Origin of the sequence: Psychrobacillus sp. FSL W7-1457 (assembly GCF_038593405.1) — a bacterium.
In the GTDB taxonomy this organism is placed as follows: domain Bacteria; phylum Bacillota; class Bacilli; order Bacillales_A; family Planococcaceae; genus Psychrobacillus.
Genome location: NZ_CP151993.1, coordinates 2016599 through 2247284 on the forward strand (window position 1 = coordinate 2016599; position 230686 = coordinate 2247284).

The 230686-nt window shown below is 36.5% G+C and carries 243 protein-coding genes, 3 pseudogenes, 1 riboswitch and 2 other annotated features (2 of these 249 cut by a window edge); of the genes and pseudogenes, 38 read left to right on the forward strand and 208 right to left on the reverse strand.

Features of this window, described 5'->3' with window-relative positions:
- From NSQ95_RS09710 to NSQ95_RS09725, 4 genes are all read right to left on the reverse strand, one after another.
- Positions 1-7, reverse strand: partial view of a universal stress protein gene (locus NSQ95_RS09710; protein ID WP_342559614.1) — the start only. It extends 413 nt beyond the left edge of the window; 7 of the gene's 420 nt are visible here — the first part of the coding sequence; the start codon lies at positions 5-7; the stop codon falls past the left edge of the window.
- Between the two features lie 14 nt (positions 8-21).
- Complete coding sequence (locus tag NSQ95_RS09715; protein WP_340885978.1) at positions 22-1455, reverse strand: SulP family inorganic anion transporter; 1434 nt, start codon at positions 1453-1455, stop codon at positions 22-24.
- A gap of 704 nt (positions 1456-2159) precedes the next feature.
- Positions 2160-3533 carry an argininosuccinate lyase gene (gene argH / locus NSQ95_RS09720; protein WP_340883447.1) on the reverse strand — a complete coding sequence of 458 codons (1374 nt, stop codon included), beginning with the start codon at positions 3531-3533 and terminating at the stop codon, positions 2160-2162.
- Positions 3530-4738, reverse strand: a complete 1209-nt coding sequence (locus tag NSQ95_RS09725; RefSeq protein WP_340883446.1) for an argininosuccinate synthase — start codon at positions 4736-4738, stop codon at positions 3530-3532. Before NSQ95_RS09725 ends, argH begins: the two co-directional genes overlap by 4 nt.
- 203 nt (positions 4739-4941) lie before the next feature.
- Here NSQ95_RS09725 and NSQ95_RS09730 point away from each other — a divergent pair, with 203 nt between their 5' ends.
- Positions 4942-5967 (forward strand): NADH:flavin oxidoreductase/NADH oxidase, encoded by a 1026-nt coding sequence (locus NSQ95_RS09730; protein ID WP_340883445.1) that lies wholly within the window; start codon positions 4942-4944, stop codon positions 5965-5967.
- Positions 5968-6056: 89 nt separating this feature from the next.
- Here NSQ95_RS09730 and NSQ95_RS09735 read toward each other — a convergent pair whose 3' ends face one another.
- The 3 genes from NSQ95_RS09735 to NSQ95_RS09745 form a co-directional block, all read right to left on the reverse strand.
- The gene (locus NSQ95_RS09735) at positions 6057-6512 is read right to left on the reverse strand and encodes an OsmC family protein (protein WP_340883444.1); all 456 of its coding nucleotides are present in this window, start codon (positions 6510-6512) and stop codon (positions 6057-6059) included.
- Between the two features lie 81 nt (positions 6513-6593).
- On the reverse strand, positions 6594-7058 hold the full coding sequence (locus tag NSQ95_RS09740) for an SRPBCC family protein (RefSeq protein WP_342559615.1): 465 nt from the start codon (positions 7056-7058) through the stop codon (positions 6594-6596).
- A 23-nt stretch (positions 7059-7081) separates the two neighbouring features.
- Complete coding sequence (locus NSQ95_RS09745) at positions 7082-7552, reverse strand: GNAT family N-acetyltransferase (protein WP_340883441.1); 471 nt, start codon at positions 7550-7552, stop codon at positions 7082-7084.
- A 633-nt stretch (positions 7553-8185) separates the two neighbouring features.
- On the opposite strand from NSQ95_RS09745, the gene NSQ95_RS09750 reads away from it, so the two are divergent.
- The 4 genes from NSQ95_RS09750 (at position 8186) to NSQ95_RS09765 (ending at position 11833) form a co-directional block, all read left to right on the forward strand.
- Positions 8186-8647: a MerR family transcriptional regulator gene (locus tag NSQ95_RS09750; RefSeq protein ID WP_342559616.1), complete on the forward strand. Its 462-nt coding sequence runs from the start codon at positions 8186-8188 to the stop codon at positions 8645-8647.
- A 34-nt stretch (positions 8648-8681) separates the two neighbouring features.
- Positions 8682-9983 carry a hemolysin family protein gene (locus tag NSQ95_RS09755; RefSeq protein ID WP_342559617.1) on the forward strand — a complete coding sequence of 434 codons (1302 nt, stop codon included), beginning with the start codon at positions 8682-8684 and terminating at the stop codon, positions 9981-9983.
- 726 nt (positions 9984-10709) lie between these two features.
- A complete protein-coding gene (locus NSQ95_RS09760) occupies positions 10710-11522 on the forward strand; it encodes an STAS domain-containing protein (RefSeq protein WP_342559618.1) in 813 nt (270 codons plus the stop codon).
- Between the two features lie 110 nt (positions 11523-11632).
- Positions 11633-11833: a YqaE/Pmp3 family membrane protein gene (locus NSQ95_RS09765; RefSeq protein ID WP_298467623.1), complete on the forward strand. Its 201-nt coding sequence runs from the start codon at positions 11633-11635 to the stop codon at positions 11831-11833.
- A 111-nt stretch (positions 11834-11944) separates the two neighbouring features.
- Here NSQ95_RS09765 and NSQ95_RS09770 read toward each other — a convergent pair whose 3' ends face one another.
- The 16 genes and pseudogenes from NSQ95_RS09770 to NSQ95_RS09845 form a co-directional block, all read right to left on the reverse strand.
- Positions 11945-13915 carry a S9 family peptidase gene (locus NSQ95_RS09770; protein ID WP_342559619.1) on the reverse strand — a complete coding sequence of 657 codons (1971 nt, stop codon included), beginning with the start codon at positions 13913-13915 and terminating at the stop codon, positions 11945-11947.
- Between the two features lie 70 nt (positions 13916-13985).
- Positions 13986-14399, reverse strand: a complete 414-nt coding sequence (locus tag NSQ95_RS09775; protein WP_342559620.1) for a GNAT family N-acetyltransferase — start codon at positions 14397-14399, stop codon at positions 13986-13988.
- 169 nt (positions 14400-14568) lie between these two features.
- On the reverse strand, positions 14569-14751 hold the full coding sequence (locus NSQ95_RS09780; protein ID WP_342559621.1) for a hypothetical protein: 183 nt from the start codon (positions 14749-14751) through the stop codon (positions 14569-14571).
- Positions 14752-14780: 29 nt separating this feature from the next.
- Positions 14781-15485 carry a class I SAM-dependent methyltransferase gene (locus tag NSQ95_RS09785; RefSeq protein ID WP_340883437.1) on the reverse strand — a complete coding sequence of 235 codons (705 nt, stop codon included), beginning with the start codon at positions 15483-15485 and terminating at the stop codon, positions 14781-14783.
- Between the two features lies 1 nt (position 15486).
- Positions 15487-16041, reverse strand: a complete 555-nt coding sequence (locus NSQ95_RS09790) for a DUF4825 domain-containing protein (RefSeq protein WP_340883436.1) — start codon at positions 16039-16041, stop codon at positions 15487-15489.
- A complete protein-coding gene (locus NSQ95_RS09795) occupies positions 16031-16717 on the reverse strand; it encodes a hypothetical protein (protein WP_342559622.1) in 687 nt (228 codons plus the stop codon). The genes NSQ95_RS09790 and NSQ95_RS09795 overlap by 11 nt, the downstream gene beginning before the upstream one ends.
- Positions 16704-17057 (reverse strand): PadR family transcriptional regulator, encoded by a 354-nt coding sequence (locus NSQ95_RS09800; RefSeq protein ID WP_342559623.1) that lies wholly within the window; start codon positions 17055-17057, stop codon positions 16704-16706. The genes NSQ95_RS09795 and NSQ95_RS09800 overlap by 14 nt, the downstream gene beginning before the upstream one ends.
- Positions 17058-17409: 352 nt before the next feature.
- Positions 17410-17556, reverse strand: coding sequence for a hypothetical protein (locus NSQ95_RS09805; RefSeq protein WP_342559624.1), 147 nt, complete (start codon positions 17554-17556; stop codon positions 17410-17412).
- A 42-nt stretch (positions 17557-17598) separates the two neighbouring features.
- Positions 17599-17742, reverse strand: a complete 144-nt coding sequence (locus tag NSQ95_RS09810) for a hypothetical protein (RefSeq protein WP_342559625.1) — start codon at positions 17740-17742, stop codon at positions 17599-17601.
- 295 nt (positions 17743-18037) lie between these two features.
- Positions 18038-18406, reverse strand: coding sequence for a hypothetical protein (locus tag NSQ95_RS09815; protein WP_342559626.1), 369 nt, complete (start codon positions 18404-18406; stop codon positions 18038-18040).
- Positions 18407-18418: 12 nt separating this feature from the next.
- Entirely contained in the window at positions 18419-18946 is a 528-nt protein-coding gene (locus tag NSQ95_RS09820; protein ID WP_342560808.1) for a terminase small subunit, read from the reverse strand.
- Between the two features lie 128 nt (positions 18947-19074).
- A pseudogene (locus NSQ95_RS09825) lies at positions 19075-19239 on the reverse strand (phage terminase small subunit-related protein); the annotation flags it as partial.
- Between the two features lie 92 nt (positions 19240-19331).
- The gene (locus NSQ95_RS09830) at positions 19332-19712 is read right to left on the reverse strand and encodes a hypothetical protein (RefSeq protein ID WP_342559627.1); all 381 of its coding nucleotides are present in this window, start codon (positions 19710-19712) and stop codon (positions 19332-19334) included.
- Between the two features lie 237 nt (positions 19713-19949).
- Positions 19950-20324, reverse strand: a complete 375-nt coding sequence (locus tag NSQ95_RS09835; protein WP_340883432.1) for a hypothetical protein — start codon at positions 20322-20324, stop codon at positions 19950-19952.
- Between the two features lie 148 nt (positions 20325-20472).
- Positions 20473-21090, reverse strand: coding sequence for a hypothetical protein (locus tag NSQ95_RS09840; RefSeq protein WP_342559628.1), 618 nt, complete (start codon positions 21088-21090; stop codon positions 20473-20475).
- Between the two features lie 306 nt (positions 21091-21396).
- Positions 21397-21654 carry a hypothetical protein gene (locus NSQ95_RS09845; protein ID WP_342559629.1) on the reverse strand — a complete coding sequence of 86 codons (258 nt, stop codon included), beginning with the start codon at positions 21652-21654 and terminating at the stop codon, positions 21397-21399.
- 261 nt (positions 21655-21915) lie between these two features.
- Here NSQ95_RS09845 and NSQ95_RS09850 point away from each other — a divergent pair, with 261 nt between their 5' ends.
- The gene (locus NSQ95_RS09850) at positions 21916-22044 is read left to right on the forward strand and encodes a hypothetical protein (protein ID WP_340883429.1); all 129 of its coding nucleotides are present in this window, start codon (positions 21916-21918) and stop codon (positions 22042-22044) included.
- Positions 22045-22121: 77 nt separating this feature from the next.
- Here the strand turns inward: NSQ95_RS09850 and NSQ95_RS09855 are convergent, their stop codons facing one another.
- The 20 genes from NSQ95_RS09855 to NSQ95_RS09950 all read right to left on the reverse strand — a co-directional run bounded on the left by NSQ95_RS09855 (position 22122) and on the right by NSQ95_RS09950 (position 42040).
- Entirely contained in the window at positions 22122-22763 is a 642-nt protein-coding gene (locus tag NSQ95_RS09855) for an SDR family oxidoreductase (protein ID WP_342559630.1), read from the reverse strand.
- 67 nt (positions 22764-22830) lie between these two features.
- A complete protein-coding gene (locus NSQ95_RS09860) occupies positions 22831-24450 on the reverse strand; it encodes a catalase (protein WP_342559631.1) in 1620 nt (539 codons plus the stop codon).
- 141 nt (positions 24451-24591) lie between these two features.
- Positions 24592-25002 carry a VOC family protein gene (locus NSQ95_RS09865; RefSeq protein WP_340883425.1) on the reverse strand — a complete coding sequence of 137 codons (411 nt, stop codon included), beginning with the start codon at positions 25000-25002 and terminating at the stop codon, positions 24592-24594.
- A 306-nt stretch (positions 25003-25308) separates the two neighbouring features.
- Positions 25309-26292, reverse strand: a complete 984-nt coding sequence (hpaD, locus tag NSQ95_RS09870; RefSeq protein WP_340883424.1) for a 3,4-dihydroxyphenylacetate 2,3-dioxygenase — start codon at positions 26290-26292, stop codon at positions 25309-25311.
- 17 nt (positions 26293-26309) lie between these two features.
- Complete coding sequence (gene hpaE / locus NSQ95_RS09875; RefSeq protein ID WP_340883423.1) at positions 26310-27821, reverse strand: 5-carboxymethyl-2-hydroxymuconate semialdehyde dehydrogenase; 1512 nt, start codon at positions 27819-27821, stop codon at positions 26310-26312.
- An 18-nt stretch (positions 27822-27839) separates the two neighbouring features.
- Positions 27840-28766: a 2,4-dihydroxyhept-2-ene-1,7-dioic acid aldolase gene (gene hpaI / locus NSQ95_RS09880; protein ID WP_340885972.1), complete on the reverse strand. Its 927-nt coding sequence runs from the start codon at positions 28764-28766 to the stop codon at positions 27840-27842.
- A 40-nt stretch (positions 28767-28806) separates the two neighbouring features.
- Positions 28807-29268, reverse strand: coding sequence for a flavin reductase family protein (locus tag NSQ95_RS09885; RefSeq protein ID WP_340885968.1), 462 nt, complete (start codon positions 29266-29268; stop codon positions 28807-28809).
- A gap of 48 nt (positions 29269-29316) precedes the next feature.
- On the reverse strand, positions 29317-30801 hold the full coding sequence (gene hpaB / locus NSQ95_RS09890) for a 4-hydroxyphenylacetate 3-monooxygenase, oxygenase component (RefSeq protein ID WP_251553054.1): 1485 nt from the start codon (positions 30799-30801) through the stop codon (positions 29317-29319).
- A gap of 84 nt (positions 30802-30885) precedes the next feature.
- Positions 30886-31266 carry a 5-carboxymethyl-2-hydroxymuconate Delta-isomerase gene (locus NSQ95_RS09895; protein ID WP_340883422.1) on the reverse strand — a complete coding sequence of 127 codons (381 nt, stop codon included), beginning with the start codon at positions 31264-31266 and terminating at the stop codon, positions 30886-30888.
- An 18-nt stretch (positions 31267-31284) separates the two neighbouring features.
- Positions 31285-32043: a fumarylacetoacetate hydrolase family protein gene (locus NSQ95_RS09900; RefSeq protein WP_340885967.1), complete on the reverse strand. Its 759-nt coding sequence runs from the start codon at positions 32041-32043 to the stop codon at positions 31285-31287.
- On the reverse strand, positions 32040-32822 hold the full coding sequence (locus NSQ95_RS09905) for a fumarylacetoacetate hydrolase family protein (protein WP_340883420.1): 783 nt from the start codon (positions 32820-32822) through the stop codon (positions 32040-32042). The genes NSQ95_RS09900 and NSQ95_RS09905 overlap by 4 nt, the downstream gene beginning before the upstream one ends.
- Positions 32823-32834: 12 nt before the next feature.
- A complete protein-coding gene (locus NSQ95_RS09910; protein WP_340883419.1) occupies positions 32835-33632 on the reverse strand; it encodes an ABC transporter ATP-binding protein in 798 nt (265 codons plus the stop codon).
- Positions 33610-34659, reverse strand: coding sequence for an ABC transporter permease (locus tag NSQ95_RS09915; protein WP_340883418.1), 1050 nt, complete (start codon positions 34657-34659; stop codon positions 33610-33612). Before NSQ95_RS09915 ends, NSQ95_RS09910 begins: the two co-directional genes overlap by 23 nt.
- A 17-nt stretch (positions 34660-34676) precedes the next feature.
- Positions 34677-35651 carry an ABC transporter substrate-binding protein gene (locus tag NSQ95_RS09920; RefSeq protein ID WP_340883417.1) on the reverse strand — a complete coding sequence of 325 codons (975 nt, stop codon included), beginning with the start codon at positions 35649-35651 and terminating at the stop codon, positions 34677-34679.
- A gap of 67 nt (positions 35652-35718) precedes the next feature.
- Positions 35719-37155: an FAD-dependent oxidoreductase gene (locus NSQ95_RS09925; protein WP_340883416.1), complete on the reverse strand. Its 1437-nt coding sequence runs from the start codon at positions 37153-37155 to the stop codon at positions 35719-35721.
- Complete coding sequence (locus NSQ95_RS09930) at positions 37156-38358, reverse strand: dihydrolipoamide acetyltransferase family protein (RefSeq protein WP_340883415.1); 1203 nt, start codon at positions 38356-38358, stop codon at positions 37156-37158. It lies immediately after the preceding gene.
- A 12-nt stretch (positions 38359-38370) separates the two neighbouring features.
- Positions 38371-39387: an alpha-ketoacid dehydrogenase subunit beta gene (locus NSQ95_RS09935; RefSeq protein ID WP_251553046.1), complete on the reverse strand. Its 1017-nt coding sequence runs from the start codon at positions 39385-39387 to the stop codon at positions 38371-38373.
- A gap of 3 nt (positions 39388-39390) precedes the next feature.
- On the reverse strand, positions 39391-40446 hold the full coding sequence (gene pdhA / locus NSQ95_RS09940) for a pyruvate dehydrogenase (acetyl-transferring) E1 component subunit alpha (protein WP_340883413.1): 1056 nt from the start codon (positions 40444-40446) through the stop codon (positions 39391-39393).
- 20 nt (positions 40447-40466) lie between these two features.
- Positions 40467-41606, reverse strand: a complete 1140-nt coding sequence (locus tag NSQ95_RS09945) for a Glu/Leu/Phe/Val dehydrogenase (protein ID WP_340883412.1) — start codon at positions 41604-41606, stop codon at positions 40467-40469.
- 38 nt (positions 41607-41644) lie between these two features.
- Entirely contained in the window at positions 41645-42040 is a 396-nt protein-coding gene (locus NSQ95_RS09950) for a thioesterase (RefSeq protein ID WP_340883411.1), read from the reverse strand.
- 379 nt (positions 42041-42419) lie between these two features.
- Between NSQ95_RS09950 and NSQ95_RS09955 the strand changes: the two genes are divergently transcribed.
- Entirely contained in the window at positions 42420-43052 is a 633-nt protein-coding gene (locus NSQ95_RS09955) for a GntR family transcriptional regulator (RefSeq protein WP_240949557.1), read from the forward strand.
- A gap of 28 nt (positions 43053-43080) precedes the next feature.
- On the opposite strand, the gene NSQ95_RS09960 is transcribed toward NSQ95_RS09955, so the two are convergent.
- A complete protein-coding gene (locus NSQ95_RS09960; RefSeq protein ID WP_340883410.1) occupies positions 43081-44049 on the reverse strand; it encodes a DUF561 domain-containing protein in 969 nt (322 codons plus the stop codon).
- Between the two features lie 81 nt (positions 44050-44130).
- Here NSQ95_RS09960 and NSQ95_RS09965 point away from each other — a divergent pair, with 81 nt between their 5' ends.
- Positions 44131-44655, forward strand: coding sequence for a gamma carbonic anhydrase family protein (locus NSQ95_RS09965; RefSeq protein WP_340883408.1), 525 nt, complete (start codon positions 44131-44133; stop codon positions 44653-44655).
- Between the two features lie 396 nt (positions 44656-45051).
- On the opposite strand, the gene NSQ95_RS09970 is transcribed toward NSQ95_RS09965, so the two are convergent.
- The 3 genes from NSQ95_RS09970 to NSQ95_RS09980 form a co-directional block, all read right to left on the reverse strand.
- Positions 45052-45243: a hypothetical protein gene (locus NSQ95_RS09970; RefSeq protein WP_340883406.1), complete on the reverse strand. Its 192-nt coding sequence runs from the start codon at positions 45241-45243 to the stop codon at positions 45052-45054.
- Between the two features lie 88 nt (positions 45244-45331).
- Positions 45332-46213, reverse strand: a complete 882-nt coding sequence (paaX, locus tag NSQ95_RS09975) for a phenylacetic acid degradation operon negative regulatory protein PaaX (RefSeq protein WP_342559632.1) — start codon at positions 46211-46213, stop codon at positions 45332-45334.
- Positions 46214-46418: 205 nt separating this feature from the next.
- Entirely contained in the window at positions 46419-46727 is a 309-nt protein-coding gene (locus NSQ95_RS09980) for a TetR-like C-terminal domain-containing protein (RefSeq protein WP_340883404.1), read from the reverse strand.
- Here NSQ95_RS09980 and NSQ95_RS09985 point away from each other — a divergent pair.
- Positions 46715-47878, forward strand: a pseudogene (locus NSQ95_RS09985) (DHA2 family efflux MFS transporter permease subunit); the annotation flags it as partial. The gene NSQ95_RS09980 and the pseudogene NSQ95_RS09985 overlap by 13 nt on opposite strands.
- 331 nt (positions 47879-48209) lie before the next feature.
- Here the strand turns inward: NSQ95_RS09985 and NSQ95_RS09990 are convergent.
- The 10 genes from NSQ95_RS09990 to paaA all read right to left on the reverse strand — a co-directional run bounded on the left by NSQ95_RS09990 (position 48210) and on the right by paaA (position 56360).
- Positions 48210-49412 carry an acetyl-CoA C-acyltransferase gene (locus NSQ95_RS09990; protein ID WP_340883403.1) on the reverse strand — a complete coding sequence of 401 codons (1203 nt, stop codon included), beginning with the start codon at positions 49410-49412 and terminating at the stop codon, positions 48210-48212.
- Positions 49413-49414: 2 nt separating this feature from the next.
- A complete protein-coding gene (locus tag NSQ95_RS09995; RefSeq protein ID WP_340883402.1) occupies positions 49415-50275 on the reverse strand; it encodes a 3-hydroxyacyl-CoA dehydrogenase in 861 nt (286 codons plus the stop codon).
- A gap of 73 nt (positions 50276-50348) precedes the next feature.
- On the reverse strand, positions 50349-51866 hold the full coding sequence (locus NSQ95_RS10000; protein ID WP_340883401.1) for an aldehyde dehydrogenase family protein: 1518 nt from the start codon (positions 51864-51866) through the stop codon (positions 50349-50351).
- A 12-nt stretch (positions 51867-51878) separates the two neighbouring features.
- Positions 51879-52652, reverse strand: a complete 774-nt coding sequence (locus tag NSQ95_RS10005; protein ID WP_340883399.1) for an enoyl-CoA hydratase-related protein — start codon at positions 52650-52652, stop codon at positions 51879-51881.
- 15 nt (positions 52653-52667) lie between these two features.
- Positions 52668-53441 carry an enoyl-CoA hydratase-related protein gene (locus NSQ95_RS10010; protein WP_340883398.1) on the reverse strand — a complete coding sequence of 258 codons (774 nt, stop codon included), beginning with the start codon at positions 53439-53441 and terminating at the stop codon, positions 52668-52670.
- Entirely contained in the window at positions 53441-53743 is a 303-nt protein-coding gene (locus tag NSQ95_RS10015) for an EthD family reductase (protein WP_340883397.1), read from the reverse strand. The genes NSQ95_RS10010 and NSQ95_RS10015 overlap by 1 nt, the downstream gene beginning before the upstream one ends.
- 13 nt (positions 53744-53756) lie before the next feature.
- Positions 53757-54257: a 1,2-phenylacetyl-CoA epoxidase subunit PaaD gene (gene paaD, locus NSQ95_RS10020; RefSeq protein ID WP_340883396.1), complete on the reverse strand. Its 501-nt coding sequence runs from the start codon at positions 54255-54257 to the stop codon at positions 53757-53759.
- A 24-nt stretch (positions 54258-54281) separates the two neighbouring features.
- A complete protein-coding gene (paaC, locus tag NSQ95_RS10025; RefSeq protein WP_340883395.1) occupies positions 54282-55085 on the reverse strand; it encodes a 1,2-phenylacetyl-CoA epoxidase subunit PaaC in 804 nt (267 codons plus the stop codon).
- Positions 55082-55426, reverse strand: a complete 345-nt coding sequence (gene paaB, locus NSQ95_RS10030; RefSeq protein ID WP_169358240.1) for a 1,2-phenylacetyl-CoA epoxidase subunit PaaB — start codon at positions 55424-55426, stop codon at positions 55082-55084. Before paaB ends, paaC begins: the two co-directional genes overlap by 4 nt.
- Before the next feature lie 16 nt (positions 55427-55442).
- Complete coding sequence (gene paaA / locus NSQ95_RS10035) at positions 55443-56360, reverse strand: 1,2-phenylacetyl-CoA epoxidase subunit PaaA (RefSeq protein WP_340885964.1); 918 nt, start codon at positions 56358-56360, stop codon at positions 55443-55445.
- A 483-nt stretch (positions 56361-56843) separates the two neighbouring features.
- On the opposite strand from paaA, the gene NSQ95_RS10040 reads away from it, so the two are divergent.
- From NSQ95_RS10040 to NSQ95_RS10050, 3 genes are read left to right on the forward strand one after another with little or no spacing between them, the layout of a single operon-like run.
- Positions 56844-57383, forward strand: a complete 540-nt coding sequence (locus NSQ95_RS10040; protein ID WP_340885961.1) for an Ada metal-binding domain-containing protein — start codon at positions 56844-56846, stop codon at positions 57381-57383.
- Positions 57380-58285 (forward strand): DNA-3-methyladenine glycosylase, encoded by a 906-nt coding sequence (locus tag NSQ95_RS10045; RefSeq protein WP_340883393.1) that lies wholly within the window; start codon positions 57380-57382, stop codon positions 58283-58285. The genes NSQ95_RS10040 and NSQ95_RS10045 overlap by 4 nt, the downstream gene beginning before the upstream one ends.
- The gene (locus NSQ95_RS10050; protein ID WP_340883391.1) at positions 58285-58776 is read left to right on the forward strand and encodes a methylated-DNA--[protein]-cysteine S-methyltransferase; all 492 of its coding nucleotides are present in this window, start codon (positions 58285-58287) and stop codon (positions 58774-58776) included. The genes NSQ95_RS10045 and NSQ95_RS10050 overlap by 1 nt, the downstream gene beginning before the upstream one ends.
- A gap of 437 nt (positions 58777-59213) precedes the next feature.
- Here the strand turns inward: NSQ95_RS10050 and NSQ95_RS10055 are convergent, their stop codons facing one another.
- The 3 genes from NSQ95_RS10055 to NSQ95_RS10065 form a co-directional block, all read right to left on the reverse strand.
- Positions 59214-59708 carry a hypothetical protein gene (locus NSQ95_RS10055; RefSeq protein WP_340883390.1) on the reverse strand — a complete coding sequence of 165 codons (495 nt, stop codon included), beginning with the start codon at positions 59706-59708 and terminating at the stop codon, positions 59214-59216.
- Between the two features lie 167 nt (positions 59709-59875).
- Entirely contained in the window at positions 59876-60466 is a 591-nt protein-coding gene (locus NSQ95_RS10060) for an SMI1/KNR4 family protein (RefSeq protein ID WP_340883388.1), read from the reverse strand.
- Between the two features lie 121 nt (positions 60467-60587).
- Positions 60588-60995, reverse strand: a complete 408-nt coding sequence (locus NSQ95_RS10065) for a DUF4830 domain-containing protein (RefSeq protein WP_340883386.1) — start codon at positions 60993-60995, stop codon at positions 60588-60590.
- Positions 60996-61242: 247 nt separating this feature from the next.
- Between NSQ95_RS10065 and NSQ95_RS10070 the strand changes: the two genes are divergently transcribed.
- Positions 61243-61602 carry a VOC family protein gene (locus NSQ95_RS10070; RefSeq protein ID WP_340883383.1) on the forward strand — a complete coding sequence of 120 codons (360 nt, stop codon included), beginning with the start codon at positions 61243-61245 and terminating at the stop codon, positions 61600-61602.
- Positions 61603-61702: 100 nt separating this feature from the next.
- Here the strand turns inward: NSQ95_RS10070 and NSQ95_RS10075 are convergent, their stop codons facing one another.
- The 6 genes from NSQ95_RS10075 to NSQ95_RS10100 are packed head-to-tail and all read right to left on the reverse strand — an operon-like array spanning position 61703 to position 65517.
- The gene (locus tag NSQ95_RS10075; protein ID WP_340883381.1) at positions 61703-62740 is read right to left on the reverse strand and encodes a collagenase; all 1038 of its coding nucleotides are present in this window, start codon (positions 62738-62740) and stop codon (positions 61703-61705) included.
- A gap of 9 nt (positions 62741-62749) precedes the next feature.
- Complete coding sequence (locus NSQ95_RS10080; RefSeq protein ID WP_340883380.1) at positions 62750-63775, reverse strand: aldo/keto reductase; 1026 nt, start codon at positions 63773-63775, stop codon at positions 62750-62752.
- The gene (locus tag NSQ95_RS10085; protein ID WP_342560809.1) at positions 63772-64125 is read right to left on the reverse strand and encodes an NUDIX hydrolase; all 354 of its coding nucleotides are present in this window, start codon (positions 64123-64125) and stop codon (positions 63772-63774) included. Before NSQ95_RS10085 ends, NSQ95_RS10080 begins: the two co-directional genes overlap by 4 nt.
- A complete protein-coding gene (locus NSQ95_RS10090) occupies positions 64058-64327 on the reverse strand; it encodes a hypothetical protein (RefSeq protein WP_340883379.1) in 270 nt (89 codons plus the stop codon). The genes NSQ95_RS10085 and NSQ95_RS10090 overlap by 68 nt, the downstream gene beginning before the upstream one ends.
- A gap of 56 nt (positions 64328-64383) precedes the next feature.
- A complete protein-coding gene (locus NSQ95_RS10095; protein ID WP_340883378.1) occupies positions 64384-64725 on the reverse strand; it encodes a zinc ribbon domain-containing protein in 342 nt (113 codons plus the stop codon).
- An 18-nt stretch (positions 64726-64743) separates the two neighbouring features.
- The gene (locus NSQ95_RS10100) at positions 64744-65517 is read right to left on the reverse strand and encodes a phosphotransferase (RefSeq protein WP_340883377.1); all 774 of its coding nucleotides are present in this window, start codon (positions 65515-65517) and stop codon (positions 64744-64746) included.
- 182 nt (positions 65518-65699) lie between these two features.
- Between NSQ95_RS10100 and NSQ95_RS10105 the strand changes: the two genes are divergently transcribed.
- On the forward strand, positions 65700-66482 hold the full coding sequence (locus NSQ95_RS10105; protein ID WP_342559633.1) for a hypothetical protein: 783 nt from the start codon (positions 65700-65702) through the stop codon (positions 66480-66482).
- Positions 66483-66705: 223 nt separating this feature from the next.
- Positions 66706-67497, forward strand: coding sequence for a M15 family metallopeptidase (locus NSQ95_RS10110; RefSeq protein ID WP_342559634.1), 792 nt, complete (start codon positions 66706-66708; stop codon positions 67495-67497).
- Between the two features lie 105 nt (positions 67498-67602).
- On the opposite strand, the gene NSQ95_RS10115 is transcribed toward NSQ95_RS10110, so the two are convergent.
- The 25 genes from NSQ95_RS10115 to NSQ95_RS10235 form a co-directional block, all read right to left on the reverse strand.
- Positions 67603-68055, reverse strand: coding sequence for a hypothetical protein (locus NSQ95_RS10115; RefSeq protein WP_340883373.1), 453 nt, complete (start codon positions 68053-68055; stop codon positions 67603-67605).
- A 166-nt stretch (positions 68056-68221) separates the two neighbouring features.
- Positions 68222-68791 (reverse strand): HAD family acid phosphatase, encoded by a 570-nt coding sequence (locus tag NSQ95_RS10120; RefSeq protein ID WP_340883372.1) that lies wholly within the window; start codon positions 68789-68791, stop codon positions 68222-68224.
- Between the two features lie 95 nt (positions 68792-68886).
- Positions 68887-69984: a bifunctional diaminohydroxyphosphoribosylaminopyrimidine deaminase/5-amino-6-(5-phosphoribosylamino)uracil reductase RibD gene (gene ribD, locus NSQ95_RS10125; RefSeq protein ID WP_340883370.1), complete on the reverse strand. Its 1098-nt coding sequence runs from the start codon at positions 69982-69984 to the stop codon at positions 68887-68889.
- A gap of 10 nt (positions 69985-69994) precedes the next feature.
- A complete protein-coding gene (locus tag NSQ95_RS10130) occupies positions 69995-70741 on the reverse strand; it encodes a GTP cyclohydrolase II (RefSeq protein ID WP_340883368.1) in 747 nt (248 codons plus the stop codon).
- Positions 70742-71280: 539 nt separating this feature from the next.
- Positions 71281-71562, reverse strand: a complete 282-nt coding sequence (locus tag NSQ95_RS10135; protein ID WP_340883366.1) for a hypothetical protein — start codon at positions 71560-71562, stop codon at positions 71281-71283.
- A 325-nt stretch (positions 71563-71887) separates the two neighbouring features.
- The gene (locus tag NSQ95_RS10140) at positions 71888-72109 is read right to left on the reverse strand and encodes a hypothetical protein (protein ID WP_340883364.1); all 222 of its coding nucleotides are present in this window, start codon (positions 72107-72109) and stop codon (positions 71888-71890) included.
- Between the two features lie 319 nt (positions 72110-72428).
- The gene (locus NSQ95_RS10145; protein WP_340883363.1) at positions 72429-72767 is read right to left on the reverse strand and encodes a hypothetical protein; all 339 of its coding nucleotides are present in this window, start codon (positions 72765-72767) and stop codon (positions 72429-72431) included.
- A gap of 214 nt (positions 72768-72981) precedes the next feature.
- A complete protein-coding gene (locus tag NSQ95_RS10150; protein ID WP_340883362.1) occupies positions 72982-73341 on the reverse strand; it encodes a hypothetical protein in 360 nt (119 codons plus the stop codon).
- A 338-nt stretch (positions 73342-73679) separates the two neighbouring features.
- The gene (locus NSQ95_RS10155; RefSeq protein WP_340883361.1) at positions 73680-74144 is read right to left on the reverse strand and encodes a hypothetical protein; all 465 of its coding nucleotides are present in this window, start codon (positions 74142-74144) and stop codon (positions 73680-73682) included.
- A 298-nt stretch (positions 74145-74442) separates the two neighbouring features.
- Complete coding sequence (locus tag NSQ95_RS10160) at positions 74443-75165, reverse strand: HAD-IIB family hydrolase (protein WP_340883360.1); 723 nt, start codon at positions 75163-75165, stop codon at positions 74443-74445.
- Positions 75128-76351, reverse strand: a complete 1224-nt coding sequence (locus NSQ95_RS10165; protein WP_340883359.1) for a glycosyltransferase — start codon at positions 76349-76351, stop codon at positions 75128-75130. Before NSQ95_RS10165 ends, NSQ95_RS10160 begins: the two co-directional genes overlap by 38 nt.
- A 172-nt stretch (positions 76352-76523) precedes the next feature.
- Positions 76524-76988: a hypothetical protein gene (locus NSQ95_RS10170; protein WP_342559635.1), complete on the reverse strand. Its 465-nt coding sequence runs from the start codon at positions 76986-76988 to the stop codon at positions 76524-76526.
- Positions 76989-77160: 172 nt separating this feature from the next.
- The gene (locus NSQ95_RS10175; protein WP_340883357.1) at positions 77161-77970 is read right to left on the reverse strand and encodes a YitT family protein; all 810 of its coding nucleotides are present in this window, start codon (positions 77968-77970) and stop codon (positions 77161-77163) included.
- A 291-nt stretch (positions 77971-78261) separates the two neighbouring features.
- Positions 78262-79041, reverse strand: a complete 780-nt coding sequence (locus tag NSQ95_RS10180; protein WP_340883355.1) for a sulfite exporter TauE/SafE family protein — start codon at positions 79039-79041, stop codon at positions 78262-78264.
- Positions 79042-79106: 65 nt separating this feature from the next.
- Positions 79107-79334 (reverse strand): sulfurtransferase TusA family protein, encoded by a 228-nt coding sequence (locus NSQ95_RS10185; protein ID WP_169358216.1) that lies wholly within the window; start codon positions 79332-79334, stop codon positions 79107-79109.
- Between the two features lie 90 nt (positions 79335-79424).
- Complete coding sequence (locus NSQ95_RS10190) at positions 79425-80552, reverse strand: MBL fold metallo-hydrolase (protein WP_340883354.1); 1128 nt, start codon at positions 80550-80552, stop codon at positions 79425-79427.
- Positions 80553-80625: 73 nt separating this feature from the next.
- On the reverse strand, positions 80626-81021 hold the full coding sequence (locus NSQ95_RS10195) for a DsrE/DsrF/DrsH-like family protein (protein ID WP_340883353.1): 396 nt from the start codon (positions 81019-81021) through the stop codon (positions 80626-80628).
- 1 nt (position 81022) lies between these two features.
- On the reverse strand, positions 81023-81583 hold the full coding sequence (locus NSQ95_RS10200; protein WP_340883352.1) for a sulfurtransferase TusA family protein: 561 nt from the start codon (positions 81581-81583) through the stop codon (positions 81023-81025).
- Between the two features lie 54 nt (positions 81584-81637).
- Complete coding sequence (locus NSQ95_RS10205; RefSeq protein WP_340883351.1) at positions 81638-81934, reverse strand: rhodanese-like domain-containing protein; 297 nt, start codon at positions 81932-81934, stop codon at positions 81638-81640.
- A 12-nt stretch (positions 81935-81946) separates the two neighbouring features.
- Positions 81947-82288 carry a rhodanese-like domain-containing protein gene (locus NSQ95_RS10210; protein WP_340883350.1) on the reverse strand — a complete coding sequence of 114 codons (342 nt, stop codon included), beginning with the start codon at positions 82286-82288 and terminating at the stop codon, positions 81947-81949.
- A gap of 10 nt (positions 82289-82298) precedes the next feature.
- Positions 82299-82781, reverse strand: coding sequence for a DsrE/DsrF/DrsH-like family protein (locus tag NSQ95_RS10215; RefSeq protein ID WP_340885957.1), 483 nt, complete (start codon positions 82779-82781; stop codon positions 82299-82301).
- 44 nt (positions 82782-82825) lie between these two features.
- Positions 82826-83086 carry a metal-sensitive transcriptional regulator gene (locus NSQ95_RS10220; protein ID WP_340883348.1) on the reverse strand — a complete coding sequence of 87 codons (261 nt, stop codon included), beginning with the start codon at positions 83084-83086 and terminating at the stop codon, positions 82826-82828.
- 168 nt (positions 83087-83254) lie between these two features.
- Positions 83255-84286: a TlpA disulfide reductase family protein gene (locus tag NSQ95_RS10225; protein WP_340883347.1), complete on the reverse strand. Its 1032-nt coding sequence runs from the start codon at positions 84284-84286 to the stop codon at positions 83255-83257.
- Positions 84287-84646: 360 nt separating this feature from the next.
- Positions 84647-86338, reverse strand: coding sequence for an FAD-dependent oxidoreductase (locus tag NSQ95_RS10230; protein WP_340883346.1), 1692 nt, complete (start codon positions 86336-86338; stop codon positions 84647-84649).
- A gap of 1184 nt (positions 86339-87522) precedes the next feature.
- Positions 87523-87927, reverse strand: a complete 405-nt coding sequence (locus NSQ95_RS10235) for a VOC family protein (protein ID WP_340883345.1) — start codon at positions 87925-87927, stop codon at positions 87523-87525.
- 111 nt (positions 87928-88038) lie between these two features.
- On the opposite strand from NSQ95_RS10235, the gene NSQ95_RS10240 reads away from it, so the two are divergent.
- Both NSQ95_RS10240 and NSQ95_RS10245 read left to right on the forward strand, forming a co-directional pair.
- Positions 88039-88734, forward strand: a complete 696-nt coding sequence (locus NSQ95_RS10240; RefSeq protein WP_340883344.1) for a peptidase E — start codon at positions 88039-88041, stop codon at positions 88732-88734.
- A 232-nt stretch (positions 88735-88966) separates the two neighbouring features.
- Entirely contained in the window at positions 88967-89131 is a 165-nt protein-coding gene (locus tag NSQ95_RS10245; protein WP_251552987.1) for an aspartyl-phosphate phosphatase Spo0E family protein, read from the forward strand.
- A gap of 44 nt (positions 89132-89175) precedes the next feature.
- Here NSQ95_RS10245 and NSQ95_RS10250 read toward each other — a convergent pair whose 3' ends face one another.
- Positions 89176-89928, reverse strand: a complete 753-nt coding sequence (locus NSQ95_RS10250) for an SDR family NAD(P)-dependent oxidoreductase (RefSeq protein ID WP_340883343.1) — start codon at positions 89926-89928, stop codon at positions 89176-89178.
- Positions 89915-90859: an MBL fold metallo-hydrolase gene (locus tag NSQ95_RS10255; RefSeq protein ID WP_342559636.1), complete on the reverse strand. Its 945-nt coding sequence runs from the start codon at positions 90857-90859 to the stop codon at positions 89915-89917. The genes NSQ95_RS10250 and NSQ95_RS10255 overlap by 14 nt, the downstream gene beginning before the upstream one ends.
- Before the next feature lie 120 nt (positions 90860-90979).
- Positions 90980-91189: a binding site (T-box leader), on the forward strand.
- A gap of 269 nt (positions 91190-91458) precedes the next feature.
- On the opposite strand from NSQ95_RS10255, the gene proC reads away from it, so the two are divergent.
- A complete protein-coding gene (gene proC, locus NSQ95_RS10260) occupies positions 91459-92271 on the forward strand; it encodes a pyrroline-5-carboxylate reductase (protein WP_340883341.1) in 813 nt (270 codons plus the stop codon).
- A 425-nt stretch (positions 92272-92696) separates the two neighbouring features.
- Here proC and rnz read toward each other — a convergent pair whose 3' ends face one another.
- From rnz to mce, 7 genes are all read right to left on the reverse strand, one after another.
- On the reverse strand, positions 92697-93641 hold the full coding sequence (rnz, locus tag NSQ95_RS10265) for a ribonuclease Z (protein ID WP_340883340.1): 945 nt from the start codon (positions 93639-93641) through the stop codon (positions 92697-92699).
- Positions 93642-93833: 192 nt separating this feature from the next.
- A complete protein-coding gene (locus tag NSQ95_RS10270) occupies positions 93834-94694 on the reverse strand; it encodes a YitT family protein (RefSeq protein ID WP_340883338.1) in 861 nt (286 codons plus the stop codon).
- 37 nt (positions 94695-94731) lie between these two features.
- Positions 94732-95973 (reverse strand): DNA polymerase IV, encoded by a 1242-nt coding sequence (locus NSQ95_RS10275; RefSeq protein WP_340883337.1) that lies wholly within the window; start codon positions 95971-95973, stop codon positions 94732-94734.
- A 116-nt stretch (positions 95974-96089) separates the two neighbouring features.
- The gene (locus tag NSQ95_RS10280; RefSeq protein ID WP_340883336.1) at positions 96090-96578 is read right to left on the reverse strand and encodes a chemotaxis protein CheW; all 489 of its coding nucleotides are present in this window, start codon (positions 96576-96578) and stop codon (positions 96090-96092) included.
- A 21-nt stretch (positions 96579-96599) separates the two neighbouring features.
- A complete protein-coding gene (locus NSQ95_RS10285) occupies positions 96600-97712 on the reverse strand; it encodes a M20/M25/M40 family metallo-hydrolase (RefSeq protein ID WP_298468522.1) in 1113 nt (370 codons plus the stop codon).
- Between the two features lie 16 nt (positions 97713-97728).
- Positions 97729-99276 (reverse strand): acyl-CoA carboxylase subunit beta, encoded by a 1548-nt coding sequence (locus NSQ95_RS10290; RefSeq protein WP_169358198.1) that lies wholly within the window; start codon positions 99274-99276, stop codon positions 97729-97731.
- A 3-nt stretch (positions 99277-99279) separates the two neighbouring features.
- Positions 99280-99690 (reverse strand): methylmalonyl-CoA epimerase, encoded by a 411-nt coding sequence (gene mce / locus NSQ95_RS10295; protein ID WP_169358197.1) that lies wholly within the window; start codon positions 99688-99690, stop codon positions 99280-99282.
- A gap of 130 nt (positions 99691-99820) precedes the next feature.
- Here mce and prli42 point away from each other — a divergent pair, with 130 nt between their 5' ends.
- Entirely contained in the window at positions 99821-99916 is a 96-nt protein-coding gene (gene prli42, locus NSQ95_RS10300) for a stressosome-associated protein Prli42 (protein ID WP_151109618.1), read from the forward strand.
- 60 nt (positions 99917-99976) lie between these two features.
- Here prli42 and NSQ95_RS10305 read toward each other — a convergent pair whose 3' ends face one another.
- The 4 genes from NSQ95_RS10305 to NSQ95_RS10320 are packed head-to-tail and all read right to left on the reverse strand — an operon-like array spanning position 99977 to position 105342.
- Positions 99977-100417 (reverse strand): BrxA/BrxB family bacilliredoxin, encoded by a 441-nt coding sequence (locus tag NSQ95_RS10305; protein ID WP_340883334.1) that lies wholly within the window; start codon positions 100415-100417, stop codon positions 99977-99979.
- A gap of 41 nt (positions 100418-100458) precedes the next feature.
- Positions 100459-101550, reverse strand: a complete 1092-nt coding sequence (meaB, locus tag NSQ95_RS10310) for a methylmalonyl Co-A mutase-associated GTPase MeaB (protein ID WP_340883333.1) — start codon at positions 101548-101550, stop codon at positions 100459-100461.
- Positions 101550-103709, reverse strand: a complete 2160-nt coding sequence (gene scpA / locus NSQ95_RS10315) for a methylmalonyl-CoA mutase (RefSeq protein ID WP_340883332.1) — start codon at positions 103707-103709, stop codon at positions 101550-101552. Before scpA ends, meaB begins: the two co-directional genes overlap by 1 nt.
- Positions 103696-105342 carry a methylmalonyl-CoA mutase family protein gene (locus NSQ95_RS10320; RefSeq protein WP_340883331.1) on the reverse strand — a complete coding sequence of 549 codons (1647 nt, stop codon included), beginning with the start codon at positions 105340-105342 and terminating at the stop codon, positions 103696-103698. The genes scpA and NSQ95_RS10320 overlap by 14 nt, the downstream gene beginning before the upstream one ends.
- A 723-nt stretch (positions 105343-106065) precedes the next feature.
- On the opposite strand from NSQ95_RS10320, the gene NSQ95_RS10325 reads away from it, so the two are divergent.
- Positions 106066-106692 (forward strand): zinc transporter family protein, encoded by a 627-nt coding sequence (locus NSQ95_RS10325; RefSeq protein ID WP_342559637.1) that lies wholly within the window; start codon positions 106066-106068, stop codon positions 106690-106692.
- A gap of 73 nt (positions 106693-106765) precedes the next feature.
- Positions 106766-107491: a hypothetical protein gene (locus NSQ95_RS10330; RefSeq protein ID WP_340883329.1), complete on the forward strand. Its 726-nt coding sequence runs from the start codon at positions 106766-106768 to the stop codon at positions 107489-107491.
- Between the two features lie 185 nt (positions 107492-107676).
- On the opposite strand, the gene NSQ95_RS10335 is transcribed toward NSQ95_RS10330, so the two are convergent.
- The 7 genes from NSQ95_RS10335 to NSQ95_RS10365 all read right to left on the reverse strand — a co-directional run bounded on the left by NSQ95_RS10335 (position 107677) and on the right by NSQ95_RS10365 (position 114797).
- A complete protein-coding gene (locus NSQ95_RS10335; RefSeq protein ID WP_340883328.1) occupies positions 107677-108099 on the reverse strand; it encodes a hypothetical protein in 423 nt (140 codons plus the stop codon).
- Between the two features lie 129 nt (positions 108100-108228).
- On the reverse strand, positions 108229-108642 hold the full coding sequence (locus tag NSQ95_RS10340) for a hypothetical protein (RefSeq protein ID WP_340883327.1): 414 nt from the start codon (positions 108640-108642) through the stop codon (positions 108229-108231).
- Between the two features lie 378 nt (positions 108643-109020).
- The gene (locus NSQ95_RS10345) at positions 109021-109848 is read right to left on the reverse strand and encodes a carbohydrate ABC transporter permease (RefSeq protein WP_340883326.1); all 828 of its coding nucleotides are present in this window, start codon (positions 109846-109848) and stop codon (positions 109021-109023) included.
- A 12-nt stretch (positions 109849-109860) separates the two neighbouring features.
- On the reverse strand, positions 109861-110802 hold the full coding sequence (locus tag NSQ95_RS10350; protein ID WP_340883325.1) for a sugar ABC transporter permease: 942 nt from the start codon (positions 110800-110802) through the stop codon (positions 109861-109863).
- A gap of 22 nt (positions 110803-110824) precedes the next feature.
- The gene (locus NSQ95_RS10355; RefSeq protein ID WP_340883324.1) at positions 110825-112138 is read right to left on the reverse strand and encodes an extracellular solute-binding protein; all 1314 of its coding nucleotides are present in this window, start codon (positions 112136-112138) and stop codon (positions 110825-110827) included.
- The gene (locus NSQ95_RS10360) at positions 112122-113171 is read right to left on the reverse strand and encodes a serine hydrolase domain-containing protein (RefSeq protein WP_342559638.1); all 1050 of its coding nucleotides are present in this window, start codon (positions 113169-113171) and stop codon (positions 112122-112124) included. The genes NSQ95_RS10355 and NSQ95_RS10360 overlap by 17 nt, the downstream gene beginning before the upstream one ends.
- Positions 113172-113567: 396 nt before the next feature.
- Positions 113568-114797 carry an MFS transporter gene (locus NSQ95_RS10365; protein ID WP_340883322.1) on the reverse strand — a complete coding sequence of 410 codons (1230 nt, stop codon included), beginning with the start codon at positions 114795-114797 and terminating at the stop codon, positions 113568-113570.
- A gap of 97 nt (positions 114798-114894) precedes the next feature.
- On the opposite strand from NSQ95_RS10365, the gene NSQ95_RS10370 reads away from it, so the two are divergent.
- Complete coding sequence (locus NSQ95_RS10370) at positions 114895-116529, forward strand: ABC transporter substrate-binding protein (protein WP_340883321.1); 1635 nt, start codon at positions 114895-114897, stop codon at positions 116527-116529.
- 66 nt (positions 116530-116595) lie between these two features.
- Here the strand turns inward: NSQ95_RS10370 and NSQ95_RS10375 are convergent, their stop codons facing one another.
- From NSQ95_RS10375 to NSQ95_RS10410, 8 genes are all read right to left on the reverse strand, one after another.
- On the reverse strand, positions 116596-118593 hold the full coding sequence (locus tag NSQ95_RS10375; RefSeq protein ID WP_340883320.1) for an AarF/UbiB family protein: 1998 nt from the start codon (positions 118591-118593) through the stop codon (positions 116596-116598).
- 816 nt (positions 118594-119409) lie between these two features.
- The gene (locus tag NSQ95_RS10380) at positions 119410-119997 is read right to left on the reverse strand and encodes a protein kinase (RefSeq protein WP_340883319.1); all 588 of its coding nucleotides are present in this window, start codon (positions 119995-119997) and stop codon (positions 119410-119412) included.
- A complete protein-coding gene (locus NSQ95_RS10385) occupies positions 119987-120790 on the reverse strand; it encodes an aminoglycoside adenylyltransferase domain-containing protein (protein ID WP_340883318.1) in 804 nt (267 codons plus the stop codon). The genes NSQ95_RS10380 and NSQ95_RS10385 overlap by 11 nt, the downstream gene beginning before the upstream one ends.
- Entirely contained in the window at positions 120787-121155 is a 369-nt protein-coding gene (locus NSQ95_RS10390) for a cupin (protein ID WP_342559639.1), read from the reverse strand. Before NSQ95_RS10390 ends, NSQ95_RS10385 begins: the two co-directional genes overlap by 4 nt.
- A gap of 296 nt (positions 121156-121451) precedes the next feature.
- Complete coding sequence (locus NSQ95_RS10395; protein WP_340883316.1) at positions 121452-122339, reverse strand: IS3 family transposase; 888 nt, start codon at positions 122337-122339, stop codon at positions 121452-121454.
- Positions 122336-122623, reverse strand: coding sequence for a transposase (locus NSQ95_RS10400; protein ID WP_340883315.1), 288 nt, complete (start codon positions 122621-122623; stop codon positions 122336-122338). Before NSQ95_RS10400 ends, NSQ95_RS10395 begins: the two co-directional genes overlap by 4 nt.
- A gap of 110 nt (positions 122624-122733) precedes the next feature.
- Positions 122734-123930: an MFS transporter gene (locus NSQ95_RS10405; RefSeq protein ID WP_340883314.1), complete on the reverse strand. Its 1197-nt coding sequence runs from the start codon at positions 123928-123930 to the stop codon at positions 122734-122736.
- Positions 123930-124343 (reverse strand): MarR family transcriptional regulator, encoded by a 414-nt coding sequence (locus NSQ95_RS10410; protein WP_340883313.1) that lies wholly within the window; start codon positions 124341-124343, stop codon positions 123930-123932. Before NSQ95_RS10410 ends, NSQ95_RS10405 begins: the two co-directional genes overlap by 1 nt.
- Positions 124344-124469: 126 nt before the next feature.
- Between NSQ95_RS10410 and NSQ95_RS10415 the strand changes: the two genes are divergently transcribed.
- Complete coding sequence (locus NSQ95_RS10415; RefSeq protein WP_340883312.1) at positions 124470-124964, forward strand: N-acetyltransferase family protein; 495 nt, start codon at positions 124470-124472, stop codon at positions 124962-124964.
- Here NSQ95_RS10415 and NSQ95_RS10420 read toward each other — a convergent pair.
- Positions 124961-125740, reverse strand: a complete 780-nt coding sequence (locus NSQ95_RS10420) for a class I SAM-dependent methyltransferase (RefSeq protein ID WP_340883311.1) — start codon at positions 125738-125740, stop codon at positions 124961-124963. The two genes, NSQ95_RS10415 and NSQ95_RS10420, sit on opposite strands and share 4 nt — an antisense overlap.
- A 135-nt stretch (positions 125741-125875) precedes the next feature.
- A complete protein-coding gene (locus NSQ95_RS10425; protein ID WP_340883310.1) occupies positions 125876-127111 on the reverse strand; it encodes a HAMP domain-containing sensor histidine kinase in 1236 nt (411 codons plus the stop codon).
- A 191-nt stretch (positions 127112-127302) separates the two neighbouring features.
- Here NSQ95_RS10425 and NSQ95_RS10430 point away from each other — a divergent pair, with 191 nt between their 5' ends.
- Entirely contained in the window at positions 127303-127587 is a 285-nt protein-coding gene (locus NSQ95_RS10430; protein ID WP_340883309.1) for a hypothetical protein, read from the forward strand.
- 46 nt (positions 127588-127633) lie between these two features.
- On the opposite strand, the gene NSQ95_RS10435 is transcribed toward NSQ95_RS10430, so the two are convergent.
- Entirely contained in the window at positions 127634-128134 is a 501-nt protein-coding gene (locus NSQ95_RS10435) for an NUDIX domain-containing protein (RefSeq protein WP_340883308.1), read from the reverse strand.
- A 33-nt stretch (positions 128135-128167) separates the two neighbouring features.
- Positions 128168-128998 (reverse strand): DUF2785 domain-containing protein, encoded by an 831-nt coding sequence (locus NSQ95_RS10440; protein ID WP_340883307.1) that lies wholly within the window; start codon positions 128996-128998, stop codon positions 128168-128170.
- A gap of 362 nt (positions 128999-129360) precedes the next feature.
- Between NSQ95_RS10440 and NSQ95_RS10445 the strand changes: the two genes are divergently transcribed.
- Together NSQ95_RS10445 and NSQ95_RS10450 are read left to right on the forward strand one after the other, a co-directional pair.
- Positions 129361-130077 (forward strand): hypothetical protein, encoded by a 717-nt coding sequence (locus NSQ95_RS10445; RefSeq protein ID WP_340883306.1) that lies wholly within the window; start codon positions 129361-129363, stop codon positions 130075-130077.
- A 68-nt stretch (positions 130078-130145) separates the two neighbouring features.
- A complete protein-coding gene (locus NSQ95_RS10450) occupies positions 130146-131354 on the forward strand; it encodes a hypothetical protein (protein WP_340883305.1) in 1209 nt (402 codons plus the stop codon).
- Positions 131355-131603: 249 nt separating this feature from the next.
- On the opposite strand, the gene NSQ95_RS10455 is transcribed toward NSQ95_RS10450, so the two are convergent.
- The 10 genes from NSQ95_RS10455 to NSQ95_RS10500 all read right to left on the reverse strand — a co-directional run bounded on the left by NSQ95_RS10455 (position 131604) and on the right by NSQ95_RS10500 (position 145797).
- Complete coding sequence (locus tag NSQ95_RS10455) at positions 131604-133070, reverse strand: amidase family protein (RefSeq protein WP_340883304.1); 1467 nt, start codon at positions 133068-133070, stop codon at positions 131604-131606.
- A 266-nt stretch (positions 133071-133336) separates the two neighbouring features.
- Positions 133337-133810 carry a DinB family protein gene (locus NSQ95_RS10460; protein WP_340883303.1) on the reverse strand — a complete coding sequence of 158 codons (474 nt, stop codon included), beginning with the start codon at positions 133808-133810 and terminating at the stop codon, positions 133337-133339.
- Positions 133811-133956: 146 nt separating this feature from the next.
- The gene (locus NSQ95_RS10465; RefSeq protein WP_340883302.1) at positions 133957-134430 is read right to left on the reverse strand and encodes a hypothetical protein; all 474 of its coding nucleotides are present in this window, start codon (positions 134428-134430) and stop codon (positions 133957-133959) included.
- 111 nt (positions 134431-134541) lie between these two features.
- Complete coding sequence (gene metG / locus NSQ95_RS10470) at positions 134542-136218, reverse strand: methionine--tRNA ligase (protein WP_340883301.1); 1677 nt, start codon at positions 136216-136218, stop codon at positions 134542-134544.
- A gap of 54 nt (positions 136219-136272) precedes the next feature.
- Positions 136273-136529 (reverse strand) — a binding site (T-box leader).
- A gap of 237 nt (positions 136530-136766) precedes the next feature.
- Complete coding sequence (locus NSQ95_RS10475) at positions 136767-139361, reverse strand: cation-translocating P-type ATPase (protein WP_342559640.1); 2595 nt, start codon at positions 139359-139361, stop codon at positions 136767-136769.
- Between the two features lie 205 nt (positions 139362-139566).
- Complete coding sequence (locus NSQ95_RS10480; RefSeq protein ID WP_342559641.1) at positions 139567-140919, reverse strand: amidohydrolase family protein; 1353 nt, start codon at positions 140917-140919, stop codon at positions 139567-139569.
- A 431-nt stretch (positions 140920-141350) separates the two neighbouring features.
- Positions 141351-142226, reverse strand: coding sequence for a serine/threonine protein kinase (locus tag NSQ95_RS10485; protein ID WP_342559642.1), 876 nt, complete (start codon positions 142224-142226; stop codon positions 141351-141353).
- A gap of 92 nt (positions 142227-142318) precedes the next feature.
- Positions 142319-143257, reverse strand: coding sequence for a DUF2268 domain-containing putative Zn-dependent protease (locus NSQ95_RS10490; RefSeq protein WP_342559643.1), 939 nt, complete (start codon positions 143255-143257; stop codon positions 142319-142321).
- A gap of 96 nt (positions 143258-143353) precedes the next feature.
- Positions 143354-144100, reverse strand: coding sequence for an SDR family oxidoreductase (locus NSQ95_RS10495; RefSeq protein ID WP_342559644.1), 747 nt, complete (start codon positions 144098-144100; stop codon positions 143354-143356).
- Between the two features lie 626 nt (positions 144101-144726).
- Entirely contained in the window at positions 144727-145797 is a 1071-nt protein-coding gene (locus tag NSQ95_RS10500; RefSeq protein WP_340883295.1) for a citrate/2-methylcitrate synthase, read from the reverse strand.
- 103 nt (positions 145798-145900) lie between these two features.
- Here NSQ95_RS10500 and NSQ95_RS10505 point away from each other — a divergent pair, with 103 nt between their 5' ends.
- Positions 145901-146782, forward strand: a complete 882-nt coding sequence (locus tag NSQ95_RS10505) for a LysR family transcriptional regulator (protein ID WP_340883294.1) — start codon at positions 145901-145903, stop codon at positions 146780-146782.
- Positions 146783-146903: 121 nt separating this feature from the next.
- Here NSQ95_RS10505 and NSQ95_RS10510 read toward each other — a convergent pair whose 3' ends face one another.
- Positions 146904-147275, reverse strand: coding sequence for a YolD-like family protein (locus NSQ95_RS10510; protein ID WP_340883293.1), 372 nt, complete (start codon positions 147273-147275; stop codon positions 146904-146906).
- 228 nt (positions 147276-147503) lie between these two features.
- Between NSQ95_RS10510 and NSQ95_RS10515 the strand changes: the two genes are divergently transcribed.
- Positions 147504-148136 (forward strand): type II CAAX endopeptidase family protein, encoded by a 633-nt coding sequence (locus NSQ95_RS10515; RefSeq protein ID WP_340883292.1) that lies wholly within the window; start codon positions 147504-147506, stop codon positions 148134-148136.
- An 83-nt stretch (positions 148137-148219) separates the two neighbouring features.
- On the opposite strand, the gene NSQ95_RS10520 is transcribed toward NSQ95_RS10515, so the two are convergent.
- The 7 genes from NSQ95_RS10520 to NSQ95_RS10550 form a co-directional block, all read right to left on the reverse strand.
- Entirely contained in the window at positions 148220-149212 is a 993-nt protein-coding gene (locus tag NSQ95_RS10520) for an LLM class flavin-dependent oxidoreductase (protein WP_340883291.1), read from the reverse strand.
- Positions 149213-149532: 320 nt separating this feature from the next.
- Positions 149533-150849 (reverse strand): dihydrolipoamide acetyltransferase family protein, encoded by a 1317-nt coding sequence (locus tag NSQ95_RS10525; protein ID WP_340883290.1) that lies wholly within the window; start codon positions 150847-150849, stop codon positions 149533-149535.
- Between the two features lie 49 nt (positions 150850-150898).
- Positions 150899-151882, reverse strand: coding sequence for an alpha-ketoacid dehydrogenase subunit beta (locus NSQ95_RS10530; protein ID WP_340883289.1), 984 nt, complete (start codon positions 151880-151882; stop codon positions 150899-150901).
- Positions 151882-152892 carry a thiamine pyrophosphate-dependent dehydrogenase E1 component subunit alpha gene (locus NSQ95_RS10535; protein ID WP_340883288.1) on the reverse strand — a complete coding sequence of 337 codons (1011 nt, stop codon included), beginning with the start codon at positions 152890-152892 and terminating at the stop codon, positions 151882-151884. Before NSQ95_RS10535 ends, NSQ95_RS10530 begins: the two co-directional genes overlap by 1 nt.
- A 19-nt stretch (positions 152893-152911) precedes the next feature.
- Positions 152912-154342, reverse strand: a complete 1431-nt coding sequence (gene lpdA, locus NSQ95_RS10540) for a dihydrolipoyl dehydrogenase (protein ID WP_340883287.1) — start codon at positions 154340-154342, stop codon at positions 152912-152914.
- An 86-nt stretch (positions 154343-154428) separates the two neighbouring features.
- Complete coding sequence (bcd, locus tag NSQ95_RS10545) at positions 154429-155523, reverse strand: branched-chain amino acid dehydrogenase (RefSeq protein ID WP_340883286.1); 1095 nt, start codon at positions 155521-155523, stop codon at positions 154429-154431.
- Between the two features lie 83 nt (positions 155524-155606).
- Positions 155607-157625, reverse strand: a complete 2019-nt coding sequence (locus tag NSQ95_RS10550) for a sigma 54-interacting transcriptional regulator (RefSeq protein WP_340883285.1) — start codon at positions 157623-157625, stop codon at positions 155607-155609.
- Between the two features lie 129 nt (positions 157626-157754).
- Here NSQ95_RS10550 and NSQ95_RS10555 point away from each other — a divergent pair, with 129 nt between their 5' ends.
- On the forward strand, positions 157755-158006 hold the full coding sequence (locus NSQ95_RS10555) for a DUF2627 domain-containing protein (RefSeq protein ID WP_340883284.1): 252 nt from the start codon (positions 157755-157757) through the stop codon (positions 158004-158006).
- 364 nt (positions 158007-158370) lie between these two features.
- Here NSQ95_RS10555 and NSQ95_RS10560 read toward each other — a convergent pair whose 3' ends face one another.
- Both NSQ95_RS10560 and NSQ95_RS10565 read right to left on the reverse strand, forming a co-directional pair.
- Positions 158371-159096 carry a glycerophosphodiester phosphodiesterase family protein gene (locus NSQ95_RS10560; RefSeq protein ID WP_340883283.1) on the reverse strand — a complete coding sequence of 242 codons (726 nt, stop codon included), beginning with the start codon at positions 159094-159096 and terminating at the stop codon, positions 158371-158373.
- The gene (locus tag NSQ95_RS10565) at positions 159089-160576 is read right to left on the reverse strand and encodes a FapA family protein (protein WP_340883282.1); all 1488 of its coding nucleotides are present in this window, start codon (positions 160574-160576) and stop codon (positions 159089-159091) included. Before NSQ95_RS10565 ends, NSQ95_RS10560 begins: the two co-directional genes overlap by 8 nt.
- Before the next feature lie 679 nt (positions 160577-161255).
- Between NSQ95_RS10565 and NSQ95_RS10570 the strand changes: the two genes are divergently transcribed.
- A complete protein-coding gene (locus NSQ95_RS10570) occupies positions 161256-161783 on the forward strand; it encodes a hypothetical protein (protein WP_340883281.1) in 528 nt (175 codons plus the stop codon).
- A gap of 359 nt (positions 161784-162142) precedes the next feature.
- Here the strand turns inward: NSQ95_RS10570 and spo0A are convergent, their stop codons facing one another.
- From spo0A to NSQ95_RS10705, 27 genes are all read right to left on the reverse strand, one after another.
- On the reverse strand, positions 162143-162934 hold the full coding sequence (spo0A, locus tag NSQ95_RS10575) for a sporulation transcription factor Spo0A (protein WP_169358145.1): 792 nt from the start codon (positions 162932-162934) through the stop codon (positions 162143-162145).
- A 610-nt stretch (positions 162935-163544) separates the two neighbouring features.
- Positions 163545-164501, reverse strand: a complete 957-nt coding sequence (locus NSQ95_RS10580) for a SpoIVB peptidase S55 domain-containing protein (RefSeq protein WP_340883279.1) — start codon at positions 164499-164501, stop codon at positions 163545-163547.
- 95 nt (positions 164502-164596) lie between these two features.
- Positions 164597-166300 carry a DNA repair protein RecN gene (gene recN / locus NSQ95_RS10585; protein ID WP_340883278.1) on the reverse strand — a complete coding sequence of 568 codons (1704 nt, stop codon included), beginning with the start codon at positions 166298-166300 and terminating at the stop codon, positions 164597-164599.
- A gap of 254 nt (positions 166301-166554) precedes the next feature.
- Positions 166555-167004: a transcriptional regulator ArgR gene (gene argR / locus NSQ95_RS10590; RefSeq protein WP_340883277.1), complete on the reverse strand. Its 450-nt coding sequence runs from the start codon at positions 167002-167004 to the stop codon at positions 166555-166557.
- A gap of 98 nt (positions 167005-167102) precedes the next feature.
- Entirely contained in the window at positions 167103-167921 is an 819-nt protein-coding gene (locus tag NSQ95_RS10595) for a TlyA family RNA methyltransferase (RefSeq protein WP_340883276.1), read from the reverse strand.
- Positions 167918-169813 carry a 1-deoxy-D-xylulose-5-phosphate synthase gene (gene dxs / locus NSQ95_RS10600; RefSeq protein WP_340885955.1) on the reverse strand — a complete coding sequence of 632 codons (1896 nt, stop codon included), beginning with the start codon at positions 169811-169813 and terminating at the stop codon, positions 167918-167920. The genes NSQ95_RS10595 and dxs overlap by 4 nt, the downstream gene beginning before the upstream one ends.
- A gap of 89 nt (positions 169814-169902) precedes the next feature.
- Entirely contained in the window at positions 169903-170787 is an 885-nt protein-coding gene (locus tag NSQ95_RS10605; protein ID WP_340883275.1) for a polyprenyl synthetase family protein, read from the reverse strand.
- Positions 170777-170998, reverse strand: a complete 222-nt coding sequence (gene xseB / locus NSQ95_RS10610; protein ID WP_169358139.1) for an exodeoxyribonuclease VII small subunit — start codon at positions 170996-170998, stop codon at positions 170777-170779. The genes NSQ95_RS10605 and xseB overlap by 11 nt, the downstream gene beginning before the upstream one ends.
- A gap of 1 nt (position 170999) precedes the next feature.
- Positions 171000-172349: an exodeoxyribonuclease VII large subunit gene (xseA, locus tag NSQ95_RS10615; RefSeq protein ID WP_340883274.1), complete on the reverse strand. Its 1350-nt coding sequence runs from the start codon at positions 172347-172349 to the stop codon at positions 171000-171002.
- Positions 172350-172411: 62 nt separating this feature from the next.
- Positions 172412-173266: a bifunctional methylenetetrahydrofolate dehydrogenase/methenyltetrahydrofolate cyclohydrolase FolD gene (gene folD / locus NSQ95_RS10620; protein WP_340883273.1), complete on the reverse strand. Its 855-nt coding sequence runs from the start codon at positions 173264-173266 to the stop codon at positions 172412-172414.
- Positions 173267-173291: 25 nt separating this feature from the next.
- Positions 173292-173669: a transcription antitermination factor NusB gene (nusB, locus tag NSQ95_RS10625; RefSeq protein WP_169358136.1), complete on the reverse strand. Its 378-nt coding sequence runs from the start codon at positions 173667-173669 to the stop codon at positions 173292-173294.
- Positions 173670-173780: 111 nt separating this feature from the next.
- Entirely contained in the window at positions 173781-174176 is a 396-nt protein-coding gene (locus tag NSQ95_RS10630) for an Asp23/Gls24 family envelope stress response protein (RefSeq protein ID WP_169358135.1), read from the reverse strand.
- Positions 174177-174190: 14 nt separating this feature from the next.
- Positions 174191-175543, reverse strand: coding sequence for an acetyl-CoA carboxylase biotin carboxylase subunit (accC, locus tag NSQ95_RS10635; RefSeq protein ID WP_340885953.1), 1353 nt, complete (start codon positions 175541-175543; stop codon positions 174191-174193).
- A gap of 31 nt (positions 175544-175574) precedes the next feature.
- On the reverse strand, positions 175575-176084 hold the full coding sequence (accB, locus tag NSQ95_RS10640) for an acetyl-CoA carboxylase biotin carboxyl carrier protein (protein ID WP_340883272.1): 510 nt from the start codon (positions 176082-176084) through the stop codon (positions 175575-175577).
- 639 nt (positions 176085-176723) lie between these two features.
- On the reverse strand, positions 176724-177257 hold the full coding sequence (locus NSQ95_RS10645; RefSeq protein ID WP_169358133.1) for a SpoIIIAH-like family protein: 534 nt from the start codon (positions 177255-177257) through the stop codon (positions 176724-176726).
- Position 177258: 1 nt separating this feature from the next.
- On the reverse strand, positions 177259-177693 hold the full coding sequence (locus NSQ95_RS10650; protein ID WP_340883271.1) for a hypothetical protein: 435 nt from the start codon (positions 177691-177693) through the stop codon (positions 177259-177261).
- A 200-nt stretch (positions 177694-177893) separates the two neighbouring features.
- Positions 177894-178805 (reverse strand): stage III sporulation protein AE, encoded by a 912-nt coding sequence (locus NSQ95_RS10655; protein WP_169358131.1) that lies wholly within the window; start codon positions 178803-178805, stop codon positions 177894-177896.
- A gap of 401 nt (positions 178806-179206) precedes the next feature.
- Positions 179207-179416, reverse strand: a complete 210-nt coding sequence (locus tag NSQ95_RS10660) for a SpoIIIAC/SpoIIIAD family protein (protein ID WP_144536004.1) — start codon at positions 179414-179416, stop codon at positions 179207-179209.
- Positions 179417-179701: 285 nt separating this feature from the next.
- Positions 179702-180259, reverse strand: a complete 558-nt coding sequence (gene efp, locus NSQ95_RS10665; protein WP_340883270.1) for an elongation factor P — start codon at positions 180257-180259, stop codon at positions 179702-179704.
- A gap of 15 nt (positions 180260-180274) precedes the next feature.
- Entirely contained in the window at positions 180275-181339 is a 1065-nt protein-coding gene (locus NSQ95_RS10670) for an aminopeptidase P family protein (RefSeq protein ID WP_340883269.1), read from the reverse strand.
- A 70-nt stretch (positions 181340-181409) separates the two neighbouring features.
- On the reverse strand, positions 181410-181832 hold the full coding sequence (locus NSQ95_RS10675) for a DNA helicase (protein WP_340883268.1): 423 nt from the start codon (positions 181830-181832) through the stop codon (positions 181410-181412).
- 442 nt (positions 181833-182274) lie between these two features.
- Positions 182275-183042 (reverse strand): HAD family hydrolase, encoded by a 768-nt coding sequence (locus NSQ95_RS10680; RefSeq protein ID WP_340883267.1) that lies wholly within the window; start codon positions 183040-183042, stop codon positions 182275-182277.
- The gene (locus tag NSQ95_RS10685; protein WP_340883266.1) at positions 183042-183866 is read right to left on the reverse strand and encodes a carbohydrate ABC transporter permease; all 825 of its coding nucleotides are present in this window, start codon (positions 183864-183866) and stop codon (positions 183042-183044) included. Before NSQ95_RS10685 ends, NSQ95_RS10680 begins: the two co-directional genes overlap by 1 nt.
- Positions 183867-183878: 12 nt before the next feature.
- Positions 183879-184841, reverse strand: a complete 963-nt coding sequence (locus NSQ95_RS10690) for a sugar ABC transporter permease (RefSeq protein ID WP_340883265.1) — start codon at positions 184839-184841, stop codon at positions 183879-183881.
- Positions 184842-184910: 69 nt separating this feature from the next.
- Complete coding sequence (locus NSQ95_RS10695; protein ID WP_340883264.1) at positions 184911-186197, reverse strand: extracellular solute-binding protein; 1287 nt, start codon at positions 186195-186197, stop codon at positions 184911-184913.
- Between the two features lie 295 nt (positions 186198-186492).
- Entirely contained in the window at positions 186493-189060 is a 2568-nt protein-coding gene (locus NSQ95_RS10700) for a vitamin B12-dependent ribonucleotide reductase (protein WP_298472699.1), read from the reverse strand.
- A gap of 158 nt (positions 189061-189218) precedes the next feature.
- On the reverse strand, positions 189219-190055 hold the full coding sequence (locus tag NSQ95_RS10705; RefSeq protein WP_340883263.1) for a biotin/lipoate A/B protein ligase family protein: 837 nt from the start codon (positions 190053-190055) through the stop codon (positions 189219-189221).
- Between the two features lie 103 nt (positions 190056-190158).
- Between NSQ95_RS10705 and NSQ95_RS10710 the strand changes: the two genes are divergently transcribed.
- Entirely contained in the window at positions 190159-190542 is a 384-nt protein-coding gene (locus NSQ95_RS10710) for a rhodanese-like domain-containing protein (protein ID WP_169358126.1), read from the forward strand.
- 73 nt (positions 190543-190615) lie between these two features.
- Positions 190616-191878 (forward strand): ATP-binding protein, encoded by a 1263-nt coding sequence (locus tag NSQ95_RS10715; protein ID WP_340883262.1) that lies wholly within the window; start codon positions 190616-190618, stop codon positions 191876-191878.
- A 244-nt stretch (positions 191879-192122) separates the two neighbouring features.
- On the opposite strand, the gene NSQ95_RS10720 is transcribed toward NSQ95_RS10715, so the two are convergent.
- The 16 genes from NSQ95_RS10720 to comGA form a co-directional block, all read right to left on the reverse strand.
- Positions 192123-192911, reverse strand: coding sequence for an alpha/beta hydrolase (locus tag NSQ95_RS10720; RefSeq protein WP_340883261.1), 789 nt, complete (start codon positions 192909-192911; stop codon positions 192123-192125).
- Positions 192866-194821 carry an ABC transporter permease subunit gene (locus NSQ95_RS10725; RefSeq protein ID WP_340883260.1) on the reverse strand — a complete coding sequence of 652 codons (1956 nt, stop codon included), beginning with the start codon at positions 194819-194821 and terminating at the stop codon, positions 192866-192868. Before NSQ95_RS10725 ends, NSQ95_RS10720 begins: the two co-directional genes overlap by 46 nt.
- A gap of 283 nt (positions 194822-195104) precedes the next feature.
- A complete protein-coding gene (locus NSQ95_RS10730; protein WP_340883259.1) occupies positions 195105-195767 on the reverse strand; it encodes a suppressor of fused domain protein in 663 nt (220 codons plus the stop codon).
- A gap of 196 nt (positions 195768-195963) precedes the next feature.
- Positions 195964-196530 carry an NUDIX hydrolase gene (locus NSQ95_RS10735; RefSeq protein ID WP_340885951.1) on the reverse strand — a complete coding sequence of 189 codons (567 nt, stop codon included), beginning with the start codon at positions 196528-196530 and terminating at the stop codon, positions 195964-195966.
- 377 nt (positions 196531-196907) lie between these two features.
- A complete protein-coding gene (locus tag NSQ95_RS10740) occupies positions 196908-197402 on the reverse strand; it encodes a hypothetical protein (RefSeq protein ID WP_340883258.1) in 495 nt (164 codons plus the stop codon).
- Positions 197403-197805: 403 nt separating this feature from the next.
- Entirely contained in the window at positions 197806-199266 is a 1461-nt protein-coding gene (gene gcvPB / locus NSQ95_RS10745) for an aminomethyl-transferring glycine dehydrogenase subunit GcvPB (RefSeq protein WP_169358121.1), read from the reverse strand.
- A complete protein-coding gene (gcvPA, locus tag NSQ95_RS10750; RefSeq protein ID WP_340885949.1) occupies positions 199259-200608 on the reverse strand; it encodes an aminomethyl-transferring glycine dehydrogenase subunit GcvPA in 1350 nt (449 codons plus the stop codon). The genes gcvPB and gcvPA overlap by 8 nt, the downstream gene beginning before the upstream one ends.
- A gap of 24 nt (positions 200609-200632) precedes the next feature.
- Positions 200633-201778, reverse strand: coding sequence for a glycine cleavage system aminomethyltransferase GcvT (gene gcvT / locus NSQ95_RS10755; protein ID WP_340883257.1), 1146 nt, complete (start codon positions 201776-201778; stop codon positions 200633-200635).
- Positions 201779-201929: 151 nt separating this feature from the next.
- Positions 201930-202021, reverse strand: a riboswitch (glycine riboswitch).
- A gap of 118 nt (positions 202022-202139) precedes the next feature.
- Positions 202140-202652: a shikimate kinase gene (locus NSQ95_RS10760; RefSeq protein ID WP_169358119.1), complete on the reverse strand. Its 513-nt coding sequence runs from the start codon at positions 202650-202652 to the stop codon at positions 202140-202142.
- A gap of 14 nt (positions 202653-202666) precedes the next feature.
- Positions 202667-202873 carry a hypothetical protein gene (locus NSQ95_RS10765; RefSeq protein WP_169358118.1) on the reverse strand — a complete coding sequence of 69 codons (207 nt, stop codon included), beginning with the start codon at positions 202871-202873 and terminating at the stop codon, positions 202667-202669.
- Positions 202854-203306, reverse strand: a complete 453-nt coding sequence (gene comGF, locus NSQ95_RS10770; RefSeq protein ID WP_342560810.1) for a competence type IV pilus minor pilin ComGF — start codon at positions 203304-203306, stop codon at positions 202854-202856. Before comGF ends, NSQ95_RS10765 begins: the two co-directional genes overlap by 20 nt.
- Positions 203279-203590, reverse strand: coding sequence for a hypothetical protein (locus NSQ95_RS10775; protein ID WP_340883256.1), 312 nt, complete (start codon positions 203588-203590; stop codon positions 203279-203281). The genes comGF and NSQ95_RS10775 overlap by 28 nt, the downstream gene beginning before the upstream one ends.
- The gene (gene comGD / locus NSQ95_RS10780; RefSeq protein WP_340883255.1) at positions 203580-204017 is read right to left on the reverse strand and encodes a competence type IV pilus minor pilin ComGD; all 438 of its coding nucleotides are present in this window, start codon (positions 204015-204017) and stop codon (positions 203580-203582) included. Before comGD ends, NSQ95_RS10775 begins: the two co-directional genes overlap by 11 nt.
- Positions 204004-204333, reverse strand: coding sequence for a competence type IV pilus major pilin ComGC (gene comGC / locus NSQ95_RS10785; RefSeq protein ID WP_169358114.1), 330 nt, complete (start codon positions 204331-204333; stop codon positions 204004-204006). Before comGC ends, comGD begins: the two co-directional genes overlap by 14 nt.
- A 13-nt stretch (positions 204334-204346) precedes the next feature.
- The gene (gene comGB, locus NSQ95_RS10790; RefSeq protein ID WP_342559645.1) at positions 204347-205408 is read right to left on the reverse strand and encodes a competence type IV pilus assembly protein ComGB; all 1062 of its coding nucleotides are present in this window, start codon (positions 205406-205408) and stop codon (positions 204347-204349) included.
- On the reverse strand, positions 205389-206405 hold the full coding sequence (comGA, locus tag NSQ95_RS10795) for a competence type IV pilus ATPase ComGA (RefSeq protein WP_340883253.1): 1017 nt from the start codon (positions 206403-206405) through the stop codon (positions 205389-205391). Before comGA ends, comGB begins: the two co-directional genes overlap by 20 nt.
- A gap of 173 nt (positions 206406-206578) precedes the next feature.
- On the opposite strand from comGA, the gene NSQ95_RS10800 reads away from it, so the two are divergent.
- Together NSQ95_RS10800 and NSQ95_RS10805 are read left to right on the forward strand one after the other, a co-directional pair.
- Positions 206579-207259 carry a helix-turn-helix domain-containing protein gene (locus NSQ95_RS10800; protein WP_340883252.1) on the forward strand — a complete coding sequence of 227 codons (681 nt, stop codon included), beginning with the start codon at positions 206579-206581 and terminating at the stop codon, positions 207257-207259.
- Between the two features lie 141 nt (positions 207260-207400).
- The gene (locus NSQ95_RS10805) at positions 207401-207640 is read left to right on the forward strand and encodes a DUF2626 family protein (RefSeq protein ID WP_169358110.1); all 240 of its coding nucleotides are present in this window, start codon (positions 207401-207403) and stop codon (positions 207638-207640) included.
- A 55-nt stretch (positions 207641-207695) separates the two neighbouring features.
- On the opposite strand, the gene NSQ95_RS10810 is transcribed toward NSQ95_RS10805, so the two are convergent.
- Positions 207696-208334, reverse strand: coding sequence for an MBL fold metallo-hydrolase (locus NSQ95_RS10810; protein ID WP_340883251.1), 639 nt, complete (start codon positions 208332-208334; stop codon positions 207696-207698).
- 152 nt (positions 208335-208486) lie between these two features.
- On the opposite strand from NSQ95_RS10810, the gene NSQ95_RS10815 reads away from it, so the two are divergent.
- The gene (locus tag NSQ95_RS10815; RefSeq protein WP_169358108.1) at positions 208487-208666 is read left to right on the forward strand and encodes a DUF2759 domain-containing protein; all 180 of its coding nucleotides are present in this window, start codon (positions 208487-208489) and stop codon (positions 208664-208666) included.
- Between the two features lie 45 nt (positions 208667-208711).
- On the opposite strand, the gene NSQ95_RS10820 is transcribed toward NSQ95_RS10815, so the two are convergent.
- The 5 genes from NSQ95_RS10820 to rpmG form a co-directional block, all read right to left on the reverse strand.
- Positions 208712-209821: a hypothetical protein gene (locus NSQ95_RS10820; RefSeq protein WP_340883250.1), complete on the reverse strand. Its 1110-nt coding sequence runs from the start codon at positions 209819-209821 to the stop codon at positions 208712-208714.
- Positions 209822-210145: 324 nt separating this feature from the next.
- Complete coding sequence (locus NSQ95_RS10825; protein WP_340883249.1) at positions 210146-212047, reverse strand: LTA synthase family protein; 1902 nt, start codon at positions 212045-212047, stop codon at positions 210146-210148.
- Between the two features lie 218 nt (positions 212048-212265).
- Positions 212266-212466 (reverse strand): YqgQ family protein, encoded by a 201-nt coding sequence (locus NSQ95_RS10830; protein ID WP_340883248.1) that lies wholly within the window; start codon positions 212464-212466, stop codon positions 212266-212268.
- Entirely contained in the window at positions 212463-213053 is a 591-nt protein-coding gene (locus tag NSQ95_RS10835; protein ID WP_340883247.1) for a 5-formyltetrahydrofolate cyclo-ligase, read from the reverse strand. The genes NSQ95_RS10830 and NSQ95_RS10835 overlap by 4 nt, the downstream gene beginning before the upstream one ends.
- 69 nt (positions 213054-213122) lie before the next feature.
- On the reverse strand, positions 213123-213272 hold the full coding sequence (gene rpmG, locus NSQ95_RS10840; protein ID WP_053588882.1) for a 50S ribosomal protein L33: 150 nt from the start codon (positions 213270-213272) through the stop codon (positions 213123-213125).
- 177 nt (positions 213273-213449) lie between these two features.
- Here rpmG and NSQ95_RS10845 point away from each other — a divergent pair, with 177 nt between their 5' ends.
- Positions 213450-213806, forward strand: coding sequence for a hypothetical protein (locus NSQ95_RS10845; RefSeq protein ID WP_340883246.1), 357 nt, complete (start codon positions 213450-213452; stop codon positions 213804-213806).
- Complete coding sequence (locus NSQ95_RS10850) at positions 213803-214270, forward strand: hypothetical protein (RefSeq protein ID WP_340883245.1); 468 nt, start codon at positions 213803-213805, stop codon at positions 214268-214270. The genes NSQ95_RS10845 and NSQ95_RS10850 overlap by 4 nt, the downstream gene beginning before the upstream one ends.
- A gap of 109 nt (positions 214271-214379) precedes the next feature.
- Here NSQ95_RS10850 and phoU read toward each other — a convergent pair whose 3' ends face one another.
- The 5 genes from phoU to NSQ95_RS10875 all read right to left on the reverse strand — a co-directional run bounded on the left by phoU (position 214380) and on the right by NSQ95_RS10875 (position 218742).
- Entirely contained in the window at positions 214380-215039 is a 660-nt protein-coding gene (gene phoU, locus NSQ95_RS10855) for a phosphate signaling complex protein PhoU (RefSeq protein ID WP_340883244.1), read from the reverse strand.
- 18 nt (positions 215040-215057) lie between these two features.
- On the reverse strand, positions 215058-215858 hold the full coding sequence (pstB, locus tag NSQ95_RS10860) for a phosphate ABC transporter ATP-binding protein PstB (RefSeq protein ID WP_340883243.1): 801 nt from the start codon (positions 215856-215858) through the stop codon (positions 215058-215060).
- A 12-nt stretch (positions 215859-215870) separates the two neighbouring features.
- Complete coding sequence (gene pstA / locus NSQ95_RS10865) at positions 215871-216749, reverse strand: phosphate ABC transporter permease PstA (RefSeq protein ID WP_340883242.1); 879 nt, start codon at positions 216747-216749, stop codon at positions 215871-215873.
- Positions 216750-217691 carry a phosphate ABC transporter permease subunit PstC gene (pstC, locus tag NSQ95_RS10870; protein ID WP_340883241.1) on the reverse strand — a complete coding sequence of 314 codons (942 nt, stop codon included), beginning with the start codon at positions 217689-217691 and terminating at the stop codon, positions 216750-216752.
- 76 nt (positions 217692-217767) lie between these two features.
- Positions 217768-218742, reverse strand: a complete 975-nt coding sequence (locus NSQ95_RS10875) for a PstS family phosphate ABC transporter substrate-binding protein (RefSeq protein ID WP_340883240.1) — start codon at positions 218740-218742, stop codon at positions 217768-217770.
- A gap of 156 nt (positions 218743-218898) precedes the next feature.
- Here NSQ95_RS10875 and NSQ95_RS10880 point away from each other — a divergent pair.
- Positions 218899-219908, forward strand: a pseudogene (locus NSQ95_RS10880) (IS1595 family transposase).
- A gap of 102 nt (positions 219909-220010) precedes the next feature.
- Here the strand turns inward: NSQ95_RS10880 and NSQ95_RS10885 are convergent.
- The 11 genes from NSQ95_RS10885 to NSQ95_RS10935 form a co-directional block, all read right to left on the reverse strand.
- Positions 220011-220625 carry a class I SAM-dependent methyltransferase gene (locus NSQ95_RS10885; protein ID WP_340883239.1) on the reverse strand — a complete coding sequence of 205 codons (615 nt, stop codon included), beginning with the start codon at positions 220623-220625 and terminating at the stop codon, positions 220011-220013.
- 324 nt (positions 220626-220949) lie between these two features.
- Positions 220950-221150, reverse strand: a complete 201-nt coding sequence (locus tag NSQ95_RS10890; RefSeq protein ID WP_340883238.1) for a hypothetical protein — start codon at positions 221148-221150, stop codon at positions 220950-220952.
- 15 nt (positions 221151-221165) lie between these two features.
- Positions 221166-221657, reverse strand: a complete 492-nt coding sequence (locus tag NSQ95_RS10895; RefSeq protein ID WP_340883237.1) for a peptide ABC transporter substrate-binding protein — start codon at positions 221655-221657, stop codon at positions 221166-221168.
- Positions 221658-222202: 545 nt separating this feature from the next.
- Complete coding sequence (locus tag NSQ95_RS10900; protein WP_340885946.1) at positions 222203-222970, reverse strand: type II CAAX endopeptidase family protein; 768 nt, start codon at positions 222968-222970, stop codon at positions 222203-222205.
- Positions 222971-223091: 121 nt separating this feature from the next.
- Positions 223092-223901, reverse strand: coding sequence for a MerR family transcriptional regulator (locus NSQ95_RS10905; protein ID WP_340883236.1), 810 nt, complete (start codon positions 223899-223901; stop codon positions 223092-223094).
- A gap of 337 nt (positions 223902-224238) precedes the next feature.
- Positions 224239-224448, reverse strand: coding sequence for a hypothetical protein (locus tag NSQ95_RS10910; RefSeq protein ID WP_340883235.1), 210 nt, complete (start codon positions 224446-224448; stop codon positions 224239-224241).
- A gap of 236 nt (positions 224449-224684) precedes the next feature.
- Positions 224685-225944, reverse strand: coding sequence for a group II intron reverse transcriptase/maturase (ltrA, locus tag NSQ95_RS10915; protein WP_340885825.1), 1260 nt, complete (start codon positions 225942-225944; stop codon positions 224685-224687).
- Between the two features lie 625 nt (positions 225945-226569).
- Complete coding sequence (locus NSQ95_RS10920) at positions 226570-228810, reverse strand: penicillin-binding protein 2 (RefSeq protein ID WP_340883234.1); 2241 nt, start codon at positions 228808-228810, stop codon at positions 226570-226572.
- A 116-nt stretch (positions 228811-228926) separates the two neighbouring features.
- Complete coding sequence (locus tag NSQ95_RS10925) at positions 228927-229535, reverse strand: superoxide dismutase (protein WP_169358095.1); 609 nt, start codon at positions 229533-229535, stop codon at positions 228927-228929.
- Between the two features lie 116 nt (positions 229536-229651).
- Positions 229652-230131: a DUF456 family protein gene (locus NSQ95_RS10930; RefSeq protein WP_340885941.1), complete on the reverse strand. Its 480-nt coding sequence runs from the start codon at positions 230129-230131 to the stop codon at positions 229652-229654.
- Positions 230131-230686, reverse strand: partial view of a Na/Pi cotransporter family protein gene (locus NSQ95_RS10935; protein ID WP_340885940.1) — the 3' end only. Its footprint extends 1055 nt past the window's final position; only the last 556 of its 1611 coding nucleotides appear in the window; its start codon lies beyond the right edge, outside the window; the stop codon is at positions 230131-230133. The genes NSQ95_RS10930 and NSQ95_RS10935 overlap by 1 nt, the downstream gene beginning before the upstream one ends.

Consider the following 230686-nt stretch of genomic DNA (forward strand, 5'->3'; position numbering starts at 1 on the left):
TATACATGGTAGTGATTCCCCCTAATGTGTTGATAGACCATCAATTTGAGCAATCATCTTTTTACTATAAGAATCTAAGCCGATTACTTCTACTTGAAGTCCTCGCTCATTTAGTAAATTCTTTACTTTACATAATGCTCCTACCCCCGAATCATCCCAGATTCTACTATTAGTAAAATCAATTTGTATCTTATCTGATAGTGTAGTTGACTTTTTAAAGTAATCTACAAAACCATCAGTAGAAGCAAAGAATAGCTGCCCTTCTACAATATACCGCTGATCCTGTTCAAGTATTTTCAGCGTAGACATTTTAACTACGAAGAAAACAGCACTTAAAATGACACCTGATATCACACCTTTGGAAAGATCATGTGTATAGACAACTATAATAACAGTTGTTAACATGACGACTGCATCTGTTCTTGGTGCCTTTACTAAATACTTAAAAGAATTCCAGTCGAACGTACCGATACATACCATAATCATAATACCAACCAACACTGGCATTGGTATTTTAACGACTAGGTCACCTAAAACAATAATTAAGAATATAAGAAACAAACCGGCTACTAGGGTAGAAAGTCGCCCTCTTCCCCCCGATTTAACATTAATCACAGATTGACCAATCATGGCACAACCTGCCATTCCTCCAAAGAAGCCATTTACAAAGTTAGCAATACCTTGTCCTCTGGCTTCCTTATTTTTATCACTTTCGGTTGCGGTCATATCATCTAGTATTTGTGACGTAAGCAACGATTCTACTAGTCCTACTATTGCAAGCGCAATGGAATAAGGAAAGATGATTTGTAATGTTTCCATATTAAATGGAACATCCGGAAGCAAGAATGAAGGTAAGGTTTGAGATATATTTCCTAAATCACCAATTGTATTTAAATCTAATCCACCGTATATAGCCACGACTGTCAAAGTGACAATGGCAATTAGAGGTGCTGGTATTACTTTTATAAATCGTGGCAATGTATACACCAGGATAAGCGTAATCCCTACAAAAATATATGTCATCGTTGAAATGCCAATGAAATGTGGGACCTGAGCCATAAATATCAAAATTGCCAACGAATTAACAAAACCGATCATGACCGCATTAGGAATATACTTCATCAACTTGGCAATCTTGAATATCCCGAATAGAATTTGAATAATACCTGTTAAAATAGTAGCGGCCAATAAGTAGTCTAATCCGTGTTCTTTAACTAGTGGTACCATTACAAGTGCCATTGCTCCAGTTGCTGCGGAAATCATACCAGGTCGCCCACCAACAAATGCGATGATTACAGCAATACAGAACGAAGCATATAGTCCAACCATCGGGTCGACTCCTGCTATGATTGAAAAAGCGATGGCTTCTGGAATAAGGGCTAGGGCTACTACTATTCCCGACAAAATGTCGCCCCGTATATTTCCAAACCATTGTTGTTTTAAACTTTCCATGATAATCTCCTTCAAAAAAATTCTTCGATTATCATATCACCTTCTTTCCCATAAGGGAACCTTTGCTCTTAAAGACGCTAGTTACTTGCTGAAGAGTACAAGCATATTGTAGTTAAAGCTATAAGACCTATCCAAAATATTTATATCTAGATATAGATATAAAAGAATGAAAGAGCAACATACGAATATGAGTGTAATTTTGTTGTTTTATATATTAATATTTTAGGCTATGTTAAAGAGTAGGGTTGATTTATGAGGCAAAGAAATCTATAAATCAGAAAGTAGAATTGATTTCCGCACCAGCCGGACGCTTTCCTCGGGGTGAGCGATAAGCCATCACCCATCGCTTACGCGCATGGTTGTGATGTCTTATCTGTCTCACTCATCCCGTAGGAGTCGCCGTCTGGGGCTCCAATCAATAAATAGAAACATCTTTAATGCATTATATAAATTGCTTATAAATTTACTCGCATAAACAAAGCCGAAAAACTGTACCCAATCCCAATTTCATCATCTATTTATAATCTTAATAATCATTTGAATGTGTATTTATATTTATCTAAACTAAATAATATAGAATCTTATCTCTCTTTACTTCACTTGAGTTAATGTCATAGCCCTTAACAATCAATCAATATACTACCTTCCTAATCGGTAAAAAGCAAAACCCGTGTTAAAGGATTTATTCCTTTAATACGGGCTATAAATTAGCTTAATTTACTTTTAGCTTCTTCTATTTGAATTTTAACTTGATCGAAACCTGTGCCGCCTAATGAATTTCTTCTTCTGACTGCAGCTAATGGGGACAAAACATCATAAATGTCTGCTTCAATCAAGCTACTAGCTTCCTGTAAATCACTTAACGGAAGATCTAATAGGAAATAACCTCGCTGTATACAAAGGAAAACTAGCTTACCTGTTACTTCATGTGCTTCACGGAAAGGAAGTCCCTTTGCAGCTAAGTAATCTGCTAGCTCTGTAGCATTAGAGAAGTCTTTGTGTACTGTTTCATGCAGACGCTCTGTATGCACTGACATTGTACGAACCATTCCCTCAAAGATTTTGAGGGAACCAACAATTGTCTCTACCGTGTCAAACATGCCTTCCTTATCCTCTTGCATATCCTTATTATATGCTAGTGGCAGACCTTTTAATGTTGTTAAAAGTCCCATTAGGTTCCCGTAGACACGACCTGTTTTACCACGTATTAACTCCGCCATATCGGGATTTTTCTTTTGCGGCATGATGCTTGATCCCGTAGAAAAGGAATCATCCAATTCAATAAAATTAAACTCAGAGCTAGACCATAAAATGATTTCCTCTGCAAAGCGAGATAAGTGAGTCATTAGCAGTGACGAATTACTCAAAAACTCGACGATAAAGTCACGATCACTTACAGCGTCCATACTATTAGCATATACATCGCTAAATCCAAGATACTCTGCTGATAGCTTACGATCTATCGGAAATGTAGTTCCTGCAAGAGCCCCTGCACCAAGAGGGGAAATATCAATTCGTTTGATAGAATCTTTAAAACGTTCTTTGTCTCTCTCAAGCATCCAAAAATAAGCCATTAAATGGTGGGCGAAGGAAATAGGTTGCGCACGTTGTAGATGAGTATACCCAGGCGCCAAAGTTTCAATGTGCTTCTCCGCTTGATTGATAATCGTTTCTTGAAAAATTCCAATCAATTCGATGATTTCGTTTACTCTATTTTTTAAATACAAATGCATATCTGTTGCCACTTGGTCATTACGGCTTCTCCCAGTGTGTAGCTTTCCTCCGACTGGTCCAATTAAATCTATTAACATCTTTTCGAGATTCAAATGTATATCCTCGTGGTCAACCGTAAATTCTAGCTTTTGCTCAGCAGCTAGCTGTTTAAGCTGTAGTAAGCCACCAAGTATTTCTTTTACATCTTCATGGGGTAAAATCTTGCAATCGAAAAGCATTTTTACGTGTGCCATACTACCCTCTATGTCTTCTATTACTAGCTGTTTATCAAATCCTATAGAAGCTCCAAATTCATCTACCCATTGTTCCGCTGATGTTTGGAATCTTCCACCCCAAAGCTTACTCATACCTGCACCTTCTTTTCTCCTTTGTTTACCATTGCATGCACTTTTGTTGGAAGGCCCCAAAGCTCGATAAATCCAACAGCTGATGAATGGTTAAATTCGTCTTCTGCAGTATATGTTGCAAGTTTCTCATTATACAAGGAGTTAGGAGATTTACGTCCTTCTACAATTGCATGACCCTTGAATAGTTTTACACGTACCGTACCATTAACATATTGTTGTGTTTCTTTTAAAAACGCCACTAAAGCTGTTTTTAATGGAGAAAACCAAAGACCCTCATAAATAAGTTCTGTCAGTTTCTTTTCCATTACTGGTTTAAAGTGAGCTAACTCTTTCACTAATGTAATGTCTTCAAGCTCCTTATGAGCAAGAAGCAGTGTGTGAGCCCCAGGAATTTCATAGACTTCACGAGATTTAATACCAACTAGACGGTTTTCTACGTGATCGATACGACCAACCCCATGCTTTCCAGCTACATCGTTTAACTTAAGAATAAGCTCATGCAATGGATATTTAACTCCGTCTATAGCTACGGGAACTCCTTGTAAAAATTCAATTTCAATTATGTCTGCAACGTCTGGTGCATTTTCCAAAGAAACTGTTAAATCATATGCATCCTCTGGTGGCGCTGCCCATGGATCCTCTAAAATGCCACATTCATTCGCACGTCCCCAAAGGTTTTGATCTATAGAAAATGGACTGTCTAAGTTAATTGGAATCGGAATATTTTTCTCTTTTGCGTAAGCAATTTCTTCCTCACGGCTCCAGCTCCACTCTCGAACAGGTGCAATTACTTCTAAATCTGGGTTTAAAGCGTTAATGGATACCTCGAAACGAACTTGGTCATTTCCTTTACCTGTACAACCGTGTGCAACAGCAGTAGCCCCTGTTTTTTCTGCAATTTCAACTAGTTTCTTAGAAATAAGCGGTCTTGATAGCGCAGATACTAACGGATATTTATTTTCATACCATGTATGAGCTTGCAATGAAATTAGTGCATATTCATTTGCAAATTCTTCTCGTGCATCGATCATATAGCTTTCAACAGCTCCAACTTCCAAGGCTTTGTTTTTCACAAATTCCAAGTCTTTGCCTTCTCCTACATCTAAACAAACAGCTACTACATCATAGCCCTCATCCTTAAGCCAAGTAATTGCTACTGATGTATCTAATCCACCTGAGTATGCTAAAACAACTTTTTTGTTCATTATATATTCCTCCAATGTATTTATATACGGGTTATTTGTATTAATATACATAATGTAACACTCACAATGCATAAATACAACTATAAATTTATTAATTATACAAATATATTAATTTTTCATAAAAACTATTACCTTGTTAACGCGCATTATTTGAATCAATAGACAAAACAAGCGATAATATGAAAAAGGAGTGATTCAAAGAAATGTCCAAATTATTTACACCTTATAGCGTAAAAGGGTTAAGCTTGAAAAATAGAATAGTAATGGCTCCTATGTGCCAATACTCTGTCGAGGCAAAGGATGGAACTCCGAATGACTGGCACTTCGTCCACTATGTATCTCGAGCAGTTGGTGGAACCGGCTTAATCATTGTAGAAATGACAGATGTAGAGCCTGATGGAAGAATTACGGATTATGATCTAGGCTTATGGTCAGATGAGCAGATTCCTGCATATGCAAGGATAGTTAAGGAAGTACATAAACACGATGCGAAAATCGGTATTCAAATTGCTCATGCTGGAAGAAAAGCAACAGACGCAGAACAACCAGTAAGTTCTTCCAACATACCTGTTGAATCTGATGGTACATGGAAAGAACCAAGACCTTTAACAATTGATGAGATAAAAGAAATGGTTAATAAATATAAAGAAGCCGCTCGCCGTGCAGTTGAGGCCGGGTTCGATACAATAGAATTACACGGAGCCCATGGTTATTTAATACACCAGTTCCACTCTCCTTCTATTAATACCCGAACAGATGAATACGGAAAAGATTATGCTAAATTTGGGGTAGAAGTTATACAAGCAGTGAAAAGCGTGATACCTGAAGATATGCCTCTCTTATTCCGTATATCAGCCATTGAATATATTGATGGTGGCTATGGCTTAGAGCACTCACTGGAAATAGCAAAACAATACAAGGAAGCAGGAGTAGACGTTTTCCATGTTTCTAGTGGTGGTGAAGCAACTCCTGGGAAAGTGAAGCCGGCAAATACACCTGGCTATCAGGTTCCTTTTGCAAGAGCTTATAAACAAGCTTTAGATTTACCGGTAATTGCTGTAGGAATATTAGAAGAGCCAGTTTTAGCTGAAAAAACGTTGGCAGAAGAGGATATAGAGTTGATCGCCATCGGTCGAGGTATGTTAAAAGATCCTTATTGGGTATTACATACAGAAGAAGTGTTAGATGGCAAGGCAAATGTTCCTAAGGCATATAAAAGAGGATTCTAAAACCTTAAAAACAGCGCCAAAATAGAAACCCCAAATAAAAAACTATGGAAATTTTACGCACTGTAAAATCTCCATAGTTTTTTTTTGCATTACACCTTGTCTGTTTGTTGAATATCTATGCCTTGAGATACAACCTTAACGCCATTAATTAAAGAGTCTAGTGCGGGACAATGGTCCTCAACGTATGTAATGAATTCCTCAATTTTCTGAGGCGATTCATTAGATTTAATATTAACTTTATATCTTACCTCTATAAAACCTGGGCGAATATCTGAAATTCCAAGGAAACCATCCGTATCAATATCCCCTTCTAAGTCAACAGACAAATGATCGTATTGAATGCCAAATTTCTTTGCTGACATTTGCGCAACAATTGTTTGGCAGGCTCCTAGCGATGAAAGTAATAATTCTAAAGGATTCATACCTTCGTCTGTACCACCTAATCGTTCCGGTTCGTCGATGATAACTTGATGTCCGCGTGTTCCAACCTCCACTTGAAGCTTATCCACTAAATTTGCAGTTGAACTCATAGTAGTAATTGCCAATTATATCCTCTCCATTTCTAATGATATTATATTACAAAACTATTAAAATAGAACATTAAACAACAAAATTAAAATTCCGTTTTAGCTTTTACTTTCTATGCCCTCCGCTATCCTTTTTAATTCCACAGAGCGGTGTTTAATGAAATTTGTCATGTACTTTTCGAGAAATAATAGATCTGCCAACCTCCCCAGTATTCCCAAAGGGGAACGATAGACAAACTCATCCCTTACCAATGTACCATTTTCTTGTCTGCTAAATTGATGCGTGTGTGTAAATGAATGGAAGGCTCCTCTTACCATAATGTCTCTAAAAGTATGAGGCTTGTCCATCTTCATAATTTTTGCAGTTAACCTTTGTCGAACACCGAAGTGTGTAGCTTCCCAAGTTACACTATCTCCTTTTTCTAATAACCCTTTTACTTTGCCTCCAACAGCCTTTTCCTTTGTTTTTCCAGTCGTTTGAGTGTGTATTGCTACATCCCGTGATAAATCAAAGCAAAGATCTATTGGAGCATCTATTAAAATCTCATATATAATAGTTGGCATTATTTTTCCCTTTCTTAAATAGGTTACCTCTTATTTGAAGGCGTAAATGTCATTGCTTCATTACAGCTGATATAACCTTTACGTTTATAAAACTCAATACTATCATCACTTGGCCAAACGATAACAAACTCGTACTCATTCGACTCCACCCATTTATTAACTACTGTAAGAAGATTAGAGCCAATCCCTTTGTTTCGTTCCGCAGGAATAGTGTAAACATTGGTCATATATACAAATGGATGAGTAATTCTACCTGGACGAGGAACCTTATGGATAAGCTCCATATAAATATGAGATACTACCTGTTCATTTATTTCTGCAATCCATATAACCCATGAATTACTTTCGATTGCTTGTTCCAAAAATTGTCTACATTCCATTTTAAATTCCTCTAAATCATGATCAACCGCTTTTTCATTATGCTCTATTGTAAAATCCCATCGCATTTGAATTAACTGAGCTATATCTTTTTTCTGCGCCAGCCTGATATTCATAGCATCCTCCGTTTATGCATAATGCATTTTCCAGAAAACTACCTTTAATAAGTTACATGTAGTTTCTCCTACTCTACAATTATAACAAGAACAGTTGCTTCATTGATTCGATTTATTAGGTAAACTTAGGTCTTGGAAGAAAAACTTATTATTTAATAAGGCTATGTTAAAGAGTAGGGTTGATTTATGATGCAAAGAAATCTATAAATCAGAAAGTAGAATTGATTCCCGCACCGTCCGGACGCTTTCCTCGGGGTGAACGATAAGCCATCACCCCGAGGAAAGCGCGTGGTTGTGATGTCTTATCTGTCTCCCTCATCCCATAGGAGTCGCCGTCTGGCGCTCCAATCAATAAATGGGAACGGCTTTCATGCATCGATAGGTACTTATAAATTTAATCGCATAAACAAAGCCGAAAAACTGTACCCAATCCCAATTTCATAATCTATTTATAATCTTAATAGTCATTTGAATGTCCCTTTTATAATGTTTACAGTCAATATAAAAAAGAATTGTTAGTCAAAATCAACCAGTAACTTTACCAAAGCTTTTAATAATAACTTTGCATGCAAATTGGAATAAAGAGATTGCTTTAATCCTCAACTCCTCACCACTTGTAATCCTTAATGTTCCTTGCATTTACCTCAAATTCATACTATACTAAACCCTAACGTTACGGTTAGGAGTGATACTATTGGGACAGAGAAACTAAGAATTGGCGAGTTAGCTGAAAAAAGTGGCATTACTAAGCGTACCATCGATTATTATACTACTCTAGGGCTATTAGATGCTGAACGTTCTAGTTCCAACTATCGTTACTACCCTTATGAGGCTATTGAAAGACTAAGAGTTATAGAAGAGAAAAAGTTAAAAGGTATGTCACTTGAACAAATAAAAAGAGAGCTTGCCAAAGACAGTATAGAAGAGATTGATATCCAGGAAATACGATTACAGATGCAATATTTAGAAAAAGAAGTTTCTCACTTATTGGAACAAATAAATGAGAAGGAAGATAACACAAAGTATTCCATAAAACAGAAAGTTTCATCAGAAAGTGTTGCTCTTATGCAATCCTTATTATTATTAATCACTTAGGAGGTGAAGTCTTACTTTCGAGTAAGACAACTTATTGACCGCATTGAATTTAACTATTTTTGTAATATTAATCGCTTTAACCGCATTCTTCGTAGCTACGGAGTTTGCTATCGTAAAGGTACGTCATTCCAGAATAGATCAGTTAGTAGCAGAAGGCCGTAAAGGTTCTAAGGCTGCAAAACAAGTTACATCACGCTTAGATGAATACCTGTCTGCCTGTCAGCTTGGTATTACTGTAACTGCTTTAGGAATAGGTATGGTTGGTGAATCGACATTCGAATTTATCCTACATCCATTGTTTGAAACAATTGGAATTAGTACGGACAACATTCATTACTTTACGATTGGTGCTGCATTTTTAATCGCTACTTTTTTACATGTCGTGGTCGGTGAGTTGGCTCCAAAAACAATAGCTATCCAAAAAGCAGAAGCAGTAACCCTTGTTTTTGCTAAACCGATTATGATTTTCTACAAAATCCTATATCCATTCATTTGGTTCCTAAATGGATCTGCTCGCTTGCTCGTTGGACTTTTTGGTATGAGACCAGCATCAGAACATGAACTATCTCACACAGAAGAAGAGCTTCGATTACTACTTGCGGAGAGCTATAAGAGCGGGGAAATTAACCAAAATGAATTGAAGTATGTAAATAATGTATTTGAATTTGATGACCGCATTGCTCGTGAAATCATGGTACCTCGTACTCAAATTATTGGTTTTGAAAGAAAAGCTACCTTTAATGAGGTATTAACTACGATTTCTGAAGAACGTTATACACGCTATCCTGTTTATGAAGAAGATAGAGATAATATCATTGGATTTATTAATATTAAAGATTTCTTAACTCTAGGTATTAATAATCGTATAACATTGGAAAACTTCAATATAGAGGATTTTGTTAATCCGGTGATTAATACTATAGAAACTACTCCGATTAACAGTCTGTTATTGAAAATGCAAAAAGAGCGTATTCATATGGCTATATTGTTAGATGAATATGGTGGTACGTCTGGGCTTGTAACCGTTGAAGATATCTTGGAGGAAATTGTAGGAGAAATCCGAGATGAATTTGATGATGACGAAATAGCAGATGTTCGGAAAGTCAAAGAAGACCACTATATCATTCACACAAATGTGTTACTTGATGATGTCGCGAAATTGTTGAAAATAGATCTTTATAATCCTGATGTAGATACAATTGGTGGATGGTATTACACACAGGACATAGAGTTACACTTGGATGAACAAATTGAGTATGGTGGTTATATATTCTCCATCAATGAAAAACAAGACAATCATATCCAATTTATCGAAGTACAAAAATTTAATGTTTAATTTTATATATAAAACCCATTTTGATATTTCAAAATGGGTTTTTCTATGATCAAATCAGAAAGTAGAATTGATTTCCGCACCAGAGGACGCTTTCCGCGGGGTGAGCGATAAGCCATCACCCATCGCTAGCGCACGTGGTTGTGATGTCTTATCTGTCTCACTCATCCCGCTGGAGTCGCCGTCTGGTGCTCCAATCAATAAATGGAACAGCTTCAGCATCGATAAAGCATTAATTTACTCGTATAAACAAAGCCAAAAAACTGTCACCAATCCCAATTTAAAATCTATTTATGTTCTTAATAGTCATTTGAACATCACTTTTTAATGTTTACAGTCACTATAAGAAAGAAATTTTTAGTCCAAATCAACTAATAACTTTTATGCCTTCTCAATTAATTCGGCGCTTTCCTCTTCAGGTGACATCCATAAGCTAGTAACAGTTAGGAGGTGTGATATTTTTCCTAAGATTAGATTGCCCAACATACTAAATTAAAGTCACTCCAAACTTTTTAAGTATTATATTGAGAAAATAAATTATTAACTATTTTTTTCCTTTTCTAATTTCTGTTTTGATATCTAGTTTGATTACATTAAAGAATTTCCTAACTTGATAGGATAATGTACTCCCCATTTGAAATAGAATATCTTTCTTTACAAGAGAAAGCTTGACTTAAAAGAAATGAATTTTTATGATGAGAAAGAAGCCATAAAAAAGGGAGAAGAAATATGAGCCCACTTATTAGTATTTCAGATTATATCTTTAATAATAAAGAATTGTTGGCTAGTAATATCGTTGATGAGGTAATCAATTCTCTTGATATGGATATACCTCGTTGGGAACAGGAACAAGCTAAAAATATGTATATTGAGTTTGTTACCTTTATAGGAGAGTATATTTTAAGTGGTGAGGAGAACATCCCTGAATCCTTATTAATATGGAGTAAAAAGAATGCAGCAATGGTTTCTCTTGATGGTAATCTATCTACCCTAGTAGTCAGATATCTCCCTACTCGCAATGTAATTACTGACATACTGACTAATTTAGCAATCACATTCGATCTTAATTTGAAAGAGCTAAGTAAATTGATTAAACAGGTTAACAGAATGTTAGATATAAGCCTTAACGAAACGGTTGCCAATTATGAGTATCTAGCAAGCGAATACCAAAAGATGTCCCAAATGGAATTAGCAAAGGTCGGAGCACCAATAGTTCCTGTTAAAGAAGGAATTATAGTTTTGCCGTTGGTAGGACACATTGATACATATCGGATAGACTATATGATAGAAAATTTAACTCCTAAAATTGCAAGTGCTGGTGTGTTTTACGTTATAATTGACTTTTCAGGGGTATATAAAATCGATAAAGGAAACGTTCAATATATAAACGAATTGGTTCAAATGATTCGTATAATGGGAATTAGTGTTATGGCGACAGGGATTTGCCCTGATTTAGCTAAAATGACCATTAATGAAGGAATAGATGTGGCTGCAGATGTCATTTACCCTAATTTAAAGATTGCATTAGAAAGCATTAATTAATATTATTACTTCAGGAAAAGTACCCATTATATACCACTATGTTTTAGTTTGCTAATCCTACAAGTTGTTCTGTATGATTGTGTACAAATCCTTGTAAGGAGCTAGTAATTATGATGTATCTTTTAGCTATTGTGTTACCACCAGTAGCAGTTTTATTCTCCGGGAAGCCATTTCAAGCTTTTCTTAATTTACTACTATGTTTTTTAGGTTACGTACCTGGAATTATTCATGCTATTCTTGTAGTACATGACCATAAAGCAAATAAACGAATGCTTAAACAAACAGAGCTAATAAAAAGGAATAATAAATAATCGAATATTTGCAGGGAATAAAATTCCCCCTCTAAAAAGCTCCAAAAATTTTGCGCAAAGCAAAATTTCTGGAGCTTTATTTTGAATTAGTCACTTATAGCTTTATGGGATTCATTTATTATTACTCCTAAAGTCCTTCATACTTTCTCCAAGCATATAATGTGAAAACCACATTAAATTCTGCTTCATAATAGCCACATTCATTCCCGGTTGATCGGGACTATACGCCATCCCTTTAAATATAACTAATTCTGTATCAACTTCCATATCCTTTAATCCCTGATATAGCTCATATGCATTTGGAATGGGTACCCTTGCATCCATTTCGCCGTGTTGGATTAAAGTGGGGGTAGAGGCGGATTTAATATAATGCATTGGTGACGTTTTTGTATATATCTCTGGATCATTCCATGGATTATTTCCTAAACACATCCGAATAAAGTATGGTATATCTGTATTAACATAATGGGTTCTCCAATTAGTAATACCACCTCCAACGGAAGCAGCTTTAAATCTATTACTAAATGTAGAACAAAATGCGGATAAATATCCTCCATTGCTCCATCCCATAACTCCTACCCTTTCATTATCCGCAATCCCTAAATCAACCAGTTTATCTACTCCTGATATAATATCATCATAGTTAGCAATTCCAAGTTTTCTGTAGTTTGCTTTTAAGAATTCATTACCATAACCAGAACTTCCCTTGTAGTTAGGTTCTAAAACTATAAAGCCTTTTTCAATAAACTTCTCTATAGGATACTTCTCATTTAAGCAGTCCGAAAATATGGGGAATGATGCCCAAGCAGGACCACCATGGATTACCACTAATAAAGGATATTTTTTATTCGGGTCCAAATCTACTGGTGTTGATAAAACCCCTTCTATAACAACCCCATCCTTACTTTTCCATGAGGTCACTTCCCTGTTACTTTTAAGTTTTCCTTTAAAAAAGCTGTTTTCATTCGTAATCTTTTTATCGTTTAAATAGATTTCAAAGGTTTCATTTATTTTAGCCTTAGTATAGGATATATGATTTCCATCTTTCGTTATGTAAGCATTCATTATAAAACTATCTACTTTTTCACTTAGCATTTCCAGCGCGCCATACTCAGTTAACAATCCAATAAGGTAGTTAGTTTTATCCTGCCATTTCATTAAAATCCCTTTAGTTGTCCAACGTATAGGAACAACCGTACTATCAAAATCAGTTAACGGATGAATTACCTTCCCACTATTCATATCATAAATTTCTAATGTGCTGTCTTCTATATGAGTTTCATAGTAATCTTTCTCCTTAATACTTGCTTGGTAACAAATTTTGTTGCCATCTGGTGAAAAGCAAACACAGCCGCCCAATAACCTATCTATATTCAGCTTTTGAAGCTCTACAGCTTGAATATCTAATATGTATAAGTCACTCTTCATATAATCACCCATATCAGGGCTAGGTGTAGCCAAAATTACCGCATTTTTTCCGTCTAATGAAATATCAAATTCTTGAACATGAAAATCTTTCCCATTGGTAAGTTGAACTACTTTATGTTGTTTTTCTGGATTGTTATTTTGTACCTCTTTATCTAGATTTATATAATATAAACAATTTTTTTGGTATTCCTTACCTATATGAAGATAATCTCCATATAATTCTTTTCGTTTATTTAGTACCTCAGATTCTTTTGACTGTGCAAGATAATATATACCCTTGCCAGTTGGCTCCCATTTGAATTTACTGACTCCTTCTTTTTCATCAGTAATTTGAACTGAGCTATTTCCTTCTTTCAATTTAACAAAGATTTGATTCTTTTTATCAGCCAGTTCACCAACTGGACTAAGGTATGCAATATCTTTAGAATTTGGAGACCAAAACGGATATGTACTTTCTATATCTCTAGTTGTTAATGGATTACAGTCCTCTTTATCTTTTTCATATATCCATATATGATTTTTGTATTTATTGTCTTTCCAGTTGGCTGTCTTCTTGACAAACGCTACTTTTTTACCATCATCACTAATATTGATATCCGATAAAGTTGGTAACGAAATAATCTCTTCTATACTTAGATATTTCATTTCAATCATTTTGTTTCCCCCCTCGTAAAGGTATTCATTCTATAAAAGCCATATTTCCCCCTGTTCCTTGTCCTTTCCGTTATCGCTTTAATCTCATTAATGTACTACCATTAACATCGGTAGAAAATCCAAATTGCTCATAGTAGGAAACTAATCTTTCAGGACAATAAAGCTCAACTCGCTCTACATCCTGAATGACTGAGTGATTTAACAGACTGTTCATTAGAGTTAACCCATGTCCTTGCTTCCGACCGTTTTCTTTTACAATTACATCAAAAATAAACGCCCTGTATACTCCATCTGAAATTGCTCTTGCGAAACCCACTAGCTCGCCTGAGTCCTGATCAACTAAGCCTATTGTTACATGACTCAAATCAATCATTGTTTTTATATCAGCTAAGCTACGCTCTTTTGTCCACCATTCATTTTGAAATAATTGATACAAGTCTGTTAAATGCTTTTCAGTGAAATGATGGATTACTTTTATATTCATTTGAACTCCTCCAAGTAAGTAAATAAAAAATTTATTATAATGGTAATATTTTAGGGTGGAGTGTAATCATTTTAGTAGGATAAAAGGACTTAGCTTACTCAAAAAAACTAAGTCCTTTTATAAATCCTATGGTTGTTTAGATATTCAACAAAAACCCCAGTTACCTATCCTAGAACGGCAGGCTTTGAAAAAGGGAAATGGTTAAACCTAATGCCAATACGGTTCCTACAGACAGTAAGCTAATCATTTTCCACCAATTTATCTCTTTTGAGGGTTTTACAGCCTCTTGGGAAACTACAATCCAGATCATTACAGAAACTATTGATATTATGGCAATAAACTCTTTAGACATATTTAATCCCCCCCTTAACCTTATGTTCCTCAGTTTCTAGCATTAATTATCAAAAAGTGTGGTGTTGTCATCAGCTTGTGATAACCTTTGGAATCTATCTTCTTAAATTCTTCCGTAGGCTGTGGCTCAATAAGACGCTCTAATTTAAAGAATTTTAACGTTTCATTAAGGATGGCTTGCATAGGTCTCCTATAAAAAGGCACTTCAATTATTTTCCCATCACGCTTCCACTGATCTATTATAAATTCATGTGAAAAATAATCTCCTTCCTCTGTTTTTTTCACATCCATAGATGGGTGGTGTACGGAAAATATGAATTGACCGCCTGGCTTTAAGATTCGTTGAAACTCTTTTAACGTCAATTCCCAGTCATTGATATAATGAAGGACTAATGAGCTGATAATGAGATCAAAACTGTTGTCCTCAAAGGGCAGTTCTTCCTCAAGGCTTAAGCAAAGTACATTTGCTTTGTCCTTTACTCTTCTTTTCGTTGCCTCTACCATTTTAGGACTGATATCGATTGCTGTAACCGTTGCCCCTTCACGTATAAGCTGGGAGGTATACCATCCTGCAGCACAACCCGCATCCAAAACGCTTAGATTATTTAAATTAGAAGGCATTTGTTTGACCATTTCTGGTCTCTCATACTCCGTGTTATATATACTTCTTTGATCGACGTTAAATTCATAATCATTGGCGAGCTCGTTATACGCCTGAATGACACGATCCTTCATGTTAGCCCTCCTTGCTGACTTGTAAATACTGGTCTAACCAATCCTCTATCTCTTCTGTTTTTAATCGCTGTTGCACTTCTTTTTCAAATAATAGAGGATCTAAAAGCTCATCTAAATTCCCTAAAACACTCTCTACATTGCTTCTGTTAACGAGAAAAGTTTCATTTGGAAGTCTTAACTCTATTTGTTCCAAATTCTTAATAAGTACAAATGCAGCTGTAGTATTATAAATGACCGATTGTTGTATTTGACGTGGAGAAACGTCACTTAAATCTTTATAATTCACGATTAACAAAAAACGATCAGGGTCCTGTTCAAAGCCATTCAAATAATTTTGTAAAGGAAGTGATTGAAACAAATGAGCATTATTTGAGTTGTTTCCCATATATAGATTTTCATATACTAGCACCTTGCTAAAATCATGCGTCTCTGGATCAAGCTGCCGTAGCATTTCTTCCGCTTGTAAATTTTCTTTTTCTGGTAGGTAAAAAAGGTTCATCCATCCAAAAAGTATAAGCCCAGTAATGAATAATCCAATTATTAACTTATTCTTCATAGTTCGCTCCATTACCTCCTCTAATAACTATGTTTTTAAATCTGTTAATTAATAGAGGTACAATGATGGAGAAAAATGGAGCCAAATAGGCTGCTATAGTCTGACCGAATTGATAAGGACCTTCAATAGAGATATTACGGCCAAACCATAGATCACTACCAAAATGGATGGCAGTAATCATTCCCCACTGCGCTACCATAAACAATGCCCAAATAATCCAAATCCATTTTTGCCATCTATTCATAAAAGCTAGTTGGATTGTTCTTTCATTCGTTAAAGAACCTGCTATGATTTTTAACAAGATATAAAATAGGCCAATTATTAATATAATCGTAAATAAAAGCCAACTCGTAGCCCTTAAGGAACTAAACATATTGAAAGGGATAGAGATAATCCATGCAATCAACAAGTAAATAAGCGACCATTGAGTCAGCTCCACCAAAACCTTACTTAATTGAACTGTTTGCACCCCTTCTATTACTCCGTCCAGTTTAGTCATTTTCTCTGTACTAATTCTAAAAGCTTGTTTAACAGTTAAGCCCTTGTTCGTAACTAAGTCTTCAATCTCCGCCTCTAAATTTCCAATTACTTCTTCTTTCAATTCTAATGTTTCATCATTTTTGGGATATCCACTAAACATCTTATTAACATACTTTCGGACGTCATTCATATTCACCACTTCCTCCTACCACTAATTTATCTATGAGCATTTTCGCTCGATTCCATGCTCTTACATTTTCTTCGTAGGCAGATAAGCCTTCTTTTGTAATCGTATAATATTTTCGTCGACCACCTTGGGACTGATCACCCCAGTATGCCTGGATAAATCCAGTCTTTTCTAAACGTTTCAGACTGCTATATAAACTTGGCTCTTTTAATATATACTCTCCATTGCTACCGACTGAGATAGCCTTCATAATTTCATATCCATAATTATCTCCTGCCTTTAAAACCTTTAAAATAATTGTATCGATATGACCCCTTATTAAATCGGCACTTACTTCATTTTCTGACAAGCTTATCACCTCTTATTACAATGTATACCAAATTACTATGTCTGTCAAAGTACTATGTCATGAATAAATTGAAAGATTTCTTCCTACAAAATGAATAGAAATCCACAAATAATTTATAAAACTCATGAAAGTATCCGCGCATTGCTTGTCCCTGCTGTTCTCTTATGGTTATTCTCTTTAAAATAACCTCTATTTATTGTTTTTTAAATCTTCTTTTTACAACAACTCATTAAATCGGTAGAGTAGCAACCTTGTTCCTGATCCCTTTACACATCTTTCTTTACTTTTTTACACTCCAACCGTATCTCTTTAGGACAATAAAAAAAGAACTTGCTAAGGGATCCACGATTATCTATCTCGTGAGACCATCTGCCAATTCTTCAAGGTCGTTTGCATATTCATCATCTGTTTTTTGTACATTCTTTTTCCTAGCATCATGATGGTACTCTTTTACTTTGTACCAGGTACCTTCACACAATCCCCACATACCAAATGCCATAGGGTTTTGTGTCCCGTAGTCACTAGATACATAGTATTTAGTTTATCTTCGCTCTTCTGTTTTTACTTTATTTTTCTTTTCATCAAACATACTGAAGATAATGCCTTCAGCACCCATAAGCCAAGTATAAAACGCTGAAAGAACAAACCAGTGTACACCCGTTTCTAACGCTCTTTGGTTTTCCACCTAACGATAAGTTATCATCCATCGTAAAGTGAAGCTGCAGCATATTCTTTTCTTTTCGTCGGTCAATCTATTGTTATTTAAACCAATAATATGGTCCAGCAGGGTTACAATTAAATCAGAACTTAGACCCTTCCGCTGAACAACGGGAAGTTGCTTGTGATAAGAATGATTCCGCATAAGAGCTACCTCATTAAAAAACATACTGCAAGCGTGATACCTTGAATAAGGTCTTGGGAACATTCGTCTTTCCCACCGAAAACGTAAAAGTAATTCGTCACCCCTTTATATTCAATGGTTAGGAAGTGTCAGCACGATGATCCTTAACTTTATATCCTCTAGAACTAAGCATCCCTTTCAATGGAGTTATTACATTACGTCTAAAGTAGCCTATTGTCTTACCAGCCATCCCAAAGTTTTCATCTTGGAAAGACTCCATTGCCCACATCACGTTAGAAAGCGACATAACCACTGTTTTGCCAGATCGGACAGAGCCATCACAGATGATACCGTCTTTATCTTTATGAGGAGATCCAGGTCTCCACCAAGTTAATACTTGTTTTTGTTTTTTAGAGAAGGTTTGGAACTTGAAAGGTGCTGGTATCTTCTTGAAGTTACTTTTCTCTGTAAAAAAAGAAAGGTACCTAGTCTTCGTCGGCGTCGTCATCTTTCCACAACTTCAAAGTCGTAGCAAGCATTTAGAGCCTTGTTGAACCCGTTCTGGTTCATTACCACCAAACGCTTTATGATGAGCGATTTTTAGTTTTTCTTCTTCCACTTCACGTTGTAACTTATCAGGGAATAAATCGAAGTATAAGGACAGTTTATCTTTAGCTTTCATTTTATCTGCTACTTTAATAGACACGCCATCTTTGCCTTGCTTAACCTCGGTGATTATTGTGCCATCAACCATAGAGGATTCATTGAGGTCTACATTATTGATCTCTTTCATCACTTGATTGCCATCTTCATCTAAAACAGGACCCATCATACTTATTACAGGTAGTTCTCTTTTACCGAAGGTGGTGTAAACTGTAATGTCTGCAAAGGCTATTTTAATGTATTTCTCTAAGACGTCCATTGCTTCAACAAATATGCCCTGTCTCATTTCACCCTTTATCCTTCGTATCTCTTCAACTACCTTAGAATCCCTTAATAATACGCTCCCCTGAACATGTGCACTGTCTTTTACATAACCAACTTTAATAGCTGCCTGTGTAGCGTTGAATGATTTGACTTAATAAATGCAGAAGAGACTTTGTTTTTCAGTCATCCTCAAATCGTCTATTAATTCATCTAAGGTAGGAATAGGAGGCTCTTTGTTTACCTTCTTTTCTTTTGGAGTACTCCGTTGGATTCAGCGTTCCAGTTATCTTTGGATTTCCAACCACCAATGGTCTTCTCAGATACATCTAACTGTTCAGCAATAGCTCTATTTGTTATTTCACCTTTATGTTGTTTCCATATTTGGCTTTTTATGACGTAGAAAAAGCACCTCACTAGGAAATGCTAATACTTATCGTATTGTTTAATTATACTCACTAAAATTTCAATATCTTTTGCTAAGGGATTAGTAATTGCGCGAGTAGCATCTAAATCATAAAGTTGTCGATTCTCGAATTCGCTAGTTCAAAAAGGTTTTGATCTATTCCGTTTAAACAACTAAATATTTTTTTTAAATCTTCGTCTACTATCTTCTGGTTTATTAACAATAACTCATACATTTGATTTATTTTTAATTGAAGAAGAGACTTTTTAATTTTAAAAGAATCCTCATGTTGTTCATTCTTTTGCCTAGGAATTAAATGAAGCATCCTATATTCAAACATCAATTTATCATAGTCATTACTTAACCCATCAGCTAGAATTAAAAGTCTTAGCATTATGTTTTTGTATTTTTTACTGTCTCTGATGCTATTGAACCAAGAGATTCCTAGAGCAAATACAGAAATAATAACTGGAATTACTTGCAATTATTTCACCTCCATATGACATCATTCGCCAAAGGGGTATAATATTCCTTTTATTAACACAAAAAAGACCCCCACTGTATTGTGAGAGCCTTATATAAATAGCTTAAGTTAGTATAATTACTACACCAGCACAAGCGTGCACGTGGTCTCTTTGTTTCAATTATAATTTTATTACGGTATTTTTCAAGCCGATTGTAATGTCGTTGTCACATTGATCATAACACATCCTCCCCCAGTCTAAGAATTTTCTTCAAGTGGGGTTAAAATGACGGATCCATTATGATTAGGAATATTGGGGCCCTGAATATCATATGGAGCATCGTCTGTTACATATGATTTGTCATTAATGATATCAGCTTCCGATTCTTTATATTCTTCAATAAGCATTTTCTCAAACTGTTCAGGGGTAATATCTTTTACATTGTTGTAAAAACGTTCCTTATTTTTGGTTTCAATGTAAAATGGAACACCTAAATCTTCACTTAAATTATCCATTACTTTTTGATAAGGTAACAATAATAAATCCATGTCGGCATTTTTGTTAGCAGAAGATGCAGTATAGAATCCTGTCAAAATAAGGAACGCGATTCCTAAACCGAGTATTTTTTTCATAATTAATTACCTCCTCCATTTAAAAATGGTTGAAACGCTGAATATATTAAAATTATACCAAGCCAATATATGTTTATTGTAACCCAATTTAATGAATTTTTAAAAATTTAAACAGACATACAGTAATAAGTATGTCTGTTATAGATAATTAATTCGCATAAAATGTATTAGATGCTGTTAAAGATAGTGCAAGGGCTACACCGTTTGCGTCTTCTGGATGACCTCTCAGAGTTACAGTGCAACTTTTTTCATCGCTACTTAGTCTTGCTGATTTAGAATCGACCTCCCAATGAAATCCTGTAAAACCAGACGGCCATGTAGTGCCGTAAGAATAGATGCTATTGTATTTAAACGTCCCCGATCCCCCAGTAAAACTAAAAACATTAGAACTAAGATACATCGAAGAATTATAACTCAGCGAAGCATACTGGGTTATGTCTTCACTAACATAATATGGTGTAATTATTGTTTCTTGTGAAATTTCATTTCCAGGTCCCATATCCATGTTTAAAGATTCAGTAAATTCTTTATATTGCTTTCTCAATAATTCTTCAAACGCGCTTGGAGTAATATCTTTAACATTATTATAGAAGAATTCTCGCTTTTCCTCTTTCACATGAAATGTGGAACCTAATTCCTTATTAAGTTTGTCCATAATCTCTTGATATGGATAAATATAATTGTCATCAGATGCATAGCTCGTCACTGAGCCAAACAAAATGTTAAGAAAAACCAATGCAAAAAATAGAGTAAAAGTTTTTTTCATGTTGTTCCTCCATCTATTTTTATTTATCCACCAAAAAACTATTTATTGGGAATATTAATTTAATTTTACATAGAATTACAATTAACTGTCAATAAAGTTTTATAAAATTAATGGGTTAGGTACGTTTACATTTCCTACAGTGACAACCCCTGTTTTAGCTGTAACTCGTTGTGTAACTCCATCGTCTTGTGTTTGCACTGAATTTTCTTCATTGATGGAACTAACCACTTTAAGAACTTGTTCTTTATCTTGGTTTCCAACAAAGCAAGCCTACAGCATGATTTGGAACTTCTCACGGTCTACAAATTATTCAAATGTAATGCTTGACAATAATGCCCCAGCTCTAACATACGTACGACGATCGTTAACATCATTTAATGCATCAAACACATTAACCTCCGTTGGAGACTTCACATGATTCATCAACTTGCGATTATGGTCGAATTTTAATTTTACATAATCCACTAGTCCAGATAAGCTACGAACATTAATTGCACTATCCGGTTGTTCAACAGTTAATTGATTTAGGTCACGAGTTGAATATGTTTTGTCACCTGTTTCCACTAACTCTGGAAGCTTTAATCTAATAAGTACTGTACGATTTCTTTAACATGTTTTCCTCAGATTTAATCTTTTCAGTAAAGAGTTCTACTTTTCTTCGGATTAATTCTTCAATAAGTATCTTTGGTGCTTCAGTTATTGAAGCTCTTCCATCAGTTCTTTTTTTAATCTTTGTATTCATTTTAAAAATAAATGTTTATGATTAAACAAATATAGGTATAATAGAATAGATACTTTTTCCCAAAAATAAAGGAGTCGTTTTTAATGAACCTCATTTATATAGAACTAGTTAGATTAGTAGATGATTATTATAGATGTGACAATGACGCATTTAAAAAAGAAATCCTCTATGATATACAGTTATTAACTAAAGCCGTATGCCTTACAGAGTAATACAATGAAATATAATATATAAAATGCATAAAAAAAGACTCCACTTTATGGAGTCCATTTAGACTATTGGAAACTTTTTACAGATTCTTTAAAGCTTCTTTTATTGGTAGTGTCCCATTTACAACATTAAAGCTTTTTTGGTAGGTGTTTGCTTCTTCTAAAGATGCCACTAAAACATCTGCTACATCCTCACGAGTAATAGTACTCGGCTCCGCATCCACTCCTACTGTCACTTTTCCTAATGCATTTTCATTTATCAATCCACCAGGTTTAACGATAGTATAGTTCAGTTTACTTTGCTCAAGCATTCGGTCTGCATAATGCTTTGCAACATAGTATGGTCTCATTTCAGCGTTCCAATTTTCACGCTTGTCAGCATCAAATGCACTAACCAAAATATATCGCTCAACCCCAGCAGCTTCAGCCGCTTCCATTGTTTTTACTGCCCCGTCTAAGTCGATAAGTAATGTCTTATCAGGACCTGTATGTCCTCCTGAGCCTGCTGCAAAAATGATTGCATCAGCTACAGTAAATGCTTCGGTTAGTGAGTCTACCTTACCCTCGAGATCAAGCAAGGCTGCTTCTATCCCTTTGTTCTTAAATTCATTTACCTGCTCCTGTTTTCGAACTACTGCTGTCACCGTATGCTCACTGTGCTGTAATTTTTCCACGACCTGTTTACCAATTTGTCCATTTGCTCCTACAACCATTACTTTCATGTGTATACACTCCTTTTAATAGATGAAATAAAGAACCCCTCCATTAAGGTGAAGGGGCTAAAAATAATTAGTAAGGTTTAGATTCTCGACCAACATCCTCTGCTTTATCGGCAGCAGCGTTGGCACCCGGAGAGCTTTCTTGCTTTTGTTGTTTTTTCAAATCTTCCATTTCTTTCATTTTCATTTCAATACCTTCTTTTACACGGCGACCATAATCCTCGTCTGCTTGTGTAAAGTGATAGATCATCGCCTCTTGGATTCGAGGGTCACAAATCGAAAGTGCTGTAGACAGGTTGTTTATCAATTCATTGCGCTCCCAATCTTCAAAGCTACGATATGTCTCTCCTGCTTGTCCATAGTTATTCTCTCGATCTATCGGTGCACTTGTAGCCTTAGCATTATATTGTGGCTCATGTTTAATCCGCTCTGTTTTTTCAGCCTCCTGTAATCCACCTATCATGGATGGTTCATAATTGATATGTGGATTTCCACCAGCTTCTTCTGGTCTATGCACATCCATTTGACCACGATGCTGATTTGTTCTTACAGGGACCTTAGGGGCATTAACAGTTAGCTTTAAATAGTTTGCTCCTACGCGGTAACGTTGTGTATCAGAATAAGAAAAAGTACGACCTTGAAGCATTTTATCATCTGAGAAGTCTAATCCATCTACTAATACGCCAGTACCAAATGCAGCCTGCTCTATCTCAGCGTGATAGTCGACCGGATTACGGTTTAATACCATCTTACCTACTGGTAGGAACGGGAATTGTTCTGGTGGCCATAGCTTTGTATCGTCTAATGGGTCAAAATCTAATTCAGGATGCTCATCATCGCTCATAATTTGAACAAATAACTCCCACTCTGGATATTCTCCTCGCTCAATGGATTCGTATAAGTCCTGTGTGGCATGAGCAACATTTTTTGCTTGAATTGCATCTGCTTCATCTTGAGTTAGGTTACGAATACCTTGTTTTGGTTCCCAATGATACTTTACAAGTACTGCTTCGCCTTTATCATTTACCCACTTGTACGTGTTTACACCAGATCCCTGCATATGGCGATATGTAGCCGGAATTCCCCATGGAGAGAATAGGAAAGTGATCATATGTGTCGCTTCAGGTGATTTAGAAACGAAGTCAAACATACGCTCAGGGTTGGGTATATTCGAAGCAGGATCTGCCTTAAATGCATGAATCATATCCGGAAATTTCATCGCATCACGAATAAAGAATATTTTCAAGTTGTTTCCAACTAAATCCCAGTTGCCATCTTCTGTATACATTTTAACTGCAAAACCTCGTGGGTCGCGGGCAGTCTCTGGAGAATCCTTAGAACCTGCAACTGTTGAAAAGCGCACCATCAAAGGTGTTTGTTTTCCAGCACCCGAAAATACTTTTGCACGAGTATACTTTTCTACGGGCTCGTCCCCTACTTTTCCGTAGGTTTCAAAATAGCCAAAAGCACCAGCTCCACGAGCATGAACTACTCGTTCAGGAACTTCTTCTCGGTCAAAGTGTGAAATTTTTTCAATAAAATGATAGTTCTCAAGAGTTGCTGGACCGCGATTTCCTACAGTTCGCATATTTTGGTTATCCGTTACTGGATGACCTTGTCTAGTTGTAAGAGTCTCTTTTCCTTGGTTACTTTCGGTTGAACCATTTCTCATTTCTTTTTCTTCTGCCATATATGAAGCCCTCCTTCAAAATAGTGCATTCCTTATTTGTAATTCCCTGATATATGACCTTAAAACCTAATTATCACTTCTTTTATTGAAAAATAATCCAGTTAATCAAAATAAAAAAGAGACTACGTAGCCTCTTTTTTATCAGATCCTATTATTTTTAAAAGAAGGACTTAATTCGCTCCATACATCAAATTTATTTTCATCAAGATCCTGAAATACAAAATTTCTACCAGCATGTCCTCTATCTTCTATTTCTCCTACCCGCAATCCTTTTTCTTTGAATTCTTTGTGTAATAATAGAAGATTATCAACACCATCTACTTCAAATGTTAAGACAAATTGCTCTAGCCCATGAAAATCTTTAAAGTTCAGACTTTCTTCTTTTTTACTTTTAATCAAAAAGACACTTTGATTGGCTAGGTCCAAAATTGCTTTATCCTCGTCCTTATAATTCTCAACAGCGCCGAGTTGCTCCTGGTACCAAACACTTGCTAGAGAAACATTTGAAACTGGGATATAAATTGTTCCAACTCTTATTAGTTTATCATTCATAGCCTTTCCCCCTCCTTACTCAAATAAAATGTGAAATCAATAGTGCACCCGTTTGCGTGACCAGATAGTCTTTTGAAAACAACTCTTGTGGGTTAGCATCTATAACGCAAATAGCGGGAGCTAAAGACCTTGAACTAATCGCAGCGATTGAAGCTTCCCAGGATAGGGTCCGTTTGCAGCAAAATTCAACATTTCTAGCATTATTTTTATTTTAATAGAAAACAGACTGTAGGCAAACACCAACATTCATGGTGTCTGTCTACAGTCTAAAAATTACATACGCACTAATCTCAGATGGATCCATAATTACACTAAAATTTTGGGCTTTCGTTGTTCAAGCTTTGGTTCTTCGCTATTTATTTCTTCTCCGGTCTCAATATCAATAAATGTACTAGTTTCATTGAACCATTGGTCTGGTGCCTGATGTCCCCAGAATGTTTGACGTAGAGGATCATTTAAATCCCAACGCTTTGGCTTCATATCTGGATCGCAAGTCAAATAGTCTCCGGTATATAACTCTATACGATGACCATCTGGATCTCTTAAATATAGAAAGAATGCGTTAGATAATCCATGTCGACCTGGTCCGCGCTCGATACAATCTGCATAGCCCATACTAGCCAACACATCGCAGCAGTCGAGCACGCTCAGCCGGTCAGATAAAGTGTACGCAAAATGATGGAGCTTAGGCCCTGGTCCACTCATGAACGCTTGATCATGAACTGTAGGCTTTCGGAATAACCAGGCAGCCCATAAGTCACCTTCTTCCGTTTCTGTGTATTCGGAACAAGAAAATCCTAAACTGTTTACATAAAAATCATAGGCTTTTTGCACATTTGGTACAGCACAATTGACGTGGTCTATTCGCTGAATTTTTGCTCCGCGATATAGGTCGTATTTTTGAAGCATCCGATCCACGGTAGGCATTTCTGCAAAAAATTCTAGCGGAATACCAGAAATGTCGTGAACTCTAAGCGTTCTACCGATAGCATACTGATTTCCTTTAGGAATCCACTTCGTTTTAAGTCCTATAGCAATAAATAACTTTTCAATGTGCTCTAAATCTTCTTCCTTCATTACCTTGTAACTTAGCACTTCCACAACTGATTTCTCGGCTTTTTTTAGTAATAGACTGTGATGACAATGTTCTTCTAATCCTCTTAGATAGACATGCCTATCATCTCTCTCAGTTTCTATCATCCCCAATCCATCTACATAGAATTTACGAGATAGCTCTAAATCCTTAACATGTAGCACTGTGCGAGCGATACGTATAATGGAAAAATCCAATAGCCTTCTCCTCCTTTCTATTGTTTTCCGAATTGCTGGATATGATGATCCTCAATTGATACGTGAATAATTTTATGCTCCGTGTAAAAATCAAAGCTGTAATGCCCACCTTCTCTGCCTATGCCAGAATACTTCGTCCCTCCAAAAGGGGTTCTAAGATCTCGAACGTTTTGAGCATTTACCCATAGCATTCCTGCTTCCACTTTATGTGCTACGCGATGTCCACGTTTAATATCGTTCGTCCAGACATAACCTGCCAAGCCATAATCAGTATCATTCGCAAGCTTAATGACTTCCTCTTCATCTTGGAACGACATAGCAATTAGAACAGGACCGAATATTTCTTCTTTAGCAACACGCATTTGGTTATGAGCATTTAAAATTAATGTTGGGGGCACAAAATTTCCTTTGGAAAATTCAGCTGGAAGATGTCCTGAGATTACCTCAGTACCTTCATCACGTGCTATGTCTATATAGCCACGTACCTTGTTATAGTGACCTCGATCAATAAGAGGGCCAACCTCCGTAAGGTCATTTAAAGGGTCTCCCACTTTTATATTAGCAACTCTCGTCTTTAACGCATCTATAAACCTGTCTTTAATGCTTTCTTGGACGAATAATCGAGAATTAGCAGTACAGCGTTCCCCATTAAAGGAAAAAATACCCCATACACAGGCGTCTAGTGCTCGCTCGAAATCGGCATCCTCAAAAACAATTATTGGAGATTTGCCGCCTAGCTCCATGGAACAGCTCTTCAAGGTGTCTGCACTATTTTTTATAATAGTAGATCCAGTTGTAGTCTCCCCAGTAAATGAAATGAGCTGTACATCAGGGTGCTTAACTAAAGCATCACCAGCTACTTCTCCCTTACCGTGAACCACATTAAAGACTCCTTTTGGTAGATCTGCCTTATGAATAACCTCTGCTAATAGATTTGCCGATAGAGGAGAAAGCTCTGCTGGCTTTAGGACTACTGTATTTCCTGTAGCAAGTGCTGGAGCAATCTTCCATGTCTCAAGCATGAAAGGTGCATTCCATGGAGTTATTAATCCGGCTACGCCTACAGGGGCATGAATCGTATAATTGACAAATTCGTCATCCACCTGATAGACATCCCCTACCAGACGACTCTCAACCATTCTTGCATAAAAGCGAAAGTTTTCAGAGGCACGGTTTACCATTTTTCTTGTTTGGCTTATTGGCAAACCGGTATCTAAAGCCTCTAAATATGCGATTCGTTCTACTTCCTCGTCAATAAGGTCTGCAATACGATAAATATAAGACAACCTTTTGCTTAACTTCATCGTTTTCCATGGACCATTGTCAAAAGCATCACGAGCTGCTGCAACAGCTTTATCTATGTCTTCCTTTTGGCCTTCCGAGACTGTATTGATTTGCTCGTTCGTAAAAGGATTCATGTTGTTGAAAGTTGCACCACTAGCTGCAGACGTAAACTCACCATTTATATAGAGGGAAATGCTTTGTTGGGTTTCATGCTTGAGTGAAATTAACTCATGAGAAGACACCATGTTCATCACCTTCTTTCATTAAAATTGTGGGGCAGTTTCTTTCGGCAGAATATCTAAGCTTATTAGAGTCTGTCGCACTTCATCCTTTACTGCTTGTGATGGTGGACCTAATGGAAGTCGCAGTTTAGGGTTTATCTTCCCCATCATCCCTAGGGCCACCTTTGCCGGAGCAGGATTCGTATCTCTAAATAACGCATCATTCAAAGGCATTAGTTCAAAATGTAGATCCTGAGCCCTCTCCACATCTCCAGCTGTCCAAGCATTGTAAAGCTCCGCTACTTTAGCAGGTTCTACATTAGCCGTCGCGCTAATAAAGCCTGCACCGCCAATAGCAAGCATTGGGTAACATAGAAGCTCTATTCCTGAATAAAGTAGAAAATCTCTTCCACAATTAAGGAGTACACGATTAACATGCTCAAAATCTTTATTTGCCTCCTTTACTCCAACTATGTTTGGACAAGCTTCAACTAGTCTCTTCATCGTACCGACTTCCATATTTACTGCAGATCTACCTGGAATGTTATAGATGATAATTGGGATCTTCACAGAGTCTGCAACTACTTTAAAGTGTGTATATAACGCTTCCTGATTTGGCTTATTATAGTAGGGAACAATTACCATAGCAGCATCAGCGCCTAGTTCCTCTGCATACTTAGTAAGCTCCATCGTTTCATCGTGGTTGGTTGACCCTGTACCTGGTGCAAAAAATACTCGACCAGCAATTGTTTCACTGGCTAGCTTCATTACTCTTTTACGCTCCTTAATGGCTAACGAGCTTGGTTCCCCACTTGTACCCGTCACAGATATACCGTGACTCCCACTTTCTATTTGCCAATGGATAAGGTTCTTAAAGGATTCCTCATCTATTTCTCCATTTTCTGTAAAGGGAGTAACTACAGGACAAATAGAACCTCTTAGCTTCTTTTTTTCTTCTTCATATGCCAATTTATTCGACTCCTTCCAATCCATTATTTTCTTCCTCCAGCTATTTGATTAACTCTTGATATTTACCTCCAAAAAACAAGAGAGGCTCACTTGGTTCGTGCTTTACCCCTGTTACTTTTCCAATGAAAATAGTATGATCGCCAGCGTCTATGTGGTTAAACAATTCACAAGTGATAACTGCAAGTGAGCTCTTTAAAATAGGGTGCTCCTGATAGTAATCAAATGCTACTTCCAGGTTCGAATTCAACTGCCCGGCAAACTGCTTCGAAAGCTCCAGTTGGTTAGCAGCCAAAATATTTATAGCAAATCGTTTAGATAAATTTATATAAGAATGCATTTTAGCTTTATCTCCGATACTTATAGCCACTAGCTTAGGTTCAAGAGAAACTGACATAAATGCATTCGCTGTCATGCCATAAACTTCTTCCTCTACTTTTGTAGTAATGACCGTAACTCCAGTTGCAAAGCTGCCCATTATCGTTCGGAATAACTGATTATCTATTTCATTTTTAAGCTGTTGCATGGATACACTCCTTTATGAAAATCTTTACTATGAAAGTATGCCTGCTTCCTTTTTCGCTCTATTTAAAAAGCTAGTCACCATATCCTTATACGGTTGCTTATTGAAGCTATCATAATAAGCATTGGACATACGAACCGGATCTCCAAAGAAATAATATTCATATAGAGCTTGTCGATTTCCAAATGCACTGATGGATATATCCCAGCCTAAACGGAACAGCTGCACACGTTCTTCCCCATTTATGTTTGCACCCTGAGTATAGCGATGCACTAAAGAACCTACATCATCATTGCTAAAGTCTGCTTCAGTTGGCAATGCCATTAATCCAGAGGCACCTAAAATTTTGATAATTTCATTCATACGCTGGTACATTTTAGGAAACCAGTTTCTTGCTGCATTTAATGGCTCGAAGTCTGGGGTCATATTGCCGTATTGGTCTATCTTTGCATTATGCTCTGCTCGGTATAAGTGAGAGCGCATCACCTCTAGAATCACCATGATTTCACTGGCCTTTTCCTTTACATGCATGAACTTATCGATACCAATGGCCTCCATCATGCTAATAACTACACCTAGGATAAATTCAGTTTTCACAACGTTTTTAGAGATTACTTGATGCGTCATATGGATAACGGCATTCGTTTCTGCATACGTACGATTACAAATATCGGTGCTTTCACAAACAAAGACTCTCTCCCAAGGCACTAATACATCCTCGAACGATATAATCGCATCACTTTCATCAAATCTGGCACCTAGTGGATGGTCCCATTTACTCTTTCCATAATCAAAAGATTCGCGGGAGAGAAATTTTAAGCCTGGTGTGTTGTTGGGAATAGCAAATGCAAAGGCAAATGGATCGTCCACTGTACCTGGAGTTCGATTTATAGTAGATGGAAATACGACTAATTCATCCGTTATTCCCCCTAGGGTAGCTAGTAGGCGACATCCGTTTATGATAATTCCATCTGTCGTCTTTTTAGTAATACGGGCAGATAAGAAAGGGTCCTTTTGTTCCGATTGTGTTAGCATGGATCGGTTCACCTGCGGATGAATAAGTGTATGCGTAAGACTGATGTCGTTCTCTCTCGCATATTCATAATAATCTTCTGCATTTTTAGCAAATTGCTTACTCCCGCCTCCCTCCTGTGCAAAGAACTTACTTGCTGTTCCAAACGCCATAATGCTTGTGTTTAAATAGTCAGGTGAACGACCCATCATTCCACCCGAAAAAGCTGCCCATTCACTATGCATTTCTCTTCTTTTAAACAAATCTTCCTTTGTTTTCGGTGCGATAAAGGAAAGCCCCACCTTATCTCCGGTAGTTGGTGATTTGTATAACATTTTTTCTGGCTTTTCATGCTGGAGATCATATAAACCCGCTACACTTTCTATCACGTTTTTAAAAGCTGGATGGGTAGTCACATCCTCTACTTTTTCTCCGTGAATCCACACCTCTGTTTGACGATCCTTCACACCTTGGATGTATTCCTTCCCTGTTCGAGCACCCATATTTACAACCTCCTAAATCCGAATTTTCTGAACAAATTAAACAAGAATATATGAAATAATATATGATTTAAAGCATGATAATATTTAAAAACGAGAATGAATATTGTTCTGCTTGTACGTTCCTGAATCACTAAATTCAACCAATTCCATAGACAGTGCTAAGTATCTTTTATTCATCGTTTCATCGAAGTGAGCTTTAATAACCTCGAATATAGCGTCACATACTTCTGCCTTGATTTCTTCAGACCTACCTGCAGCAATCTTTAATGTGGCATGTACAAAGGCATCATCCTCTAACCCATCAGCTACTCGATAATCTGTTAGCTCTATTGCTCTCGATCGAATTCCTCCAATTGGGAATGTATCGTTTCTAGCTATAAGTATTTGATGAACATCTTTTAATAGCTGCTCCACTTTAATGTCTTCCTTTAAGTTGTCTGTGTACTCTACAATAAAATGAGGCAAATCAATTCCCCTTCCGTATTAACTCTTAATGAATTTTTCATCGCCTATAATAGTATTTGCTAGACGACCAACTCCTTCAATTTCAGTCACAATATGATCGCCCACTTTAGTGTCCACCGAGCCTTTAGGTGTCCCGGTTATAATGACATCATTTTCACTTAAGGTCATAAAGCTACTGATATATTCAATAAGTGTTGGAATATCAAATATCATATCTTTCGTATTACCCTTTTGAACGAGCTTGTCATTAACATACGTATATAATGGAAGATTCATTGGATCTGGAATATACTCCTTATCCACTAACCATGGTCCAAGCGGAGTACAGCCATCCCTATTTTTCACACGAAGATTTGGTCGGTAATAGTTCTCGAGGTAATCTCTAAAAGCATAGTCATTTGCTATACTATAGCCTTTAACATAATCGTAAGCGTCTTCTTTTTTTACATGTTTGCCTTTTTTACCGATTACAACAGCAAGCTCACATTCGTAATGCATGTAAGTTATATCAGATGGTCGTCTGGTAAACCCTTTATGACCTACAAATGTATTAGGTCCCTTTAAAAAGATAAGAGGTTCAGAAGGGGCATCAAAAGCTAATTCTGCAGCATGATCGGCATAGTTAAGACCTAAAGCAAAGGTAGTTCGCGGGTTAAGGGGTGTTAACCATGTAACCTCATCCTGTTTCACAATCCTACCATCCTCAAGCTGAAGCCTAGTGTCATATTCACTTGCATTATGAATAGCTCCACCATATGCAACTCTAGCTCTTTTTATAAGAAACACCCCTCTTCCTCTTCCATAATATAGTTTTCTAACGTCCCTATTTCGCTTATATCAATTCTGACCTGATCTCCTACGTGTACTTTAGGAGAAGCTATAGGAATTCCGACCAGTAGGAGGTCCCCAACGTCTAACGTCATAAACTCCGTTATTTCTTCTAGCAATCTAGCAATTGGGCGCACTAGAGTAGACGTGTTTTTTTCTAACTGGAGTTCATTGTTAATATAGACCTTTATCGTAAAGGAATTTGGGTCTATAATATTTTTGGCATCTATGATCCAAGGTCCAATGGCACAAAAACCATCCCTTGCCTTGTATGGCACCGCTGGTCGGAAAATACTATCGTGTGGAATACTGACATCATTTACAATTGTGTAACCAGCAATATAAGAAAATGCTTCCTCCTCTTTTATAGCAATCGCCTTCCTACCGATAACTACTCCTAACGATGCTCCAACTTCTAGTGTAGAGACCCCCTTTGGCATAGGAATAGGAGCACCATGAAAATTGATTGTATTTGCCGGTTTTATATACAAGATAGGCGCGTTAGGAGGAGCAGCATAAGGTTTTTGATGAAGCTGCTCTTCTATGGCTGTAAGATCTTCTTTATAGTTAAGTATAGTTCCGTACACTGTCCCACAAACGGGTGAAGCAACAGGGTAATCCTTTAGCCCATTTCTTTGTCCATTTAAGTAAAACGAGTTAGTTAGAGGATCCACCTCAACTGTTTTTAACTCGTTTAGATGACGAAGCTTTATGCTTGCCGAACTCATCTGCATACCTCCTTAGACCGATAACAATGCTTTATCGCTTGTTAACTTCTCTCCCCGGATTCGTTGGAATTCATCCATAAGCTTATTGATTGTTAAAGTTCTTTTCTCCTCGGCATCTATTTGTAAAATGATTTGACCTTTATCCATCATTATTAATCGATTGCCTAAATCTAAAGCCTGCTGCATATTATGCGTGATCATCAACGTCGTCAACTTATCCTTTTCCACCAGTTCCTTTGTAAGACTCGTAATGAGTTCTGCTCTGGAAGGGTCGAGTGCTGCTGTATGCTCATCTAAAAGTAAAATGGCCGGCTTTGTAAAGGTTGCCATTAATAAGGAAAGTGCCTGCCTTTCTCCACCAGACAGCAAACCTACTTTTGCATTTAGTCGATTTTCTAAGTTGAGATGTAACGTTTCCAGAGAGGTCCGGAAAAAATCACGCCTTTTCTTATCGACACCAATTTTGAAACTTCTTTTTTTATTTCTTGAATAGGCCATCGCAAGGTTTTCCTCTATAGTCATCGTTGGAGCGGTTCCAGCCATCGGGTCCTGAAAAACTCTACCAATCATTTGAGAGCGTTTATATTCAGGCATTTTAGTAACATCCTTTTTTTCAATCTCTATTGTTCCGAAATCTGGAGATAGAGCACCTGATATCATGTTAAGCATAGTTGATTTACCTGCTCCGTTACTGCCAATAACTGTCATAAAGTCACCCGGACGGAGCTCAAGGTTTATTTGGTCTAATGCTACCTTTTCATCTGGTGTTGCTTCATTAAAAAGCTTATTAATCTGATTGAGCTTTAACAATAGCTGTCCCCTCCTTCATCAATAAGGATTGGTTTTCTCGAAGTCTTTCAGAATGTCGCTTTGCCTTTCTATTTTTTTCCCTTTTCTTTTCTAAAAACTGTGGTAGCACTAGTGCTCCTATAACAATTACCGCGGTGATAAGCTTCATATCACCTGTATCCAAAAAGTTTAAACGGAGAGCCAGTGCAAGCACGATACGATAAATTATCGCTCCAGCTATTACTGCTAATGTTGTACGGACAATCGTTTTTGTTCCAAAAATAGCTTCACCAATAATCACAGAAGCAAGACCAATCACGATCATCCCAATCCCAAGGCCAATGTCAGCAAATTTAGCATACTGAGCTATTAAGGCACCTGAGAAAGCAACAAGGGCATTAGAAAAACCAAGACCTATAATGATTAAAGTATCTGTATTGGCTGATAGACTGCGGATCATTTTCTTATTGTCACCAGTTGCTCTGATCGCTAAGCCTATCTCGGTCTTTAAAAACCAATCTACTATGATTTTGATAAGGATTACTACAATAGCCATCAGAAACATAGTTCCCCATGTAGATGGAACTCTTTCTACTCCAAGCATTTGCAAAAAGCTATTGAGTGCGGAATCTATACCAAGCCCACTCCAAAATGATTGGAACTGAACAAAAAGAGTTTCAGCATTCAACAGGGGAATATTAGGACGACCTATAGAGTTTTCAGAGGTGAGCCCCATAATTCTTAAATTAATCGAGTACAGTGCAATCATCATTAATATCCCAGATAGAAGGGGATTTATCTTTCCCTTTGTATGCAGTAACCCAGTCATACAGCCTGCTATAAAGCCAGCTAATATAGCCATACTTGTTGCCAATACGGGATGATACCCAAGTATAATCATCGTAGCAGCAGTCCCTGCCCCTGTTACAAAGCTACCGTCAACCGTCAGATCTGGAAAATCTAGCACTCGGAATGAGATATACACTCCAAGTGCCATAATTGCATAAATGATTCCTTGTTCCATTGAGCCGAATACTGCTGAAAACATAAAGAATCACCTCCTCGTTATTCGCTCATTTCAGCTTTCCACTCGTCTTTAATATCCACACCAATTGTATCTGCAGTTTTCTGGTTCATTATTAATTTCAGCTTTTGAGGTACCTGTACTGGGATATCAGCAGGCTTACTTTCCCCTTTTAATATTTTGACTGCCATCTGACCAGCCTCGTAACCAATATCGTAGTATTCAAATCCATATGCCCCTAAGCCACCACGCTTAACCGAATCAAATTCTCCTACCATCACAGGAATTTTGTTTTCATTTGCTACTGAGATTACCGATTCCAGTGCAGAAACAACCGTGTTATCTGTGATGATATACATAGAATCGACTTTTCCTATAAGTGATTCCGTTGCTTGTTTTACATCAGCAGTTGTAGCTACTGATGCTTCTACAACCGTCATATCCATGTCTTTCAGTAACTCCTTAACGGAGTCAACTTGAGAGCGTGAATTCTGTTCGCCTGAGTTAAATACCATCCCGACTTTCGTTGCACCAAGCTCTTCTTTTAAAAATTTCATTGTATTAGCAATAGCATCCGGATGGGAATCAATAGTACCCGTGACATTACCGCCTGGCTTTTCCATCGATTCAACTAGCTCTGCACCAACTGCATCCGTAACAGATGTAAATACAATCGGTATGTCCTGTGTTGCACTAAGTGCAGCTTGAGCACTTCCTGTTGAGTTTGCAAAGATTAAATCGACGTTGGAGCTAACTAGGTTTGTAGCTATAGTTGTGTTATTATTACCGTCTCCTTGCGCATTTTGAAAATTGTATTCCGCCTCTATTCCTCCATCCTCTAAAGCCTTTTTAAAGCCGTCATAAGCTGCATTTAAGGATGGGTGCTCCGCAATTTGAGTAACTCCAATATTATAGGTTTTGGACGAAGAAGCTTTCTCACCCTCATCTCCACAAGCAGCAAGTAACAAGGATGCACTAGCTAATACAGTTAAAAAAACCTTCCATTTTTTCTTCACGTTATTTCCCCCTCCGACTCTTTTAGTTATTTAACAAGCTTCTGGTAAAATAGTTTATAGCCGTAGTTTAACCAATTACCACTTCCTTCTTTACTGGAGCTAGATGAATCGCTTGTCCAAGCAATCCTTCAACCGATTCGAGTAGTGCCTCATTTATGCCTGGGTGCACGTAATTTGGAAATTTAATATCCTCCTCCTTCGCAGCCATCTCTAATAGTTGTAAAAAGGAGCCTGACAATTCGATAGCGCCATCGCCAATCATATGAATTCCTTGAATTACTTCAGTCGTAGAATCAGAGATTACCTTTATAAATCCATCTCTTTTCCCAGTAATTGTGGAATAACCATTACCGCCAAGTGGAAATCTACTTGCACGTACAGAAAGTCCTAGGTTATTTGCCTGTTGTTCCGTTAAACCGACAGATACTACCGGTGGAATTGTATGAGCACAAGTGGGGGCGATTGTTATGTCCACCTCTGGTCTTTCTCCCGCAATGAAAGATACTGCCGCTTTTCCTTGCTTGATAGCCTTCCAAGCAAGCAGGGGACCACCTGTTACATCTCCAACTGCATATATGTTGGGGATTGAAGTTTCTAAACGATTGTTTACTTGGATAAATCCATTTACACCTAGATCCATGCCCAGACGCTTCAACCCAAGCTCTTCTACGTTTGAGACCCTTAGCTCAGGAACCACTAAACAAGAAGCCTCAATTGTTATTTCTTTATGCTGATTGGTTAACACCGTAACAGAGAAACCGTTTAAATCCTCATGAGTCCCAATAATTTCTTTTTTCTCTACTACTTTTATTTTTCTCTTTTTAAATATTCTTAATAACTCCTTATTGACCGATTCATCAAAAGGTAGCCCAGTATCGGATTCTATTAATAAGGTTACTTGTGTGCCAAGTGCTGCCAAGCTTGAGGCCGCTTCTAGGGCAATATAATCTTGACCATCAATGATTACATCTTCAGGCAGCTTGCTTAGTTGAAACAGTTCAAACGGATATAGCACATGAGGACTCTTAGAAGTTATATAGCTAGGAAGTATATTTTTACTGCCTGTAGCGATAATTACTTGGTCAAACTCATACATATCGAATTGGTGACCATTTTCCACACCAATTTTATGCTTTGCTATAAACGTAGCTTTCCCTTGAACGATTTCTACCTTATTCGCCTGGCAAAGTCTTTCTACACCTGACCTCAGCTGTCCGATTACATCCTTTTGATATTCAAGTAATCTCTGGATATCTATATCTCTTCCAGCCGCATCAATACCAATCTTAACTAGCTGATCCAACTCGGAACGTTTCGAGCTTGCAAAAGTATAAACCTTTGAAGGTATACAACCTTCGTTCAAGCACACTCCTCCCAATTTTTTTTGCTCAATTATAGTAACAGAAAGGCCAAGCTGAGCACCTCGTATAGCTGCGCTGTATCCTCCTGGTCCACCCCCAATAATGATTAGATTTCGTTTATGGCTTATTTCTCCTACAACCATCTAAATCATCTCCAAAATTAGTTTATGTGGATGTTCGATCAAACTTGAAAAACGATTCGTGAATGCAATTGCAGTTGCACCGTCTGCTACGCGGTGATCAAATGACATGGATAGATTCATGATGTGTCCAATAACAATCTCATCCTGCGCATTAACGATTGGCTGTTTTTTGGTTTTATGGAATGCGATCAGTGCCGTCTCTGGATAATTGATAATAGGAGTGGCGGCTATGCTGCCTAAAGGTCCTACATTACTAACTGTAAATGTGCTGTTTTGCATTTCTGATGATTGAAGCTTTCCTGCTATGGCCTTTTGTGTTAATTCTTTTATTTCTTGATTTATTTGTATGAGAGACTTTTTATCGGTATCGTGGAGTACAGGGACAATCAGTCCGTTTTCTGTGTTGGTGGCTATGCCTATGTGATAGCTTTTCTTGAGGAGTATCCGACTATTTTCTTCGTCAAGCTCGGCATTGAATATCGGAAAATCCTTTAAGGAAATGACAAGTGCTTTCAAGAGAAAGGCTGGAATACTTATGGAATGACCAGTGGCTTTCATCTGTGCCTTCATTTCTAATAGATTAGTCATATTCACTTCGTCAAAATGGGTTACATGTGGAATGGTAAAAAGTGATTTCTTCATATTTTCAGCAATCTTTTTTCTAATTCCTTTATAGGGTATTTCATCTGGTTGCGTTGGAGTAACAATCTTCTCAGGTATAATCTTCTTCTCTGTTTTATGATCTATAAACCTCATAACGTCCTCTTCTGTAATTCTTCCTGAAGGATCTGAAGGTGTCACATCCTCTAAATTGATGTTATGTTCCCTAGCTATTTTTCTTGTGTAAGGTGTAGCTAGTATTCTCTTATAAGTGAACTCTAAGGATTTATCTTCTTTTAAGGGCTGGTTACAGCTAGTCTCTACTGATATATCCTTTGACGACTGCTCGGTTGAGGAACCCCCTCCGCCCTCACTTTCTAAGGAAAGAAGACTGGTACCTACTTTAACCATTTCTCCTGCAGCAATTCGAATCTCTTTGACAATACCAGTACAAGGAGAGGTAAGTTCTGCAACCATTTTATCTGTTTGGACTTCAACTAAAGGCTGGTCCGTTTGCACCCTATCACCCACTTTAACTAAATAGTGGATAACCTCTCCTTCAGTCATTCCTTCTCCTATATCATGTAATTTCACATCAATCATTCAAAACCCTCCTTAAAAATGAATTACTTTATCAATCCCCTCCATCACTCTAGCGGGAGTAGGTAGATAATGCTCTTCTAAAGTAAAGAATGGAACAGGAACATCAAAACCTGTAATTCGCTCAACAGGTGCTCGCAAATATAAGAATGAGGTATCGTTAATAATAGATACGATGTCATTACCTAACCCACCTGTAGGATGAGCTTCATGAATGATTACTGCTCTAGTTGTTTTTTGCACAGATTTGGCGATTGTTTCCCTATCTAATGGATAAAGCGTACGTAAATCTATTATTTCGCAATGTATTCCTTTTTTTCCTGCAAGCTCTGCAGCTTTTTGAGCGATTGAAACCATTGCTCCCCAAGCAATGAGGGTTACATCTGCCCCTTCTTGGACAACCTTCGCCTTTCCAATTTCCACTTTATATTTATTTATTGGAACATCCTCTCTCACCGATCGATAGTTCTTCATAGGCTCTAAAACAAGAACTGGGTCAGGATCTTCCATTGCAGCTATTAACAATCCTTTTGCATCATATGGACTGGAAGGACAGACTACCTTAATACCAGGCATATGAGTAAATAGGATTTCGGTGCTGTCCGAATGTATTTCCGGTGCACGTATCCCTGCTCCATAAGGTGCACGAATAACCATTGGCACTGTAAAACGAGACATAGACCTCATCCGAATTCTCGAAGCATGTGTCATGATTTGCTCATATGCTGGATAAATAAATCCTAAAAACTGAATTTCAGCTATTGGTCTAAATCCATTTACAGCTAATCCAATAGAAGTACCTATTATTCCTGATTCAGAAAGAGGAGTGTCGATTACTCGATCAGCACCGAACCTTTCTTGGAGTCCCTCAGTAGCTCGAAAAACCCCACCATTTTTACCCACGTCTTCACCAAGCACAAGTGTAGATTCGTCCTCCTCTAGTAGAACACGCATCCCATCGTTTATCGCCTGGATTAATGTCATTTGCTTTGTTGTCTCTTGTGAAGCACTTGATTGTTTTAACTGGGTCATTGATCATTGCCTCCCTAAATATGCAAGATACGCATCTTTTTGTTCGGTTAGCTGAGCAGGCATTTCAGCAAATACATGGTTGAAAACATCCTCTACGTTAGGAGGTGGGAAATTTTCCATTTCTTCTACAGCTGCATCTATTTCATTACTAATCTCCTCAGTAGTAGCTTGCAACCATTCTTCATTCCAGTAACCGTAGTTTTTCATAAATAACTCTAGTCTTAAAAGGGGATCCACAATATGGTCTCCCATGGTAGCAGCTCTATATTTGGATGGGTCATCTGCAGTCGTATGGGCACCTTTTCTCCATGTGACAGCCTCTATTAAGGTAGGTCCATCCCCTGCTCTTGCTTTCTCTACTGCTTTAAGCGTTTCAAAATATACAGCAAGGCTATCATTTCCATCTACTCTAACACCAGTCATTCCATAAGCCACTGCTTTTTGCGCAATGGTTTCTGAATTCATCTGCTTTTCCGTAGGAACAGAAATTGCAAAGCCATTGTTTTGATTGAAAAAGATAGCAGGTACTTTAAAGACGCTAGCAAAGTTTAATCCTTCATGAAAGTCTCCCTCAGAAGTAGCTCCATCACCAAAATAAGCTATCGCTATATTTTTTGTGCCTTTTCTTTTTTCTGCCCACGCTGCTCCTGCAGCATGGGGAAGCTGAGTTGCGATTGGCACAGCGGGAGGGAATATGTTTCTATTCTTCGGGGAAAAACATCCCTCAATTCTTCCATTCCAGTATAAAAAGGTTCTCGCCATGCTCTTACCAAATGTTAAAGTAGCTCCATGATCACGATAGGTCGGAAAAACCCAGTCATCTTCTGTTAATGCAAGCGCACTACCAACCTGAGATGCTTCTTGCCCCTCGAATGGTGCATAGGTTCCTAATCTACCTTGTCTTTGTAGGTTGATAGCCTTCCGGTCGAACGTTCGAATGCGTAGCATGTGAAAGTAAAGTTCCTTGACTAAGCTTTCCTCAATTTGTTCTTTGAATTGTTCATCTAGTAGTGTCCCTTCATCATCCATTATTCTTTTTAAAGGATAATTATGCTTCACTTAGCTTCCCTCCAAACGACTTATTTGCGAATACTCCACTTTGGCTTTAATGGTGCTGAATAAAAGTTATTGCGAGCTTTTCTGTTCTTAATACGCTTTTCACACATCGTATTTGCTGCTTCTTCCGTTGTATTTCCGGTAAGGGAAGCCTCCTTATATACCTCTAATAAGGTATGATATATCTGCTTCGTTTTAGCTAGAACTCGCTCATGGTTAAAGCCATATAGTTCATCAGCCACTTGAATCAGACCGCCTGCATTGACGATATAGTCTGGTGCATATAGTATTCCTTTTTCTCTGAGCATTCTTCCATGTCGATCTGCTAGTAATTGATTGTTGGCAGAACCTACTATTGCCTTTACTCTCAACTTAGGAATCGTCATATCATTTATAATTCCTCCATGTGCACAAGGAATAAAAACGTCAGCATCAGTAGAGTAAATTTCATCATTCGATACAATCTTTACGTTTCCCTTTAAATTTGCTGAAATCTGCTGAATGGAATGAAGGCTTTCGTCATTTATATCAGCCACAAAAAGGTTCGCGCCAGCTTCTAGTAAACTAGTGGCAACTTTATAGCCTACTTTTCCCAGTCCTTGAATTGCATAGCTTTTCGTTCCGAGTTCTTCATCTACAAATAGTGTTCGATTTGTAGCTTTTAATCCATTTATAACTCCTGCTGCTGTTGGGATCGATGAATCCCCTCCACCACCATAAGCCTCAGGTAGTCCATTAATGAAATTAGTTTCCTTCATCGCATGTATGAAATCTTCCATCGTCGTGCCCATGTCTGTACCTGTGTAAAAACGGCCGCCAAGTGAATTGACAAATTGACCAAATGCTCTGAATAGCTCCGGTGATTTATCCTTTTTAGGATCACCAATAATGACTGCTTTTCCTCCCCCAAAGTCCACATCTGCTGCTGCACACTTATACGTCATACCTTTTGAAAGCCTTAGAACATCCTCGAGCGCATCTTCCACACTATTATAAGGTTGCATTCGACATCCACCGAGAGCTGGACCGAGGGTCGTATTATGGATAGCGATAATCGCTCGTAGGCCAGTAGTGGGATCATTACAAAATACAACCTGCTCATGAGAAGCCATTCGATCGAAAAGCTCAAATTCTTTTGTCATTGATAATCTTTCAGCTAGCATTAGATCAGTTCCTCCTTAGGCAATTTCAGTGTATATTCTTACGCTGTAGCCTCGTTCCATTTTGTTTTTATTGTAGCCTTTGGCAAAATAACCTGAGTTACCTCACCCAGACCGATAACTCCAGCTTGACTCTCAGCTACCACTTTTGTTATTACTTTATTGTCTCGAAGCTCTGTAACAGTAGCAGTTAAAGTAACCAGACTTCCATAAGGAGCGGGTGAAACATGCTTGATCTTAACTGAAGCTCCCATTCCCTCTTGTTCAGCGCTTAAAAAAGGTAAAATTATTTTCCTAGAGACCCATTCCATATGATATGTCATACTCACCGTCGAATAGACAGGGTGTACTACTTCTCCTTCAAATGCAGCAAACATCATTTCTGTAACTGTGATTTGAATGGTCTCTTTACTCCCAATCTCTAAGCCTTCTAACATATAACTCACCTACTTTAATCATTTAGTTTTTAAAGAACACACATTACACTATTGGAAGCGCTTACAAGCAAATGAAATGAATAACTCCTTTCTTTTATTGAGCACGCAGGAGAAGTTTCGTTAAATATTTACAAATATCATATATCATTTTATATATTATTACAATATTTTATCAGAATTTATTTTATTATCAGAATATATTTTTGATATTATGTTCTACTCTCCTAATAGGAATCATATAAATCTCCCTATTTTCTATATATAGTTCGTATCTTGACAAAATAACTGTATTAATTGTTTCAGTAATTTTTAAATAATCTATCTATTTATTGATTTCATATATTAAATGATATACAATTCGATTATTATGAAAACTAATATGAATAAACGCCAATATGCTTACAAAGTTATTCGTACAAGAATAGTAGATGGTACTTACGCACCTGGTCAACGAATCATTATCAATCAAATTGCAAAGGAGGTCGGCTCTAGTCATATTCCGGTCAGGGAAGCAATTCATCAGCTCGAATCAGAAAAGCTTCTTGAATTTAAACCTAATATCGGAGCAATCGTCAAAGGAATTGACAATCAACTATATAAGGAATCATTAGAAGTACTCGCTTTACTTGAGGGCTATGCTACGGCCATTAGCGCCACAAGCATTACAGCTGATGGTATTACAAAGTTAAAAGAAATTAACAGAGAAATGAAAATTATGCTTGATAACTATGAATTAGATAAACTAGGAGCACTTAATAGAGAATTCCATTTTCATATTTACTCATTTTGTCCAAACGAATTACTAATAAAAAATATTGAAGAAACATGGGGTCGACTAGATATAGTGAGACAGGCTGGTTTTACGTTTTATCCTAAGAGAACCCCCCAATCCATTGAAGAGCATGAGACCCTTATACAATTACTAGAGGATAAGGCGAGCAGTTCTTCAATCGAGCAATATGCTAGAAATCACAAACTAAAAACGCTTGATGCCTTTAAAATGAGAAGTTAAATTCGCTGACCAGAGGTGGTCTTCGTTTTTAGCTTTCTTTTTTTAATTGTCTAATTTCTATTAAATCATTTTGAAGTTTTTGTTCTGCTTCGATCATCATTCTATTGAACAAATCTTCTACTGAAGGCAGATCATCCAACAAACCAGCTATTTGGCCACTGTTTAAAAAACCACTTTCTAGGTCTCCCTCTATTGCTCCTTTTTTATGGTGCTCCTCCGTCGTACTTTTTAAATAATCATCGATAGTCAGCCCCTGTTTTTCTCGGTCCATCAACCGACTCGCATAAGGAGTATTTAACACTCTCCGAATTCTACCAACACTTCGCCCAAGCAATAGTGTATCTAAATCACTAGCTTGAATTACTCTTTTTTTATACATTTCATGAAAGGGCGCATCTTTCGTCGCCACTAGCCTTGTTCCTAGCTGCACCCCACTAGCACCTAGGGATAGTGCGGCCGCCAATCCTTTCCCATCACCAATTCCTCCTGCTGCAATAACAGGTATCCTCACATGTTTTACTAGCTGAGGAATTAACGTGAAAGTGGTCAATTCAAGACTAGAATTAATACCTGCTGCTTCAAAACCTTCACCAACTATCATATCTGCCCCTGCTTGTTCTGATTTTAGCGCCTGTTTTACAGAAGCGACAACAGTCATCACTTTAATCCCGTTTGCTTGTAATATAGGAATATAAGGTGCTGGGTTTCCAGCCGATAAAGATACAATCGGTACTTCGTGTTTTATAACAAGTTCTATCAGTTCTTCTACAAATGGTGAAACATTAATGGCAATATTAATAGCAAATCTTTTTTCGGTTATCTCTTTTGTTTCTAGTATGATTTGTTCCACTTCTTTTGGTGTCATCGTACCGCAACCAATTGTACCTAAACCACCAGCTTCAGACACTGCAGCTGTAAGCTGAGCGTTACTTATGTTTCCCATCCCTCCCTGAATGATTGGATAGGAAATACCTAACAACTTACAAACGTATATCATTTTTTATCCACCCCTATAAAAATATGTTATATTATAATTAGTAGAATGACAATTGCTAATATTTAAAAAGGAGGAAATTATTTGATTATTTCATTCAAAGGAAAGTCACCAAGTATAAGTGATAACGCAATGGTTGCACCAGGAGCGAAGATTATTGGCGATGTACGAGTGGGTGAGGAATCCACTATATGGTTTAACTCTGTTTTACGTGGTGATGAGGCACCAATAACGATTGGTAATAGATGTAGCATACAGGACAATTCAACGATTCACTTGTATGAAGATGCTCCAGTTATTATAGAAGATGAAGTGACTGTAGGACATAATGTCATTCTACATGGCTGCAGGATTGGTAAACGGTCCATTATTGGAATGGGATCTACTATTTTAGACCATTCCGAGATTGGTGAGGAATGTATCGTAGGGGCTAACACCCTAGTGCCCTCAGGTAAAAAATTTCCTCCTCGTTCATTAATCGTCGGCTCTCCTGGAAAGGTTGTGAGGGAGCTTAACGATAAGGATCTTGAGCTTATACAACTATCAATTGATACTTATGTACAAAAAGGGTATGATTACCGAGAAATTTTTGAAGACACTTTGTCGTAAAGCTTAACTTTCTAAGCAAAAGCAGTAAGTATTACTAATATTATTAATACTAATTCAAAAAGAAGCTGGGATGAAACTGGTCAATAAATTAAAAAAGGTGAAATCGGCAACTTGATTTCACCTTTTTACTTTTATAGCTAGCTGATATCTTGTAAGAAATTTCTCCACTATATTTGTTTGGAGAGGAGGCAGCGACTCCTGGGGGAACAGCGCGAGCTGAAAGCCCCACAGGAGCAAAGCGACGAGGAGATTGAAGCCGTGCCCCCGGAAAGCGCCTGCCGTATCGGAAAACAACTGCATGTATTTGAATAGAAGTCCTAAAACTTTGCCAGGTCGTAGGATTTGAGAGGTTTTTATTGGAAAGAGAGTTTTGTCCCAGCCCCCTTTTCGTTTATATTATATCCCATCAAAAAGATTTCCTATCGCTCTACCAATACCTCGAAGTATCCAAAAAACAAAACGAATTGGCAGTATAATAATATCAGCTAAAGTGAAAAAAAAATCAAAATAACTCCACTTTGATACTTGGATATTATTCTTTTTTCTTTTAATACTTAGCTCTTTTTTACGCTTCCTCCACTCCATCATCTAAGTAAACCTCCATTTTGTATTCATATACTTACGAATAACTGTTAAAGAAGTTTCTACTATTTAATTATTAGGAATAGCACTACTCCTAGAGTTCTTTTAATAGAGGGTGGTAATTAACATCATATTCTTCATCTCTTCTTTTCAAATCATTATCCTCTTGGAAAACACCCTCAAAAAATTCACTAGCTAATGGTGCAAGTAATTTATAATATTGCTCGAACAAAAGAGCAGCATGATTTCCGTTCCAGATCTCTGGCAATAGCTCCTTCGGAAGACCAGGATCAATAAAAAGAAACTTTCGGTATTCATGGACTAACCTTGTTCGTTCTACAAAACAGTCTGCAGAGGACATTTTATTATCATTTATTATACTTTGATGCACAATATACTGATGACTATAAGCTGTTATAAATTCTTTATACTTTGCTTCTATATCAACAAGTGGCCAGCTTTTTTCAACTAAAGCTTGGTTCTCTTTTGGACCTTTATAGTCAGATACAAAAAAGTCTACATACTCGTGTATTTCATATTTATCTATTAATAATTTTACTTCTTTTTCTAGATTATTCGGAGAGATCCAGCATCCACTAGAAAAACTTCCAAAACCACTCCAAAGCAGCTCTTTTCGAAGCTCATCTCTTATTTGTCTTTTTTCCTCGGGAATTGTGTACATTAACATACGCCATTTCCCATCCCATTCGTTAGGCATAAGCTTAAATATTCGATTTGCCGCTTCTTCCATTCTTACTTTGCCTCGATTAGTTAGAAAATAATAGCTTTTATTACCTTGTTTTTCAGACTCCAACCATCCTTGTTTCATCATTCTAGAAACTGCTACGCGTACGGATTGCTCATTATGTCCGAATTCCTTGAGTAGGCGAATCAGACTTCCAATCCATATTTTATTGCCGTAGTGCCTTATATAGTCACCATAAACAGTGAAAATCATTGACTGTGTATTAGACATGTTATTAATCACTCATTTCTATTTTACCTAATTAATAATATATCACTTTTTCAGAATTTTTTCTTTAATTTGTTATAAGAGTATACTAATTATTTCCCTGAAAATAATTTAATTTTCTGAATTTGTTTTCAATCTTGGAGAAACCAGTAAGAGCTGTACCAACACGTTAAAAATAAATGACATTATATTAACACAGAAAAACAATTTATCTTCTAAAAAGTAATGCGATTTGATTGACGATATATTCTGAGCTATGCTCCGTACCTTCTTCCAACCACCATTCAATCACCCCAAACATTGCAGAAGCAAGTATATCCAGTGAGACACGTTCTGGCCCATTTAATACTTGTCTTGTTGTTCTCCGCGCTTTGATAAATGACTTTATTTCTTTATGCATTTTTCGCTTAAAACGGTCTTCTTTAAATAAAACAGAGAACAAGATGCGATGGTTATAGAAATAGTCTAAATATGATAATAACTGAGTTCGTTCATTAGAGCTTTCTAATTTGCGCACTTGCTCCGAACTTTAGTATTCTACTAACTGGTCGAATGATTCAAGCAGCTGGAGCTGGAATTATCATGCCGTTAATGATGAGTATTGTTATGTTCATATATCCACCTGAAAAACGCGGAAGTGCAATGGGCTTAATCGGTTTTGCTATTATCTTCGCTCCAGCCATTGCTCCTACATTGGCTGTATTTATACTTGAATATTTTTCATGGCGCTGGCTATTTATTGGTTTATTGCCTTTTGTCGTATTCATTATCGTACTTGCACTTAAATACTTGATCAATATATCTGATCAGGAAACCGCTAAGCTAGATTGGCTAAGTGTTATATTATCTACACTTGGATTTGGATTTTTACTTTACGGTTTTAGTAGCGCAGGCAGTCAGGGCTGGACTAATCCAATTATTATAAGCTCTACCGTTGCTGGAATAGTCATTACTTACATTTTCTGCATGCGTCAATTACGATCAGAGGATCCGTTGCTCAATTTAAATGTCTTTACAAATAAGACATTCACTATGATATCCATAATTAATGTGCTTGTTACGATGATTATGTATGCAGATATGATTTTACTGCCCATTTACTTGCAGGACGGTAGAGGCTTTACAGCTCTTGATGCTGGGTTATTATTACCAGGAGCGTTAGTCAACGCTTTCATGTCACCAGTTACAGGAAAACTATACGATAAGTATGGTGCCAAACCATTGTTTATAACTGGATTGTTATTCATTATTCCAACCATGTGGGTCGTGACAGATTTAAATGATTCGACGTCCTTTACATTTTTGATGATTCGAACGATTTTCTTGCGTATTGGGCTAAGCTTCATCACGATGCCGCTAAATACAGCTGGGCTAAATGCCTTACCTAAATTGCTTATAACACATGGTACTGCAGTTAACAATACGGTTCGTCAGCTTGCTGGCTCGATTGGAACAGCAGTTGTTGTTACTATTTTCACGGTTCAGTCATTAAAGCATACCGAAAATATCTCGAAGTAAATCCCTACAGCTGGTATCGATCAGCTTAAAGCGTTAGCATCCATTTACGGTTCAAGCGACGCCTATATTTTCATGACTATACTATCCATACTGGCGTTACTTATCACCGTATTTTATCCTAACAGACAAAAGAGCGTTCCAACTAAATAATCTGGTAGTTTAATGTACTCAAAAGAGGTTGGGACATAAGTCTCTTCAAAATACAATATAGTTGTTTTCCGATACGGGGGCGCTTTCCGGTGGCACGGCTTCAATCTCCTCGTCGCTTTGCTCCTGCGGGGCTTTCAGCTCGCGCTGTTCCACCAGGAGTCGCCCCCTCCTCTCCAAACAATAAGAATAGAGAAATTTTTCATTAGATACCAGTTATATTAAAAAGGTGAAGACGTGAAATCAAGTTTGCTGATTTCACGTCTTTTAATTAATTGACTAATTATGTCCCAGCCTCTATTTGACTTTCAATCTATCCTTTTACTTATAATAATTACTGTATATTTTCAAATACTGCAGCTATACCTTGACCTACGCCTACACACATAGTGGCAAGACCGAATCTCACTTCTCTTCTCCTCATCTCATATAGAAGTGTAGTCACTATCCTTGCTCCGCTAGCACCTAACGGATGTCCGAGAGCGATTGCACCACCATTCACATTTACAATTGTTGGGTCGAGTTCTAATTCACGAATGCAAGCCAACGACTGTGAAGCAAATGCCTCATTTAATTCGACTAAGCCAATTTCTTCTTTTAAAACTCCTGCACGCTTTAGTACTTTGTTAGTTGCAAATACAGGTCCTATTCCCATTACACCAGGCTCTACACCAGCAGTAGCGGATGCAATATACCTTGCTATAGGCTTCAAACCTAATTCCTTTGCTTTGTCTGCGCTCATTAGAAGCAAGCCTGCTGCTCCATCATTAACACCAGATGCATTTCCTGCCGTTACACTACCTCCTTTAAAAATAGGAGGAAGTTTGTTCAGCTTTTCCAAACTTGTTTCTGGCCTCGGATGCTCATCAGTATCAATGATCACTTCCTGACCCTTTTGATTTGTATACTTCACTGGTATTATTTCATTCAAGAAGCGATTTTCAGCCATTGCTTTTTTAGCCCTTTGCTGACTTTCAAAGGAATAGAGGTCCTGATCTTCTCTAGTTATTTTATATTTCTCGGCAACGTTCTCAGCTGTTTTAGGCATCGAATCGGTACCATACATTTCTTCTAACAATGGATTTATAAATCTCCATCCAATTGTCGTATCTATAAGCTCCATATTCCCTCGGGGAAATTCTTTCATAGGCTTTGCCATTACATAAGGGGCGCGAGTCATGCTCTCTGTTCCACCAGCTATGTATATATCACCCTCGCCAACTGCTATTGCCCGAGCAGCATAAACGATAGCATCTAAGCCAGAACCACAAAGCCTGTTTATTGTCGTGCCTCCAACCTCTATTGGAAGACCAGAAAGTAATGCGGACATTCTTGCCACATTACGATTATCCTCCCCTGCTTGGTTTGCATTACCTAGGACAACCTCTTCTATTTGGTCCACTGGAACACGTTCGTTTCTTTCTAGAAGTCCCTTAATAACCATGGCAGCCAAATCGTCTGGTCTAATACTTTTTAAAGACCCATTATATCTCCCGATAGGAGTACGAACAGCATCGACTATTACAACCTCTCTCATCTTCACTCCTCCTCACCGGTATAGCTGTAAACTCCCTTGCCTGTCTTCCTTCCAAGACGACCAGCCTTGACGTATTGTTCAAGGAGGGGGGCAGGCCGATATTTTTCACCAAGCTTTTCATGTAAATATTTTAAATTGTTCAGTCTAGTATCTAAACCAACGAGATCTCCTAGCTCAAACGGACCCATCGGATAATTCAAGCCGAGCTTAATCGCCTTATCAATTTCCTCTGGCGTACCGATTCCTTCCTGAAGCATATAGAACGCTTCGTTACCAACCAAAGCACTGATTCGACTAGTTATGAAGCCTGGAAATTCTTTAACTACTACCGTTTCCTTTCCCATTTGCTCAGCAACCTGTTTAATAGCAGCAACTGTTTCATCACTCGTCTCAAGCCCTCTTACAATCTCTACTAATGGCATTTTATGTACCGGATTAAAAAAGTGCATGGCAATTGTTTTATCCGGACGATTAGAAAAGGAAGCAACTTCCGTAGGACTCATGGTAGATGTATTAGTAGCAAAGTAACACTTAGCGGGAGCATGCAGTACTAATGCTTCAAAGACGGATTTCTTAATCGCTAGTTGCTCAGGCACAGCTTCTATAACTAAGTCAGCCGTTTCCAGAGCCAAAGAAAGATCTTTTTCATACCTCAGCTTGTTTAAAGACTTTTCCGCCATATCAGAAGTTATCTTTTGTCGTTTAATACCTTTTTCAAATAAGCTCTCAATTTCTTTTTTAGCCTGTTCTAAGGCAGTAGGTTTTGTGTCCACCACCGTTACGGCAAAACCAGAAACTGCAGCTACGTAAGCGATACCTCGCCCCATTACCCCGGAACCCACAACAACTATGCAGTTAATCAATATAAGCACCTCCATATTTTTTATTACTATACTAAAAAAGGACAGGAACCACTCTAGCTCCTGTCCAGTTATTTTATAGTCCTAAAGGGTTCAAAGGACGGCTACCATAATATGATAAAATACTCTTCGTTTCTGAGTATAAATCTAATGTTTCAATACAAAGCTCTCGGCCAAAGCCTGACTGCTTATAGCCACCAAACGGAGTGCCTGGAAATGCAGAAAACGGACAATTTACCATTACAATTCCTGCTTTTATTTGATTAGCTACTCTTGTTGCCCTTGCTCCGTCTTTAGACCAAACCGCAGAGCCAAGACCAAAAGTAGTATCATTAGCTAGCTTAATAGCTTCTTTTTCATCTTTAAACTTCATTACCACCACAACCGGTCCAAAAATTTCTTCCTTAACTATGTTCATGTCGTGATTCACATTAGTAATGATAGTCGGCTCAAACCAGAATCCTTTTTCATATCCTTTAGGAGAGCATTTATGACCTCCAGCTAGAATCTCTGCTCCGTCCTTAATTGCCGACTGAACATATCCATTTATAGTGTCCAGCTGGGTTTGATCTATAATTGCCCCAACATGCGTCCCTTTATCAAAAGGGTTTCCTAGCTGTAGTCTTTTTGTCTTTTCTACAAATTTACTCATAAATTCATCATAGATTTCCTCTTGGACATACAATCGAGAGCGAGCCTCACACGATTGACCTGAGTTATAGAAAATACCAAACAAGGAGCCATCTACTGCTGCATCTATATCTGCATCAGCAAAGACTAGACTAGGCGACTTACCACCAAGCTCAAGTGTTACTCGCTTCAAGCTTTCAGATGCCTTCCCCATAATGTCCTTACCAATAGGCGTGGACCCTGTAAAAGCAACCTTATCGACTTGTGGATGCTCGACTAAATAATTACCTATATCCGACCCTGAACCTGGAATGACGTTAACAACTCCGGCTGGCACGCCTGCCTCTAGGCAAATTTCCCCTAGTGCAATGGCAGTGAGAGGAGTTAAAGAAGCTGGTTTTACAATAACCGAACAGCCAACTGCAATTGCAGGAGCAACCTTCCAGGCAGCCATCATCAGTGGGTAGTTCCACGGTATAATTTGTGCACATACGCCAACGGGTTCTTTTTCGGTATAGTTGTGAAACTGACCGGGTACGTTATTAACCGTCCCTCTATGACCAACAATTGCCCCTGCGTAAAATTCAAAATCCTCTATTGCCTGTGTTACTTGGCCCTGAGCGGCGTGTAGTGATTTTCCCGTATCTAAAATTTCTAGCTCTACTAGTTCATTAAAGCGAGATCGCATGATGGCAGCAATTTTATTTAAAACTTGCGCCCTTCGACCAACGGGATACATTTTCCACTTTCCATGATCAAATGAATGACGTGCAGCAGCTATTGCCTTTTCTGCATCCTCTTTTGAAGCCTTTGCAACTTCTGCCACTAACTCACCCGTTGCCGGATTGTAGGTTTTTATCGTTTCGCCACTCGACCCTTTCATTTTTTCTCCATCTATGATTAAATGATAAAATTCTCTTTTAATAGTTTCTTTTTCCGTTTTGTCGTCTTTAACAGTTGTCAAAGTACCCACTCCTTATTTTCCTGTGAAAACAGGTTTTCTTTTTTGTAAGAAGGCTTCAACACCTTCATGGTGATCAGTTGTTAGACCGGCAATACGCTGCGTTTGTGCCTCTAATTCTAAGTAATCTTCTAGCCTCATATCTGAAAGCGCTTTCAAATTTTGTTTTATAAGAGCGATTGCTTTTGTTGGTAGAGATGCAAGATGCTCTGCAAAATTAGTTACTTCGGTTTCCCAGCTTTCCATAGGTATTATCTTGTTTGCTAAACCTAGGTCCATTGCTTTATGTGCCGTAACTTTCTCTCCTAATATAGATAGCTCTAACGTTTTCCCATACCCTATTAGTTTAGTTAAGTAATACAGGTTCCCACAATCGGGTACGAGTCCCACATGTATAAATGCGTTGATAAGACTAGCCTTTTCTGATATCACTCGAAAATCACATGCTAACGCTAGACTAAAACCTGCTCCTGCCGCTACTCCATTAACAGCAGCTACTACTGGCTTTTCACATTGCCGGATCTGGAGAAGCATTGGATAATAGGACTCTCTGAGTAGATTACCATGATTCATCTGATCATCTACTTCAGCTAAATCCTGTCCTGAACAGAACGCTCTTCCTTCTCCAGTTAACACGATGCATCGTACTTCCTCGTTAGATGATGCCGATTTAAAGATAGTCTTAAGTTCTCGATTCATTTCTGAGGTAAAAGCATTTAGCTTGTCTGGTCTGTTAAGGGTAATCCATGCTACTCCATTTTTCACTTCAAACTTAATCGTCTCATACATACTCTCAACACCTCGCTATTTCCCTTGATAGTTCGGTTTTCTTTTTTCTATAAATGCATTCATTCCCTCTTTTTGATCCTCGGTACCAAATAGCAAATAGAAGTTTTTTCTTTCATATTGCATACCTTCATGGAGGGAATAATCTACCGCCTTGTTAACAGAGTCCTTTATGAGACGGAGAGAAATAGGCGGTTGTTTAGCAAGCTTCTGGGCCAGTCTCATTGTTTCTTCCATAAGTAGCTCGCTCGCTACTATTTTGTTGATAATACCATGGTCGAGAGCCGTGTCTGCTAGGATTCTTTCCCCGGTCCAAAGCCATTCTAGCGCTTTTGTTTTACCGACTAGCTTCGTCAATCTCTGGGTTCCACCAGCGCCCGGCATTACACCAAGTCCTACCTCTGGGAATGAAAACTCCGTTCCTGTGGCTGCTATCAAGAGATCACAAGCAAGTGCAAGTTCAAAGCCTCCACCAAAGACAAATCCTTTGACTGCTCCAATAATTGGCTTTTTAACAGTAGCTATACGATCCCATTCAGAAAATTGATTTAGTAACTCAAGACTGATTGGATCGTCCTCCATCATTTCCTCAATATCAGCACCAGCCGAGAATGCCCTTCCTCTTCCTGTTATGACAATAACCCGAACTTCTTTTTCACGTTCAAATGCTAGTAGTGCATCCATTATTTCACTAACCATTTTTCTATTTAGTGAATTGAGCCGATCAGGACGATTTAATTCGATTAACCCTATATGATCATTAATGCTTGTTTCAATGAAGTCGAAGGACATTATGCATCCTCGCCTATCATTAGCGTAACTAATTCTCCTGCAAATCCCATTAAATCCTTTCCAGAAGCCCTTCCTTCCGCTGATTTTAGTCCAGCTTTCAAGGAATCCATGTCATCATAGATCATTTCGCACATTAAATAATATTCCGACTCTCCTCCCATTGGAGAACCCGTAAACTTAGTTACCTTCATTTCTCGTAGACCCGGGATTTTTTGTGTAATGGGAGCGTGTACGTTAAAGTAGTGTTCATCAAAATCCTTTTTGTTTTCTGGGTGCTTATACATTGCGACTAATTTAGCCATTCATAATCCTCCTTTACATAATAGTAGAAATTGGTTTCATTGCTTCAAATACGTTTTTACAGCTTTTACAGTACAAAATGCTTCTACAAGCCGTTGGACCAAAAAGGTTCTCTAAGGTAGTGTAGGTTGACCCACAATAAGCACAGTCCACCTGCCACACATCTTCTCCTTCCTTAAATATAGGAGGAGGCGCTATGCCAAACTTCCTTAAATTTACATGCCCTCGTTTTGTTATCCTTTCCGAAGTCCAGGGAGGATGAAAAATAAAATCTACCTCCACTCCCAGTACACCTGGTATTCGCTCGATTGCAGCCCTAGTATTGCCTTTAATTATTTCCAACGCAGGACAGCCTAAAAAGGTAGGTAATAAATGGATATGAACTTTCCCACCATCTATCTTAATCTCCTCCACCATACCAAGATCCATAATACTAACCGAGTCTATCTCCGGATCCATTACTTTATAAAGGGCACTGATCACTAAATCCTTTAAAACTATTAAACTTTGGGTCACTCTTGTCACCTCTTTTCTTGAGCCTTACCAGGAAGCCGCCGGATCCATCCTATATACCTCTGAAAGAGTTTCAATCGCCTCATCTAAGTCCTTCAAATGCACTCCATTGCGACCATTTTTATTGGGAACAGTGGATATACTTGGCTTAGCAAGCTGAAGAAATTCAAAAGTCGGAGCTACGCTTTGGAGCCATCTTTCCATTAATAAGTTCTCTGGTTCTATTAACTGATGCTTTTCTATAATCTCCTTGTCTGCTCCACAGGAGAAAAAATCAGCAAAGTCATCACTCACTAGCATTATTGCATCTGTCATTTTCTGTTTAGCTAAGTCGGTTGAATTCAACAATTGCTTAAACCATGTTTCCCAATGCAAACGGTGGTAGTAAATTTCCATCTTTACCTTTTTAGCAATTTCAGCCAAAGGAATATATGAACTAGAGCACAAGGAATCGACTTTAACCTTTTTCGCAGTAATATAAAAATAGCTTCTTACTACTTGTAAAGCCCAGTCATATTGTGGAATCTCCATGTAAGAGCCTTTTCCATTGGCTCTTTCCGTCAGTATGCTATTCTTTCTTTTACTGGACTCTCTCAGATGAGCAAGATCATCAGCATTCCCCAACCCCAATTCTTCAAGTAGGTTGTAATACATGACGGCATGCCCCATACTATCCTGGCTAATGGATGAGGAAGCGACGTCCTCTTCTATATGAGGAGCGAGGCCTAGCCACTCTGATCCACGATACGCATACATAAAATCGTCATCTGCTAACTGAAAAAGCAAGCTGGCTATAGCTTCCTTATGTTCCTTGCTCATACCAACAGTCATTTCCGATCCCCTCCCCAAGATAATATTTCTTTTTCATCTAATATTTGCTGCTCATAGTGTCGCCATTTTTTCTTTAGGTACCCGTAGCCCTTTGTCGTTCGATAATCCTTGTTGTCTAATCTTGCTAACGTTTCCTTCTCCTCCAGGTCAAGCTTACGGATATGCTTGCGATTGACGATCCATATGTCAGCTACCGGCTCTCGTCTCATAAAGTTTTCTTGAGCCATTATAAAAGCCATATCTTCATTCGGAGCGAGTAAACTAAACTGATGTAAAAAAGCTGAGCTTGGGGTTCGTTTGCTAAATATTTCATATTCTTGATAAAAATTTTCTTCTTTCATATTAGCTGCTCCTTCCTTAGCTTACTGTCGCACTAAGCGCATCACGGACCCATGCATTGTTTTCATATGAGATTCTTCTTAAATTTAGGCGCGTCTCTGATCTAGGACCACCGTTTTTAATAATTTTCTTAAATTCATTCCAATCAGGCTGCTGGTATATCCACGTATTAGTTTCTTTATCGAATGTTAAGGTTGGATCAGGAACAGTCAGCCCCAAGGATAAAATTCTAGGGATGTATTTATCAAAAAAGATTTGTCTAAATTCTTCATTTGTTTTCGTTCTTATTTTGTATTTAATCGTTAAATCCTGTTTAGAGGAGCCTGTAGTTTCCTTAGATGCGGGGCCAAAGAACATAAGGAGCGGCTCCCACCAACGGTTAAGAGCTTCTTGAATCATCTCTTTTTGTTTGCTTGTACCTTCAGCGAGAGCCATGATAATCGACTCCCCATGCTGAGCGTGAAACACCTCTTCGGCACAAATTCGCTGCAACGCTCTCGAGTACGGACCATACGAGGCACCCAGCATATTTGTCTGGGTGATTATAGCCGCTCCGTCTACTAGCCAGCCGATAATCCCTGCATCTGCCCAAGTTTTTGTCCCCATATGAAAGACATTGTGGAACTTAAGATCTCCTTTAAAGAGATCCTGCATCAAATCAGCCCTATTTTTCCCATAAGGCTTTAGCAAATCCTCTGTCACCCTAAGTAACAGCTGACCATGACCCATTTCATCTTGCACTTTCGCCATAATCCCTAACTTTCTAGATAGAGAAGGAGCACGTGGCACCCATTCCTTCTCTGGCAGAGCCCCCATAATTTCACTCATCCCATGCATAGAGATCAATTTGATTAATGTGACGCGATATTCCTCAGGCATCCAATCATCGGCTTCAATCTTGTCTCCCATTTCAATTCTTTCCATAAAACGATCCATTTGCTGCTGCTCATCTTGTGAAGTTAGAACTACGCTCACTTACCTTCCTCCTTTATTTAAGCTATGCTTTTCTAAAATAACTCATAACACCATTAAAACGACTTAAAATAAAAGTTATATAACATGCTTTAGTTCCCAAATAAACGAATGCTCTAGAACTCTATCATTATTAATAAAAAGTTACTATAGTAGTCTCTATGATTAATCAGTAATTTATATAACAAATATTAAACGTAAAACTTAAATTTAGTGATACTTTTATTACAGATTAATAGTATCCTTGAAATTAGTCAACTAAAAATTCAGAAAATAACAATAAATAATGGACCATAATAGCAAGAATTAAGACGATTCCTTCTCCTATATTTGTTAAAGTAGACATAAGGCAATTACAAACGGAAAAAGTTATATGATATGATGAATAAAATTTACTGAAAAAGGGAGTGAAAATTCGTGGCTAAAGTAAACCTTTCTTTTGACGAAATGTGGCAAAGGATTATATCTTGCGATAGTAATTATGATGGATGCTTTTATACAGCCGTAAAAACTACTAAAATTTATTGTAGGCCCTCCTGTAAATCCAGAAAACCCAAAAAGGAGAACGTACAGTTTTATGAAACTAAATCTGAGGCAGAGAATGCTGGTTTTCGAGCCTGTAAAAGATGCAAGCCTGATATAGAACTTGCGCCTCAAGAGGATTTAGTGAGCGAAGTAATTTCTTTTCTGACCTGCAATTACAAGGAGGTAATAACGCTGGAGAGCCTCTCTTTACATATTGGAGTAAGTCCATTCCATCTGGAGCGAGTCTTTAAACATGTAACGTCCGAGAGTCCACGTACGTTTTTAGAAAAAGTTCGCATAGAAAAAGCAATCCATTTATTGAAGAATACAGATAATACAAACCTAGAAATATCATTGAAAACAGGCTTTAAAAGTACATCAACTTTCTATAAGGCTTTTAAAAGCTCCTTACATACCTCTCCTAGTGAATATCGAAAACAATGGAGGAGTTCGGAAATATGAATGAGATCCTAAAACCAAATACACTAAATATACCTACTCCTTCTGACTTTTGCTTCCAGGAATGTCTAGCTCATTTAATGAGATCTGAACAGGAAACAGTACATCAAGTAATAGACCATTCTATTTATAAGGCTATTAAAATAGATGGCGATGAGCCCATTTTGTTTATAATTGACTGGAAACCTGATGCACTACATGTACGATTTCCACTTACTACACCTTCTGCTAAGCAGAAAGAGCAAACTGCTTCATTTATAATTGAATGGTTTGATCTAACTACGGATTTGAATGGGTTTTATGAGCTCGCTAAACATGATCCTATTTTAAGCCCGATCGTTCAAAACCACTATGGCTTACGTATCATGGGAATCCCTAATCTTTTTGAAGCATTAACCTGGGCCATTATCGGTCAACAAATAAATTTGACATTTGCCTATACTTTAAAAAAGCGGTTAGTTGAAAAATACGGAGACTTTGTAGAATATGAAGGTAAAAAATTCTACACATTTCCTTCCTTTGAAATGATTGCTTCTTTAACAACAGATGATTTACGAGCCTTACAGTTTAGTACTAGAAAAGCAGAGTATATCATTGGTATTGCTCAGCTGATGCAAGGTGGAAAGTTAGACAAGGACATATTATTTAAACTAGAGACATTTGAACAAAAGCATTTGTATTTAACGACTATAAGAGGTATTGGACCTTGGACTGCAGACTATGTGTTGATGAAAAGCCTACAAGAGTCCTCTGCTTTCCCTATTTCAGACGTTGGATTGCATAATGCCCTAAAAAAACAATTAAACCTTGACCGTAAACCTACGATGGACGAACTAAAAGAACTAGCCGAAAGATGGAAAGGCTGGCAGGCATACGCTACATTTTATCTATGGAGGTCCTTATAATGTATCAAGTAGACTATCAATCACCGATTGGAGTATTAGAAATCTCAAGTACGAGCGAGGCTATTGATGCTATTCGCTTTACTGAAAGAAAAGAAGTAGAACACGGGCTAGAGGCCGATCATCCTCCTATACTTCATACTTGTATCGAGCAATTAAATGAGTATTTTTATGGAGACCGTACGGAATTTACCTTTCTCTATAACTATGAGGGCACTGAATTTCAGCAATCGGTTTGGCAAGCACTTACACAAGTTCCTTATGCGACAACTGCTACCTATAAGCATATAGCCGAAACGATTGGGAAAAATCGTGCGGTTAGAGCTGTAGGAAGTGCTAATAACAAAAACAGATTACCTATTGTTATACCCTGTCATCGGATCATAAGCGTTGGAGGAAAGTTGACTGGTTACGCTGGGGGTCTGTGGAGGAAAGAATGGCTTTTACAGCATGAACAATCTAAATTAAAAAAGTTCAACACAACCACTTTATAAATATAGAAGAAGGAGCCCTAGATAAATATCCGGGGCTCCTTCTAAGAGTTGATTTTCGTTGTATAGCTTATGTGTAAATGTAAAAGATGGCTATGTTAAAGGGTAGAGTTGATTTATGATGCAAAGAAATCTTAAATCAGAGAGTAGAATTGATTTCCTCCCCAGCCGGCCGCTTTCCTCGGGGTGAGCGATAAGCCATCACCATCGCTTACGCGCGTGGTTGTGATGTCTTAATAATAAATGGGAACAGCTTTAGCATCGATAAAGCGCTAATAAATTTACTCGCATAAACAAAGCTAAAAACTGTCACCAAACCCAATTTCATCATCTATTTATGTTCTTAATAGCCATTTGAAAATTCATTTGTTTATGTTTACAGTCACTATAAAAAAATTGTTAGTCAAAATCAACCAATAACTTTAACAAAGCTTAAAAGATTATGGCGATTTCTTAATTCGTTTTAAGACATATATAATTACCAGTAATAAACCTAAGGAGAGCAGACTGATATATATGGTATTTATATTTGTGGTACTTTTGGGAGTTAACTGTTCTTCATCCTTGCTAGCAGTTGAGTCATTTGAAACTAGTTCAATTGGTTTTTCACCTTTTCCTAATTCAGATAAATCCTTATCTGCTAAAGACAACGGAGTAGTTTTGGAACAGTAATTCACTTGAATTTCTCCATTTGATTCATTTGCATATACTAAATACTCTTGATTCAATTCAAATTCGTAGCCACAACTTTCCGTATTTCTTACAGTATAAACTGTAATTGGTGATTGATTCGGCCCTTTCCAATATTCATTAACTTCAAAATGTACACTGATAGGATCAGTTGAAGATTGTATTGACTTATTTTTGTTCTCATCTATTATTTCAACAACTTTTCCAGAAAAAACTGTGGAACTAAAATCTAATTCTTCTTTCACGGTGTTTGGCCCATCACATGAACAAGCGTAACCTGTAACAGAGAAAAAATTAAAAAAAGGTAAAAAAAGTAGTATCAACAACAAAACAATGTACTTAACTTTATTGTTAATTATAGAATTGATGTTCAGGTCACCTCCCCTTTAACACTGTACAAGCTTAGAATATATTACTGTTCTTCGTTATTAAGAAAAATAAAGTCACCGTCAATAATATCCTGCAAATACTCGTCAAAGCTGTCTGCAATCACTTTGTATTCATCTGGATCGTGCAAAAATCGAACTATTTGACCGCTTACACCATCAGCTGAAGGGTTAAAGTCGATATAGAGTCTTGATGTCCCACCGTTGTTCATACAGTCTGCAAAATGAATATATTTACCAGGTAGCAGTCCCTCTTGATTTATCTTAGGGTCAACAGCCTCCTCGTCAACTTGATATTCTAAAAGATAGGAGACGTCTTCTTCTTCCTTTGAACTATCGAGCATCTGTTGTGTAGATAGCAAATAATATGGATATTCGCCATCAGCAACATCAGCGCCTAAAATACAAACCGCAATTTCATTTTCTTTATACACCCGCCAATATGTACCGTCTATATTTTCCAGTAAACAGATTAATGATTCTGGACATTCTGGATATTTTATCCTAAGGGTATTAATATCCTCTTTTGATGCTCCACATGCTGTATTTAATTCGTCGAGTTCCTCTTTTGATAAAGCTTTTCTTAACCTGATTAAAAATTCGTTAACCAAATTCATTATTTCGTCCTCCTAAAATAAAAAATAAGAAGTATTTGTTTGTCTGTATGTCTATTATAAAACTCATTTAAATTTACACAGATTAGTATAAGAAAATTCTTTTTCAAACTGGTCTTTTCTTTTAATGCTTAATCCTTTGCTTCTTAATGAGACGTTCTTTTTCGTCCAAATTAAATATACCTGGCTCCCAGCTCGAATTAACACCATGACCACCAATAATTTCTCCATCTGCTTCGAATACTACAGCTTCTAAATGTTTTCCTTCAACATCTTCTTCATTTAGCTCATAGGTATGCCGTATAACTTCTTTTCCTAAATACTCCCTCAAAAATGTAATTCCACTCGCTTCATAGTTACTAAGCATTTCATCGGGAATATCTAATATATAAGTTTCAACTTCAATTGACTCTTTTATCTCCCAAGCTTTTTCTGATAAATATATTTCGTGACGTTCATTAAGACTTTCCTGACCACAAGCCGGAACGAATAATATTCCTACAATCATCATAAAGAGCATTTTGATTTTCATTACAACACCTCATTTTATAATTGATGCATGAATGATAGCGTTTTACACCTTACCGAACCTATCTCATCAGAATCGTTATATTCCGGAATATACACTTAATAAGTACTCCTTTTCCGAATGATGTTGAACTATTAAAATATTATTTCTAACTTATATTATTCGACTAAGAAATTTTATATCCTCTAAAAAGGACAATCAATAAGTAATGTAGAATATGTATAAAAATACTATTTGAAAGAGGGTTAATTTGAAAAATCAAATTTGTGTTATAAGCATTTATGTGCCAAATTTAAAGAAAGCAATTGATTTTTATACTAATACTTTAGGTTTTGAATTACATAAGCAGTATGGCCCTAAGCTTGCATCACTCGTTAACGGAAACTTACCACTTGTTTTGGAGGAAAATGATAGTGCAATCAATAACCAAAATGCTTCAGGAGTTGCATTGGGATTGCAAACGGAAGATATTTATGAAAAGGTTAAATTCTTAAAAGAAAAAGAAGTACATTTTATAATAGATGAGCCAACTGATTGTCCTCCAGGAAAATTCATTAGTTTTCGAGACCCTTTTGGAAATATTTTAGAATACCTGCAATTTGAAGATTAATAATCTAATGAAAATAAAAATTGAGTTAAGGCGTGCATTAAAAAAGAGCTAGAATAAGTTATCTAGCTCTTTTTTAATTTGATCAGAAAAGAGAAATTATTTAATAAGTTGCTAGAAGCGTTTTCTGAAATTCCGCTATGCTTTGTCCAGTAGTTTTCTCTAAGGTGTTATAAAAATCATTTAATGACTCAGATAATAACAATTCCGTAATAATTTCTGAACCATATAAATTATCCAGCTTTCTTAGTGTAAAGTAGCCTTGTAGATATACTTTATAATGCTCTAATGTAGCGGGTATAGTTTTATTTGTGTCTAGTAATCGATAATCCACCGCTTCCCCTAGAAGGTCCGGGTTGATCACTCTATCCTGATAGCCTACATATTCACTTAACCCCTCTATAAACCAAAAAGGCAGATGCTCCATTTTACTACTCAATCCATTGACCTTGGCAAATTGGTGAATACGATAATGGGTATATTCATGTAATAAGATACGTTCCCATCTTTTTTCATCATCCATTTTCATCAGATGAATAGACTGATTTCTACGTTTGTAATAACCTACTGCTCCAGGGGACACTTCCTTAATTGCAGCTGAATCATTATATATTTCGATTGTTAAGGGGTCCTGTAGCTCTGGCCCAAAAATCCGATCTAGGTTTGCTTTTTCCTTGGCTAACATAGAAGAATACTCTGCCACTGAAGTATAATTATCTTCAGAAAAAAAATAAGATATACTATCAATCTGCTTGGACTCTACATTTTTTTGGATTGAGTCTCCTGTAAATAAAGAGAATAATTTTCTGCTTTTAGTCTCTTCTGCTTTTGTTCCAGTGGATAGAGGCGCTATCTCTTTATAAGGTTCTTCACTGAAATTAGACCATGCGCTACCTCCTATGTAGAAGGAGCATAATAAGGTGGCTGTTAATATAAAGCTCACTGAAGGACGAACAATAGACATCGAAAAATCTCGCTTCGTTTCCAAGTAATACATAAAAAAGATAAATAGTAAGCAGCTAATTAAAATGCTCCACACTAGATGACTCCAGTTATAATGAACAATAATTGTTTGTATGGTATACGCTCCGATGACGAAAGGAAACAACAGAAACAAAGCTCGCTTGATGATCGTTCTCAATTTATCCTCCTATTGAATGTTTGTACGTTTGCTCGTTGCTATGTTGTGCTTGGCATGGTCGATTTGCTTCATGCCAACCATTGTTGATAATATGCCTTTCGTATTCATTAGGAATCGCAAGCTATCATCTGTTTTTTGTATTTCTTTTCCTAGGTTAAAGGGTGCACTGGTCGTTACGTGCATATTTAACTGTCTTGCTGCCTCGAGTACTGTCATGTCAATTCCAGCAACTGATTGGTTTTTCTTTTTGATTGCTTCAAGAAAAATTCTATTTACGGGTATTTGCACAAATCTAAAGTGATGGTCTTTACCTCCAACATTTTTGGCTATACTTTCTGCTATTTCTAAAGAGATATAGCCTTTCTCATCCTGATCACTGATAAGTCCAAGCCATGTAGCCATTCCATAAAAGCGGATATTTTGCTTCTCTACCTGTTCCTCAAAAAAGTAAAATAAATCCTCTAGCTGTTTGTAGAATACATCTTTTCCAAGAACCTTCATAGAAAGCTCTGGAACATGTAAATAATATATATCAATCGTATCCAAATGAAGGTGCTTTCTGCTTTGCTCTATAGCAAACCGGAAGTAATTAGGGGTGAGTACGTGCTTTTGATGTTCAACAGTTTGTATATCTGTCTCTTTAATAATTGTATTTTGTAAAAGCACCGACTCTAAATAATCCTTGGGAACAAGTCCGGCATCTTTATCTCCCGGAAGTAGCCCACCTTTAGTGGAAAGGACAAATTCTGATCTTTTCAATTTTGTGTTTTCTGTTAACTCTAAAAGAACCTTGCCGATGTCTCTTTCTGATTTCATACCACGATAATTTAAGGCGGTATCAATAAAGTTTAGTCCGTTCAATAGACTAAAGCGAACCGTTTCTTGATATAAGGCAGAATGTGCCTCCGTCATCTCTCCTAAATGTGTTCCAATTGCAATTGGAGAGCAATAAAACCACGGTGTTTCTCTATTATTGGATTGGTGATGACGCAGGTAACCAAAGGTATCCTCTCGAGTCGCAAAGCCTTTTATCATTTGATTGCATTCTCCTTTAAAAAATCTAAAGCCATATAATAAGCATTGGCGGTGAAAAGCTGTTGAATTTCACCATTCTTTATTAAAGAGTGCATTTCCTTAAAATCAAAAATATGCACATCAACAAATTCCGTAGGATCCAGGTGTTGATCACTAATTTGAAATGCATCTAAAATCAAATAGGTGTATACCTTATTCGTTTGAGTAGCTGGGTTTACGTAAAATTGACCCAATAAAACTGGCTCGCGTTCGGTTGTATATCCGGTCTCCTCTTTAACTTCTCTAAGAATTGCCTCCTGGTAGCTTTCTTGTCCCTCTGGCTTTCCAGCTGGGATTTCTAAAAAAAAAATTTCGACCTGCGTAGCGGTATTGGCTTACTAAAATAATTTGCTGTTCCTTTGTAAGCACAATGGCATTGACCCAGTCCGCATATTCATTTACATAGTAGTCATCAATTACCTGTCCATCTGGCAGTGCACAAATGTCTTTTCTTAAATTTCCAAATGGGGATTTAAAAATATACGAGGAACTTAACGTTTTCCAAGCGATCAATCGTTTCACTCCTTTATCTTGAAGTTCAGTAGGTAAGCCATAATTATGACTAAAACTTATATTTGTAGTGAGGTACCACAATCGGAGCAAAAATTGGATGATCGACGAACTGGATGGCCACAGTTTGAGCAATAGGCTTCCGCTTTTAACTGTCCCTCCTCCCATCCTTGGCTGGCTGCAGCCATTTGTTCACGTATTACCTCGTTATTTAGTTCTTTTATTTTTTTATAATTACCTACTCCAGTTAAAACAAATCCGAAAAAGATAAGGGGAGCACCCACAAAGAATAACCAAAAATACTGTGGTTCCTCAAAAAAATCCAGCGTAAAAAATTCAAAAAAAGCAAACCCTATGCAACACACGCCAACTATCATCAAAAATGGACCTATTAGCTTCACTTCAAGGTCACCTCATTTTCAAAAAAATTCATAAAGACCTCCATCAAAATATTTAAATTCTTCTATTGAAATAGGTGTAGAATCATAACCCTCATAGAAAGCTTCCACTAATAATGGATTTGATTGTATGGATCTAGTTGCAAGAGCTAGGTCATACCTAGGGTCTCCATGTGCTACTCCAGCAAGATCAATAAAAGCATATACCATACCATCCTTCACAAGTACATTATCAATCGTACAATCCCCATGTATAAGTGTTTGAGGTATTGGCTTAGGCTGGTTGAATTTTAAATAAGTAAGTAGCTCTTCATTGCCATCCACTTTGTAATGCATGACGTTATAAGCGGCTGTATGTAATTGTTTTTCAAGCCAATTATTTTTAGTTAGCAATGCACCTGGTGATCTAGTAGTGTGTAATAATTTTAGGAGAGTTCCAAAGCTGAGAAAAAGGGATCTCTTTTCCTCGATTGAATTTGCTTCGTGTAAGGCTTCTCTTAAAGGTACTCCTTCTAACTTACTCATTAGAAGTGAATTCTCTTCTGGTTGCTCTTTGTAATGCATGAATAATGGAATCGGAAGTTCTGTCTCTTTATTTAGAAGTTCCATTACCTCTGCTTCTTTTTTTAGCCATTCTCGATAAGGTAGCTCAGTTGCTACTTTCCATACAAAATTTCCTTTTTTAGTTTGTAGAAAGGTGGTAAATGATGTTCCACCTTGACGCTTTGGGAAAGACTGTGAAAGTATCTCTCCAGTTATTTTAATATCCAAACTATCAATTATTTGTTTATTCAAAATAAAACACCTCTAGGTCATATTATACAATAGCTTAATAATAAATAACTATGTCTTTTTCATTATTTTGTAAAAATTAAAACTATTTTCGTTATTTCAATTGACGTATATCCCAGCAATCCCTATATGTTAACTACTTGCATATTCTAATAATATGGTTAGCTCACCAAGGAGGAATATAAATGGGATTATTCATCAACGATAGTCAGCATCCGGGGGTTTTTAAAAACAAGGGCGAATTAAAAGCTAGCAACCAAGTCGATTTTCGTAGTAACTACCTATCCGATTTCATGCTTAACCAAGAAACAACTAACCAGTCTTTTTTAGATAATATTATTCGATTAAATAATTCGCAACAACAATATGGAGAACAACAAATAACCCATTGGAATGAAGTTAATAAAAGACTAGAGTACTTAAAGGAATTAAATACGCAACATGAACTGGTTGAAAAACAGATACAGTCTGGGTTACAAAAATTAGAGCAACAAAACGAGAAGCTGAACCATTTAATAACAGAAGAACAGCTTGGAAAACAACGTTTAATGGAGCATATTGAGCATCTAGATGAAACACAACACAATATAAAAATTCGATTGGACAGATCAGAAGAAACTTCCGAAGTGATTGTTCAAAAGATAGACGATCTTTCATTAAAAAATGTAGAAGTACTTTCTAGTATGGAGCAGGTGTCAGCTTTTCAACATGAAGCAATGTCCAAAATGGACGAACAGCACCAGTTCCATCATACGATTACCCAACAGATTAGCGATTTGGAAGAAGCTCAAAAGGATTTAACAAGTCGAGTAGATCTCCAAGAAGGCTTGTTGGAGAAAATAATGAGGCAGATCGATCATGTTCGATTTTCATTATATGAAAGAACAAATTTCATAGAGGAAAAAATGGAGAAGTTGTATCAGGCTTCTATAACTAGCTTTCAAAAAATAAAAAAAGGGTCTAATTAATTTAAATTGCTTTGGGAGTAAATTGCAAAGATATTCATGTACAATATGGATACTTTCAATTTACTTTCTAGCAGCCTGAATAGATTATTAGTTACGTTTTTATCTAAAGTGAAGAGGTGATGTTTATGAAAACGATTACCTTAAGAAAATATTAAGAATTATCCTACCATAATCTTAAAGTCTACTTGCTATGCTAGAAATATCTAGTAAGGGAGTGAGACAGTTGAAAAAATTCTTCTTATTATGCTGCCTTTCAATATTTGGGTATTTTATCTTTACTAACTATACCAATGAAGACAGACAAATCTTTACAATTGAAGAAGAACAGATTTATGAAGGGAATCTTATATTAATTAATAACGAGGTAAAACTTCAACAAGAACCAACCGAAATCGAAGCGATACCTAATAACTTTGCAAATAACGTAGAAATTCAATCAGAAATTACTGTACATAAGGATTTACTGACCCCTATGCAGGATATGTTCGAGACAGCCGAAAAAGATGAAATTATGCATTTCAAGCTTAATAGTGGTTTCCGCACTGGCCTTGTCCAACAACAACTTTATGAAGAATTAGGTTCACAGTATGCCCTACCAAATGGCTATAGTGAGCATCAGTCCGGCCTATCTATTGATATTGGTTCTACCGAAGGAATGATGGAATATACACTGGAAGCTGAATGGTTAGCACAACATGCATCAGAGTTTGGCTTTATTTTACGTTACCCGGAAAACAAAGTTGACGTAACTGGAATCGCTTTTGAACCTTGGCATTTCCGCTACGTTGGAAAACCACATAGTCTTATTATGACAAAGGAAGATATGGTTTTAGAAGAATACCTCGCATTTTTAAAGGAAAAAGGCGAATATGAAACAATGATTGAAGGTAAGCACTATCAAATAAGATATGTAAAACCGGAAAAATTTAAAAGTAGGAAGTCATTTAAAACAAATAACTATGAAATATCGGGGGATAATTTGGACGGTATCATTATAACTAAAGTAATTGATTGAACTTATACTCCAACTCTAGAGTACATAGAATGACAAAAATATATTCTAAACCTATATCTTCTTTTACTCTAACATAACCGGAAAACATGTGGTAGAATCCAAAGACTACAGTTTCCTTTCCAACAAATTGCTAATTTTTTTAGTCATTTCTTTATCAAAAGTATAAATTGTATGGGTATCATCAGCTTTCATTAAAGAGCTGTTTTGCCTGTTCTCTCCTACCCATAAATAATAACTTTGTTTTTTATCGTCTTTAAACATAATATCCATATAATAATCTGGATTAGCCATATTAACAATTCCATCTTGTTTTATAGAACTTGAAATCATATCTTTAAACTCTTTTATACTGGCTTCATCTTTAAAAATAATAGTGTCTTCCAAAGTCGAGCTTGATAGGATAACTTCTATTACTTCTCCCTCACCCTCACCTTCTACTTGTACATTTAACGATTGCTGAGGGTTATCGTAATTTGTTTCTTTGCTTTCAATTGATTGACATCCTATTAGTAAAATAGATAAACATGTTAACGGGATAATGAATTGTATTTTTTTCAAAATGTCACTTCCTTCGGATTTTAACCATTTTATAGTTAGACGACCTTTTCCTTGCTTTGTTTCAAATTTAAAAATTATTCCATAAAAAAATACCCCGTACGTATTAGTTAACGACTAATATACACAGGGTTTTCGAATCGTAATATAAATTATAAATTATGTCTGGTTATACGGTTTCCTCTAGAATTTTTTTCAAGTCCAACCATTCTTTCAGTCTTGGCATATCCATTAACTGATTATACGATTGATCCTTTATGAATACTTTTGTTTTTACATTTTGGAGCGTTTCTAGAACAGCTGGCTTATCATCGAAATAATAATCTAACTCTAATGCCTTGATTGTGGCTATTTTTTCCTCATCCTGCATTCCGCAGTAAAAGTTTTCATCTGTTATTGGAAAGCCTTGTGCTTTCATCCATTCACGAGTTTGAGAGCAATATTTTTTCGGGCGAGAGGTGATATAGTAAATCTCATGTCCATCATTTTCTAGAGAATTTAAAGTTTCCAAAGCTCCCTCAAAGGATGGGCATTCGGTAAAATATATTTCCTCCATACAATCTCTCCACATGGTGTTTCCAGCTTCTTTTTCCAAACCAAACGCTTCATGAATCTCTACAGTTTTTAAAGCATGAAATACGTCAAGATTCACATTTTGGTTAAGTTTTTTATTGTACAAGTGAAAAGCATGCTCTCTCAAATTAATTAGTGTATCGTCAATATCAAAACCGAATTTCATTTTTATTCTCCTACTCTTCTACCGTTTATCACGGTGTATAACTGTCATTTTATTTAATTTTCTTATACTAAATCGTAGTATGGTTATGTAGCTCATTATTTTTTAGGGTAGGCAATTATACGAAGATCCTCTCCAAACTTTTGGAATTCGTCAAAATACAATTGCTTGGCAGCATCCATTGATTCTGGATTTTCACCAGTAAAAGGCGTAATGGATTCTTTACCCCCCAGTACTTTTGGAGCTATATAAATATAGTATTTATCTATTAAACCAGCATTCAGAAAGGCAGAGTTTATCGCCCCTCCACCTTCAACTAGTATATCGGTTAACCCTTGTTGATATAATTCGCTAAGTACCTCTTCTAAATCCAATCCCTTATTTCTCTTGGAAACAAATAATACCTTTGCTCCCCTTGATTCATATTCTTTAACACGATTTAAATCTACTTCTTTACTTGTAACAATAATGGTTTTGGCTTCCTCTGTTTGAAGGACCTGTGCTTCTAAAGGAGTCCGTAGGCTGCTATCCAAGATAATTCTTGTAGGATTTTTTCCATCAAGCTCAGTAAGTCTTGTAGTTAAGGCTGGATTATCTGCTATTACTGTACCTACCCCTACTAAAATACCGTCTATTTCATTTCTTAGCGTATGCACATCTTTACGTGATACTTCTCCAGTAATCCATTTAGAATGTCCATTATAGGTTGCGAGTTTACCATCTAGTGTCATGGCAAACTTTGAAATAACAAATGGACGTTTGGTAAGCATATTGTGTATAAAACGCTCGTTTAACTTTTGCGCTTCTTTTTCTAATATCCCGACATCAACCTGAATGCCAGCGTCACGAAGAAGTTGAATGCCTCTCCCTGCAACCTCAGGATTAGGGTCCCTAGTAGCTACAACGACTCTGCTTACCTTTGATTCCTTCACTAAATTTGCACAAGGTGGTGTTTTGCCGTAATGTGAGCAAGGTTCTAAAGTTACATAAAGAGTGGAACCCTCGGCATGCTGTTGCGCCATATTAAATGCATGCACTTCTGCATGAGGCTCGCCTGCCTTCCGATGTAGTCCCGTACCAACAATTACTCCATTTTTCACAATTACTGCACCCACTACTGGGTTAGGATTCGTGTTGCCTTTCGCACTAGCTGCCAAGTCTAATGCAAGCTTCATATATTCCTCGTCGGTTTTCATTGTATACACCTCACACTTTTAGACTTGGGTTCTCTTCTACAATATGGCCGGATTTTTTCACTTTCGTATTCAAATAAAATTCATTTGTTTCGTTCAGTCCACCCCATAAAGGAACGTGATCCTTCGCAAGAAGACCATGGTTCTTTAACGCAGCCAGCTTCCTAGGGTTATTAGTTATTAAAGTGACCTGCTTGCTTCTCAATACTTCTAACACACGAATTGCATCTTCATATGAGCGACTATCGTCTTCAAAGCCTAGTGCATGATTGGCTTCAACTGTATCATAGCCTTCCTCCTGTAAAAGATAAGCCAGTGATTTAGAAAATAGACCAATCCCTCTGCCTTCATGATCAGCTAAATAAAAAATGGCTCCACAGCCATGATTTACTACCATTTTCATCGATTCATGAAGCTGGAAACCACAATCACAGCGTTGACTACCAAAAATGTCTCCTGTATGACAAATACTATGCATACGAATAAGTGCATCTTCCTCATTTGCGAAGTCACCATAAACAAGAACAGAAGATTGTTGGCCAAAAGCTAAATTTGATTGTGGTAATGATGTTAAAATATCCTCTTTTGATAAATTTTTATCAATTTTAACCCAGGTATACCATTGAAAGGTTGTTTGGAAATCGCCTTGCTTAATAGGCAAGTTAACTGGCCCAACTAAACAAAGATCAAGTTCCTCAACCGTTTCTATTATTTTTATTTTATCCTGTAACAATGTCAGCGTTTCTTTATTTATATTCATTTTCATTCACCTATCATTCATATTCATCATTTTTGTCTATTATATTCTAACTATTTTTAATCACTTACATAACGTAACCTAGTATATAATTACAACCTCGCCGTGTCAACTTTTCTTCCCTTTTCTATTAGGGAATGGTGCGTACAAACATAAACATCTTACCATAACTTTTCACCTAAGATAACATAATCTTTCTTGACTCGATCTGACAAAAAGAAATAAAAATAGTAAGCTTTTATAACCGTTCTACTCCATTTTAATGTTCATAAAAACTAGAGGCGTACAAATTAGTCATTAAATCAAAAAACGTGTAATGAGCAACTTGATTTCCTGTAAAACCTCACTCTATGCTTGACTATGGAGCAGGCGACTCTCGGGAAAGCAGCACTAGCTAGTTCAACTGTTGTAGTCCTATTATTGTATTAGTAAAGGTTAATTTAAAAAACACATAAAAAATGAGCTAGGATATTTTTATCTTTGCTCATTTACTTTATTATTATTTTTATGTTTTTGTAATAATTTGTTAAATTACCTGTTAGTTACGTAATATTTTTAAACCAAGTCATCATTCTAACAACTTGAAAAGGTTCAAACCAAGTAACTAAAAATAGTAAAATGATAAAAGTAGCAATTAATATATATTTCATGCTTCCTTTTTCTCTTTTAGAGATCGCAATAAAACTAAATACAATCCCTATTAATATTAAAACAACTCCAGTAATTACAATAGGTTCCACGTAGCCATCTATTAACCAGTTTAATATAAAGAATAGAATTCCAATAAACATTAGGACTATTGAGCATATACTGAATCGTTTCATATATAACACCCCTATTAGTTTAACTTCTAAGTATGACTTTAAAATTTCGTAAAAGTTCCAATTCGTGTTCAGCTAACCTTTTGCTTTAGATCAATAAAAAAAGGCATTACTCCTACTTAAAGTAATGCGCCCATAAGGTGAACAAGATCATTCAATTAAACCAAGTTCATATTGAATATGTTTCAAAACATATTTTTGATTAATATCATATCCTGTTGCCCGTTTTCCATACCAACTAACGCCCACTTATAATCTCTCTTAACTGCTTGTTGTAGTTCAATAAGAAAAAGGGCATTACCTCTATTGTCGTAATGCACCTGTTAGCTTAAGAAGAATTTTTTACTTTATCATTCTGTTGCTTACGGTAAAAAAAACGCCATAAATAAAAGACAGTCCAAGCTATTACTGATACTAACCAAGGAATATACTGATATTTTTGTTCACCATAAAATATCAAGATGCTTCCTATAATAAATGTTGGTACCATCAAATAGAACCACATTCTTACTTCCTTATTTTTAAAACTTAATTCAAATCGTTCACTCATATACTCCCCCCTTTTTTATAACTTTCTTCATCCATCTTTTCCTCTAATACGTTCGAAACGAATTGAGGTTCCTTTATTTCACAATTTCTTAATCTCTATTCAACAAATTCGTCTTTGGTTCAAAATGAAAAAAGAGTTGTCTTATCAACCTCAGTAGCCCCCATAGACTTGAAGTAAAGCACTACATTACATTGAAGAAGCTTTAGTTATTTCAAATATACTTTTGAAGAGAACCCTTCGCCTGTTAACCTTGATAGTATCTCAATATTTTTCGGATCAGAATTCGACTAATACCACAGGCAGTACAAATGGGAGAGATTTAACCTAATGGACCATATAGATTTATAAATTCTCCAGTGTATGCATCCATCACAATAGTTGATTCTTGAACATTGTATTTAATTGTTACTTCCCAATTCATATTATTCATTATTTCATTCCAAAACCCAGGCTTTGGAGTGAGGTACACACTAATATTCTTAGGTGGAATTTCCTCTAAACCATTGAAGGATATTGAGTTTTTCCACTCTTCTGGTGGATTTAGCAAATATTTTTCTGCATTATTTATTGCTTCACCTGTTGTAATTATAGGTGACTGATAAAAATATAAAAAAAACATTATTGTAATAACTACTAAACTTTTTAGTATTGTTTTCAAAATGAGTACCTCCAAATCAGAATTCGCGCTTTATATTCTGTGTTACTTTAGTTCATTAAGAAAATAAGGTTCCCTCAGCAATACATAATCTTTTGCTAAAGGAACTCTGGGATCAACTTGTTATTTTGTACATAAAAATAGATCATCGAAACGATGACCAGATTGTGCTAGGACCCGTTCGTTTAGTAAGTATTGAGACGCTTATTAAACTAGTTTAAAACAGATAGATATAAGCAATTAGTACGGAAATCCCTATTAATATCATAGCAATACACTTAATGGTATTGCCCTCACCTTTTATTAGACCTACTCCCCAAATTACAAACCAACCAAATAGCGCTAAAGCAATCCCTAAATCCCGTAAGACTTTTATGTCTGATGCTGCAACAGAGCCTGTAAGATATACGAGGAAACCAATAAAACTGGGTATAATCCCTAAAATAGATAAAGGATTTCCCAACTCTTTTATAACCTTTATCTGTTTCTCATTCTCCATTTTTCTGAAGGAATACCAACAACCCATACTAGGTATTGTCCATATAAGCACAATATATATCACTTGAATTAAACTCAATCAATCACCTCTCCTGTCCCACGAATTGCCTTTTACAACTGTGAGATGGTTGACCACGTGTTAAATAATACCCTTTAAAACTAACCTACTCCTTTACTTTAATACGGTTGAAGTAATTAGAAGTTCCAATATAAATAAAATGTGACCATTTAGATTTTGTAAAAATGCTCCTGGTATGTTGAACTATAAAGTAACCATGATAGCTTGTGTCAATACACCTCTTTGTTCTTCCATAAACTATTTACTATTACCACCAATTATTATTTCCCCCTCTATAAGATAGTCTTGCTAACTAAATCACAGCGGAAGTTGAAGAGTATAACGTAAAAAAATTTCATTTACTCTTTTTGATTTTCATCAACAGAATGGATATTCAAAGTCTCACTTGCTTGTGTTGTATAATCACTTCCTAAAGCCTGAATTGTAATATGGTCGTGGAATATTCTATCACCAAATTCCCATTCAATAGACCATCCATCATTACCATCAATGTCGTAACCAATAAGAGTTCTTTCCCCCCACGTCTCCGTACCTGTTGGGGCTATCCAAAACAATATGGTTTCAACATTTTCTGCTTCCATAGAAATAGTGATTTTCTTAATACCTTCAGGAACAATATGCCATCCATGTTCCACTTCTAAATCCGTATTAACCTTTTGGATTTTGGCTTTATCATCTCTATTTTCCGAATAAACGGATGAATTATCTACATTTTCTTTTGAGCGATCCTTTCCTACAACATTACATGCAGTGAGTATCAGTATTACCATTAAGAAGACCATACCAATTTTATTCATTCTCATACGCATCTCCCTTTTTAACAATAATATTGCGTTTTTGGTAAATTTTCCAATAATAATTTAAACATACTTTCATCTTCTTTACCTAAACTGCACCATAATTTTAAGAGCAACATTTCACAAACAAACCAATGCACGAAAAATCAACCCTAGCCATATACATAGCCAAAATTAATAAGAAGTATTAAGCGTATCAAAACAGATGAAATGCTCATCTTTAGCGTAAACAAAAAAGACTATAGACAACTTCAAATTTGTCTATAGTCTGAACGGATTTACGTATGAAATTTTAAATAATGATTTAATTATCATAAAAATGTAACCAAGCCTCATGAATTCCGCCTGCACAATTTTTAGTTGCTCTAAATAATTGAGGGTGGTCTTGAATAGCTCTTAGCTCTGGTTGCGCATTTGCTACTATAACAGATGGATATCCAAGACTTATCATTTCTTCGTCATTCCCTGAATCGCCTGCAATCAATATCGATGCTTGCTCATCTACATATTTTTCAATCACGTATGTCAAAGCAGATCCTTTTCCACTGTTCTCAGGGAGTATATCAATATCCCTTCCTGAGCTGAAGATAAATTTATGTGGTATATTAGCTTCTAGTAATTCTTGCTTGAGCTTTTTAACACTGCCTTTATCTTCTTGCACAGTATAAGAAATCCTAGATTCGTCTGGAAGCTTTTGTGGAACAATAGTTGGGTAATTAGAAGCGATTCTCTTAATAGCCTCTGGATTCCAATTTTTCTTCATTAAAAGATCCCATTCTTCATCTGGTTTAAGGTCATTGCCTATATATATGCCTGTTCCCACATCCGAGATTAAAATACTCGGCATTGGAATGTTAGCCTCTTTAATAAGATCTAAGGCTGACTCCCGATGCCTTCCTGTGACATAAACTAAAGTAACTTTCTTTTGTAGACCTTCAAAATAGGTAAGTAAGTCTTTTAAGTGTTTTTCATCACCAACAAGCGTTCCATCAAGATCGGTTGCTAGCATTTGCGTAATCATTTGCATATAACAATTCCTCATAAGTATGATCTATTTCTTTTGCAATGGAAGACCAATTAAAGATACGTTTTGCACGTTCTCCAGCTTCTCTGCCTAGTCTTTTTGCTAAAAGATTGTCTTTTAATATAGTTTTCATAGCTGAAGCCAGCTGAGACGGATCTTTGGGCTTTACCTGTAAGCCTGTTTTTCCATGAGACACTACATCTTTGAGTCCTCCGACTCCAGAAGCAATAACAGGTGTCCCACATGCTTGGGCTTCAGCTGCCACCATCCCAAAGGATTCATAGTATGACGGTACGATAACTGAAGTGGCTTTAGAAAAAAGATTACTTAATCCTTGTTGAGATTGAGGTCCTATGAATTCAATGTATTCCTCTATACCTTTAACTTGCTCCCTTAAATGGGGGTTGATAGGTAATCCTGAGTTGATGTCTATTTCTTCCTTATCACCACCAGCTAGCACCAATTTAGCATTAAGTTCTGGATTTTCCTTTTTTAATTTCTTAAAGGCATCTAATAGTGTGCCGATTCCTTTTGTCTTTTCCAGACGACCAGCATATACTAGCAACGGTTTAGTTACTGATTTTTTCTTGACCTGTGATTGGAATTCTTTTGCAACTCCAATAGATACTACTTCTATATTTGTATGTGGTCCTGCAAAGTCTTGAATTATTTGCTTTTCAACTTCGGTAGTGGCGATTACCTTATTCGCAGATGTTAAAATTTTCTTTTCTGCGTCTAATCGTATCGGGTTTGCAGTTCCAGTAGCTTGTTTTTTTGCGATACCTAATGAATGAGAAGTGTGAACGAGGGGAATACCAAACTCTTCTTTTAAAGCAAGCCCAAGTAAACCGGACATCCAATAATGAGAGTGAACAACATTATATTTTGGTATAGATAAATTGTTTTTAATTTCATCATAAAATTGTGGTAATAAATCATATATCTTATCTTTTGCCACATATCCTTTATGCCCTGCAGCAAATCTAATGACCCTTGACATATTTCCTAATTTCTCAACCTGTGGGGCATTGGGGTTACTCCAATGAGTAATTACATCTACAGCTATACCTCTTCTTCCAAGGGCAAGGGCAAGTTCTTTTACATAGTTGTTTTGACCTCCAGCTTGTTTACCACCTAGAGTTTCAAGTGGGTCCCCATGCTCGGAGATAAATAATATTCTTTTCCACATAACTAGCATCTCCCCTTATTTCTTAATAGTTCCTATAATGTAAATACCCCATTTTCAGACAATTAAACTTTAAATTATATTTATAAAGTAACTAAGTGATAAGTCCTTTTTTATTATAAGAAACAAAAAAGTACATAAAAAAAGAGCTTGGAAATAAATCTCCAGCTCTATGTTAATCTAATGCTTTTATTGCAAATTTCAATTTTGAATTGTTTCCATCACTTTCATCTGTATAAAACACTAAAATATTATTGCTTGTGTATGTTTTGTGGGTTTCCAGTTCCATTGTGGCAGTTTTTTTTTCAAAATCAGCCATCTTCTTTTGCCGTGCATCAACAGTTGAAAATACATAAATAGATAGTGTCTTACCATCTAGAAAATATGCTTTTGGTGACACCCCATTTAATGATTGGATAAAAGCATTTTCACGTGGTAAGTCTGCTTCTACTAATTCTAATCCTTGCTCTTTTATAGCTGTTTCTATCTTTTCAAAAGTAATATTGAAAGCAGTTCCTGTCGTTTCGAAAATTTTATCGGAGTTGTTTATATCTAAAGATGTTTTTTCATCAGTACCTTGTGGACTACATGCTCCGAGGACAAAAATGATAAATAAAAAAGATAATATATTTTTTGTCATATAATTACCTCCTACCCAATAAGACGAAATGGCTCACTATTTGTATCACCTTAAATAATATAATATTTAATCGGTTGAAAAGCAGGTGTCAGCAAACCACTTTAATATAAATCGAACCAAGCCTTTCACATAACCAATAAAAAAAGCCCAGAGTTTTCTGGACTTTACAAAATCAATTTTTATTAAATGCTCCCATGACTTCAATCGTTTCAGTAATATTTACAAACGCATTACTGTCTACTTCCTTAATCATTTTCTTTACTTCCCCTAGTTCATATCTCGTAATGACGGTAAAAAGCACTTTTCTTGGTTGTTTAGTATATGCTCCCTCTCCGTCCAAAACAGTGATCCCTCGGACTAAGCTTTTAAGCATCTTATCTTGAACTTCCTCACCTTTTTCAGTGATGATCATAAGAGTTACTTTTACATGTTTGGTATGAATGACATCTACTACTTTTCCGAATACGTATAGAACTAGTAATGTATACATCGTTTGCTCCCAGCCTATGAAGTAACCAGAAGCTAATACAATGACACTGTTCATGACTAGCATTAAAGTACCTAAGGAGAAATCCTTCTTTTTGGTAATAACAAGCCCAATAATATCTATTCCACCAGTAGAGCCATTGAATTTAATAATCATTCCGGTAGCCGCACCACCAATTACTGCTCCAAAAACTGAGGACAATAAAATATCTTCTGTAATCTGATAAACCGGAATATATTGCATTGCTAAACTCGTAAGGAAAACAGAATACATACTATATGCTACAAATTTTTTCCCAATACTTATGAATCCTAAAACAAAAACTGGAATATTTAGGATGAAAATTATCCAACCAATATTCCATCCGGTTAGAATACCTATTATCATCCCAATACCAGAAAACCCACCAAGAATAACTTCATGAGGCACTAAGAATAAGTTCAGTGCAACAGCCATTAATAACGAACCCAAAGTAATAACAATAAAATTTTTCATGTCTTGCTCCTTAAATTTAATCGAACTTAACTATACATCATTTTATTAAAAAAACGTATGTTTAATAAAAAAAAGTTTATTGAGTCAATTTAAAATTTCATGGGTTGTTTCATTAATAACCATCTTTTCATAAAATTATTACTGTATTTGATGTAAGTCTGGATTATCTAGGAAGTAATTATGATATAGATTTATAATAAAGATTCATAGAAATCTTAGCCAAAGTGTAACATCAGTCGAAAACAAAAACCTTGATTCACGAGATACATCTTTAATTCTTTTCTTCGTGTGTTACTGCAAAATATCAATCCAAATTTTAATTGCTGTTGCCCCAATCATAATAGCTAGCAGCCATTGTAAAATTTTCACGTTCATTTTTTGACCAATTTTTGCTCCTAGAGGGGCTGCGATGATACTTGCGATAATCATTATGAACGCAGGCCAGTACTCAATTTGACCAGTCATGATTTTACCTACACTACCACCAATAGAAGAAATAAAGGTGATTGCTAAACTGGTCGCAATTGTAACACGTGTTGGTATTTTTAAAACGGTAAGCATTATTGGTACTAGTAAAAATCCACCCGCTGCTCCGACGATCCCAGATCCAACTCCAACAATGAGCGCTAGGCTACTTGCAAGAACTTTATTGAACGAAATTTTAGCGTTTTCCTCTATAGTCTTACGTGGAATAAACATCATAACTGCTGCAATTATAGCGAGTGTTCCGTACACAATATTAACAGCGTCTTCAGATAAAAATCCTGAACCGTAACTACCAATAAAGCTTCCGAGTAAAATTGCTCCACCCATGTAAATGATCAGTTCCTTATGGAGCAGCCCACTTTTTCGATATGCCCAAACACCTGCAATAGAAGCGAAGAATACTTGAATAGCACTAATTCCTGATACTTCATGCGCAGAAAATGCTACCAGTCCAAATAGTGGTGGAACGTATAATAGCAAGGGGTATTTAATGATGGAGCCCCCAACTCCTAACATGCCCGAAACAAATGACCCTATAAAGCCAAGGGCAAAAATAACAACTATAAATGTAATGGAAAGATCCATAATGTCTGTCCCTTCTTTCTGTAAAAAAAGCGAGTAGAAGCATATTCTACTCGCTATTTATACTGTTAAGCTTTTTGAATGTAAAAGAATAGCACGCCGTCTTCCTCTTTTTGTTCAACAATTGTATGCCCGCCAGCTGCTGCCCACGCTGTAAAGTCATTTAACGCACCTTTATCCGTAACAAGTACTTCTAGTATTTCTCCCGAATTAATCGTATCAATTGTTTTTTTCGTACGAACGATTGGCATTGGACATGCTAATCCTTTTGCATCTAATGTTTTTGTAATGTTCATGTTATATTCCTCTTCTCGAATTATTTTTTGTCAGTATAAACTTATCTCCAAGAGACAAGCTTATGAATCATATTTCCTTTGTTATGAAAATTAACGTACTGCACAACGGTTTGGTCCGATTTCCATTTCCGTTTGCTCTTCATTACTTGGTGTAATTTTGCCCATGTTCACATGGCGAATTTCCTGATAGGCATTTGGTTGAGGAGGCAAGTTGTCTGTTACCATTGAACGGAATACTTCCTCGTCTTCTACATTTAAGCCATGATTTTCTGCAAACAGATCTCCTAAACGTTTTGCTACAGTACCATTTTCGTTTAGCTCTTCAATAATCATAAAGTGTGCTGGTAATACGATTAGATCTTCAGCTAGTGAACGATAGCGAGAGTATAATGTTTCGCGTAAATCTGCTACCCAATCCTCTGCCAGGCCGGCTAAATCAGGACGCCCAATCGAATCGATGAATAAAATATCTCCTGTTAATAAGTACTTATCATCAATCACAAATGAAGTAGAACCAATTGTATGACCTGGTGAGTAAAGTGCACCTACTTCAATTTTTGATGAACCGAGCTGGACTGCTAACCCGTCTGTCAAAGGTGTATAGTCAAATACAACTTCTTCTGCATCCTTCGGTGGTAAATAATAGGTTGCTCCTGTTTCAGCAGCGATATGACGTCCACCTGAAATATGGTCGGCGTGTAAGTGAGTATCAAATACATGCTTGATTTCTACACCTTTTTCCTGTGCAAACTTTGTAAATATTTCTGTGAAACGGACTGCATCTATAAGTGCTGCCTCACCTTCAGAAATTGCCATGTAGGATAAGCAGCCTTTTCCTAAACGTACGAATTGATATAACTCGCCACCATTTGCAAGGTCTCCTACTTTAATTGGCTCTAAATACATAGACCAGGATTTCATTCCACCACTCAAATATCCAACTTCTAGGCCTGCATCTGATAACATTTCTGCTATCATTATGGATGAGCCTTCCTTCGCACAAACTACTAAGATGTCTTTGTCTTTCGGAATTTGTGGTAATAACTCTTCCACGCCATCTAATAGATCAAAATACGGAATATTTAAATACTCAAATTTATGACCTTCGATCTTCCAATCCTCAAATGCATCTGCATTTCGGACGTCTAATATAAATAATTCTTTGTTATCAATTACTTTGCGAGCTACATCAGCAGCTGTCCATATATTTACTGTCATAAACAAGTACCCCCATAGGTATAATTTTATTTAAATTTTTTAGGTCGGAAGGGAATTCCCTCCCATTACCTAATTAAAATGTTAATGTTGGTGCTGCGTCTTTTGCGAATTCTAAGAACGTAACTGCTCCACCGACTTCAATATCATCTACAAAATCATTTTTTGTTAAGCCCATAACATCCATTGTCATTTGGCAAGCAATAAATTTCACACCTAGCTCTTGAGCCATCTCCACCAATTGTGGAATTGCTGGTACTTGTGCCTTAGTGAAGCCTTCCGCAAAATGCTCTTTGCCTGCTGGCATTTCAAGTGCGTGCATACCTTGCTTATGGATAAGGTTCAAGCCTTCAAAAGTAAAGAAAATTGCTACTTCCTTATCAGAAGCTGCCGCTGCTGTTGCGATATTAAATACTTTATATGCATCAAATAAACCGCCGTTAGATGCAATTATTGCTACTTTGTTTGACATATTATTCAACCTCTTTCTGTAATTCGCCTTCATACCCTGACATACCAGGTAAGACATTATATATATTTTTAAATCCTGCTTTTGACAATTGCTGTGCTGCCATATCCGAGCGAGTACCAGTACGGCAAATGACATAAATAGTTTGCTCTTGATCTAATTCAGTTAAACGATTTTCTAACTCACCCATTGGGATCGATTTCGCACCGGGGATATGGCCGAATCCATACTCTGCTGCTTCGCGCACATCTAAGATTAAGCCATCACCAGCGATTGCTTCTTCATTTGAAACCGTTTGTTCAAATGACTTTTCTTGTTGATCGCTAATTTCTGGATTGCATTTTCGAATATAATGATAAAACACACCATTTTCTTCATGAGAACCGATGTATTGGTGCCCTACTGTTTTTGACCAAGCTGCTAAATCCGCGACAGAGCCTTTATCTGTTGCTTGGATTTCTAAAACTTGACCTTCTTCTACTTCATTCATTGCTTTTTTAGTTTTTACTATTGGCATTGGACAAGCCAAGCCCTTTGCATCTAATTGCACATCTGATTTAAACATTTGTTACCTCCACCTATACCAGTTAGGGTATAAATTATTTTTAAAAATATATATTTATTTAACTTCGCCATTCCATTCCAGCATTCCGCCAGACATATTTGTCACATCAAAACCTTGCGATTCTAAAAACGTTGTTGCTTGGCCACTGCGCCCACCTGATCGGCAAACCATAATATACGGTTTAGTTTTATCTAACTCGTGTAAACGAAATTCTAACAAGTTCAGTGGAATATGGATAATGCCAGGGATATGACCTGACTCAACTTCTGCAACTTCACGCACGTCAATTAAATTTAAGTCTTCCCCTGCTTGTAGCTTTTGTTGTACTTGCTCTGGTAAAATTGTTTTCATTTTAATATCCTCCTAATATGCACTCATGCCACCACGGACATTCGTTACTTTAGTAAATCCCAATTTCTTTAATTGCTTACACGCTTGACTTGATCGCATACCACTTTGACAGATTACAATGATTTCCTTGTCTTTTGGTAACTTCGAAAAATCAGAACCAAGTGGTATATTTTTAAATTGGGGTATATTTCGTGATTTGAATTCACCTTTTGTTCTTACATCGACAAATACTTTATCCTTATCGTTAATAATTTGTTTTAACTGTCCCGTAGATATATTTTGAATACCTTTTGTCGGTTTAAAGCGCCATATTATAAACACTGCTACGACTGCTATGATAAGTATTGTTTCCATATGTCACCTCTTATATGAATAAGTTTACATTGCCATTTTCTGCATCTGCTAAATAAGCTGCAACACCTGCATACTGAATACCATCTAAAAGCTCTTCTTTTTGAAGGCCAAGTAAATCCATTGTCATCGTACAAGTTACTATTTTAATATCTTGCTCTTGAGCCATCTCCACAAGCTGTGTTAGCGTTAATGCATTGTGCTTATTCATCACATGCTTAATCATTTTTGGTCCCATTCCTAGCATTTGCATTTTAGATAAACCGAGCTTTTCTGCACCTCGAGGCATCATCTTTGCAAACATTTTTTCTAGAAATCCTTTTTTCACAGCAACTGATTCTTGCTTGCGTAACGCATTAATTCCCCAGAACGTGTGAAAAATAGTTACTTCGTGGTCATAAGCTGCTGCACCATTCGCAATAATATAGGCAGCCATTGCCTTATCATAATCTCCACTAAATAAAACGATTGTTGTTCTTTTCTTTTCCATAAATATCTCCTTACCCGTATAGGTATTTTTTATTTTAAAAATAAAAAGTCTTATCGACTTTTTACTAATAGATCAACTGCTTGCTTTACCATTGCATTTTTATCAAGAGTTTCTACACTTTCTTTAGATAAACACTCAACTAAATTATCTGTGACAATAACACCAATTGTACGATCTACAGCAGAACGAACAGCACTTAGTTGTGTAATCACATCTTTACAATCTTTTTCTTCTTCCATCATACGTAGTATACCTCTAAGCTGGCCTTCTACTTTTTTCATCCTTGCTGTAACCTTCGCATCATATTGCATCATCTCACCTCATTTAATTCATATTTGTTCTAAACACATATTACTACCCCATAGGGTATATGTCAATACAAAAGATTAAAAGCTTTGCACCTCATTTGCGAGAGAACAAGAATATGAAGGTCATAATAGGATGTGAGGTGGCCACTTCCTATAATTTGATGAGATAAATCATTTATACTTGTTCGTTAAATTTCGTAAAACCTCTTCACTTACCGGTCCTATAATCCGTTCTAGTTCTTGCCCTTCCTTATTTAGAACTACCGTAGTGGGTATAGAAACAATATTATAGGACCTACCAAACCGATCCTTTTCATCTAACAAAATAGGATACGTCACTTCATGTGTTGTCATAAACTCTGCTAATTCCTTCGGACCATTATCACGGTCAGTCAAATTGATCCCAATCAATTCCACTTGATCTGGTAAATCTTCAGCAAAATTTTGTAAATGCGGCATCTCTGCCTGACATGGTGGACACCAAGTCGCAAAGAAATTCACCACTGTGAGCTTCTGGTCTTTCTCAGATAAAATATATCTATCATTTGAGGTAGTATTTAAATCGATTGCAACTCTATCAGATGTAGAAACTGTCGCACGTAAATCAGTCACTGTCATTGCCATTAAGCTTAGTACACCAACTAAAGCAATTTGCTGATAGCTTTTCTTTTTTAAAATTAAAGACACAATACTCAATAAATGTGCTATGACTAGTGCATCCATCCATCCACTTACCCATAAAAGAATTGGCCACTGAACAATTAATATCCACTGTTTCTCTTTCATTTCGAGTAAGACTAATACTGCTAACCATATACTTGCAATGACCCATTGCTCCATTAAGATATAGCTTACGAATTGGTGGGCTGCTACAAAGCGGGTCCAATATTGCCATAGCACCTCCCATTCAATTCCTGCTCGATGCTTTACAAGTACAATCATCATCATTAAGAAGGCTAATATATTTCCTTTTAAACCTCCATCAAAGTAGAGAATTGACATAGGTGCTCGGACGAAGCTTTCCCATGCAAATAGGATATAACTAAACTTCCAGATTAAAACGTAAAACCAAAAAAGACGACTAATTATTTTGTCAGTATTTTCATCTTTATTTCTGTTTCTAAAATCGCTGTAGAAAATAGCGATAAAAAACGCAATCCAGGTAATGGGGATTGAAAATTGCCCCAAGGTTATATAAGTCATAAACATCTCCCTTGCATATAAAGGTAGTTCAATCCCAAATGGTGAAATCATTATTTAAAAGGCATGGTAAAGGTTCGGGTTGATTTAGGATGCTCTCTAAATCGGATAGTAGTATTGATTTCCGCGCCAGCCGGACGCTTTCCGTGGGGTGAGCGTTAAGCCATCACCCGTCGCTTACGCGCGCGGTTGTGATGACTTAACTGTCTCACTCATCCCACAGGAGTCGCCGTCTGGCGCTCCAATCAATAAATGGAGTAGGGCTGTAGCTATAATCTATTTATGTACTAACTAGCCATTTAAAATGTACAGTCAGTATAAAAACGCAATGTCTATCCAAGTCAACCAATAACTTTAACAAAGCTATTTAAAATTATATTTCGTCACGATTGGTTCACGATTTTTCTGCTGATCATTAAAATATTCGTATAAGCTTATTCCTAAAAATGAGCCCGAAACATTAAAAACTTCATCATAACCGCTATGCACTAATGCCATGACAGCATTATAACTGCGCTGTGCTGAACGACAATGAACATATACAGGGATATCCTTTGGAATCTCATGCATGCGCTCACGTAACTGACTTAAAGGAATATTCTTTGCACCCTTCACTGCTCCAATTGCAAATTCATTGGGCTCTCGCACATCTACAATAAATGCTCCCGATTCAACTAATGAACGTACGTCACTTACACGTACTTGTTTAAAACGTCCTGCCATCATATTCGTTGCCACCAGTGCCGCTAAATTCACAACATCTTTAGCAGTAGAAAACATTGGAGAATAGGAAAGCTCTAAGTCTTTTAAATCTTCAATTGTTCCATTCATTGTAATTAGGGTTGCTATTACATCGATACGCTTATCTGCATTACCTTTTCCGATAGCTTGTGCACCAACAATACGTCCTGTAGGAACTTCATAAATCAATTTAAAATGTAATGGGTTGCTCGATGGCATCAGCCCAACTTTATCTGGAGCAATTACGTACACTGCATCCACTGGTATGCCAATTTCTTTCGCAGTACGTTCATTTAATCCTGTAGCGGCAGCTGCATAATCAAACACTTGAATACTTGAAGAACCAATTACACCCTTATTTGCATTATGAATACCATATATATGATCTGCAGCTGCACGTGCTTGACGCTGTGCTGGCCCAGCTAATGCTAAACGTGTTGGTTTATTCATTAAACGGTGATATACTTCGATTGCATCTCCAACCGCATATATATTTGTATCATTTGTTTGGTAATTTTGATTTACTTTAATGGCGCCTGTCTCACCAATCTCCAGTCCTGCCTCAACCGCAAGGGAAGTTTCTGGACGAACACCAATTGCCAATACTACGATATCCGCTTCTATTACTTTGCCAGAGCTTAAAGTAATAGAGGACATATTAATCTCAGCTAAGCCATCGTCTACCACCAACTGAATACCTTGATCCATCATTTCCTTATGCAATATTTGTACCATATCTTCATCAAATGGAGTGAGAATCTGAGGTGCATGTTCGATCAATGCAACATCACGCCCAGCTAAGCGAAGGTTTTCAGCCACTTCTACACCTATAAATCCACCACCAATAATCGCAATATTTTTTGCGTCTTTTTTGACAATCGCATCTTGTAATTTTTCAATATCGACTACATTTCGCACAGTAAATACATGTGGTAAATCTGTTCCAGGTAGCTTTGGTATAATAGGGCTTGCTCCTGGCGATAAGATTAACTTATCATAAGATTCATTAGAGAGTTCACCTGTTTCCGCATTTTTAATCGTTACCGTTCTTTCATCACGGTTAATCGAAACGACCTCATTGTTAACACGTGCGTCAATATTATATTTCGATTCAAAGGAATCTGGTGTCATCATTAATAGACGTTTGCTATCTTCTACGATCCCGCTTAAATGAAATGGTAATGAACAATTTGAAAAAGATACATGAGGACCTTTTTCAAACATAACTATATGTGCTTGCTCATCTAAGCGTCGAATTCTGGCAGCTGCCGAAGCTCCACCAGCCACACCACCAATAACCACTATTTTCTTCATCCATATTACCTCCATATGATTGTTTATATCACTAGCTACCGTTTCAAGAACCTTTTAATTTGAAAAACACGATGGTTCTATTCTGCTCATGTCATCACGCATTGCTTACGTAAGACTGTTATAATAACTTCTGCTACTGCAATGCATACATGAAAATTTTCTTGAAAAGATTAATTATCAGGTTAAATTCCACTTACTTTCATCACTTACATTATACCCCTACAGGTATAATGTCAACAAAAAACTATTCTTTTAATAGAGTTTATTGCTCATAGATGACCGTACAGCATTACTAAACCAAAATAACTTATATGTATAATAAATTCCCCAAGTCCAGTAGTCGTCATACGCTGTTCACATTGCTTAAATACTATGATAATATTTTATTATCTAAAAATTCTAATTACACAACTGGCATTCTTAAATAAAAATACATTTGTCTCAAAGAAGTGCGGTGTTAGTAGGAGCGTCCTGCTGTATATAATATTGAAGAGGCTGGGACAAAAGTTCCCTTAAAATAAAGCATTGTTGTTTTCCGTTCCAGCGGACGCTTTCCGGGGGCACGGCTTCAATCTCCTCGTCGCTTTGCTCCTGCGGGGCTTTCAGCTCGCGCTGTTCCCCCAGGAGTCGCCGCCTCCTCTCCAAACAAACATAAAAGAGAACTTTTTATTAAAAAAACATTGTTAAAGCTATTAGTTGATTTTGATTAAAAATTTCTTTTTTATAGTGACTGTAAACATTATAAAAGTGACAATTCAAAGAACTATTAAAAGCATAAATAGATTATGAAATGTGGTGAGAGTCTATTTCCAAGCTTTGTTTATGCGAGTAATTTTATAGATCTTTATCGCTGTATAAAAGCCGTTTGCATTATTGATTGGAGTGCCAGACGGCGACTCCGGCGGGATGAGTGAGACAGATAAGACATCACAACCACGCGCGTAAGCGATGGGTGATGGCTTATCGCTCACCCCGCGGAAAGCGTCCGGCTGGTGCGGAAATCAATTCTACTTTCTAATTTAAAGATTTATTTGCTTCATAAATCAACCCTATCTTTTTATATAGCCTAAAAAAATAAGTTACCTTAAAAAAAATAAAGAAGTGAAATCACGTTGTTATTTCACTTCTTTTAATTTATTTACCAGTTATGTCCCAGCCTCTTCATTTGCAATCTATTTAATATGTCAGATTCCTGAATCGTTCATGAGCACCACTCTCCACCCGTCTGGATCTTCAAATGTAACCCCATTCTTCTCCCAATATGGATTTTCTGATGAGACAGTAGGGTATCCCATATCAATTAATTGATTAACTAGAGTGTCTAGAATGAGTTTTTGAGGAATATAAAAAACAAGTAAATTATCCTTAGAAGGACTAGGACATGGTGACCCGTCCTTATGAGCAGTAAATTCTAAGTGGTACAACTTGTTTGGCAAACCAATCATCACCCCATCGTAGCCGTCATGATCCTTGAAGCTTCCAATTTTCTTTAATCCTAAGCCTTTGTGGTAAAACTCAATAACCTGACTTAACTTATCAGTAGGTCTTGCAATTCTTGTTTGAGCTATGCTATTTTGCCAATGATTCATCGCATTGTCCCCTTTTCGATGAATTGTATCATGTAATATATACCCCTTACTTCCACCATTCGAATGAACTTATGTAGAACATTAACTATTAACTATAGAAGGAGTGTTAAAATGAGACAAATTATTGCAATGGGTGGCGGTGGTTTCTCCATGGAGCCAGACAATCCACTGTTAGATCAATACATATTAGGACAAGCAAAGAAGCAATCACCTAAAGTTTGCTTTATACCAACTGCGAGTGGGGATCAAGACAACTACACAAACAGGTTTTACGAATCGTTTAATAATCTAGAGTGCGCGACCTCTCACCTTTCGTTATTCGAGCCCAACTTTAGTGACTTGGAAGAGTTTATTTTGGAGCAAGATGTTCTGTATGTCGGTGGAGGAAATACTCGAAATATGCTAGTGCTTTGGAAGGAATGGGGACTAGATAACATTATTTTAAAGGCTTATAAAAAAGGTATTATTTTAGCAGGTCTTAGTGCAGGTTCTATTTGCTGGTTTGAGGAAGGACTGACCGATCCATTAAATGGTCCGTTATATAAGCTTGACTGTCTTGGAATTTTAAAAGGAAGTAATTGTCCCCACTACGATGGAGAAAGTAAAAGAAGACCAGCTTATAAAGAAATGATTGCTGAAAACAAAATGAAACCTGGTTATGCAGTAGAAGATGGAGTTGCTTTACATTTCGTGGATGAGCAATTACATATATCCGTTAGCTCTCATATAGATCGTAAAGCGTATTTTGTCAATAGCATGGATTATGCAGTTGAAGAACTTGAAATAAGTACTAAGTACCTAGGTTAATAATATCCATATACTTGGATATTAAAATACTAGTCAAATTTTCTTTGATAGAGTACAAGGAAGCAACATTTCTACTACATAGATGCATAAATACAATAAAAAAATAAAAAATATTTTAATTTCCTCCACAGTTTGACAAATTTTTCATTAATGATACTTTACAATAAAAAAAGTTCATCATTATACCAAGAAACCATTACAGTAAAAATCTGTTAAACGGAGGAAATTATCAGTGGAAACCAAGTGGCATGAAACATCATTATTGATCTTAATAACTAGTAAAAGAAATGATATGTACAAAAAAGCAAAAAGTCTCGGGTTTACTCATCCTGTTGTAGTAGCATGTAGCCAAGAGCTCGATCAACTATTGAATGTTTATCAAGGAAAAGTATCTTGATCATACAAAAAACCAATCAACTATAGCATTGATTGGTTTTTTCGTTATTTTTTATTGAAAAAGCTTTTACCTAGTAATTCAACAGTTTTAGGAAAAACAGCATATAACTTACTAGTGAAACTCATATAAAAAGGTAAATCTACCTCTCTAACAGGCTTATCAATGACTTTCTTAATAGCATCTACAACATTTTGAGGAGAAAGCAAATGTTTGCTCATTTTCTCACGGTAGCCCCCTGTTTGGTCTGCTAAATCTAAAAATGGAGTATCTATCGGACCAGGATTAATAGTGCTCACATGAATACCATATTCCTTTAACTCCATTCGGGCTGCATTTGCAAACCCAATGATTGCATGCTTAGTTGCTGCATACGCAGAAGCCTTAGGTGTGGCAACCTTACCTGCCTGTGATGCTACAATAATAAAATGTCCTGAATTTCTCTCTTTCATCAGCTTTGCAAAATAGTTGGTGAGCATAATAGGTGCTTTTACATTCACACTCAGCATTTGATCTATCTGTTCTTCCTTTAAATCTGTTAGATAAGCAAAGGTACCCACTCCTGCGTTTAATATGACAACATCTGGGGTTTCCACCTTCTCAAAGAGATTTCCATAAGCCGTTTCTGTCGTTAAATCAGCAACAAGGACATGGACTCCTTGCTTTTCCAGCTGATCTAGGGCATTAGTATTTCTCCCTGTTGCATACACCTCATGACCATCCTTTTGCAGTTGTAGCGCCAGCATAAATCCTATACCACTTGTGGCACCAGTAATGAGAATCCTCTTACGCTTGTTCATATAAAAGAATTCCTTCGTCTGTCCGCTTTTCTTGAATGAGACCGTTGTCCATTAAATAATCTATTTGTCCGATTGTTTCAGATAACGTCAAACCAAGCTCTTTTTCGTAGACCTTTGGAAACAACCTCTGAGTTAGTTCAAAAATAGTCTTTTCCCCATCCTTCATCATTTCAAGAACATTTAATGCTCTCTCCCGTTGTCTTACTAAACGAGAGGATATTAAATCAGCGACTCCAAATACCTCATTTCCATGGCCACTGTATACTTTTTGAACGCCCAATGCTTGCACTCTTTTTAACGCTTCATTATACTGAAGCATCGATTTTGGACGAGGTGCGGATTTGTCCAACGGTGGCTCTATTAATGGATTAGAAGAAATTTTTTCAAGGATTAAATCCCCACCAATTAACACCCCATTTTGTTCGTCCCATAAGGAAATATGACTCTGCGCATGACCCAAAGTTTCTAAAACCTGCATATTTGGATGACCTGGTATTGTATCTCCTTCCTTCAACATCGCATCTAATGAACGATTACCGATGAAATTTAATGGTCTCCTCATCTTTTCAATCCATTTTAAGTATTGTTCAGGAACACCTTCCTCGACCAAACAGTTATAGTAAAATTCATCATGATAAGATAAAAATTCTTGATCTTTTCTTAGCCATACTTGGTTATATTCGTGTCCTAGAATCTGCGCTTTTTCAAACGCCTCGATCCAACCCGAATGATCAGGATGATGATGACTAAGGATGACTTGTTCTATATCATTAAGATCATAACCTGCTTCGTTTATACCACTTTTTAAAGCTACTAGTGCTTGTTCCGTTTTTGGCCCTGCATCTACTAGAGTAAGTACATCCCCTTTTATAAGGTATGCATTAACATCCCCTACAGCAAAAGGCGTCGGAATAATTATCTTATGTATCATCTTTTTGTTTCTCCTTTACATGAATGACTATTCATTTATTTTACAGGTTAATAAGTTAGGAGTCACTAAATTAGATTGACTTTTTGTAAAATGACCTCTATAATTTCATTAATTCAGATAATTCTTGCTATGAAGAAGACTAGTACATATATGATGGAGTAAAGAGAGTGAAATGCCTGCTGAAAATTTCATCTCCCTCTCATATAAGGAACCTGCTTCGGAGCTACTATGTAAACATAGTCGTGACCTTCGCGATAAGAAGGAAAAAGATGTGCTATTTTATAGCAAACTTAGGTGGTACCGCGGAAATCAAACGTTTTCGTCCTTATTTAATATAGGGACGGGAGCGTTTTTTTATATTCAAATCTAGGGGTGAGTGGATGGAAGGCTTTCAAAAAATGATAAATGTACTAGTCAAGGAATTCCATATTCAAAGCAATAAAAAGGATGCTTTTTTTAGCCTATTACTCCCCATTTGATATAACTCGTTGTTGATAATTGGAAGGGTATTTAGAAGATAATTTATTGTTATCTAACGTTTGGTTATTATTACTAAAGGAAAGTTGTAGATATGAACTAACTTGAAGGAGGATAAACGTATGACTAATATAGTTTTTGTAGGGGCTGGCTCCATGGCTGAAGCTATTATCCACGGCTTATTGGAGGAAAATAAAGTTTCTCCAGATTCCATTTGTGTCATGAATAAATCAGATCAGAAACACCTTCAGTATTTACAATCTAAGTATCAAATCAATATTATGTGTTCAAAAAAGCTTGCTCTGCAAAAAGCAGACATTGTATTTCTTGCTATGAAACCAAAAGATGCCGTAGAAGCTTGCAAAGATATCTCGTTATATATAAATAAGACGGCTACAATTGTATCTGTCATTGCGGGTGTTTCCATCCAAACAATAGAATTGTACCTTGGAGAGCGACCAATTGCACGTGTTATGCCAAACACCTCTGCCTCTGTTGGTTTGAGTGCTTCTGCCCTTTGCTGTAATGACAAAATAAATGATCTATCTAAAAAGGTAATAATAAACTTATTAGAATCAATAGGAACTGTTATGTTAATAGAAGAGGAAGATATGCATGTCGTAACCGCTCTGTCTGGTAGCGGACCAGCGTATCTATACTATTTTGCTGAACAATTTGAAGCAGCGGCTGTTTTGCACGGGCTAAGTAAGGAAGATGCCCGTCAATTATTCTTTCAAACGATGAAGGGGGCAGCGCATATGCTGATGAACGGCAATTTAGAGCCTTCTGAGCTTAGAAGAAAGGTTACGAGTCCAGGAGGTACAACAGAGGCAGGCATTGAGCAGCTCATGTCACACAAGGTCGACGAGGCTATTTTTGCATGCATAGATGCAGCCCAGCAAAAATCAAGAATTCTTGGGAAGCAATTTGAATAGGGAAACGAAAACATGGTGATCAGAAACCATCCATAGACTTACTGTCAGAAAAAAAGCTGGGGCAAATCTCTAAATATAAAAAGCCTCGAAAATTCTGCTACTAGGTAAAGTTTTCGGGGCTTCTACTCCTATGATATGCAGTTGTTTTCCGCTACAGCGGACGCTTTCCAGGGACACGGCTTCCATCTCCCGCTGTTCCTCCAGGAGTAGCCGCCTCCTCTCTAAACAATAAAAATGAGAGATGTCTTACAAAAAACCATCGGGCTTTAAAAACAAATAAAAACGTGAAATCAAGAATTTAGGGGGTGAAGAAGATCTATGATAGGAACTCTTAGCCACCCAAGCGGGTCGACCTCCCTTCTTCTACTACGGAAAAATAGTAGTACAAACCATGGTTTTGGTGTGTACTACTAATGTTAGTATGTTTAGTTTTCCAGTTTTTCTAATTGACCGTTTATATAATTGAACTCGTTAAAATCATCTGCAATATAAATAGGGAAATTATATGAAGAAACTTGATTTAGCAAAGTTCTCAAATCCTCTGCCATAAAACGAGCACTAATATGGTTGACTATTAAATGCTTAGCTCCAGCACTTTCACAGACATTTGCTGCATCAATAATTGTCGAATGCCCATATTCTCTGGCAAGCTCCTCCGTCCCAATGTCGAAGGTACCCTCATGTATTAATATATCTGAGTCCTTTGCTAAAACAATAGAATTTTCGCAGTGTCTCGTGTCACCTAAAACGGTAACCTTAAACCCATTTTTGGGTTGTCCTGTTACATCAGAGCTCTTGACTGTTTTACCATCTGGTAATACAACATCCTCACCGGATTTTAATAAACGTAATAATGGACCTCTTGGAACCCCTAGAGCATCTGCCTTCTCGATTAGTAACTCAGGAGGAAGTTGCTTTTGGGTTACACGAAAACCATAACAAGGAATAACATGCTCAAGCAATCTGGCTTCTACAATAAACTGTTCATCCTCAAAGATTATTCCCTCTTCTATCTCTACTATTTGAAGAGGATATTTTAATCGAGTTTGGGACGTAGATAAAGTAACCTCTAACCAATCTTTTACACCCTTTGGACCGTATATCGTTAGCTGCTCGTCTCCAGCTAGAAAAGATCTAGAGCCTAAAAGCCCTGGCAAACCATAAATGTGATCTCCATGCAAATGCGTGATAAATATTTTTTCTAGTTTTCTCGGTTTAATAGTTGTTCGGAGGATTTGATGCTGGGTTGCTTCCCCACAATCAAACATCCAATAAGTCCCTCGTTCCTCCAGTAGCTTTAAAATCATCGAGCTTGTATTACGTTGCTTAGAGGGCATACCTGCTCCGGTACCTAAAAACAAAATTTGCATATATATCCAACTTCCTTATTTTATATAATCTTCGTTATATATCATTTTAACATTATGAGCGCTTGGGACAATAGTATGTTCATTATTAGCACTTATACAAACATGCTATTGTTTCCTGAAATATATATCATAACTTATAGATAGCTACAAAAAAACGTTAAACGAGTTTTAAACTCATTTAACGGTCTATGATTAGTGAATGTCACGCTTTTTGAAACTGCCGCCGCGAACCTCTGCTACATCTGTAATTACTACAAATGCACTTGGGTCCTTTTCTTTAATAATTGTAATTAGTTTGTTTTCTTCCATTCGAGTAATGACACACGTAACAATGTCAATTGTTTCATTGGTAAATCCGCCTCTTCCATTCGAATAGGTTACCCCTCGACCAAGTCTATCCTGAATGGCTGCTCCAATTTCCTCTGAATGTTTACTAACAATCCTAGCAGATTTGGATTTTTCAAGACCTACTTGAATAACATCAATTACTATTTTAGCAATATAATAAGTGGTAGCTGAATACAGTGCACTCTCAAGACCATATATGAACCCTGCACCAACAAAGATAAATGCATTAATAAATAATATTATATCCCCCACTGAAAATGGTACTTTACGTGAGACTAGAACTGCCAGTACCTCTGCTCCATCAAGTGCACCACCGTTACGAAGAACGATACCAATACCTACACCAAGCATTACACCACCTGATAATACAACAAGTAACGGGTCTTCCGCACTTAAAATCGGATTAATATGATGTAACAAAACAGTTGAGACTGATAATGCAGCGATACCAATGATACTAAATAAAGCAAACGTCTTACCAACCTGTTTATAGCCTAAATAAATAAAAGGAATGTTTAATACAAATAGTAGGATTCCTAAAGGGATCTCAAATAAATAATTCCCCATGATACTGACACCTGTCACTCCGCCGTCAATTACAGAGTTTGGAATCAATACTGCTTCTAGTGCGTAGGCCGCAATTACCGCCCCTACAATAATCATAATAATTCTGCCTATCGTTTCTGGTGTTTTTGTTTTCTTCATCTACTCGTAAAACCCCTGTTCTTAATAAATTGATTTTTTATCTTTCGTGGTCATCTAAAAAGTCTTTACTAAAACTTGTTTTAGATTCAAAAGATGGTTTTTTATCCAACTTGATACCTCTTTTAATAATCCCTGCTCCAAATTTAGTTTGAAGCTGCTCCACAAGCTTTAATATTGGTTCCTCTTTTGCATGTTCTTCATAGTTAAAAATAGATAATTGCTCTACTGATTCTCCCTTATCAAATACATTGTTAACTGTGACGCCAAGCAATCGAATAGGCTCGCTATCCCAAGCTGATTCAAATAATTGATAGGCTAGCTGAAATATTTCATCCTCTTTAAAGATGCGATTAGTTACAGTCTTACTTCTCGTTTTATTTTTCCAACTAGCATCCCGAATATGTATTGTGATAGAACGTCCAGCGAGGTTTTTAGATTCTAACCGTGACGCGACTTTCCCAGATAGTCTTCTGAGCACTTTTTGAAGCTCATCCATATTTGTTTCATCATATGGTAATGTAGTAGAATTACCTACGCTTTTTGTTTCAAAAATAGATTCTGGATTCACTTCACGATCATCTATGCCATGAGAACGATTATATAACCTCACACCAGCTTTACCTAGCTTTGATTTTAAAATTTCAGGATTGGCACTAGCTATATTGCCAATGGTTATAATACCTAATGATTCTAGTTTTTTAGAGGTACTTTCTCCAACGCCATGCATTTCGATTACTGGTAAGTGCCAAAGCTGTTGCGCGACCTCTCGTTTTCTAAGCACAGTAATACCCATCGGCTTTTTCATATTGGAGGCTGTCTTAGCTAAAAATTTATTAGGGGCAATTCCAATAGAGCAAGGTAAATCTAACTCTCGCAATATTCTTTGTTGAATGGATTTTGCAAATGCTACTGCATCATCTTGCATATCAACATCAGTTAAATCTATATAGCCTTCATCAATAGAGACAGGCTCTACCATTGGAGTATAAGACCGTAATATATCAAACATTGCTTTTGAGGCGGCTCTATAACTTTCAAAATTAGGAGGCAATAAAATTAGTTCTGGGCATTTTCTTTTAGCCTCCCATACTGACATGGTTGTATAAATGCCCCTTGCCCTTGCCTCGTAGGAGCATGTTACTAATATTCCTCTACGTTCCTTCGGATTTCCAGCGACTGCGATTGGCTTACCTTTTAAAGAAGGGTTATGTGCTTGTTCTACAGATGCATAAAAGCTATTCATGTCTAAGTGAAAAATGATTCTGTTTCGTTTAGTCAAGTCTATTCACCTCTTCTACATCTTTAACTCCTTCAAAATAAAAAGGGAAAAAGGTAGCCATTTAATAGCTACCTTCCACTGTCCAATCGAAAAACAGAACTTACCCATGTCTAATATTATATACTACTTACTTCAAGGTTTCCTTTATTGTCTTCTAAATAAGATTGTATATCTTGTATGCCTTCTAATGATCGAACTAAAATAGAAGGGTCTATAATTGTAATCATTCTATCTTCAAGATTAGCAATATTCGTGAAGTATTTTGTCTTAGAATAATTCATAATACCCAGCTGTTTTAAAGACTCAGAAGGGATATCTAAAATCTCCTTCGCCTCTTTCACAAGAATACCAACTGACATTTCTTCCGTATGCATCGTAACAACACGGGCATTAGCATTCATAAGACCACTCTGATTATATAGAATCTGTTCAAAATCAATTATAGGCACAAGCTCTCCTCTAATTTTCATCAATCCTATCAGATAAGTCGGTAAATGAGGGATAGGATTAACTTTATCTAGCTTTTCGATAGAAACTACATGATCAATAGATACTGCATATTCTTCATTTCCGGATTGAAACACAACTACCTTTTGAGAAGACATGGATTAAAACCTCCTGGTGCATTATTCTGCGGCAACCTTTACGATTTCTACAAGTAAATCTGCTAGTTTTTCAAGTTCCTCCACTGGCATTCTTTCGTTTGTGGTATGGATTTCCTCATAACCGACTGAAAGAATTACTGTTGGTACACCAAATCCAGCTATTACATTGGCATCGCTACCACCACCGCTTGTTTTTATATCGGCTTTTCTTCCTATATTTTCAACCGCACGCTTTGCAACCTGTACGACTTGATGATTTTCTTCAAAACGGAAGCCAGGATACATTAATTTAGTTTCCGTAGTAGCTTTTCCACCGAATTGCTCTGCTTTTTCTGCAAATGTATTTACCATATGCTCAACCTGTGCATCTAGCTTTTCTTTATCGATAGAACGAGCCTCTGATAAAATATGAACAGTGTCGCAAACAATATTTGTTGCCTGACCACCCTCGAAGCGACCTATATTAGCAGTTGTTTCATAATCGATTCTACCTAATTTCATAGCTGCGATTCCTTTGGCAGCTAATGTAATAGCTGAAACACCTTTTTCAGGAGCAACACCGGCATGTGCAGTTTTTCCAGTAATGGTAGTCCAAAGCTTTGCTTGATAAGGTGCAGCGGTAACAATACCGCCTACTTCTCCATCACTGTCTATTGCATAACCGTAGGTAGCAGTTAGCAAGGAAGGGTCCATTTCCTTAGCTCCAACTAGGCCACTTTCTTCTCCAGCAGTTATGACAACTTGTATATCTCCATGCTCGATGGACTGCTCTTTTAAACGACGTATTGCTTCGAATAATGCTGCAATCCCTGCTTTATCATCAGCACCTAATATAGTTGTGCCATCTGAGTAAATATAGCCATCTTCTTTAATAACTGGTTGGATTCCCTTACCTGGCACAACCGTATCCATATGAGTAGTAAAGTAGATGCTATCTGCCGAAGACTTATTCCCCTTCAAAGTAGCGATTAAATTACCAGCTCCATGTCCAGTTCTCTGTGCTGAATCATCTTCCAGAACTGAAAAACCAAGCTGCTCGAGCTTATTCTTTAAAATTGGTGCAATTACTTGCTCATGCTTTGTTTCAGAATCTATCTTCACTAACTCAAAAAATTCTTCTATTAAACGATTCATCTTGTAAAAGACTCCTTTATAATGGGATATTCCCGTGCTTTTTCTTAGGTCTAGTTTCTTTTTTGTTACGCATCATCTCTAGCCCTTGGATTAACTTGATGCGAGTCTCTCTCGGATCAATAACATCATCGACCATCCCCATGGAAGCTGCTACATATGGATTTGCAAATTTTTCACGATACTCTTCAATCTTTTCAGCACGAACCTGTTCAGGATTATCGCTAGAGGCAATTTCTCTCGCAAAAATAATATTAGCTGCCCCCTGTGGTCCCATAACCGCAATTTCTGCATTTGGCCAAGCAAAAACTAGATCTGCTCCGATAGACTTAGAGTTAAGCGCCACATATGCTCCGCCATATGCTTTACGTAAAATAACAGTCATTTTTGGAACTGTCGCTTCCGAATAAGCGAATAAAATCTTTGCACCGTGTCGTATAATACCACCATGCTCTTGTTTTATACCTGGGAAGAAGCCAGTTACATCTTCAAACGTGATTAATGGAATATTGAAGGAATCACAGAAGCGAATGAACCTAGCCGCCTTATCAGACGAGTCGATATCTAGTCCACCAGCCATAACTTTCGGTTGGTTACAGATTAATCCTACAACCTCTCCTTTAATACGAGCTAAGCCTACTACTATATTCTTTGCAAACTCTTTATGAACCTCCATAAATGAATCCTTGTCAACGACCTGATCAATTACCTTACGAATATCATATGGACGAATTGCTTCAAAAGGTACGATGTCTGCTAAATCTGGGCGGTCATCGTCTTCTTCTAATGGCTCTAGAACTGGTGGTTTTTCCTCAAAGCTTTGTGGAAGGTAGCTCAACAGCTGTCTTACACTTTGTAACACTTCTTCTTCTGTTTTACCGCGGAAGTGTGCATTACCACTAATAGTATTATGTACTTTGGAACCTCCAAGATCTTCTGAAGATATCTTCTCACCTGTAACTGTTTCAATTACCTTAGGGCCTGTAATAAACATTTGGCTTGTTTCATCTGTCATAAACACAAAGTCTGTAATAGCTGGGGAGTAAACCGCTCCACCCGCACAAGGTCCGAGAATAACAGATATTTGTGGAATAACACCGGAGTATATAGCATTACGGTAGAAAATTTGTCCATATCCATCTAAAGAAACAACGCCTTCTTGAATACGTGCACCGCCTGAATCATTTAGACCTATGAACGGAGCACCGTTTTTAGCAGCCAAGTCCATCACGTTAGAAATTTTAAGTGCGTGCATCTCTCCTAGTGCCCCGCCGAAAACAGTAAAGTCTTGTGAAAATAGATATATAGCTCGTCCATTTACTTTTCCGTATCCTGTAACAACACCGTCCCCTGGCCCCTCTTGCTTGTCCATGCCAAAGTCAACCGTACGATGTTTTATAAATGGATTCAACTCAACAAAAGAACCTTCATCTACTAGCAGTTCGATTCTTTCTCTAGCAGTCAGCTTCCCTTTTTCATGCTGTTTTTCTATTCTTTCGTCTCCTCCACCTAATTCCACTTTACGTTTACGGTCATATAGATCATTAATTTTTTCGTAGATATCCATTAGTTATTTCGCTCCCCTTGATTTATCGCATAGTTCATATAAAACTCCACCAGAAGATTTAGGGTGAATGAAAGCAACCTCAGCTCCTCCTGCCCCAATTTTAGGAGTCTCTTGTATTAAACGAACTCCCTTTTCCTTTAACTCATCTAGTCGCTCCTGAATATTTTTCACTCCGAAGGCGACATGATGAATTCCTTCACCCTTTTTTTCGATGAAGGCGTGAATTGTACTAGTCTCATCAATTGGTTCCAGTAACTCTAGTTTGACATTTCCGCTGTCGATAAAAGCTACTCTTACTTTTTCGGATTCTACTTCCTCAATATGTATAAGTTTCAAGCCTAAAATTTCAGTATAGTATGGTAAAGAGTTTTCTAAGCTTTTTACAGCAATTCCGATATGGTCTACCTTTTCCATTGTTTGCACATCCTCTATTGTTTGACTATTCACTATACTATTGTACATATATTACAAAAAAAAATCTCTACCTCTTGTGCATTTTTTCAATTTTGATAAAATAGGAGTACAAGCAAAAGGAGAGAATTTAATGCGCAATCAAACATTTCGTAAGATTATTGTATATCTCATGATATTTGTCATGGTAATGTCCACATTATTGTTCGGTCTAAGCTTCGTATTATAAGAAATAAATGAATGTAAAAACAGCGGGTAGCAATTTATGCTTCCGCTGTTTTTTTGTAGATTATACTTCCTCGCAATACTCTTCGAATAAACCTTGAAGGTGTGTAATGACAGAGGTTGGGGCATGCCCTTCAATTTCATGACGACCTATTTCTGCTACTGCTTGGCCATCTTTTAACATTACAAATGACGGGGATGAAGGTAAATGATCATCTCCGAACATATTACGGGCTTGTTGTGTAGCTAATTTGTCTTGACCAGCAAATACAGTGACTAAATGATCAGGACGTTTGTCATAATGTACAGCATTTGCAGCTGCAGGACGAGCGATGCCGCCAGCACATCCACAAACAGAGTTGATCATTACTAGAGTTGTACCTTTTCTAGCGAAAGCAGCTTCTACTTCTTCAGGAGTAGTTAATTGTTCATAGCCACTGTTTTCCATTTCACTACGCGCTTGTATAATCATATCGTTCATTAATAAGTTAAAATCCATATTCATTTGACAGCTCTCCTTTTTCAATTCAAACTAAGTTTATCAGATTATTTATATGAATTCGAGGAAAATAACTCCTGAATAGCATCAGAAACAGTGATTTTTTCTTCTCTTACTTGTTGTTCTAACTGTTTCATCGTCTGCTTTCTTTCAATTGAGGCAAAAAAGTCATCATACAATCGATCTACAATCATTGATTTAAACCAATCAATCGTTTGTTCTTTTCTTCTCTTTTGCCAAAAATGCTGGTAATTCATTTTTTCTTCGAAGCTCTTAATTGTCTCCCACACCTTGTCTAGACCTCGGTCATGTAAGGAGGATACCGCAAGCGCTGGGGTTGTCCAATTGGGAGCAGAGGGAGCTAGAAAATGTAATATTTGTTTATATTCAGCTACCGTTTTTTTGGCTAAGGCTTCATTAGCGCCATCTGCCTTGTTGACGACGATTGCATCTGCTAGCTCCATAATTCCTTTTTTCATTCCTTGTAATTCATCACCTGCACCCGTCAAGGCAAGAAGTAAGAAAAAGTCTACCATTCCCCTAACGATAGTCTCACTTTGACCGACTCCTACTGTTTCTACTAATATGACGTCATATCCAGCAGCCTCACATAGCAGCATGGTCTCCCTAGACTTTTTATGCACGCCTCCCAGTGTACCTGCAGAAGGTGAAGGACGTATAAAAGCGTTTGGATGCTTTGCCAGCTCTTCCATCCTAGTCTTGTCCCCTAATATGCTTCCGCCGGTAAGGGATGAACTTGGATCAATTGCCAGCACGGCTACCTTATGCCCAGAATTACATAGCATTTTTCCAAAGGCCTCAATGAACGTACTTTTTCCTACTCCAGGCACCCCAGTTATGCCTATGCGAATACTATTACCAGTGTGAGGTAACAATTGTTTCAAAAGTTGTTGACCTATCGTTTGTTGCTCAGAGGTAGTGCTTTCAATAAAAGTAATCGCTTTGGCCAAATGAAGTCGAGAGCCCTGTTTAATCTCATAACTATACGATTCAGTATCTATAGAAAGAGTAGTCTTCTTTGTAAATTTTTTAACCGAAGACCTTCCCATACCGTCGTGCTGAGATGTTACACCGCTCTTGACATGTAAAGAAGAGGTTACCTTTTCCTCATCTGCCATTAGCCTTCCACTTCCTCGTAGCCAAGTCGCTTATAAATTTCCTCGATAACTTTTTGAGCTGCGACCGGAATAACAGTACCAGGACCAAATATAGCAGAAGCTCCATTTTCGCGTAAGAAAGCATAATCCTGTGCTGGGATAACACCACCAACAACGATTAAAATATCCTCACGACCAAGTTTCGCAAGTTCTTCTTTCAAAGCTGGTACTAGGGTCATATGCCCAGCTGCAAGCGAGCTAACTCCAATTACATGGACATCATTTTCAACTGCCTGCTGAGCTGTTTCTGCAGGAGTTTGGAATAGTGGACTAATATCAACATCAAAACCTAAGTCAGCAAATGCAGTAGCAATTACTTTAGCACCACGGTCATGTCCATCCTGCCCCATTTTTGCGATTAAAATTCGAGGACGTCTACCCTCATTTTCTTTAAAATCCTCTGCCATTTGCTTAACAGAATCTATTTCTTCTGCGTCACTAAAATTAGCACTATATACTCCACTCACTGAGCGAATCACCGCCTTATGTCTACCTGCCACAACCTCTATTGCATCTGATATTTCCCCTATAGTCGCTCTTTGGCGAGCGGCATTTACTGCTGCAGCTAGAAGGTTTTCATTACCCGTTTTAGCAGCCTCAGTTAATGCTGATAAGGCTTCTTGAACAGCTTTTTCATCTCTATTAGCCTTAACACGTTCCAAGCGTTCCATTTGTTTTTGACGAACTACTGTATTGTCAATATTTAAGATGTCGATGGCATCCTCTTGCTCAAGACGGTATTTGTTCACCCCAATGATAATCTCTTTTGAAGAATCTATTTGGGCTTGTTTTTTGGCAGCGGCTTCCTCTATTTTCATCTTTGGTAACCCAGTTTCAATCGCTTTTGCCATTCCGCCTAATTCTTCAATTTCTTCTATTAAAGTCCATGCCTTCTCCATCAATTCATTTGTTAACGTTTCTACATAATAAGAACCGCCCCATGGATCAATTACCTTTGTCATGTTTGTTTCTTCCTGTAAGAAAAGCTGTGTATTTCTTGCAATTCTAGCGGAAAAGTCTGTTGGAAGTGCAATCGCTTCATCTAAAGCATTTGTATGCAGGGATTGAGTGTGTCCCATTGCTGCTGCATTTGCCTCTACAAGAGTACGAGTCACGTTGTTAAAAGGATCTTGCTCTGTTAAGCTCCATCCAGAAGTTTGCGAGTGAGTACGTAGAGCTAGAGATTTAGGGTTTTTAGGGTCAAAGCTCTTCATCATCTGAGCCCAAATTCTTCGTGCTGCTCTCATTTTTGCTACTTCCATGAAATAGTTCATACCAATTGCCCAGAAGAACGACAGTCGAGGAGCAAATGAGTCTATTTCAATTCCTGCGTTTATGCCTGTACGTACGTATTCTAATCCATCAGCAAGTGTATAGGCTAACTCGATATCAGCTGTTGCTCCTGCCTCCTGCATATGGTAACCAGAAATAGAAATGGAATTAAACTTTGGCATGTGCTGCGCTGTATATGCAAAAATGTCAGCAATTATTTTCATAGACATTTCCGGTGTATAAATATACGTGTTACGTACCATATATTCTTTTAAAATATCATTTTGGATCGTTCCTGCAAGCTGTTCCGGTGTAACACCTTGCTCTTCTGCTGTAACAATGTAAAATGCCATAATAGGTAATACTGCGCCGTTCATGGTCATGGAAACAGACATTTGATCTAACGGTATACCATCAAAAAGGATTTTCATGTCCTCCACTGAGTCAATTGCAACACCAGCTTTGCCGACATCGCCTGTTACTCGCTCATGATCAGAATCATATCCTCTATGTGTAGCCAAATCGAAAGCTACAGACAGACCTTTTTGACCCATTGCTAGATTTCTTCTATAAAATGCATTACTTTCTTCTGCTGTAGAAAAACCTGCATATTGTCGAACGGTCCAAGGCTTCGACACATACATTGTTGGATAAGGTCCACGTGTATTGGGAGCTATTCCTGGCAGATCATTTATATGGTTTACATTTTTTAGATCTTCCGTCATGTATTGTGACTTTAATTCGATTCCTTCATTAGACATAAAGGAACCATGTTGACTGTCTACTTTATTTCCAGCCTTTTTTAATACTTCTTCTATAGAAACAGCTTCATAATTAGGCGTTGTCATGTGAACCCTCCTTCTGAGCTAGTGCCAGTAATTCTTTTCCTTTTATAAGAAGAGACTGTCCTGCATAAATAGAACCAGAGAGCCCTGCTTCTAACCAATCCTCATACTCCTCGAACTTCCCTGCTACATCTAATGGCACGGAAAGCTTTTCATTCAAAAGAGCAGGTACTAGTCCAGCTGTTTGGTCATCATTACCTACAAAAACAGCATATTGAATATTGTCATTCTCGATCCACTGCTGTAAATCAAATGGCTTTAAATTGGCTTCTGCAAGGACGGGAGTAATTCCAATCGCATTCAAAAAGCCATTAATATAGTCCATTCTAGGCTTATACTCTTTTAAAACACCATAAGGAAGAATGGCAGCCTTAAGTGGAAACTGTTTAAAAGCTTTTCGTAGGTCTTCAAAAGGTTCTGCTAAACGTTTGTAGTCCGTATGTTTAACCGGATTTTCTATTACATCGTCGGGGTTAGCATAGTTATTCGTACCGATTAGAGATTTTTTTCGAGATGACACTGCCTTTAACTGTAGCTCCCATTTCTCTTGAGCTCGTTGAAGCAGCATACTTTCTCTCGATTCTGGGGAACTATCCTTCATAAGCTCAATAAAATATGTCCAAGCCTTCTCAACAAGCTGTTTAGTCAATGACTCAATATAAAAAGAGCCTCCAGCTGCATCGATTACACGTTGAATATGTGTTTCTTCCTTTAATACAAGTTGCATATTGCGAGCAATACGGTTAGAAGTTGCCGTTGTGCCAGTTAAATAATTATATGGATATGCACTTACAAAATCTGCACCACCCAATACACAAGACAATGTACTGTTCCCAGCACGCAATAAGTTTACTGTTTCATCAAGTGCTGAGAAAGACCGGAGAGATGTTTCTGCATAAACTGGTATAGCCTTCACATTTTCTTTACCAAATGCTTCTCCAAACGCCTTCCAAAGTATTCTAAAAGCTCTCAGCTTTGCTATTTCCATAAAGAAATTAGTGTCTACTGAAAATTGTACAAATGCATTTCCTTCTACTTTCTCGATACCATTAAGATGCACAAATGTATCCGCTTGCACTAATACGCTAGCTAATTCACTAATTGCATCCCCACCAGCCTTATGTAACTTGGAGCCATCTAAATGTAATGTACGAGCTCCTTTAAAATCTTCTTCTGCTCCGATTATAGAACCATTTACATGATTAAAGTGTTTTAAGAAACTTGGATCATTTTTTACATCAAGTAAAACCTCATGTTGTTGGAAAAGCTCCTTCAACTCCTCAAGCTGTAAATCACTCCACTTATGGTCAATCTCTACTTTATAATTAATGACATTATTTCCTTTGGAAAGGCTTTCATTCAGATCAGATAGGATTTCCTCTGATGTTAATCCTACTGATTGCTGTGCAACCTTCCAGCTTGCTGATTCTTTACTTTCTCTTACTGTTTTAGTTTGTTCGACGGGGATATTTTTCAAATCCGCTAATGTGTAAAGCGGTTTCAACATAATTTCTTCTAATGTCTTAGTTTCTAAAGATTCTAACGATTTACCTTTTAATGATTTTACTGCAGCCTGCTCCCATTCCGTAAAGCTTGCTTCATTAAATTTGGTTTGCTTCATGTCGTTTATAGTCATATGAACGCTTTCGCTTCCCCCTTATATAATTATTGTTATATATCTATTCTACATGAGTACTTCAAGGTAATAAAGTGATTTAATGACTTATCAGTATATTAAGGATAATTTCCTAAACAGTCCGATTCTCTTCTGTGCATAAGCGTTCGAACATATAATTTGAAAATAAAACAATAATTGAATACATTTCTCTATTCCTATAATTATTTAAAAAAGCTTTGTTAAAGTTATTGGTTGATTTTAATTTTGATTAACAATTCTTTTTTATAGTGACTGTAAACATAAACAAAGGAACTTTCAAATGGCTAGTAAGAACATAAAAAGATGATGAAATTGGGGTTGGTGACAGTTTTTTAGCTTTGATTATGCGAGTAAACTTATTAGCGCTTTATCGATAAAGGAAAGCCATTCCCATTTATTGATTGGAGCACAAGACGGCGACTCCTACGGGATGAGTGAGACAGATAAGACATCACAACCACGCGCGTAAGCGTGGGTGATGACTTATCGCTCACCCCGAGGAAAGCGTCCGACTGGTGCGAAAAATCAATTCTACTCTCTGATTTAAGATTTCTTTATATCATAAATCAACCCTATCCTTTAACATAGCCTTTAAAAAAAGACTGATTATTAAATATCTGTCTATGTAAAAAGGTATATCACATTTTTAATTATGAATTTAACTCAAATTAATGTAAAACTTTAAATCGAAAGAGGTCAACAATGACAGTAATCTTTTTAGGCTTTATTTTATTTCTTAGCCTTTCGATAGGATGTATAGCTGCTTATATGGTTTATGGGATACTTCACCAAAAATATGAAAAAATATTCGGGTTGTTATGTGGATTATTATTAATCGGTTTATTGGTATTTGAAATTGTTCCAGAAGCTCTCGAGTCCTTTGAAAAACTAGGGTTATTTTTAGGATTCATTTGCGGTTATTACTTGTTTAGCTTATTAATTCCACATCGACACGCTGCAAAAGATGAAACGAGTACCATAAGTCCTCTGATTATTGGACTATTTTTACATACGATTCCCTTAAGTCTGACCATTGGCTCGTTACTTCATAATGATTCGTTCCCTTTATCTATCACTGCTTCTACAGTCCTGCATCATATTCCAGAAGGGTTTGCTCTTACAACAGTTTTTCTGCTTTATAAAAAGAAAATCATAGGCTTAATGATTTGTTTTCTTTCTCTCTCCATTTGTTTTATTTCTTTCATTTGGATTGGGGAACACCTGATTGTCTCAACTAGAATTCAAGGGGTTTTTATGGGGGTCTCTATATACCTTATTGGCACAATCAGCTTAAAAGAATTTATTGATCCTTTTTTTAGAGGTAAATGAAAATCGTAATAAATTAAAAATATATGTGACTTTCGTTAAGTAACCACCGTCTAATAGTAAAGGAGTTGTTGTTATGACTAAATTCTCAGTGTTGACCATCGTAACTGTACTTGTATTAGTAGGGTGTAGTCCAGTTAAAACAAATGATAATAGCGAAAAAAATATATATGAAGTCTCAGATAGTACCAGCACACTTAGTGAATTAGCCTCTGCAATTGCACCCGGCACAGAACAGAATGTAGAAGGCCCTCCTCAGTATGAAGTAAAAAACAAAGGGGAGCTATCTATTCAGGATGCAAAAAATGCTTATGAAATGTGCGCAAGAGCTCTGACCGACTATTATAAGGCGGTATGGAATGGTACGGATATTGAATTGAATGCTTTTATGAATAATGAAAACCTTGTACATTATACACAAAAGAAGATTCAATCCCAATTTGACTTGTATTTCACGATTAAGCTTACAGATGACTTTGTACAAAGTGTGGGTATTGCCACTCGTGATGTAGATTGGGAAGTGGAGTATACGAACGATGAGGATGGAGGCTTTCTCTATTTACACTTACCTGCAGAAATCAAACATAATCAAGGTAGCTTTGGGGAAGCCACTGAATTTCTAGTGCGTAATGAAAATGATCAGCTGGTCATTGTTGATTGGTATACAGGTGGTAAGGATACTTATGATTTTATGGTTCGAGGAGAAAACGAAACGATTGACAACCCAACTATTTGGAATGATAGTCAATGGGTAAAGGAGATAAATAGTAATCAGCTTAAATTCTCTAGCCCAACTCGATAGTTACATCCAGCTAACTTGAAATCCACAATTAAATCTAATGCTGGCTATTACTAATTAAATTTATGAACTGCTGTAAAAAATAGAAAAAATGAGTTTAGCGTTCATTTTACATCTCATCTAAATTGTTCCTATAGAAGTTAAAAAGAAGGACAAGTACTACTTTTTTGGCAACTTCCGATATTTATTTAATGTGGATCTTGCTCTTCGGGAATGGTGCTAAATACTAAGCTTTTATCATTTCTGACTGTCACATAATTTTCAAGCTGATGGACCCATCCGTCTTCTCCTTTTACACCTCTTCCAGCTAATATAAAACTATCTGGATTTATGCTCTTAACTGAGAATTCTAATCTATATACGTCTTCAGAAGCATCATTTGTATAGCTTAGCTCTAAATCATCTAAAGTAAATTCGGTTACCATGTCATCATTTTTCAAATTCTCCGTTGCTGTATCGGTAATTCGTTCTCTTAGCTCATCTTCTGCTGAACCTCCCCTTAAAAAGAAAAACCAAAAAGGAACAGCCATAACTAAAAGAAAACAAAGAATCAAAAAAGATAATTTAAGCATTAAGATTTTTTGATATGGCGTAGTTGAGATTAGCTTCAAGGCTAGCTCCCCTTTCATAAAAGTAATCGTAATTTACATAAATAACAATCGATGATCTTGGCAAGGCAACAACTCTAGTAGTCTGAATCTTAAACCCCAGAAGCCCACACTGTTTTTACTTTTCCTATTTTAATGCCCCTCCATAGGTGTAGCGCTGAATACTAGCGTCTCGTTATCCTTGACCGTTACATAATTCACTTTTTCATTGATCCACCCATTTTCGCCCTTAATCCCTCCTCCTGTCAGTATAAAATTTGTTGGATCTGTAGGTTTAATGGAGAAAGTTATTATATATACCTCTTCTGACTCTTTGTTTTTATGACTTAGCTTTATCGTGTCAATTGTGAACTCAGAAATAGTGGGGTCTTCCTTCAGCAGAGAACTTGCAGCAATATGGATACTTTCAGTTAAATCTCCCGAGACATTAGTGCTGTTGCCACTTTTAAGTAACCAAACGGTGCTAAGAACTATTGCAAAAATAAGTAGTAATAAAAATAACTTTTTCCCATTCTTAGAGGAAGGTGATTTAGAAATTAGTTTCACCTTTAACACTTCCTTATCTACAAAAATCATACACTTATCTTTATATATACGATTAACTTCTATAAAACATTCGCCATCTCCCTGACTGTTAGTACAAAGGGATATTTATTAGAATTTCGGAATGTCGATTGCGGTATGACTGATTTTTCTACGCATAGAAATGTATTAGTCTGCATATGAAGACGCGATATTTTCTATAATCATCAAAAAACCCCGAGAGATGTGCCTCACGAGGAAATTCAGTAATATGATGAAGCTCTTCTTATAGAGGAGAGGTTTCGCTATTTTTGGAATCAAGGAGAATCCTTTTACCAAAAGCTATCTTACTTCTACATCAATCTTTTTATCTCCTTGCCTGCCTTTTTAATCTGTGTCCAATCATTTAACCGCTCCTGCCGTTAGCCCTTCCATAAACTGCTTCGATGCAAGAAGAAAAAGAACCATCATAGGCAATGAAGCTAATGTTAGCCCTGCAAACAAAGAGCCCCAGTCAGCAGAATGCTCCCCAAAAAGGGAAAGCATACCAACCGGAATCGTCATTTTTGCCTTTTCAGTTATAAATATTAGCGGGAAGAAAAAGTCATTCCAAGCAGCTATAAAGTTGATAATGATAACTGTTCCTAAAGCAGGTCGCATAAGTGGAAGAAGTACATGCCAAAGGGTACGAAGGTTCCCAGCCCCATCCATCCTTGCCGCCTCCTCGAGTTCCATCGGTAACGTTTTAAAAAAGCCTGTTAAAATAAGCATTGTAATAGGGGCACCAGTAGCTATATTCATAAGTATTAAAGACCATAAAGAATTGATAAGGCCTAGATCACGCATTAAGATAAATAACGGAACTATCCCAAGCTTTATCGGAATCATCATTCCTAGCAAAAACAAAAAGAAAATCGCATTATTCCAACTAAAGTCAAATCGAGCAATATAAAATGCAGCCAAAGAACAAAATAACACGACTAGAACTACAGAAGTAACGCTCACCATGACACTATTATAAAAATATTGGTCAAATGGAATCTTATTTAATAACGTTCTGTACGTATCTAGACTAAAGCTTGTAGGTAATCCTAAGGGATTCTTGAATATCTCCGAACTAGATTTAAAAGAGGACATAAACATTAAAAAAATTGGATATAAGCTGACGGTAGCAACTCCGAACATAATAATATAATAAAACGGCCTGGTCCAAATTGTATTTTTCTCCATACTATTCACCTCTTACATTTGTACTTCTTTTTTATTCATAAACTTTAGGAAGATCATTGTACATATTAATATGAAGAAAAATAAAACGGTCGCAAGTGCGGAGCCAAGTCCAATTGCCGATGAACTAGAAGCAGTGGAGCTACCAAAGGCAAGTCGGTAAAAAAATACTGCCATTGTATCTGTTGAGTAATATGGTTCTCCCATCGAGCCCTGCATAGCATAAACGAGCTCAAATGCTTCGAAGGATTGAATAAAGGTCAAAACCGTCATAATCAAAATAGATGGAATCATTAATGGGATGTATATCTTTCGTAACATGGAGGTCCCCTTTGCTCCATCCAGTCTTGCAGCTTCGATGAGTTCGCCAGGGATACTTTGGAAACCAGCTAAAAATATTAGTACACCAAAGCCCAAGCCGAACCAACAGTTTACTAGAATAATAGAAATTAAAGCGGTTTCTGGCTCACCCAACCATGCTCTTTGTAGATTTTCTAAACCAAGCTTTCCTAAAATAAGATTGAGTGTACCAAAGTTAGGATTTAAGATTAGCTTCCACAAGAAACCAACTACAATAACTGATAATAACCGCGGTAAGAAAAAAGCTACTTTGAAAAATTCAGCACCTTTTACTTTTTTATAGACTATAAAAGCTAAAAGAAACGCAAGGCCATTCATGACAACCATTTGTACGCAAAAATAAAGGACATTATGGGAAAAAGCATTCCTAAACATGGACCCATAAGGCTCGGTAGTAAAGAGAGTGACAAAGTTATCCAAACCAACAAAGGAATCTCTTGTGAATCCTTTAAAGGAGAAGAAGCTATATGATAGTGCTGCTAGTATAGGATAGAGTACAAACATCCCATAAATGATTAATATAGGGATGGGGAAAAGGTGGATAGTCCACCCTTTCCCCTTCTTTGAACGTTTTACTGGAGCTGTTTGTTCTGACATAAATCACAGCCTCCTTACTTATTTATTGAAAGGGGGAAAACCAGGATTCTGCACTTTTTTGCACCTTATCCGCTACTTCCTCTGGTGTAACCTCGCCAAGGTACATTCCTTGTAATTCTGTTTCTAAAACAGTTTTTGTAGTAGGATCTCCACCTGTAAAATTAATAACCCAATAATACGGGGTTGAACTTGTTTCTACCGCTTTACTTAGCTCACTAAGAAGCTCATCTTCTGAACTGATACCAGGAATTGCACTAATCATATTAAATTCTTTCACAAAAAGTTCTCCAAATTCTTTTGTTGTTAAAAACTGAAGAAACACCTTAGCTGCTTCTTTGTTTTTAGAATTTGCATTTATCGCAAATGAACCATCAACCCACGAGGTTACTGTTTGATTTCCTTGCTTAGACGGCATTGCAAAATACCCATAATCCAAGTCTCCGTTTAAATCATTCACTACTGGAATTTCCCAGCTCCCAAGTGGGAACATCGCTGCCTGCTCCATTGCAAACATCGTGCGGATATCATCCATTCCTAGTCCCTCAGAGTTTTTTGGGAAGTATTTCTTTAAGTCATTCATTACTTGAATGGACTCTTTAAATGCCGAATCAGTAAAATCCGTTTCTCCTTTGATAAGCTTTTCTGCAAAGGTATTTCCATCAACAACCCCTGCTCCAACTATTCCATGGGTTAACGACAACAACCAACCTTCTTTAGTTCCCATTGCAATAGGCGTCACTCCGGCTTCTAATAGCTTCTCATTCACTTCTATAAACTCATCCCATGTAGTAGGAATTTCAATTCCTTGGTCTGCAAATATCTTTTTATTATAGAAGAATTGAGTGGAACTAATATTTAGGGGAACCCCGTATTGCTCTCCGTCAGCACCTCGAGATGCAGCTAGAAATTCATCTGAATACTGACCTAACCCTTCTAAATCACTAATCGGCTCTACAAATCCAGCATCCACTAGCTTTAATCCTGCACCATAAGGTCTTAAATGAAAAATGTCAGGTCCCTCTCCTGCTTGAAGTGCAGTATTTAACACTGTATTGTATTCTGTATTTTTAGTCGGGTTAAAATCTACTTGTATTTCCGGGTGTGTTTCGTTAAAAAGTGCGATTACTTTCTCATATTTCGAAACATCCTCTGTTCTCCAGCTTCCAATGGTTAAGTTTACTGTTTCCTTTTCTCCTGATGTGGCAACTTTGTCTCCATCTCTATCCGAGCCAGGTGAGGACGAACTATTTTCTTTATCATCTGAACAAGCCGCTATAATGAAGGTAACTAAAATAATCAAAAAAATAGATAGACCATTTTTAATCCAACTTTTCATAGTTATTACTCCCCTTTTTTATAAACATCTCGTAAACGCTTTCATGAATCCCCAGTCTAAACTCTTTCTTTGGTACATCCCTCCCATAATGTATAGCATTAGTTAACAGCACCACAAATAGTTTTTCTTTTGGGTCCATCCATATGGAAGTTCCAGTAAAGCCTGTATGCCCAAATGAGCCAATGGGCCAGTTAGTACTGATTGTAACTTCGGCATCTTTGCCATTCCATACTTCAAAGCCTAGGCCCCTGTGTTTAAAAAGTTTTTGATGACAGTCTTGTAACCATGCAGGATTAAATACAGTTTGTTCAGATGGATGTAACCAGTAATGCACGTATTGAACAAGGTCATCTAAACACGAGAATAATCCTGCACTACCTGATACCCCATTTAACATATATGCTTTTTCATCGTGTACTACCCCTTGAACATAGCTCCCGTTCATATATTCAGTTGATGCTATAAGACTTCTAACTTCTTCTTTTGGATTAAATGTCGTATTCTTCATCCCCATTGGTATGAGAACTTCCCTCTCTACAAATTTATCGAAAGACTCTACCGACACCTCCTCAATAATTTTCCCTAACAAAATCATCCCTAAATCGCTATAAACTACTGTTTTTCCTGGTTTGAAAATTGGATCGACACTAAGTATCTCTTCTAAAATATCTCGATTCTCTCCTCTTTTTACTGGCGGGGATAAATCTGCAGGTAGACCACTATTATGATAAAGAAGGTTTTCAATATTAATATTTGGATATCGGAAATGTGGAATATACTTCTGAACAGAATCCTCTAGAGATAACCGTTCTTTGTCTAGCAAAACTAGCGTGGCTGGCAACGTTGCAACTACTTTGGTTAAGGATGCGATATCAAAAACAGTTTCCATTGTGATTTCCTTTACTTCACCAGTATTCGTAACGAAAGATCCAAAGCTGTCCCTATATAGCACTACATCGCCTTGCTGAACATGAATAACGCCTCCCGGTATCTTCTTAGCTACTAAGTATTCATTTATAATATTCCTTAGCATAATTCCCTCCTCCATTAAATTTAATTTTCTGATAATTATTAATTACAGTATATAAAATAACATTATAAGAAACAATTGAATTTTTAAAATATTATTTTAAATGGGTAGAATTGCGGGACGTGTCAGCCAGATACAGAAAGCACCAGCATCCAAATTTTAAAAAGGGGCTTGGTTAATCACACCTAAGAAGTTCAAAAGCCCTGAAATTTTACTGTTTGTAAAATTTTCAAGGCTTTTTTACTACTTCTTAATCGTTATTCTCCGCTTCAGCGGACGCTTTCCTGAGGGCATGTCTATTCCACACACCCATAAGGGAGACTAATTATGTTCCAGCCTCTTCATTTACTCCAAGACTTTTAAACAAATATTTTCAAGAATAAACAGACGAAAAGTAGTTTATACAACTACGACTAGTTTCCTTACGAATAACCCTGCATATAATAAACCGATTCCAATCATAAGGATAACTCCAATATATACTGACATCATGGTCGGTATTAAAAATGCCCCGATAATAATCGTGGAGCGAGCGATTAAGTCTGCCCCGCTAAATGAAAAGTTGGAAAATGCGGAGTAAGATCCCCTTTTGTCTGCGGGTATCATATTTGCTTGCTCGGCATTTCTTACAGGGGAATATATTAACTCACCAACCGTAGCTATTAAATTAAAGCATATAAGTATATACCATGTATTGGCAGATGTTATCGTTATGTATCCAATACTATATAAGGCTAGACCTACTAGTAATACATGCTTATTGCTAAAACGATCCGTTATTTTATTGATGAAAAAAGTCAAACAAACTACTAAAAGCATGTTTTCTATATTAAGTAAACTTAGCATTCTAACTCCGGCAAGCTCGAAGTCTCCTATTTGGACCGACTCAAAAGTTTCCGCTAGCCTTACACCTATATAGCTGTTTAAAGAAAACTCGGCAGCAAAAATGAACATGGACCCAACGACTACTTGGACGAACGGTTTATCTTGAAAGGCAATTTTATAATTATGTATGAGATCAACAAAAACATTTTTGTGCTGCTTTTCTAAAAGCTTATTATGTCCATCCACCAACCAAATTTTATATGCGATCGGAAGGCATAAAGATGTAAAAGAGAGTAACGTAAACAATTCAATCTGATGGTTTAAATATAGCAATCCTCCTAATGCAGCCCCTATAGCCATAGACAAATTGGTAAGCCAGTAATCCAGCGCATATACTTCTTTTCGATTATCAGGAGAAGTAGAATCGATGATGATTGCATGCATAGCAGGCCTCCCTAAACTGCTTGTAATAATATATAGCGTATAAGCGGTTGCGAACATCCAAATGATATTAGATTTAGGTAGCAAGCTAATGGTCATGCAAACGAACATACACCCACTTAAGAGAGATGTAATTACTAATAAACCCTTTCTTGGTAAACGGTCCGAAATATAACCTCCAATTAGGCTGATTAAAAAACTTACACATACTGTACCTATTAAAAATAAACCAGCCCATACTTTGCTCATCTCTTGAGCAAAGAACAATGCCATAAAAGGCATAACAGCCGATGAAACTGCTCTATTAAAAAAAGATGTTATTAATCGAACTTTAATATTTTGTGGGTAGTTTTTCCATTTCATGTTGTACTCCTCCTCTGTATTTAGTATATTAAACTAGACTTTTTAATATAAAAATGGACAAATAGACTAAAGTTGTCCACTTATAGAGGTGTATGACATGGATCGTTCATTATTAACCCTTTGGAACACTGTTCCCTCTGGCAACATAAAGCAGGAAGAAATTGCAACTATAATAGGCTTCAGCACTAAGCAAACAAAACGATATTTACAAAGATGGTCTTCAGAGGGATGGATTAAATTTATTTCTGGTAAAGGAAGAGGGAATTCCTCACAGTTAACGTGGTTAAAAAATGTTGAGGCTTGTTTCGAGGAGCAAGTCATGCAGATTTTAGAACATGAAAGTGCAGAAATAAGCAGCAAATACTTAATGTTTGATTGGTCGACAGAATGTCGCCAAAGACTAATGAAAAAGTTCCGAAACAAAATTGGCTTTGAGCAACAAATAAACGATAAGCTTATTGTTCCAAGGAAAAATCCTTTTCTCACACTTCACCCACTAAAAGCAGCAGACGCAAATAGTGCTAATATTGTTGCTACGGTATACAATCGTCTAGTTTCTGTTGATGAAAGCGGAATAGTATCTCCAGAGCTTAGTCATAGCTGGGATATGACAGACTCGAAGCTTCGTCTTTACCTAAAAAAAGATATTGCTTTTCATGACGGTTCCATCCTCACTGCAGAGGATGTAGTATATTGCCTTCGGAAACTTAAAAATAATCAGCAATTTCGTTTGCTCTGCGAGCCAATTAAACAAATAGAGGCAATTACTCCTCTAATAGTTGATATTACATATCCGGCAGGTTGTAGCTACTGCTTGCAGCTTTTAGGTAGCATGAATGCCAGTATTTATAAGGAGCATTTAGACTTTGTTTATGGGACAGGCTGCTACTATGTGGAGGAAAATGGTCCATCCATTACTACATTAGTCGCATTTAAAGACTTTTACGGCGAAAGACCTCTTTTAGATACAATAGAGTTTATTCAAGTTCCAGAGGATTTCGAAAATGTATATCGCACGTCCTCCAATCAGCAAACCTATTTTCCCATCGAAAGTGACTCAGGCTTTGGAGTAGTTTTGATTAGTCCTCAATTAGATATAGACCAAAGACACTATCTTCATTACATTATTTCGAAATACCGGCACGAGATAAATACGGCGGATGACAGACTTTTACCTAATGAAGAAGGATGCTTAATTGGAATAAGTACACCATATGAATTACATAACATACCTCGACCGAAGTTCAAGAAACCTATTGTATTAAAACTAGTAAAATACACTAACAACTCTTCACACTGGTTAAAAGAAATACTTACTAAGAATGGCATTCCCGTTGATATTATCACAGTCTCCTTTAAAGACAATCTATTAAATAGGGAATTAAATCCTGAGGCTGACTTATATATACATGGAGAAATCTTTGAGATGAATCAAAATTATTCATTTTTTCATTTTCTTATGAATGGCTATTCCCCATTAGCTGCTGTATTAAAAGGACAAAAGAAATATCAAACCAAATTAAAAGAATATCCCATTACTCCATTTGATAAATGGACAGCTCTCAATAACGAAATGGATCGTATGCTCATAGAAGATTCATTGGTTTGTCCTTTATACTATTCGAAACGGCAAATCCCTTTTTCATCAGACTTAATGAACATTAAGATAAAGCACTTTGGTTATGTGGATTATTCTAAACTATGGGTAAAGCCTAATATTCCATTAGATTAAGGAATGATGGTTTTATACTTTTAAAAAAAAACTGAAGACAACTTTTAGTTTGTCTTCAGTCAATAATTAACGTCTTTTCATTAAACGAATCGCTTGTATTGATAGTCGCACTAATAACACTGCACACAGAAATAGCCCAACAAAGGCAGCAGCATTTAAATAGACTGCATAAACAGCATCAATGAATTGAGCAATAGCTAGTAGTGAAGAAGAGATAATTCCAAAAGTGATTCCAACTAGTAATAATATAAAACGAGAAAATAGATTGGTTACGAATTCAGCATTATTTTTGTCGGAAAAGATATCATGGTGTAATATTATTTTTCCACTTTCCACTTTTTGAACTAGCTTATCCACTCGTCTTGGAATTTTTCGTAAAGCTGGAATCATTAAAGCGAATTCTTCCTCTAGTCGCTCTTTTGTAGCACCTGGATCTCTGAAAGGTTTCTTAAAGAGAGAACTCAAGTAATGTGAAGAATATTCCTTTGCTTCTGTAAAAATATCAAAATTTGGTTGAACTAAATGTAAAGTGCCCTCTAGCGTAACAATAGAACGTAAAGCTATACCAACCGAAGGATAAAAAGATAGTCCAAAATCTCTAACGACTTTAAAGAAGGCTTGAATTAGTTCTTCCGTTGGTATTTGTTCCACATACGATATGCGAAGAAGGATTTGCGAAAGCGCCTGTTCCATTTTTACCCGATCTATATGCTCGTGATCTTCTACAAGTAAAGTAATCGCATCATAAAGCATGTCGGCATCATTATGTTGAATCCCCATTAAAAATATCTTCATACCTTCTTGTTGGGGCTCTGCCAATCTACCAACAGCACCAAAGTCTAGCAATATTGGCGTTCCATCTGCTTTATCGATGAATATGTTCCCAGGGTGAGGGTCGGCATGGAATATCCCTGAATTTAATATTTGATCAAAAAAGGAATATAAAACTGTGCGAGCAAATTGCTCACGATCGATATTCAGTGATTGAAACAAAGAATCCCCGTTCGCGACACTCTGACCGTATGCATGTTCAAAAACGATGATACAGTCATTACTAAGCTCAGCATAAACATGAGGAATCTTAACTTCGTATTTACTCTCCTCTAGCGCTTTTTTTATTTGTAAAACATTTCTTTTTTCGATTTCGAAATTTACTTCTTCCTTCAAATTTTGTGCAAATCCTAAGGCTAGCTCACAAAGGCCGAGTCGTGCAGCCCAAGATGATTTATCTGTTAGCCATCGAACAAACTCTAGCAATATATTTAAATCATCTCTTATCATACTTTTAACATCAGGTCGCAAAAGCTTAACAACAACCTGTTGGTTATTATCCTTTAAGATGGCTTTATGTACTTGACCAATTGATGCAGAAGCTACTGGAATCATGTCAAAATACGAGAACATATCCTCCATTTTATAGGGCAAAGACTTTTCAAGTATAGATTTTACTTCTGATTCCTTCAAAGGTTCTACGTTTTGCTGTAGCTTTTCTAACTCTTTGATAAATACTGGAGAAAATAGATCTCGACGAGTGGAAAGCACCTGACCAAATTTAATAAATATTCCACCAGCCTGCTCCAACGTATTCCGAAAAGCAATAGCCATTTCATGATCATTATTTCTGTACCTTGAGTATTTCATTGCTCTTGAAATACCATTTTTCACAGCAATTTGGATGACTTGTCGCATCCTTTTTTGCCCTCTCCATTGATTTCTTATCCTCAAAAGAAACGGCCTAGGTTTTATTCCACTTTCTTTTCGCTCTCCTGAATCCATTGGACTAAATAGCTCAAAGAACAAATATAACAGCATGGATATTAATAGCATGCTACCAATCCATATAATAGTGCTCACATCCATAAATGAATAAGCAAAGTTCTCCGAAAAAACATCAACGCTCTGTAAATATGAATACCAGTACACAAATAGCGTAAATACTAAGCTTATAAATACAGAAAGCACTCTTTTCATAAAGTTTATTTGAGAACCCATTAATTTGCCACTCACATAATAAATAAATAAAGAAATTAAGATTATTTGTCCAATTAATTTTACATATATCAAAAAAGTCCCCCCTATCTTTTCTTTCTATTTAGTTATACATTCCCCTTTTCTACTTATTATTAATCTTATTATTGATTAAATTTTTAATAGAGAATAATATTACAATTCAATTATTTATATGAATTCAATAAATGAAAGAGAAATCTCTTTTTCATTTTTCGAGTAAACCCTTAATTGTTTTTTAAAGATCTTAGGTGATATGCTATCATATTGCCTTAATTTTCCTCGTATCATGTTGGATATTTCTTTTAAAAGGCTATGTTGAAGGGTAGGATTGATTGATGATGCAAAGAAATCTTAGAACAGAGGGTAAAATTGATTTTTCGCACCAGCCGGCCGCTTTCCTCGGGGTGAGCGATAAGCCATCACCCATCGCTTACGCGCTGGTTGAGATGACTTATCTGTTTCACTCATCCCGTAGGAGTCGCCGTCTGGCGCTTCAATCAATAAATGGGAACAGCTTTAATGCATCGATAAGTGCTTATAAATTTACTCGCATAAACATAGCCGTAAAACTGTACCCAACCCCAATTTCATCATCTATTTATGTTCTTAATAGCCAATTGAAAGTTCCTTTGTTTATGTTTACAGTCACTATAAAAAAGAATGGTTAGTCAAAATCAACCAATAACTTTAACAAAGCTGTAAAAATTACCTCCCAAGCCAGTCTTAAGCCCAGCTCCTCCTTCCTTACACAATACATTACCAGCAGAAGACTTGAAATAATAATAAACGGACAATAAACAAACATGGTACATCCAAGCTTGTTTATTGTCCGTTTTTTTAAAGTTTTTAATAGAAGGTTTATATACTGAATTATTCTTTTCCACATTCAATACAGCGGTGGTCTGAGTCCCCATCGCCATACATTCGTAGCTCCTTTTTCAAGCCACAGATTACACATTGATTATAAAAGATTTGCGGTAATATACCTGATTCTGCTAAGGGCACCCATTCGTTCTCATACAGTTGTTTTGTCATCCCATAATCAATTAATATTAAATTGCCTTTATCATTTAATCCGTAATTTCTGCTATCCAAAAAGTCAAAACCATCTAACTTTGAGTCAATAAGATGAATTGCATGCTTCAGGTCATCTGTTAAACGACTATCATGGATAAGATCTAATTCATACGAACACCCATTTTCCAATGGTAAAGGTTTAAAATAAGGTTGTATTAGTATTTGTTCATCTAAATAAGTTACCTTTGCTACGTGCTCTGCTAAGCTCTCTTTCTCCAAGAAATCATACATATATTGCTCGTTTATCCCTTGTTTATATCCTATTGGATGTAAAAATCTTTTAATCACCATATCATTATATTTATATACTTTGCGAGTAGAACCAATACCGATAAAATTATCCTCTACACATAGCTCTATGTATATATCTTTAATTTTCATCTATTCTACCTGACCTTAAGGTTAGTAAAGCGTTTACTTCTTCTTTTATATACTCTTTAAATGCTACTAAAATTTCCGTCTTAAACTGTAAATCAGACCTCTTCCCTTTATAGATGTCTATGGCAAGATTCACTAGCTGGCTATGCTTTTCAGGTAAATATGTTACTCCCCACTTACCAGCCTCCATTTTCGAGAAAATAGTACCATCATTTAAATAACGGTATACCCTTAGCATATTTAATATGCAATAAACTGGTTTTTTCTCAATGTTACTCAAACAGTCTCTATAGTCTTCCAAAATTGAATCGATATAATCAGTCATAGGAATATTCGGGAATACATGCTCTATTGATTCACCTCTAAGACATATTCCTTTGTAGTTAATGATAGTGATGTGGGCAGCCAAATCAGCATCTCTATACTCATCTATAAGCCATTGCTTTTTGTTTTTTTCGTATCTTTCTCTCCAGTACTCACTATAATGATAATCATAGGCTGGTGGATACTCCCATTTTTCTAGCTGGTTTCTATTCATAAAACTAATTTCTATTGGGAAAGGTTTGTTAGACGACTTTAAAAAAAACTCGGTTAATGTTAATTTTTCGTGTAATGATAAGGCTTTTTCTGTCACTACCATTAAATCTATGTCACTACTTAACGGATTGAACCCTCCTAAGGCTAGAGATCCGTGTAAATAAAAACCGACACTATTTTCTTTTATCACCGTTTGAATTTCGTCTATTACTTGTATGGTAAATTCTTTGACTTGATTTGTAGCGTCATCCCACTTCATCGATTAGATACCTCTTTCAATGGCATAAATTCCTCTGGTTTCAATTCCTTTGCCTCTATCACTATGGCAGTTAATAAAGTATCTGTCATCGTTTCGTGTCCCTCTCCCTTTTCCCAGAAAACTGCATCTCCAGCTCTTACCTGTATCTTCGTTTGTTCATTACCAGTTACCCATCCCTCTCCATTAACAATTAATAATAGCTGGGGCATAACAGCCTTATGAAATCCGATAACACCATTCTCCTCCAAGTGCATACAGCCTATTACGGCCTCACTCCCTATTTTAGTTACTTTAGACATGATGAAATTTGAATTGTAATGATGGATTTTCTGTCCAACCTGTTGATCAAAACGTAAAATTTTCATTTTGGCACTCCTCCATAACTACATTTATTCCATTCTAAAGACAAATTTTCCTTCTTATAGAACACAATAAAACCCTTTGAAGTTTCTATTACCTTCAAAGGGTTTATTAGACTTGATTCAATTTCTAAATAAAGCTCATTAGTTCCTTTTAATTGTTACTGTGGTCTTCTGTAAAGAAAGTAGACAAATTAATTCACAACTTTTTTTCTTCCACTACCGCGCTGTCGCTTGCTGGGATGGTGAAAACAGGATAGGTCACAACCATACCTATCCTATTTCCACCATCTCTGATTTTCTCACCCTGCAGCCAAAAGACAACTTTTATTGAACGCTTGTTCAAAGTCTACAGGACTCACATAACCCAACGTGGAATGCCTTCTTCTCGTATTATAGAATTGGTCAATATAATGCCCAACCGCTTTGATTGCTTGCTCACGCGTCTCCCATTTATGGCGGTAGATCAACTCTTTCTTGATCGTCGCATGGAACGACTCGATACAGGCATTGTCATAAGGATCTCCCTTGCGACTCATGCTGCCCTTCATTTCTCTTTCGGTCAATAATCCGGTATAATCCTGCGAACAATATTGCGATCCACGGTCCGAGTGATGAATTAGTCCTTCCCCTGGGTCCCTTATCATAATTGCCTGTTGGAGGGCTTCGAAGGGTAATTCTTTTTTCATATTGTCTCTAATACTCCAGCCAATAATTTTTCGTGAAAAAAGGTCCATCACGCTCGCCAGATATAACCACCCCTGTATAGTCCAGATATACGTTATATCTGTTACCCATACGGTATTAGGTGCTTCCGCCAAGAATTTGCGTTCAAGCAGATTTGGATAGATAGGATGTTGGTGATTGGAATCCGTCGTCACCACGTAAGGGGTCGCTGATGTCGCACGGAGTCCCATCTCGTTCATTCGTTTCCCTATTGTCCGCTCACACACGTGAACACCTTGCGCCTCCAAATCTTTTGCGATTCGCGGGCTGCCATAAGTTCCATGACTTTCAATGAAGCTGGTTCGGATCAGTTGGTTGATTTCTTCTTTTTCCTCTTGAATTCTGTTCCGTTTCTCTTTTTCTCTCAACCATTTGTAATAACCACTAGTTGAAACCTTTAAAACTTCAGACATCTTCACCACGCGAAACTCATTTTGATGTTCCTCTATGAACGTAAATATCACGTGTGGCCTTTGGCGAAGACATGCATGGCCTTTTTTAAGATTTCATTTTCCTCCTTCAGTTCTTTTTCGTTCTTCTCTAGCTCTGCTATGCGTCTTTTCAGTTCTGTAGAAGAGATGAGATGTTCATTATTTGAAAGCTCCTGCTTCTTGTTGTAGGCCCTTACCCAGGCACGAATTCTTTGCGGCTTGATCCCATGTTCATATCCTAATTCGGTTGCCTTTCTTCCATCTTCGATTACCAATTTCACCAGATAATCACGCATTTCTCTACTTGTCCTTATCATAATAAACACGCTCCCTTTATTTTCTATAAGTATGAAGGTCGTGTTTTAACATGTCTACTTTTTATACTATCTCTAACTGTTTTACAAAAAAGATTATGAAGTTAATTCATTCAGGATATTTTTAAAAGTTCTTTATCTCTTCTACCATGCAGTAAGTAATAAATAGGAATACAAATTAGTATCAAAAAGACCATGGAAAGAAAAATAGGACGATAACCGCTATACGGTACTACGAAGCCTAATAGGAATGGACCTACTCCTAATCCAATATCATATAAAATAAAATAAGTGGATGTTGCAAGACCAAATCGATGTGGTGGAGTTACCTTCACTGCTACACTTTGAGCGATTGAATTAAAGTTACCATAACCGACCCCAATGAGTGCTGCTGCAAGTAAAAGCATCCACCCAGCAGTTGCCTGGCTGAATAAAAACATACCGATAGCAAACAAAACTAAACAAGGATACGTTACAATATTAGCTCCTCTAGTATCCATCAGCTTTCCTGTAAAAGGACGAGAAAAAATAACGACTATAGCATAAATTAAAAAGAAATAACTTGCTGCAGTTACTAGATTTATCTCTTCAGCATAGAAGGATAAAAAGGACATGACACCAGAATAGCTAAATCCGATTAATAATGCCACAAAAGAGATAGGTATAGCTCTAGGCTCTATAAATTTCGATATAAATGAGCTTTTTTCCATATCTTGATTTGGAAATTTAGGTAATGGCACATCTATCTTTACAATCGCGTAGATGATTAAGCACACAACCGAAAGCACTACATTCATAGCAAAAATCCATTGGAATCCACCTTCCATTTTCAATAATAGAATGCCTAGAAATGGACCTATTGCTGTTGCTAATATGGCACTTAAACTGTAGTAGCCTATGCCTTCTCCCTTACGAGTATTCGGTAAGATTTGAGCAACAATCGTGCCGGTAGCTGTTCCTGCAATACCAACAGCAATCCCTTGAAGTAGTCTATTAACAATAAGAAGTCCAATATTAAAAGTCGCAAAATATAAGGCAGATGTAATCGTAAAAAATAATAATCCTATCCACAATGTTTTTTGAGTCCCTATATTCCCTATTGCTCTACCTGCCCCTAATCTGCCTATTAGAGACCCTATTATGAAAATACTTGATACTAGACCTGCTGTGCTAGTAGTTGCTCCATATTCTGACTGAGCATAAGAAGCAATCGTAACGATTAATAAGTAAAACATTAAAGTAATTATAAAATTGATCAAGGAAATGAAAAGAAATTCCTTTGTCCATAATTTTTCTTTTATCACTGCCATCATCTTCCCTTTAAATTAACAAGTAGCTTTTCTAATACTCGTTCTGTAATTTTTCTTTCCTCTTCCGTGATACCTTTTAATAGGTCCATTTGAAAGGCTTCTACTATTAATTTTGCTTCCTTATATTTCAAAACACCTAGACTTGTTAAATGCATCACTTTTTGTCGCTTATCCTGGCCTGTCCCTATGTAGATTAGGTCTTGATCTACTAGCTTTTGAGCAATCGGAGTTACGGACGGCTTTTCTACTCTCCAATAAGCTGCTACATCCGTAAAGGTTGAAGGCCCCTCTTCTTGCAAAATACGTATCAGTCCCCACTGTATTTCTGTTAAGCCTAGTGGCATCAATAAATCATGCATTTTGCCACTATATGGTCGAGAAATCAATTTTAGAGTAGTAAAAAATGGTTGCATTTCAATTCCCCCTAAATTAGTTAGTTAGGCTAACTAATTTTAAACGTTTAAATTATATTTGTAAAGAAAACATTTCTTGCCATTTACAATTCAAATACTTATATTTTTTATAAGGGGGGAGTATCTATGGAAATGAGGCTAGCAAATGAAAAAGATTGGGAGCAAATCAAGTATATTTATGAAGCAGGTATCTCTACTGGTAACGCAACCTTTGAGACGAGTGCCCCATCTTCATATGAACAATGGATTTCAAAAGCGGACAAGATATGTACTTTCGTCATGCTACATAATGAAGCGGTAAAAGGCTGGTGCAGACTTAGCCCTGTCTCATACAGGGCTGTTTACGCAGGAGTTGGGGAAGTAGGTATATACGTTCATCCAAAAGCAATCGGTTTAGGTATTGGAAATAAGTTACTTGGAAAGTTAATCGCTAGTTCAGAAGAACAAGGCTATTGGATGCTACAGGCAAGTATATTTCCAGAAAACAAAGCTAGTATAGAACTTCACAAGAAAAACGGTTTTAGAGTGGTGGGATATCGAGAGCGAATTGGAAAGCATAATGGAGAATGGAGAGATAACTTACTTTTAGAAAGAAGAAGCAAGTTCATTGGTAACGATTAAACTGTTGCCCGAACAATATAGTAAGAGTTCGTTATAGGTAAGCCATTCATCTCATGGAGACCAAAAATCTCCGTTATCTCGTTTAGGTTTTCATTTTTAATTTTCTCTGTCACGAATGGATGCTGTCCAAAACATCTTTTATTTATGATGTCCATAGGGCTGTGTAGTATTTCTATATTGCTCACCGTTTCGATTTCCCATTTATCAAAGTTCGCTGTCTTTAATCTTTTTTGTATAGCCTTTAATGTTGAATCTCTTGGTAACTTGGCTTGAAAGAGATTTGGAAATAAAATAGGAAGTTCCTTGTCCATATCATCACCAGGATGCAATCCGAGTACAGCTCCACCTTTTTTTACAGTTTGCGTCAAAGCAAGATATCCTGATGTGGGCCCTTTCCGAATATATGCACAGTCAAATTCATCTTCTGAAAAGGACAACTCTTCTTTCGTGCTACCTTGCACGAAAGAGACGTTATCAGGCTTCTTTCTTTTTCCCTGTTCAATAAAGAGGTTAGTTACATCAAATCCTACTATTTCTTTTGCAATAGGGCTACATTCGATAGCGAATTCTCCATGACCACATCCAACATCTAATACTTTTTTAGACGCAATCATTTTTTTAACCTCCTCATCGAAAAGAATTTCTCCATTAGGTTTTAAAATAGTAGAATTCCATGAATAAGCATATTCTCCTTGTTGTTTCCCAAGCTGGTTGTACCATTCGAATGAATGAGGTTCGATCCATTCTGCAAACAGAGTTGGATTTAATAATGCCATAAAATACCCTCCCTATATTGTTCATTGTACATATCTAAAACTCCAGGCTGCTTATAGTGATACTAAAAGTTGAGCTTACCTAAATGGAAGTGACTCTATACTAAAAAAAGAAGCACTAATATTTAGCACTTCCTTTTAAACTGGTAAAGTCAGAGTGAATGTCGTTCCTTTACCCTTCTTACTTTTTACTTCTACATTTCCTTTTAGCTTGGAGATTGTCCCATAAACCATCAGCATACCAAGACCAGTTCCTTCTTTTTTATTCGAGTAATAAGGCTTCCCTAACTGACTTATTTCTTCTGAAGACATCCCAATACCTTGATCTTTAATGGTAATAACAAGGTGTTTTCCTAGTTGTACAGCTTGGACAAAAAGAATCCCCCCCTTGCCCTTCATCGCTTCAACACCATTCTTTATTAAGTTAATAATGCATTGTTTCATTTGATTTGAGTCAAATTTAATCTTCGCTGTGTTCTGAAACTCAAGAATGATTTCCACTTCGTTAAATTTAGCAAATGGCATCATAATATTTTTTACATATACGAGCTCCTCTTCCATAGTAGAGTGAACCATATGGACGGATTGTGGCTTAGCAAATGCTAAATAATCATTTAAAATACTTTCTGCTCTATTCAACTCTTTTAGAGAATATTCTATATAAACTTTGTCGTTTGGTGTAATATCCTTTGAAACGCTTAACAATTGTAAAAATCCATTTGTCACTGTAAGCGGATTTCTAATTTCATGAGAGACACATGCTGATAGCTCGCTCATCACATGCAATCGCTCAGAACGAAGAAAGTTATCTCGCTGTTTAATATTGGACAGAATCTTTTCAATCATAATCATATTAAATAGCATAATGACTGCATAAGTAATAATAACGTAACCAACAACGTTCCAATATTCGGATGTCAACGTTTCAAAATAGGTGGATAACGAAATTAAGTAAGTCAACCCGTTAACTAATACTATTATTATGCCTGTAATTATTCTATTTTTAGGGGATAGGCTAATAAATTTTTTATGCACCAGTGGAATAATAATAAAAGTCAATGTTGAAAAAATAAACGACTGAAACATTCCCTCTCCACCAACAAAGAAACGTACAATATTTAACGTAATGTATAAAGGTAATAGTGTCTTGTGGCCGCCATATAAAGCCAAAGTAATAAACGGAATATATCTTAAATCTACTGTAAAACCTAATTCTAATCTTATTGGATAAATCATACACAAAAACATAGAAACAATTGAAGAAAATATATAATAAAATAAATTTTTTTTACCCTTATAGTTATCTATAAAGATAACAAATAGCAGAACAGGTAAAGTTATAAATAATATATTGATCAAAAATGTTTGCAGCAATGATGGTCCTCCTCGGAGCTTCTTCCATATACACAAATATAAATTATAGCATATATATTACCAAGTCTTTCATATTAAAATTTTGCTATTTTCAAATTGATTCAAGAATAAAGTTTAAAGTTAAAAATATGAGGTAGACATAAAGTAGGCCTAGAAAAAACTTTACTAACTATGAATGGAGGAATTTTAAAATGAAGAAAAGAATATTTGCTTTACCAATAGTTTTAAGTTCAGCATTACTATTAGGAGCATGTGGTGATGGAGACGATGATATCAATGATATCGAAGTAGAGGACCCGACTTTTGAAGATGATGGACAAAATGATACAGGAATTGATTCTGAAAATGAAGGCGAAGTAGATACTCAAGATGATCAAGACAGTACTACAGGAACTGATGGTACTGATGACACTACCTCTACCGAAACTGAAGGTACTGAGACAGAAGGTACAGATAGTGGTACAGAAGCTAAATAATAACCAAAAACCTCGAAGCATAAATGCTTTGAGGTTTTTTTTGAACTTAGCTTATATACTTGATCATTTTTGCTTCGTCGATGATAGAAAGGATTATATCATGATCATCAATGATATAAGGAACTTCTTCTGGTTCAACCCAAATACGCGTCGTTGTTTCGTGCTTCCGCTGAAAGGGCTCGCATTCTTCTATATCCAACCGATAAAATAATTGATAACCAATCATAGGATACTTACCATTTGGTTCAAAGTAAGGATTTTCTTCATGATTTACCTCAATAGCCCCAATATAAGTAGCTTTTCCCTTTACATACCCTTCTTCGAAGACCTCTCGGTGTAATGCTTCTTCTGGAGTTTCATTTCCTTCTATATGCCCTCCAGGTAGATTAAATCCCCTCTTTTTCACTTTAACTAATAACATTTTTCCTAGGTGAAAGCAGCATCCGTGTACACTTGTTACTGTGTCTTTGTTTCCTATTAACTTTGAACGCTGCCACTTTAACCTTACTGGATGTTGCCCCCATACCACTGTTATTTGATCAGTCATCTATTTTCTCCTTTTTCCGTACTGAACCTGTGATTACTCTCTCTTGTACATAGCTTCATGTAAATTTTTCAATGTTTTTTTGATTTGATGCTGCGTATGTATATTTTGATCGAGATATGTTAATCGAAAATAAAGAGATTTTAAGAAGTTCATTACATTAGATCGATATTTGTAAAAGACTATGCGATTCTGTTCTTTTAAGCTTGTCCCCAATAAACTCTCAAAGTTATGTACCCATTCTACAAGCATTTCCTCCAGTAAACCTTGTTCTATCAGTGCTTCCACTGCAAAGATTAATCGTTCATCCTCATCATCTTGGAGAACAGTATCCTTCCAAATGCAAGCTTTTATAACGTTTAGGCATTCTTCAGCGTGTAATAGATCGTACGAAGGATGACTAATAATAGATTCAAAGAGATCTGCGCCGTGAGCAATACTATGCGCCCACCCCTTCCCATCTACATAACCTCTCACATCCTTTTCTGTCAGTAAATATGTAATCGTTTTTTTATAGACTTCTTCTAATTGCTGTTTTTCCAAAAACTCTTTTGTTTTATCCTTTTCTACAATCAAAGCAATGACTAAAGATGAGAATGATCTAGTAAACACTGTATCGGTGTCTTGTTCACCTATGCCTTTAAATAAATATTCTTCTGTTAAACAGATGTCTAGTATTTTTAACATGAGATCGTTTGACAATTTATCGTTCTTTATGAGCCCGTAAAAAGTTGAGTAAATTAAACTATCTCTTAGCTCGGCATCCACTGAGCCTATATGAATAAGCATTTCTTTTATGACTTCCTCAAAATTTTCCAGCTCTCCTTTTTCATTTTGCCATTCTCTTAATATTGTTTTTAGTTCCATTTTATTCCTCCTTAATAAACATTCTCTTATTATTTCTAGAGAAAGGAACTCATTTCCTTCTTTACTGCTATTTATTTTCCCAAATTCAATTATTTGTATTAAAAATTTACCAACTAAAATAGTAGATATTTTAATTTATATTCTCAATGACATCAGGCTACAATCGTCACTAATTGCTCCCCATACAGAAACATACTTAATATGAGTCTAAATTTCACGTAGAGAATATTAAGATTTTTTATTTATAAAATTCAATTAATTTAATTACCGCGGTATATTTTGTGATTTTTTTCCCAATTGTAAATTTGTACTAAATGATTAAAATTAAAGATGTAGTAAAAATATGAAAAAGGAGTTGTATTATGAAAAAACCATTCGCTGCTCTATCTGTAACAGCTATGCTACTCTTCTCGACTTCCTTTGCCTCTGCCAACAGCTATTCTTATCTTGATGAAATCTTGTCCCTACAACCAGATGTATCTTCTGAAGAAATGATGTCCAGTGTTCGTGAAATCGCAAAAAACACCGGAGAAACGGAAGAACAGATTTTAGAACAAATCTATAAAGAGTTAAAAAACGATCAAGCTCAAGGATTGGCTGAAGCAAAGTCCAATCAAACTCAAGGCGCAAGTGGTGGAACAGTTAGTGTAGGTAACAGTACTAAAGGTAACTTCTACTACACACCTTCTCAAACAGCCTATCTTGATCATGGTCATGTCGGACTTTATTATACTTCTACTACAATAGTAGAATCCGTTCCTTCTTCTGGTGTTCGCACAATCTCTACAACTGCTAGAAAGGTAGATAGTTCGGGTGCTCTAGTTAAATCAGTTAGCACAACTTCAACAAATAGAAATAATGCTGCTAATTGGGCCTATTCACAAGTAGGTCAGAGTTATTCATATAATTTTGCAACTAACAGATCTACTGGACATAACGGAGCCAAAAACTGTTCGAAGTTAATTTGGTCTGCCTATAAATTAAACGGTAACTTAGATTTAGATGACGATGGTGGACTTGGAGTATATCCTAGAGATGTGCGGGATGCACCAGGTACAACTCTAGTAAGAAACATTTAACATTAGAATGACAATAGGACAGTGGAAATGCTGCCTATTGTCATTTTACCTTTAGGAGGGTTTTTTATATGAAAAAAAATATAGTTTCTGTAATCGGAATCATGGGCCTAGGGGTTATTGTTTACTTCGCCTACACGCTTTTTTTCACACCTACACAAGCAAATAGCAGTTTACTTCTATCTAAAGCGGATATCGAGGAGGAAAATTTTCTACATAACAAAAAGGCTATTCTGTATCTGTCTACTACAGCTGATCAGGACATAGACGGGGAAGGATTTAGTTATGCTGTTTTTATTGAAAAATCAGGTAAAGCCCAAGCATTAAAAATGGAGGGATTGGAGTTAGGAAGCACAGTAGTTTATGAAAATAAAGTTTTTTTAGAGGAAAAAGATATGGTACGCCTAGTGGGTGAGGAATATAAGGAATTTCCAATGAAAACTGACCAGTACACAGGTGAACGTACAGGTTATATTCAAGACGAGGAAATATTCTTCAGCATTTATAACAGTGGATTTGCTCAGGACGGAAACGGATATCGTTCAGATGTTCGGTTTGGAAACGAGAAAAATTTTCAAACAGATAAAATCCCCTTTTATATCGCAGCCTCTGGTGTTGAAAGTGACAAGGTAAATATTCTTACCCAGGATGTAGATAAAAATGAATTCAATTTAAAGGAAGTAACATTTGATACATCCTTAGAGGTTGATCATTTATCGAAAGTAGACACACCAAAAGATGAGTTTTTTAACGCATTAGCCCCTGTATTATCAGATCAATCATATTACTATTTAATCTTGTCATCAGCGATAGATGATTTCAACGAAAAGACCAGTCTTTATCGAATCAATAAGGAAACTCTTCAGCAGGAAACGTATGATTTCATAGAATATAAGGATATGAAGGATCTTGTGGCGACTATTCCATATAATTTTAAGAATTCTGCTTATATATATAATGACATGTTGTACTTTATCAATGGCTTAGGGGAAGTTTACACCTTTGATACAAACACGGAAGAAATCCAGCTAAAATTCTCTTTAGAAGATGCTAGTGAATCTAAAATAAGAAATAATGAAGAAACTTATTTTAAGGATGGTTCCCTTTTTGTCCTAAGATATAGTGAAGATAAGAAAGAAAAATACTATTTAGAGGAATATGATTTAAACAATGGCAATCGAGTAAGTAGCCTTGATATAACTGGCTTATCCGAACTATTATCAAGCGTTCAAAGAAAAAGTATTTACTCTTATGATTTAAAGGTATTCGATTCACAATAAATTATAGAGCTGGGACAAAACGCATCTTAGAAGTTCAAAAGCCCTGAAAATTTTACAAACAGTAAAATTTTCAGGGTTTTTTTGCTACTTCATCATCGTTGTTCTACGCTTCAACGAATGCTTTCCGTGGGGTGATGTTTTATTTGTCTCCACGTTCATACCTACGTCGCCGCCTGCCGCTACAATCCATATAAAGAAATTTTTCGTGTTTGAATGGTAAATTGCTATTTATGAACTTGACTCATCCATTTAAATTTTAGGGCTAATTCTATGTTTAGTAGCTTGCTCGTAAACATAAGCAAGTTTAATTAATATTCCTTCACTAAAAGCTGTTCCTGCAAAGGTAATCCCAAAGGGTTTACCGCTGTTCATATAGCCTGCTGGAACTGCGATGGAAGGATATCCAGCCTTGGCACTAATCGTTGAGCCGATGTAGGAAGGAAAAACAATTGCATCTAGATTATACTTTTGTAAAGTATAATCTATACCCTTCTCTTGGGAAAAGTATAAATCTTCACTTCTTGCTTTTAAATACTCTGGAGCTGTTAATGTATTTGATAGATTTTCTCTCAGTTCCAACATGTTTTGTCCATACTTTAAGTTTTTTTCTTGATTTTTTTTATTGAACTCAATTAATTCAGAAAGTGAATGGACTGGTAAATTAGTTGGTAATTTGGAAAGATAATTATCTACACTATGCTTGAACTCATGTAGTAACACTTCTCTGCTCCATTTTCTATGAAAGGAAGGTATTTCGATATCCTCTATAACCTCTGCCCCTTCCTCTTTTAAATGAAAAACTGCTTGCTTAAATAATTTATCATCATATTCCTCGGAATTGTAGAAACGCTCATCTGCATTATGCAATATACCAATTCTTGCTCCCATTAAACCATTAGAATCCAAGTAAGGAGTATAATCTCTGCAAGAGATTCCTTCACTTTTGAAGGTTGCAACATCATTAAGGTCTACCCCTGTTAAAGCACCTAACAAAATAGCTGCATCTGCAACCGTTCTTGCAATTGGTCCAGGAGTATCTTGAGAATATGTAAACGGAATGATACCTTCTCTACTGATTAATCCAACTGTAGGCTTTATACCAACTACTGAATTTTGTATTGCAGGACTTAGAATAGACGCATCTGTCTCCGTTCCAACTGCTAAGACTGCAAAATTTGCCGCAACAGCAACAGCAGACCCTGAACTAGATCCACCTACGAATAGCTTCTCATCCCCATATGGATTTAATGTTTGCCCGCCACGCGAGCTATATCCTGCCCACATTGTCGATGACATCCCATTCGCCCATTCTGTCATATTTGTTTTACCTAGGATGATTGCGCCTGATTGACGAAGCTTTTCGACTAAGAAAGCATCTTGATTACTAATATAGCTTTCTAGCGCAAGCGACCCAGCGCTTGTATGCATAGAATCATTTGTTTCAATATTATCTTTAAGCAGAACAGGTATCCCATGTAATAACCCTCTCATGCCTTGTTTCTTTCTTTCATAGTCCAAAGCCTCTGCTATAAATAAAGCATGAGGATTTATCTCGATAATTGCATTAAGATTAGGACCATCCTTATCAAACTTTGCAATTCTATTCATGTAAAACATAACTAATTCTTTTGAAGTTATTTCTTCTTTGAGTAAAGCAAAGTGTAGGTCTTTGACTGTTAACTCTTCTTTTAAAAAGGGGTTGAACTTTATATTCAATTTAAAAGCTCCCTTGGAAAGTAATTTTTGTGTAAACACTGTAATTACGACATCATTTAGACTTCATAATTTACTCTAACTTTAACACTTATCTATCAAATTAATAGTATATTAAAAATTTTTGATATATAAAATATATTCCCCAAGAAGATTTTGCAGTTTCCTATAACACATTTTTAAAACCAGCCTTAAGCTGGCTGGTTTCTGTTCTCTCTCTATATATTCTCTCAAAAAACACCTTCATTTATAAAATGAAGGTGGCTTCTTTACATCTGTTGTTCTTTTGTAGGTCCCATAACTCCGGGTACCTCTAATCCTGCTTGGCGAAGTAAAACGGTCATTTGACCTCGATGATGTGTTTGATGGTCTATAATTTTTCGTAATATTAGACCACGTGGAATAGAAGTGCCAAACGCCGGTACTTGCTCTACCAAATCTGCATCCGTTAGAGATGCTGCGGCCTCTCTAAAAGCGCCTGCCATTGTTTCATAAGCAGAGACAATTGTTTCAACTGATCCAGGTACTTCCTTAGGGTTCCCAACAGATGGTAGGTCAATTTTTGCTAGCTTAGCTAGAAAAATGGGTGTTGTCGTTAAATGCCAAGCTAACCATCCTAGTGTATTATGGTTTTCTGCAATTGCTTGGTTCAGCCTATCATCTGTCATTGCTTTAAAAACGTTAACTGTACCATCAGCTGACATCGTCCATTCTTGTAATAAATCTTCTGTTTTACGATACATATGAATACCTCCTAGTTATATCTATTTTCATTTTAATTTAAAAGTCGCCTTATTCAAGTAAAAGGACTTACTAAATATGAATTCAGATCCAGGATAAAAATAAAGTATCATCATTTAACTTAGCTGGAATATATAATTCCAACTGGTTATTTCTCTTCTTCAAAAAACATCTTCCCATCTCGATACTTTGCATATGGGTCATCTTTTTCACCAATCAATAACTTTCCTTTAACAATGTAAGCAACTTCATTCCATTCACTTTTTTCTCCATCCTGCTCTACTTCAAGCTTGATATGGTGCCAGAATGAGTGCCCGTCTTCGTACTCGATCTCTACAATTGCAAAGTCTTTCAGTTTATACTTTTGTTCTTCCAAGAGATTGATTTTTTCTAAATATATAGCTTTTGCTTCCTGTTCGGATAAGCCAGTTTTACCAGCTAACTTACTCTCTTCTGTATCATATAAATGTAATTGTTTAAATGCTTTCTCATAATCCTCATCTATTATTGCTTGATAATAATTTTGAATAATATTTTCAGCTTTCTTTTCTTCTACGTAATTACACCCTGTTAACATCAGTATAAATAATAATAACAACAGAATTGATCCTGGTTTCTTCATATTAACCTCCCAACATTAAGGAAATTGAAACAACTACTACAAATTAATTAATTCATTTTTTAAATTTTAACATAAATATCCATATAAAAAAATGGGTTCTTCTAGTGCAACTCAACTCTTCAACTGTTTTTCCAGATAATCAATTTCCTCTTGAATTGTACTAGGATCTATTCTTGCAAATAGTGGTTGTATATTGCTTATGTTATCTACTTTCACTTTTATTGGATTCCAATAGAATTCTTCTAATTTTAATATGTTTCGTACTTCCTCACTTGAGAAAGGAAGGAACGGTGATAATATTTGAGCAACATTTCCAATGATATATACGCAACTTGCCAGAGTATCCAAACAGCTATCCCTATCTTCCTTTACTTGTATCCACGGTTTCTGAACGTCAAAGAATCTATTCGCTTCACGAATATATGAAAAGATAGAATCTATTGCTAATTTGAACTGACCTGCCTCGACCAATTGCCCAACCGTTGTATATAAGTTTATAGTGGTTTCTTCTATTTTTTTATGAATTGCTCGATCAGGAATTGTTCCTTCAAAGGACTTTTCAATGAATTTTAATGTGCGATTGATAAAGTTTCCATATGCTCCAAGCAGCTCCCCATTATGACTATGAATAAATTCTCTCCACGAAAAATCCGAGTCTCTATTTTCGGGGGCATTGCTTGTTAAAAAGTATCTTAAGGAGTCCGGATGATATTTCTCTACAAAATAAGGAGCCCATACCGCCCAGTTTTGGCTAGTCGAAAATTTTCTCTTTTCCAACGTTAAATACTCGTTGGAAATGATATGAGTTGGAAGTGTTTCTTGACGAATACCTTTAAGTATCGCTGGCCATATAACGGTATGGAAAGGGATATTATCTTTACCATGAACATAATAGGAAATGGTTTGTTCATTCCAAAATTCTTTTTCATCCGTTTGATTAAGAGTGGCCCATTCCTTACTCGCTGAGTAATAACCGGAAACAGCCTCTATCCATACATACACTTTCTTTTCCTCGTATCCTTCTATGGGTATACTTACCCCATTTGGCAGATCCCTTGAAGCCGCTCGATCTCGAAGCCCTTCATTTAAATATCGCTCGGTCAGGTGAACTGCATTTTTTCGCCACGCATGATTTGCTTTTGCTGACGTAAGATAATTCTCTAGCTGCTCCTGAAAGCTGCTTAGTTGAAAATATAAATGCTTTGTAGCTTTAACAGTCGGCTCATTTCCACATAGCTTGCAACTTCTATTTGTTAAGTCCATAGGGTCTATAATCAAAGAGCAGGCATCACACTGGTCCCCTCTTGCGCGGCTTCCGCAATTTGGGCAATTCCCCTCCACATACCTGTCAGGTAAAAATTGATTATCAGTGGCACAATAGATTTGCTCTATTTCATTTTCGTATATATAACCATTCTTCCACAGTTCTAAAAAGATTTGCCTAACCACTTTATGATGATGATCACTATCAGTTCGAGTATACATATCATAAGTAAAGCCCAGACGCTTAAAGGTTTCTTTAAACTCGTTATGGTATCTATCCGCTATTTCTTTAGTTGTGACGCCTTCAGAATTAGCACGTATGGATATGGGAGTACCGTTACAATCGCTCCCAGAGACATACAATACCTCCTCTCCCTTTTGTCTATAATATCTCGCCAAAATGTCGCCTGGTAATAAGGCAGCAATGTGTCCCAAATGTAGGGACCCATTAGCATATGGCCATGCCCCTCCGATAAAAATGTTCATTTTGATTCTCCCCTTTTCTTCATTAAGTTTTTTAGCCAAGTTAGTTTTAAATATCTTCAGCCAAAATAAAAAACCTCAGCCTTATCGAATTTCGATAAGGACGAGGTTTTCTCGTGGTACCACCTTAATACTCAAATGGTTCGCACCATTTGACTCCATAAGTACATAGCAAAAAGCCTTTATACTTTGACATGGGTAACAAGTGCCAACTCTTGTCGTATCCTACTAGTTGTGAAACGTTCAGTACGAAGCTCCGAGATCATGTTCGAATGACTAGCTTGCCTCATTTCCACCATCAGAAGCTCTCTATATAACATCATCACTCTACTTTTCCTCTTCAACGCCTTTTTATATTAGGTTATATTAAAGTTATTGATGATTTTACTAAACATTTCTTTTTTTTACCGAGTGTACAAATTAAATGAAGCGATGGGTGATGGCTTATCGCTCACCCCGCGGAAAGCGTCCGGTTGGTGCGGAAATCAATTCTACTTTCTGATTTAAAGAGTATTATAATTCAACCCTAGCCTATAACATAGCATTATATTATTAGAATTATACAAAATGTTCCACTCATAAATCAATATTTATTTTTTAGCAAGGAAAAATCTATCTATTTGAATAACTATGAATGGTACGAAAGCCAATCCATAAATCATCGCTAGTTGAGAGCGACTTATTGCTGCAACGTCAAATAGCTCGAATATCAAAACTAGGTTCAAAAGAATGACACCAATTAGAAAAGCTATCCAAACAGTTAGATTCGAAAACAATCCAATTTTAAATATGGACTCTTTTGATCGGCAATTAAAGCCATGAAATAATCGCGACAAGCATAAGGTTGCAAACGCCATAGTAGTCGCGACCATTGTATCCCCAGTCGCCAATCCTATTTGAAAGGCGATAATTGTTACTGCTGCGATGAGGAAGCCCTCTAATCCAACCTGTATAGCAAACTTCTTATTTAGAAGCGGTTCCTTAATGTCCCTTGGCTTTTCTTTCATTACTTTTTTATTGTGTGGCTCTAAACCAATTGCAATGGCAGGTAAACTATCCGTCAGCAAGTTTATAAATAATAGATGAACCGGTAAAAAGGGTGCAGGTAAAGCAAGAATGGTTGCATACAGTACAACTAGGATAGCCCCTGTGTTACCGGATAGCAAAAACATAATGGAATTGGTAATGTTAGTGTAAATACTTCGCCCATTGGAAACTGCTTTGACAATGGTTGAAAAATTATCATCAGTCAAGATCATAGCAGAGGCATCCTTTGCAACTTCAGTACCTGTAATGCCCATAGCAACCCCTATGTCCGCTTGCTTCAAGGCTGGTCCATCATTTACACCGTCACCTGTCATCGCTACAACGTGACCTTTTTCTTGCCAAGCTTCTACTATACGGATTTTATGTTCTGGGGATACCCGTGCATATACAGAGACATTCTCGACTACGTCTTGTAATTCTATATCTGATAATTTTTCAATTTCCTTCCCTTCCATTACTTCCTGAGGACCTTCTATTATCCCTATTTCTTTCGCTATAGCTGTAGCGGTAATTTTATGATCTCCAGTAATCATAACAGGCTTAATACCTGCCTCAATACAATCTTCTACCGCTTGTTTAGTTTCTGGTCTTAAGGGATCCATCATAGCGACTAATCCAATGAAAGTGAGATCCTGCTCCATTTCCATGTTTACTATCAGGGAATCTACTTCTTTATAAGCAAACGCAAGGATTCTTAGACCATGGCTTGAAAAATGGTGGTTTGCTTGTTTTATCCTTTCGATTTGCCCTATGTTAATAGGTGAAATGCCTGTAGATGTTTCCATTCTTACTATTCGAGATAATAGCTCATCAACTGCTCCTTTTGTAATCATCATATATCGATTATTTATTCGATGAATCGTACTCATTAGCTTGCGATTAGAATCGAATGGCATTTCTCCTACACGGAAATATTGTTGGCGTACGTTCCCTTCATCAAAATTATATAGTTTACTCCAATTTACAAGCGCAATTTCTGTTGGATCTCCAATTTCTTTTTCTTCTGTACTTATCGAATCATTACAAAGCAACGCCATGCTCATTAAATTTTTATGGAGTGCGTTGTTGATATTAGCTCTATTAGCTTCAATGGTTTGCTCATTTACGTAAATATGCTGGACTGTCATTTTATTTTGTGTAAGTGTTCCAGTTTTGTCTGTACAAATAACAGAGATACTCCCTAAACTTTCAGCTGCTCGTAATTTTCGAATAATTGCATTTTCTTTTGCCATTTTCTGTGTGCCAAATGCAAGTACTATGGTGACGATTGAACTTAATGCTTCCGGAATAGCAGCTACCGCTAAGGATACCGCAAACATGAAAGAATCTACTAGCTCTCGGCCTCTAAGAATGTCTAGTCCAAAAATGATTAGGCATATAATGATAATGCCAATAGCCAATCTCTTTCCAAAGTGATCCAGATTCATTTGTAAGGGGGTTTTCTTTTCTTTTGCATTTTGCAACAGATTAGCAATCTTGCCTATTTCAGTAGACATACCAATGGACGTTACAATAGCACGTCCTCTACCATTAGTAACAAAACTTCCTGAAAAGACCATATTACGCTTATCTCCAATTGCTAGCTCCTCTTTATCAATTAATGCTTCAATTTTGTCTATTGCTTCGGATTCACCTGTCAATGAACTCTCATTTACTTGTAAGCTATAGCTTTCCATCATTCTTCCATCTGCACAAATATAATCTCCCACTTCTAAATAGAGAACGTCTCCCACCACTACCTCTCGGGATGGAATTTTCATAACTTCTCCATTCCTCAGAACCTTAGCTATAGGAGCGGCCATTTCTTTTAAGCTATCTAATGATTTTTCCGCTTTAATATGTTGTACCGTCCCTAAAACTGCATTTAATACAATTACTATTACAATAACTATTGAACTTTCTAATTCTCCTAAAAAAGCAGAAATTACAGCGGCAACTATTAAAATGATGACTAGAAAATCATTAAACTGCTCTAAAAATACTTGTATGGCATTTTTCCTTTTACCTTCCTCCAATTCATTGAAGCCATTCTCTTTATGTCTTTGTCGTACTTCATAATCTGATAACCCTTGTTGAGTAACATCAAACTCTTTCATTACTTCTTGAACTGATTTTTGGTAGTATGCTGTGATATTCATTAGATTCCTCCAAACTCAATAGTTAAAATAGTTACATACCAATCAATCACTTAGATATGAATATATGTGCGAATTTAAGAGATTAGTACACAAATAATGATAGATTTAAATTATGATGCGATTTTAAGAGATTTTAATGCATATAAAAACAGGAGAGGCTTTAGAAATTGCCGCTCCTGTCAAAGATTCTATCTTATTATTTTAATTAGCTTGATTTATAATTGGTATCTAGAAAACTATTCATAAATTCCTCAATAGATTTTTTAATATTCTCTTCCACAGGAACTTTTTCAAGTAATTCATCTTGCGTGTATAAAGTCCCTCCCTTAATAATACTATGAATTTCTTTTGTGCAACGTATGTCTTTTAAAGGGTTTTTTTCTAGTACTACCATATCCGCAATTGTTCCTTCTTGAATGACTCCTATATCTTGTCTATTAAGGGCATCTGCTGCATTTATTGTTGCTGTCCTTATCGCATCTATTTCAGATAAACCATTTTTTACGAATAGCTCTAGCTCTCTGTGAAGCGCCATACCAGGAAAGGTGAAAATGCCAGCAGGAGTATCAGTACCAGCTACCACCCGGCCCCCTAAGTCAAAATAAGCTTTTGTAATGGCCTTGTTAAAGGTATGTTGCATTCCCAATTTACTCAAAGAACTTGTATTTTCGATAAAGCGTCTCCAATGCTGCATTAACACGGAGTTCTCTTTAATTTTGTCCATTATCTTTTCTTCAGAATACCAGTAATTCCGCATTAAATTGGCTTGGTCATACAAAACCATTGTCGGACAAAGTACAACATTATTTTCCACCAATACTTTACAAACATCTCGGATCTTTTTCTCATCAGGATTTTCCCAATCAATTTCTTTCCAAACACCTTCATTTGCCTGCATGGTCCAATTGGGGAAAATATCTTTTATAATACCCGAAGCATGCTCATTCCATTTAATACCCATTTTAGCAGCGTCAGTTGCAGTTACTTCCAAGGAGTGTATTAAATCACAACTGACTTCTTTCTGCTGAAGTTTTGCCTCATCAACAACTACCTGCATAATCTCCTTGGATAACCAACCATACACCTTAATGAAATCAGCACCCGCTTCAACCTGCCTTCTAACTTCTGCTCTAGCACTTTGTTCATCATTTATATTTATGTTCCATGGACTATTTTCACCCCACAAGCCAGGCGGTCCATCGATAATTCTATCTGATGAAATAACTCTTGGCGTTGGTGCACCTTCATTCGCATGTATTAGTTTTTCTAATTCACCAACATTCCCGCCCGTATTACGAACGGTTGTAACGCCTGCTGCAGTAAAAATAGGAGCATAATCTTTTTTCATATGTACGTGCATATCAATCAAACCTGGTATTACATACTTTCTTTTCAAATCATAAATAACTGCTTTTTTATGAATATTACCAATCTGCTTGTGGGCAGAAAAAATTCTAGTAATATAGCCATTTTGGATAAGAAGATGTGAATAAGTAGTTTTCCCAGTAGTTACATCTATTACATTAACATTTTTTAATAATAATACCGCATTCTCCATGGCGCTCTGTCCTTTTCTCCCAAGGTATAGGTAAGATATAAACTAGTTGTGATAAACATCTCGCATTTTTTATAAGTTTCAAAAGGTCTCATCTTTCTATTTCCCCGATTTCTCCCTTTTTCAAACACGGTGTTGGCTTCAGTTCACAAAGACTATTTTTTGTTTATAAACTCATTAATTTCATTAAATAGTTTGCTAATCAAATATTGTTTTTCGTAAGTTATGGCATTAACTCACCTAGAAAGTAAATTGGATGAGTATAAGCTACTTTTATTATTCTATCCATCTAGTTATTTTTCCTTTTAAATACAAAAATATAATTTTATAGAAGCTGATTCATTTCTATCATACGGAAAAGTGTAAACAAAATGCCTCTTGCATAGTAACTGCAAGAGGCACACTATATACTTTTAAATTAAGGGTTACAGCTATTACACTTTTTCGGGAGGATAAGTACCATATTCCTTTACGTAAAACTTCCATTCGGTATAGAAATCTATAACTGAAGCATAACGATTGTTCCTATTCTTTTCCACTGCTTTCTTAGCTACCTGATATAATTCTCTCCCTGCTTCCCACGTATCAGAGGAACGGTCAAGAGTTCCACCAACTAAAGCGAATGCCATTGCTCCCATATTGAAAACATTGGATCGACCATCAATTTCGGATGCGAGGGTAAACTCTTCTAGTGACATAAACCTGGAAGAGCCCCAAAGCCTTCCTATTTGGTTATAAAACGGTTTTACTTGATACAAATCCACGTCACATATTTTAGTAATATTTTGTTTAAAATCATATAAGATGCTTCCATCGTAAAAGTCTATCGCTACATAATTATTTTTTTCTACATGAACGTGAAATTCAAAAATAGTTGAAAGAGATTGTAAGCGTAATTCAAGTGGAAGCTCCTTAAATCTATGACAAGCAGAGTTTAGTTCAACATTCTTTTGTATGTTTAATCCATCAAACCATTCGAACACTAGTACAAATCCTTCTCGGAGCTCCAAATGATCAATTAGTTTAACTAAGTAAGGATGTTCTAACTCTTTATACACTACCTTTGCATTTTTGAGTTTTTTTATAGCTTCTTTAGGATCTCCTGCATAGTTTATAGTTTGAGCACCAGCATATTTTATAAGACTTTTCACATTCCCCTTCTGTACACCAAATGAGATATTACCTGAATCTTGCTTATCAAAGACACAAAAAACCTCTCCAAAATCGTTCAGCCATTTAAAATCATGACGTTCTTTTAACTGAAAGGACACTCCGTCTAACACTAATGATTGTGCATATCTCACATTCATTCCCTCCATAAGAAATTCAAATTCACATTTTTAAAAAGTTCTCCGCTTTGTAAGATGAGAAAGTAAATTCATGGTAATATCCTATGCTCTCTTTAGTCCGCATATTGGCTCTTAGCTAGTATGTCTTGCGCTGACATCTTGGTCCATTCCTCTATTGAAACGTCTCGATTTTCTTTTAAAAAGCTTTGCATGATTTCATAACCAATTTTGTAATTAGTCCATTTAGCTATCCCTTTAAAATGATTACCATTGAAAAGGAAATGCCACATTTCTGATTCCTCGGAGTTCAAGTTTTCCATGAAAATTTCCCACCCATGCTCCTTATAATAACCGGAAAGGGACTGTAGCCATGCTGGTTCCATTTCTGGATATATGGTTTTTGAAAAAGTATCTGCCTTTCCCTCCAACACACTTCGTTCCAGCAAGGTCGTTGAATATCCACTTTCCATCGCGACTGTATGATGATATTCATGTGCCACGGTATATTTTAGAGAGCGCTCTGTAAAAAGAGGATTTATCTCTAAAATGAAACCATCTTTATTTAAGACTAATCCACCTACATATTCTAAGTCTTTTAACGAAGCTTCCTCCTCCATAAAAGAAGGAAATATATAGACTTTCTTGTCTTCTCCTGGTAAATTGTCTACGGAATCCTGAAGAGCTTCCTTGATCCATTTATCTATATTATTTTCTTGCTTTTTCAATCGTGTTAAATATTCTCCTACTTTATCTATATCCTTGGGTGCTGATATTTCTTCATATAGAGAAACTGTATGATTTGTACTTTCTCCGAAGGCTTTCATTACTTCTTGCTGAAATAATACTTTTATATTATCTGGTTCCTTTTCCGCCTTCTCGATAAAGTTCTCGTATTCATCAAAGAACGTGTATATTTCAATCTGCTGACCGTTATGCTCAAAAATCACAGGATTTTCATCCAGCAAAATTTCTGGTTTTTCCACATCTTCGTTACATCCAAACAAAAGAAGAGTGATAACTACAAATATAAACATTCTCCAATAGTTAATCATGAATTTCCCCCTGTAAAGTTGATGAAATGGAATAGATCTTTAACGCAAGTTTATCGGGCCATCCAGTAACGCTATACGTTGGATTCTTCATGACGACTAGCTACGTGCAAATCCACCCTCCGAATGTATAACCTGACCAGTAATCCAAGCTGCTTCATCACTTGCCAGGAAGGCTACACTCTCTGCGACATCTTTTGGTTGACCGATTCGCCCCATTGGAAATTTCGGTAATAGATGTTCTCTTATTTCATCCGTCATCCAGGTAGAATCAGTCGGTCCTGGATTAACAGCATTTACTGTTATTCCTAGTGGTGCAACTTCTGTCGATAATGATTTTGTAAAAGCTGTTATAGCAGCCTTGGTTGCTGCGTAGGCAAGCTCGCCGGGCATCGGGCCCAGCTCTTGACCTGATGTCATATTTATGATTCTTCCGCTTCTTAATTCACTGTTTTTAAAGCGCTTGGCAAATTCTGCACTTAATAGAAATACTGTTCTCATGTTAACTGCATAATGATCATCTATCGTCTTGCTGTCTAAATTCAAGTATCCATCGTTTGTGGAATGAGCCGCATTGTTAACTAGGATAGAAGGCTTTCCTAGTTGCTCCTCTACAGCATTAAGGACAAGTGCGTAAGCCTCGCTGGCAGATAAATCAATGTCCAAACCTACACAACGGACACCTAAGTTGTTTATTTCTTGTTGAAATTGTTGAATCCATTCACTTTCGGCTTTCCAATAGGTAAAGAATATATCTATTCCTTTGGTGGCTAATTTTCGACAGATAGCAGTCCCAATGTCTCTTTGATTACTTGCTCCTGTTACTATAGCTATTTTTTTATTCATCTGTTTTCCCCCTTGTGAATAGATAGAAATAAATAGTTACTTATAAATAAAAGGCTATGTTAAAGCGTAGGGTTGATTTATGATGCAAAGAAATCTTAGATCAGAGAGTAAAATTGATTTTTCGCCCCAGCCGGACGCTTTTTCGCGGGGTGAGCGATAAGCCATCACCCATCGCTATTGCGCGTGGTTGTGATGTCTTATCTGTCTCACTCATCCCGCTGGAGTCGCCGTCTGGCGCTCCAATCAATAAACGAGAACCGCTTTAGCAGCGATAAAGTGCTAATAAATTTACTCGCATAAACTAAGCCGAAAAACTGTCACGAACTCCAATTTCATAATTTATTTTTGATCTTAATAATCATTTGAATGTCACTTTTATAATGTTTACAGTCACTATAAAAAAGAATTGTTAGTCAAAATCAACCAATAACTTTAACAAAGCTAAATATAATAAGAGGTTCAAAAATTTATAACCTCCCTCTTATAAAATGTCTCCTACCATTTTATATCAGAATAACCAAAATTAACATGTATTTTATACACTTTACTGTAAGAACTTATTAATTTATTCTTATACAAAATAAAAAAGGTTCCTGACAGCTGTCAAGAACCTCCACGTTTCTTACTTATTTTAGTTCCCCTACATAAATGGATTGTGGGCGGAAAATAGTATTGTCTCTAATTTGCTCAATTGCGTGTGCTGTCCATCCAACCATTCTTGCTGCACTAAAAGTTGGTGTAAATAGTTCCGCTGGCATGTCAATTGAACGCATGATCGCTGCAGCATAATATTCTACATTTGTGTATAATTTGCGCCCCGGCTTATGTTCTGCCAGTAACTCAATAATCTCCTTTTCCGCTATAGTCGCTATGTCTAGCCAAGGATCTTTCCCTTGCAGATTTAGGCATTTATCTCTCAGTAAAATAGATCGAGGGTCTTCAGTTTTATAGATGCGGTGACCGAAGCCCATAATTTTTTCACCGCTCGTAATCTTGTCTCTTACAATATCTCTAATCATTGTAGGATTTTTAAACTCATTAAGTAGTGAAATTACTCCAGAAGGCGCACCTCCATGCAATGGTCCCTTCATTGTTCCTAATGCTGATGTTACTGCTGCAGTTAAGTCTGACTCGGTTGAAATAGTTACTCGAGCAGCAAATGTAGAAGCATTCAAACCATGCTCCATCGTCAGCTTTAAATAAGTTTCAAGTGCTTCAACTTGTACATCTGTTGGCACTTCCCCATTTAACATCCATAAATAGTTTGCTGTATGGTTAAGCTCCTGTTTAGGTTCAACTATCGGTAATCCTTTTTGATTCCGGTAATGCCTTGCAATAATAACTGGCAATGCAGCCGTTAAAATTACTGCCTGCTCCTCTAGCGTTTTTTCCCTAAATTCTGTATGTGCAAAGGCAGATATTGCTGTTCTCATGGCATCCATTAAAGAAAAATCGCTTGGAAGAGCATCAATAATGGCGATTACATGATTTGGTAACACTCTATATTCTTTTAATGATGCCAAGCTTGTATTTGCTCTTTCCCCTGACCATAAAAAGCTTGCGATATCTTCAAATGTCCCTTCATTTATAAGCTCATCTACCTTCACACCTCGGTATCTAAGCTCACCCTTTTCCCCGTCCACTGATGCAATTTTTGTATGAACGGCAACTACATCCTTTAGTCCCTTTTGAAACATACGAAACGCCTCCTTTTTCTTTATTATATTTCAAAACATTGATAATAAAAATTAAATATATATAATTATATTAATTAAAAAAATTAATTGAGTGGGTGTATATATGGAATACCATTGGTTAAAAACATTTTGTGTAGCAGCAGAAACCTTAAACTTTCGAAAAGCCTCTGAAAAATTAATGGTTTCTCAGCCTAGTGTAACTGTCCATATTAAATTACTTGAAGAATATTTAGGTACCCCTCTTTTCGATCGAGTAAACAATCGTGTTTCTCTTTCAGACGCTGGTAAATTTTTTCTCCCAGAAGCTATGCGGCTTGTCCAACAAACAGATCATAGCGTCAACAATGTACGTGCATTCGCACAAGGGTATCGAAGAAAATGGACTATTGCCATTTCTCCGCTTATGGCAGAGACAATCCTACCTTACTTTTTAAAGACTTTCTTAAAGCGTCATCCAGACTTAGAGATAAATATTCGGGTAGAGGAATCCAATCTAATTGAGGATTTAGTAGATACAGGTGAAGTAAATATAGGAATATCAGCAATTGATTCTCAGAAAAAAAATATAGAATCGATCTCGATATATGAGGATCCTATTCTGTTTTTAATGCCTTACGATGGCTTTGATGAAGAAAATGGACCCCCAATAGATATAAAAGATATTCTTCAAAAAAATTATCTTTTTACCCACCATCATCCTGTGTTTTGGGATGAACTGTTATTAAAGCTGAATAAGCATGTAGTCGGATTAAGAACGATGAAGGTTACGCAGGCACATATTACTAAACGCTTTATCCAAGAAGGACTCGGTATATCCTTTCTTCCTCACTCTATTGTGAGACGAGAATTAATCGAGGGAAAGATGATGCAACCACATTTTGATTTGTTTGAACTGCCTACAGTTTCTACATTTATAATTATTAAAAAGAAGGGCGTGCTCGAAGAAGAGTTTATATCCCAAATTTCCAAATATTATTTTGGGTAGGTTAAGCATAGTGTATCTGCCCTAACTTCCTTAATATGAGATAAAAACGTAAAATTAAATTGCTGATTTCACGTTGTTTAAATTTATTGATTCCCTACATACCAGCAGCTTTTAACTACGATTACTCTAGAATGGTTACATCGACTATTTCATCAATCTTTACTTCATAAAAACGATAGGGATCGTCTAACTCAAGAACACGCCTATTTAAATCAATCCATTGAATGGTCCCACGATGATATAAAAATTCTCCATCCCTCCAACGTTTAATTTCTATATCGACATTTCTTTTCATAGCAATTTCTATTTGTTCTTGAATTGCTTCGTAGTCGAATTCATTTAGATCTGGGCGTGGAACTTTTTTTATCTCCTCATGATAGTCTCTCAACATTGTTACATGCTCAGGCAACATCATAGCCACCCATTTTTTTGAGCCTCTATCACGTATTTTAGATAAATCAAACTCGTTCCATTCTTCCTCGAAATTAGTCATCTCCATCACCTTTCTTTTTTGACTATTATACAGAACACACGTTCCTTATACAACCACCAATTTATCCCTAGGCATGAACAGCCTTTACATAATAGTTATGCTTAAGAAAGTGATTATTTAATAAAAAGTCGCCATTATTACCAGTAAAATTCTAATTAATGTTGTTCTAAAATGGATATTTATGTTAAATTTGTGGTAGGTTCCGATATAACAGTGAGGGAGATCAAGATGCTTGTAGCTAACAGAAAAAATATTACATTAAATAATTTTGTGTATGCTGTTTTACTTATGCTAACAGGCTATGGAGTGAGTTATTTTAATAGCCATTTTTTTAACGGATATGGCACACTTATTTGGTTTACTATTTTCATTTTGTTATCCATAAGCTTTAGTCCAGTAAGAAATTTAATAGTCCCCTTACTAAATTTCAAGCCATTTAAAAGTTCTCGGACATATCTATATATGTTAGTGGGAATTATTATCCCCTACCTAATATTAAAGTTAAGCATTCGTTATGAAATTTTAATGGACCGAAGTCTTATCGTTTATTACAAAAATGGTTTACTTGAGGGTTTCAACCAACTTTCCTTAATAGATGCTGTCATCTTTGCTCCAATTTGGGAGGAGCTTCTTTTTAGAGGGGTACTATTATTTGCTCTATTAAAAGTAGTCAAGCCAGTATGGGCTGTGGTTCTAACTTCAATACTTTTTTCTCTTTTCCACCCGGCGTACCTATTCCTTTCACTTATTGCAGGGGTGGTATTAGCTTGTATTACTATAAAATCGAAATCCGTCATACCTTCCATGGTCACACATGCTATTTGGAATTTGTATATCGGAAAGCTATCTCTATTCTTTTAACCGATTGCAGCCGGCATTTTAACATAGCATCTCAAAAGAAAGTACATTAAAAAGGCCCTGCATATAGCAGAGCCTCGAATACACTACATTAATTCTTTTGCTAGCAATCGGTAAACGTCTAGTCGCTTTTGTTGAGAGTGTGGGATACTACAAATCATCACTTCGTCGAAGCCATAATGTGCCTGTTCCTCTTGAAGAGTATTAGCTACTTCCTTTGCAGATCCTACTAAGTGGATTTTGCGGTTTTCTTGAATCATCATCCGATCCATTTCTGTTAAAGGATAATTTTGTGCCTCTTCCGGTGTCATAAGCTGGCTAATCTGTCCTTTCATAAGTGAAAGTCTAGAAATATCTTGTGGTAGCGCCTCAAATTCCGCCTCTTCCTTAGTTTCTGCAACAGTTACTAAATAGGTTACATTGATTTCTGGCTTTTTCATAAATGCTGAAGGTTTAAAATTCGAACGATAAGCATCTAAAATTGTTGGAGTCATCCCACCCTGGAAGAACTGAGCAAATGAATAACCTAGTCCCATCTGTCCAGCCTTAATGGCACTGTTCCCAGTGGATCCAAGCAGCCATGCTTCAGGAAGTACGACGTTAGATGGTGATGCAATGGTTCTATTATACACACTGTCCTCAGGTACCTCATCATTTAAAAGCTCCAGTGCTGTCCCTAACTTTTCGTATAAATTATTCACCATAGGCGGACGTCCTTCTGAAAGAGCGTACATCGCATAGTTGTCCCCGCCCGGGGCACGTCCTACTCCAAAGTCAATTCTTCCTGGAGAAAAAGCACTTAACGTTTTAAATACCTCCGCCAGCTTAAGTGCTGAGTAATGCATCATCATTACTCCGCCCGTTCCAATTCGAAGGTTAGTCGTTTTCGCAGCAAGTTGAGCAGCAATAATTTCTGGAGCTGAGCTTGCAAAAGCACTTGTTCCGTGATGCTCCGCCATCCACATTCGGTGATAGCCGAGCTCATCAGCTAAAATTGCTAATTCTTCTGCTTTTTTCAATGCATCTATTGCATTATTTCCTTTAGTGATCGGTGCTTGATCTAACACACTTAATTTCATATATATATTCGCTCCTTCGTTTGCTATACATTCTCTAATTTCTATTTAAATGCTATAGAAATAGTAAGAAAAAGTAAACGAAAGGGTCTTGGAATTTGCTAAATAGATAATAAGGGGAGCCTCTTAAAAAGAGACTCCCCCTCACCTAAACAGATGAAAAAGCCCGCCTTGGCGGACTTTTTTATTGGAATCGGTCGGTTTTCTGAAATAATCGGTCGGTTCCGGTCGATAATCGGTCGGTCAATCCGAATAATCGGTCGGTCAACACGCACTCGAGACGATTCCTCGATTTATATCTAATATTTGGACGTAAGTATATTTTAGTATACTGAAGTATTTTCTTTCGAAATATTCTCTAAAATTTCTTTCACGCGAGCTAAGAAACGACCACATACAAGGCCATCTAATACACGATGATCGAGAGATAAACATAGATTCACCATATCTCTAGCAGCAATCATGCCGCCCTCCATAATTACTGGTCGTTTTACAATAGACTCTACCTGAAGAATTGCTGCTTGTGGATAGTTAATGATCCCCATCGATTGAACAGAGCCAAATGAACCTGTATTGTTTACAGTGAAGGTACCACCTTGCATCTCATCAGATTTAAGCTTACCAGATCGGACTTTTCCTGCTAGCTCCATTACTTCACGAGCAATGCCTTTAATCGTCTTTTCGTCTGCATGCTTAATTACTGGAACAAATAAGGCATCATCCGTTGCAACTGCAATTGAAATATTGATGTCTTTCTTTTGGATAATTTTGTCGCCAGCCCACATAGAATTCATCATTGGAAATTCTTTTAATGCTTGCGCTACTGCTTTCACAAAGAATGCAAAATAAGTAACATTAAAGCCTTCTTTTTGTTTAAATTCATTTTTAATCGAATCACGGTACTGTACTAGGTTCGTCACATCTACTTCAATCATTGTCCAAGCGTGAGGTGCCTCATGCTTACTACGAAGCATATTTGCAGCAATTGCTTTACGGACACCAGTTACTGGAATTTCGATGTCACCTGCTCCGACTGGGACATTAATAGAAGCTGGCTTTGTTTGAGTGTTAGTAGGAGCAGAAGCTATAGCCGCTTTTTCCTCAACCTTAGGCTCGCTAGCTGGTGTCGGCTGTGGAATTTCTCCACTTTCTATTATTTTCAGTAAATCCTTACGAGTAATTCTACCTTCATTACCAGTACCAGTGACTAATGAAAGATCAATATCATGCTCCTGAGAAAGTTTAAGAACTGCAGGTGAGTAACGAGCTTTTGCTCCTTTTGCACGGTCTGTTGGGGCTGACTGTGCATGCTTATTCACCTCAGCTGGTTTAACCGTTTCCGCAGTTGGTTCTTCAGGCGCCGCTTCCTTTACCTCTACGATTTCTTCAGAAGAGCCTCCTTCTGTTTCAATCGTACAAACGATTTCTCCTACTGCAAGTGTATCTCCTTCATTGGCAATAAGTTCTTTAATAACTCCCGTGAAGGAAGAAGGTACTTCTGCAGTTACTTTATCTGTGTTAACCTCTGCAAGTGCGTCATACTTATTAACATGATCGCCTGGTTTTACTAACCATTTTTCGATTGTTCCCTCGGTTACACTTTCCCCAAGCTGAGGCATTTTAATTTGTTCTAGTGCCATATGGGTTCCTCCTTTATAGATCAAATTTGCTTAGGCGTTTTTCTATAGCTTAATATTCCGCCAGCTCACGCATTGCTTTTTCGACTTTATCTGGATTAATCATAAAGAATTTTTCCATAGTAGGTGCATATGGCATAGCTGGAACATCAGGACCAGCAAGGCGCATAATCGGAGCATCTAAGTCAAACAAGCAGTTTTCGGCAATAATCGCTGCGACCTCACTGATTACACTACCTTCTTTGTTATCCTCCGTTACAAGTAATACTTTACCTGTTTTAGATGCTGCTTCTATAATTGAATCTTTGTCTAACGGGTAAATTGTACGTAAATCTAAAATATGAGCTGAAATACCATCTTTTTCTAAGCGTTCTGCAGCTTGAAGAGCGAAATGTACTGCTAAGCCATAAGTTATAACAGTAATATCTTCCCCTTCACGTTTTACGTCTGCCTTACCAATTTCAATCGTATAATCGCCGTCCGGTACTTCTCCTTTAATAAGGCGATAAGCACGCTTGTGTTCAAAAAACATAACCGGGTCCTCATCACGAATAGCTGCTTTTAACAATCCTTTCGCATCATACGGAGTAGAAGGAATAACTATTTTTAGTCCAGGCTGGTTAGCAAAGATAGCCTCTACTGATTGAGAGTGATAGAGAGCACCATGAATACCACCACCAAAAGGAGCTCGGAATACAATAGGACAAGTCCAGTCATTGTTAGAACGGTAGCGAATACGAGATGCCTCAGAGATAATTTGGTTGACTGCAGGCATGATAAAATCTGCAAATTGCATTTCTGCGATTGGACGAAGACCATACATTGCAGCTCCGATTCCTACACCTGCAATAGCAGATTCTGCAAGTGGTGTATCTAACACTCTATATTCACCGAATTCATCGTAAAGTCCGTTTGTTGCTTTGAACACGCCGCCCTTACGACCAACATCTTCCCCAAGAACGAAAACGCGCTCATCGCGGGTCATTTCTTCCTTCATTGCAAGTGTTATTGCATCTATATAAGACATGATTGCCATTATGCGTTCCCCCCGTCTTTTTCAGCATAAACATGTTTTAATGCATCTTCTGGAGCAGCATATGGTGCAGCCTCTGCATAATCAGTTGCCTCATTTACTTCCTTCATAATGCGGTCATTGATCTCTTTTTCTAAATCGGTAGAAAGAATATCTAAATCTCTTAAATATTGTGCAAAGGTAATAATAGGATCTAAAGCTTTACCTTCTGCAATGTCTTCTGCGGTACGGTATTGTCTATCATCGTCATCTGATGAATGGGCTGTCAAACGGTAAGTAACTGCTTCTATAAGACTCGGTCCTTCTCCGTTTCTTGCGCGGTCAGCAGCTTCTTTTACTACTCTGTATACCTCGATTGGATCTTTACCATCCACCGTTACGCCTGGCATTCCGTAGCTACTAGCACGGTCTGCTACATTCTTACTAGCAACCTGACGCTCAAAAGGAACTGATATTGCATATTTATTGTTTTCAACCATTGTTATACAAGGTAATTGATGTACTCCCGCAAAGTTCAATCCTTCATGGAAATCTCCTTGGTTAGATGAACCTTCTCCTAATGTAACAAAGGTAATGAAGTCTTTCTTTTCAATCTTGGCAGCTAAAGCAACACCCACTGCATGAGGAAGTTGAGTTGTAACTGGTGAGGAGCCTGTTAAAATACGATTTTTCTTCTGACCAAAATGTCCTGGCATTTGACGACCGCCTGAGTTTGGATCCTCGGCTTTAGCAAATGCTGATAGCATTAAATCTTTTGGAGTCATACCGAAATGTAATACTACCCCCATATCTCTATAGTAAGGAGCGATATAATCCTTTGTATTATCTAAAGCAAATGCGGCTCCTACCTGAGCTGCCTCTTGTCCCTGACAAGAGATAACGAATGGAATTTTACCTGCACGGTTTAACAGCCACATACGCTCATCAATACGTCGTGCCATTAACATCGTCTCGAACATCTTTAATACGTCTTCATTTGATAACCCTAATTCCTCATGACGATTGTTTGTCATATAGAGATCCCCCTTTTTTTTACATATGAATAGCTTTACCATCAACAGCTAACGCTGCTTCTCCCATTATTTCACTTAAGGTTGGATGTGGATGAATTGTTTGTGCAATTTCCCAAGGAGTAGCATCAAGAACCATTGCCAAGCCAGCCTCTGAAATCATATCTGTTACGTGTGGACCAATCATATGAACACCTAATATGTCATTGGTTTCTTTATCGGCCACAATTTTAACAAACCCATCTGATTCACCGTACACAAGAGCCTTACCAATTGCTTTAAAAGAGAACTTGCCTACCTTTACATCAAATCCCTTTTCTCTTGCCTGTTGCTCTGTAATTCCTACACTTGAGCTTTCAGGACTTGCATAAATACAGCGAGATACAAGATTGTAATCCATTGGGATTATTTCTTCGCCAGCAATATGCTCTATCGCTGTTATCCCCTCATGGCTTGCCACATGTGCCAATTGAAGTCCACCAATTACATCGCCAATGGCATATATATGAGATTCCTTTGTTTGAAATGTTTCAGAAACCTGAATAAATCCATTTTCAATCACGATATCTGTATTTTCTATACCAATACCTTCTGTATTTGCTTGTCTACCAACTGATACAAGCATTTTTTCAGCAGTAAACAATTGAGTTTCCCCGTTAACCTCAGCAGATATTTTAACAACATTATCATTTGTATTTAACGTATCTGGAAGTACTTTTGCATTAGTTGCAAAGGTGATTCCCTTTTTCCCTAAAAGTTTTTGCATTTCTTTAGAAATGTCTTTGTCTTCCGTAGGGATAATACGATCAGCGTATTCAATGACCGTTACTTCTACACCAAAATCATTTAGCATCGAAGCCCATTCAATACCAATTACTCCACCGCCGACAATTAGAATTGACTTAGGCAGCTCAGTCATCGCTAATGCCTCGTCTGAAGTCATCACTAGCGAACCATCTATCGACAGACCTGGCAAGGAGCGTGGACGCGAACCAGTAGCAATAACCACATTTTTAGGGATAAGCATTTCATTTTCTTCTCCATTATTCATCTCAACCGAGACGGTCCCCCCAGGAGACGGAGAGAAAATGGATGGCCCGAGCATTCTGCCTGTTCCTTCATACACATCAATCTTGCCTTTTTTCATCAACCCCTGAACTCCTTGAAATAATTGGTTCACAATGGATTCCTTACGGGCTTGCACTCTACTAAAATCTAATGTTACTTCACTTGTATTTACACCAAAGTCGGCTGCATGATTTTTAGTAGTAGAAAAAACCTCAGCACTTCGAAGTAATGCTTTACTTGGAATACAACCTTTATGTAAACATGTACCACCTAGTTTGCCTTTTTCAACAATTGCTGTTTTTAAACCTAATTGAGCTGAACGAATGGCAGCTACATACCCACCAGTTCCTCCACCAATAATTACTACGTCGTATTCTTTTGCCAAATGAATCGTCTCCTTCCAAATAAGAAGGCCGGCTTTACAAGGAATCTATAAAGTCGGCCAATTTGCTACTAGGATATAATTATTGATTAACGGCCATTTAAAATATGTTTTCCGTTTTGTAAAAATTGGCTACGAGATTTGCTTACACGCGCGATACGCTCTTCAGCTAAACGGTCCGCAGCTACATAAGTTGGAATTCCGTCGCGTTTTGAAATTTCAAAAATACGTTCAATTTTGTCATAAATACCTGCCACGCGTTTCATCGCACGGTCATGGTTGTAACCATATAATTCATCTGCTACATTGATCACTCCACCAGAGTTAATAACATAATCTGGTGCATACACGATACCCATTTCATGAATGATGTCGCCATGTGTTGTATCTTTCAATTGGTTATTGGCTGAACCAGCAATTACCTTAGCTTTTAATTGAGGAATCGTATTATCATTAATAATTGCCCCAAGCGCACAAGGAGCAAAGATATCTACGTCTTGTGAGTAGATTTCATCTGTTCCTACTTGTACAGCACCGAATGCTTCTACTGCACGATCCACAGATTTTTGGTTAATATCAGCAACAACTAATTTTGCTCCTTCTTCATGTAGGAATTCACATAGCGTATAAGCCACATTCCCTACGCCTTGTACTGCAATTGTTTTTCCTTTTAATGAATCAGAACCAAATGCTTCTTTAGCTGCAGCCTTCATCCCAACGTAAACACCATAAGCTGTTACTGGAGATGGGTTACCTGAAGAACCAAACGCCTCTGAAATACCAGTTACGTAATTAGTTTCTTCATGGATAAGGTCCATATCTGCAACCGTAGTACCTACGTCTTCAGCTGTAATATAACGACCATTTAACCCTTGGATGAAACGTCCAAATGCACGGAACATTTCTTCATTTTTATCTTTTAATGGATCCCCAATAATTACAGTTTTTCCTCCACCAAGATTAAGTCCTGCTGCTGCATTTTTATAAGTCATACCTTTAGCAAGACGAAGAGCATCCTCAATCGCTTCTTCTTCCGAAGCATAATTCCACATACGAGTACCACCAAGAGCCGGTCCTAATGTAGTGTCATGAATAGCAATAATAGCTTTAAGTCCTGAAGTTTTGTCTTGGCAAAATACTAATTGTTCATAATCATAAGTTTCCATATATTTAAAGATTTCCATTTGTAAGTTCCTCCTAGTAGTTAAATTGGTGCTTGTATAAATGATTTATAGTAAATACCCCTATTTACGTGAACACTTTCCTTTTACACCAGATTGTGTTTTTCTAACTTGTAATATAAAGAGCGTAGAGAAATACTTAATTTTTTAGCTGCTTTAGATTTATTGCCATCACAAACTTTAAGTGCTTGAGCAAGTACTCTTTTCTCCATTTCGTCCATTTGATCAGCAAGTGGAGCAATCGTATCCTCATCCTCCGCCTGTGATAACTGGAGAATCGATTTTGGTAAATGCTGTTCATCTACTAATCGTTCATTCGATTGAAGAAAAATCATTGAGCGGCTAATAATATTTTCTAACTCTCTGACATTACCTGGCCAATCGTAAAGACATAGCATCTCGAGAGCTTCCTCTGAGAATCCTTCAATGTTTCTCCCAAATTCTTGGTTAAGTTTAACCAGCAACCGTTCTGCAAGAAGCGGAATATCCTTTTTCCTTTGTCGTAAAGAAGGTATATAAATCGGCATTCTATTTAACTGAAAATAGAAATCCTCTCTAAATGTGCCGTCTCTCATTGCCTTTTCCAAGTTAAGACTACTCGCTGCAATGATCCGAACATCAACCTGCTTCGGGCTTGTCGCTCCGATAGGTATGATAATATTATCTCGTAATACCTGAAGGAGTTTTGCTTGAGTTTTCTTAGTTAACTCACCAACTTCATCTAAGAAAACCGTGCCCTTATATGCTTCTTCTAATTTACCAGGATATTTGATACCATCTTCCTCATATCCAAATAATTCACGTTCTAAAAGATGTTCCTCTAAAGAACTGCAATTAACTCGGATAAAAGGATAGCTTGAACGCCCACTTTCTCCATGAATGGCATGGGCAAACAAATCCTTTCCTGCGCCGACCTCTCCCCTTAAAAGGACGGTAATTGGAACATTAGCTGCTAGTTTAGCTTGTTCTATTGCTAAATTAATTTCATCTGAAGTCCCAACTATGTCTTCAAATGAATACGTTGATTCTAGTGTTCTGATAATAGTTCTTGCGCGATCTAATTCCTTCATTAAACCTCGCATTTCAGTCATATCGTGAATAACACCGACACTACCCTTTAACTGGTTATTCACAATAATCGGAGCTACATTAACAATAACGTCCTTTTCTTGTTTTCCAACTCGAAGATTTACACCTCTAATAGGTTTTTTAGATTGAAGGACCTTTAAATGTATACTTTCTCCCTCCGAAATGTCGGCGGTAGCCGGCTTTCCTATTACCTCTTCTTCACTAAATCCAGTGATACGAGTGTATGCGGGATTTATCAATATACCTTTTCCTTCTTCATCCACTACCGAAATTGCATCATCACTTGAATAAATGATAGCCTCGAGCATTTTTTGAATTTCAGTAAGGTTAGTAACTTCCTCTGCAAGACGAACGACCTCAGAGATATCCTTAAAAACCGCAAAAGCACCAATTCTTTTTCCTTCTTCGTTTACCATCGGGTATCTAGAAGTGACTATTTTGGTACCGCTTTCAAGAGTAAGTTCTTTGTGAAGCTCAATCTTGCCAGTTTCAAATATTCTCGGTAATTCACTTAAAGAGATCACATCTGCTACATGCTTACCTAGAGCTTCCTCAACAAGAATTGAGGTCATTCTTTCGGCACTCTTATTGAAAAAGTTAACAATGCCTTGGCTATTAATGCCAATCATTCCTTCTTCAATGGAATTAAAAATGAGTTCCTGTAATGCTTTTTTCTGATCAATAATTTGAATATATTTGTTTTTCTCTTCTATTAATGTAACGATTAAGTTGGCTATCTCGCCAGGTATCAGTACAGCTGTAGCAGGCCTATTTTGAAGTAATTCATAGAAAACTTCCTTTCGACCAGTCACATCAATAATGATTTGAATATCATTGCTTAACAAGCTTTTCCATTCCGAATAGGTTGGTATATTTTGTTGCTTAGCGTAGATCATTCCAGGAGCCTCATCATTAATATCAACAATAGCAGTAACCTGAAGGTAATCTGCCTGCTCTATTAACTTGAGAAGTGCATATCCACCGTTACCAGCACCTACAATGAGTATGTTTTGCAAAAATATGCACACCCCCACTTTTTTTCTGCAACTTATTGCATTTCCTCTATATCATACCGTAACTTTCTGACGTTGACAATCCTAAACTTGGATGTAAAATTAAAATAGTAGAGAACAGGAGTGAAAAAAGTGGCTCGTTTATTGGCTTTAATCGTATTATTAATACCTGGAATTTTAGCAGCATTTGGAATCAAACTGATGAGAGATACATTTTTTGGTCTACAAATACTTCCACTTGGTGGATTAGCAGTACAGTTTATTTGTGGTCTACTATTTACAGTTTTAGGTTTAGGATTTTTCGCTGGATTTCTACTCAATAGAGATAGAAAAAATGGAAAAGTTGCACCGCGATTTCAAAAGAAAAAAGACACTGACTTATAATTAACGCACCCAAATAGTCAGATCAGTGTCCACATTAAGTCTTTATCTATTGATGAAGTATCAAATAAAAAATAACAATAAAAAAGACACTTTCTGTCCAAAATGAACAGAGAGTGTCTTTTTTTACTAAAAGGGCTCATATTTTATTGATGCGCCTTTATTCGGCTTAGTATTACGAGCTTCCATACTAATTTTAGCTAAGAAATGAGGATGAACATCAACAAAAAGGTGCCAATAATTAACCCGCTATCTTATATGTTGTATCTCACTCGTTACAGTTTATAGGTTTATAATTTAGTAAAGGATTTATAAATTTACTCCAGTGAAAATGTGCATCGTATTTATCGCATTTTTGTAATGTTATTCATCTTTTTACGCGATTTTGCTGTTCTATTACTTTCCTTGGATAATCCGTGATCCAACCAATAACCGCCTCATGAGGACTTTTCAAATATTTCTCAGTACCCTTAATGTTATAAAAACGCATAGGAAATCCGGCATCCCATATCTTGTTCATCAAGTCAGACCCGTAGAATTTTTTGTTAAGATGTATTGCCTCATAGTTTTGATTGGACAATATTTGATCCCAACTAGAACTCTTTTTTCCAATAAATGCTGTTTTTGTTTTTATCGGCATCCTTTGAATAACTTCTAGAATGCTTTCTTCAAAGGAAGAATAATGCACATCCTTAATAGCCTCGGTCTTATAGACAACCTCTTCAATTTTTTCGGTTTTGCCAAGAAAGGATTCCTTAAACTCCACGTTAAGCTTCATATTTGTTTGCTTAAAAAAATCGAGAAAGTCATCTAAGCTCAACACCCTTGAATATAAAAATCTACGCACAACTGTTTTCCCGAGCTTTAGCTTAAGAATTTCCTCCGCTGCCATATCAGTGATTCTTTTATTGATACCAGCTAGTCTAAAAAAGTCTATATCATGGGTCACGAAAGCAATCCCATCTGCTGAAAGCTGTAGGTCCATTTCAACACCATCTACACCTATTTTACTTGCAGCTTCAAAAGACTTTAAAGAATTCTCTACATACTTTGTCGCTCCACCTCTATGAGCGTATACAGGTATATTAGACATTTAACTCCCCATTTTCTAACTTAAATTTTCCTTTTGTAGTACTTGCTACGAAGGTAGATTTATTACCTATTTGTATATAGGTACCCGGATTAGCTTCTTTTGTAACATCCACAAAGTATTCCGCTTTACTTCTTAGCATTTTTAAAATTCGTTGGATTTCCTTATCAGCTTCTTTCATTTCTTGCTGTACCAGATTATATTTTTGTTTAACCTGCTCATACATTCCATTTTGTTGCGTTGTCATTTTGCCTTTAAACTGACCTAGTTGACTGATTTGATAATTTAATTTAGTCGATTCTTCTTGATGCTGCACTATTTTTTCTGCTAGCATCTTTGCATTTTCGGTTAAAATTTTTCGATCGATCCCCTGTACAATTAACTCTGTCTTCCTTTCCATACTATTACTACTATATGCAGTAGTAATCGAATGAACTGCCACAGCTTTTCCCCCAATAATCTTCCCTTTACGTTCGTCCAATATAATTTCATTGGCAAACATAGAAACACCAAGGGCATAGAAACCGATATGTATATTTTCCTTTGCATCTAATGTACATTCATTCGCATGTTTAAGATATATATTATTATGAGCTTCCACCTTTGTTACTCCCCGTCCGAAAATACCTCCTTTTATAAAGACATCTCCTTCGGCAGACTTGATCAGTTCAGCTGAATTAACTCCATCTTTCCCTTCTATAGACACATCTCCGGAAGCAATTACTGAGTAGCCAGCCATTACAGTACCCTTCACTTGAATTGACCCATCGAATTTCAAATTTCCTGTTTCTATACCGACATCTCCGTCGACTACCAAATGTTTTAATACAGAGAGAACCCCATTTACTTCTCCAATTACACCTTTTGTTTTCGAGCGAAGGATAATTTTTCCTCCCTCTTCTATTTCGTAGGCTGTCTTGGGATCATATTTAAGGGGGATGTCGTCTCCAGGAGCAGCTTTAACAGTTTCCCCATATACATTCGTCCCATCCACCCCTTCTTTAGCAGGTATTTTCTCTCCTAACCATGAGCCCTCATGGATCTCTTTTAAAAAATTCATATCAAAATAATCTGCTTTACCATCCTCATTAATAACCGGTTTTTTTTCAGCCTGCGCTAAATAGCTTACTTGTGCATCTAAACCTTTCTGAGGTGGTGTACCTTGAGCAATAATGAATGGTTTTCCAGGTTTTAAAGACAATATATCTATGTTTTTTTTGCCATATGTAATATTATTGTTTTCTAATGCAATATGTATTTGAGATTGTACTTCTATTATATTTTCCTCAATGTAGCTTGTTGATTCATTAACGGTTATAAGTGCCTGCATATAGTCTAAACTAACATCTAACTCAACCAAATCAATCCAATTTCCAATCTCGATTGGTTCCGTAGACTTAGCCGTTAGGGCTTTTTTTAATGTCATAAAGCTTGTAATTTTAAACCGAGGATTTTTTCGAGGATATTCTTCAAATTTTTTCAAACTGTACCCTTCTCTTTTGGTAAAAAGAAAAACCTTACCATCCTTTACAGACAAGGTTATATGATCATTATCTTCTATTATCAAGTTTCTCACCCATTCCATATTATCTTAACTACTTACTTCATGTATTTTGAAATGACACATTTAAATTAGAGATCTAAATTCAGATGAAAGACACTTACTTTCAAAACCACCTGAGCCTTAATGACCATTCGAAGAACGAATCATTGTACTTATTTAATATATATGATTAAGTCGGATAATACCATGAATTTTCTGGAAATTAGTTAGTTAATCTCATTTTATCACAATAATTTTCATTCATGAATTATTTTCATTTTAGCCAAAAAAAGTATCTATTTCTACGGAAATATCCATAAAATAAATGCACTATTTACTAAATCAGTATCCGATATTAGATGATCTTAAAGTGCAGTTGTGTTTTTAAACTTTCCCTCTGCATATCTCATGTGATCAAAGCAATGTAAGTTATTAATTCGGGAGTAACTGAAGTTAAAGGAGATGACAATAAGTCGAGTAAAACTGCCTTCTCAACTATAGATGACAAAAAAATACAGGTTATATATAAGAAGTCAGTCCAATGGGGTGACACCAAGTATGATTATGTTATCATAAATTTTAATTAACCTAAATATTGAAGATGAGAGGAAGAATCCCAATGTCACTAACTCCAATTGAAAAAGCTAAAAAGGTATTACGAGGTATTGAAGAAGGCGACTTTTTATTTGATATGCACGCCCAATGGAGAGGCGATTATTATGACGAGTACTTTAAATATTTTAATCATCCTGATTCCGAATTACGTAAGTGTTCTCTTTTTATCTTTATGTCTGGTCTCGGAGAGACGTGGATGGGATCGGCCTCTGTTTTTTCACCACTTAAAGAAAGAGAAAAATATGAATATACTGATTGCTATAAAGTTTATCTTTTCGAGGATTACATTAAATCATTCTTAGAAAATGGAGAAAGTATTAAAAAGGATTATCCGTTACTATATGAGAACCTGATAAGGTATTTAATAAAGTTGGATATTAAAAAACGATTTGAGGATTCATTTGTTGAAGTTGATAAGGAACTTTTTGTGGAACTTAGAAAAGTCCTAGATGAATATGCTGATCTAGATGAATTTGGTGATTACAATGAAATATTAAAAGAGTGTGGATTTCCACCATTCTCTTTCAAATGATAGATTGACACTGCAAGGGATCTTACCTTTGTGGTGTTTTTATGAAATGGAAAGTATTATCAGAGGTATGATTCTAAACTTCACCTTTTCGGGATAATCAAATAAGAAGTTCATAAGATGAAAGTGTTTTTTTAGATAAGTTCTTAACTTGACAATACGTAAGAAAATCTTCCAAATAAAATTCTAATTCTGTGATCTTCATATTTTTCATCCTTTTTTTAAAACACAAAAAAACCAGCGAATCAAATAATTCGTTGGCTTTGTTGATATTAGTTTATAGGCTTTGAAGTAGAGATCAAGTTAAAATTTCAGAAGTTGGTTGGTTTGTACACCCCGTCAAACCGCGATTCCTAACCCTTTCAGCTAGCCATGTTCTCCATGCGAATTTTATCTGCAATCATCGCGATGAATTCACTATTAGTAGGTTTAGATTTTAAGTGATGGACGGTATATCCAAACATTTTAGAAATAGTTTCATAGTTCCCTCGGTTCCATGCTACTTCAATGGCATGACGAATAGCGCGTTCTACACGGGAAGGTGTTGTTTGGAATTTCTTTGCTATTTCAGGATATAAAACTTTTGTAATTGATCCAAGCAGCTCAATGTCTGAATACACCATTTGAATTGCTTCTCTAAGATAGGAATATCCTTTAATATGCGCGGGAACACCCATTTCTTTAATAACATTTGTAATGGTATTATCAATCATCCGCTTGTTTTGTAAAGCTTCTTTTTCTGGGTTTGACTTAACTGGTGCTTCCTGCATGGATCCCTGTCTTCCAGCGACCTGAATAATCTGTGTAACAAGACGGTCAAATTCAAAAGGCTTTAGCATAAAATAAGAGGCACCTAAATCCACTGCTTGTTTCATCACATCTTCCTGGCCAAAAGCAGTTAACATAATAACCTGTAATCCCTTTAGCTTGTCATTTTTTTGGAGTGAGTCTAATACAGCAATTCCATCAAGGTGTGGCATGATTATATCTAACAATAAAACGTCTGGTTTAATATTTTCTAACATTTCCAAACATAATTTCCCATTATACGCGGTACCAATAACCTCAATTTCAGGGTGTTGTTCAAAATATGAATCCATTGTCCGTATTAAATCTTTGTTATCATCGACTATTGCTACTTTTATTTTCTCCATTAAAATTCATCCACCTTTTGTAAGTTTTTACATAATTACTATTCGCTAATTTTTCCCTACTTCCTTTATTAATTTTCAAAATGATTCTTTCCTATTACGATTCCGAGGTATTATGACAAATTGTAAATCTTTTCTTCTCATTTGTCGAATTATAGTTATTTACATTTTAAGCTTTTATACAAGAAAAGCGCAAGCGCCTATGTCTGCCCCGACAGGCAAATGGGGAAATGCGAGGAGGCAGTTCCTCAGCCACCGCAAACGTTCTTGTTTGCGACGAGCTTGCGCAGGAGCAGCTTTTAAACATTTGACCCCGAGGGGCAAGGCGCTGGAGCTAGACAAAATAGAAAAGCGCAAGCGCCTATTCCTGCCCCGACAGGCTAATGGGGAAATGAGGAGGCAGTTCCTCTGCCACCGCAAACGTTCTTGTTTGCGACGAGCTTGTGCAGGAGCAGCTTTTAAACATTTGACCTCGAGGGGCAAGGCGCTGGAGCTAGACAAAATAGAAAAGCGCAAGCGCCTATGTCTTTTAAATCCACAGGTTCAGAATTTATTTTATAATTTCCTAAACAATTACAAAAGGCTACACCCAAATGGATGTAGCCTTCATAAATCATGGATTTTTCTTCATCATCTCTGTTATTGCTAAAGCAGCCCCGTTTTTTGGTTTATCCACGTACATATGAGTAACAACCCCAATTATTTTGTCAGCTTGAAGAATTGGACTTCCACTCATACCTTGAAGAATACCACCAGTCCTTTTAATGAGCTGGGAATCAGTTACCGTAAACTGAAATAGATGTCCTTCCACAGAGGAGATATTTATCGTAAAGTCCTGCACTTTCTCACCATCGATTGATGTTCGCATAATTGCTTTACCTGTCGTTATTTCTTCTTTTTCTGCAACTGACATTTGTTGCATCGGTATATTTGCTAATGCTTTGTTTTCTAACTTGCCAAAAACCCCATAAACATTATTTTCATTTACTCCTCCTATAGGTGGAGTATTGTTTTCATGCGAAGTAATCTTATATCCAGGTTTTCCTGGAATACTTTTTTTAATTTGTTGAATGGAAGACAAATAAATGGAGCCTTCTGAGAATTTTGGAGTAATTCCAGAAGAATGGTCTACTATTTGATGCCCAAGTGCACCAAATTCATTTGTTTCTGGGTCATAATAAGTGAGCGTTCCTATCCCTTCAGTTGCATCACGCAAGAAAGGGAATAATTTCATCATTTGATCTGGTGTGATATCTTTCGTATACATTTTTTTATCTCGCTCATACTGGATAATAATTTGTTTCTTATTTTTTAATTGTCTTTTTAAATCATCAATGTTAGATACCGTTTGGTCATTTATTTGATGAATTGCATCACCAGATTTTAGCCAATAGTCATCCTCTAATAACACATCGTGATTAAGAAACACAGATCCATACTGGAGGTCGATCTGAATAGATTGCCCAAGTGGAACAACTGTTATTTTTGAAGCGAATGCAGTGGTGCTTAGAAAGAACAAAGTAAAGAAAAGTATTGGCAAAAGCGACCAAATTCGATAGCTTTTTTTCATATTTCACCTCCCATACATCTTACTATGTCCTTTGCTGTGAACTCTATGTGAGGTAAATAATTGATAAAAAAAGAAGACCCAAAAGTTACAGGTCTTCACGAGTTTCTTAATATTTTTTTACGTTCATTTGCAATTTTTAATAATTCTTTGGAGTGTTTTAAAGTAGTCGTAGTTATTTCGGTACCTGACATCATTCGGCTCAATTCCTCAGCTCGTTTATTGTCTGTAATTTCCTCCAATAATGTATACGTTCTATTTCCAGTCACTTCTTTTCGGATTAACAAATGCTGATCTGCCATTGCTGCAACCTGAGAAAGATGAGAAATGCACAGAACCTGAGAATTCGTAGCAATGCCAGCTATTTTCTCCGCTATGGCCTGAGCAACACGTCCGCTAACTCCGGTGTCTACTTCATCGAAAATGATGGAAGTAATCCCTTGGTGTTTTGAAAAAATGCTTTTTAGGGCCAACATCATACGAGAAAGTTCTCCTCCGGACGCTATTTTCGTTAATGCTTTTAATGGCTCTCCCACATTTGTAGAAATGTAAAATGACAAGTCATCTAAGCCATCTTCATTATACGTTTGGTTAGACTGTTCATGAAACATAACCGAAAAAGTAGCTTTTTCCATATATAACTCTTTAAGCTGCTCCATAATTGCTTTACTTAACTTTTCAGCAGCAATTTTACGTTTTACGGTCAATTCATTTGCTTCCAACTGAAGATCAATTTCAATTTGCTTGATTTTTTCACCCATTTTTTGAATCTGTTCATCTCTATTGACTAATTGGCTTAGGCTATGCTGAATTTGATCTTTGTATTCTAAAATTTCTTCAATGGATGAGCCATATTTTCTTTTTAACGTTTGAATAGTTGCAAGTCTCTCTTCCACCTCAAGCAACTGATTGCTATCATATTCCATCTCGTCCAGCTCATTTTTAAGCTGGTGGGCGGCATCCTGTAATATATAAAAAGCAGAAGATACGCTTTCACTTAACTCCTTCATATTATCATCAACATCGGAAATATCCATTAAATCAGACATTGCAGTTCCTATATAATCTAATCCTTTAGATTCTCCTAAAATAGCTTCATAGGAATTACTCATCTTGTCGAACACCTTATGAAAATTTAATAATTTCTTTTTTTCATTTTGGAGTAATTCTTCTTCTCCACTTTTCAACTGTGCTTCCTCTATTTCCTCTACTTGAAAAGTGTACAAATCTATTTTATGCGCTATTTGTTGTTCGTTTTCCGTCAGTGTCGCAAGTTCTTTTTTCCATTTTTTATATGTATGGAACAATTCTTTATAATTTTCTTTTACTACCTTTAAGTCTTCTCCAGCAAATTGGTCTAGTAAATGAATATGTGCTTTGTCATCCATAAGTTCTTGGCTTTCATGTTGGCCATGAATATCTATTAAACTAGCACCAATCTCTCTTAAAATGCCTATAGTAACTAATTTTCCATTAACTCTACAGACACTTTTTCCAGAATCATTTAAATCTCTTCGGAGAATAATAGTTTCGTCGTCGACATCTATACCAACGTCAAACATTTTCTTAAAAACACTATGTTGTGGATCTGTTATGATGAATAATCCTTCCAGTTCAGCTTTTCGTGCTCCATGTCGAATAAATTCCTGTGAGCCTCTACCTCCACAGAGTAAATGAACTGCATCTATAATAATGGATTTACCAGCACCAGTTTCACCAGTTAATACAGTTAGTCCTTCGTCGAAACCAACTGATAGCTCGTCTATAATAGCAAAGTTTTTAATGGAAAGTTCTTTTAACAAAATATCACCTCTGTTTAGAAAATCTGTATCGTTGAAGGTAATTCACTTTATTTGTATACATATTTAGTTGAACACCCGTTAAGATGATAGCACGCAGACCGCAATCCATGACGAGGTAAGACATCACTCCTACTCCCTTAAGCCTTCTTACGCCACGGAAAGCGTCCATGCTGATCAATGATTATACTTTTGAGAGTTGTTCATTTTTGACAAAATAACCGAAATTACAGAATTACATATGAAGCCATTGGATATTACAGCATTTCCAGTAATCGACTTTTTAAAGTTTGACTATCATCTTCTGTTCTACAAATGATTAAGCATGTGTCGTCACCACAAATAGTCCCCAATATCTCTTCCCAGTCCAAATAATCGATCAGCGAGCCAATAGCATGAGCATTACCTGGTAAAGTTTTCATAACTAAAAAATGACTTGCTCCATCGATACTAACAAAGGCATCTGTTAATGCTCTATGCAGCTTTTGCATAGGATTAAATCGTTGGTCTGCAGGCAAACTGTACTTATAGTTGCCATTTGGTAAGGGCACCTTTACTAAATGTAGTTCCTTAATATCTCTGGATACCGTAGCCTGAGTAACGTTAACCCCAGCATTTTTTAAATGATCGACTAAATCATCCTGTGTTTCAATTTCAAAATTCGCTATTATATCCCTAATACGAATATGCCGTTGTCCTTTATTCATAATGAGCTCCTTGCTGTATAAATATACTGTTTTAATTATACCTTAGCATTACATTGCAAAAGTAACAAGAAAAAACGCGACTCTTGGGGAGTCGCGAATTATTTTAATAAATTATGTGCCTCATTGACAAGTTTTTCAAAGTCGAACGTATGAGGGAGAACTTCTTCAGGATTTACACTAACTAAATGGAATAGAAATTCTATATTACCTTCACCGCCAGTAATAGGTGAATAAGAAACATTTTTTAATTGGAAGCCTTGGCTTTCGGCAAAATTTGCTATATCGTTGAGCACATCTATATGCACTGCCTTATCTCTCACTACGCCCTTTTTACCAACTCGATCTTTTCCAGCTTCAAACTGAGGCTTAACTAAAGCAATCACATCTCCGTTTGGAACTATGATTGTCTTTAAAGTTGGGAAGATAAGCTTAAGGGATATAAAAGAAACATCGATAGATGCAAACGACGGTAAGCCTTCTTGGAAATCAGCAGGCGTAGAATAACGGAAATTTGTTTTTTCCATTACCGTTACACGTGGATCCTGCCTGATTTTCCAAGCCAATTGGTTACTACCGACATCTAATGCGTAAGCATGTGTCACTCCATTTTGAAGTCCACAGTCTGTGAATCCTCCAGTCGATGAACCAATGTCTAACATAATTTTATCCTTAATCACTAGATCAAACTGTTCTATTGCTTTTTCTAGCTTTAAACCACCACGGCTGACATATTTTAAAACCTGTCCCTTCACCGTTAATACAGAAGAGACCTCTATTTTTTCTCCCGGCTTATCTATTCTTTCTTCATTCTTGTAGATAAGCCCAGCCATAATAGCACGTTTAGCTTTTTCTCTCGTTTCAAACAACCCTTGTTCTACTAAGAGTATATCTACTCTCTCTTTTGGTATCTTACTCATGAGGAGATATACCTTGGGCTTTCTTTTAAAGTAGATTTTACTAAATCGACTATGCTATCGCTTGTAATATTAATTTCTTCGAGTAATTGATTAACATCTCCATGTTCAATAAACATATCAGGAATACCAATTCTTTTAACATTAGCTTGTAAATTTTGCTCGTTATAATATTCCAATACAGCACTTCCAAATCCACCTTGTAAGGCGCTTTCTTCAACTGTAATAATAGGCATATTACGAGAGTGAATATCTTTAAGCATTGCTTCATCAAGTGGTTTGATAAAACGAGCATTTACTACTTCTACAGAGATATTTAATTTACTTAGCTCGTCCGCTGCCTTTAATGCCATTGGAATAGTAGTTCCAAATGTTAGAATCACAGCTTGACTACCTTCTTTTAGTACTTCCCAAGACCCGATTGGAATAGGAGTTAGCTCTTCGTCCATTGGGACGCCAAGTCCGTTACCACGAGGGTAGCGAAGGGCAATTGGGCCATCAGAATAGTCAAAAGCAGTTTTTACCATATGTTGTCCTTCATTTTCATCCTTTGGCATCATGATCACCATATTAGGCATATGTCGAAGGAAGGAAATGTCAAATACTCCTTGATGTGTTTCTCCATCTGCACCTACGAGGCCAGAACGGTCAATACCAATTACTACATTTAACTTTTGACGGCAAATGTCGTGTAAAACTTGATCATATGCTCGTTGAAGGAATGTAGAATAGATGACTAATAACGGTTTCATCCCTTCAGCAGCCATTCCTGCTGCCATTGTAGTGGCGTGCTGCTCTGCTATCCCCACATCGAACATTCGATCCGGGAATTCTGATGCAAACCCTTCCAATTTAGAACCAACCGGCATAGCTGGAGTAATCGCGACAATACGACTATCTTCACGAGCTAATCTTCTTGCAGTTTCTGCTACTAGTGCACTCCAAGAAGGTGCTTTAGAAGCAGATTTCACAAAGTCACCTGTCTCCATTTTATAAGGACCTGTTCCATGCCAAGTACCTATTTTATCTTGTTCAGCCGGTTTAAAGCCTTTTCCTTTTTTCGTAATTACATGAATAAGGACTGGGCCCTTCATTTTTTTCGCGTTTTTCAAATTTTCTTCTAGGTCTTCAAAGCTATGTCCATCAATTGGTCCAAGGTACGTGAAGCCTAGTTCTTCAAAAAATGCTCCAGAAACTAGTAGATACTTTAACGAATCTTTTAAGCGTTCTGCAGTGCCTGCCAGTTTACCGCCAACTGCTGGAATTTTTTTCAGCAAGGATTCAATTTCATCCTTAGCCTTGTTATACGTTCCATGAGTACGTAATTTACCCAATACATTATGCAATGCTCCTACGTTTGGAGCAATCGACATCTCATTATCGTTTAGAATGACAATCATGTCTGTTTTTTCATGACCGATATGATTCAATGCTTCAAGAGCCATACCACCTGTGAGAGCCCCATCACCAATAATAGGAATCACAAAATTTTTCTTCTTTTGAATATCACGAGCTTTTGCCATTCCCATGGCGGCAGAAAGTGAAGTAGAGCTATGCCCTGCCTCCCATACATCGTGCTCGCTTTCGATCATTTTAGGAAATCCACATAGGCCTTTAAATTGGCGTAGCGTATCGAATTGATCTGCACGGCCAGTTAAGATTTTGTGAACGTATGCCTGGTGTCCAACATCCCAAAGAAATTTATCGTCTGGACTATTAAACGCTTTATGCAGTGCCACAGTTAATTCAACTACACCTAGGTTAGGTCCAATATGTCCACCTGTAACTGATAACTTTTCTATTAAAAACGATCGAATATCTTCACTTAAGTCCTTTAATTGTTCATTGTCTAAACGTTTTAAAAAGGATGGACTAGAAATTGAAGTTAAATCCATTGCCATCACTCACCTTCTTTTAGATTTCCTTTAATAAAGCTAGGTATAATCATATCAATATTTGCTTATAAAACAAAATTATACGCTATTTATTTTGATCTTTTTGTTATGTAGTCGGCTAATTCTACTAAAAGTCCCTTGTTTAGTGTTACAGGATGTAACGCCTCAATGGCCAAGTTATATTGCTTCTGTAATTGTTTCTTAGCACCAGCCAAAGTTAAAATAGACGGATACGTATTTTTTTCACTTAAAATATCTTTTCCAGCAGTTTTACCTAATTGCTCAGAAGTACCCTCAACGTCTAGAATATCATCTTGGATTTGAAAAGCTAGTCCAATATGGATGGAATATTGATGGAGTGCTTTCATAATATCTTCGTTTGCATTGGCAATTATTCCGCCCGCTAAAATACTATAAGATAATAATGCTCCAGTTTTGTTCAGATGTACCTCTTCCAACTCTTCTAAAGAAAGTATCTTACCTTCTCCAAGCATATCTAAAACTTGTCCGCCTACCATACCTTCCGCTCCTGATGCCATACTTAATTGATCAATCAAGCGAACTTTTTGGCTCGGCTCCAAGTCTTTGAGTCTAGCTATAATACCGAATGCTAGTGTTACTAAGGCATCCCCTGCAAGAATTGCTAAAGCTTCGCCAAAAACCTTATGGTTCGTAGGCTTACCTCTGCGTAAATCATCGTTGTCCATGCTAGGTAAGTCATCATGTATTAAAGAATAGGTATGAATCATTTCTATAGTACTGGCAACTTTTATAGCTTCTACATTTTCCACTCCAAGTTCTTGCAACACTGCAAGCGTGTATAACGGTCTAATTCTCTTACCGCCTGCTTTAAGAGAGTAAAGCATAGCTTCTTTTAATTCAGGTGGAGCTTTAATTTCATTTATAATTGACTCAAGCTGGAGTTCTATAGGTGGAAGGTTGGTTTCAATAAATGTTTGTAAGTTACTCATCATTTTGCCCTACCTCTTCTTTATTTTCCCCCATAAAGGAAACTAACTGTTTTTCAGCGCTTTGTAATTTATCACTGCAAAGTTTAGATAGCTCCATCCCTTTTTGGTAGAGCTCGATTGCATTTTCAAGCGGGACATCCCCTTGCTCTAGCTGACGAACAATTTGTTCTAATTGGAGCATTGCTTCATCAAATGGAATCTCTTTTTTTGCCATGCTATTTTACCCCCTCTTTACTCACTGCTTGTTGAACTATAGCATCTATTTGACCATCAGGTAATGTGACAGCAATTGTATCACCTTTTTGAACTTCATTTATCGACTTGATTAATTGGCCATCCTTATAAGTAATACTATAGCCACGGTCCATAATTTTTAGAGGATTTAGAGCCTCTAAGGTTCTTAATGACCCAGTAAATTGTTGACGATTTTTTTCGAAAACAGCAATCATCGCTTGGTTCAGTTGATTTGTACTTGTTTCCAATTGTTTAGATTGTAATGTGATCAACCTTTGTGGTGAAAGCTGTTTGAATCGATTATCTAACTGAGAAAAGTTGCGCACTTTGTCACCAAATAATCGATTAACCTCTCGATGCAGCTGCTGTTCCGTTCGAATATACCTCTCTATAAAGGGACGATATAATTTTTCAGGAGTTGCCATGACTGGTGAGGTGATTGCTCTTTGGTATCTGTTTTTTTCATCCGTCAGTCTTTTAGTAATAAAGTGAAGACTTGCAGACTGGTAAGATAGAATGTTCTTCATAAGATTTTCTTTGCTTGGGACAGCCATTTCTGCAGCTGCTGTCGGTGTTGGTGCCCTTAAATCAGATACAAAGTCAGCAATAGTTGTATCTGTTTCATGTCCCACTGCACTAATGATAGGAACACTGCTTTCTGCTATTGCCCGAGCAACAATTTCCTCGTTAAATGCCCATAAGTCCTCTATCGATCCTCCACCTCTACCAACGATTAATACATCAATACTTCCTAGGGTATTAGCTTGTTTAATGGATTTTACTATAGAAGGGGCTGCTTGAGGGCCTTGGACGATACTAGGGAAAACAATAACCTCACTAATTGGGTAACGTCTTTCGAGCGTAGTCAAAATATCTCGAATCGCTGCACCTGTCTTCGATGTGACTACTCCAATTTTTTTAGGAAATGCAGGCAGTTGTTTTTTCCTATTTGGATGAAAAAGTCCTTCTTGTTCTAGCTTCTTCTTTAGCTGTTCAAAGGCTAAAAAAAGCTCGCCAATACCATCTGGCTGTATAGAAGAGGCATATAACTGATATTGTCCTGCTGCCTCAAATACATTAATGTCCCCTCGAACTAGCACATTCATACCACTCTCAGGTCTAAATTTAATGCTACGAGCGTTCATAGCAAACATAACTGAGGTAAGACGAGCAGATTCGTCTTTTAAAGTGAAATAAATGTGACCACTAGAGTGAACCTTTACATTTGAAAGTTCTCCTTTTACGTAAACATCTCGCAAATGAGTATCCGCATCAAATTTTCTTTTTATGTATTTAGTTAAGGCTTTTACAGTTAAATATGTTTGAGACATCCGATCAACTCCCAAGACTGTTGACAAGGTAAAAGCTGTTCTCTTGTAGAACAGCTTTTACCTTATTTATCTAGTGTATTCTCTGCTGCAAGGCATGTATTTTCCATTAACATTGCAATAGTCATTGGACCTACACCACCAGGAACAGGGGTGATTTTAGAAGCAATTTCTTTAGCAGAAGCAAAATCTACGTCGCCACACAGTTTATTGTCTTCATCACGGTGAATCCCAACATCTATTACAACCGCACCTTCTTTTAAGTGACTAGCATTGATCATTTTCGGCTGACCAGTTGCTACTACTAAAATATCTGCTTGTTTTGTAAAGCTATGTAAGTCTTTTGTTTTCGAGTGGCAGTAGGTTACTGTAGCGTTCTTTTGTAAAAGGAGCTGACCCATTGGTTTTCCAACGATATTACTTCTCCCAATAACTACAGCGTGCTTCCCTTCTAATGCTATATCGCTATATTCTAAAAGTTTCATTACACCAAAGGGCGTACAGGATAAGAAAGTAGGCTGGCCAATGAGCATCTTACCAACATTTACTGGATGAAAACCATCTACATCTTTTAATGGAGATATAGCTGCAATTACTCTATCCTCATTTATTTGTTTTGGTAGTGGTAATTGAACTAGAATACCGTGTATCTTATCATCGTCGTTTAGCTTGTTAACGTGACTTAATAGTTCTTCTTCGGATATGTTTTCTTCTAGTTCTATCATAACAGAATACATACCGAGTCTTTCGCACGTTCGTGTTTTACTATTCACATAGGTTTGAGAAGCTGGATCACTCCCAACTAATACAACCGCTAATCCTGGTGTAATACCTTTTGATTTTAGATTTTCCACACGTTCTTTCACTTTTTCAGTTACTTTTCCAGCTATTTCTTTCCCATTAATAAGATTATCTGCCACTATAAACGCCCCTTAATGTCGAAATTTATTGATCTGTATATTTAGATAAAACTCCATTCACAAATCGGCTAGATTTTTCATCGCCATAAATTTTACATATTTCCAATGCTTCATTTATAACTACTTTTGCCGGTGCCTCGTTTGCATATAGTAGTTCATAAACTGCGATTCGAAGAACTGTTCTTTCTATTTTAGGTAATCTGGAAAGCGACCAGTTTTCTAGCTTGTCTGTTAAAGAGGTATCAATTTCATCTTTATGCTCAATTGTCCCTTTTACTAAATCAGTTAAAAAAGGGTCATTTTCTTCTGTAACATGCCCTATCGCTTCTTGTATTGTTATTTCATGATTGTCTAGCTGAAATAGTGCTTGTAATGCTAGCTCTCTTGCTTGTCTACGTTTCATTATTAGTTCTCCTTTAAATGTAGCTATCTTACCCATAATATCATATTTTTTTGCAGAGTGCTTATTAGAAAGTAGAAAATAAGAAAAAGAGCCCCAATTGGAGCTCTTTTCTCATGATTCAACCGTTTCAAATTGTACGCCTGTAATATGAACGTTTACTTCGGTTGGAACTAAGCTAGTCATATTTTCAATAGCCTGACGAATTTGAGACTGCACTTCTCTTGCTACATTAGGAACGGATATACCGTATTTCACAAGGCAATATACATCAATATACAGACCGTCATTTGTGATTTCAGTCTTAATGCCCTTACCATGCACTTTTTTTCCTAATCGCTCTACTACGCCTGCTGCAAAGTTACCGCGTGTACCTGCAATACCTTCTACTTCAGTTGTAGCAATTCCAGCAATTACCGTTATAACCTCTGGAGCAATTTCAATTGTCCCTAGGTTTTCTTTCCCATCAGGAGTCATTTGAACAAATTTTTGTTCGGTTGTTTCTGTCATATGGATCACTCCTTTTATGAATTCATCACATCGTATCTCTCTAAAAACTTAGTATCGAAATCTCCAGAGACAAATACCTCATGATTCATGAGCTTTTCATGGAAGCCAATAGTGGTATCGACACCTTCAATGGCGAATTCACTAAGCGCACGTTTCATCTTAGCAATCGCCTCTTCTCTTGTCTCACCAAAAGTAATAAGTTTAGCCACCATAGAATCATAAAATGGAGGAATTGTATAACCAGGATATACTGCTGAATCTACTCGAACTCCAAGTCCGCCTGGTGGTAAATAGAATTCAACAAGTCCCGGAGAAGGCATGAAGTTTTTATCTGGGTTTTCCGCATTAATACGACATTCTATTGCCCATCCATTAAGTTTAATATCTTTTTGCTCAAATGGCAATTTTTCTCCGGCTGCAACTTTCAACATTTGTTTAATTAAGTCAATACCAGTAATCATCTCTGTCACTGGATGCTCAACTTGAATACGAGTATTCATCTCCATAAAGTAGAACTTTTGGTTAATATGATCAAAAATAAACTCTACTGTTCCAGCACTTTCATAACCAACAGCTAATGCTGCCTTTACTGCCGCGTCGCCCATTTCGGCACGCATAGCTTCTGATAAAGCTGGTGATGGAGCTTCTTCCACTAGCTTTTGCATACGTCTTTGGATTGAGCAGTCTCTTTCACCCAAATGTACTGCATTACCATAAGAGTCAGCTAATACTTGAATTTCTACATGACGAAATACTTCAATATATTTTTCGAGATAAACGCCAGGATTACCAAATGCTGCAGCAGCTTCTTTTTGGGTAACTTTTATCCCTTTGATTAAATCAGCTTCGTCTTTTGCTACTCGGATACCTTTACCACCACCGCCAGCAGTTGCTTTAATGATAACCGGAAATCCAATTTCATTTGCTACCTTAAGTGCATCCTCTTCCGTTTTAACGATACCCTTAGAGCCAGGAACTGTAGGAACTCCAGCCTTTTGCATAGTTTCCTTTGCTACATCCTTTATACCCATGCTTTTGATGGCCTGAGATGTAGGACCGATAAACTTAATATCACATTCCTCACATAGCTCAGCGAATTCTGCATTTTCCGCTAGAAAACCATAACCAGGATGTATTCCTTCACAGCCCGTTAACTTGGCAACGCTGATAATATTTGAAAAGTTTAAATAGGAATCCTTCGATAATCTAGGCCCTATACAATAAGCTTCATCTGCCAGTTGCACATGTAAAGCCTCTCGATCCGCTTCAGAATATACAGCAACAGTTTCAATATCTAGCTCCTTGCATGCTCTAATAATACGTACAGCTATTTCACCACGATTGGCAATTAACACTTTTTTCATGATGCTTACCCCTTTCCTTATTTAATTCATATTTTTAAGCTTTAACTAAGAATAGAGGTTGACCGTATTCTACTAATTGACCGTCTTTAACAAGAATTTCAACGATTTCTCCATCTACTTCTGCTTCAATTTCATTGAACAGTTTCATCGCTTCTACTATACAAACAATTGAATCTGCAGTAACCTTGCTGCCGACCTCAACGTATGCAGGAGAATCTGGTGATGAAGATTGATAGAATGTCCCAACCATTGGAGAAGTAATTTTATGTAAAGAGCTATTTTCCTCTTCAACTGGAGCTTGTTTTGTTACAGAGCTTTCTACAGCCGCTGCTTTTGGAGATTCCTCTACAGCTGGTGTCTGAACTTCTTGTACTTTAGGAAGTTCCCCTACCGAAGAGCTTTCTATCGTTTGAACAGTAGATTTATGAGAGTTTTTATCCCCTCTTTTAATTTTAATTTTTGTCCCCTCTGTTTCGTATGAAAATTCATCTAGTGTAGATTGATCGATCAGTTTAATAATTTCTCTGATTTCTTGGATTTTCAATTATCCCATCTCCTTTTAGTTGCATTTTAATACTTCCTTATTCATTTTAGTCGTTTTTAAGGTAATTGAAAATAGAAACGTGCAAATGTTCTTAACTTTTAGGGAATAAAAATCTTATATAATCCAATAATTGTATTTTATGCAGTAGCTTTAAGATAGTAAAATGTTCCACTTTTTTATCTTTTTATTTCAAAATAAGCTTTGTTAAAGTGAATGGTTGATTTTGGCTAACAATTCTTTTTATTGTGACTGTAAACATAAAAAAAGAATATTCAAGTGGCTATTTAGAACATAAATAGATGATGAAATTTAAGTTGGTTACAGTTTTTTCAGCTTTGTTTATGCGAGTAAATTAATTAGCACTTTATCGATGCTAAAGCTGTTCCCATTTATTGATTGCAGCGCCAGACGGCGACTCCAGCGGGAGGAGGGAGACAGATAAGACATCACAACCACGCGCGTCAGCGATGGGTGGTGGCTTATCGCTCCCCCCGCGGAAAGCGTCCGACTGGTGCGGAAATCAATTCTACTCTCTGCTTTAGGATTTCTTTGCATTAAAAAAGGACTATTCATATACAACAATTCCGCGTTATAACTAATTGAAAACAAAAGAAAAAGTGCCCTTTAAAGGCACTTTTGTTATAGTCCGTCAAATTTCACTTCGACATTGTATGCTTGAGGGTATTCTCGCTTTACTGCGTATATAATAGCATCAGCCTTTTTGGAAGATTGTTCATTTGAAACTACATCGATCAGCACTTTGTTTTGGTCAATACGAACAAGTGCATCGTCATATCCTAATGATTTTATAATTAGCTCCAACATCGCTTCTGTAGAGTTTATCTTTACTAATTGTTCAATTTCGTTGTATGCTTCATTTTTTTCTTCAGGAGAGAAATCATTTGAAGCGACCTTAGATTCTAATTGCTCATGTAACTGTGAACGTTTTTCCTGCACTTCCATACGTAATTCTTCATATTGATTACTGTGAGAAACAAACGATTCTTCATTTGTTGAGGATGTTTCTACCAATTTCACATCATCAACTGAGTCATTAGAAAATAGGGCTATTCCATCAAAAGGGGATGGCTTTTCTGTTGCATAATACACCGTCACTACTGCCACTAAGCTTAGTAAAGTTAAAAACCATACGGATCTTTTTTTAATGTTCATATCATTTATCCTCCAATTCCATTTCTTCTATTACTATTCGATGTGGAGATATTTGCAATACAGATGAAAGGGTTTTAATAAGATTATTTTTTATACGTTTATCGCTCGCTCCTTCCGCAACTACCAGTATTCCAATCAGTTCTTCTTTTTCCATCTTGCTGTCACTTGTCCATTGGAAAAATGATAAATCACTTTCCGTTTTATTTTCAGCTCGTTCTGCGTAATGAAAGTAAATAGATACTTTTCCAACCCCATGGATTTTTTCCAATATAGCGGAAAGCTCATCTTTTGTGTGAACCTCTGGTGGGCTAGTGTTTTTATTTACATCATCCGTCAGTCCGAAAATCTCTGAAAATAAGAGACTAATAACCAAAACCGCTAAACTTATTATTACAAAACGAAAAGTGGGTTTTTTTTTTAATGAGATAGTGTTCACCCTTCTTTTCATATTGGATAACATACTTTATGCAGGACAATCTATTTATATGAAGAAAAAGGAGATAATCCATGAGATTATAGAAAGTTTTATAAGAAAGCTCGTCTTCTCCTTGTCCAAATGATCAATTAGAATAGATAGAATCTCTCCGATTATGACAATCATTAAAATCCCATATAGTAATGTAGAGAAGTTAAACATTATCCCTTCACACCTATCAATAATTTGGCGAAAAGCATGATTAATATCACTGTAAAGAAAAAGGCAAAGGCTATTAATACGGAAATGATAGAAAGTACAAATAGCGTTTTTCCAATATCGTCTAATAGACCACTAATTTGTCCATCTACAAAAGGCTCAAGAATAGCACTTAGAAATCGATAGAGAAAAGCAATCAGGATCGTTTGAATAGTTGGAATAGAAATTAGAACTAGAATTGATATCAAAACAGAATTCCCAGTGACAGCAGCAGCAGTAGATGAGTAGCTTTTCATCGTACTAATACTCTCTGTAAGCAAGGAACCGACAAAGGGAATATTATTGGAGATTAATCTCTTTACTGTTTCGTTTACAGCACCACTTACTGACCAGGTTACTACACCGTTTACGGTTATAAACAGACTATATAATACGAGAATAATAGAGGTAGCCCCAACTAAAGTCATTCGTATTAGGTCAGACATTCGAGAAAAAGATATAGAAGGTTGAATTCTAGTCATAAGATCGAATATAAAGGCTGACAATAAGGCTGGAATCATAATCTTGTCTGCCACAATACTAGTAAAAGAGGCGAAGAGCATTACAACTGGATTCCATAAAGTTATAAGAAAAGCGCCACCCGAAAGTGCTATTCCAGCAGTTAATACTGGATAGACTCCTATAAACACATTAACGAGTTCACCTGTTACTACTTGAATCATCTTTACAGAGCGAAAAGCTGGCTCTAAGCAATAAAAACAAATAATAAGAATAAACAATAACTTAAATAATCGCTTGCTACTGGGAATAAGCCATTCTAAACACATAAATACAAAACCGAACAGGAGAATATAAACAAACGTTTGCAGTACTTCTTTCGCGGGTTGCAAGATTGTTGCAATTAATTCTTCCATTACTGCTCATTCCTTCAAGAGAGTAGTCCCATAAATGAAAAAAAATTTTGATAGAATGGTTCCATATGCTGAATCCATACAACAAGTAATATTGCCTTGGTCGTAATTGTAATTAGTGAGGCTAAACTAGTATATTCATAGTCTTCCAGTAACTCTTCTATTATTTGTGAGATAAATAAAAGGATTACTGAAAATAATAGCAATTTCACAATAGGCAGAATTGCGGCCGGTACGTTTGAAATATACTGGTTTATAAAAGGAATAATGACCGAAGTGGAGAGGTAGGTTAAAAAAAGAAAAATATAAATAGTATAAATTAGGGAATGAAATTTGGGGTAGGTTTCTTTAACTAACTGCAACAAGCAAAATGCAACAATGATAGTAATATAGACAATCATTTGTTAACTCGTCATAACAAGCCATTCTAAAAATGAGGAAATTTCATAAAAGAACAGCCGCAGCAAACGTAGTAACTCAATAGTCATGTAAATATACCCCACAAAAAACAAGAAGAATGCAAACTCTTTTTTTCCAGTCGATTCAAAAAACAAGTGAAGAATTGCTATCAATAAGCCTATACCCGCAACTCGAAGTACATCGTGAAGTTCCACAATGCCTCCCCCTTCCCTATTACGTACTATATGTTGGACAGGTGGAGAATATGAACATACGGTTTGAAATTTACGAGTAATTGAGTGGCTATTTTCACTAGAAATATTGACTGACCTATATCCTTCAAGGGAGTGTTTAGTGAGTTTCAACTAATTTGTTCTGGTTGATGATTACTCTAGTGATTCAGGTTTGCAGGATGCTACTGTGCCATTTTCGATTTTTCCTTGCATGCCCAAAAAAAAAGACATCAAGAGGTTTCCCTCTTGATGTCTTTAAAAAGTCTCTTAAGCTCTTGAAACGTATGAACCTTCATCTGTATTAATAATTAGCTTGTCACCAACATTAATAAATAGAGGTACTGTTACAACTAAACCAGTTTCTAATTTAGCAGTTTTAGATCCACCACCAGAAGTATCGCCTTTGATCCCTGGTTCTGTTTCAATAACTTCTAGTGTTACTGATTTTGGTAACTCTACTCCAAGTGTTTCTCCTTGGTATTGGATTACTTGTAATTCCATGTTTTCACGTAGGAATTTTAGTTCATATTCGATTTGGTTTTCATTAAGCTCTAATTGCTCGTATGAATCTGTATCCATGAATACATGTTGATCTCCACTTGCATAAAGATATTGCATTTTTTTGTTATCAATTTGTGCTTTTTCTACTTTTTCACCAGCACGGAATGTTTTTTCGTTCACAGAGCCGTTACGTAAGTTTCTAAGTTTTGAACGAACAAACGCTGCCCCTTTACCAGGCTTTACGTGTTGGAAATCAAGAACACGGTAAAGAACACCATCTACTAAAATTGTTAAACCTGTTTTAAAATCATTTACTGAAATCATTTATTTCCCTCCAAATTACGATAATATAAGTAGCTCTTTCGTCGAATGTGTTAACTTCTCTAATCCATTCTCCGTAACTAGTGCGTCATCTTCTATGCGCACCCCACCGATGTTCGGCAGATAAATTCCCGGTTCAATTGTTATAACCATTCCTGGCTCTAAAACAATGTCTGATCGGAAGGATAAACCAGGTCCTTCATGTACCTCAAGACCAATACCATGACCAAGTGAATGACCAAATGCCTCACCATATCCTTTTGACGCAATATAGTCTCGTGCAATAGCATCCGCTTCTTTACCTGTCATTCCTGGTTGAACCTTTTCAAGAGCTAATAATTGAGCATCTAAAACTACTTGATAAATTTCTTTTAGTTTTTCACTCGGCTCTCCTACTGCAACTGTACGAGTAGTATCAGAAATATAACCGTTGTAAAGTGCTCCGAAATCTAATGTTACAAAATCGCCAACTTCAATTACTTTATCTGTTGCTACACCATGTGGCAATGCAGAACGCGTACCTGAAGCTACTATTGTATCAAAAGAAGAGGAGGTAGCGCCACGTTTACGCATAAAGAATTCTAGTTCATTCGAGACTTGAAGTTCTGTCATGCCGGGTTTTATGTAAGTCACGATATGCTCATATGCCTCATCTGCAATACGACAAGCTGCCTTTATTATACTAATCTCTTCGTCCGTCTTTATCAAGCGAATTTTTTCTACTACACCTGATAGAGGTACTAAATCTGCTGAAACAGCTTGTTTATATAATTCGTATACACCATATGTTACGTCATCTTTTTCAAAGCCAAGTGATTTAATACCCATTTCGTTTACTTGGTGGGAAATTTCCTCTATCAACGTTTTAGTATGTTGAACTATACGGAAATCCTTAATTTGACTAGCAGCTTGTTCTGTATATCTGAAGTCTGTAATAAAAACTGCATCATTTTTAGAAACTATGGCTACACCCGCTGTCCCAGTGAATCCGGTAATATACCGACGGCTGTAATCATTTGTTATTAATAATGCGTCAACGCCTCTTTCTTCTAATGCTAAACGCAGCTTTTCTAATTTCATCAATTTCCCTCTCCCCATATTCAAAATAAACACTATAGTCTATTTTATCATAGTAAAGAAGGGTGGTAAATTTTCATTTTCTGATGGGCTGATCCTTAGAATGAAAAATAGCTGACTCCATTAGAAAACGCATTCCAATAACTACAATACAAATAAATGGTATGGATAGTTTCTTCATCGTTTTAAGCACTGTAGGGGCATCGATAATTAACCACTCAACAACAAATGCTAAAAGTATCCCAAAAATAAGACTAGATATAGCAATCGGTACTTTGGCAGTTAAAATACTTATATAATAAATAACTATACTAATAGCCCAAATAACTAGAAATAAAACCAACCATCGTAAGTACACATTGGTATCCTCAAACATCTCGAAGGATTTTGAAAAACCTACTGGATTCCATTTAATAAAACTGAATAAGTGTAAAAATTTAAGTAACGCAGTAATGCCAATAGCCGCAGCCAAACTGGTTAATACCGATAAACTTTTCATTTCTGCTCTCCTCCTTTTAGAGACAGTTTGTACCTTTTCTTGTTTTACTAAACAAATAGCTAGAACATTTCTTCAAAAGAGGTTACGTAACATTAAGCGTCATGAAAGCGGGTAGAAAGTTCTCATCCAAAAATCATTCTCGGAAGTTCTACCGCTTTGTATAATTTTGGGGTTCTCTTTCAAATTTCAGTAGTTGTTTTTCGTTACAGCAGTTGCTTTCCGGGCACTGCTCCAATCTCCTCGTCGCTTTGCTCCTAATAAGGCCCCCTGTTCCCGCAAGAGTCGCCGTCTCCACAACTAGAATGAGGAGAATTCCAAATAGCTGCCTTAAAAAGAAAAAACGCGAAATCATGATACTGATTTCACATTTTTTAACTTATTGACTAGTTATGTCCCAGTCTTTTGAAAGGAACAAGTTTTGTTTACAAACATTGTTAATTCCTCACAAAACATCAATTAACTCTCGTATTGAATAAATAACGATATCTGGTATAGGTAAATTAGGAATTTCACTAGTCTTCGTGCCAGTTTCTTTTTGCCACTTGTGTTTATATAACTCTAAAAAAATTGGGTCTTTATTTCTTTCAAAAGGGGAACTATTTTGTAATTGTTTTGGAAGATCACGATAAATGAAAACTGATTTAATATTTATTTGAGCTGCTAAATACACATCATGATCAATTCTATCTCCTACGTGAGCAACCACCTTCCCTTTCTTCATTAAAGACTCAATAATCTTAATATTTGGCTTGGCACAATGTCCTTTTTCCGGAGTAATAAAATAATCAAATAAACCACTCAATTGCAAATGCTCAACTACAGGAAGTTGATACTTTGCATGACCATTCGTTATAACCGCAAGTCTATATCCACTTTTTTTCAACTGATTTAATATTTCTATAACATTTGTTTCCAGTAGTTTAATTTTTGGAGATACTGAATGCTTTTTTACAAGTTCCTCGATATTAACTTCACAATCAATCCCGCTACCATGGAGAAATTCTACTAATATATTATCCCAGTCATATGCTTCCACACTTTTATTTTGTTTCATACGGTTGATATGTTCAGAAAACATTGCATTTTTCACTTCTATCTTTCTCTTCGCCGCAGTTGATACTATCTCCTCGATTTCAGGGAAAACCCATTCTACAAATGGATTTTGCATAAGTGTCCCATCAAGATCAAAGGTAATCCATCGTTCATTCATTACTTCATCGCTCCTGACGTCAAACCATCTATAAACAATCTAGAGGCAAAAATAAATGCTAATAATAAGGGTAATGATGAGATTGTCAATCCTGAAAATAGCAGATTCCACTCTGTATCATACTCACCGAAAAGGGTTAACATTCCGATTGGAATAGTTCTAAGTTCATCAGTTTTAATAAAAATTAAGGGATAAAAAAAGTCATTCCAAACATTTACTAAATTAACAATTCCCACTATTGCTATTGATGGCTTCATTAATGGTAAAACAATTTTGTAGTATACTTGAAAATCATTACATCCATCTAATCTCGCAGATTGTTCTAAATCTTTAGGGAGGGTTTTAAAGAAACCGTAAAACAAAAATACAGCAAAAGGAATCCCACCAGCCACATAAACAGCAATTAATGAATAATGGGTATCTAATAATCCAAAATCTCTCATAATCAAATAAAGTGGAATAATCGCAAGTTTCATAGGTAACATTAGACCAATCATAAAAAAGAACAGAATAAATGCATTCCACTTGAACGAATATCTGGACAAATAAAAGGCAGCTAAGGACGACACAAAAATCACTATGAATACAGAAGCTGAACTAACAAGGATACTATTCCATATGTAATCTGAAAAATTAACTTTTTCCCAAACAATTTGATAATTTTCAAATGATAGCTTTTTTGGTAAACCCAGAGGAGATGTGAAAATTTCAAGTTTAGATTTAAAGGATGAACTAATCATTAAAAAAATAGGATAAGCAATAATAAAAGTCATTATAATTAAAATAAAATACTTTAATAACTGTACATACCATTTTGTCCTCATGCCTTCTCCCTCCTACCTCTCAAAGTCTTTTCGCTTGAAATAAAACATTAGGATAGCTGTTGAACAAGCAATGATTAAAAATAGTACAACTGCAATTGCAGAACCTAAACCTATTGATTGTCCTCCATCAGCTGACCCGAATGCTAACCGGTAAAAATATGTACCTAAAACATCCGTAGAATAATATGGTCCGCCTGAAGAGCCTTGCAATGCAAAAATGAGTTCAAAAGTTTCGAAGCTACCTATAAATGTTAAAACAGCCATAGTCATGATTGCAGTCATTGTCATTGGAATCGTTACTTTAAAAATTAATTTTAAGCCCGAAGCGCCATCTATTTTGGCAGCTTCAAAAATTTCTTTATCTATAGTTTGTAAACTTGCTAAAAAAATCAACATAGAGAAACCAATACCAGCCCAGCTACTAATAAGAATAATTGTAATAAGAGCTGTATTTGTACTACCTAACCAAGGCTGTGCTAAAAAGTCCAACCCTACCGCCTTTAACATTACGTTTAATGCTCCGGATGTTGGATTAAGTATTAAGTTAAATAAAAAACCAATCACGATTACTGAAAGAAGTTTCGGAAGGAAGAAAATGGTCTTGAAAAATTCCTTTCCTTTTAGCCTACTATTAATAATTAAAGCTAAGATATATGCAATTACTAATTCAGAAAATACATTGACTATAAAGAATATCCAATTATGTTTAAATGCATTATAAAAAGTTTCTTTAAAGGGTGATTCGGTAAATATCAAAATAAAGTTATCAATTCCAATAAAGGTATCCCGATTGAAGCCATTCCATGAATAAAAGCTGTTTATTACAGCCGTAATAAGTGGATAAAGCTGAAATATTCCATATAATAAGACCGCAGGTAATAGAAATAAATGAACAAGATGTTTTTTAAAATTAAAATTTTTCTTGAATTTCCTATTAGCAGCACCCATAGATTTCGAAGGCTTAATTTCTACCATTTTATCCCTCCTTAAAATAATTTAGAGCTGAAATTCAGCTCTAAATTAAATTGAATAAATTTACTTCACTTATTTACCGGCTGCTCTATCAGCATTTAGTTGAGACTCTTGAATAACAGCCTCTACCGATAATTCATCTAGATACATACCTTGTAGTGCATTCTCAAAAGTTGTTTTTGTTGTTGGCTCACCTTCACCAAAATGAACTAGCATTAAATATGGAGTTGAGTGCTTTTCACTAGCCTCTGAAACTAATTTAACCAGTGGATGCTGAGGTTCTACTCCATTCACTGCACTTAACCTATTTGATTCGTTTGTAAAAATTTGACCAAACTCTGATGATGTTAAAAATTCCATAAATAACTTTGCTTCTTCTTGATACTCAGAATTTTTAACAGCTGCGTAGGATCCATCCACCCAAGTCACTACTGCAGGATCTTCACTCTCTTCGTTAGACAGACCCGGAATGATACCAACAGGTAAATCCGGAGCAGTAGTCTCAATATTACTCAACCGATAGTCTCCGTTAATGTACATGGCTGCTTGCTCGGTGAAAAACAATGTTTGTGCATCTGAATCTTCCAATGCGATAAAATCTTTCGGGAAAAATTCCTTTAATTCACCCATTCTTTTAACTGATTCCACAAATTTATTATCTTTTAAATTTGTACTTCCAGATATAATTTTTTCTACATATGCATTATTGTCATAAGCACCAGGTGCGATGACTCCGTGGGTCATCGACAACAAGTATGCAGCTCTTCCCGATTGAGCAATTGGAATTATATCTGCATCCTTAAGCTTTTTACATGCTTCTATAAACTCGACCCATGTTTTAGGCTCTTTTATGCCATTCTCTTCTAGAAGTTTTTTATTATAAAAAATAACACCGGCATTTAAAGATAAAGGTACACCATAAACCTTGCCGTCACTGCCTTTAGCTGCATCCAGATAAGTTTCGCTAATATTATCAATTCCATTAAGATCATCTAACGCAAGAAGGTATTCGTTATCAGCTATAGATTTAGCTCCACTGTATGGTCGAAGTTGAATAATATCAGGTCCATCTCCAGAAATCAGTGCATTTGATAGTATCGTATTATACTCAGTAGATTTATATGGCTGAAAATCTATTTTAATATGAGGGTAAGTTTCTTGAAACTTCGTAATTGCCTTTTCATACATTTCTCGGTCCTCTGGTCTCCAGCTATACATAACCAAATTTACTTCCTCTAGAGTTTTTCCTCCATCGGTTTCTTTGTTCCCGTTGCTTGATGTCTCATCACTGCACCCAAAAACTAATAAGCTTAAAATAAATAGAAGAAAAATTTTAGTCATTAACCTTTTTGTTTGCATACAATCAATCCCCTTTCGAATTATTTTGAATATTAACATAATTCAAATATAAGAGAATACATATCGAGCGTCAATATAAAATTTTAGAATTATTTTATATATTTGAAATAAAATACCAAAATAATATTTTAATCTATATAAGTATGATGATGTTGATTTTAAGAAGCACCTATCCCTTATTTAGGTGTTTTGGACATAATAAAACCCCTTTGGATAAAATAATCCAAAGGGGTGTAATTTTATTTGAAATTGTACAAACTTAATTCAAATCCATATCAAATGCTCTCTATAAAATTTACAGTCCACATTTCAACTGGGCATTACAATTTGTACAAGTGTTGCATCCGCCCATTTCCTCTACCGTTCCTTTACGGCAGACAGGACAGGTATTACCAACCTCTGAACCGATTGTAACGTTAGTAGAACGTATATCTTGAATCGTATCAATTAATACGATTGGACGTTTTTCCATCACTTTTTCTTCCTTCACCGTATCATCGTTTACAGTGTTTTCTTCCGCCTTAAGGGTAAGAACTTGGGAGTCACGGCTTCCATCCACATATACTGTTCCGCCTTTTGCTCCACCATTATATAGACGTTCGTAAACACCTTCTACTTGTTCTACTGTATATCCTCGAGGAGCATTTACAGTCTTCGAAATAGAGCTATCAATCCAACGTTGAATGATACATTGTACGTCTGCATGGGCTTCTGGTGGCAATTCCATTGCGGTTACAAACCAATTAGGTAATTCATCTTCTTTGGTATCCGGATTTGCATCCAAGTATTCTTGTACAATATCCGCTTTTACCTCGATAAATTTACCTAAACGACCACTACGGTAATACGTAAATGAATAATAAGGTTCTAAACCAGTAGAAACTCCAACCATAGTACCCGTGGATCCAGTAGGTGCAACAGTCAATAAGTGAGAATTGCGGATACCTTTTTCAAGTACAGCTTCACGAATCTCCTGTGGCATTGTTTGCATAAATCCAGTTTCCGTAAATGCCTTACGAAGTCTGTTCGTTTCCTCTTCTGTTTCTCCAGTCAAGAACGGGAAGCTACCTCTTTCGTTTGCTAGGTCTGCAGATGTTTCGTACGCAGCTATAGCAATCGTCTTGAAGATTTCATCAACAAGAAGATTTCCTTCCTCAGAGCCGTATTCTTTTTGGCAATAGATTAAAAGGTCAGCTAATCCCATGACACCTAGACCTACACGTCTTTCACCAAGTGCTTGAACTTTATTTTCCTCTAAGAAATAAGGCGTAGCATCGATTACGTTATCTTGCATACGAACTCCCACACGAACAGTTTCTTTTAATGCTTCAAAATCAACTGTTTTTGTATCTTTGTTAGCAAACTGAGCTAGGTTGACTGCTGCAAGGTTACATACTGAATACGGAGCAAGTGGCTGCTCTCCACATGGGTTTGTTGCAACAACCTTTTGACCATATGCAGTTGCATTTGTTTTTTCGTTAGCATTATCGATAAAGAATACGCCTGGCTCAGCAGAGTAAGTTGCACAAATATTGATTAAGTTCCACAATTCTTTCGCTTTCACTGTGCGATATGTACGAACCTTGTAGCCCATACGCTCCCACTCACGAACATCACCAATTTTGTGCCAATTTTCGTTATAAAAAGCCATCTCTTCTTCTGTATAAGTTTCTGTTGCAGGGAAGCGAAGAGCGAAGTCTTCATCTTTTTCTACAGCTTTCATGAAATCCTCAGTTAAAGTTACAGAAATATTCGCTCCTGTTAAAAACTCCGGATTGTGAACAGAAAAAGTTCCGCCATCTCTTAGTTTCGTTTGAGCATCGCGTATGATTTCATCGCTAAATCCACCTAAACCAGGGATGTGTTGGTAGTTTACAATTCCTTGGTACATTGCTTCCTCTTGTGCAGTTAGCGGCTTAAACTTAAGCTTGTCCTTTGCAAGTTGTTTGATTGTTTCATCATTTGTGTTCTCAATCAAGAAGCGAAGAATACGTGGGTTTTGCATTTTAGAAATGATAAACTCTGCGATGTCTGGATGCCAGTCTGCAAGCATAATCATTTGAGCACCGCGTCTTGAACCGCCTTGTTCAACTAGGTGCGTCAGCTTAGCAATGTCATCTAACCAAGAAACCGAACCTGAAGACTTACCATTAACTCCTCGAGCTAAAGTATTACGAGGACGTAATGTAGATCCGTTTGTTCCAACTCCACCACCACGACTCATGATCTCCATCACTTGTTTTCGATGATCACTGATGCCTTCACGTGAGTCAGCAACAAAAGGCATAACGTAACAATTAAAGTAAGTTACATCTGTACCTGTACCTGCTCCATATAGCACTCGTCCAGCTGGGATAAATTTTAGCGATACTAATTGCTGATAGAACTTTTCGAACCATTCTGCTCTTTTTTCTTCTGTCACTTCAACAGAAGCTAGTCCAGTCGCATTACGCTTAGCAATTTGCTCATAGAAAACCTCCAAAGGTTTTTCAATAACACTTAAAGGACGGCGTACGATTCCTGATTTAACTTTAGTACTATCATCGATTGCACTACGATAATCTTCCTCGATTAAAACTTCTGCCGTTTTATCTTCCTGGTTAATGGATACAATATAACCAAGACCTCGTGCAGGAAATTTAGGGTCTTCTTTCACCGTTAATACGACAAAATCCCCTACTTTTAGTGTTTTCTTTTCGGTATCCTTGAATGAATATCGATCAATCATCACCAAACGTGACACACCTTTGTGTGTTAGATTCATATCTTCTGTTATTGGATGTACTTGAGGAAATAATTCGATATCGTGATTTAATTCTTTTACATTTAATTTTATTTGAGATTCATTTGTAGTAGTTACCAATTCTTTTCCTCCTTTCTACAACTCGTATTGACACAAGATGTAGTAGTTTCATTTATCATACGGCACTACATATAGAGGTGTAAAGCAATTTAGTTCTTCAAATTAATTTTTAAGTATTAATTCCTATACCTCATATTCTCCATATGTCTTTCATACTTTTATTTTTTAAAATTCCAGGCGTCATTTGCATAACGCCGTCTTTCCAGCATTTTCACGTATTCATTTTGTTCATTATTTAAATGAAATGGCACCAATTCAATGTTTAAGGCTTCCGAAAATCCCTTTTTAAAAGCACCCTTACATATGTCTATTGGTATCGATTTTTGTAATAATTTGTTTATAGCAACAGCTTTTTGATTAATGCTATTTTTCACTTTTTCCCGGACTTCATCGGAAGAAAATTTGAAAGTCTGCACAAGTTTTTCATCATCTAAGTCTAAAAGAATTGCACCATGCTGAAGTATAACACCCTTTTGTCTAGTTTGAGCACTTCCAGCTACTTTCCTGCCTTCTACTACGAGCTCATACCAGCTTGGTGTGTCAAAGCAAACAGCAGTTTTCGGACTTTTTAAGGCTTGTAGTTTATCTGGAGTATTAGGAATAGAAAAATAAGCCTCTAATCCCAGACTTTGAAATCCCTTTAATAGTCCTTCACTGATCACTCGATAAGCTTCTGTCACTGTTGCTGGCATATCTGGATAGTTTTCCGAAACAATCACGCTATATGTAAGTTCATGTTCATGAAGAACTCCTCGTCCTCCCGTCGGTCTGCGGACAAATCCTAAACCGAGCCTTTTAACTGCTTCCATATCTATCTCTTTTTCTACCGATTGAAAGTAACCAATCGATAGAGTTGCAGGATTCCATTCATAGAATCGAATCACTGGTGGAATCAACCCTTCACTATGCCAATCTAAAAGGGCCTCGTCAAGCGCCATATTATAGGACGGGGCGCACGGACCTGAATCAATAAAATACCATTTTGTCTTTTTCAAACTTTCTCCCCCCTAACAACGCTATTCATTTTACCAAAATGATTGAATTGTATCTAGCAAATCTTTTATAATAGATAATGGAAGTATAGAAAGGGGAAAGACCGTGTTAGAGACTCTTTATATTATTATAGCAATATTGGTCGTATTATTAGTTTATGCAGGAATTTCAGCATACCGACTAAAGAAAACAGTTACAAACCTTACGCAGGAGCAATTCATCGAGGGCTATCGTAAAGCTCAATTAATCGATGTACGCGAGCCTAAAGAATTTGATGGTGGCCATATCCTTGGAGCAAGAAATATTCCTTCCTCACAGTTAAGACAACGCCACAAAGAAATTCGCCCAGACAAACCAGTATATCTGTATTGTCAAAATGGTGCAAGAAGTGGACGTGCAGCTATGTTCTTAAAGAAAAAAGGTCATACGCAACTTAACCAGTTACAAGGCGGCTTTAAGGGCTGGACCGGCAAAATCAAATCTAAATAGTATAACATAAGGTTCTTCTTAACAAGAGGAACCTTTTTTGTTTAGAGCTTACACTAAGGGGGCATGAACTACTATGAAAGTATTATTTTCCCATGAAGAACAATTTCGGGAGATTCATCCAAGTTATGAGGATTTTGCTATTCTGACAAGACGAATCACTAATCTTTTAAATGAGGAACAGGCAGGCAACTGGCAAATAGTCAACATTGACAATCAATTTAATCAATTAGATACTAGTCTAATCGAAATGATGGAACATCAATTGATTCCTTATAAAATTTTAGCAAATATTTACGACACTAAGCCTTTAAGTAAAATCTCCAGTAAATCTTTACTTTCCATGGAAAACCATTTGGAAATTGTGAGTACATTTGAAAATACACTTGTTTTGTTTCCAGATTATCAAGTAGCTATCACAATGGCATTTAACTACTCTGAAGGAAACTCTTGGCCGGAATACTTCTTCTTTTCAACTTCACCTAAAGCTGCCCTATTCTTTTTAGAAGAGATAAATGAAAAGCTTCGTGAGCTTCTTATGCAGTCTGTTACTTTTTTAGTAGACACAGAGCACGGGGTGCAACGAAGAAAATATAGTGAACAAGCAGTTGTTCCACGAGAAGAAGTTTTACTAGAGAATCATATTAAACAAGATATTTTTCGTTCAATCGATGAATTTTTCAAAGAGGATGGACATTTTTTCAAGGATTATGGCCTTCCCTACAAAAGAGGGATATTACTATATGGTTCCCCTGGTAATGGAAAGACTACATTAGTTAAATCTATAACCGGATCTACTAATGCCCCCGTTGTGTATTGGCAAATCACTGAGTTCACAGGAAGTCACTCCATCCAAGAGGTTTTTGGAATTGTTTCTAGATTAGCCCCAGCTATTCTGGTGATTGAGGACATTGACTCGATGCCCGAGTATACAAGATCTGTCTTTTTAAACACATTAGACGGAACACAATCTAGAGAGGGTCTATTTATCATTGGAACAACTAACTACCCACAGAAGATTGATCCAGCATTAATTAACCGTGCCGGAAGATTCGATCGTGCATATGAGATTCCTTCACCACCCCAACAAGTGAGAGAAAATTATTTACGTAAGCTTGATATAAAGAAGATTCTTCTTGACCACGTCTTAGTAGATATAGCTAAACGATCAAAAGGCTTATCCGTTTCTCAACTAAACGAGCTGTACATGTCCATTGCACTAAACTGGCATTATGATGGTAAGCTGGAATACGAAACACGGATCGACGAGCTGATTAAACAAAATAAACGAACCATAAAAAATGACTGGGAAGAAGACAATCATTCTATTGGTTTTTAGAAAAAGCAAAACACTCCTAACACTAAAAAAGGGAGTGTTTTGCTTTTTTTAAGATAACATTTAAGGTAAAAAGCATACGACAATTAAATTTTAACTTAAAAAAATATTGAGTTTCTTCTATATATTAGAAGAATTTTGCGTTAATAAAAATTCTGAATAGTAGTTGGGATGCAATGAAACATTCTAACAGTCATTCTTCTTACTAGATTACGTGATTCCTGGTTAAAGAAGCTCCATTATTAGTTCAACATTTCGTTATTACTTTAGTGTTCAGAAGTAGTCCTGCACCTTCTAACCAGTTTTCTAATATATCATTAAAAAACTCTGGAGCTGCTAATGGAATTCCATGACCAATACCAGTGATAGTAATTGCCTGAGCCCTGTCTTGCTTGCATAAAAGGTCAATTGCTGAACTTTTCATCACTTTTCTTTCTTTCTCGCCTACTGTTATTAAAAGCCTTGCTTTTACGTCAGAGTAGGAATCTGGTACTTGAAAAGACATATTCTCTTCTAGAACCATTGTCAATGTATCTAAAGACATTCGATTGCTATCTTTAAAGTATTTTTCAAAAAGGCTTGGACCAATATACAATTGTTTAGCTTGTAGCTTGGAAAAGAATCTATATTTTATCAAAGGATATGTTAACTTTATAGTAGGTTTAACCATTTCCTTTCCAAATGGTACTTTTCTTACGAGAGCACTGTTAATCATTGCATAATCGATTAAATTGGGAGACTGACTAAGCATCTGAATCGCAATTTGGGCACCAAGTGAAAATCCCACGACTATTATCTTTTTATCTTCTTTTTTTCCCTCAAGTAAGTGTAAGAGTTGAAATGCGCAATCTTTAATAGAGACAAAATCAGTCTCCCTACTACGACCATGCCCTGGGAGATCAGGTACTATACAATGATATTTTTCTTTAAAGTACTGAACCTGTTCGTCCCACATCCAACCTCCGACCCCGCCGCCATGTAGAAAGAAAATTATTTGTTCATTTTGTTCGCCATCTTCCTTGTAATATAAAGCCATTTAAACTCCCGCCGTTTCTTTTGTATACCTAACTGCATTTGTTTTTCTGTGAAGCCCTCTGCTATCTTCTGAAAGCTAAAGATAAGCAGCATAAATATAGCTAATGGTGGTAGAATCAGCCATAGTTGTCTCGTTAAAAATACTTCCTTTGCAATAGATATCATTCCAGATAATTCGTAAATGACTGGAGAGAGTCTAGCACTATCTGGAAAGCTTATCGCTCCACCGACAAAAATAGATAAAACCCCTAAATGTACTAGTGTTTGAAGTACTTGTACTACATGCTGAGACCAATATAACCAAAGCTTTCTTCCTATTTGTGGGTTGATATGCTTCAGAATAACCCATATTAATGACCCGCCCATTACAGCAGAACTTTGCACATATTCTTTTTTTATTGCCTCATTCATTTCATTCCCTATAAGACTAGTAGTTATGGGGAGGACTAACACGGACATGATCAAAACTTGGATGAAAAGCCTTTCTCCTAAGCTTGTTTCTAAGCCACTTGTTGAAATAGTTAAAATTGGTAAAAGTAATATAAACATTAATAATGTTAAAGGTAAAAAGTGCATACCATCGGCGATACTATTTATTACCTTCCTCCATCTTTCGTTCAGAAAGAACGCATATAGAATTCCTAGTAAATATCCGCCGCCTACTCTGATCGTAGCGATTAACACAGTCATACCAATTGTATATTTTGTTCCAACAAGCAGTTGCTGAAGAATAGAATATCCATATGGATCTGTACCAAAAATAATACTACTAGATGGAGGAAGTGGTGGCCTACCGATAAGCCTACAGTTCTCACCATATAAAAAATTTACCTGCTCTACATAGTCATGAAAGATAAAATAATAGGCGATGGACACACTGAATAGTCCAACAATTATTAATGCAGGAATTGTTATATCCAGACGTTGTCTGGAGAATATATTGAAGCTCCGTGTATGTGCCTTATTTTTGTATCGAAAAATTGCTTTCCACTGCAGTCGATCTAAGAGTGGCACTCGTAACCCTTCAAATATAACGCTTTTTTCCTGTCGACCCCTTTTAACCAGATTTTCAACAACCGAATAGAATAGAAAAAATGGTATGAATATCGATAGTAATATGAAAGTAATACCCTTTGGACTAAAATCATTCGTTAAATAGTGTAGAATCCCTTCTATCCCAAAAAGATACTCTACTATGAACAAGGAGGACAAAGTGAGCCAGACGATTGATTTTGATTGAAAGAAGACACTCTGCAGAACATTACGGGTACAGTGCTTAATCAGCACCTCGAGATTAGAAAGCCCCTTGGATCTAGCAAGCTCTACATATGGCTGGTCCAGCTCTTGTTTAAATAAAAGCACCAATAATTTATAAAACAAAATGGCTGGCATCACCGATAGGCAAATGATAGGAGCCGCATAAACCCTTTCTCCTCCTAAGCTATAAAAAGAAAGGAGTCGTAAACCTGTCATCGTATACAGTTGTACTACGGCTAATTGAATAAGAAATATGTATGCAAAATCAGGAATCGCACTTAGTATATTTGCAAATCGTAGTAAAAGCTTTTGGACCGGACCATTTGAAATAGTCGTAAAAATAGCTAATATAAATGAAATGAAAAAGGAAAACACAAAAGAGACTATCAATATAGTCATAGAATAGAAATAAGGACCCTTCAAGTATTCCGATATGCTAATCGGAATAATCTCCATTGTTTGCATTACGAGATAGCTAAGATGCCATTCAGATGGTAAAAACAAACTTTTACATACCTCAAAAATTGTTCGTAAATAGAAAGAAAAGTCAAAGAGGCTACCTACTTGAAACAAAACGATGGGAACGCAGCTAATTAAAATAATCCCAATAATACCTAAAAGAAATTTACCTAATATATTAATCCATCTGTGCATATTGTTCCCCCTAGGTAGACCTCTTCTATCGCTCTCTAAGGGTATACGAACCTATTTAGGTAAAAGTTTCAAAAATGTTAAATATTTGTTTCTTAATCATAAATTATCTTTTTCCTCTTTGATTTTGGAGGATGCAATTCCGTTGGGTAACTGATAAAACACCTCCAGTCGCTGTCGCTCGTAAGCTTGTAGCATCTTAACATTCTCATCCCACTGGAATCCTCTCTTACTTACCTCTACAAACAATAAGAAAATGTTGGTGTTTTTTGTAGTTGACGTTATATCAAATATACGACTGAGTTCTTTTCATATCAGTAATGAAATAAGGGTTATCTTTCTTCATTCTCTCAGAAAGAAGCACTACCTTACTTGGATCCTCTATTAAACTCTCTAATTCCCTCTGGGTGATTCCAACCAATTGAAGGAAGTCAACTCTACCATGGAGGCTATCCACCCCTGAGACCTCTGGGTCACCCAAAACAAGTAACGCTGTAATTGCAGAGTCTACTCCAATATGGATAGAACCCCCATTGCCAGCAACATACTGAAACGGCTCAAAAGGTTTTTTCTGCGTATATGTATAGTTGGCAAGATTAGAAAGCATGGATACCGCCCATAAACAATCCTCTACATTTTCCTCTGCCAATTTTATTGTCATTTCATATCCCCAACCACTCCATTTACCCCCAAATGATTGATCATTCACATATAAGTCGGTCATCCCATAAGTCACCATATGCTTGTACCCATTAGGTGACTGATAAATACTATATCCATCAATATATTGGTCTCCACCTAACCAAGCACGAGCATGTAAATCTGTCCCAAAATGAGCCGGCTCTTGATTCGGATACAACTCCTCAAAGACTCTATCTATTACATCCCATCCTGGTGACCAATCCTCTTGTTCCGCTGCTCGCTTTTTATACTCTTCTAGGTTCATCATAATATCTTCCTTTCGCCTTTACCTTTTATTAATGCTACGAAAAAATAGCAAATTAGTTTCAAATATAGGAGATTCTATTTCCTTCACCAACAATAAGAAAATCAAGACCTATTACTTTAGCTCAATAAAAAAGAGTTTACTCCTTCTGGAAGTAAAGCACCCAAAGTTTAAGTGTATAGTTTGGCAAACATCCTTATTATTTTATAATGAATAAACCTGAATGTTCTTTTAACAATTTTGAAAGAAACAATAGTTGAGGAAAAGGTGTTAAAACCAAATCTCTATTTATATTTCCTTTTAAGATCGCTTTTCCATTTTGTTTCATAAAATCAATTAAAGTAATTTTATTATTACAGATAAAATGAACATCTTTTGGAGTTAGTAGTAGAAGTCCATTCGTTTCTGAAGAGGGATTTGGTTCATTCTCAGAGTAGGAAAGATACATAATTGATAAAGATTCCTTTTCATTTCCTATAACTAAAATTGGAGCTATTTCCTCGCCTAGCTTTATTATGGCAGGCTTATTTCCCCACTCACTTATATGATATGTTACTGGAGAATTTAGTGGAGTTATTTTCATTGAAGCCTCTTCAAAAACTTCACGTCTAGCTGTCTGTAATGCGGTTTCTTCAAATTCTTTATGACCTCCGAGTCTAACTACCCCAAGTCTATCTGCCTCTTTTGTAGGACCTACCTGAAAAATAAACAACCCCCGATATAAAACGTAAGCACCTGATGTTTTTACATTTTGATTAATATTAATGTTAATCACTACTCCCCTTATAATTACATGATTGATAAGAATCCTAATCCTCCATGTTTATTCTCTACTCGTATTTCCTATTTCAATAATCCGAGACTTTAAAATAACAAGAAAAAGAATTCACTCTTCCTTGAAGTAACGCATCTGTTAGGGAAATCCATACTTTAGGCTCACTATTCAGTAGTATTCTTTAAAATCCCAAAATTCATAATAAGCAATATAGCTACAATTCCAATTCCATTTTTATGATATTACACAATATTAACTCCACGTTTCACATTCCTATTTTTATTCTTGGAACAAATTTAACTTATTCAACACAAATGCAAAAAACCTTTAATGGATTATTTCACTAACGCACCGGTTAATTGAATAAGTTAGTGGATATTTATGTAGAAAAAATAGCTTACCTTTCCTTCTTCCCAGTTTGCTAAGACTTGGAATATAACTTTCCCTTTGAGCTGTGAAAGATCTAATTCCTCATAAGTCCCAGTTATATTATGTTCCGATTCCCAAATTATGAACTGATAATCGATTGGAGATCTTTCAAATTTTAGTGTAACTTCTGAATTGGAATCTACTTTCGTTACCTTATCAATATTCCCTAAACTTGGTGGCGGCATAGTTTCTGTCTCTATGGCAGCCATGGAGCCTTCATTTTCGTCGTAATAACTCCAAGAGTAACCGAGTAAAAATGTTCTAATAGCCTCTTCGCCAATCGAGATTGTTAAAGTTGGGGGTGATTTGGATGTCATTTTATTTTCTACTGTACCTTTGTCATTATGAAGGTTTTCAATTCTTTCTTCCTTACTCGAACATCCCATTATGAGTGTATTAAGCAACAAGAAATAAACTACTATCTTGACTTTCAATTAGATCCCTCCCCCCTTTCTTTATCAGTCGATACAAATATCCAAAAGTTACATATGTTATTCTTAAGCTATTCAAAATCAAAAACAAAATCCTTCTATTACTAACCGACGACGATATTTTAATAAAAAAAAGCTTTACCCTTTCTTGATGTAAAGCATCCATTAATTGAATAAAGAATTTCAATTTAACTTCGAAACTGATCGCAAATATAATTTATTTTTAAACTAATCTATAAGACTTCCACTAATCTTTATACTGCATTAATGATAAAACGTACTTTTTAAACAGATGTCAGATGTAGCCTATTAGCCTACATGTCACCACCATACCATTTAAAACAATTAACCTTCCTTTTAACATAGCCATAGAAAAAAGTGCGACCCTTAAGGATCGCACTTTTCATTATGCTTTAGTGTATCGCAGTACTGGCTTACGTGCAGCTTTTGTTTCGTCTAAACGATTGATCACTGTTGTATGTGGTGCATTTTGAACGATTTCTGGGTTTTCTTCAACCTCTTTAGCAATTTGAATCATTGCATCACAGAATGCATCTAACGTTTCTTTGGATTCTGTTTCAGTAGGCTCAATCATCATGCCTTCTTCTACGTTCAATGGGAAGTAGATTGTTGGTGGATGATAACCAAAGTCTAACAGACGCTTAGCCATATCTAATGTACGAACGCCTAATTTCTTTTGACGACGTCCACTTAATACGAATTCATGCTTACAATGACGGTTGTATGGAAGGTCGTAATAAGCTTCCAAGCGTCTCATCATATAGTTAGCATTTAACACAGCGTATTCTGTTACTGCCTTTAGACCATCTGGGCCCATAGAACGAATATATGTGTACGCACGCACATTGATACCAAAGTTACCGTAGAACGGTTTCACTCGGCCAATAGATTGTGGACGGTTATAGTCAAACGTATATTTATTATCTTCTTTTACAAGAACTGGACTTGGAAGGAAGGGAATCAGATCCGCTTTCACTCCAACTGGTCCAGAACCCGGACCTCCACCACCATGAGGGCCAGTAAACGTCTTATGCAAGTTTAAATGAACACAGTCAAAGCCCATATCTCCTGGTCGCGCTTTAGACATAACGGCATTTAAGTTGGCACCATCGTAATAAAGCTTACCGCCTACCCCGTGAATGATTTCTGCTAGCTCTAGGATATGTTCTTCAAATAAACCTAACGTGTTTGGGTTAGTAAGCATCAAGGCAGCTGTATCAGGCCCAGCAACACGACGTAGATCTTCTAAGTCTACTAAGCCGTCCTCATTAGACTTAACAGTAATAGTTTCGAATCCAGCTACTGTTGCAGATGCTGGATTTGTACCATGCGCAGAGTCAGGTACGATTACCTTCGTGCGCTGTGTATCCCCATTCGATTCATGGAAAGCACGAATCATCATCAGCGCTGTCCACTCACCGTGGGCACCGGCTGCTGGTTGAAGTGTAACTTCATCCATACCAGTTATTTCAACTAGAGATGTTTGTAATTCATATAATAGTTCCATTGCACCTTGAACAGTTGACTCTTCTTGAAGTGGGTGAATGTTTGCAAATCCAGGGAATCTTGCAACAGATTCATTGATTTTCGGGTTGTATTTCATCGTACAAGAACCAAGTGGATAGAATCCTGTATCCACACCATGGTTTCGGTTAGATAAAGCTGTATAGTGACGCATAATGTCAAGCTCAGATACTTCTGGAAGCTCTGCCTCTTCTTCACGTAACATCCCTGCAGGCAAGATGGATGACAAATCTACTTCTGGAACATCTAGCTCAGGTAGGCTATATCCTACTCGACCTTCTTTTGTTATTTCAAAAATTAGTGGTTGATTGTCCTTATGCATAAAGAGCCCCCATTTCTTGCACGAGTGCATCTATTTCTTCTTTTGTGCGTTGTTCTGTTACTGCAACTAATACGTGGTTTTTCAAATCCGAGTTGATACGACCCAAATCAAATCCACCAATTATACCTTTTTCTAAAAGCTTACTATTTGCATCAGCTACTGAGCCATTCACTTTCACGACGATTTCATTAAAATGAGCTCCTTGGAAAGGTACTTCAAAACCAGCTTTTTCAAATGCTAGCTTTGCATAGTGGGTCTTTGTTATATTTTGAATAGCCATTTCTTTTACACCTTTTTTACCAAGAGCTGTCATCGCTACAGATGCAGCAAGTGCATTTAAAGCTTGGTTAGAACAGATATTAGAAGTAGCTTTGTCACGACGAATGTGCTGTTCACGCGCTTGTAATGTTAAGACAAACCCGCGGCGACCTTCCTCATCTGTTGTTTCTCCAACCAAACGTCCAGGGACCTTACGCATCAGCTTTGAAGTTACTGCGAAGTAACCACAATGTGGTCCACCAAATGCTTCTGCAATACCAAAAGGCTGTGCATCCCCTACTGTAATATCTGCACCAAACTTACCAGGTGGTGTTAAAGCACCTAATGCAAGAGGATTAGCTGAAACAACGAACAACGCTTTTTTCTCATGTGTTACTTGTTCAATTTTTGCTAGGTCTTCAATTTGACCAAAGAAGTTAGGATATTGAACCATAACTGCTGCTGTATCCTCATCGACTGCTTCTTCTAGCTTAACTAAGTCTGTAACCCCATCTTTCATTGGTACAGTAACAACCTCTACATTTTGACCCTTTGCATAAACCTTCACTACATCAATATACTCCGGATGGATTGCCTCAGAAACAACTAACTTTTTGCGCTTTGTGTGTCCTGCTGCAAGGTTACCCGCTTCAGCAAGCGCAGTACCTCCGTCATACATAGAGGAGTTTGCAAGATCCATTCCAGTCAATTCGCAAATCATCGTTTGGAATTCAAAAATAGCTTGAAGCTCCCCTTGAGAAATCTCAGGTTGATATGGTGTATAAGCTGTATAAAATTCAGAGCGTGAAATAACATGATCCACAATGATTGGCTTAAAATGATCATATACTCCAGCACCTAAGAAAGACGCATATTGTCTACTATCTGCATTTTTAGCAGCTAGCTGGCTTAATTCCTTAAGAAGAGCAGATTCTGCTTTAGCAGGTTTAATATTATATTCCCCTTTAAAACGAACCTTTTCTGGGATATCTGCAAACAATTCATCAATAGAAGAAATGCCGATTACGTCTAACATTTCTTTTTGATCTTGTTCAGTCATTGGTAAATAACGATGCTGCTTCATCAATGGACAACCTCTTTCTTTGTCTTATTTTTCTCTTTTATAAAACGGAGTAGCTACAGTTACTGCTTTTAATCGTTTGTTACGTATTTCAATTTCAAGTTCCTGTCCAATTTCAGCAAATGTTGCGTCAATTAAAGCTAGACCGATATTCTTTTTAGATGTAGGTGATTGCGTCCCGGTAGTAACAAAACCAATTTGAACTCCATCTTTGTATACTGGATAACCAGTACGTGGAATTCCTTTATCGATCATTTCGATTCCAATACTCTTTCTCGGAACACCATTTTCTTTTTGTTCTACCAATACTGACTTCCCATTAAAATCCTGCTCTTTATTCAGTTTCACTACGAATCCAAGCCCTGCTTCCAATGGAGTAATATCTTTAGATAATTCTTGACCATATAACGGCAGGCAAGCTTCAAAGCGTAATGTGTCTCGAGCTCCAAGCCCACATGGAAGTAATCCTTCCTCTTTACCTGCCTCTAGTATGCTGCTCCATAAATCTGTTAGATCATTACTAGATGCATAGATTTCAAAACCATCTTCTCCCGTATAACCAGTGCGAGACACGATTACTTCTTTGCCAGCGACTTCTACTTTGTCTTTAAAGCGGAAAAATTTAATTTCTGCTAAATCCTGTGTCGTTAACTTTTGAAGAATTTCTTGTGCTTTTGGACCTTGCAAAGCTAATAGTCCATAGTCATTGGAGCTATCATTTAACTCAACATCATCTATAAGATTTTCTTTCATCCACTCAAAATCTTTTTCTATATTACCAGCATTCACAACCAATAAATAATGCTGATCCTCTAGCTTATAAACTAATAGGTCGTCAACAATTCCGCCGTCTTTATAACACATTACATTATACTGTGCTTGACCATTAACTAATTTAGAAATGTCATTGGTAACTAAACCTTGTATGTAGTTTTCACTTTGTGGCCCACTTACGAAAATTTCTCCCATATGGGAAACATCAAACAATCCAGCCTTCGTACGAACAGCTTCGTGCTCTTCCTTAATACTTGAAAACTGAACAGGTAATTCCCAGCCACCAAAATCGATTGTTTTTCCTCCATACGATGAATAGACATCATACAACGGCGTTCGTTTTAACTGTTCTGACAATTTAAATTCCTCCTTTAAATAGGTAGAAAAAGCATAGGGCATTAAAGGTACATGGTTTGAAAATCACAAAAAGGACAGAAAACCCCCTTTAACTTAACAAGGGTTCTCTGTCCTGGCACCTGAAAGTTTACCATAAGATGGCTTTCCCCTTTGGTGGCTTTCCACTTAACTTTGAAAGCACTCTCCAGAGTTGCGTCCTATACGAGTCCATTTGCCTGAGAGATTCATAAATAATTACTTGCTCCTTCGGCGACGCAGTGATGCGTTCTCTCCCCGTATAATCATCCGCTAAATATAGAAATATCACTAGCTTTGTCTATATCCTAACATTGAACATAAGAGAGCGCAATCATTTTTACAAAAACTATCTAAAGACGAACGAACATTTAACTAAAATGATAAATCATTCGCCTTTGAGTCGATTTACTTGAAATCCTGCGTATTCTGTTATTTGTCGAATATGCCTGTTTTCGGTTCTAATAGTAATATGAGCAGCCTTTTTGTAGCTTCTTCTGCGCGTATTATAAAGTTGCTGTAATTCTTCCTTCGTACTCCTTTGAACGATTGGCCTATTTTTATCCGTTTTTATACGCATCCAAATATCTTCGAATGTTGCGTCTAAAAATAAAACTAGTCCATTATTTCTCATAATTTTAATATTCCGTTCAAGTGTGGCTACACCACCACCCGTAGAAATAATACAAGATTCATTTCGAAAGGTTTGCAAAAACTCCGTCTCTAATTTCCTAAAATATGCCTCACCGTGCTGCTCAAATATTTCAGGTATCGACATTTTCTGTTTTTTGACAATTTCTTTATCCATATCATAGTAAGGCATTTTTAAATGGTAGCTCAGCCTTCTTCCGACAGCGCTCTTACCGCTCCCCATAAAGCCTACTAAATAGATCTTGTACATTTTTCATCAACTCACTACATACCAGGATTATTTTCTTGATCAATAAAAATACTCATTTTATTGATAGTATCACTAATATGACGGATTTCCAACAAATCATACGTTCGATATTTAGATTGGTATGCGGCAGTAATGGTGAGAATGGAAAAACAGACAATGGAAAGTAGGATGGTGGAAGCTAGTAGCAAAGCACCTTTTTGCTCATTTAGAATACGTAACATACATGGTGTGCTCCTTCTGTTGACCATTAAAAAAAGTGACGAAGAATGTAATATTTTGTCCTTCCATACTAACTTTAAGCGCTTGTACATTTAAGAGGAGAGGCTCGTTACCCAATCTATTCTTTTGTTTTCGAATCACGTTTGATGCGTATTCTACATCAAACTCTTCCCCTTCTTTTATAAAGCGGATTCCTGGCTGGCTTTTTTGGACCATGATACTATCTACATTATTTAAGTAAGCTTCCACGTATTGTATGAATAAACCCCATTCCACTTCTTGTGGATCCGTCACCTTTTTTTCTGTCGTATATAACGACCACATTATTAGTACCAGTATTTGAGCAAAGATAATAAATACCGATAGTTGTAAAATACCATCGATAAAAGTATAACCATTTTGCTTTTTTAATTTACCGATGAGATTTCTATACAGTTAATCACCTCTCCTCTCACACCTTGATATTCAACACAAACCTGTTGTTCATCTATTTGAAAGTTAAATGTTACACTTTCTATAGTAAGAGAACCGTTTTTTATATCTTCTGTTACGAACATTTTAGCTGCTTCATTCATGACGATCGCCGAGTGGTATTTCCTCTTTTTGTCTTCAAGCTTTACATTCATATTTGTAAGTAAAGGTAGAAGTATTGTAGCGATCATAAAAGTTATAAATAAAGTTAATATGGTTTCTGCCCATGAAAATCCCTTATTGTTCATACACTAATTTACCAGTACCTATATGCACAGTAACTAGTTTCGTTTCTTTTGAAGTCAAGAAAGCAAAGCTCCCAAAATTTCTAAGCATACCACTCGGCAGAAAAATAAGTTCCTTTAATTTACTGTCCTCCGATAAACTAATATGTGAAGGCAGCCTATTTTCAAATAAAGTTATATTGGAGTTTGTCGTGGAATAGCTTGTTCCTTTGTTTCCAAATTTTAAAACGATATATTGCTCCTGACTTAACGCCAGAGCTTGCGCTCGTTGCACATCTAACTGAAATTGGCGAAAAAATCTTTTTTCCTCTAGCTCGATTACTTTATTAGATGTTCCATAAATAACCGCAGAGCTAATTACCATAACAATCATTAGAATTAACGTAGTCTCGATCAAAGTAAAACCAACTTGTTTTTTAATTTCCTCCATTAGCTACTTCCTTAATAATCACTTTTCCATTTTCAATATCAATTTCATCCCCGTTAGGGCAGCTTTTATTATTTGCTCCCAAATATTCATCTACAGTTAAATCTGAGAGTAAAGGAGTTTTATTATTATCTATTTTATAGGCTTGCACTTGTCCTTCGACCATTTTAATGTAGGCTGCACAGCCCTTCTTATCAATATTTGCTGAATGCTTTGTGACATTTGGAATCGAGATTAATATTAGTACAGATATAATTAGCAGTACAATCATCATTTCAATTAAAGTAAAACCTCTATTAGATTTTAATAAGTTTTTCATTTGATTAGCTCCTTTAAATTATATTAATCATTTCATATACTGGTAGTAAGATTGCCAAATAAGCACCCACTATAAAAACTGCAAGTATTAAGAACATCAAGGGTTGAATAATACTTAAGTATCGGGATAGCTTTTCCTCCACTCGCTTGTTTATAAAGTCACTATAAAGTGTAAGTTCTTTGCCTAGGTAGCCATTATTTTCTCCATGGACAATAAATTGATGAAAGTCATCAGTAAAACAATCCACTAGTATGACACCTTCTGAAAACGAGGAGCCATAAATTACTTTTTCGTTCATCTGAAATACAATGTACTGCAGTATTTTATTTTCTTTTTGGTTGATTAAAGCAGTAAAGGATTCTTGAAGAGACATACCACTCTCTAGTAGTACCCCTATCTCCCTAGAGAATATTCTGGTGACCAGTAAACGAAACCAACTATTCAAAATGGGAGTTCGTTTAAAGAATATAATTTTAATCTCCATACTTTTCTTTCTAAGCAGGAGCCATAGAAATAGACAGAGTAATATCATAGAGAAGAGAGAGACTACAAAGGTGTTAGGAAGGTTAAGTAGGGTATTGGTTAATGCTAGGGAACTGTCAGATTGGGCGGAGTTTTTAGAAAGCAAGGTTTCCATATTAGGAATAAAGTAAATTCGAAAAACAGAAAACAACAAAAATATTATGACAAACAAAAATAAGGGATATAACAAAAGGTTCTTCAAACGTTTTCTTGCTTGCTCATTGAAAGCTGAGTTTACTGCTAAAACTTCTGTTGTCTCCACTAAATGTCCATGCTGGGAAGCCAAATAAATGGGAAGAAGCAAACGATTGGGGAAACCTAGCACCCTAAATACTTCTATTACGCCAAGTCCTCTTTTTTGTATGTCCGTCACTTTCGTTTGTACCACATGTATGTTCTTCACATGAAATGGTAACAACATAGTAATCGCTTCATGAAATGTATATCCCTCATTGAGCAATTCACTTAACCTTTTCAAAAAAGAGGCATGCATAGAAGCGTGGATGGTTTCATCCTTCTTACGGAGATGATCTTTAATTGATTTTAATAACACCTTCCCTGATCCCCCTTTCTATTTGATAGGAAAGAGTTAAGGGAACTGGAACCTTGAAAGTATTTCCTTCACTTATCGAGAGTAATGCACCCTCTAAAACATCATCTGCAATAATTTCATATATGGCAGATAGTTCTGGACTTTTTGTTTTCACTACACTTACCAATCTTTGAGTGACAACACCGGTTACCGTTTGTTTTAATTCATCAATACTAATACCAAGATCCATCAGCCTATATAAAGCGCCTAATCCGTCCTTGGCATGAATCGTGGATACTACTAAGTGTCCTGTTAAGGAAGCCTGTATTGCCGCTTTAGCCGTATCCTCATCTCTAATCTCTCCAATCATAATAACGTCTGGCGAGTGCCTTAAAATGGCTTTTAGCCCTTTGGCATACGTAACTCCTGAGCGCTCATTCACTTGAATTTGAAGTAGATACGACTGACTATTTTCAACAGGGTCCTCTAAAGAGATGACATGCCGGTTCATATTTTCTGCACAGTATTTTGTCAATGAATACATAGATGTAGACTTACCTGAGCCAGTTGGTCCAACAAAAAGAATCATCCCTTGCCGTTGGTTAGCCAGCTCTACAATTTTGTCTGATGCTCCTCTAAATAAGGAAAGTGAGTGGATAATTTTTGCATTGTCATGCTGTTGAAGTCGAATGACTAAGCTCTCCTTTCCATACACAGATGGTAAGGTAGAAACTCGAAACGAAAATTTTTGTGAGTTAAACATATGTTGGAAGGAACCGCTTTGTGGTTTTCGTTTTTCGCTGATATCAAGAGAGGATAAAAACTTGAAGTATGATATGATTCTGATCCCAAGATTCGATGGAAGCTGACCTGCCTCGAACATTTGGGATGTCTTCTTGAAATAATAGATATAATTTTCTTCATTGGGAATCATGTGAAAATCAGAAGCTCCAAATTGATGTGCCTTCTTTAATAGTTGGAAGCATCTTTGTTCCACTACATTTTCTTCTTGTTGCATTTCGTTGTCCTTTCCCCAGTCACAAGCTTGGCCGCACGAAGCTTATAAAACATAGTATACTTCCTATTTCTAAATAAATAAAGTGATTTTTCACAATTTTTATTTATTAGATAATATCATTTGTCATTCTTAAATTCTCCCTTATAATAAAATTAATGGAAGGTGGGATATACTTGTCCGATACATTAAAACTAACAGGTACCCTGGCAGATGAGACTAGATACTCAATCTATCAATATATTATAAAAGAAAATAAGGAAGTAAATGTACAGCAAATTGCCCAACATTTTGGTATTCATCCAAATGTGGCTAGACTACATCTTACAAAACTAAACGAAGCGAAGCTGCTGACTTCGAAATTCGTTAAAAACGAAAAAGGTGGCCGGCCAGCAAGAGTTTATGTTGTTGCTGAAGATCCAATACATTTAAGTTTTCCTAAACAGGAAAATCATTTACTGCTTGAATGGCTATTGGAATTAGTGGATACAATGGGTGAAGAAGCACTTGAAAAAGCTAAGGATATCGCTTATCAAAATGGACAAAAAGTGGTTAATCATACACTAATGGATAGCATGTCCTTTGAAGAGAAACTGGATATTTTAAAGGAAACTGCCCACTCTATAGGTTATATCCCTACTATCATGGAAAAGAACAATAAAAAAGTGATCACTTTTTCTATATTTAATTGTCCTTATAAAGATTTTTTAAATAAATACCCACAATTTATATGTTTATTACATGAATCCTTTCTAAAAGGGCAGTTTGACAAGTTATTCCCAGAGAATTCATTCATCCAGTTAGAGAGTAAGCAAAATCACTGTATTAATTGCGTATATCACGTCGAAGTTCTATAATGAGTTGAAGATGTATCTTAATTGTGACAAACTTATGTTATTCATATGTAGATATTTAATAATCAGTTTACATGTAAGAACACTTTCATTTATAATGAATAGGAGAATTATTTGTATTCTTTGCAAAAGGAGGGACTACAATTGGGCAATATGTATAAAGTAATGGCATTCTGGACAGGGATTTTTGCAGTTATGTTTTATTTAGGTGATATGACAGAAGCGTCTTTACTATTTTTAGCAAATACGGGGTTATTCCTTCTTTTAGGGTTCTTAAACCTATCTGAGCGTATGTATATGTACATCTTCGGGGCTTACTTAATGTTCTTCTTCGCTGGTTTTACATACTACACTACATTCATACATGTACCAGGTGGACATTAATAAAGTCCAAAGCAGCTTCCACATATAATGGAGGCTGCTTTTTATTTGGTCTTTATTAAAACCCATTCAAAAATGGATTGCTGTCCATTTCTGCTTGAACAGTTGATGCTGGGCCATGCCCAGGATATATTACAGTTTCTACAGGAAGTGTTAATAGCTTTGTGTGTATTGACTTTAACAGCTGCTTCTCGTTACCACCAGGTAGATCTGTACGACCTATACTGTTTTGGAATAACGTATCTCCAACAATTGCAAAGCCATCTGATTCAAAGTAATAGGTTATGCTACCTGGTGAATGTCCTGGTGTGTGAGAGATAGTAAATTCAAAATCTCCAATACTCATCTTTTCTTCATGATTTAACATTACGTCGGCTTCTTTAGCAATAATATTTGGAATTTCTGCATATTTGGCAGAACCATTCTTCTCCGCATTAGTTAACCATGATTTTTCTGTGGGATGTATATAGACTGGAATATGATATGCATCTCTTACGTCATCTACAGCCCCAATATGATCAAAGTGAGCATGAGTCAGCAGTATGGCAATTGGTTTTAAATGTAGCCTGTTTAGCTCCTTAATTAACTGCTCTCCGTTGCCTCCTGGATCAAAAATTAGGCATTCTTTTTTAGTATTGGAAATGACGTAGCAATTCGTTTGTATAAAACCCAATGGATATGTACGTATATTTAACATAATTTCACCTCTTCTCTATATTAAACGATTTGTTTACTTTTGTTCAATCTTTCGCCACTTTTATTACTCGACAAAAGAACAGATAACAATTACAATAGAAGAGGAATATGCAATCGCGACATTTATTTTATATGTCGGAAGGAGTGTCTTTCATGAACTTATTAATAGTTATTTTTGGTCTTGTTACAGTGCTAGCTATTATAGGCACTTACCAAGCAATCAAAGAAAAAAATTTACTAAGTGTTTTATTTAACTTTGGTACATTTGCAGTTTTTGGTTTCTTTACAGTTATGACAGTAATCAACCAAGGTTTTCCACCAAGCTTACACTAAAACATACAGAAAAAGCTGTTATACAAAATTGTATAACAGCTTTTTCTATTCCAATATATTTAACCATTTAGCTTCTTTTAAGGTATTTAAGTTAATCCATTGTTCTTTCTCATATCCACCAAGACAAATCATACCGTTTGGCGAGCAGTCAATAGGTCGTTCTATTATTTCCCCATATTGTTTTTCCCCTTCTAGGGAGTACATACCTATTATACTTTTTTCATTTGTTTCATCCTTATTTCCCTTTTCTTTCGCTTGGAAGGCAATAAAGCTATTTGGAGAGATTATTGATATGGTAGGTATAACCCACTCAGAGTAATTACTTACGGCTGGAGATACCCAATCAAAGCTCTTACCATTGCTTTTGTTCACTAAGTGATACTTAAATTGCATGTTTTCTTCATCTATTTGAATATAGACTAGAGAATCTCCTAAGTTTTGGACATCAATAATATTACTCCACTCAGTAGCCTTAATGGAATGATCAGCTATAGAATACTGTTTTAGATAACTTCCATCTAAACTAGTTTCACTCCAATCGAATACCATTAAATTCTCGCTGTCCAACCACTTTACAAATGGATTCTCTACATCAATCGCTTCCATTTCTTGCGTATGTCCATTGTAAACAAGGCTGTTATAACTCCAATCTTCATAAAAAGCAGTGAAAACAATTAAGTTTGGATCTGTTGGATGCCAATCCATGTACAGTTCAGCAGATTCGAAATACAAGCTTTGCTCCACTACCCCGTTCATATGTATTAATTGCACTTCAGCTGAGGAGGAATTGTTAGAAGTATGTAAAACTATCATTTCTTTACTCGGATGAATCATTCCTTGAATCACTGGTGTTTTTGTTCTATAAATCTCTTTCCATTCTTCTTTTGTGACCGAGTAAGATTTTAAAATCCACTCTCCTTTGTCGACCAATATAAGTAAGATTTCTTCATCAGATAACCAGCCAATAACACTATGAAATTTGTTGCGTTCTAAATGAATGGATGGGATATTAACTTTTAGATTTGTGATATCATTTTCATCTGCAGATGTGTGCTGCTCGGAGATATCGTCAGGGGGAACTTCTGGTGACTTCTCTGTTTCTGTGCAGGCCTGTAAAAACATTATACAAAAAATAAATAATAAAGCTTTTTTCAACATTCTCCCCCCTTCATCCTATACACATTAGACGATTCAAACTAAATTTTGTTTCAAAAAAAAGTAAATATCTTATATTTTATTCTCTAACTTTTTCCCTTGAGCTAATACAATAAAATAACAATCGTTATTTTATAGGATAACATAAAAAGTCACACCACTTTACATTATCTAGATAATTTTTAGCTTAAAATTTTAAAAAGGATATATTAAAATCAAGACTTTTCTGACTGCTTAAGATTTAAATAAAAGATGCTAGTAAATTTTACTAAGTTTGGTTTTCAACTAAAAAAGCACAGACTTTTAGTCTGTGCTTCTAAGAAATTATTCAGCTGAATCCTTCGTTTCATCAATTAAAAGATTACCTGTCTTCAAATCATAGAATCGTAGCAAATCTCCATTGATAATTTTATCGGAATAGCCTAGTGCTTGTGTTGCTCTATCAACATATGGTTGACAGCTTTCCATCTCGACCTCAAGACCTGTTCCATTCTCATAACATGTGTTTGCAGTGTATAAATAATCCTCTGTAACAAAACCACCATTACGGAAAATAACAAATTCCTCATGATCCTCAGAGAAAATATCTGCACCTAATTGCATATCCTTATTCGTCTCTAAGCCTAATAAGTGTAAAATTGTTGGACGCAAGTCAATTTGACCGGAGATATCCGTTACTTCTTTTCCGGCATCACTATTTGGAATATGAACGAACATAGGAACGCTTTGTAACTTAGCAGACTCATAAGGCGTGATTTCTTTTCCTAAATACTTAGACATTGCAGCATTATGATTTTCAGAAATACCATAGTGGTCCCCATACATCACAATAATAGAATTATCATATAATCCTTTTTCTTTTAATTCATCAAAGAACACTTTTAATGATTCATCCATGTAACGAACTGATTGGAAGTATCTATTTAATGTTCCAGAATTAGAATCGTATTCAGGTATTAACATATCTTCTTCATCCAATGTAAATGGATGGTGATTCGTCAAGGTGATTAAACGAGAATAAAAAGGCTCAGGCATTTCTGTCATTAAATCTACAGATTGCTCTAGGAATGGTATATCCTTTAGTCCCCAGTTTACTGAGTTTTCATCATTTACATCATAACTCATTACATCATAAAACTTTTGAATATTAAGCGACTGGTACATCATATCTCGGTTCCAAAAGCTTTTCTTGTTAGAGTGCATGACGTTCGTAAAATAACCTTCATCATTTAAACGTTCAGCCATTGAGTGGTATGTGTTTTCTCCGTGTGTAAAGAATACAGCACCGCCACCTAAAGGATAAAGAGAATTTTCTACAAGAAACTCGGAATCAGACGTTTTCCCTAATCCTGTTTGATGATAGAAATTTGAAAAATAGAATGTGTCTTTATCGTTCGTTAAACTGTTTAAGAATGGTGTTACTTCATGCCCGTTCATTTCGTTATTTAAAACAAACGATTGTAAAGATTCCATAGAAACAACAATTAGGTTTCTGTCTTTAGCTAAGCCAAACATTTCCTCATTAGGATCCGCTTGATTTGAGCGTACATAGTTATTTACTTCGACTAACTCACTTCCATCTGCAAGTGCACGTTGAGCATGGGACTTGGATTGAATATAAATGTCGTATAAATGGTAATTGTATGAGCCAAGATTTTTAACAAGCATTTCTCTGTCAAAACTTCTTGTTAGAAGCTGAGGTCTTTCAATTTCAGAAAGTCCTAAGTTTAAAAATAATATAGCAGCAGAAAGCACAAAATATGCTCTTCTTGTTGCTGGTTTAATACTCGTACCTTTTTCTCTAGTTTTTAACCATTTCATCGCGATTAAAATAATCGCAATGTCGGTGAAATAGAAAATATCAGTAAGGAAGATACTTGCTGCTGCAGAAGAACCTAAATCTCCAAAATTACTTGTTTGAAACAAGACTGGAATGGTTATAAAATCCGTGAAAAAGCGATAAAATACAGCATTTGCATAAAGTACTATGGAAAGTATCACACTAGTAATTACTATATGTCTATTTCTAGCCTTATTGGTTTTATAAAATAAAGAAATTCCATAGATCAGGAGCAAAAAGCTCAATGGGTTAATAAATAAAATAAATTGTTGCATTATATTCTCGATTTTCATATCAAAGCTCGTGTGGTACACAATATACGTTTTTATCCAAGTTGCCACAATTGCAATTACAAGAATAGAATGTTTTGGCCAGTTATTTTTCAATGCCTACATCCTCCTTATTTACTCGTTATGTGAGTAAAGTAACAGTGTATATATTAATCCTTTCTTGACAATAAATCAATATCAATGAAATGGGATATTAATATAAAATTTTACAATCCCTTTTTTATATACCCTTTATTAGACGTTCTCAAACCTGAAAAGTTTCATTTATTTTGTAATATAGCTTTTTAGTCTTACACAAGTTTACTATTTCCTAGTTATAAAGTTTTAATAACTCTACTTTTTTCTTGTCTAAGTATTAATATTGCCTGTTGAAAATCTTGAGGTTGAATCATCTGCATAGCATATAATTCTTTTATTTCTTCTTCCATTATTTCAAGATCTGCCACACGATCCTTCGTGTATACATAAATCCCAAAACGTTTTAATAGCTGCATCACATCATATACAGACTTCAATTACTATCATCCTTTTTTCGATATTCATAACATGGTATGGTTGCACTCTCAGTTATTATGCGGTCAACCGGTAGATCGAACTGTTCTCGTACTACTTCATCATTAACCTGCATATCAAAAGCCAAGGACATTGTTAAGCCAAGGTAAGTAGATAAGAATCGATCATAATATCCACCACCGTACCCGATTCGATAACCTGACTTATTATACACAATACCAGGGACTATTAACAACTCAATTGCATCCGAACTAATAGCCGTCGTCACATTTGGATTTGGCTCCCTTAGATTCATGTAGACCGTTTCAAGCTGATCGTAGCTTTCTATATGATAAAAAGTCATCGTTCGACTTTTGGGAGAACATTTTGGTACAACTACTGTCTTCCCCATATCCCAAAGGGCCTTAATAATTCCCTCTGTATCCACCTCAGGATAAGAAGATATAGTTAGGCCAATCGTTTGGAAATTTAAAGTTAAAATTTCTTGTAAAAAGTTTGTTTTTATTTGCTCGGAATATAATATGTATGAATCATGATCTATTCTAGATAAATTCTCCTGCATATTTTTTCTTATTAATTGTTTGGACATAATTTTACCCCCAATATTAGATTAGCTAAAGAAAAAAACCAAAACCACTAAAGGTTTTGGTTTAGGTTATTATTTAGTTTCTCTATGAAGAGTCATTTTCTTTTCACGAGAGCAATATTTTTTAAGTTCAAGACGTTCTGGATTGTTACGCTTGTTTTTCTTAGAAATATAGTTGCGCTCTCCGCAATCTGTACAAGCTAATGTAATATTAACGCGCATGGTTGTCCCTCCCACTCTTTGCCAGGATTAAATATAAAACTTGAGCATGATTTATACGACTAACCAATTATAGCACACAATTGAAGAAAATCTACAATATTATAGAAGAATTTGTTTAAAGTTTTTTCGGATATGGTAGTATAGATAGAAGATATTTAAATTTTGAGGTGAAAAAAAGTGGACTTATCATTTATTATTATGGTTCTCGGGGTACTTTTAATCGCAATTTCTTTCTTTGTTAAGGACACTTCTAAAAAAGTAGAAGCAGAAGTAGAGGATCTTTCTTTTACCGTCTACCAGGAAACAAGTGCTCTTAAACGGAGAATGAAGGTTATTGAAGAAGAATTACTGATAGAACCTATCCATGCTGCCCCTAAAAAAAATCCAACTGTGGTAAAACCAATTGTACATGAAATAATAAGAAATCAGGTACTGGAATTACATAAGCAAGGATACTCCTTAAAGGAAATTAGCACTCGCTCCTCCCTTTCTGTAGAGGAAGTTAAATCAGTAATAGGTGGTTCCCAGGGATGAAAAAAACATCTATTCTTTTCTTAGGCATTGGCTTATTCCTTGCCGGCACCATGATTCAAATAGATCAACGCTTTTTCCAAGAAGATATAACTTCGACTGGGGTTGTTACGAACCAGGCATATGAGCAATCTCAAAAAGAGCTATCGAGTGTCAAAGAACAGCTTGCCCAACTCCAACTGAATTTGGAAAATGCACAAAAAGAGCAACCAAATGAACCAAATGAAGAAGAGAATAAACAACAAGCATCTTCTCCGACTGTTCAAGGCTTTACTTTATCCATCACTTCTGGCATGACCTCCTCTGATATTAGTTCTTTACTTGAGGAAGCTGGAGTTATTCAAAACCAAATGGATTTACACAATTATATAGTAGATCAAAATTTGGCAGGACGAATCCAAATAGGGAATTATGAAGTGGACTCTTCCATGACTATCAAACAAATTACTGAGTTAATCACTAACTAAACATGAGAGTATATACACCTAGAAAAGCTCCTTCAATTTTACCATTCGGTAAGATTGAAGGAGCTTTTTCACTTCATAAAATATAAGTCTCTGCTAGATTACGTATGCTTTAATTGTTTAACTCGTAATGTCTTCCTTTTAGTAAATATAAAAGGCGTTCCGCCATGTTAGTGGCATGATCAGCAGACCGTTCGAGATATCGACAGACAAAGGATAGTTGTGTTACCTGACTCAATTGAGAGGGATCACTTACCCCTACCCCTAATAGAGTTTTAATCGTGTAGCCATACATTTCATCGACCTCATCGTCCAGTTTAGCGATTGCTTTAGCTTCTTCCATATCTTCTTTAATAAACGCTGTTAACGTTTGTTTTAACATAGCAATTGTTTTTACTCGCATTTCATCTAATAAGTAAATGGGTGCAATATGTTCGTCCTTACCTATACGAATAGTTTCTTTTGCGATATTTACCGCATAATCCCCTATACGTTCCATATCTGCAGCAATCTTCACTAACACCATTAACCGTCTTAAATCCGTTGCTACAGGCTGTTGTTTTGCAATTAGTAAAATAACCCGATCATTAATTTCCTCTTCCATTCGGTTAATATGAACATCATTATTAATAATGGTTAATGCACCTTCAATATCATTTGCCAATAAATAATCCATTGCATGGTCAATCGTTTGTATGGAGGTATTACTCATTTCAACCAATAACTGCTGTACTTGTTTAAGCTCTTCATTAAATTTTTCTCTTCCTACCATAATGTTTTTCCCCTTTCGTTATCCAAAGCGGCCCGAAATATAATCCTCTGTGCGTATATCCTCCGGAGTTGAAAAAATAACATTTGTTTGATCAAATTCAATTATTTCGCCATTTAAGAAAAATGCAGTTTTATCTGAAATCCTTGCTGCCTGCTGCATATTGTGTGTAACAATTATAATGGAATAATCCTTCTTTAACTCGGCCATTAATTCCTCTACTTTTAAAGTAGAAATTGGATCAAGCGCTGAAGTCGGTTCATCCATCAGAATTACGTCAGGTTCAATTGCCAGACAACGTGCTATACAAATCCTTTGCTGTTGCCCACCAGAAAGGCTATAGGCATTTGCATTTAAACGATCTTTTACCTCATCCCAAATAGCTGCTCCGCGTAGGCTATTCTCCACAATTTCATCTAGTATTTTCTTATTACTAATCCCATGTATCCTAGGACCATACGCTATATTGTCATATATCGATTTTGGAAAAGGGTTTGGTTTCTGAAACACCATACCTACCTTTGTTCTTAGTTCCTCTACGGTGTAGTCTGCTTTAAAAATACTTCTATTACGATAAGTTATTTCTCCGGAAATTTTTACTGATGAGACTAATTCTACCATTCTGTTTAAAGTTTTGATATATGTAGATTTACCACAGCCTGATGGACCAATGATTGCGGTGACTTCGTTTTCATTTATTTGCAAATTTATATTTTTTAAAGCATGGTGTGCACCGTACCATAAATTTAAATCCTTTGTATCGTATACGATGTTAGTTGATGTGGAATCTTGGGCAGTTCTTTTCTGTTTAGCATAGACCATTGATGGGTCCTCCTAGTATCGTTTTTGGAATTTGTTACGGATTAAAACCGCTATTGCATTCATAAACAACAAGAAAATCATCAAAATTAAAATTCCCGCAGCTGCAACATATTGAAAATCCACTTGTGGTCTTTTTGCCCAATCGTAAATTTGCATAGGAAGAGCTGTAAATTGGCTTAACGGTCCATCGGGGAGAAAATGTATAATAACTGGTACACCTATAACAACTAACGGAGCAGTTTCTCCGACAGCTCGAGATAATGCTAAAATTGCGCCAGTCAACACTCCGGGAATAGCTGAAGGAAGCACGATTTTAATAATCGTTTGCCATTTGGTTGCTCCCATTCCATAAGAAGCTTCCCGAACCTCTGATGGAACAGAGCGTATAGCTTCTTGAGATGCCACAATAATTACCGGTAAGATTAACAAGCTCATAGTAAAGCCTGCTGCTAGTACACTATTCCCTAATGCCAATGCACGCACAAAAATAGTTAATCCTAATAATCCAAAAACTACTGAGGGAACTCCTGCTAGATTAGATATATTCATCCTTATAAAATCATTCCATCTATTTTTCTTTGCATATTCCTCTAAATATATTGCTGTTCCAACTCCTAATATTAAGGAAACTGGAGCGACAACTCCCATTAACCAAATAGATCCCACCAATGCAGCTTTAATACCTGCTTTTTCTGGAAATCTGGACCCATAGTTTTGAAAAAATTCAGGTGTAATGTAATCTGCACCTTGCGAGATAATTCGGTAGAATAAAATACCCAAAGCTAATAAAGCAAATAAAGTAGTTAATAAAAAAATAAATTTAAATACCATATTTATCGTCAGCCTACTAGTCATCCTTTTCACAACCGTCTCATGTTCTACGTATCTCATTTAATATTCCTCCCGAAATCTTTTCGATATAACATGAGCAAGATAGTTCATGAACAACGTAAATAAGAATAATGTAAAACCTACTGCATAGATCGAATAGTAGATGGTGGTTCCATAACCGACATCACCAGAAGACACTTGAACAATGTAGGCCGTCATTGTTTGAATTGATTCTGTAAGATCCCAGTCAAACTTTGGTGTTGAGCCCCCAGCCAAAGAAACGATCATTGTTTCGCCGATTGCTCTAGACATGGCAAGCACAATAGAAGCGATAACTCCCGAAACTGCTGCAGGCAAGACGATCTTTATAGCTACTTCTAATTTCGTTGAGCCAATTGCTATTGCACCTTCTCTAATGGAGTTTGGTACGGATGACATGGCATCCTCCGACAATGAAACAATCATTGGTAAAATCATTATGCCAACGACGATTCCTGGACTCAAGGCATTAAATATTTTTAAATCAGGTATGATCTGCTGCAATAGAGGGGTAACAAAGGTTAATGCAAAAAAACCGTACACAATAGTAGGAATGCCCGCTAATACTTCTAAAATAGGCTTAATAATTCTTCTTGTTTTATCACTTGCATATTCACTTAAATAAATTGCTGAACAAATACCAAATGGGACTGCAACAATCCCAGCTATAAAAGCCACCTTCAATGTTCCTACTATTAATGGCAGAATCCCAAACAGCTGCTCTGTATTTGCAAATGGATACCATTCAGTTCCAAATAAGAATTCTGTAAACGAAATACGTGAAAAGAAAATAATTGTTTCCACTACTAACGTTATTATTATTCCAAAAGTGGTAAGGACAGAGACTGATGCAATAAGCATGAGGATATATGGAATAATCTTTTCAAATTTTTTAGAGTTACCTGCGCGAGATTTTACGATTAGTTCTTGAATGGAAATGCTCTCGGTTAGTCTTTTTACCACAGTAAATCCCCCTTTTTCCAACGAAAGAAATGAGCAGCAGCAAGCTACTCATAAATCTTCCCCATATAAATCTCTATTACTTAAGTGCCTCTAAGTCTGCAAGCCCTTTATTATAGTTTTCTTCAGGTAAACTCACATATCCAACCGCTTCTGCCATATCACCGGCATGTTCAATGGTAAATTTCATGAAATCATAGAAAGCTGGATTTTCTTTAATGGCACGATTGTTAGCGTAAACGAATAAGGGACGTGACAACGGCGAATAATCTCCAGATTCGATTGTTTCGTTTGTAGGTTCAACACCATTTACTTTAACTACCTTTAAAGTCTCTTGGTTAGCTAGATAGTATGCATACCCAAAGAAACCAATCGCATTTTTGTCACCTTGTACTCCCTGCACAAGAACATTGTCATCTTCGGATAACGTTGCACTTTTAACCAAATCCGCTTCATCTAATATTACTTCATCAAAGTAGTCATAAGTTCCAGAATCCGTGCCTGGGGAGTAGTATACAATCTCTTCCTCTGGCCACTCTGGGTTAATATCTGACCATTTTTTCTTTGTCCCATCTTCTATCCACATCTTTTGTAATTCTTCTATAGTTAAAGAATCTACCCAATCATTTTCTTTATTTACTACTAGTGATAATCCGTCGTAAGCAATTTGAAATTCTGAGAAGTCAATATTTGCTTCTGCCAGCTTTTGCTTTTCTTCTTCTTTAATAGGACGTGACGCATTAGAAAAATCAGTATCTCCAGCTATAAACTTTTCAAAGCCTCCACCTGTTCCTGACACTCCTACTGTAACCTGGACTTCAGACTGTTCAGCTGCATACTCCTCTACCACTGCTTCTAAGATAGGCGCCACCGTGCTTGAGCCATCTCCAGAAACTTTCCCTTCCAAGACACCTTCTGCTTGGGGTTCATCCGCTTCTGATGAGCTAATATCGGATTCTGTCTCTGCTCCTTCTGTAGAATCTGATCCGCAGGCTCCCAGAACAAATGTCAATCCTGCCATAGTTGTTAATAAAAAGTATTTCCAGCTTTTCATCAGGTATTTCCCCCTAAAGTATATTTTCTGTCTTACAAGACTTACTTTAAAGTTTGTATATTGAGTGGGTATAAAGGAGATGTAAATAGTTTGTAAATTCAAATATTATAATTTTTACATTTCCTGACTTTAAAGATTACAAAAAGGGCAATTCAAATGACTTTAACGAACATAATAGCTAATATTTCTTCTTTAAATGATAAAGACAAAGAATACACTTCAGATTATCTAACTCGCCATTTTTCGCCGTCTACCTCACAACAAGGAGCTTTAATCGGTAAATTGTGAGAGAGAAAGATTTCAAATGGATTTCATTGTCGGCATTGTGGAAGTACATCCGTGGTTCGTTACGGGAAGCGAGACGGTCGGCAACGTTATAATTGAAAAGACTGTCATAAATTAAGCAGTGATTTGACTAACTCCCCTATGTATCGTTCGAAAAAGGCAGATAAATGGATCCCATTTATTGAGTGTATGTTGAATGGTCTATCACTTCGGGAAACCGCTAAAAATATTGGCAGTACTCAAGTAACTGCATTTTACTGGAGGCATAAAGTGCTCTCTGCACTCGCAAAAGAAAGTATCGGTATATTTGAAGGACTAGTAGAAGTAGATAAAACATACTTCTTAGAAAGCCATAAAGGACGAAGAGTTATTCCGAATCGCAAACCAAGAAAACGTGGCGGTCCTGCTTCCAAAAGAGGTATTTCCAAGGAACAAGTCTGTGTATTCGTAACAAAACAACTCTCTCAAAACGTGTGGGTTCAGGTAGAATTCTAATGGAACAAATTGATAACACTCTTACATCGCATTTTAAGAATGATACGGTGCTTATTTCCTATGCTCACAATTCTTACAAACCTTACACATCTACTAACGATATGGAGCACATCATCATAAACGGAAGTAAGAAAGAATATGTAAAGAAAGGCATCTACCACCTCAATAATATTAATAATTACCATTACAGTTTAAAGAAATGGATAAGTCGGTTTAATGGTTTTTCTACGAGGTATTTACAACTTTATTTAGTGTGATTCCAATTCCTCGACAACAGGAAAATGGAAAGCGATTTAAGCAAGAAAAAGCAAATGCTTATCTTGGCAAGTGTTCATGGAACATGGGAAACCGCAGATAAGTTAAGGTTGAGAGACTATGCATTCTAAAAAAATGTGCACATAAAAATAAGCTTGGAAATGTATCTCCAAGCTCACTGTATCCCACTTTCGATTTTTCACTACAGTTAACTGTTAGTTCAATAAGAACAATTAATGAATTTTAGAAATTACTATTTTTCTATACATTCCATTCATCATAATTGGTATATCCTCTTCTACTTTTATACTTTTTTCAGGGATTAATTCTTCAAAACTCCGACCAATATCAGTTCCTAATACTTCTATAATAGGTCTTAAAAGAACTTTTGTTAACGAAAGCTTTTTATTTTTAGGAGCAAATTTATCGAAAATAATTATTTTTCCTTCATATTTTAAAACTCTTGTAATTTCTTGAAAACATTTATTAGCATCAGGTACAACTGAAAGGATTAGACTTGCTACTACATAGTCAAAGGACTTGTTTTCAAAATCCATATTTTGAGCATCCATTTCCAAAAACTTTATCGTAGATCCCTTGAACTTTGTTTTTGCCTTTCCAAGCATGTCAGGTGAATAATCAATTGCAGTTATATCTAAGTCTGAGTAATTTACTAACTCTAAATCAGCACCTGTCCCTACTCCAACAAACAAGATTTTTTGTTTGTTATCAAATGTTATTGATTGGAATATTTGTTTTCGAGCATTTAAAAAGATCCCCGAATTAAAAAACTTATCGTAAATTGGAGAACCAACCTTATATATAAATTTATTCCAAGGATTATTCAAACTGCTACACTCCCAAATCAACTCAAATTATAGCTATCCTATTATGTGTAGATTCCTTCACAATATTATTCTTATTTTAACATAAATATCCAGTTAAGTTGAAACTAATTTATTCAGATGTAGGGTAGGAATCATCATACGATTTTACGAAAAATCAATCTTTTTCTTTAACATAGCCTTTTTAAATGGGTTTACATCATTGTTCAATATTCTTTGGTTTTTTATAACTGTGTACAAATAGAAAAAGGCCACACCATGAGGTGTGACCCATTATTTCTACACATATATTTGTTTATTAGAGACTTTATTGGAGGCGCTATTTTGCTAGGATTCCCGTTTTTTTAATAACTTTTTTGTTATGAATGCCCCGGCGACCCCTATGGCTCCACCTATAAGACTGGCTATAATTATAAAAAGAATTTCGCCCCAATCAACCTCGTTGTTATTCCATAGACCTTTTGCAATTACTAGGATTATTATTAAACCCATAAATAATGATAAAGCTTTAATCTGTCTTGCAATCATTATTACACCCCTGTTTTAACTAATCGAAATTATTTCTACGTCTTTGGGTCGCCATCCATTGTCTTTATAATGAACTTTACCTTCTACACCGATTGCACCTTTAGCTGAACGGTACTTAGAACCTATGAAGGGTATTTGATTGTTGGACTTAAAATCAATTAATTCTACTTTGAGAAGTACGCCGTCCAAAACCATCGTATCTGAATTAAACAAGCCCTTTTCTTCTAATTGCTCAAAAGTTGCGTCCATTACTTCGACGTTATATTTATCCTTAATGTATTTTACGATTTCTTCTTTGTCACTATCATCTACATCCTTGAAATTACTCATATCAATAGCTATAAATTTCATATGGTCATTCAATGAATTATCCTGTTCCATTATTGAGTCCAATGTAACACTATATATTTCTCCTAGATGTTCCTTCGGCTCAACTGCATTATTACAAGCAGAAAGCAATAGCGATAGGATAACAATCATACCAAAACCAAAATATTTAAGATTCAAGTTAACACCCCCTTTTACCGTATAGACGATAGTAATTATAGTTCCGTTTCAAATAAATTTATTCCTCATTTCATAAATTCCTTATTTATTACAAAGTTCTTGCTCGCTTTGCGGTTTCTTTTCTGTGTGTCGCATAAATATCGTTTTGTAATCTGTGCCACTTCCTGCGGTAACTCTTATCATCGACGATGATCCTTCGTGTATTGTCGTAAGGGCTATACCGCGACGTGACAACGAGATTCCCCTTTTAGTAGATAGTCTCTTAGAAAAAATACACAAAAAAATGAGCTAGGATATTTTCTCCTGCCTCATTTTACTTTGATATTACTTTTCACTAAAGCTACCCGTTAGTTGAATAAGCACCACTAAAAACTTAATTTACTTTATATGTTTTAATTTTTCTATTCAAACTTAACATACTTACTATATGATACAGTTCACTGAAACTGAAACTGTTTGAAGGGACCGCATAAGACGCTAATCATTAGAGTCACATAAACCAAATCTTTGTCCAGTTTTTTGCACAAACCAGATTCTCCATTCAATTACCTGTATAAGCACTTTTTATAATTAACTAAGCTAAAAACTACAGCCACTATTGAATATAATACAGAGGTAACTGTAAGAATATTAAGTACGTTTCCAACTTGAATGCCCATAAAATAATTGAAAAGTTGGTGGATCATAATAGGAATAATGAGATTATGATTCAAGTTATAAATTGCAGTTATGATGATTGATATAGCAACAATGGCACCCAAGAAACAAATGATATATTGCACCAATTGTAACCCAGAGTATCCTGACATAAGCCATAACGGTGTATGCCAGAAACCCCAAACCAATCCAACGATAATGGCTGATTTTAATGGACTGAATCTTTTTTGCAATTCATTTAATACAAATCCCCTCCACCCTAATTCTTCCCCGAGTGGTCCTAAGATTAAATTGTAGCCAAATACGATAAGAAGTGAAGTCCACGAAGGAGTTAATTGTTCATGTATGGGCAAACCCCACACTTTGTTTGTCATTAAAAGACTACCAATCAAAACCAAAAATTGAATAAGGACGACACACAATACCGTTGATATTCTGATTCTTTCCCTAAATTGGCTTTTTATAAAGTTCCATAGATTCCCTTGAGGGTATATTTTACAGAACATTGTTACGAAGACAAATGTAGCCGTCCATGATGATAGCACTATTAATATATCTACAATGGGCTGAGACTTTAATAGAAACATTGTCAGCCCTATGACAATAAGAAAAACAAAGAACATGACATAGGTCCATAAAATATACTTTTTTAACATTCCACTCAAACCAAACACCCTCCTATATATAAAAAACCAATAGAACAGTTTGAACATGTTCCATTGGTTATAAAGATAAACTATGGTGTTACCCCCAGGTCAATATCAATAAAAAGTATTTTTACTCTTCTTCAACAGGAATATATATTTCTAAGAAGGCTCGTTCTTTGGTATCAAGATATGTAATAAGACGAGTATTAACAAAAGCAACACCTTTTGGTTTAAGTCCTTGTTCGTTTCCCCATTCTAAAGTAGATTCAAATACTTTATCTTTAATATCATTATTTCCATTTTGATACCTGCCATCCTCAACGATTGTATAGATACATTTAGAATATTGTAAATAACATCCGCTTTTTTCCTTATGTATCGTTTCATGCTTTTCAACAATATACATCCTAGAATCTAGAAACCCGTTTTTATCAAAAGTAAATTTCCTCATGATTTTGCTAAGAATATCATCCTTCATCATATCCATATTTTCCAATATGGTAGGATATTCCAGAAAGGAATAAAAGTCAGAAAACTCATTGATTACTTCATAGATTGGGAATTTCCTTATGGAGTATTGGTTTAAATGTTCTTTTAATTCCTCACAGAATGCTTTTGTTTCTTTTATTTTTTGAAGCATGAATTTATTATTTCGTATGGTTTCTTCTAATTGTTCGGCTTTTACTTCTAATAAAATTTCCAGTTCTTCTATTGCTCTTCCTTCCTGTAGATTTCTAACTTCTTTCATAGATAAGTTTCTCTTTATATAAAAATCTGCAACCAATAATGTATAAATATCATAATCATTATATTGACGATAATTATTTGATTCATCATGGTTCGGTTTTACAATTCCTTGTTTCTCGTAATACCTTAGTGCATCTCTTGATACACCTAGAATTTCAAATAATTGACTTGTTCTATATGTTTTCCTTTCCATTTCATATTGACCTCCTAAAGATATACTATTCATAGAGTAATTATAAAAATTTTACTACATAATCACGGATTTTATTAATATGATCAAATATATCTTAACAAACTACATAATTATAAAGATATCCAACTAAGGATTATCTACCCAATTAATACTAAGAGAGGATTATTTTAATCAATCTTTATTTATATAATCGAACCTTGTGTTAAACGAACAATCTTTTTACAAAACTACAATTAGGTTCTCTTTTTGTATTCTTATTCAACTAACCTGCGGCGTTGGTTCAATAAGAAATAGGCTTTACTCCTTCTTGAAGTAAAGCACCTCGTTAATAAAATAATCAAAGCAAATTTGATATCCTTAATAAGCCATATAGCATTAGTAGAAGTCCTAAATAAAACAAAGCTGTTAATCCTGTAAAAGGGTCTAAAACAAAATCAAAAAACTCACTCCACTTTTCCTTAGTAGAATCAGCTTTCTTTATACTGGGTATGAACATAAACAACGAAATAACTATACAAATAACTCCTGCAAAGGATAAAACACCCATCAGTAAACCACCTTATTTATGTTTTTATATCTTTACATTTGGAACTCAATCCAATAAAGTTACCAATCGCTTCTTCAACTAAACTGCGGCGTTAGTTTAAGTGTAACACTTCACAAATAAATCTCCTCAAGAAAAAATCAATCCTACCCTTTAACACAGCCAATCGAGTAGGAGGGAGTGATTAACTCCCGACCTCTCACACCACCGTACGTACGGTTCCGTATACGGCGGTTCAATTAAGATGAATGACGCAAAGTTTCGTAACGAACGTGCAGACTTTTCAGCCCTTGGCTTTCCCAAAAGGAATTGCCAAGGGTTCTGTGTAATATGGGGCTTTTAGAAATGCGCCAGTACCCTTTACGGGTATTTCCCCACTCGTATGCTTTTCCATAAGGAACTTTTAATCGAGTAAGATTTCTGACTCTTGTTCGAGGTTTCTTCCAATCCTTCCAAAGGCACATACGTAATCTTCGTTTAATCCAGCTATCCAATATTTTAAATATGGTAGGTGTATCTGCTAAAGCGAAGTATCCACACCAACCCACTAGATATTGGTTTAACTTTTCAATTCTATATTCCATGGAATATGGCATCTTTCTAGAGGTAATTTCTCGTATTTTCTTCTTCATTCGTTGTAGACTTGTTTTTGCAATACGAACCTTCGGTTCTTTATGAGCAGTAAAGCTAAACGCCAAGAATTTTCGATTCCAAGGGCGGTCCACTGCCGATTTCTTTTCGTTCACTTTCAGTCGAAGTTTTCCTTCAATAAATCGTTGTATACTCGCCATTGTTCGTATCCCTGCCCGTTCACTCTTCACATAGATATTGCAGTCGTCTGCGTACCGAACGAATTTATGTCCACGTTTCTCTAACTCTTTATCAAGTTCGTCTAATACGATGTTTGATAAGAGTGGACTTAGAGGTCCACCTTGCGGGGTTCCTTCTTCTGTACTGGAAACTACTCCATTTATCATGACACCGGATTGGAGATATTTACGGATGAGTTTTAGTAAAGGTTTATCTGAAATTCGTTTCGCTAACGTTGCTATTAGTCGGTCATGATTGACCTTATCAAAGAATTTCTCTAAATCCATATCCACGACCCATCGATAACCCTCTTTTATATAACCCTTTGCTTCTCGAATGGCATCATGGGCACTCCGATTTGGTCGGAATCCATAGCTGTATTCTGAAAATGTTTTATCATATTCCTCAGATAATATCTGCGATATAGCTTGTTGAATCAAACGATCTATCACGGTTGGAATACCTAATAGACGCACACCACCGTCTGGTTTCGGGATTTCGACTCGACGTACTGGCTGCGGTTCATAGGTTCCATTCAAAATCTGCGATTTAATGGTTTCCCAATTTTCGAGGATGTGCTGTCGTAAGGTTTGTACGGGCATCATGTCTACTCCATGGCTTCCTTTATTCGCTTCTACCCGCTTTAACGCTTGTATCATGTTTTTCCGTTCCAGTATCTGATTCAACATCGCCATTTCGTTCCTTTCCGTGAATAACTTATCTTCTTTTGCCCAACTGGACTACACCCTCCGCAAATACCCTCGTGGGATTCACCACTACTTTCTAAGCGTGAGGTTTCTTTGTTTTCTGTGTTCATTCATCCAAGTTGGAAAGCCAAGGGTTATTCTCTCCTAATTGTTCAGTCCTTCCGAATGGTTCTAGACCCATTCGTACTATGACCTCTGCTGACTTCTGATGGTTCAGCCACTCCTCATGGAGTGGGTTATGAAGGGTACTTCACGTTTCCATCAGACCTCCCCGGGTAAGCGCATGCACTTTCACACCATCTATCCGCCTCATTTACTTGGTATGACCTTCGACAGAAAGAGCTTTGTTTTGTTATGCAAACTCACTCAATCATACCTAGCCTTCTATGAGATTCGTGTTCCTCGGACCGGTGATTTGCCTCCAGCTTCCTTCAGATTCCGCGTCACCACGGACACCCTTGCTCTCGGCTAACCTTTACTTCTGTCTTCGGGGTTCGGGACTTGCACCCTATAGTTCATGCGCATGCCGGGCGCACATAAAAAAAGTGAAATTGCACAGTCGCAATTTCACTTTTAATGCGGCAAGAGATTGAACTCTAGCCCTTATTTACTGTTCATCGGTTGTATTTGTTTCTTCACCTTCATCAATTTGGTCATTTGTGAATGCCGGTTTGATAGGAGGTGTTGCCGTAGATTCGTTATTTTCTAACGTACTTTTCTTTTTCTGTATATTAAAGTAAGTATCTACAACCTCACGAGCCATTACACTCGTATAATTTGTTTTATAAGAGGATTCAGTGAATGCATGCGGTACAACAATCGCATAAGCAATCTCAGGGTTATCATAGGGTGCAAATCCTACATGAGTTAAATTAACTGTCCTAACTGATTCTTTCATCGTGTCATCCTTATAATATGACTGGGCCGTTCCTGTTTTACCTGCTGCTGTATAAGGTGCGTTACCAAAAGCTCTAGCACCTGTACCTTGCTTTCCAAAATAAACGCGTTGCATCCCTTTTCGAACATGATTGATCTCTTCCTGCGAATTATCTACCACATTTAAAACGGTCGGTTTAATTTCTTTTACTAACTTCCCTAGAGTGACTCCATCCTCTGATGGTTCACGAATTTCTTTTACGACATGCGGTTTAATACGTTTGCCTCCATTAGCAATAGTCGCAGTATATTGAGCTAACTGTAATGGAGTGTAGGTATCATACTGACCAATACTTAAATCTAGTAATTTACCTGACTCTGTTTTACCGATAACACCAGTAGACTCTCCTGGTAAGTCTATGCCAGTTGGGACACCTAAGCCAAACTGGGCATACCCATTACGCATTTTCAAAAATGCTTCTGCTCCAAAATTGACCGGCTGATTTGGCTGGTATGTTTTGCCAGCCAAGGCATATGCTATTTTAAACATATACACGTTGGATGAGCGTTCTAAAGCTGTTAAATCATTTAAACGAATTCTTGAGCCTCTATTAAATACAGAGCTTTTTGGCGCTGAACCCTTAATACGGATAGGCTCATCTACCATATAATCCCCTATACTAATTGCATTTTCTCTATAAGCGGTTAAAACAGTAGCAGGCTTTACAGTAGATCCAAGCTCATAGCCAGTTTTAAATGCTCCATAGGCATAGTCTTGTACAGCCCATTTACCATTCTCTTTTACTAGTCTTTTTCCTACTAACGATAAGACATCTCCCGTATATGGATCTAATATAACTAAGAATGCACTGTTTAAATAATCTGTTCCTGCATTATTGTTTTTCATTTGAAGAAGTTGTCTTTCAATAATTCCTTCCATTTCTAGCTGAACCTGACTATCGATTGTCAATACGAGCTCATTTCCTGGTTTCCCATCATAAATGGTACTTACATCAATCACTCGACCTTTACCGTCTGTTATATTTTTTACTACCGTTTTTTGTCCTTGTAGTATTTCTTCATATTGTTGTTCAATATAAGAAGTACCTACTCGATCATTACGAGTGTAGTCTCTAGATAAGAAATAATTTAGTCGCTCATTTGGAAGTCCTTTTTTCGGAGAGGATACGCTTCCTAATACTGCTAAGGTTGAGTTTTTCACACGTCTCCAGTCAGTTGTCGTGTTTACCCCGACCATATCTGGATCTCCCAGTCTCTCGGAAACTCTAGCAAATTCCTCAGCTGTGACCTCTTTTATGTCTCCTTCTTCCTTGTTCATTTCATCACCTTTAATAATTTGTGGTGATAAGGCATAGCCTGCAGCCATCTCTCTGTAGATCGCAATAATTTCCTCTTCCTCGGGGGTAAAGGAATTGAGCTGTTCTTCAGTAAGCTTACTTCTTTGTAAACGGTCGATTGCTCTGTTCTTTTCGCTCGTCGTTAATTCTTCGTTAGATTCGATTTTATTACGTTCTTTATCTGTCACGAGGTTCTTAGCTTCTTCAGCATTCTCTCTTAACCAATAGTCTTGACGATCACTTTTTGTAATATTGTCTGTATCCTTTTCAATTAACTTACTCAATTTCTTTGCAGTTTCTAACATATCCTCGGATTTCGTAGTCTGCATTTTTGTATAAGTTATAACCTTTTGTGGTTTATTGTCGACTAGTATACGTCCTTCACTATCATATAATCGTCCTCTTGGAACGCTAGTGTTTACAGATGTCTCCTCCGTACTCTCCAGTTTTTTGACATACTCTTCCCCTTTTACAATTTGAAGGTATCCTAGTCTCAGGATTAAAAGGGTGAACAAAAGAAATATGGAAAAGAAAAGAATGTTCATACGAAAAGTAATGTTTTTCCTTTGTTTTGCTTTTATACTTTGTGCACGTTTTTTTGAAATTTTTCGCATGATCTCACCTACTTGTTAAATAATTTTCTTTACTTACAGTGTAACATAAAAAACACACACTTTTAGACGAAAAAGTGTGTGCTAAGTTTCTTTTTATTGACTTTTTATAATAATAATTATTTTGCTGAAGCGTAACGTTTTGAAACTTCATCCCAGTTTACAACATTCCAGAAAGAAGAAATGTAATCAGGGCGACGGTTTTGGTAATTTAAGTAGTAAGCATGCTCCCAAACGTCTAATCCTAGTAATGGAGTTTTACCTTCCATGATAGGTGAATCTTGGTTTGCAGTCGAAGAAATTTCTAACTCTCCGTTTGATACAGATAACCAAGCCCAGCCAGAACCAAAACGAGTTGTTGCTGCTTTAGCAAACTCTTCTTTGAAAGCATCAAAGCTACCGAATTTTGCATCGATTGCTTGAGCTAAATCTCCAGTTGGAGTACCACCACCATTTGGTGATAATAGTTGCCAGAATAATGAGTGGTTAGCGTGCCCACCACCATTGTTACGAACTGCTGTTTTAATGTCTTCTGGAAGAGCGTCGATATTAGCAATTAGTTCTTCTACTGATTTGTTTTCTAAATCAGCTTTACCAGCTACCGCATTGTTTAAGTTTGTTACATAAGTATTGTGGTGTTTCGTGTGATGAATGTTCATCGTTTCCTTGTCGATATGTGGTTCAAGTGCATCGTAAGCGTAAGGTAATTGTGGTAATTCGTATGCCATTATAGTTTCCTCCTAAAGAATAATATAGTAATTTTCTGCCCATTTATTAGCGTATCAAAATTTGATCAAACGTTCAATTAAAATAGCCTATTATTGTTCTCCTACTTTTGACTGAGTTATACAAAGAGAACAAATACCACTAGCATTACAGTTAATATTACCACTTTAGCTATGGAAGAAGTTAAGAAACCGATTAAAGATCCTATACCAGATTTAAACGCATGTTTTAATCCTTCTCTTGTAACGAGTAATTCAGCTATTACAGCACCAAGGAATGGTCCAATTATGATACCAGCTACAGGAATAACAAAAGGTCCAAATAACAAGCCGATTGTACTGCCCCATACTCCGGCCTTCGTTCCACCAAATTTTTTAACACCAAGCGCATTGGCAGCCATATCCGCTCCAAACAAAAGAATGACAAATAATATTTGGATTGTCCAAAACAGCCAAGTCAATTCGGTGAAAGAAAAGAACAATCCATATAAAATATAACCAAGTAGCATGAATACTACTGAAGGAATAATAGGATAAAAAGTACCGACATAAGCTATTACAAAGCTAGCTATTATTAAAATCCACCCAATAACCTCTATCATGTGCGTCTCCCCAATACGGCTTCTGCCACATTACAAGCATGGTCTCCAATTCGCTCTAAGTTACTAAGAATGTCTACGAACATTATACCTGCTTGACCTGAACATTTACCTTCGTTTACTCGTAAAATGTGATTTTTTCTAAATTGTCTTTCCATTTTATCTATAACATTCTCTTGTTCTGCTACTTCTTGTGCTAATTTTACATCGTTAGTATTCAGAGCTTCTATCGCTTTTTCCACTGTTTTTATCGTTAACTCAAACATTTCAGAAACATCCTCTATTGCATCTGGAGTTAAAACAATTCGGTGAACCTCTTGATACTCTATCAGTTCCAAAATGTTCTCAAAATGATCTCCAATTCTTTCAATGTCACGAACAGTATCCATTAGCATATTATGTCGGCTAGAATCTTGGTCAGACAGTGGCTGAGAGGAAATCTTTACTAAGTAATCTGTAATTTTTTGATCTAAATTATTTAATGCGTCTTCTACCTGATATGCCAGATCTGAATCACGCTTGTTTTTTGTTTTTAGATAAGCATATGTTTTCTCC

Bases quoted from the DNA above. Each gene is read 5' to 3' on its own strand.
- prli42 (WP_151109618.1), top strand. From the start codon at position 99,821: ATGCGCAATCAAACATTTCGTAAGATTATTGTATATCTCATGATATTT.
- NSQ95_RS10065 (WP_340883386.1), bottom strand. From the start codon at position 60,995: ATGAAAATCAAAATGCTCTTTATGATGATTGTAGGAATATTATTCGTT.
- NSQ95_RS10365 (WP_340883322.1), bottom strand. From the start codon at position 114,797: ATGAAATGGAAAAACTACCCACAAAATATTAAAGTTCGATTAATAACA.
- efp (WP_340883270.1), bottom strand. From the start codon at position 180,259: ATGATTTCAGTAAATGATTTTAAAACAGGTTTAACAATTTTAGTAGAT.
- NSQ95_RS10270 (WP_340883338.1), bottom strand. From the start codon at position 94,694: ATGAAGAAAACAAAAACACCAGAAACGATAGGCAGAATTATTATGATT.
- NSQ95_RS10720 (WP_340883261.1), bottom strand. From the start codon at position 192,911: ATGGCTTTATATTACAAGGAAGATGGCGAACAAAATGAACAAATAATT.
- NSQ95_RS10580 (WP_340883279.1), bottom strand. From the start codon at position 164,501: ATGAAAAAAAGCTATCGAATTTGGTCGCTTTTGCCAATACTTTTCTTT.
- NSQ95_RS10430 (WP_340883309.1), top strand. From the start codon at position 127,303: ATGAAGAAAAGAATATTTGCTTTACCAATAGTTTTAAGTTCAGCATTA.
- NSQ95_RS09725 (WP_340883446.1), bottom strand. From the start codon at position 4,738: ATGAACAAAAAAGTTGTTTTAGCATACTCAGGTGGATTAGATACATCA.
- NSQ95_RS10850 (WP_340883245.1), top strand. From the start codon at position 213,803: ATGAAAAAAACATCTATTCTTTTCTTAGGCATTGGCTTATTCCTTGCC.
- scpA (WP_340883332.1), bottom strand. From the start codon at position 103,709: ATGACAACGCCTAATTATGAAGCTGTTTCTATAGAAGAAGTATTAAAA.
- NSQ95_RS10655 (WP_169358131.1), bottom strand. From the start codon at position 178,805: ATGGAAGAATTAATTGCAACAATCTTGCAACCCGCGAAAGAAGTACTG.
- NSQ95_RS10490 (WP_342559643.1), bottom strand. From the start codon at position 143,257: ATGATTAACTATTGGAGAATGTTTATATTTGTAGTTATCACTCTTCTT.
- NSQ95_RS10185 (WP_169358216.1), bottom strand. From the start codon at position 79,334: ATGAACATTACAAAAACATTAGATGCAAAAGGATTAGCATGTCCAATG.
- NSQ95_RS09990 (WP_340883403.1), bottom strand. From the start codon at position 49,412: ATGAGAGAGGTTGTAATAGTCGATGCTGTTCGTACTCCTATCGGGAGA.
- NSQ95_RS10345 (WP_340883326.1), bottom strand. From the start codon at position 109,848: ATGGAGAAAAATACAATTTGGACCAGGCCGTTTTATTATATTATTATG.
- NSQ95_RS10360 (WP_342559638.1), bottom strand. From the start codon at position 113,171: ATGCTAAGGAATATTATAAATGAATACTTAGTAGCTAAGAAGATACCG.
- NSQ95_RS10325 (WP_342559637.1), top strand. From the start codon at position 106,066: ATGACAGTAATCTTTTTAGGCTTTATTTTATTTCTTAGCCTTTCGATA.
- NSQ95_RS09935 (WP_251553046.1), bottom strand. From the start codon at position 39,387: ATGACCCAGTTAAAACAATCAAGTGCTTCACAAGAGACAACAAAGCAA.
- NSQ95_RS10225 (WP_340883347.1), bottom strand. From the start codon at position 84,286: ATGACTTATATAACCTTGGGGCAATTTTCAATCCCCATTACCTGGATT.
- mce (WP_169358197.1), bottom strand. From the start codon at position 99,690: ATGGAAAAGGTAGACCATATCGGAATTGCTGTAAAAAGCTTAGAAAAC.
- NSQ95_RS09865 (WP_340883425.1), bottom strand. From the start codon at position 25,002: ATGAATGATAAACTAATAAGAGTTGGAACAATTTATATCCCAGTTTCA.
- NSQ95_RS10570 (WP_340883281.1), top strand. From the start codon at position 161,256: ATGTCACTAACTCCAATTGAAAAAGCTAAAAAGGTATTACGAGGTATT.
- ltrA (WP_340885825.1), bottom strand. From the start codon at position 225,944: ATGTTGAATCAGATACTGGAACGGAAAAACATGATACAAGCGTTAAAG.
- NSQ95_RS09765 (WP_298467623.1), top strand. From the start codon at position 11,633: ATGATGTATCTTTTAGCTATTGTGTTACCACCAGTAGCAGTTTTATTC.
- NSQ95_RS10605 (WP_340883275.1), bottom strand. From the start codon at position 170,787: ATGATGAGTAACTTACAAACATTTATTGAAACCAACCTTCCACCTATA.
- NSQ95_RS10400 (WP_340883315.1), bottom strand. From the start codon at position 122,623: ATGATAAGGACAAGTAGAGAAATGCGTGATTATCTGGTGAAATTGGTA.
- NSQ95_RS10675 (WP_340883268.1), bottom strand. From the start codon at position 181,832: ATGAAAAGTTTATCGGTATTAACCAGTTTGGCTGCGGCTATTGGCATT.
- NSQ95_RS10220 (WP_340883348.1), bottom strand. From the start codon at position 83,086: ATGCAATATGATGCGAAGGTTACAGCAAGGATGAAAAAAGTAGAAGGC.
- NSQ95_RS10535 (WP_340883288.1), bottom strand. From the start codon at position 152,892: ATGACAAACAATCGTCATGAGGAATTAGGGTTATCAAATGAAGACGTA.
- NSQ95_RS10120 (WP_340883372.1), bottom strand. From the start codon at position 68,791: ATGAAATTCGGTTTTGATATTGACGATACACTAATTAATTTGAGAGAG.
- NSQ95_RS10135 (WP_340883366.1), bottom strand. From the start codon at position 71,562: ATGAAACGATTCAGTATATGCTCAATAGTCCTAATGTTTATTGGAATT.
- NSQ95_RS09960 (WP_340883410.1), bottom strand. From the start codon at position 44,049: ATGATATACGTTTGTAAGTTGTTAGGTATTTCCTATCCAATCATTCAG.
- NSQ95_RS10005 (WP_340883399.1), bottom strand. From the start codon at position 52,652: ATGTATGAGACGATTAAGTTTGAAGTGAAAAATGGAGTAGCATGGATT.
- NSQ95_RS10190 (WP_340883354.1), bottom strand. From the start codon at position 80,552: ATGACAGTAAATATATGGACAGCTGCTGATGTAGCTCGCAAAGTAATT.
- NSQ95_RS10760 (WP_169358119.1), bottom strand. From the start codon at position 202,652: ATGTACAAGATCTATTTAGTAGGCTTTATGGGGAGCGGTAAGAGCGCT.
- NSQ95_RS09785 (WP_340883437.1), bottom strand. From the start codon at position 15,485: ATGAAGGATCGTGTCATTCAGGCGTATAACGAGCTCGCCAATGATTAT.
- gcvPB (WP_169358121.1), bottom strand. From the start codon at position 199,266: ATGCATAAGGACAATCAACCACTAATTTTTGAAATAACAAAAGAAGGT.
- NSQ95_RS10235 (WP_340883345.1), bottom strand. From the start codon at position 87,927: ATGAATCATTGGCAAAATAGCATAGCTCAAACAAGAATTGCAAGACCT.
- NSQ95_RS10200 (WP_340883352.1), bottom strand. From the start codon at position 81,583: ATGTTTAAATCAGATGTGCAATTAGATGCAAAGGGCTTGGCTTGTCCA.
- NSQ95_RS09730 (WP_340883445.1), top strand. From the start codon at position 4,942: ATGTCCAAATTATTTACACCTTATAGCGTAAAAGGGTTAAGCTTGAAA.
- NSQ95_RS10925 (WP_169358095.1), bottom strand. From the start codon at position 229,535: ATGGCATACGAATTACCACAATTACCTTACGCTTACGATGCACTTGAA.
- NSQ95_RS10210 (WP_340883350.1), bottom strand. From the start codon at position 82,288: ATGGAAACAATACTTATCATAGCAGTCGTAGCAGTGTTTATAATATGG.
- NSQ95_RS10305 (WP_340883334.1), bottom strand. From the start codon at position 100,417: ATGAATATGGATTTTAACTTATTAATGAACGATATGATTATACAAGCG.
- NSQ95_RS10920 (WP_340883234.1), bottom strand. From the start codon at position 228,810: ATGCGAAAAATTTCAAAAAAACGTGCACAAAGTATAAAAGCAAAACAA.
- NSQ95_RS10560 (WP_340883283.1), bottom strand. From the start codon at position 159,096: ATGTCTAATATACCTGTATACGCTCATAGAGGTGGAGCGACAAAGTAT.
- NSQ95_RS10465 (WP_340883302.1), bottom strand. From the start codon at position 134,430: ATGAAGAAACCAGGATCAATTCTGTTGTTATTATTATTTATACTGATG.
- ribD (WP_340883370.1), bottom strand. From the start codon at position 69,984: ATGAAAACCGACGAGGAATATATGAAGCTTGCATTAGACTTGGCAGCT.
- NSQ95_RS10900 (WP_340885946.1), bottom strand. From the start codon at position 222,970: ATGTTAAAAAAGTATATTTTATGGACCTATGTCATGTTCTTTGTTTTT.
- NSQ95_RS10725 (WP_340883260.1), bottom strand. From the start codon at position 194,821: ATGCACAGATGGATTAATATATTAGGTAAATTTCTTTTAGGTATTATT.
- NSQ95_RS09860 (WP_342559631.1), bottom strand. From the start codon at position 24,450: ATGGCAGAAGAAAAAGAAATGAGAAATGGTTCAACCGAAAGTAACCAA.
- rnz (WP_340883340.1), bottom strand. From the start codon at position 93,641: ATGCAAATTTTGTTTTTAGGTACCGGAGCAGGTATGCCCTCTAAGCAA.
- xseA (WP_340883274.1), bottom strand. From the start codon at position 172,349: ATGTCTCAAACATATTTAACTGTAAAAGCCTTAACTAAATACATAAAA.
- NSQ95_RS10520 (WP_340883291.1), bottom strand. From the start codon at position 149,212: ATGAAATTAAGTGTGTTAGATCAAGCACCGATCACTAAAGGAAATAAT.
- NSQ95_RS09970 (WP_340883406.1), bottom strand. From the start codon at position 45,243: ATGATGGAGTGGAGGAAGCGTAAAAAAGAGCTAAGTATTAAAAGAAAA.
- gcvPA (WP_340885949.1), bottom strand. From the start codon at position 200,608: ATGAAGCAGCATCGTTATTTACCAATGACTGAACAAGATCAAAAAGAA.
- NSQ95_RS09790 (WP_340883436.1), bottom strand. From the start codon at position 16,041: ATGAAGAATAAGTTAATAATTGGATTATTCATTACTGGGCTTATACTT.
- NSQ95_RS10810 (WP_340883251.1), bottom strand. From the start codon at position 208,334: ATGTTAAATATACGTACATATCCATTGGGTTTTATACAAACGAATTGC.
- NSQ95_RS09925 (WP_340883416.1), bottom strand. From the start codon at position 37,155: ATGGTTGTAGGAGAAATAAGCCATAAACGAAATCTAATCATTATTGGG.
- NSQ95_RS09835 (WP_340883432.1), bottom strand. From the start codon at position 20,324: ATGAAAAAAATACTCGGTTTAGGAATCGCGTTCCTTATTTTGACAGGA.
- NSQ95_RS10050 (WP_340883391.1), top strand. From the start codon at position 58,285: ATGTATCAAGTAGACTATCAATCACCGATTGGAGTATTAGAAATCTCA.
- NSQ95_RS10355 (WP_340883324.1), bottom strand. From the start codon at position 112,138: ATGAAAAGTTGGATTAAAAATGGTCTATCTATTTTTTTGATTATTTTA.
- NSQ95_RS10695 (WP_340883264.1), bottom strand. From the start codon at position 186,197: ATGCAAACAAAAAGGTTAATGACTAAAATTTTTCTTCTATTTATTTTA.
- NSQ95_RS09840 (WP_342559628.1), bottom strand. From the start codon at position 21,090: ATGAAAAAAACTTTTACTCTATTTTTTGCATTGGTTTTTCTTAACATT.
- NSQ95_RS10485 (WP_342559642.1), bottom strand. From the start codon at position 142,226: ATGAATGTGAGATATGCACAATCATTAGTGTTAGACGGAGTGTCCTTT.
- NSQ95_RS10250 (WP_340883343.1), bottom strand. From the start codon at position 89,928: ATGAACAAGCGTAAGAGGATTCTCATTACTGGTGCCACAAGTGGTATA.
- NSQ95_RS09760 (WP_342559618.1), top strand. From the start codon at position 10,710: ATGAGCCCACTTATTAGTATTTCAGATTATATCTTTAATAATAAAGAA.
- hpaE (WP_340883423.1), bottom strand. From the start codon at position 27,821: ATGGTGTCTTCTCATGAGTTAATTTCACTCAAGCATGAAACCCAACAA.
- NSQ95_RS10230 (WP_340883346.1), bottom strand. From the start codon at position 86,338: ATGAAGAAAATAGTGGTTATTGGTGGTGTGGCTGGTGGAGCTTCGGCA.
- NSQ95_RS10045 (WP_340883393.1), top strand. From the start codon at position 57,380: ATGAATGAGATCCTAAAACCAAATACACTAAATATACCTACTCCTTCT.
- NSQ95_RS10440 (WP_340883307.1), bottom strand. From the start codon at position 128,998: ATGGAACTAAAAACAATATTAAGAGAATGGCAAAATGAAAAAGGAGAG.
- NSQ95_RS09855 (WP_342559630.1), bottom strand. From the start codon at position 22,763: ATGAAAGTAATGGTTGTAGGAGCAAATGGACAAATTGGTAAACAGGTC.
- meaB (WP_340883333.1), bottom strand. From the start codon at position 101,550: ATGGCAGATGAGGAAAAGGTAACCTCTTCTTTACATGTCAAGAGCGGT.
- gcvT (WP_340883257.1), bottom strand. From the start codon at position 201,778: ATGCCCTATGCTTTTTCTACCTATTTAAAGGAGGAATTTAAATTGTCA.
- NSQ95_RS10060 (WP_340883388.1), bottom strand. From the start codon at position 60,466: ATGAATTTGGTTAACGAATTTTTAATCAGGTTAAGAAAAGCTTTATCA.
- hpaB (WP_251553054.1), bottom strand. From the start codon at position 30,801: ATGGGTGCTCGAACAGGGAAGGAATACATCCAAGGTGTGAAGGATCGT.
- NSQ95_RS09805 (WP_342559624.1), bottom strand. From the start codon at position 17,556: ATGGCATTTGGTATGTGGGGATTGTGTGAAGGTACCTGGTACAAAGTA.
- NSQ95_RS10415 (WP_340883312.1), top strand. From the start codon at position 124,470: ATGGAAATGAGGCTAGCAAATGAAAAAGATTGGGAGCAAATCAAGTAT.
- NSQ95_RS10495 (WP_342559644.1), bottom strand. From the start codon at position 144,100: ATGAATAAAAAAATAGCTATAGTAACAGGAGCAAGTAATCAAAGAGAC.
- NSQ95_RS09850 (WP_340883429.1), top strand. From the start codon at position 21,916: ATGAACCTCATTTATATAGAACTAGTTAGATTAGTAGATGATTATTAT.
- NSQ95_RS10500 (WP_340883295.1), bottom strand. From the start codon at position 145,797: ATGTTTCAAAAGGGACTAAAGGATGTAGTTGCCGTTCATACAAAAATT.
- comGD (WP_340883255.1), bottom strand. From the start codon at position 204,017: ATGGAGGAAATTAAAAAACAAGTTGGTTTTACTTTGATCGAGACTACG.
- NSQ95_RS10385 (WP_340883318.1), bottom strand. From the start codon at position 120,790: ATGAAGTGGGATGACGCTACAAATCAAGTCAAAGAATTTACCATACAA.
- NSQ95_RS09930 (WP_340883415.1), bottom strand. From the start codon at position 38,358: ATGATTGATGTGAAATTACATGATATAGGAGAAGGAATGACTGAAGGA.
- NSQ95_RS10875 (WP_340883240.1), bottom strand. From the start codon at position 218,742: ATGAAAAGCTGGAAATACTTTTTATTAACAACTATGGCAGGATTGACA.
- NSQ95_RS10410 (WP_340883313.1), bottom strand. From the start codon at position 124,343: ATGCAACCATTTTTTACTACTCTAAAATTGATTTCTCGACCATATAGT.
- NSQ95_RS10390 (WP_342559639.1), bottom strand. From the start codon at position 121,155: ATGAAAATTTTACGTTTTGATCAACAGGTTGGACAGAAAATCCATCAT.
- NSQ95_RS10510 (WP_340883293.1), bottom strand. From the start codon at position 147,275: ATGACTAATTTCGAGGAAGAATGGAACGAGTTTGATTTATCTAAAATA.
- NSQ95_RS09950 (WP_340883411.1), bottom strand. From the start codon at position 42,040: ATGTTAGAAGGCTTAGAGATTGGGAGTAAAGAGACCATTCAAATCACA.
- NSQ95_RS10480 (WP_342559641.1), bottom strand. From the start codon at position 140,919: ATGGAGAATGCGGTATTATTATTAAAAAATGTTAATGTAATAGATGTA.
- NSQ95_RS10890 (WP_340883238.1), bottom strand. From the start codon at position 221,150: ATGATTGCAAGACAGATTAAAGCTTTATCATTATTTATGGGTTTAATA.
- bcd (WP_340883286.1), bottom strand. From the start codon at position 155,523: ATGGAAATCTTTAAATATATGGAAACTTATGATTATGAACAATTAGTA.
- NSQ95_RS10435 (WP_340883308.1), bottom strand. From the start codon at position 128,134: ATGACTGATCAAATAACAGTGGTATGGGGGCAACATCCAGTAAGGTTA.
- NSQ95_RS10450 (WP_340883305.1), top strand. From the start codon at position 130,146: ATGAAAAAAAATATAGTTTCTGTAATCGGAATCATGGGCCTAGGGGTT.
- NSQ95_RS10530 (WP_340883289.1), bottom strand. From the start codon at position 151,882: ATGGCAATCATGTCTTATATAGATGCAATAACACTTGCAATGAAGGAA.
- argH (WP_340883447.1), bottom strand. From the start codon at position 3,533: ATGAGTAAGCTTTGGGGTGGAAGATTCCAAACATCAGCGGAACAATGG.
- NSQ95_RS10255 (WP_342559636.1), bottom strand. From the start codon at position 90,859: ATGATACATAAGATAATTATTCCGACGCCTTTTGCTGTAGGGGATGTT.
- NSQ95_RS09955 (WP_240949557.1), top strand. From the start codon at position 42,420: ATGAATAAACGCCAATATGCTTACAAAGTTATTCGTACAAGAATAGTA.
- NSQ95_RS10685 (WP_340883266.1), bottom strand. From the start codon at position 183,866: ATGAGGACAAAATGGTATGTACAGTTATTAAAGTATTTTATTTTAATT.
- NSQ95_RS10015 (WP_340883397.1), bottom strand. From the start codon at position 53,743: ATGGCTAAATTAGTCGCAATGTATAAGCACCCAGAAAACAAAAAGGAT.
- paaB (WP_169358240.1), bottom strand. From the start codon at position 55,426: ATGAAAGAAGAAAATTTTTATCAAGAATATGAAATATTTAGCAAACGA.
- comGA (WP_340883253.1), bottom strand. From the start codon at position 206,405: ATGCAACAAGAAGAAAATGTAGTGGAACAAAGATGCTTCCAACTATTA.
- rpmG (WP_053588882.1), bottom strand. From the start codon at position 213,272: ATGCGCGTTAATATTACATTAGCTTGTACAGATTGCGGAGAGCGCAAC.
- NSQ95_RS10170 (WP_342559635.1), bottom strand. From the start codon at position 76,988: ATGACAAAAAATATATTATCTTTTTTATTTATCATTTTTGTCCTCGGA.
- NSQ95_RS10130 (WP_340883368.1), bottom strand. From the start codon at position 70,741: ATGAATATAAATAAAGAAACGCTGACATTGTTACAGGATAAAATAAAA.
- NSQ95_RS10690 (WP_340883265.1), bottom strand. From the start codon at position 184,841: ATGGTAGAAATTAAGCCTTCGAAATCTATGGGTGCTGCTAATAGGAAA.
- NSQ95_RS10330 (WP_340883329.1), top strand. From the start codon at position 106,766: ATGACTAAATTCTCAGTGTTGACCATCGTAACTGTACTTGTATTAGTA.
- NSQ95_RS10475 (WP_342559640.1), bottom strand. From the start codon at position 139,361: ATGAATATCACAGCATACTACCAAAAATCAGTTCAAGAAGTAATGAAA.
- NSQ95_RS10140 (WP_340883364.1), bottom strand. From the start codon at position 72,109: ATGAGTGAACGATTTGAATTAAGTTTTAAAAATAAGGAAGTAAGAATG.
- phoU (WP_340883244.1), bottom strand. From the start codon at position 215,039: ATGGTAGGAAGAGAAAAATTTAATGAAGAGCTTAAACAAGTACAGCAG.
- NSQ95_RS10240 (WP_340883344.1), top strand. From the start codon at position 88,039: ATGAGACAAATTATTGCAATGGGTGGCGGTGGTTTCTCCATGGAGCCA.
- proC (WP_340883341.1), top strand. From the start codon at position 91,459: ATGACTAATATAGTTTTTGTAGGGGCTGGCTCCATGGCTGAAGCTATT.
- NSQ95_RS10180 (WP_340883355.1), bottom strand. From the start codon at position 79,041: ATGGATCTTTCCATTACATTTATAGTTGTTATTTTTGCCCTTGGCTTT.
- NSQ95_RS10320 (WP_340883331.1), bottom strand. From the start codon at position 105,342: ATGACTATAAACGACATGAAGCAAACCAAATTTAATGAAGCAAGCTTT.
- NSQ95_RS10105 (WP_342559633.1), top strand. From the start codon at position 65,700: ATGGGATTATTCATCAACGATAGTCAGCATCCGGGGGTTTTTAAAAAC.
- NSQ95_RS09740 (WP_342559615.1), bottom strand. From the start codon at position 7,058: ATGCCAACTATTATATATGAGATTTTAATAGATGCTCCAATAGATCTT.
- paaX (WP_342559632.1), bottom strand. From the start codon at position 46,213: ATGTCTAATACACAGTCAATGATTTTCACTGTTTATGGTGACTATATA.
- NSQ95_RS09745 (WP_340883441.1), bottom strand. From the start codon at position 7,552: ATGAATATCAGGCTGGCGCAGAAAAAAGATATAGCTCAGTTAATTCAA.
- NSQ95_RS10835 (WP_340883247.1), bottom strand. From the start codon at position 213,053: ATGTCCAAACAATTAATAAGAAAAAATATGCAGGAGAATTTATCTAGA.
- NSQ95_RS10380 (WP_340883319.1), bottom strand. From the start codon at position 119,997: ATGAAAATTAAAGATATATACATAGAGCTATGTGTAGAGGATAATTTT.
- NSQ95_RS10040 (WP_340885961.1), top strand. From the start codon at position 56,844: ATGTGGCAAAGGATTATATCTTGCGATAGTAATTATGATGGATGCTTT.
- NSQ95_RS10445 (WP_340883306.1), top strand. From the start codon at position 129,361: ATGAAAAAACCATTCGCTGCTCTATCTGTAACAGCTATGCTACTCTTC.
- NSQ95_RS10730 (WP_340883259.1), bottom strand. From the start codon at position 195,767: ATGATGAACCTAGAAGAGTATAAAAAGCGAGCAGCGGAACAAGAGGAT.
- comGC (WP_169358114.1), bottom strand. From the start codon at position 204,333: ATGAAAAACTTATTAAAATCTAATAGAGGTTTTACTTTAATTGAAATG.
- NSQ95_RS10280 (WP_340883336.1), bottom strand. From the start codon at position 96,578: ATGTCTTCTCAAAAGGTAGTTGTGTTTCAATCCGGAAATGAAGAATAT.
- NSQ95_RS10350 (WP_340883325.1), bottom strand. From the start codon at position 110,802: ATGTCAGAACAAACAGCTCCAGTAAAACGTTCAAAGAAGGGGAAAGGG.
- NSQ95_RS10080 (WP_340883380.1), bottom strand. From the start codon at position 63,775: ATGATAAAAGGCTTTGCGACTCGAGAGGATACCTTTGGTTACCTGCGT.
- NSQ95_RS10460 (WP_340883303.1), bottom strand. From the start codon at position 133,810: ATGTATCGTAAAACAGAAGATTTATTACAAGAATGGACGATGTCAGCT.
- NSQ95_RS10815 (WP_169358108.1), top strand. From the start codon at position 208,487: ATGAACTTATTAATAGTTATTTTTGGTCTTGTTACAGTGCTAGCTATT.
- NSQ95_RS10505 (WP_340883294.1), top strand. From the start codon at position 145,901: ATGGAATACCATTGGTTAAAAACATTTTGTGTAGCAGCAGAAACCTTA.
- NSQ95_RS10525 (WP_340883290.1), bottom strand. From the start codon at position 150,849: ATGGCACTAGAACAAATTAAAATGCCTCAGCTTGGGGAAAGTGTAACC.
- NSQ95_RS10160 (WP_340883360.1), bottom strand. From the start codon at position 75,165: ATGCAAATGATTACGCAAATGCTAGCAACCGATCTTGATGGAACGCTT.
- paaC (WP_340883395.1), bottom strand. From the start codon at position 55,085: ATGACTGTTGGTATGAGCAAGGAACATAAGGAAGCTATAGCCAGCTTG.
- NSQ95_RS09945 (WP_340883412.1), bottom strand. From the start codon at position 41,606: ATGCTAGCTGAAAGATTATCAATGACAAAAGAATTTGAGCTTTTCGAT.
- NSQ95_RS10195 (WP_340883353.1), bottom strand. From the start codon at position 81,021: ATGTCAAACAAAGTAGCAATAATTGCATCTAACGGCGGTTTATTTGAT.
- NSQ95_RS10165 (WP_340883359.1), bottom strand. From the start codon at position 76,351: ATGTGGAAAAGAATATTATTTATCTCCGAGCATGGGGACCCACTTGAA.
- NSQ95_RS10285 (WP_298468522.1), bottom strand. From the start codon at position 97,712: ATGAATCGTTTAATAGAAGAATTTTTTGAGTTAGTGAAGATAGATTCT.
- NSQ95_RS10905 (WP_340883236.1), bottom strand. From the start codon at position 223,901: ATGGAAAGGAAAACATATAGAACAAGTCAATTATTTGAAATTCTAGGT.
- argR (WP_340883277.1), bottom strand. From the start codon at position 167,004: ATGAATAAAGGACAACGGCATATTCGTATTAGGGATATAATAGCGAAT.
- NSQ95_RS09915 (WP_340883418.1), bottom strand. From the start codon at position 34,659: ATGTTTTCAGCAGTATTCGGCTCAATGGAACAAGGAATCATTTATGCA.
- NSQ95_RS10595 (WP_340883276.1), bottom strand. From the start codon at position 167,921: ATGAGTAAGATACCAAAAGAGAGAGTAGATATACTCTTAGTAGAACAA.
- NSQ95_RS10175 (WP_340883357.1), bottom strand. From the start codon at position 77,970: ATGAAAAATTTTATTGTTATTACTTTGGGTTCGTTATTAATGGCTGTT.
- paaA (WP_340885964.1), bottom strand. From the start codon at position 56,360: ATGGATCGTTTTATGGAAAGAATTGAAATGGGAGACAAGATTGAAGCC.
- NSQ95_RS10715 (WP_340883262.1), top strand. From the start codon at position 190,616: ATGAAAGTATTATTTTCCCATGAAGAACAATTTCGGGAGATTCATCCA.
- NSQ95_RS10680 (WP_340883267.1), bottom strand. From the start codon at position 183,042: ATGAATGAACGATGGATTACCTTTGATCTTGATGGGACACTTATGCAA.
- NSQ95_RS09780 (WP_342559621.1), bottom strand. From the start codon at position 14,751: ATGTCTAAAGAGTTTATTGCCATAATATCAATAGTTTCTGTAATGATC.
- NSQ95_RS10775 (WP_340883256.1), bottom strand. From the start codon at position 203,590: ATGAACAATAAGGGATTTTCATGGGCAGAAACCATATTAACTTTATTT.
- NSQ95_RS10405 (WP_340883314.1), bottom strand. From the start codon at position 123,930: ATGGCAGTGATAAAAGAAAAATTATGGACAAAGGAATTTCTTTTCATT.
- xseB (WP_169358139.1), bottom strand. From the start codon at position 170,998: ATGGCAAAAAAAGAGATTCCATTTGATGAAGCAATGCTCCAATTAGAA.
- spo0A (WP_169358145.1), bottom strand. From the start codon at position 162,934: ATGGAGAAAATAAAAGTAGCAATAGTCGATGATAACAAAGATTTAATA.
- NSQ95_RS10370 (WP_340883321.1), top strand. From the start codon at position 114,895: ATGGATCGTTCATTATTAACCCTTTGGAACACTGTTCCCTCTGGCAAC.
- NSQ95_RS09770 (WP_342559619.1), bottom strand. From the start codon at position 13,915: ATGATTGAAATGAAATATCTAAGTATAGAAGAGATTATTTCGTTACCA.
- NSQ95_RS10290 (WP_169358198.1), bottom strand. From the start codon at position 99,276: ATGGATATCTACGAAAAAATTAATGATCTATATGACCGTAAACGTAAA.
- NSQ95_RS10155 (WP_340883361.1), bottom strand. From the start codon at position 74,144: ATGAGAATGAATAAAATTGGTATGGTCTTCTTAATGGTAATACTGATA.
- dxs (WP_340885955.1), bottom strand. From the start codon at position 169,813: ATGGATTTAACTTCAATTTCTAGTCCATCCTTTTTAAAACGTTTAGAC.
- NSQ95_RS10910 (WP_340883235.1), bottom strand. From the start codon at position 224,448: ATGGGTGTTTTATCCTTTGCAGGAGTTATTTGTATAGTTATTTCGTTG.
- NSQ95_RS10765 (WP_169358118.1), bottom strand. From the start codon at position 202,873: ATGTTACGTATTCTAAATGAGCAAAAAGGTGCTTTGCTACTAGCTTCC.
- NSQ95_RS09905 (WP_340883420.1), bottom strand. From the start codon at position 32,822: ATGAGTTCGGCAAGCATAAAGCTTCGTCATCTAAACGAGTTAAAAACA.
- NSQ95_RS09815 (WP_342559626.1), bottom strand. From the start codon at position 18,406: ATGACGACGCCGACGAAGACTAGGTACCTTTCTTTTTTTACAGAGAAA.
- NSQ95_RS10630 (WP_169358135.1), bottom strand. From the start codon at position 174,176: ATGACAGAAACAACCGAACAAAAATTTGTTCAAATGACTCCTGATGGG.
- NSQ95_RS10205 (WP_340883351.1), bottom strand. From the start codon at position 81,934: ATGAAAACAATTTTACCAGAGCAAGTACAACAAAAGCTACAAGCAGGG.
- pstB (WP_340883243.1), bottom strand. From the start codon at position 215,858: ATGGTCTATGCTAAACAGAAAAGAACTGCCCAAGATTCCACATCAACT.
- pstA (WP_340883242.1), bottom strand. From the start codon at position 216,749: ATGAGATACGTAGAACATGAGACGGTTGTGAAAAGGATGACTAGTAGG.
- nusB (WP_169358136.1), bottom strand. From the start codon at position 173,669: ATGAAACGTAGACAAGCAAGAGAGCTAGCATTACAAGCACTATTTCAG.
- NSQ95_RS10515 (WP_340883292.1), top strand. From the start codon at position 147,504: ATGCTTGTAGCTAACAGAAAAAATATTACATTAAATAATTTTGTGTAT.
- NSQ95_RS10645 (WP_169358133.1), bottom strand. From the start codon at position 177,257: ATGAACATTAAAAAAAGATCCGTATGGTTTTTAACTTTACTAAGCTTA.
- NSQ95_RS09775 (WP_342559620.1), bottom strand. From the start codon at position 14,399: ATGAATATAAAAGTAATCCATCATTTCACTGAAAAGCATTTAACAGAC.
- NSQ95_RS10420 (WP_340883311.1), bottom strand. From the start codon at position 125,740: ATGGCATTATTAAATCCAACTCTGTTTGCAGAATGGATCGAACCTCAT.
- NSQ95_RS10010 (WP_340883398.1), bottom strand. From the start codon at position 53,441: ATGTCCTTCGACTTCATTGAAACAAGCATTAATGATCATATAGGGTTA.